The organism is Nocardioides yefusunii, from assembly GCF_004014875.1.
Taxonomy (GTDB): Bacteria; Actinomycetota; Actinomycetes; order Propionibacteriales; family Nocardioidaceae; genus Nocardioides; species Nocardioides yefusunii.
Genome location: NZ_CP034929.1, coordinates 1,488,362 through 1,718,207, shown reverse-complemented (window position 1 = coordinate 1,718,207; position 229,846 = coordinate 1,488,362). Strand labels below are relative to the sequence as shown.

Sequence of the window (229,846 nt, the reverse complement as noted above, 5' to 3'; positions counted from 1 at the left end):
CAGCTCCGCGACGCACGCAGCGGAACAGGGCCGCGACCTGGGACACCTCGCCCCGCACGGCACCACGATCGTCGCCGCCACCTTCAACGGGGGCGTCGTGATGGCCGGCGACCGCCGCGCCACGATGGGCAACGTCATCGCCCAACGAGACATCGAGAAGGTCTTCCCCGCCGACGAGTACTCCGTCGTCGGGATCGCCGGCACCGCCGGACTGGCCGTCGAGATGGTGCGTCTCTTCCAGACCGAACTGGAGCACTACGAGAAGATCGAGGGCACCACGCTCTCCATGGACGGCAAGGCCAACCGCCTGGCTGCACTGATCCGCAACAACCTCGCCATGGCCATGCAAGGCCTCGCCGTGGTCCCACTCTTCGCCGGGCACGACCTCGCCACCGGGCACGGCCGGATCTTCTCCTACGACGTCACCGGCGGCAGGTACGAGGAGACCGCCTTCCACTCAGTGGGCTCCGGGTCCGTCTTCGCCCGTGGGTCCTTGAAGAAGCTCTACCGCGAGGACCTCGACCAGGACGGATGCGTCGCCGCCGTCGTCCAGGCCCTGTACGACGCCGCTGACGACGACTCCGCCACCGGAGGTCCCGACCTCGCCCGGCGAATCTTCCCCGTGGTCCACGTCGTCACTGCCGAGGGCGGCCACCGGCTCAGTGACGCCGACGTCGCCGAGGTCGCCGATCGTGTCGTCGCGGCACGTCTTCTGCGTCCCGACGGGCCGGTCGCCCCGCTCGTGTGAGCGTCACGCCCTGCCCGCCACGCACCGCCCAGGAGATCTTGATGACCACCCCGTTCTACGTCTCGCCCGAGCAGATGATGAAGGACCGCGCCGACTTCGCCCGCAAGGGCATCGCCCGGGGACGCAGCGTCGTCGTCGTGCAGTACGCCGACGGCGTCCTCTTCGCCACCGAGAACCCCTCCCAGGCCCTGCACAAGGTTTCGGAGATCTACGACCGGATCGCGTTCGCCGCAGTGGGGCGTTACAACGAGTTCGAGAACCTCCGGATCGCTGGCGTCAGACTCGCCGACATGCGCGGCTACGCCTACGACCGCCGTGACGTCACGGGCCGGGGGCTCGCCAACGCCTACGCCCAGACCCTGGGCACCGTGTTCTCCGCCGGCGGGGAGAAGCCCTACGAGGTCGAGCTCTTCGTCGCCGAGGTCGGCGACAGCGCCGCCGACGACCAGATCTACCGACTCACCTACGACGGTCAGGTGGCCGATGAGCATCGTTACGCAGTGATGGGCGGTGCCGCAGAGGTCGTGGCCGAGCACCTGCAGGAACACTGGCGTCCAGACATGGACCTGGAGGCGGCGGTGCGGGTGGCGGTCGCGGCGCTGGGGCACTCCGACCAAGGGGACCGCACGATCGGTGTCGCGGATCTGGAGGTCGCTGTGCTCAATCGTCGCCGGCACCGCCCTCGCAAGTTCGACCGACTCCGCGGTGACCGTCTGGAGGGTCTGGTCGCCCCCGTGAGATGACGTCGCTCGCACGTGAACAGCCTGTTCGAGGCCCGCCCCGACCCCTGTCGGCGCGGGCCTCGATCGTTGTCGGACCGTCATCGAGTGGGACCACATCAGCGGCGACACGAGACCTGCGCCACACCTAGGGTGAGGTCATGGAACGCCGGATCTTCGGAATCGAGAACGAGTACGGGGTCACCTGCACGTCCCAGGGACAACGTCGCCTCAGCCCGGACGAGATTGCGCGGTACCTCTTCCGCCGCGTCGTGACCTGGGGGCGGAGCAGCAACGTGTTCCTGCGCAACGGCGCACGGCTCTACCTCGACGTGGGGAGCCATCCTGAGTACGCGACCCCGGAGTGTGACGACGTGCGCCAGCTCGTCATCCACGACAAGGCGGGGGAACGGATCCTCGAGGACCTGATGCTCGACGCCGAGAAGCGGCTCGCGGAGGAGGGCATCGAGGGCGACGTCTACCTCTTCAAGAACAACACCGACTCCGTGGGCAACTCCTACGGCTGTCACGAGAACTACCTCGTCTCCCGCCACGGCGACTTCAACGCGCTGGCCGACCAGCTGATCCCGTTCCTGGTGAGCCGCCAGATCCTGGTCGGGGCCGGGAAGGTCGTGCAGACCCCCCGGGGTGCCACCTACGCCGTCTCCCAGCGCGCCGAGCACATCTGGGAGGGCGTCTCCAGTGCCACGACGCGGAGCCGTCCCATCATCAACACCCGCGACGAACCCCACGCCGACGCCGAGCAGTACCGCCGGTTGCACGTGATCGTGGGGGACTCCAACATGAGCGAGACGACGACGCTGCTCAAGGTCGCCTCAGCCGACATCGTGCTGAGAATGATCGAGGAGGGCTGGGCGCTGCGTGACATGACCTTGGAGAACCCCGTCCGGGCGATCCGGGAGATGTCCCAGGACACCACCGGTCGTCGCAAGGTGCGGTTGGCGAACGGACGCGAAGCCTCCAGTCTCGAGGTCCAGGCTGAGTACCTGGGGCGAGCGCTCGACTTCGTGGACAGCCGCGGCATCCGTACCCCCGTCATCGACCGCGCTCTCGACCTCTGGGAACGCACCCTCAAGGCGGTTGACTCCGACGACCTCGGGATGGTCGAACGTGAGATCGACTGGGTGATCAAGCTGCGTCTGATCGAGCGGTACCGCGCCCAGCACGGGCTGTCGATGTCGCACCCCCGGGTCGCCCAGCTGGACCTCGCCTACCACGACATCCGTCGCGATCGCGGCCTCTACTACCTCCTCGAACGGCGTGGTGCGGTCACCCGGGTCTGCGCCGAGGACGAGATCACGCTGGCCAAGGACCAGCCGCCGCAACAGACACGGGCCAAGCTCCGCGGTGACTTCATCCGTGCCGCCCAGGATGCGGGCCGTGACTTCACCGTCGACTGGGTGCACCTCAAGCTCAACGACCAGGCGCAACGCACCGTGCTCTGCAAGGACCCTTTCCGGTACGAGGACGAGCGGGTGCAGCGGCTGCTCGAGACCGCTGCACCCTGAGCCCCGGACGCCCCGGCCAGAGTGTCCCTCCGGTCGTTCTCGGGAGCGGCGGCTACTGTGGGTCGCGCCCGATCCACCGCCGAAAGGTTCGTCCGTGAACGTCCGCCGTTCCCTTGCCGTTGCAGTTCTCTCCGTGGGCATGTTGTCCCTCGCCGCGTGTGGTGAGGAGTCCGGCACCCCCCAGTCGGCGATCAACGTCTCCGACGTCGCGGGGAAGGCACCCGAGGTGAAGTACGACGGCGACTTCACGCCCAGCAAGGTCGAGGTCAGCGAGCTCAAGGCCGGCAAGGGCCCCAAGGCCAAGGCCGACGACCTGGTGAGCGTGCACGTCTGGCTGCAGAACTCCTACGACGAAGCGGTCAAGATCGACACGTACCAGAAGGACGCCGAGCCCCTGGAGATGGTGCTCAGCGAGGACATCCAGGAAGGGTTCCGCAAGGCCGTGATCGGCCACAGCGCCGGAGCCGTCACCCTGGTCACCGGTCCGGCCAACGAGGTCTTCCCCGGCACCGGATATCTGGTCTTCGGTGTCGGTGACGAGGATGGTCTCGTCCTGCGTGCTGAGATCCTCGAGATCAAGAGCACCGAGGAGCGCGACGCCTACCTGAAGAAGCAGAAGGACGAGCAGGCCGCTGCGGAGAAGAAGCAGAAGGAGTCCGAGGAGGCCCAGGCCAAGGCCTTGGAGGACAGCGAGAAGCTCATTGCCGCTGCCGAGAAGAACGCGCTCCCCAAGGCCAAGGGCCGTCCGGTCCGCAAGGCCGACTGGGCGCCCAAGGTGGACTTCTCCACCGACGTCCCGACGATGGACTTCTCCGGCAAGCCCAAGCCGACCGGCAAGCTCCAGGTGACCGAGCTCATCAAGGGCAAGGGCAAGACCGTCAAGGCTGGCGACGGCGTCGCGGTCAAGTACGTCGGTCAGGTCTGGGGTGGCGACGCTCCGTTCGACTCCTCCTACTCGCGTGGCGACAACCTCACCTTCGTGGTGGGCGCCGGCCAGATGATCAAGGGGTTCGACGCAGCAGTCGTCGGGAAGACCGTCGGTACCCGCATCATCGTCCAGATCCCGCCGGCCCAGGGCTACGGCGAGAACGGCAACGAGGCGGCCGGGATCAAGGGCACCGACACGATCGTGTTCGCCGTCGACATCGTCGGCGCTTCCTGACCCGCATCACCTGGTCAACACCTGCCGGGTCAGGCCGTTCGTCACTCGGGACGACACACGGCCTGGCCTGGCCCCACCCGCACGAGGAGCACCCGTGGCAGGATCCACCCCTGAGGCGCAGAGCCGGCCCGAGCGGCTCATGAACCTGTTGATCATGCTGCTGGTCCAGGACCGCTACGTCTCCAAGGACCGGATCCGTTCGACCGTCTACGGCGAACCCGCGGGGCCGGCGTTCGACCGGATGTTCGACCGGGACAAGGAACTGTTGCGCGAACTCGGTGTGCCGATCGAGACCGGACACCAGGACGCCTGGTTCGAGGACGAGCCCGGGTACCGTGTCCGTCCCGACCACTATGCGCTGCCCGGGATCCAGTTCACCGCCGACGAGGCGAGCGTCGTGGCGCTCGCGGCGAAGGTGTGGCAGAACGCCGCCCTGGCCGACACCGCCGCCGCCGCCGTCCGCAAGCTGCGCCCGGTGATGGACGAGGGCGGCTCTGACCCCCGGGTCGCGCTGCCCGCGCTGGAAGCGGCGCCGCTGACCGCTGACGAGCCGTCGTTCGAGACCTTCTGGACCGGAACCCAGGAACGTCGTCGGGTGCGTTTCGACTACCGCAAGGCCGGTAGCCTGGAGACCGAACGCCGGCTCCTGGAGCCCTGGGGTGTGGTCCGTCACGGTGGACGGTGGTACGTGGTCGGTCTCGACGTCGACCGCGGCGAGGAGCGCCTCTTCCGCCTCTCCCGGGTGGTGGGGAAGGGGCGCCTGGTCACCGAACCCGACGCCTACGCCGTGCCTGCCGGTACCGATCTGCAGGCCGTGACGAGGCGGTTGGCTCCGAGCCGCCCGTCCGTGGAGGCCTCCGTGCTGGTGCGCGCCGGACGTGCCGGTGCGTTGCGCCGCTCGGGAGACCTCGTCGCGGACGACGTCGTCGGTCCCGACAAGACCGAGGGGTGGAGCCGCCTGCGGCTGCGTGGTGACGTCGCGAGCATCGCCGACAGCGTCCTGAGAGCCGGTTCCGACGCCTACGTCGAAGAACCCGTCGAGCTCCGGGACACGGTCGTGCGGCGTCTCGACCTGCTGCTGGAGCGTCTCGACGTCCAGTCCGGTGGTGCCGCATGAGCCGCGCCGGAACGGGTGCCCGTGACCAGGTCGCTCGCCTCCTGACCCTCGTACCTCTCCTGCACGCCCGGGGCGACCTCCCGGTGGCGGAGGCGGCCGAGGCGCTCGGCACTACTCAGAAGCAGTTGGTCAAGGATCTCAAGGTGCTGTGGATGTGCGGGCTGCCCGGGGGTTATCCCGACGACCTGATCGACGTCGACATGGACTCGGTCACCGACCCGGACGGCGACGGAACGATCCGCGTCTGGAACGCCGACTACCTGGCGCGACCGGTCCGGCTGGCCCCCACCGAGGCGAGTGCGCTGGTGGTGGCACTGCGTTCGTTGCGTGAACGGGGCGGTCAAGCTGCCGTCGAGGTCGTCGACCGCGCCTTGTCCAAGCTGGAGCGGGCCACCGCAGCCGGGCAGCCCGCGGGTGTGCCGACGGTGGAGATCACGGACGCCGACGCCCGGACCGTGGACGCCCAGGGCAGCGCGGCCGCCGTCGCGTCGGCATGGACCGAAGCGGTCGAGGACGGCCGGCAGGTCACCATGACGTACTGGAGCCAGGGTCGCGACGCCCGGACCGAACGGGTCGTCGACCCGCTGGCCGTGGCCCGGGTGGAGGGTCACACCTACCTCCAGGCCTGGTGTCACACTGCCGGCGAACTGCGGGTCTTCCGGGCGGACCGGGCCCAGGACGTCGTCGTCTCCGACGTGCTCGCCGCCGCACATCCGGACGTCGTGCTGCGGGACCTGGAGCACGAGCTGTTCAGCACCGACGCGGAGATGCCGGTCGTGACCCTCTCACTGGGACCCCGTGCCCGATGGGTGGCGTCCTACCACCCGATCGAGGCGGCACGGGAGTTCGAGGACGGTCGCCTGGAGGTGGACCTCGCCGTCGGGGATCCCGAGTGGGTGTCCGGGCTGGTGCTGCGACTCGCTCCCGACGCCGTTCCGCTCGACGTCACACACGCGGTGGCCGCGTCGCGGGAGGCTCGCCGCACCCGAGGGCTCTACAGTTGAGACCGATGCCCCGAGAGCGTGTTCTCGTCACGGGCACAGGCGTAGCATGAGCCACGTCTGCCCGGGATCTTCCCGGACCATTCCACGATCGCCTTACTCTGCACGCAAGGACTGACATGAACCTGCACCTCGACCCCGCCATCGCTGGCCTCGGCCCCATGGAACTGGTCCTCATCTTCGCGGTGATCGTCCTCCTGTTCGGTGCCGCGAAGCTTCCCGAACTCGCGCGCGGCAGCGGCCGTGCGCTCCGCATCTTCAAGGCCGAGACCAAGGGTCTGACCGACGACGACACCCCGGCCCAGCCGCGTATCGAGGCCACCCAGATTGACGACGTGGTCGATGACGCACGTCGCGACCGCGACGCCTGATCCGGCGTGGTCCGAGGTTTTTTCAGGCTGCTGAGCGTCAAGCCGCAGCAGCCGGTCGGTCCGGACGGGCGGATGCCCGTCGGTGACCACTTCCGGGAGTTGCGCGGCCGTCTGCTGCGTTCGTTCTTGGTGTTCGCCGCCATCTTCATCACGTCGTTGTTCTTCTACGACCCGTTGCTCAATCTGGTCATGGAGCCCTACAACGATGCGCGCATCGCGCTGGGTGAGTCGGTCGAGACCAGGCCGTACGTCAGCGGTGCCACCGGCCCCCTGATGCTCTACCTGAAGCTGTGCGGTGTCGCCTCGCTCGTGGCGGCCAGCCCTTACTGGCTCTACCAGATCTGGGCGTTCATCGTCCCGGGGTTGCACTCCAAGGAGAAGAAGTGGTCGCGGCTCTTCGCGGCCGTGGCAGGCCCGTTGTTCATCTTCGGTGTCCTGACCGCGTACTACGTGCTCCCCAAGGGTCTGGAGGTCCTGATCAGCTTCACCCCTGACTCGATGGAGAGCCTCGTCGAGTTCGGTGAGTACTTCTCCTTCCTGAGCCGGATGCTGCTGGTGTTCGGCATCTCCTTCGAGATCCCTCTGTTCGTGGTGATGCTGAGCCTGGCCGGCGTGGTCAGCGGCAAGCAGTTGGGCAAGATCCGTCCGTGGCTGGTCCTGGGCACGTTCATCTTCGCTGCTGTCGCCACCCCGTCGACGGACCCGATGTCCATGCTCTCCCTCGCCATTCCGATGACCTTCCTCTTCCTGGGCGCCGAGATCGTGGCTCGCTTCATCGACAAGGTGCGGGCCAAGAAGGCCATCCCGGAGTACGCCGACGACGAAGTCTCTGCGATCTGACGTGCCGGTCCCTGCGGTGGTCATCCTCGCCAACCCCTTCGCGGGGCGTGGCGTCACGGCTGATGCCCTGGGGCCGGTGCGCCGGCGCCTCCTGGACGCCGGTCACCGGGTCCGGGCCGTCGTCAACGACGACGCTGCCCTGGCCCTCCAGGAGGTCCGTACGGCCGTGAACCTGGGCGCCACCGCGGTGATCGCAGTCGGTGGGGACGGCACCGTTCACCTGGCGTTGCAGGCAGTCGCCGGTACCGGAGTGCCTCTCGGCATCGTGGCCACCGGTCACGGCAACGACACCGCCCGAGCTCTTGACCTGCCACTGCACGACGTCGAGGCGGCGATGGACGTCATCCTGTCGGGCCGGGTCACGCACCTGGACGCCGGACGTGCGGACGACCGCTGGTTCCTCACGGTCCTGGCGGCAGGATTCGACGCCGTCGTCAACGAGCGCGCCAACCGGATGCGGTGGCCGCGCGGCCCCTGGCGCTACAACCTGGCCACGTTGATCGAGGCCAGTTCCTTCAGGCCATTGCGCTACTCCCTCGAACTCGACGGCGTGCGCAGCGAACACGAAGGCATGCTCGTCGCGATCGCGAACTGCCCCACCTTCGGTGGCGGCCTGCGGATCGCGGACGGCGCTCTGACCGACGACGGTTTCCTCGACGTCGTCACCGTGGGCCAGCTCAACAAGCTGGAACTGGCCCGCACCTACCCCCGACTCTTCACCGGCTCACTGACGAGCCACCCCCAGTACCAGGTGCATCGGGCGCGTCGCGTCACGGTGCACGCACCCGACGTGGTCGCCTACGCCGACGGGGAACGGATCGGTCCGTTGCCCCTCACCGTCGAGTGCATCCCTTCTGCAGTCAAGGTCTTCGCATGACGTCCCCCTCCGAGGCGTACGCCCGGTTCCGTTCCTCCCAGCAGCACCCCGTCACGGCTGAGTTCGCCGACTCGTTCCCGTTCGGTCTCGACGACTTCCAGATCCGCGGGTGTCGCGAGATCGAGGACGGCCGTGGTGTCCTCGTCGCCGCGCCCACCGGTGCGGGCAAGACGGTCGTGGGCGAGTTCGCCGTCCACCTCGCGCTCCGTGAGGGACGCAAGGCCTTCTACACGACGCCGATCAAGGCTCTCTCCAACCAGAAGTTCTCCGACCTGGTGGAGAAGCACGGCGCGGCCAACGTCGGTCTGCTCACCGGAGACACTTCCATCAACGGTGAGGCGCCCGTGGTCGTGATGACCACGGAGGTGCTGCGCAACATGCTCTACGCCAACTCCCGCACGCTGGAGGGCCTGGGCTACGTCGTCATGGACGAGGTGCACTACCTCGCCGACCGCAACCGCGGTGCCGTGTGGGAGGAAGTGATCATCCACCTGCCCGAGTCGGTGCAGGTGGTGTCGCTGTCGGCGACCGTCTCCAACGCCGAGGAGTTCGGCGAGTGGCTCGGCACCGTGCGCGGTGACACCACCACCGTCCTGGAGGAGAAGCGGCCCGTGCCGCTGTTCCAGCACGTCATGGTGGGACGCAAGATCTACGACCTCTTCGACTCCAACGACGTCGATGCTTCCGCCGGGTTCGTGAAGGAGGGAGCTCCGGTCAACGCCGAGCTCATGCGCGTCGCCCGCGACGACTTCGCCTCGCAGCGACTCATGCGTGACCGCCGCAACCCCAAGGGTCAGCGCGGCGCCACCAAGGGCCAGCGCAACGTCGGCAACGGCCGTCGCGTCTGGGTCCCCTCGCGTGTCGACGTGGTCCGCCGCCTGGAGGAGCAGGGGCTGCTTCCGGCGATCAACTTCATCTTCAGCCGCAACGCCTGCGACGCAGCGGTGAGCCAGCTCCTGGCCGCCGACGTCCGCCTCACCACCCGTGAGGAGGGCGACGAGATCCGGGCCCAGGTGGAGAGCGCCGCGAAGGCGCTCCCGCCCGAGGACCTGCAGGCGCTCGGTTACCACGAGTTCCTCGAAGGACTCGTGCGCGGCGTCGCTGCCCACCACGCGGGTCTGCTGCCGGCGTTCAAGACCGTCGTCGAGGACCTCTTCGCCGCCGGCCTGGTCAAGATCGTCTTCGCGACCGAGACGCTGGCGCTGGGCATCAACATGCCTGCCCGCACCGTCGTGATCGAGAAGCTGTCGAAGTGGAACGGCGAGACCCACGCTGACCTGACGCCGGGTGAGTACACCCAGTTGACCGGTCGCGCCGGACGCCGTGGACTCGACGTCGAGGGCCACGCGGTGGTGCTGTGGCAGCCGGGCATCGACCCGCGACAGGTCGCCGGTCTCGCCTCGACCCGTACCTACCCCCTGCGCAGCTCGTTCCGGCCCAGCTACAACATGGCCGTCAACATGGTCCACCAGTTCGGGTACGCGCGTTCGCGCGAGCTGCTCGAGCAGTCCTTCGCCCAGTTCCAGGCCGATCGCTCCGTCGTGGGACTGGCACGTCAGCTGCACAAGGCCGACGAGGCGCTGGAGGGATACCTGGAGGCGGCGACCTGCCACCTGGGTGACTTCATGGACTACGCGGCCTTGCGTCGTTCGATCTCCGAAGTGGAGAAGGACGCCGCACGCGCGCGCCGCAACGACCGCCGCGCCGAGGCGATGGCCTCGTTGCGCCAGCTCACCACCGGCGACGTGATCGAGATCCCGGCCGGCAAGTTCGCCGGGTGGGCCGTCGTCGTCGACCCCGGCCTCGCCAACCCTGACGAGCCGCGTCCCTACGTGCTCACCCTCGGCCGTGAGGCCCGTCGCCTGGTGCCGCTGGACTTCCCGGTCCCGGTCGAGGCACGCACCCGGATCAAGGTGCCCAAGAACTTCAACGGACGCGTCCCGCAGTCCCGCAAGGACCTCGCGATGGCATTGGGTGCTCGCGTGCGCGGACTCCCGCGCGGAGCTGAGGCGCCGCGCAAGGGTGCCCGCAACGACGCCGTCGAGCAGCAGCTCACGCGTCTGCGTCAGCAGCTCAAGGCACACCCGTGCCACGGCTGCGAGGAGCGCGAGGACCACGCCCGCTGGGCCGAGCGCTGGTTCAAGCTCAAGCGCGACGGTGACGTGCTGCGTCGCCGGGTCGAGACGCGCACCAACACCGTGGCCCGCACCTTCGACCGGGTCTGCTCGGTGCTGACGGCGCTGCAGTACCTCGACGGCGACACCGTCACCGACCGCGGTCGTCACCTGATGCGGATCCACACCGAGATGGACCTCGTGGCCGCCGAAGCGCTGCGGGAGGGGATCTGGAACGACCTCGACCCCTCCGAGCTGGCCGGCGCCCTGTCGGTGCTGGTCTACGAGGCCCGCGGCCCGGGCGACCAGAGCCCGCGTCCGGCGTCGAAGCGGATCCAGAAGGTCGTCACCGAGACCCAGCGTCTGTGGCGTCAGCTGGACCTCCTGGAGCGCGACCACAAGCTCGACTTCCTGCGGCCCCCGGACGCCGGGTTCGCGTGGGCGGCGTGGCGCTGGGCCGAGGGCGACGACCTCGACGACGTGCTCACCGAGACGGGCCTGTCGGCGGGAGACTTCGTGCGCGTGATGAAGCAGCTCCTCGACCTCACCGGTCAGGTGGCGCACGCCGCCGCCGGCACCCCGATCCAGAAGACCGCCCGCGAGGCGGCCGACCGGTTGCGCCGCGGCGTGATCGCACTCTCCACGGCGGGGGAATGAGCACCACCGTCGGACACCCTGACCGACACCTCGACTGACACCTCGACTGACACCGCGCAGGCGGGGAGGCTGTGACAGGCTTTCGCCCATGACGGCTCCCCGCTTGCTGCTGCTCGACACCGCGTCGCTCTACTTCCGTGCCTACTTCGGTGTGCCGGACCGGTTCCACGCACCCGACGGCACGTCCGTCAACGCAGTGCGCGGGATGCTCGACTTCGTCAGTCGGTTGGTCGACGAGTACCGCCCCACGCACCTGGTGTGCGCCTGGGACGACAACTGGCGTCCGCAGTGGCGCGTCGACCTCGTGCCGACCTACAAGGAACACCGCGTCGTCACTGAGACCCCGGCCGGGGTCCCGGACGTCGAGGAGGTCCCCGAAGGGCTGCTGGCCCAGGTCCCGGTGATCCGGGGGCTGCTCGAGGCGTTCGGCATCGCGGTGATCGGGCACGTCGACATGGAGGCCGACGACGTGATCGGCACCCTGGCCACCGACGCTGGCATGCCGGTGGACGTCGTGACAGGTGACCGCGACCTGTTCCAGCTCGTCGACGACGAGGCGCGCGTCCGGATCCTCTACACCGCCCGCGGTGTCAGCAAGCACGAGCGCGTCGACGCCGAGTGGGTCCGCGCCAAGTACGACGTCGAGCCGTCCCAGTACGCAGACTTCGCCACGATGCGCGGCGACGCCTCCGACGGCCTCCCAGGCGTGGCCGGGGTGGGGGAGAAGACCGCTGCGGGACTCCTTGCGGAGTTCGGCACCCTGGACGGCATCCTCGAGGCGGCCCGCGACGAGACGTCGACGATCAAGAAGGGTCCGCGGGCCAAGATGCTCGCTGCCCTCGACTACCTGACGGTGGCCCCCGAGGCCGTCGCGGTGCGTCGCGACCTCGACCTCCCCCGAGGGGAAGCACTGCTGCTGCCCGCCGTGCCCGCCGACGCCGCCCGTGTCGCTGTGATGGGTGAGACGTGGGGCGTTGCCTCGGCCGTGGATCGGCTGCGTTCCACGCTGGCCAAGAACGCTTCCGGTCCCACGATCTGAACCACCCGTCCAGACCTCGATCGCTCGTCCGGGGCCGCTCGCGGGCAATCCTGCGGAGTGGGTTGACAGTGCTCTGACTTGCGACGATCGTCACCGGGTCAGCTCGTGCAGCCGTGAATCACCGGTTCGGGACCTGGCTGTCTGTTCGCGGGTGGGGCGCCAGCATCCGTGCGACCGACGGGCAGCCCGGGCAGGGGATTCGCGGGAGCCGTCCCGTGCAGGGAGTGGGTGGCCTTAGACAACTTCGGGTGGGCGCCAACCAGGTGTCACTCCGTCGGTCCGAAGCCACCTGCTCCCTCACGGCTCCTTCACGAATCCTGTTCCGCAACGCGCTTCCTCCGTGCGGCCCATGCTCACCTGTCGGGTAGGTTGGCGCGGTGACCGTGGTCAACGTGCTGCTCCGTCTTCTGGTGGCCGCCCTCTCGGGTCTGGCCCTGTCGGGAGCCTTCGAACCGCTCGCCCACACGTGGATGGCACCACTGGCCGTCGCCGGTCTTGCGCTCGGCGTCCACGGACTCCGTGCGCGCAGTGCGTGGCTGGTCGGCCTCGTCTTCGGCGTTGCCTACTTCTTCACCCTGCAGTGGTGGATGCGCGCGGTGGGACCGGACGCCTGGTTCGGTCTCTCGGCCCTCGAAGCGGCCTTCTACGCGCCGTTGGCGTCGGCGTGGGCCGCGCTGCAGTCACGCGGCCGGTGGTGGCCGTGGTGGTGCGCAGTCGTGTGGGTCGCCGTGGAGTCGGTGCGGTGCACGTGGCCGTTCAGCGGGATGCCGTGGGGGCGACTCTCCTACTCCGTGGCCGACTCGGTCTGGGCGCCCGGGCTGCCCTGGCTCGGGTTCACCGGCACCAGCCTGTTGCTGTGTCTGCTCGGCACGTGCCTGGCGGCGCTGCTGCTCTCTCCGCGGCGCCACAGCCTCACCCGTGTGGGTGTCATGTCGGCCCTCCTGTGCGCCACCCTGCTGCCCTGGGGGGTGCGGGGCGCCTACTCCAGCATCGACGACGGTGCTGGGGAGCGAGCCGTGGTCGCGGTGGTCCAGGGTGACGTTCCGGGCGCCGGTGACGACCTCGTCAGCGTGCACCGTGAGGTCACCGACAACCACGTCCGGGCGAGCGTCGCACTCGCCGACGCGGTCGAGCGCGGCGAGGTGGAGCGCCCTGCGTTCGTGGTGTGGCCGGAGAACTCCACCGCCGTGGACCCGTTCTCGAACTCCAGGACGCGGTCGGGGATCGAGGAGGCCGTACGGGAACTGGGTGTTCCCGTCCTCGTGGGCGCGATGGTCGACGACGTGCGCGACGACCGGGTCCTCAACCAGGGAGTCGTCTGGGACCCCGTGACCGGTCCGTCGGAGCGGTACACGAAGTGGCACCCGGTGCCGTTCGGTGAGTACGTCCCGTGGCGAGACCTGGTCTTCAAGCAGAACCTGGGGCGCCTGCACGAAGTGGGGCGCGACATGCTGAGCGGTGACCGGACCGAACCGTTGAGCATCGCCGGGATCGAGGTTGCCGACGCGATCTGCTTCGACGTTGCCTACGACGACGGGATCCACGCCCAGGTCCGCAACGGTGCCGAACTCCTGGTGGTGCAGACCAGCAACGCCACCTTCATCCACACCGACCAGGTCGACCAGCAGTACGCGATCACCCGCCTGCGTGCCCTCGAGACCGGACGGAGTCTCGCGGTCGCCTCGACCAACGGGATCTCAGGGATTGTCGGCCCCGACGGTTCGACGATCGCACGCGCAGCGAAGCGATCCACGGAAACAGTCGTCGAGGAGGTCGTGCTGCGGGCGGCCGTCACACCTGCGGTGCGGATGGACGCGTGGCCCGGGCGCCTGTCGGTGCTCGCGAGCATCGTGGTTCTGGGCGGTCCACTGCTGAGCCGCACCATGGCCTATATTCGCCGACGGAACAGCCGAGCCCCTAGCCCTGAGGTCATCACGTGAGTGCAGCTCTGCCCGGACGCGTCGTCATGGTCGTCCCGACGTACAACGAGTCCGCGAACATCGAGTGGATCATCGGACGCCTGCGGGAGGCCCAGCCGGGCGTCGACGTCCTGGTGATGGACGACAACTCGCCCGACGGCACGGGTGACATCGTCGACAGGATGGCCGCGGAGGACCCCCAGATCAAGGTGGTCCACCGGACCGAGAAGGCCGGCCTCGGTGCCGCCTACCGCCACGGTTTCCGGGTCGCTCTCGACGCCGGTTACGACGTCATCGGTGAGATGGACGCCGACGGTTCGCACCAGCCCGAGCAGCTGCAGCGCCTGATCGACGCGATCGCCGACGGTGCTGACCTCGTCATCGGTTCGCGCTACGTCCCGGGTGGATCGATCGTGAACTGGCCGCTGCGCCGTCAGATCCTGTCGCGTGGCGGCAACATTTACGTCCGCCTGCTGATCGGTCTCAAGGTGAAGGACGCCACCGCTGGGTTCCGCCTGTTCCGCCGCGGCACCCTCGAGGCGATCGACGTGGAGTCGGTCACCTCCACCGGATACGTCTTCCAGACCGACATGGCCTACCGCACGGTCGCGCAGGGGCTGAAGATCACTGAGGTCCCGATCGAGTTCATCGAGCGCGAGCGCGGCGACTCCAAGATGAGCAAGGACGTCGCCTCGGAGTCGCTGAAGCTGATCACGAAGTGGGGCATCGCGGAGCGACGCCGCCAGATCCGCGCCAAGTTCGGCCGCTGAGCGAGGCACTGAACGCCAGGCTGATCGGCACACCGAAGCAGAGGACGGGCACTCACCGGGAGGTGGGTGCCCGTCCTGCTTGGTGCTCTGGGCGAGAATGGGCCCATGAACGCCCCCCGCGCTGCCCGCACCCGCCGTGTTCCCGGCTGGTTGCTGTTCCTGCTGCTGGTCGTGATGCCGCTGCTCGAACTGTTCGTCCTGATCCGTGTCGGCAAGGTGATCGGTGCAGGTTCCACGATCCTGCTGCTGATCCTCGCCGCGGTGGTGGGTGCCTGGGTGGTCCGCCGTGAGGGCGCACGCGCCTGGCAGGCGTTCAACGGAGCTCTCGGCGCCGGTCGGATGCCGACCAAGGAACTCGCCGACGGCGTCATGGTGCTGGCCGGCGGTGTGCTGATGATGGCGCCCGGCGTGGTCTCCGACCTCATGGGCCTGGTGCTGGTGCTGCCGTTCACTCGTCCGCTGGTGCGCCCGCTGCTGGTCGCAGCGATCGCGCCCAGGATCAAGCAGTCGATGGCATCGAGTCCTCTGGGTGGCTTCGCGACCGGTTTCGGCGGTGACCCGTTCGCCCAGGACCCCTTCGCCGGGCAGCAGGAGCCCCGGGACGCACGACGCCCCGGACCTCAGGACGGTGGTCCTGTGATCCGGGGCGAGGTCGTCGACGACTGACGTCGTCGTGACGTCTGCGTCAGGCGCCAGCCTTGACGCGACGCTTCGCGTTGGCACGGTGCAGGTGCGCGGGGCCGATCTCTCCGCCACGCAGCAGCTCGAGGCGCTCCTTGAGGAGGTCCTCCAGCTCCTTCTCCGAGCGACGCTCCAGGAGCATGTCCCAGTGGGTGCGAGCCGGCTTCTCAGCCTTCTCCTCCGCCTGGACACCCTGGTCGGTCCTCGCCTCGACGCCGCACTTGGGGCACTCCCAGACCGAGGGGATCTCTGCCTCCTCGGACATGGTCACCTCGAACTTGTGTCCGTTGGTGCAGTCATAGGCGACCTGCTGACGGGCGGCGAACTCGATGCCGCGCTCGTCCTCGAAGCTCTGTCCTCCGAGTCGTGCTCCACGCAGTGTGCGCTCTGCCATTGAGCCACCTCACAATCTCATCAGCCCCGTAGTCCCTACGGGGGAGAGACGACCGGGAGGGGGTTCCATGACGCCGTAGGGGGACGGCGTTCTCGGTCGTCGCATCCCCAACCGTAGCGGGCCGTGAACAATTCCGCCTGTTCACCTCGCCTGATGAGTGAGAACACACACGAAACTGCATCCCCACAATGGTGGAACCGTGACCTACCAGGGGGCGGTGAGCTCAGGCAGGCGCGTCGGCGGTGGCGTTGCGGACCTGCAGGAGCAGCACCAGGCCGAGGGCCAGGACAAGCATGATCCCCAGAATGCCGAAGTACTGCGCGTCGTCGTGGGACGACCCCAGGACCGTTGCGCCCACCGTGATCGAGATGGACCACATCGCCGGAGCCAGGAAGCTCACCGCACGTCCGGTGGTGGCGTAGAGGCCGAACATCTCGCCCTCGCGGCCAGCAGGCACCAGGCGCTGCAGGTAGGTGCGTGACGCGGACTGGATCGGCCCGACGAAGATGCACAGCGTCAGACCGAAGATCCAGAAGACCGTCGAGCCACCGTCGTGCAGGACGAAGATCGCCACCGCAGCCACCAGCATCGCCGACAGCGCGCCCACGATGACGCGACGGGCACCGAGGCGGTCGTCCAGGACGCCGAAGGCGATGGTCGCGATCCCGGCCACGACGTTGGCCGCGATGCCGAAGATGATGACGCCGCCGTCGGTGAACCCGAAGGAACCGGCAGCGAGCACGGCGCCGAAGGTGAAGACGCCGGCCAGACCGTCCCGGAACACCGCCGAGGCAAGAAGGAACTTCACCAAGTTGCGGTCGGTGCGCCACAAGCCGCGCACGGTGGCGAACAGTGCCCGGTAGGACGCCGCGATGCTGACCCGCGCGCTGGCCTCCTCCTGCGCCGAAGGCCGGTCGCGCAGGGCCAGGACCACCGGCAGCGAGAAGGCGATCGTCCAGACCGCGCACAGGAGCATGCTGACCCGAACGTTCATGCCCTCGTCGCTGGTGACACCGAAGAGGCCCACCTCGGGGGAGATGAACCCGAAGAAGAGCACCAGCAACAGCACGATCCCACCGAGGTACCCCAGGCCCCACCCGAAGCCCGAGACGCGTCCGACGTTCTCCGGGGTCGAGACCCGGCTCAGCAGTGCGTTGTAGTGGACCGAGGCGAACTCGAAGAAGACGTTGCCCGATGCCAGCAGCAGCAACCCGAGCCACAGGTACTGCTCCTCGGGCTTGACGAAGAACAACAGCGCCGAGACGGCCGCCACCGCGGCGGTGTTGACGGTGAGCCACAGGCCGCGACGTCCGGCCCGGTCTGCTCGCTGTCCGGTCAGTGGCGCAAGTATCGCGATCAGGAGCCCTGCCGCGGCCAGAGTCCAGCCCAGCTTGGTGTCGACGCCCTCGCCGAAGAACGGGGTCCCGTCGTCGTTCTCGCCCTTGAGGTAGACGGTGAAGACGAACGTGGTGATGACGGCGTTGAACGCTGCCGATCCCCAGTCCCACAACGCCCACGACACGACGGGCCACTTGCCCACCGTCGGTGGGGCGGAGGGAGTCGGTGAGGTGGTGGTGCTCATGCGGGGTCCTTCCAGAGACCCAGACGGGTCAGGGTCTGTACGAGGAGGTCGGTGCGGTCGGTCATGATCCCGTCCACGCCGAGGGAGACGAGGTGGGCCATCTCGTCGGGGTCGTCGATCGTCCACACGTGCACGTGCAACCCGTTGGTGTGCGCCCGCGCCACCAGACCCGGCGTCACCACCGTGATTCGTCCCCGGCGGTGCGGCACCTGCAATGCGTCGGGACGCCCGGGCGTCAGCCAACGCGCCAGGACCGCTCCCACCCGGACGCCGGGGAGCAGGCGGTAGAGCACCACCTCGAGGGGGTGAGCGGACGTGGCCACCCGTCCTGCGGTGAGCCGCCGGAACCGTCGCAGACGGCGCCGTGAGAACGACCCCACCAAGACCCGGTCGGTGGCTCCGTGCGCCTCGATCGCCGCCACGAGGGGCTCGACGGCCCCGTCGGCCTTGAGGTCGACGTTGAAGCGTGAGTCGGGGAACGCCGCCAGGAGTTCGGCGAACGTCGGGATCGGCTCGCGGCCGCCGATCAGTGCCTGCTGGACCTCGCGGTGGGAGAGCTGGGCGATCGCACCGGTGCGGTTGGTGACGCGGTCCAGGATCGAGTCGTGGAAGGCCACGAGCACGCCGTCGGCGGTGACGTGGACGTCCGTCTCCAGATAGCGGTAGCCGAGCCCGTGGGCGTGGGTGAACGCGGCCAGCGAGTTCTCCAGTCCGGGAAGGTCGGGGTGGTGCGCGCCGCCGCGATGCGCGAACGGCACCACGGCGACGTCTGCGTCGAGGTAGGCGCGCGGCGCGCGCGGGGACTCAGTGCGGTGGCTCACGCGGAGATTCTGGCACCCCGTGCGCCGTGGTGGGCCGGGACTCGCCTCAGCCGTCGGCGACGGCGCTTTCCGGTGCTGCGCCGGTGCCGCGACGGCGGGCCCGGGTTGACCCGCGGGACTCGCCCACGTTCGCTCTGGCCACAGGGTCGGTGGTCATCAGCAGACGTCGCAGGGTGTCGTAGGTGAGGGTGCGGTAGCGCTCGGCGAGTTCTGCGTCGGCGTTGGCGTCTGCTTGGAACGCGGCCAGCGCGGTGTGGCGGGCGAAGGCACTCTGCAGGGTGCGCTGCGACATCGGCGAGCCGGCCCGGGTGCCCGGCCCGGGCCGCAGGGTGCAGAGCGCCCAGGGGGAGGCGTCGAGGAGACCGCTGTGGCTGCGGCGGGCGCTGAGCCACGCTGCCCAGACGTGCGCGGCACCGGGCACGACGACGTGGCGAGCACCGGAGTCCGGGCCTGCGTCGGGGTGGGTGAGGTGCAGGTCGTCGCCGCTGATCGTGACGTGCTCGGTCTGCAGGCGGGTCCATGCCGGCAGTGGAGCGGGCCAGCTGTGGGCGATCCGCAGCCACACCAGCGCGCGCAGGACGTCGAGGTCGGTGGTCTCGTTGGTCGCGTCGGCGCGCAGCAGCAAGGGGAAGGGCAGCGGTGCGGCGTCGGGGTCCCGGGTGGTGATGCGGGGGACGGGCAGGTGGCAGTACCGCGCGACCTTGGCGTACAGCACGCAGGTGGAGGCTGCCCACTCCATCGATTCGGCGAGTGCTGCCATGCCGGAACTGGGCCACGAGGGCCCGTCGAGTGCGTGCGGGTGGAGGCCGTGCTCGACGGCTGCGCGCTTCAGTGCAGCGAAGGCCGGTTCGTATCCCGGGGGAGGGATCAGACGGTCCCAGGCTGCCGTGACGGCAGCAGGGGAGACCTCGAGGTCGCGGTCGGAGAGCCCGGGCAGTCCTTGGTCGAACGGGGAGACCAGCGCGTGAGCGTCGTCGGGGTGAGGAACTTCGCGGATCTCGTCGTCACGACGGCTGCCAGCACTCTGCATGCCATCACCCTACGTGACCGTTAAGCGCAACACCAGAAAGTCTGAGAGGTAGTCGACGTAAACCATGTCGCTCACGCTCACCCCGCACCTACGGCGAGGGGTTCATCCCTGGTGGCCCACTGCGCCCGGTACTGAGTCGACGAGGTCGTGCGTCATCTCCTGCTCGGCCCTCAGGCGCGCGAGCTCCCGGTCGCGCGCCACGTACCCGCGTCGGGTGGCGCCATCACGTCCCTGGATCAGCAGGCGCGTCTGGTCGAGGCCGAGCAGCAGGGGACGGGCTGCCCGGAGCACGAACTTGGCGACACCGTCGGGCACGTCGAGTGCATCGGCTGCCTGCTGGCCGAGGAAGATCCGCGACATCCCGTACATGGTGCTGAGGGCGAACTTCTGTCGCCATGCGTCGGGTCCGGGCAGCATGGCCGCGAGCTGAGGAGCCAGGTACTGCTCGGTGAGGGCGCGACAGAACGCCTTGCTGTGCTCGTCGGGTCCGGGGGAGGTGAGGGAGTAGAACTCCTCGATCCGGACGTGGTCGGCCTCGTCGACGGGGTTGAGTGCCTCCTCGACCCCGATCAGGTGCCCGACGTAGCGCCACAGGTGGTAGACGTCGGCGAGCTCGTCGGGACGCAGCCTCGCCCCGAGACGCTCCATCGCCGCCAGGGAGACGTGACCGAACTCCGCCAGGGTGAACGCCATGTAGGACTGCGGCACCGGCACGCCCCATCGGGCCTCGTCCCAGTCGGGGAGTGCCCCCACGTGACGCCTGACGTGGGCATGGATCATCCGCACCCGGACGGTGTGCTGGAAACCGGGTCCGTCGACTTCCATGCCGCCGCGACGCGTGATCTGCTGCAGCCAGGCTCCGACCTCGATCGACCGTACGGCGGGCTCGTTCCCGTAGCGGCCGGTGAGCACCAGAGGCATCGCTGCCACTCGGTTGTCGGCGCCGCGCAGCAGGGAGGCAGCGCCCAGGACCAGCCCCCACTGGGCTGTGTAGCGGACCAGGACGTCCGCGGCCCGGTCGAGACGGTCGCGTTCCAGCCACTCCGGGGCGGTGCTCACCTGGGTCAGCAGGGCGCGCGCCGATGCGGGAAAGCTGGCAGGGAGGGCGTCGAGGTCACCGATGCCGTCGCGCAGAGCCGTGCGGACGGCGCGTCCGGCTGCGGAGTCGGTGTCGTTGACGACGGCGTCGGCCAAGGGGTCCTGCTGCCACATCCCCGCAGCCCAGGCGTGACCGCTCCGTCCCCGGGACGCGAGGAGACCGGTGACCTGCGGGAGGTCGGTGGGCAGCGGGATGACGTCGTCCATCCAGCCATCCAAGCGTCCCCGGCCCGAGCGGGACAAGGGGCTGGGGACGCCTGGTGTCAGGAGAAGCGGTTGACGCGCTTGCGGTGTGCGCGGCCGTTGGCGTTGTCGATGCTGCTGGAGGTGGTGCCGTTGCGGTCGCCGACCTTGCGTTCGCCGCCGGTGACGGGCTGGGCCTCGATCGTGGTCTCGCGTTCGAAGTCGTGACTCTTGTCGGTGTTGCGGTAGTAGCGGTAGAGGCTCCAGTAGACGAGGCCGGCGCCAGCGGGTCCGAGGGCGAGCAGCAGGAGGATTCCGCCGTCGTCGTCGGTGTCGTAGCTGTCGTACTCGGCGGCGCGGAGGACGTCGAGGCCGAGCTGCAGGGTGGCGGGGTCGAGGAGGGTCGCGAGGATGCTCACAGGGTCGCTCCGATGATGGCCAGGGCGATGCCTTCGAGGACGGTGCCGGTGGTGAGTGCGGCCATCAGGAGGCGTCCGTGGGAGACCGGGACCGATCCCATGGTCTCGCCGGTGCGGCCGTTGACGGCGATGTAGTGGACCATCGGGCGGCCCTTGTGCTCGTGGTAGTAGGAGTACAGCCAGACCGGGAGGTACATCGAGACCCATCGGGTGCCGTGGACGTCGATCTTCTCGTTCTCCCAGCGGACTCCGCGGTCGAACTTCTTGATGCTCTTCTCGACCTGGGAGCGGGTGATGGAGAGCAGTTGGTCCTCGAGGACGGGAACCATGGTGGAGACGTCCTGGTCGCGTCGTTCAGAGGTGTAGCCGACCAGGTAGTTGGCGTTCCACCGGACGGCGTTCTTCGTGTCGAAGGGCAGGATCGTGTTGATGACGTTGTTGGTGTTGACCCGCACGTCGGAGGTACGGCTGGTGGCGGACTCGATGGTGAGGTCGTCGACGGTGAAGGTGACGTTGCGTTCGACCTGGTAGACGTCGGCGTCGTAGTAGGTGGTCTCGGTCTCGCCGTGCTTGCGGGTGTAGCGGCGGGTCTCGATCTCGCCCTTGCCTGCGACGGTGCCGGTGGCGCGTGAGTCGACGACCATGTAGGGCAGGTAGACGCCGACGACGTTGCCGGGGGTGAACTCCTTGCGGAAGGTGCGGTCGGCGAACAGCCGTCGGGATCCGGCGAAGTCGGAGATGTGCTTGACCGCCTGGTCGCGGGTCACCTTGAACGGGAGCACGGCGTCAGGGACGGCGCCGTTGGGCATCTGTTCGTTGACGGTGAGGACGTGACGGCACCAGTGGCAGCGTGACGACATCGACTCGGAGGTGTTGACCACGACTTCGGCGCCGCAGCCACCGCACTTGAAGGAGGCCATGCCTTCGTCGGAGGTGATGTCGCTGGCTCCGGAAGCGATGGTGGTCCCGGAGAGGTCGTCGAGGGTTCCGTCGCCGCTGATGGTGGGGTCGATGCTCTCCTCGGCCCATTCGTGGCGGCAGAAGAGGCAGATCAACATCTGGGTGCTGACGCGGAGCTGGATCTCGGTGGAGCCGCACTTGGGGCAGCGGTTGACGCCGTCGTGCAGGGCGGTGTTGCGGGTGTCGATGACCGGATCGGGCTCGGCGGCGCCGGGATTGACGACGGTGTCGGTGACGGGATCGTCGGCGGCGAGCACGGGGTCGTGTCCTGGCTCGCCGGAGACGGTCGGGTCGGTGCTCATCGGTTGGGTTCTCCCGGTGGTGGTGCGGTGGCGGAGGGACGACGGGTCGCGCCCCGGGGAGTGGTTCTCCGGGGCGCGACCGGGTGGGTCACAGACCGAGTGCCTTGGCCTTCGCCGCGTCGTAGTCCTCCTGGGTGATGAGGCCGGCGTCGAGCATCTGCTTGGCCTTGGTGAGGATCGCCATCGGGTCGTCGGCGGCCGGTGCAGCAGCTGCGGGAGCCGGGGCTGCGGGGGCTGCCTGGGCGGGCGCGGAGTTGGCGCCGACTCCGGGGACAGGCTGCTGGAGGCCACCGATGCCGATGCCTCCGGCGGCCATGCCCATGCCGATCATGCCTCCGGGGCCCGCGTTCTCGCCGGCGGCCTGCATGCCGGCGGCGACGGAGGCCTGGAGGTTGGAGTTGCCGCGGGCGCCGGAGAGGGCGTCGGCCCGCTGGACGTTCTTGAGGAGCTCGCGGGTGTTCTCGTCGTACTCGATCGCGATGATGGCGGTGGAGACGATCTGGAGGCCGCGGCCGGTGGACCAGGCGTAGTTGGTCTCGACGGCGGCCGACAGGCTCTGTGCGAAGCCGACGGAGTCCTGCTGGATCTTGGTGATCCGGTTCCCCTTGGAGGGGTCGTTGGTGTACATCGAGAACGCGGGAGCCAGCGAGCCCACGACTTCGTTGAAGAGCTGCGAGGCGGCGTCGTTGTCGATGTCGGTGAAGTCGAAGACCTTGCCGGGCTCGAGGTACGCGGCGGGCACGAAGGCCTTGATGAAGAGGAGCGGGTCGACGATCTTGAGGGTGTAGGTGCCTCGGGTGACCGCGCCGACCTGGGCGTTCATGTAGGCGTCGTCCCAGTAGATCTCCGACTGGGTGCCGAAGCGGTTGTTGGGGATCTCCTTGAGCGTCACGAAGTAGGCGCGCTGCTGGGCGGAGGGACGTCCGCCGAACTTGAAGCGCTCCCAGGTGTTCTTGATCAGCGGGGAGACGATGCCGTCGCCGGCGAAGATGGAGGAGGAGTCGCCTGCCTCGGAGTTCCACTCGTAGGCGCCTGCCTCGGCGGCGAAACCGGTGATGGCTCCGTCCTGCATGAGGACGAGGCCGTAGCCCTCGGGGACGACGATCTTGGAGCCGTTGGTGATGACGCCGTCGGATCCCTTGGTGTTGGACCCCCGGCCCGCGTTCTGGCCGCGCGGTACGGCGGCGAAGAGTGCTGCGGTGGGTGCGAGGCCGTCGGGGACCGTGTAGAAGTCCTTCCACTGGTCGGCAAGTGTGCCGCCGAGTGCGCCGATCGCTGCCTGGATGAGTCCCATGTCTACTGGCCTTCCGTGTTCGCCTGGTGTCGACGGGTCTGACCTTATCCGGACGCAGTGCACCTCGGGACGGGTTCGGCCTCGGCGACGTCACCCCGAGAGGTCACGTCGGTGCAGGATCCGCCAGCCCCCGGTGGTGGCGACAAGGGTGTAGTCGCGGTCCACGATCCGTTGGGCGCTGGCGTGGGTGAGGCCGAGTCCCGCCAGTGACGTGCCGTGGACGACCAACCAGTCCGGCGCCTCGGGGGAGGTGAGTACCGCGGTGAGTTCACTCAGGAGGGGATCGCGGACGCGGGTGGGCAGCACCCACAGGTGCTCGTAGGGGCTGGTGAGTCCGGAGTCGCGCAGGACGTTGGGGTGACCGAACGCGACCACCAGGGTGTCCCCGGCCCGAGCGTGGGCGCGGAGGTGGGTGACGACGGCTGCGTCGTCGTCGGCGCGTCCGGGGGCGTGATCGACGACGACGAGCTGCACCACTGCGGCCACCAGTGCCACAGCGAGCGCTGCACGGAGCAGGCGGACCGGGCGGGTGCTGGCGACCAGCAGGACGACTCCGGGGGTCAGGCCGATCAGGTAGTGGCTCCAGTAGCCGCCTCCGGCGACGATCGCGACGATCTCCCAGGTCAGGAGTGCCAGGGCGGTGATCCGCAGAGCCCGCTGTCGGGGATCGGCGGGGCGTCGGACCAGGCAGGCCGCCACGACCAGGGGCACCGCGCTCAGCAGTGCGGTCCAGGCCAGAGCGACGCGACGTCGGTCCGCTCCGGCATCAGGCAGATTCGCCATCGAGTGGGCCGCATCCAGACGGAACACGACGACGGCGTCCCACAGGTCGGCGGGACTGGTGCCGGCCAGTGCAGCGAGGGCGAGTACTGCGAGGACCGTGAGCAGTGCTCCCGCGATGCCCGCGGCGAGAAGACGTCCCGTGGCGCGGCGCTCGGGTTGTGTGCCTCGCCAAGCGACAACACCCAGCAGGACCACGACCAGGACGAACCCGTCGACGACGTTCTGCTTCACCAGGAACGCACACGCTGCGGCACACCCCGATGCGGCGGCCCAGACCCCGGTCCGTCGGGTGGCATCGAGAGCTCGCAGGAGTGCCCAGGCGCTGGCCAGGACGAAGGGCACGGCGAGGAGTTCACCGTTGATGGCGAACGGTTCGAAGGACGCCATGGTGAGCATGACTGCGGCTGTCACGGCAGCCGGAGTTCCACCGATGCGGCTCGCCAGGAGGATGCTGGCGAGGGTGGCGAGCATTCCGATCACGCGGAGCGCGACAGTGCCCCCGCAGGCGTCGGCGAGAGCGAAGAGCGCCATCAGCAGTGGCGGCCGGTCGACGAAGTGGTCTCCGTAGGTGGAGGTGCCCGGACGCCACTGAGCTGCGGCGTGCAGGTAACCACCCTCGTCGGCGGCGAGTGGCAACCCGACGAGGGCGATGCGCACGGCTAGAGCGAGGAGTGCAGCGATGAGAACAGGCCAGGTCAGGGCACTGCTGCGCTGCGACGTGTCGTGGGTCCCGGTTCGCACTGGGTCAGTATGGACTCCGCCCGGCCCTCGCGTCGGCGGTGTTCAGTTCTTGCCTGTGTCTCTCAAGGAGCGTTGACACATCGACGGCTACGGGGAATCGTCGCACCAGGTGGCCCTGCCGGGGCCGGTGCGAACGGAGCGGTAGGCAGTGGCCCTCGGACCTTCTTCAGCGCCCGCAGACGTCGTCCTGCGGTACGGCGAAATGCTCGGCGCAGGTGACGCCGACGCGATCCTCGAGCTGTACACCGCGAATGCCGAGATCGTGCCCGAGGGGCTGCGCAGTGTGCGTGGCACTGCTGCGGTGCGGCAGTTCTACCTCGACACGTTCGCCACCATCCGGATCGAGGGGCAGTTGCAGGTCACGTCCACGGTCGTGAGCGAGGAGATGGCGGTGGTGCGCTGCGAAGAACCTGCACGGGTGCACACCGTGGCTGACGGCAGCGTGCGGGCGTCGTGGTTCCGGGAGACGTTCGTGCTCGTCCCTGCGGGTGAGGGTGAGCCGGGAGGGTGGCGGATCCGGCTCTACATGTTCTCCGAGAACCCCGCGCAGCTCACCTGAGCCAGAGGTCCGCGACGTCCGGGCCGTTCTCGCTGGAGAGAACGCGAGAACGTCAGGGAATGGAACCTCATTGTCTGTAGTTACAGACAATGAGGGGTTCGTGCAGATCAGCCGATCGCAGCGATCCCGACCATCCATCCCCAGGAGCACGCCATGACCTCGATCGCGTTGATCGGCCCGGGCCGCCACGGCACCGCCATCGCCCAACTGTTCGCCTCGCACGGCGTCGACGTCGTGCTCCACCACCACCGACGCGACAAGGCAGAAGCCGCCGCTGCAGCGGTTCGCCTCGTTGCCAACGACGCAGACGTCACCGTCGCCGACACCGCCCGTGACGCCGTCGAGGGCCAACGCTTCGTCTTCCTCACCACTCTGTGGGACGCACCCCAACGTGCGGTGATCGCCGAACTGGGGGACGGCCTCGTGGGCAAGATCCTCGTCGACGTCTCCAACCCGCTCGACGTCACCCCGCAGGGCATCATTCCCCGCACCCCGCCCCAGGGCTCCGCCGGCGGGTTCGTGGCCAGCCTGCTCCCTGCCGGGACCGGACACGTCAAGGTGTTCTCGATGCTCCCCACGGCCGCGATCCGTGCCGCCGCCGACCTCGACCCGATCGCAGCCCTTCCGTTCGCCGCTGACTCCGACGCCACCGCGTCCCCGGCCCGTGAACTCCTCGCACTCACCGGCTGGAAGCCTTGGTTGGTCGGGGACCTGTCGGTCTCGGGTGACCTCGAGATCGGCGGCCGGTTCAACCGCGCCCCGGGCCACTGGGGACGCGCCGTGCTCAGCGCCGAGGAGATGGCCGCCTTCGCAGGCCCCGAACCCACCCTCGGCTGAGCCTGACCCTCAGCTGCCCACACGCAACCGTCTTCGTTCCAACTGTCGAAAGGACACTGACATGAACACCGAGATGAACACTCGCAACTCCACCGCATCTACTGCGCCCGCCGCCACCGGGCGCACCATCAACCTGGGACGCCCCTGGCAGGGCACCGGCCCGTTCCTGTTCGCCGTGCACCACCTCGACGCCTACCCTGCGGGCACTGCCGAGATGGCACCCTCTGTCGCCTCGGACGGATCGTGGAGCATGTACCACGGCGACACCGTCCCCGGCTTCCCTGCACACCCGCACCGCGGGTTCGAGACCATCACCGTGGTCACCCAGGGGTACGTCGACCACGCCGACTCCACCGGCGCCAGCGCCCGCTACGGCGCCGGCGACGTGCAGTGGGTGACGGCCGGCAACGGTGTCTCCCACGCAGAGATGTTCCCGCTGCTCAGCACTGATGGCCCCAACACCTTCGAGCTGTACCAGGTGTGGCTCAACCTCCCCGCCAAGGACAAGAGCGCCCCGGCCGAGTTCACCATGCAGTGGAACGAAGCCATCCCCGTCGTCACCCGCGACGGCGCCAGCGTCAAGGTGATCGCCGGAACCTTCGAGGACGTCACCGCGCTGGCACCCCCGAGTCGTTCGTGGGCGGCAGATTCTTCCTCCGACCTCGCGCTCTGGCTCGTCACCCTCGCCCCCGGGGCGCAGTTGACGTTGCCCGACGTGGGCACTGATCGCACCGAACGCGCCCTCTACGTCCACGGCCACGCCGCATCGGTCGACATCAACGGCACGCTCGTCGCCGAAGGCGTCGGGTTCGAGCAGACCAGCCGCGGCGAACTCCTGCTGCAGGCCGGAGACGCGGGCGCCACCGTGCTGGTGCTCGCCGGCGTCGGTCTGGACGAGCCGGTCGCGGCACACGGACCGTTCGTGATGAACACCCAGGCCGAGATCGTCGAGGCGTTCGAGGACTACCGACGCACCGAGTTCGGTGGCTGGCCGTGGCCGAGTCGCGCGATGGTGCACCCGCGCGAGACTCCGCGTTTCGCCACCCACGGCGACGGACGCGAGGAACGTCCCTGATCCAGGTCGTCGACGACGCCGTCGCCCCGCTCGATCACAGGCCGAGCGTGGTGACGGCGTTGTCGCGCAGCGGGAGGTGTTCGCGGTCGTAGAGATCGACCATCGCATCCGAGCCGTGACGGGTCTGGCGCCGCACCTCACGGGTACTGGCGCCGTTGCGTCGAGCCTGGGTGACGAACCCGGCACGCAGCGAATGGAACCCGTACGGTGCGGGGTCGAAACCTGCGGTGACCAGCCGTTTCTTCAACGACGAGTTCAAGGCACTGGCGCTGACGGCACCAGTTCCGAGGCGCCCACCCTTGTTGACGGTGCACAGCAGTGGAGCGTCCTTGATCGCGTGACCGAGCCCGTGGGCATCGGAGTCGCGGCACACGTGCTGCCACCTCGCAGCGGGTCCAGTGGCCTCCAGCAGCCGAGTGCGCGACGCGACGCCGGGAGCGGTGACCAGGCGCAGCCACCGCACCCTGGCGCACGGAACGCAGGTGATCGGATTGGTTCCGTAGGGGACGGCGAGGAGCGCCCCGAGGCCGTCCTGGTCGGTCTTGGTGACCCCGAGATGAACGTAGAGACCGTCGGCGGGTGAGGGCTCCAGGTCGCGCACGGTCAACCCCGACACCTCACTGCGACGTAGCGCGGCAGCGAAACCGAGCCCGAACGCCAAGGTGTCGCGCGCGGCACCGATGCCGTTCGGGAACGTGTCGTGCTCCATCGCGGTGATGACTGCGGTGAGGGTGTCGAGCAGGATCGGGCGTTGGCGTCGCGGTTTCTCCGCACGGCTGCGACGTAAGCCCGCCACGACGGAGGCGACCAGCGGATCACGGGCAATGTCGCCGGCGCCCCCGGCCCGACGTGAGTGCCACCCGATCGAGGCGAGGTGGCGTTCGATGGTGGAGGCCCGGAACCGGGGTTGGCCGTCGTCCTTGACCTGGGAGGCCAGGTCGGTGACGTAGAGCCGCACCAGCGCGGGTTCCACCGGCAGTGGGGTCACTTCGTAGCGCTCGCACCAGGCGGTGAACTGTCGCCAGTCCGAGTCGTAGGCACGACGGGTGTTGGCGCTGCGTGAGTTGGCGTCATGGTCGAACGCCTCATCGGCCAGCGCCCGCAGTGCGGCCAGTGACCCGGCACTCGGAGACGGACGCAGTGCACTGCTGGGGCTGGGGGCGAGCTCGGTGTCCATCGGGGCCTTCGTCGGTGCTGCTGACGTCGAGACGTCGTGGGGGAGAGGTGCCCGCAGAGGGGATGCGGGGAGCGTCACTGTGGCAGATCTGCCCGTCGACGCCCGAACGGCAGTCTACCGAGAATGCCGCTCACAGAATCATCGTGATAACGCCAATTATCGGTGGTGATGCCTGCCCCGTGACTGATGCTCAGAGCTCGTATCAGCGCTTCTTGGCGGCTGCCTTCTTGGCCTTGGTGATCTTGGTGTTCACCTTCGTGGTGGCCTTCTTCTTTGCTGCCTTGATCTGGGCGGTGGTCGCCTTCTGGGCGGCGACCTTCTTCTTGGCGGCGGTGAGGGCCTTGGCCTCTGCGCGGGCTTCGGCGGCCCAGCGCAGGTTGCGCAGGTCGTAGGGGCCTTCGTGGGCGCCTGCGCCGACGTCGACGTCGGTGAGCAGGTACTTGGCGTCGGTCTTCGCGCGGGCGGTGGCGCAGCTCTTCGCGGCGGCGGTGGTGCGGGCGTAGCACTCGCCGGTGCCTTGTTCGGTGCTGCGCCCCACGGTGGTGGTCTCGGTGTGGGAGGCCGAGGCGGAGGCCTTCAGGGTCACGTGGGCGGCCACGGCGGCGGAGTAGTTCTTCTTCTTGTACTTCTTGGTGACCTTCACCGGGGCGCCGGCAGCGACCTCGCGGGTCGCGGTGGCGGTGCGGGTGACGGTGACCGACACCGGCGTGAGGTCGCTCGCGCTGGCGGTGCGGGTGACGGTGACCGACACCGGCGTGAGGTCGCTCGCGCTGGCGGTGCGGGTGACGGTGACCGACACCGGCGTGAGGTCGCTCGCGCTGGCGGTGCCTGTGGCCTTGACCCATCCGTAGGCAGGGTTGTTCTGGCCTTCGTTGCGGGTGTGAGCCCGGGTGCAGGCGATGCCGGTGTCACCGGCGGGACAGTTCGGAGCGACGTCGGCGCCTGAGCATCCCTCGGCGACGTTCGTGGCGACCTGGAGCGGTGCCTTGTGACGGTTGGCGTTGGCCGGGAGACCGGTGCAGGTGGCAGCAGCCGGGCGCCACATCGAGGGGACGACCGAGGTGAGAGACTTCGCCCACGGGTAGGAGACCTTGTTGCAGTTCACACCCTCCCACGGAGCGCACGTGAAGGGCGTGGCGGGAACAGCAGGGATGAGGCCGCTGGTACCTCCGGCCATGAGCCCCTGGCACATGAGCGTCCACCTGATGCCGTCGTGTTCGCGTATCGCGCGCGACCAGGGCTGAGCGGCCCTGCACTCCGCGTCGGCCGCGATGTAGCCCGGAAATCCGGCCTCCAGCACGTCCAGTTCGGTGTCGCACATCCAGTCGTTCGTCCACGGTCGAAACACCGGACGGGTGTCGCGGAAGTCGCAGGTCATGCCCCGGGTCTGGTAGTACCACAAGAACGTGCGGCCGCCGGACTGGCGCTCCTCGTAGGAACGGGCGTACCAGAACCCCTCAGCGTCAGCGTGCGCGGTGTCGACGTGGATGACCTCACCCATGACACCCCACAGATCCTTACCGACAGCGGCGGCGTAGTAGTAGGGTCCTTGACGTCGGCGTACCCGTGGATCGCGGTGGACCGGTCCGCGGCTTGGGCCGGTGCGGTGAACGAAGGAGCCACGACACTGAGCAGGGACACGACGAGCGCCACGAGCGCGGCACGGGCGCCGAAGCGGGCAGCCAGGGTGGTGGTGGTCATCGTCGTCCTCGTTCTCGTGGGCGAGCCTTCGGCTCGGGGTGTACACATCAGGTGTGCGGCACGCGAGAGAAGTCTCACCGCTCGATCAGCGGTCGCTTCTTATCGTTCAGCGCGAGCACGGGCTGAACGGTCGGTACGTCGGCAGATGCTACGGCCCGGCAAGGGGCGCGGGATTCGAATCGGGTGACCGCAGCAGGGGTCGTCTCACCATCGTTGTTCGTGCGCCGCGCGTGGGGGCGCCCCGACACTGCCGTGACTAGGCTCTACCCATCACACGACTTGAGGGAGCACATGCGCCACACACTCGTTCGTTCGCGCAGTACCCGACAGCGCGGTGCCCGTGCGGGGGCTGTCGTCGCGGTGGCGCTCGCTCTCTGCGCCTCCTTGTTGGGAGGCCCGGCCCAGGCTGCGCCGAGCGGCACGGACGGGTTCTCCGGGTATGCCTTCGACGCCCGCTGTGCGCCCACGCAGCAGGAGATGGACGTCTGGCGTACGTCGTCGCAGTTCTCGGGTGCGGGGATCTACATCGGTGGCTCGATGGTGTCGTGTCGTGAGACCGCGACCGACCCGGGACAGCCGCACCTGAACTCGACGTGGGTGAACACGCAGCAGGCCAAGGGCTGGCGGTTGTTGCCGATCTGGGTGGGTCCGGAGGCGTCGTGCCACACCATCTACGGCGACGTCATCGACTCCGATCCCGCCCGCTCCTACGCTGCAGCCGATGCGCGGGGACGCAGTGAGGCCGCAGCAGCCGTGAGCCGTGCCCGTGCGCTCGGACTGAAGGCGGGCAGCACGCTCTGGTACGACCTCGAGGGCGGCTTCGACCTCGCCGACGACGACTGCCGTCGTTCCACGTTGCGGTTCCTGAGCGGTTGGACCCTCGCGCTGCACCAGTTCGGGTACCGCTCCGGGGTGTACTCCAGCATCTCCGCAGGCATTCACGCCCTCGACAACGCCGACAACCTCTCCTCAGGCTCCTACGTGATGCCTGACCAGGTCTGGTACGCCTGGTACAACGGTCGCGCTGACACCAGCGTCGACTCCAGGTGGGTGCGCCCGGGAAGTTGGCTCAACCAGCGCGTCCACCAGTACCAGGCCCACACCAACGCGACCTACGGCGGCGTGACGCTCACGATCGACCGCAACCTCATGCAGCTCAACGGGGGAGCACACGCACCGCGCAGCCTCGCCCTGTGCAGCAAGACCAGCGTCGACCTCGCCAAGTACCCCAAGCTCAAGAAGGGCGCCCGCGGCAAGCAGGCCAAGGCACTGCAGTGCCTGGTGAAGAAGAACGGCGTCTACACGGGTCGTCTCGACGCGAAGTTTGACGCCGACGTCGTCCGGTCGGTGAAGAAGTTCCAGCGCAAGCACACGCTGCGCGTCACCGGACGCCCCGACGCCCGCACCTGGACCGCCCTCTTCGCCCAGGGCTCGAAGCCACTGCTCAAGGTCGGCTCCGCCGGGAAGCCTGCGCTGCGTCTGCAACGGTCACTGCGAGCCGCAGGTGTCACGTCGGTGAAGCCGACCGGCATCGTCACCGACCAGACCGCCCGAGCAGTGACGAAGTACCAGAAGAAGGTGGGTCTGGCCCCGACCGGCGTCGTCACCCCCGACGTCTGGGTGGCGCTGCAGAAGGGCCGCCGCTGACACTGGTCACCCGCTGAGCAGGAACCACTGACCGGGAACCACTGACCGGGAACCACAGAGTGCAGCAACGACGGACGCCGTCGACCGGAGATCTTCTCTGGTCGACCGCGTCCGTCGTTGAGGCGTCGTGCTCGAGGTGCGCGACTCAGATGTCGCGGAACGGCTCGATGTTGGCGCCGATCTCGTTGAGACGGTTCGCCAGGTCCTCGTAGCCGCGGTGGATGACGTAGGTCGAACGCAGCACCGAAGTGCCCTTCGAGGCGAGCATCGCGAGCAGGATGACCACGGCGGGACGCAGCGCCGGGGGGCACACGATCTCGGTGCCGGACAGGCGCGCGGGGCCCTGGATCATCACACGGTGCGGGTCGAGGAGCTTCACGTCGACGCCGAGCTTGGAGAGCTCGGTGAGGTAGATGGCGCGGTTCTCATACACCCAGTCGTGCAGGAACGTCTGGCCCTCGGCGACGGCACCGATGACGGCGAAGAACGGCAGGTTGTCGATGTTGAGGCCGGGGAACGGCATCGGGTGCACCTTGTCCAGGGGCGCCTTCAGCTCGGACTTCTTGCTGGTGACGTCGACCAGACGGGTGCGACCGTTGGCGGCCAGGTACTCCTCGGTGAGCTCGTAGGAGAAGCCCATCTCTTCGAGCACCGCGAGCTCGATCTCCATGAACTCGATCGGGACGCGCTTGACGGTGATCTCGCTCTTGGTGACGATCGCAGCCGCCAGCAGCGACATCGCCTCGATCGGGTCCTCGGACGGGGAGTAGTCGACGTCGACGTTGATGTCAGCCTTGCCCGTCACCGTCAGCGTCGTGGTGCCGACGCCCTCGATGGCGACGCCGAGCTTCTCCAGGTAGAAGCACAGGTCCTGGACCATGTAGTTCGACGAGGCGTTGCGGATGACGGTGGTGCCCGGGTGCAGGGCAGCGGCCATCAGGGCATTCTCGGTGACGGTGTCGCCGCGCTCGGTGAGCACGATCGGGCGTCCCGGGGTGATCTTGGAGTCCACCGAGGCGTGGTATGCGCCCTCGTTGGCGACGACCTTGAGACCGAAGGGGCGCAGCGCGGCCATGTGCGGCTCCACGGTGCGGGTGCCGAGCTGGCAGCCACCGGCGTAGGGAAGGTCGAACGCTTCCTGGGCGCGGTGCATCAGCGGCCCCAGGAACATGATCACCGAACGCGTGCGACGGGCAGCGGCCTCGTCGATCGCGGACAGGTCGATGTGGGCCGGCGGAATGATCTCGAGGTCGTTGTGCTCGTTGAGCCAGTTGGTCTCCACGCCCAGGGAGTTCAGGACCTCCAGGAGACGGTTGACCTCCTCGATCCGGGCGACCTTGCGCAGCACCGTGCGGCCACGGTTGAGCAGGGAGGCACACAGCAGTGCCACGCCGGCGTTCTTCGAGGTCTTGACCTCGATCGACCCCGACAAGGTGGTGGGGCCGGTGACACGCAGGTGCGTGGGGCCAGCGCCGACGGAGACGATCTCGGAGTCCAGGGCGTCACCGAAACGGGCCAGCATCTCCAGGGAGAGGTTCTGGTGCCCCTTCTCGATCCGGTTGATCGCACTCTGGGAGGTGCCCAGTGCTTCGGCCAGCTGCTGCTGGGTCATCCCGCGGTGCTTGCGAGCGTCGCGGATGAGGTTGCCGATCCGTCCGAGATAGTCCTGCGTCATGAGAACACGCTATCTCAGATATGAGATAAGCCAAGCCGCCGCGCACGGGGTTGTGACGGGGTGTCGCTCACAGTGGGTGTGACCTGTGTCCCCGGCCCGAGCCGGGGACAGGTGCGTTGCCTCAGAGGCCGCCGGCGAGCTCCAGTGCCGCCACGGCACCCGATCCTGCTGCGACTGCGCCAGCGATCGAGGTCGTGCCCAGCAGGGTGGAGAGGCGCAGGGTGGTGAAGTTGTTCCATGCCAGGGTCCGTACGGAGGTGAAGAACGCGGTGGTGACGTTCTGTGATCCCACGACGTTCCCGACGAAGTAGAGCTGGAACAGGCCGGAGAGGTCGACGTCGTAGTGGGCCTGGAAGGTCTCGATGATCTGCGGGGTCGCGGTGACGAGTGCGGTGCCGTAGAGGTCGTAGTCGGCGCGGTGCCCGGTGGTGGTGCCCACGGCCTTCAACGTCCGGGGGAGGTCGTCGACGAGGTGGTTGATGATGCCTTGTCCCACGATGCGGCCGGGACTGCGGGTGCAGTCGGCGGCGAGCCGGTAGTAGTCACGCCAGTAGGTGGTGAGGGTGGTGAGGGTGGTGCGTCCGCGCAGGTGCGCGTCGAGGTTGCGAAAGTACTCTGCGGCGAATGAGACCGCGAGCTGTTCGGCCCATGCCCGGTGGGTGAAGATCCCTGCGTCGAGGGAGGCGATGGTCTCGTCGACGATGACTTCGTAGACCAGTGGGAAGGTGCCTCTGGCGTCTCCGCGGGCCGCGAGGATCGAGTTGACGGTGGCCAGGCGCTGCTTCACGTCGCTGATGGTGCTGAGCCCGGTGGGGGAGGCCGCCGCCAGGAGCGCGGAGTTCTCCGCACCGCTCAGGGTGGGAGCGCAGGCGCTGGTGGTGGCTGGGCGTTGCGTCCCGGGCGCGGTGAACAGTGCGGCTGAGGCGGGCGCCGCGCAACCCCACCCCAGAACCATCGCCAGCGAGGTCACCGTGAAGCCTCTCGTGACAGTGCTGTGCATGGGACGGGCGGAACTACGGGTGTGGCGTCGCATCGGTGTACCCCCTGTGGCGTTGTCTGCTCAGGACAGCATCTGCGCTCAGCCGAGGCCGGGGAGCCCACTTGACGAAAATCAATACCCAAAAAAGTACGTGAAAGGATCGGTCCATGCGCGCAACCGTTCTTCACGCCCCTGGCGACGTCCGACTCGACGAGATCCCCGACGCAACCGTCGTGGAGCCCACTGATGCGGTGGTCAAGGTCCTGGCCGGCTGCATCTGCGGCTCCGACCTGTGGGGTTACCGCGGTGCCAACGGCGCCTTCGATCCCCGCACCATCGGTCACGAGTGCATCGGTGAGATCGTCGAAGTCGGCGCAGAGGTGCGCGACTTCCGTGTCGGTGACCACGTCGTCGTCCCGTTCTGCCACAGCGACAACACGTGTGCGCACTGCCGTGCCGGGTTCCACTCCGTCTGCACCCATTCAGGGTTCACCGTGTCGGGGCAGGCCGAGTACGCCCGCGTCACCCAGGCCGACGGTTCCCTGGTCCGCGTCGAGGGTGGCATCACCCCCGCCAACCGGGCTGCCCTGCTGACCCTGTCCGACGTGTTCCCCACCGGTTGGCACGCAGCGGTCTCCGCACGCGTGCAGCCGGGCCACACCACCGTCGTCGTCGGTGACGGTGCCGTGGGACTCTGCGGTGTCCTGGCAGCGGTGACCATGGGTGCCGAGCGCGTCATCGCGATGTCGCGTCACGCCGATCGTCAGGCGGTGGCCACCACCTTCGGTGCCACCCACCTGGTCGCCGAGCGTGGGGAGGCCGCGAAGGAAGCCGTCATGGAACTCACCGACGGTGTCGGGGCCGACTCCGTCCTCGAGTGCGTCGGCACCGGCGCCTCGATGGAGACCGCCTTCGACGTCGCCCGTCCCGGCGCGACCGTCGGGTTCGTGGGTGTCCCGCACGGCGTCGACCTCTCGATCCGTCGGATGTTCGACTCGAACGTGGGTCTGCGTGGCGGCATGGCCCCGGTGCGCGCCTACCTGCCCGACCTCCTGGGACGCGTCGAGCGTGGCGAAGTGGACCCCAGTGGAGTCTTCGACCTCGAACTCGGCCTCGACGCCGTCGCCGAGGGATACCGTGCGATGGACGAGCGACGCGCGATCAAGGTGCTGCTCACCCCTGAGCCCTGATGAACCACGAGGAGTCCGCATGAGTGGCCACCACCCGGCTGATGCCCACGCCACCATCCGGGTGGTGGGTGCCCGTGAGAACAACCTGCGCGACGTCGACGTCACCCTCCCCAAACGACGCCTGACGGTCTTCACCGGCGTCTCCGGATCGGGGAAGAGCTCGTTGGTGTTCTCCACGATCGCTGCGGAGTCCCAGCGGATGGTCAACGAGACCTACTCCAGCTTCGTCCAAGGATTCATGGCCTCCCCGGCCCGCCCCGACGTCGACGTCCTCGACGGCCTCACCGCCGCGATCGTCGTCGACCAGGAACGCATCGGCTCCGACCCGCGTTCCACCGTCGGGACCGCCACCGACGCCGCCGCGATGCTGCGGATCCTGTTCTCCCGCCTCGGCGTCCCCCACGTCGGAGGACCCCAGGCGTTCAGTTTCAACGTCGCCTCCGCCACCGGCTCCGGGGCCCTCAAGGTCGACCGGGGCGCCGACACGAAGGCCGAACACCGCACCTTCGAGGTCCTCGGCGGGATGTGTGTCCGGTGTGAGGGCCGGGGACAGGTCTCCGACATCGACCTCCACGCCCTGGTCGACTTCGACAAGTCCATCGCTGAGGGCGCGATCCTGGTCCCCGGATACTCGATGGACGGCTGGTACGGCCGGATCTACGCCGCGTGCGGATTCTTCGACGTCAACGCCCCCGTCAACACCTTCACCGAGGCCGAACTCCACGCCCTGTTCCACACCGAACCCACCAAGATCAAGGCCGACGGCATCAACGTCACTTACGACGGCCTGATCCCCAAGATGACCAAGTCGATGCTCGCCAAGGACCGCGAGTCCATGCAGCCCCACATCCGGGCCTTCGTCGACTCGGCCGTCGTGTTCACCACCTGCCCCGACTGCGACGGCACCCGCCTCAACGACCGCGCCCGCTCATCCCTCATCGATGGGGTCTCCATCGCCGACGTCGCCCGGATGCAGGTCAGTGACCTCGCAGCATGGGTACGCACCCTCACCGACCCCAGCGCCCATCCCGGTGCCCATCAGGGCGTCGGGCCCCTGGTGGAGTCCCTCGCCCACACGTTGGAGGCGATGGTCGACATCGGGTTGGGCTACATCACCCTGGAACGTCCCGCAGCGACCCTGTCCGGGGGAGAAGCCCAACGCGTCAAGATGGTGCGCCACCTCGGCTCTGCGCTCACTGACGTCACCTACGTCTTCGACGAACCGTCCATCGGCCTGCACCCCCACGACGTGCAACGCATGAACGCCCTCCTCCTCGCCCTGCGCGACAAGGGCAACACCGTCCTCGTGGTCGAACACAAACCCGAAGTCATCGCGATCGCAGACCACGTCGTCGACCTCGGGCCGGGAGCAGGCGCGGCAGGCGGCCAGATCTGCTTCACCGGCACGGTGGACGAACTCCGCGACTCCGACACCGTCACCGGACGCCACCTCGACGACCGCCCCGCGCTGAAGGAGACCGTCCGTACCCCCACCGGATGGCTGGAGGTACGCGGAGCGACCCGCCACAACCTCACGGGCGTCGACGTGGACGTGCCCACCGGAGTCCTGTGCGTGATCACCGGCGTCGCCGGGTCAGGCAAGTCCACGTTGGTCAACGGATGGATCTCCACCCGCGACGACGTCGTCACCGTCGACCAGTCCCCGATCAAGGGATCACGCCGTTCCAACCCCGCCACCTACACCGGACTCCTCGAACCCGTCCGGAAGGCATTCGCGAAGGCCAACGGCGTCAAGCCCGCGCTGTTCAGCGCCAACTCCGACGGAGCCTGTCCGCACTGCAAGGGCGTCGGCGTCATCTACACCGACCTCAGCGTCATGCAGAGCGTCGCCTCACCCTGCGACGTCTGCGGTGGACGCCGCTTCGCCGCCGACGTCCTGGCTCACACCCTGGGCGGAGCCTCCATCGCCGACGTCTTCGACATGGCCGTCGACGACGCACTGCCGTTCTTCAGCGCCGGAGAGGCGAAGGTCCCCGCCGCAGCGAAGATCCTCACCCGCCTCGCCGACGTCGGCCTGGGCTACCTCCGCCTGGGCCAACCCCTCACCACCCTGTCAGGTGGCGAACGCCAACGCCTCAAGCTCGCCACCCGCATGGGCGAACCCGGAGACGTCTACGTCCTCGACGAACCCACCACCGGACTCCACCTCGCCGACATCGCCACCCTGACAGCAATGCTCGACCGACTCGTCGACGCCGGGAAGTCCGTCATCGTCGTCGAACACCACCAGACGGTGATGGCCCACGCTGACTGGATCATCGACCTCGGGCCGGGGGCAGGACACGACGGGGGACAGGTGGTGTTCACCGGCACCCCGGGCGACCTGGTCGCGCAGGCCGAGACGTTGACGGGCCAGCACCTGGCCCGCCACGTCCGGCAGGACTGATCAGGCAGAGGCGTCGGTGAGCAGCTGCACCTCAGCTGCGGTGAGCTCCAGGTCGACCGACGCCATCAGGGCACCCAACTGCTCGACGGTGCGCGCCGACGCGATCGGGGCAGCAACAGTGTCCTGGGCACGCAGCCACGCCAACGCGACCGAGGCCACCTCGACGTCATGGGCCGCAGCAACGGCGTCGAGAGCATCCAGGACGGCGAGACCCCGCTCGTCGAGGTAGGCCGACGCACTGCCGGCACGCACGGAGTCCACGCCACCATCGGCGCGGTACTTGCCGGTCAGGAAACCCGAGGCCAGGGAGTAGTACGGCAGGACCGCAAGGTCGTGACGCTGCGCGGCTGCCTGCAGACCGTTGGTCTCGAAGCCACGCTCCACCAGCGAGTACTGCGGCTGCAACGCCACAGCACGGTGGAAGCCCTCGGCCTCGGTGACAGCGAACCACTCGTCGATCCGGGCGGGGGAGAAGTTGGAGATCGCGATGTTGCGGACCTTGCCTGCGTCCACGAGGGCGGAGAGACCCGACACGATTTCGACCATGGGGACGGTCTCGTCGTCGAAGTGGGCGTAGTAGAGGTCGATCACGTCAGTGCGCAGACGCTGCAGGGACGCGTCAGCTGCCTTCGCCACGTTCGCCGGGGACAGACCCGGGAACTCAGGGTGCTTGCAGACCTTGGTGGCGATCACGACGTCGTCACGACGACCGCGTGCCTCCAGCCACGAACCGATGACGAGTTCGGAGTCGCCGCCGGTGTTGCCGGGCACCCAGGCCGAGTACACGTCGGCGGTGTCAATGAAGTTGCCGCCGGCCTCGACGAACGCGTCCAGGACAGCGTGGGAAGTGGGTTCGTCAGCGGTCCAGCCGAAGACGTTGCCGCCGAGGTTGAGGGGAACGATCTCGAGATCACCAATACGGGTCATGCAGACATTTTCACACCCGACCAGTACACGCTGTCCGGCCAGGGGGCCAGGGGCCTCGCCGCGACGAGAGTGTCACAGAGCGTGGAGGTACTTCCGTGTCGTGGCGTCCTGCACCCGCCGTGCCACCGGGGCTCCCAGCCACGTGAACCAACGTCCGGCCTTGGAGAACGCCGTGACGGTGAACTGCACCCCACCGTCGACGGGTTCGAGGAGGAACAACTCTTCGCCGTGCTCGGGGTGCCCCGGGAGGGTGGTGTAGACGAAGCCGACCCGGTCGGGGTCGTTCCAGACGTGGGTGACCCGGCACGGGACGGTGATCGAGGTCCAGCGCGGCACCCAGGCGAAGGGACGCCACCGCATCAGGATCACCTCCCCGACCGCGACCCGTGGCGAGGTCACGAACACGTCCAGGCCCGCGCCCTCGTGGACACCCCACGTCAGGAGCCGGTCGCCGACGTGGCCCAGATCGGCGCCGGGAAGGAACCGGGTCTCGTGGACAGTCCGGAACCCCCGAGGATGTTCAGCCAACACCGCGTCCGGGTGGTCGTGACTGGGGGAGACAGTACGCAGTTCCTCTGCGACGGCAGCGTCGATCAACGTGACCATGCGTCATGATGGCACGCCGCGTGGCCCCGATCCGAGGGTTGAATCATCGGGCCGGGGACACGCGGCATCATGGGGAGTGCCTGAGCGGCTGCCTGAGCCGCGGGGCAGGGAACCTGAGTCAGGTGGGCTTCACGGTGAGAGTGGTGTCCCAGGCGCTGGTGCCGCTGCGCGGGGCGCAGCGGGCGCCCGAGGTCGTGTACGTGGCACGGTAACTGGGACTGAACGTGTAGCTCTTGGCCTTGACTCGTTCACCGGAGCCGAAGTTGCTGGCCGGGATGGTGGCCTTGAACAGTCCGGAGGCCGGGATCGCGACTCCGGGGCCCGTGGTTCCGGGGGAACTGCTGTGCGGCACGACGGTGCTGGTGACGATCGAGGCAGCCGGGACGAAGCGGTACGTGGTGCCACTGACGCGCTCAACGGTCCATCCCCGGGGGGTGCTGGTCCACGTGACGACGTAGGGCAGGGTCACGTGGAACGAGTACGAGGCGACGCTGACCGTCAGACCTGACCCGGCGCTCTGGAAACCCAGTGCCGGGTCATTCGTCGCGTCGGTGGTGTCACCCACGGCCCGACCGATCCGGATCGCCAACGTGGCCGAGGACCAACCGGAGCGCCATTCATTGCTCCCGTTGAGTCCGGTGAAGCTGACCTTGGCGTACAGCGCGCTCTCCCAGCTGGCGGGCGTGCACGTCACGATCGGCTGGGTCGACGCAGCGTAGGCGGGCGCCGCAGCGGCGACGGTGACAGCAGGTGCTGCCCACAGGGACGAACGGACGACGCCCCGGCGCGACACGCCGGGACTCGTCGCAGCCCCACGGGATGCCCTGCTCGCCGCCCTGTTCGATGCTGAGTTCGATGCTGAGTTCGATGCCGTGGCGTCATGGGTGTGGTCGTGGTGCATGTGGGTTCCCCTCCAAAGTTGCATGGTGTTGCAGGAGGGGGACGCCAACAGAGCCCATATGTGACGCCAAAATGACCAGATGGAACTATTGCGTCAGGTCGGCGACCTCCGCTAGACGGGCGGAGTGACGCGCGTCACGCATAGATGTGGCCTTGTGACGGCGTGGTCACCGGGGCGCGGAGATGGTCGCGACGTCGATGACGTAGCGGTAGCGCACCTGGCCGGCCACGACCTTGTCGTAGGCCTCGGTGACCTCGTCCGCGGTGATCGTCTCGACCTGGGCACCGATGCCGTGCTCAGCACAGAAGGCGAGCATCTCCTTGGTCTCGGGGATGCCGCCGATGTTGGAACCGGTCAGGACCTTGCCGCCACCGATCAAGGCACCTGGACGAACCTGGTACTTCTCACTCGGCAGGCCGACGTTGGCCACCACACCACGCGGCTTCACCAGACGCAGGTACTTCTCGATGTCGATGTCAGCACTCACGGTGTTGAGGACCAGGTCGAACTCGCTGACCAGCCCCTTGAAGTTCGACGGGTTCTCCGACGCCACGTGACGGACCGCGCCCAGGGCGAGGGAGTCGGCCTTCTTCGCGTCACTGCGGGAGATGACGGTGACCTCAGCACCCATCGCCACCGCCAGCACCACACCCATGTGCCCCAGGCCGCCCAGACCGACGACGGCCACCTTCGATCCCTCACCCACACCCCACCGCCGCAACGGGGAATAGGTCGTGATGCCGGCGCACAACAGGGGAGCTGCCACGTCCAGATCAATGCCCTCAGGGATCGGGCAGGCGAAACGCTGCGACACGACCAACTGCTGGGAGTACCCACCCAAGGTCGGTTCACCGTCGTAACCGGTGCCGTTGTACGTCATCACCGCACCACGGGTGCAGTTCTGCTCATACCCGGCCACGCAGTACTCGCACTCGCCGCAGGAGTCGACCATGCAGCCCACGCCGACCCGGTCACCGACCTTGATCTCGGTGACGTCGGCACCGACCGCGGAGACCACACCGGCGACCTCGTGACCGGGAACCATCGGGAAGATCGCCGAACCCCACTCCTCACGCACCTGGTGAATGTCGGAGTGACAGATGCCGGCGAACTTCACGTCGATCATCACGTCGTCAGGACACAGGTCACGACGCCCCACAAGACGCTGGACGAACGGGGCGCCGGCGGATTCCGCGACGAGAGCAGGAGTCTGGGTAGTCATGCCGTCCAGCCTAGGCGTCGACCCGCCACCACACTCACAACCGGCGACGACCCCAGTGCGACACTCGTTCCCATGAGCACCACCTGGGACCCCGCACTCGTCGACCTCGTCCACCTGTGGCGCGTGGACCCCGTCGGACACACCCAACCCCTGCTGGAGACAGCCGCCACGCTCGTCACCGCCGGCACCACCTCCCCGGCACTGGAACGCCTCGCCGCCGAAGGACCTGACGCGTCACGCGGGGGAGTCCACCGCATGGTCACCGAACTGCAGCACGAGATGGGACTGGGCGACATCACCGGCGAGGACGCCCAACAACTCGCCCTGGCAGCCATGACCCGACGCCACATCACCGGGCACGTCACCCACCGCGAACTCACCTACTGGGTCACCCGCGTCATCGGACTGCGCGGCGGCGAAAGCGGACGCATCTTCCTCCAACTCGAGCAGCAGTACTGCGACCGACTCGGCGAAGCCGACGTCACCGACATCGACACCCGCGTCCACGACGAAGCCACCGCCCTGGCCGAAGGCCGACGCTCCCCGTCCGCACCTCCGCTGAAGAAGGGCCTCCTGGGGCTCCTGCGCCGACGCTGAAGCAGTCGAAGCTCGGCCGCGATCGGGCCGGGGACGCTCCCGCCCGATCGAGCAGGTCAGTCAGAGTGCAGGTCAGGGAGTGGCGGCCGACCAATGGGCCACGAGAGCCCCCACCGTGAACGCGAGGACGAAGGTGCCGCGCTGGTCGACGTCGTCGGTCCCGAAGTAGATCCCGTTGCTCAGCGGGATGGACGCTCCACTCGCCGTCACGTTCCCGTGGCGGAACGTCACGACGTTGCGCCCTGTCGTACCTCGAGGGACCACGGTCCACGACGCAGGCGCCGTGAGGTCCGAGTACAGCTTGTCGCCCCCGGACACCGGCACGAAGGTGACCGCCAGAGTGACTCCCGTCGGTGCGACGACGGCATCAGAGCCCACGACCAAGGACGCGCCCTTGAACTGGACCCCGAAGAACTCACCATCGGTCACGACGGAGCTGGCACCTGGGACGAACGTCACTCCGGCAGATCCGGAAACAGCGAAGGCCGGGGCCGCACTGGTGAGTGCCACGACGGGTGGCGTCCACGTGGCCGCTTGCAGGACGGTGCGGCGAGTTGCCTGAGGCATCAGAGTCTCCTGTGCGTGAAGGGGAGCGACGGCGGACCGATCACGGGCGCGCCGGGAAGACGCCCTCGATCGCGATGAGCGCATTCAGCGTCAGGAAAGGCTGCATGTTGGTGTGGGGTTGGCTTTCCCCGACCACCTCGACGTAGTCCGAGACCATCACGCTGTCTGCCTGGGACGGATCAACGAACGCCCTGCTACCCCCGGCCAACGCATGGGCGGCACTGTCAGGAGCAGCCCGCGAGGCCTTGGCATCGGACAACGGAACCGTATGGGCGTGCGCCGGCAGTTCAGCCACGGTGAGCGTTACTTCTTCGGATCCCGCAGGCTCACCCAACGACGTGCGCCTAGGGTTCCTGGGCCCGTTCCCCACCCCCATGGGTGTGCGTCCGCGCAGGTCAGGCAGCCTGAACGTGGTCCGACCGTCACCGCCGTACGTCGTTCCGAGAAGTGAGAACAGGGCCGAGTGCTGGTGGATGGGCAACACCTGACCATCGCAACGGGCCCAGCCCACGGGCACCCGTGAGTGCGCGACCCACTCAATGGAGCCGAGCAAGGGTTCAGCGGACATGATGCTCCTCAGGATCGCGAAGGGTAGGTGCCCGTCAGGGCGATGCAGTACTGGAGGCCCAGCGATGGCTGCTCGTTGCTGTGCGGCTGCGTCTGCCCCTCCACCGACAAGCGTTCTTCACTCGTCGGCTCCGAGTTGTACAGCTGCACGTCACCGCCAGCCGGCCGGTTCTCCACCGGAGATCCGCTGGTCGCAGACCCTCCTGCACGCACAGCGTGGGTGTGCCCGGGCATGTCGGCGGGCAGCAACGTCACCGAACCCTCGCCGCCCATCTCGCCGAGACTGTAGTTGGTCAGTCCGGGACCCTGGCCCACGCCGAGGGCCACGACGCCCCTCAGGTCGGGCAGACCGAACGTGGTCCTGCCGTCGCCGCCGTAGGCCGCACCAACAATGGAAAACAACGCGGTGTTCTGTGCGATCGCCAGGAGTTGGCCATCGCAGGGCGCCCACCCCCTGGGGACGAAGTTGGTCGCGAAGAGGGCGATCTCGCCCAAGAGGGGTTCGTAGTCGGCCACGGGACTCCTTCAGGACGAGCTCGGGAAAACGCCGCTGACGGCGATGATGTAGTGGAGACCGAGGTAGGGCTGACGGTTCTCGTGGACCCGCCACCCGCCGGCACTCGAGGAACGGCCTACGTCGACCTTCGATGCGCTCTGGCTGTACGCCTTCTTCCCGTCAGGCAGCGCGGCACGCACGTTGCCGACCGAGGACCGCGAAGTGGCGGTCTTCGCAGAGACCGCGCTCTGGTGCGTGTGCCCGGGAATGTGCTGCTCCAGCAGCGCCACACCCTCCTGGCCGCCCCGCTCACCCAACGCGCGACCGGACAGACCGAGTCCGTTGCCCTGGTGGATCGGTACTCGCCCCCGCATGTCAGGGAGCGCGAAGGTGGTAATCCCATTGCCGCCGTACGTGGTGCCGAGCAGGGCGAACAGCGCCTGATGGGTAGAGGTTGGCAGTGTCTGGCCCGCGCAGAACATCCAGCCCTGCGGCTCGAAGTTCCCTGCAAAGAGACGGATCTCGCCCACGTGGGGATTACTCATGAGGTTCCTCAGCTGTCGTCCCCAGGGCAACGCGTGTACCCAGGAGCAACAGGCTTCCAGAGCAGGTCCAACTCTGGACGAAATTCCGAATTTCGCCCCAGTGGACTGGTCCAGCGCTCCTTCGCCTCGGGCCGTGGTTCCGCCCGAGCGACAGAACAGAGCGACGGATCAGGACGCGGGGGAGCCCGGGGGCTCAGGCGAGAAGAACGGATCACTCACCCGACGTCCGACGAAGCGGTCCAAGGTCCGCAGGTGCACCTGGTAGAAACCCGCGAGCACTTCAGGTGCCCCGTTGAGCCAGTCTTCGGTTGATCCACCGATGATGTCGTCGTTCAATGCCCATGCCCCCATAGCGTCGCGGTCGTCATGAACCCTACACAAAATCGTTCATTGTGTTCCATAAATAATGGCCGTCGTCCAGCACCCTGCTCGAAACCCTGCGTCCGAGAGCAGCGCCGAACTAGGCTTGCGCGCATGCATGGGGGCATGCGTTTCTCAATGCGCACGAACACGGGGGAGTGGCAGCAGGAAGCCACCTCCCTCGCCGACGACCCCGTCGGATTCGCAGTCGGACGCGGGGCTCGCCTCTTGAGTGGAGACGTGGTCATCGGGAGTCTCTACCTCGACGCACAGCGGCCGGATGCCGGCTCTTCCAGACGATGGCCCTGGCGATCCCGCCGCGCAGCGCACGTGATCCTCTGGATTGAGATCGCCGGCCACCAGCAGAGCATCTGGCTGAGCCGTGCCGAAGCAGCTGCGCTGATGGCCCCATGGGGCCAGACGCTGTGCACCGTTGGCGCACTCGCATTCACGTGCCACTGGATGGACGCCAGCGAGAGCGACGATCTGCGTCGCACCCTGGGAATCACCGCAGACATTGACGTGCCGAGCCACCTCTCGACCACATGATCAGGGGCCGATAACGCCCCAGATGCGTCGGTTTGGTGGCGGAACTATCCTTTTGCCTCGGGCCGGAGACGCGAGAATCCGCCTCAGGGCACGCCTGCCACCTTGAGCATTTGTCATAACTGCGAGCAACGCAGATGTGCGCAAATGCGCCTCAAGGGGCCACGGGGCGGGGTCATCAGGGCGGCCCCGGGAGCCGAGATGCCGCCGGCGCCACATCATCCACTTCGCTCAGAATTGCTCTCACAGAACTCGCTGGGCCACTTCAGCGGAATGCCAGCGCGCCCCGATGCTCGCCAGGCGGGCACGTGGACAATGTCGCCACCAGGAACAACATCGTCAACAACCCCTTCTGGCGACCCCTGAATAAACATCCGATAATCTACATTATGTCAGTCTCTAGTCTGCGTATCGCATCAGATGAATCAATCCGGAGACCTCATCCCACTTCCCCGCGCCGGATGGCAAATCCGACCCTTGCCTACAGGAATGCCGTTTGAGACAGGTTATCTTGCTGATGGCTGGTGATGTGCTCGTAGTCGATTCAGTCCCCCCGAGGCTGACCCACCTGCCTGACCGAAAGAGTTCCAACGGTCGTGGCTGCTCTTGAGTTCCCGGACTTCCTGCTCGAGCGCTTTCAACCTCTCGGCATCACTCGTGGTGAGGCCAGCGACGTGGCCCTCGTCGATGTCGGCCTGGCGGAGCCAGGGCCGCACCGACTCAGTGCCGTACCCGAGCTGGGATGCGACGCGCTGGACCGTGCCGTGCTCCGTGCCGAGCTCGGCGCGCAGGGGTCCCCATCCGCACCGCCGCAGCCTTCTCTTCAGGGCTATATCGACGCGTGGTCGGCTTCCCCGGGGTGGTGTCCTTCGGCATGAGTACATCCTCGTTTCCAAACGAAGGAGACTCCAACCAACCCAGTGCGGTTCAGGTAACGCCGGCCAGAGAACCGCGTCTCGTCGTCGCCATGGCTTGCAGCAGCGGCTGGATCGATGCGGCAGCTGGTGCCGAGTTGGGGTGCAATGCCGCAAGAGGAACTGTTCGGTCCACGAGCCCCGCTGTGCGGTGGGCTCGTGGACCGAACAGCACCTGGTCCTCACCCGGACACGAGCTCTGCTCACCAAGCGGGCATGTTGGTGGGCGATCGGCCAGATCCGACACGAAAACGCCTCGGTGGCCGCCCCACCGCGGGTACGAAGAGCCCGTAAAACCCACCATTTCGTAAATCGGGAAGACCTCGTGCCCTTTCAAGGCGACACGAGGCCTTCCCGCTTATTCATCCCCCGCGGCCACGATGCGTATCAGACAGGGTCTGATTTACATCATCGATGAAATCAAGTTCTGCACCTCCTCGGCCTGGTTCACACCGAAGAATCATTCAAGGGGGTGCGCCGATGCAACCAGAATTCGCCGCTTTCGGCCGTTCGTGTCAGTGACCCGCAAGTAGCCAGCCATACCGAGTTCCATCGAACCAATTTTCGAAATCTCGAGAGACCAACTCTGCGCAGAATTCCGGCAACGAAGCAGTCCGCCTGAAGTGATCTCAAGACGGGGCCAAAAAGTCACCCATAACAGCACTGCCGCGCACTCAGCGAGCAGAAAGCCCACTACAAGAGACCCATCCTCACCTTCGGGATAGTGTCGTAGTACATCGAAGGCCATCAGGGCCGAAAAGAGCGCACCCACGCAATAGCTTGTAGAAAGAGGGATTGAAGTGCGCCACACCATTTTAGCCTCTCGCGTTCCCACTGTCCCACATCACCACCAAGTCTTCTTCTTCTTCTTCGGCGGCGGTTTGTGACAACTAGATGCCGCGCACCCAGCAGTCCAAGTCGTCACATTTGTCTTATAGGGGCTCATCACAATCCAGGGTGTAGGAGTCGGGGTCTGAACCCGCCGGTCTCGAGCAGGCTCCTGGCGATGTAGTTGGTCAGGTTGCGGAACCCGAGCGCTGATCCGCGCAGGTGCTCAAGCCTGCCGTTGATCGCCTCCGTGGGTCCGTTGCTGGTGCCGGGCCGCTCGAAGTAGGCCAGCACGTCCACGGCACGCTTGGTCAGTGTCTTGCCCAGAGTGCTGAGCTCGACCAGCGACTTCGGGACCCCGGCGCCGACCGATGCGATCAACTTCTCCATCAACACCTTTCCCGTGGCGCGGTCGGGCTGACGGTAGCCGGTGATCATGCGCTGGTAGATCCCCCAGGTCGCTTCGACCTCGACGTGGGCATCGGTCGCGAACAACTCGGTCAGCCGATTGCGCTGCTTGTCGGTCAACAACGCGGCACCGGTGTGCAGCGTCCTGCGTGCCCGGTAGAGCGGGTCATTCTTCCGGCCGCGGTGGCCGTGCAGGTCCTGCTGCACCCGACGCCGGCACCGGTCCAGCGCGTCGCCGGCCAACCGGACCACGTGGAAGGGGTCCATCACCGCCACAGCGTCGGGCAGTTCCTCGGTGGTGGCGGTCTTGAAGCCGGTGAACCCGTCCATCGCGACCACCTCCACTCGGTCGCGCCAGGCTTGGGGACGGTCCGCGAGCCAGGTCTTGAACACGGCCTTGGAACGGCCCTCGACCATGTCGAGCAGGCGTGCGGGACCTGTCTTGTCGCGGATTCCGGTGAGGTCGATGACCACGGTCACGTACCGGTCGCCGTGCCTGGTGTGGCGCCACACGTGCTCGTCCACGCCGAGGACCTTCACGCCGTCGAAGCGCAGTGGATCGTCGATGAGAACTCTCTTGCCTTCGGCCAGGACCGCGTCGTTGGCGGTGTTCCACGCGACCCCGAGCCCTTCGGCGACCCGGGCCACGGTCAGATGCTGCACCACGATCGCTTCGAGTGCCCACCGCAACCCGCGGCGCGACAACTTGGCTCGTGGTTCGGCAGCCTTGGTGGTGTCTTGGCGCCACACGTGCCCACAGTCGGTGCACCGGTAGCGACGGATGCTCACGATCAGGGTGGTGGGTCGCCAGCCGAGTGGTTCGTGGGCCAGACGACGGGTCACGGTGTCACGAACGGTGCCTTCGCAGCCGCAGCGTCGGCACCACTGATCGGGTTCGAGAACCCTGCAGGCCAGGACCGAACGATCTGCTTCGAGGCGTTGCCCGGTCCTAACGAGGCCGAGCTCGTCGAGGCGGGCGAACTTGGTCAGGTCAGGGCAAGCGAAGGTAGCGTCAGGCACGTCGAGGTCTTCCAGATGGCGAGCGTGAGAACTTCCATCATCGGGAGACCTCGACGTCTATCCCGACACCGGCCCCGGCTACGTCACTACACCCTCAACTGTGATGAGCCAGAAAACCTCAGCAGCAGCTAATCTCCAGGCCCTGCGATCAGATTGCCATCCCAATCATAGCGCCCCCTCCACCATAGATCAGAGTGGTACTTTTTTGGAGCCAATCTAAGCGCCTCAAAGTAATCATCCGGCTCCCCCCCGAGATCGCGCTCCAGATCATCAAAAATCTGATCCCTAAGATCCGCGGGTAGTTTCTCTCCGCACCAAGGGCAGTACGTGATCCCCTGCGCGACCCGAATAGAGTCCCCCGGGGGAAAAGTCAGGAGAATCGAATACTCTCGAAATTGAGGATCGTACTGCAGTGGTACCCGCTCATCCCTTACTTGAGAAGTCATCAGTTCGCAAGCATGAGGGAGGGTCGACTCCGTCGACGTCGAATTCATTATTCCGGGAACCTTCTGTGAGAAATTCCAGCCTTGTACATTCGCCCTGTCACGGGATTCATTGATCCAATGTGCTTCTTTTTGTGATTGAACACCTCGATGTCATTGTGAGTGAAATCCCAGTAATAATATTGCCTCTTTGAGCCATTCTTGCCATTTATCTTGATTCGACCTCGGTAATTCTTGAAGCTCTTCCAGTACTTTGAATCAGCCGGACCTATACAATTGGTGTTGTGAACGAGCACGGGCTCGTCGCCAATATAGTAGGTCTCGAGATCGGCAACAGTGAGGTTATAGGCCGTCAGCTCCTTCTCAATGACCGTCAACTCCATGACGGTCACGAGTTCGCCGTCGATTCCAACAACCCGGTCCCCGACCCGCAGATCGATTGCATCAACCCAGGCCCGGCCTAGCAGCGGGAGCTTACGCTGCGCCACCCACACTGGATGTTCATCCGTCGCATCAAAGACAGTCCCGTTCGCCAAAACAACGCGAACCATGACATGTGGACCAGCGTGCCTAATCAGGCCAACAACTTGTCGAGGCCCTGCCTCCCCGGTCTCAGGATCCGAAGCCCAAACCTCGTCTCCGTACTCAACATCGGCAATGAATTTGAGCGTGCCATCGCCCATGAGAACCGGCGTGTCCTGATCAGACGAGTTTCGACACGTCCGCGGCTTCGGCTTCGCCAACTTCTTGATGGCCCACTTGCCCAACGCCACGCCGACAGGGATGCAGGGGACACAGCCTTCTCCTGATACATCGTGCTGGTTAATCGGGTCCTGCGGGTAGGCATAGGCCGTGGTGTTTCCGCCGAAGATGGGGTCGACGCTGGTGAACGAACCGCTGTAGGGGTTGTAGACGCGGGCTCCCATGAGTGTGAGGCCGCTGGCGTGGACTTCGCGTTCCTTGGCTCCGAGCCAGCCGTAGCCGAGGCCGCCTTCCCAGGTGGTACCGGACAGCTGGGTCGGGCTCACTCCGGCCCACTGGTAGAGCGGCTGCAGTTGGTTGCCGTACTCGTCGGTCGGTGCCCACGGGGAGATGCCTGTCGGGGTTCCGGTGGCGGGGACGATGACCTGGGTCAGGATGTCGCCGTGGGGGTTCACGATCGGAACCTCGAGGGTGCCAGCGCCGGTCCCGGCGACGTTCTTGCTTGCTGCGAGGTCGCCGTTGAGGCCGGGCAGGGACCATTCGACGTCGCTGGCCTTCTTCGTCCAGGACGCGTTGTCGCTGGAGTCGGTGTAGTAGCGCGTCAGTTCCCCGTCGCTGGTGACGCGACCTGCGGCGTCACGGGTGTAGACCGTGCCATCGAGGGTGCGCACAGCGTCGTCGACGTAGTACTCGATCGCGATGTTGGTGCCGGCGAGTTCAGCCTTGGGGGTGTCGTTGCCGGGCATGGTGGTGACGCGCCCGACTCCGTCGTAGACGTAGCCCGAGGGGGTCGTGAAGCGGTCGGCGTTGTCGTAGGTCCACGTCAGGGTGTTGTTCGCTGGCGTGGTGGTGCAGGATTCGGTGGTCTTGCTGGTGCGGTTGCCGTTCTTGTCGAACGCGTATTCGCGCGTCAGGCAGGCCGGGGTTCCGCCTTGTACCGAGGTGGTGTCGGTGACCTTGGTCAGACGAGATGCGCGGTCGTAGTTGTACTCGATGGTGGCCGAGTCCAGGGTCGGGGCGCTATCCAGCACGTCGCCGGCCATGTCGTACTCGGTGTGCTGGACGACTCCACCCGGGCTGGCCTGGGTGACGAGTCGGCTGATCAGAAAGTGATGCACATGGACACCCACTACGGAACCCACATCGACGCTGCCCACCCCGCTGAGACCGCTGTGGCCGTCGAGCTCTACTTCCCTGACGACGCGACCGCCCACCTGATCCGCGACTTGGTGACCTGACTTCTCACAAGTCCCGCCCCCGCGTCCGGCTCTCCCCCACCGCGGTTGCTTTCCTCTCCATCACGACGCGTGAACGTGCTGGAGAGGGCATCATGACCCAAGCACCCGAGCCGCTGCTGGACGGCCTGAAGCAACTGCAGGCCAGTGCAATCGAGTTCCTCGAAACCGTCGCTCCGCTGTTCTCCCCCTCGGAGGTGCCAGCCGGTGCCACCACCTCGGGCGCAGATGAGTGACCTGGACGCCGTCGAGGGGGCGATCCGCGGCGTCGACGAGATGCTCAGAGAACTCAGGCGTGCCGCTGCCTCGGCCGAAGACATCGTCGCCGCGACCGAAAGCGCGCTGACGGTCCTCGCATCAGCACGCACCGACAGCGAAGCTGCGTCACGCAACCGCAAGGATTCCCGCGCCTTCGAGGACGCCTACGACGGCCTGCGCGGACTCCAGAGACGCGCTGCCCTCATGAGCGAGGACGCCACCGAGATCGTCACACGAACGCAGCGGGCCAGCGACGCCATCGACTTCGCGCACAGCCAGGTCGCCGCACTGTCGAACCCAAACGCGGCAGAGCGCCTGAACAACCGCCTGACCTCAGCCAAGGACATCCTGGATGTGGCACGCTCGGATGCCTCCCAAATCCGTCCAGCCACCTGACGTCGTACTGCTCACCGGACAGAACGACGACGCCGTCCTCGTACAGGAATGCCGTCCGCTCGCAGGACTCCGATTCCAGCGGAACCTCGCCAGCGGGCTGTTTCACCCGCACCGGTTGTTCCTCCTCATAGCCATCGGCCGAAGGATGAGCGTTGTCGAGGTACTCATCTGCCTGAATGTCTGCGCCCATCGCCGCGATCAGCGCGATCTGTTCACGATGGCTGCTCCACCTGCAGGGTGGATCTCAGGCCTGACTCCCCTGGCCCTGGGTCCACGCTTCAACGAGACGCCGCTCTGCGGCACTGCCGTCTCCCAGGATCTCCTGTACCCAGGACCTCGCCTCGTCGAGATCACCCGCGCCGTGCTCACCGAGCGTTTCGATGTCGACGAAGTCCTTGCTGCGCCCGAACAGTGTCTTGAAGATCAACAGGTCAGTGGCGGTGATGACCTTCACCGTGACGCCGTCGGCAAACCGGTACGGCACCGCGCGCTTGGCGACCTGGGCGTGGAACGTCGGGTGCTGCGGCAAGAACAAGTCCAGCGGAGTGTTCGGATCTGCCCAGTGGAAACGGACCTGGCCTGTCGCGCGCAGTTGGTCGGCTGCCTCGGGCAACGGCTCGAGGTCCGAGGGCAGTGCCGCAAGGAGCGGCTCCGGGTGGTCGGCATCAGCGATCACGTTGAGGTCGATGTCCGCGGTGAACCGAGGTTCCGCGTGAACCGCCAGCGCAAGTGCTCCGCCCACGGCATGGTCGAAGCCGGCCACCGTCAAGGCAGTGGAGACCTCATGGAGCCGGCGCAACAGCACGGGCATGCTCATGCGGCGCTCCCTGCGCGTTCTCGCGCCGCAGCCCACACGTCGCTCAGGTCAGGCAGAGGCTTGAACGTCTTCGCGGGGAACGTCTCCCCCAGTTCGAGCACTGCGATCAGACGCTCACGTCGTTCAGGATTCTCACTGACGCGATGGGCCATGGTCGTGATCTGCGCGTCGACCTGGCAGCCCGCCGCGGCAGCGAGCTTGTTGAGCTGACGAGTCGTCGGGGCCTTGGTCCCAGACAGGTAGGCATCGATCGCCGTGCGACTGACGCCGGAACGACGAGACAGTTCGGCCTTGGACAGCCCGCCGACGGCGAGCAGTTCGGCCATCAGGGCGGACGGGTTCATGAACATGAGCCTATGTAGCCCTTTGGCTACATGCAAGGCCCTGCCCTCCCCCCCGTCACGCAATGACCTCGAGCCAGGGCGGACCACCACTGCGCAGGAAGACCGTGCGTGACGGCAGATCGGACCGAACCGGGATCGTCGACTCGTACATGGCGTGCAGCACCCAGCGGCTCGATTCCCACCCGACGACGTCCGCGCCGCAGTGGTCGTCGTGGTCACGACGCCAGTCGCCCGGGCCGGGGAAGGTCGTACTGTCACCCAGCCACTGCATGCGGGCATGAGAACACGCACGACGAACGTCGGCGGCGCGCACTGGAGCCCTCTGCGGAGCGCGCCCTGATCCGCCCTGATCGCCTCAGGACGACTAACGTCGTTCCCATGTCCCGCCTCACTGCCCTCTCCGTCGAGATCTCCGACCTCAAGTGCACGCGCTTCGAGTCCCCCACCCCGCACCTGTTGTTCCTCGTGGGGAACACCAAGGTGCGCGCCTTCGAAGCCCCGCACCGCGGTATCCGTCTGGAGAACCTCGACACCGACGGTGACTGGCAGCCCGCCGGCACCACCTACGGCGAGAACGACCCCTACACCGTCGTCGCCGCCGCCACCGCCATCCGCGCACTGACTGAGCCCGGCGAGCCCGCCTACACCGAGGAGATCGACTTCCTCGCCGCCCTCGCGGCTGAGTTGAAGGAGATCCGTACCTCCACCGAGACCGTCGGCGACGAGGTCTTCCTCACCGCCCTCAGCGACGCCCCCGAGGCCGACGTCATGGTTCTCCTGGACTACGACGACGACGAGAACCTGCTCGCCAGCGTCGTCCCCGGATTCATCGTCGACGACGAGCCCGTCTCCCCCGCCGACCTCGGGCTCCGTGGCCCCGTCACCCTGCCTGCCTCCGACGTCGCAGCAGTCGCCGCCCAGATCCGCCAGGAGCTCGACGACCTGGGCGACCTCATGATCGAGGTCTTCGACGCCATGGACGCCGCCGAAGAGGCCTGAGCCTCCCCGCTCGCCCCGAAACACCCGTCCGGATCCCGCAAGAGCGCGGGATCCGGACGTTGCGCTTTCTCGGGGCTGCACCGCGCCATCACTCCCCCGGACGTCTGCAGGTGCCACGCAGTCCGGCCCCGGTGTCCAGTCACTTCGTTGTGGCGGCGCCGAAGGCGCTCGAAGGCGATGGACATCGACACGCGGTGTTGCGCTTAACGGACTGCATCGTGATGCCAGTTCGCCAGCCCGCCTCGGGCCCCGGGGCCCGGTCAGCCCGTAGTGCTTCCTGGCGAGCGCCACCTCGCCCTCCCCTCATGGCAACGCCCCTTTCCAGTAGGCACCATTGAGGAAAGGGGCGTTGCCATGCGAAGCCTGCCCGCAGAGCAGCCCACTCCCCGCGGTGAAGTGGCTACGCTCGTCTCAGCGACTCTTCTTGCCCGGTGTGGGGAACTTGAGGGGCAGCTTCACGGGCTTGGTGGGCTTCGCTTTGCCGGGCTTGGGATAAACGGCGTCGACCTCCACCTCGACAAGCCAGCCGTTGACGGGGAGGTTCTCGATCTCGAGGGCGAAGCGTGAGGGCCGCGCCGGGTTCACCACCATCGGTTCCATCGTGGTGGAGCCCATGGAGACACTCATCGTCTCGCCGGTCTTGAGGTTGGTGTTGGCGAAGAACTGTCGGTAGGCGCGGTTCCAGCCGTTGAAGTCCATCTTCTCCTCCCCCGCTGGGTTCTGCAGGAACACGCGCATGGAGACGACGTCGCTGTAGCTGAGGCCGGCCTTGGCGAGGTTCTCGCCTATCCGCATGAGCACATTGATGCCCTGGGCTTCGGTGATGGTGACGCCCGCCGGGAGAACACCGCCGGGGAACACGTCCGTCGGAATGTAGCGGGCCTCGGCTGCCGACCCAACGGTCGAGGGGGTCGCATTGAGAGCAGAGGGCCCCAGGCCCGAGGACTTGTACCAGTCGACGTCCTTGCCGATGGCCACTCCGTCTGCGATCTGAGCGGTGTCTCCGGTGATGAATGAGTAGGAGGTCGCTGGCTCGGGGCGGAAGAGCTGCTGGTGAGCCAGAGCGGTGGTGGGAACGGCGAGCGCGGTGGTCAGGGCTGCGGTGGTGAGGATCTTGGTTCGGGTCTTCACGGCTGTCCTTCCGAAAGGGAGTCCCACGGCAGTGGGAGGCGACGCCTGGGGGCGTCCGTCCCCGGAACGTAGGGGTGGCGGGTGTCGGGCGTGAGGCGCACACGTTGCGCGCATGAGGCCAAGTGCTCACTGTGTTTCGGGCGTGCAACCCAGGGTGGCTCCAACCCGGTACGTGACCGCGCTCAGGCGTGGTCGTGGGGCTGCTGGACGCGCGAGGGGTTGTCACTCGGGTGTCGCGCAGGCGTAACAGGAGGTTCCTAGCGTCCGGTGCATCCCGGTGCGGTGCTCGTCTGGAGGGCGAGAGTTCGCGTGTCATCGGGACGGACGAGAGGGCTACACCGTGAACGAACAGCAGATCCTCGACGGCGTCTCGCGGCGCAGTGTCCTGCAGGCGGTCGGCGCGAGCACGAGCGCAGGCGTGATGTTCGCCGCGATGGGAGCGATCGGGATGGCCCCGACCGCGGCGGGGCAACCGGGCGCCCAGGCGTGGGTGCCGCCGGGGCGCAGCGACTTCAACCTGACGGGCAGGGCCAAGAAGAAGGTCGTCGTGGTGGGCGGCGGTCCTGCAGGCCTGGCGACGGCGTACGAGCTCCAGAAGGCCGGGTACAAGGTGACGGTGCTGGAGGCACGGCACCGAGTGGGTGGGCGCACGCTGACCATCCGGGATGGCGACTCCGAGACGGATCTGGACGGGGTGAAGCAGACTGCGCGGTTCGACAAGGGCATCTACATGAATGCGGGTGCGGGCCGTATCGCGCAGTGGATGGTCACGATGGACTACATGCGTGAACTGGGTGTTCCGTACGAGGTGTTCACGAACGCCAATGCGGATGCATACCTCTACAACGAGAAGACGGGGTCGACGCCCGGGAACCCGACGCGGTACCGCACGGCGAAGGCTGACGTGTTCGGGTACACCTCGGAGTTGTTGCACCTGGCGACCGACCAGGGGGCGCTGGACGCGCAGTTGACTGCGGAGGACAAGGAGAACCTTCGGGCGTTCCTGCGCTCGTGGGGATCGCTCTCGGGCGGCAAGTACAGCGGGGGCAGCAATCGGGGTTACTCGACGTACCCGTCGGCGTGGAACGAGCACGGGACGGCGTTGCCGGGCCCTGGTTCGATGTCGTCGGTGCTCGCGTCGAAGTTCGGGTCGTACTTCTCGTTCGAGGTCAACTGGGAACAGGCGATGTTGATGTTCCAGCCCGTGGGCGGGATGGACACCATCTATCAGTACTTCGCGAAGCAGGTCGGGTGGGAGAACGTGCTCCTGAACTCACCGGTGTCGGGGGTGAAGAACACTCCGAAGGGCGTGACTGTCACCTACAGCCCGACGAACGGGCGTCCCAAGCAGATCGATGCGGACTTCGCAGTGGTGTGTGCCCCGGCGGGTCTGATGCGCAGGTGGGACACCAATTGGGGCAGCGAGATCGATGCCGCGCTGGGCGAGTTCGCGGTCGGCTCCCCTGCGGGCAAGATCGGTCTGCAGTACCGCTCACGGTGGTGGGAGACCGATCACCGCATCTACGGCGGTATCACCGAGACGGACATGGACCTGGCTCATGTGTGGCACCCCTCCTACGGGTATGGCGCGAAGAAGGGGCTGATGGTCGGCTACTACAACACCGGAGCCAACGCTCGGACCTATGCAGATCTTTCCCCGAAGCAGCGTCAGGCCAGGGCGGTGGCGCTGGGCGAGAAGATCTTCGGGCCGAAGTACCGCACGGAGTTGGAGAGTTCGTTCTCGATCGCGTGGCACAAGGTTCCCTACATCGAAGGAGCCTGGGCCTACCCCAACACGTCGTCGGCGCGGTTCAAGAAGCTGCAGCAGGGCGTGGGTAACACCTACTTCGCCGGTGACTGGATGTCGGAGATCTCGGCGTGGCAGCACGGTGCGTTCTGGGCTGCGCGGTACTCGGTGCAGGCGCTGCACCAGCGGGTGATGTCGACCTGAGGCGGTGGGGCGTCGTCGGGATTCCGGCGGCGCCCCGCTGCTGTGTGAAAGGCTCGGTGAGGCCAGCAGGTTCAGGCGGCGAACGCACTCCAGCGGCCCCGACGCCGCTCCAGGGTGAGCGGATACGCGTAGCACTCCGACACACTGGCCGAGGTGAGGACCTCCTCGACCGGCCCGGCCGCCATCACGCGTCCGGCCTTCACCAGGACGGCATGGCTGGTGGTGGCGGGCAGTTCCTCGAGGTGGTGCGTCACCGTGACGGTGGTCAACTCCGGACGGGTCTCCTGCATCTCGCCGATGGTGCGGACCATCTGTTCGCGGGTCGCGAGGTCGAGTCCGGTGCTGGGTTCGTCGAGCAGCACCAGCGGCGGGTCAGTGACGAGCGCCCGAGCGATGAGCGCCTTGCCGCGCTCGCCCTGGCTCATCGTCAGCCAGCGAGCGGCCGCCGGATCGTCGAGGCCGAACTCCTTGCAGAGCATCTCCGCGCGATGACGGATCTCGTCGGAGTACGCCCCCGGCCCGAGGAGTTCGACGGTGGCGGTTTCTCCGGTGAGTGCGACGTCGAGGGCGCTGAGGTTGCTGCTCAGGGGGTGGCGTGGGGTGACGTGTCCGATGCGTCGTCGCAGGTCGCGGAGGTCGACGCGGCCGAGTTGGTCGCCGAGGACGTGGACGGTTCCTGTGGTGGGGAAGGTGGTGGCGGCGAGGAGGTTCATGATGGTGGTCTTGCCTGCGCCGTTGGGGCCGATCATGGCCCAGTGTTGGCCGACGCCGACGTCGAAGGTGACGTCCTCGAGGATCATCTGGCTTGCTCGGCGGACGGACACCTGGTTGATCTGGAGCGCGTACACCCCAGCAGGTTACGCCGGGGTGTACGCGTGGTGGGTGGTGCGTCAGGCCTCCCTGATGCGGAGGACGAGCTTGCCGCGGGTGTGCTTGGTGTCGAGTTGGGTGTGGGCGCGGACGATGTCGTCGAGGGGGAAGGTTTCTTGGACTTCGGCGTGGAGTTCGCCGGTGGCGGCGAGTGCGGCGAGGTGGGTGAGGCGTGCGGCGGAGCGTTGGACGCGGACGAGGGGGACGCTGCGCTGGGCGGTGGCGGGTACGAGGGTGATGGTCCGGTTCAGGGGGACGAGTTCGAGGGTGGATTCGATGTTGTCCCAGACTCCGCTCATGTCGACGGCGGCGTCGATGCCTGGGTGGTCGCCTTCACGGAGGGCGGTGCGGAGGCGGTCGGCGAGTCCGGGGCCGTAGGCGACGGGGGTGGCGCCGAGTCGGCGGAGGTAGTCGTGGTTGGCGGGTGAGGCGGTGCCGATGACGTGGATGCCTGCGCGGTGGGCGAGTTGGACGAGGAGTGAGCCGACTCCTCCGGTGGCGCCGTGGGCGAGGAGGGTCTGCCCTGGCGTGAGTGCGAGGGTGTCGAGGACGGTGAGGGCGGTCTGTCCGACGCCGGAGAGGCCGCCTGCGACGTTCCAGTCGAGCGGTGCGGGCTTGGGGGCGATCTGGGTGGCGGGCAGGACGTGGGTCTCGGCGTAGGAGCCGAGGGCACCGAAGCCGATGATCTCCTCACCGACGGTGAACCCGGTGACGCCGGGGCCGATCTCGGTGATGCGTCCGACGAGTTCGGTTCCCAGGCGTAGGGGTGCCTGTCCGCCCATCTCTCCGCGGCGCATCATGGCGTCGACGGGGTTGAGTCCTGCGGTCACGACGTCGACCTTGACCTGGCCGGGTCCGACGGTGGGTTCGGGGAGGTCGAGGACCTCGAGGACGTCGGGTCCTCCGAATCGGGTGGCGACCACTGCGCGCATGTCCTGCTCCTCGTGTCGGGTGTGGGTGTTCCACCTCACCATCATCTGTACCTACAGATGTCTACATGGCGCAGAGCACATTCATTCCCGGTCACAATGGGCCCATGCACCCGGCCGACGACGTCTCCCTTGATCCCCTCCCCGTGTGGCGTGCCCTCGTGGTCGCGCACGACACCACCATGCGCGCCTTCGCTGCGGCGTTCAAGGAGCACAGGTTGACGGTGTCCCAGTACGACGTGTTGCTGCGTCTGCTGCAGAACCGGCCCGACCCGATCCCGATGGGCGACCTGGCCGCCGCTCTGCTCTACAGCAGCGGTGCCGCCACCAAGGTCGTCGATCGCCTGGAGGCACTGGGGCACGTCCGACGCAGCCGAGCCATCCATGACAAGCGCGTCGTGCTGGTGGAGCTGACCCAGGCCGGGCTTGAGGTGGCAGCCACCGCAGCGCGCAGGCACGCCGCCGACGTACGTCGCATCGTCGGCGAACTCGCCTCTCCCGAGGAGGCTGCACACGTGACGGCCTTCCTGGAGCGCCTGACCTTGCGGGCAGCGGCGGACAGCACGTCCTGACGTCCGGCCTCAGCCCCGCACGGCAAAGGAGGCCCGGAACCCGGAGCCGTCCTTGCTCCCGCCTTCCTCCACCGTGAACGGCAACCGGCGTCCCGAGGCCAGGGAGACGTCGACGACGCACGTGTGGTCCTGCCACGCGACGCCGCCACCGCGCTGCTCGCGGTGGCGGCACGCCACCAGCACCTCGCCCCGGGGGTCCGCAGAGCGTCTCCACGCGACCTCCGAGCCTTGGATCGTGGGTGAGGTGAGACCGAAGTCCCGTTCCACCACCTGCACCAGGCGTTCCATGTGACGAGCGTGATCTCCGTGCCCCGCGATCCCCCTCCACAGGAGGACGCAGGCAGCGGCGACCAAGAGCGCCACCGCACCCCAGCGGAGCGTGCTCCCGGCCCGAGTGGCGAGGCGTGTGGTCACGAGCGGGCGAGGGCGATCTCGCGCACGACGTCGTCGAGGTGTCCCGTCCCTGCGGCGATCTCGTCGATGAGGCTTCCGGTGCGGGTGGTGACCGCGCGTTGGGTCTCTGCTCCGACTGTGACCTCGTCCTGGGTCTGGCTGGCGTCACCGAGTGCGTCGAGGAGGGTGCGTGCGTTCTCGGCGACGGCTTGTCCGTCGCGGCGCACGCCGTCCACGGCGCGGGCGATGGCGTCGGTGGCAGCTCCGACCTCTCCGGCGAGTTGGCGCACCTCGTCGGCGACAACGGCGAATCCTCGTCCGTGGTGTCCGGCGTGGGCGGCTTCGATGGAGGCGTTGAGGGCCAGCAGGTTGGTCTGGGTGGAGATGCGGTCCACGCGCGTGGCGAGGGTGTCGATCTGCGAGACGGAGGCGTTGAGGCGTTCCATCAGGGTGGCGTTGCTGCGGGTGAGGGTCACGGCGTGCTCGAGGGATCGGCGGGCCCGGCGGGCGGCGGCGCCCATGGCGGAGGCGGAGCGATCGAGGGCGTGGACCTCGTCCCGGGCGCCGGCGACCTGGCGGAGGATCTCTCCGGTGGTGCGGTCGACGTCGTCGAGGTGCAGGTCGACGGCGGCGCGGGCCGCGAGGGCGGTCTGCGCGCGTTCGGCGTCGCGGGCGCGGGCTTCCTCCACCTCGGCGCGGGCTGTGGCTGCGACGGCGTGGGCGGCGATGGCTTCCTGCGTCTGGCGTTCTGCGTGGGTGCGCAGCGCGACGGCGTCAGCGGTGAAGCGCCACGACAGCGCCAGGGCGACGCACTGGGCGAGGAACAGGAGTGCGTGCAGGACGGCGAAGGCGAGGGGGTTGCCGAGGGCGCGGGGGTCGGAGAAGACCAGTGTCGGCATCCACAGGCCCATGGAGACGTGGTGAACGGCGACGAACGCGATGCAGACCAGGAACGGGGTCCATGCCTGGTAGAGCGCGACGAGGGCGGCGATCACGAAGAAGTGCATGTGGAGGTCGGTGAGTCCGCCGAAGATGTGCACGACGGTGGAGGATCCCAGCACGAGTGCTCCTGCGACGGCGCCTGAGACGAGTGCGGGGCGTCGGGTGTCGGCAGAGGCGAGCCATGCGGCCGCCATCGCCACGATCAGTCCCCAGGTGAAGGCGGCGGGGTGCTGTTGCTGCGCGGTTCCCCAGGTGGTGGTGGGCCACCACGCCGCGAGGGCGGAGAGGACGACGACGTGGATGCCGAGCACGCCGCGAATGACGCGGTGGCGGCGGGCGAACTCGGCTCCGGTGTGCTGGACACCGCGGGGCATCCAGGCACTGAGCGCTTCGGTGGTGCGCACAGCTCTTCCCTTCACTCTTAGGGATACAAAATGTCCCGTTAAATGAAGTGTGCCGCTTGCAGTCCGGTTTTGAACCGGTTTTGAACCACTCCTTGCTGTGAACGACCTCAGACGGCCGTCGCCACTCCTAGCTTCACCGCGAAGGCCAGGAAGACCATGCCTGCCATGCCCGTCGCCACCGCAGTCAGTCGTCGACGTCGGACCAGCGCACTCGCCACACGGGCCCCCGAGATGATCAGGACACTGAGGTACAGCGCGCTCGCGGCCTGCACCATCACCCCCAGCACGAGGAACGACAACCACGGGTGGGCGTAGTCAGGGTCGACGAACTGCACGAAGAACGAGATGAAGAAGAGGATCGCCTTCGGGTTGAGCAGGCTGATCCCCAACGCCTTGCTGAACGCCGCGCCTCCCCGGACCCCGACCCCAGCGGGCTCCTGAACCTCGTCCGAGGCGTCCCCGGCCCGACGACGGCTGCGCCATGCGGTGATCGCAGCGCGGATGAGTCCGATGCCGAGCCAGGTGAGGTAGGCAGCGCCGGCGTACTTCACGATCCCGAAGAGGACCGTGCTGGAGCGCAGGAGTGAGGCCGCTCCCCCGGCAGCCAGTGTCATCAACACCGTGTCCCCGGCCCACACGCCAGCGGCGGCGGCGAAACCGGGGCGGACACCGGCACGGGTGGCGGTGGCGAGGACGTAGAGCGAGTTGGGCCCGGGCAGCAGGATGACCACCGCGAGTCCGACGAGGTAGGTGGGGAGATCGATGACGCCGAACACGTCGTCGATGCTCGCACGGGGTCCGTACGATCAACACATGCTGACTTCCACTCTCCTGTGCCGTCGCGTCCTCCCTGTCGTGGCTCTGTCCACGTTGGCCCTCTCTGCCGTCGGGTGCGGCATCGAGAAGACCGACGACGGCACCGAGACCGCTGCCCCTGAGACCTCATCCTCGGCCTCACCGTCGACGGAGGGTTCGATCGGCTCATCCACCCCGGCCACCGAGTGCTCCTACCAGGGCGGCGGCAGTGCCGCGAAGAAGGTCGACCTTCCCCCCACGACGCCGAGCGTCACTGGTGAGGTCGCGGTCGAGGTCGCCACGTCGGTGGGTGCCATGAACCTGACCCTGGATGCTGCCTCTGCTCCGTGCACGGTGAACTCGTTCGTCTCCCTGGCAGAGCAGGGCTACTTCGACGACACGACCTGCCACCGTCTGGTCACCGAGGGCATCTTCGTCCTGCAGTGCGGCGACCCGAGCGCGTCGGGCATGGGTGGCCCGGGCTACAGCTACGCCGACGAACTGGACGGTTCTGAGACGTATGAGGCGGGGACGTTGGCGATGGCGAACGCTGGCGAGGACACCAACGGTTCGCAGTTCTTCATCGTCTACGCCGACACCCCGCTGCCGCCCGCCTACACCGTGTTCGGCTCCGTCGATGCCGACACCGTGAAGCTGGTGGAGAAGGTGGCCGCGAAGGGCAACGCCGCCGACGGCGTCGCACCGAAGCAGGCCGTCGACCTGAAGAAGGTCACCGTCGGCTGAGTTCTCCGGCACTGGAACGTGTCTGAACGCAGCAGCCCCCGTCCGGTGCTCCGGACGGGGGCTGTCGTCATCACGCTGGCATCGCAGCGACACCACAGCGTGGGGGGTCTCAGGCCTTGCGCTCCAGGACACCCTCAGGGGTGGCGAACTCGACGGGCTCACCGATCTGGACGGTGCGCGAGACCGAGCAGAGGCGGTCGCGGGACTGCTCCATGGAACGGACCAGGACGCCACGAGCGGCGTCGCCCTCGGGGCCCTCGGGGAACTCGACGTCGAAGGTGAGCTTGAAGTTCTTCATGTGGTTGCCGAGCTCGTCGCGGACCTTGTCGCCCTCAGCGGTGACGTTGAACTTCACGGCGTTGGCGCGCTTGCCGGTGATCAGGTCGACGTCGATGGAGCTGCAACCGGCGATCGCGGTCAGCAGGAGCTCGACGGGCGAGAAGTCCGGGTCGTCTCCGCCGGTGCCGAAGAAGATCTCGCCGCCTCGGCCGTTCTCGGCCTTGAAACGGTTGGCACCGATCTTGGTGAGCTCGACGGTGCGGTGGTTCTCCGGCTTCGGGGTGTTCTCCTCAGTCATGGACAAAGCATACGGAGCCATCTGGGGCCTCCCGTGCCAGCGGCCCCGGCTTGGACACTCCCCGGCACGGAGAACCTAGGCTCGTCACATGGCTTCTGCTTCCCCCCACGGTTCGCTCCCTCAGCGCGGTCCGCACCGTGTGGTCGAGTCCCCCGCGCTCGCGGCGCTGCTGGAGGCCAGCACGACCACTGCCGCCACCCCTGCCAGCCCGCGCATGGTGCTGCTGGACGTCCGCAGCCTTCGGGGCACCTACGAGGCCGGACACCTGCCCGGCGCACACCACCTGGACCCCACGGTGAGCACCTGGACCTCCCCTGACCCCGACCCAACGACGATCCAGGCGACCTTGCGGGCCCTGGGCGCCGACGACGACACGCTCGTGGTCACCTACGGCGGACACAAGGGCATCGAGGCCGGACGGCTGGCGTGGCTGCTGCAGTGGGCCGGACACCGATCCACGGCACTCCTGGACGGCGGCTACGAAGCGTGGTGGCGTCTGGGCCTGCCCACCAGCACCGAGGAGGTGCCCCCGGCCCGACCCGGCGACGTCACGCTGTCCCCACGGGAAGTGCTGACGTGCTCGACGCAGGAGTTGGCCTCCTTCGCGGCTCACCGACAGGCCGTCGACGTGCGGACCCGGTCCCGGTTCGGCGCCAAGGGTCCGTCCGGGGTGAGTGACCAGCGTGTGCCCGGGGCGGTGAACGTTCCGTCCACGGCGTTCGGAGACCAAGCCGGTCGAGTGCTGGATCCGGCGTCGATGCGGCTGCGGTTGCGTCGCTCGGGCGTGGACCCCGAACAGCCCTTCGCGGTGTACTGCGACGACGCGAGCGCGAGTGCGTGGGTGGCCTACGTCGCGCGGAACAACTCCCTGGACGCACGCCTGTACCTGCCGGGCTGGGCCGGCTGGCAGCGCGCTGCCGTCACGACACCTGTGTGAGCGTCCGACGACGGCGATTCACGCCCCACGCAGGGGCATGATCCGTCTACGCTGATCCCCGTTGCCGCCGAGCACGGGAAGGGACGCCATGTCCGACTGGGGACCTCTGTACTGGTTGATCGCCGCACTCCTGGTCGGCGTCGTCCTGACCTCGGTGGTGATGCCGTTCCTGCGCCCTCGGCCCCCGAAGCCGAAGCGTCCCGGCAAGCAGGGCACGGTCCGTTCCGGTGCCGGCTCCCAGCGTCGTCGCAACCCCGACGGGGTCCCAGCCTCGGTGCCGCTGGTGCTCACCAAGCACGTCAAGCAGCGCATGACCCAACGCGACATTCCCGAGGCATGGTTGCGCGGGACGGTCGCCAACCCGGTACGGGTCACCCCCGACACCAAGGAACGCAGCAGATGCTTCGAGCAGGTCTTCGACGACACCCACGGCAACATCACCGTGCGACACACCGTCAAGGTGTGGGTCTCCGACGCCGACGGCTGGCCCCCGCGCAAGGAAGCGGTGGTGAAGTCCACCGCGGCCCAGCGTTCAGCAGCGATCCGGATCCGCGGCGACCAGGTCGGTGAGTTCATCGGCAAGGGCGGCTCCGGGATCCGACGTCTGGAGTCGTCGACGGGTTCGAAGATCCACGTCGACGACGACGGACGCATCCTGATCACCGCCGACACCGTGGAGACCGTGCTGCGCACCCGGGCGATGGTCGTCGCCGCACTGCGTTGACGCTGGGTTGAGGCTGGGCTGAGGCTGGGCTGAGGCTGCACTCACCCCGTCCGGGGGCAACCCGCACGTCCCCGGCCCGATCTGCACCTCGACGCAGGCCTCACCCGTACCGCAGCGTTCTAGAGTGGATCGGGTGAGCAACCCGTACCGCAGCCTCCAGCACACCGAGGCGATCGCCCGCGCTGGCCTCCTCGACGTCACCCACTACGACGTCTCCCTCGACCTGGCTTCCAGCGAGGAGACGTTCGCCAGTCGCACGACGATCACGTTCACCTCCGGAGAGGGCGAGACGTTCCTCGACCTCAAGCCGGTCGCGACGCACGCGATCACCCTCGACGGCACCTCGTTGCCGGTGGATCTGCTGGATCGCGGCCGGGTGCCGCTGCGGCTCTCCGCAGGGCGTCACGAGTTGGTGGTGGAGGCCACCATGCGGTTCCGCAACGACGGTGAAGGGCTGCACGCCCACGTCGACCCCGCCGACGGGCGTCGTTACGTCTACGGGATGTCGTTCATGGACGCCGCCCCCAGCGTCTTCGCCTGCTTCGACCAGCCCGACCTCAAGGCTCCCTACACGTTCCACGTCACCGCACCGCAGGAGTGGACCGTCATCGGCAACGCTCCCGGTGAGCAGGTCGAGCCCGGCGTCTGGGAGTTCCAGGCCTCGCAGCCGCTGTCGACGTACTTCGTCACCCTGGTCGCCGGCCCCTACCACCTGATCACCGACTCCCACGACGGGATCAAGCTGGGCCTGAGCGCACGTCAGTCGTTGGCCCGTGAGTTGGATCGTGACGCCGAGGAACTGCTGACGGTGACGAAGCAGTGCTTCGACGAGTTCCACCGCCTCTTCGGGATCCGCTACCCCTTCGGCGACAAGTACCACCAGGCGTTCGTGCCGGAGTTCAACGCCGGCGCGATGGAGAACCCCGGTTGCGTGACGTTCCGTGACCCGCTGCTGTTCACCGGCACCGTCCCGCGTGGTCTGCGGGTGCAGCGCGCCACCACCGTGGCCCACGAGATGGCCCATCAGTGGTTCGGCAACATCGTCACCCCGCGCTGGTGGGACGACCTCTGGCTCAACGAGTCGTTCGCGGAGTACATGGGCAGCCGTGTCACCGCAGCCGTCACCCAGTTCGACGACGCCTGGACCCACAACGCGTGGGCCCGACGCCAGTGGGGTCTCGTGGCCGACCAGCGTCCCAGCACCCACCCCGTCGCCGGCAACGGTGCCGTCGACGCGACCGCTGCGCTGCAGGACTTCGACGGCATCTCCTACGCCAAGGGATCAGCGATCCTGAAGCAGCTCAACGCCACCATCGGCGACGACGTCTTCCTCGCCGGCGCGATCGACCACTTCACCACCCACCGGTTCGGCAACGCCACCATGAACGACCTCATCGGCTCCTGGGAACGTGCCGGGGCCGGAGACCTGACGGACTTCACCGCCGCCTGGTTGCGCACCGCGGGTCCCGACACGATCTCCCTGGACCGTGCCACCGGAGAACTGGTGCGCACCGCACCCGACACCGTCGCAGCGGGTGAGTCCTCCCCGCGTCGTCACGCACTTCAGGTCGCAGTCATCACGGGTGACGACACCGACGGCACCGACGTCCAGATCACCGACGTCACCCTCGACGCCGACCGCACCCCGTTCGTCGTCCCCACCGGCGCTGCTGTCGTCCCCGACCCCTACGAGGCCACCTGGGCCGCTGCCGTGGTCGACGACACCACCGTCACCGCGCTCCTGCCCGTCCTGGCCGGAGTGAACGACGGCCGTCTGCGTTCGGGCACCTGGAACGCAATCCGTTCCGCGTTCCACCAGTCCCGGCTGTCCCCGGCCCCCGTGGTCGAACTGGTCGCCTCGGTCCTACCGACCGAGACCGACGACGACGCCGTCACCACCCTGCTCCCGTTCGCCGCCAGTGCTGCAGCGCTCACCGACGCCCCCGGCCCGCTGTTGGCGTCCCTGCACACCGCAGCCCTGAACCGAGCCACCACCGCCGATCCCGGCTCCACGTTGCAGCTCTCCGCGTTCCTCGGTGCGGTCTCCACCACCGACGACGTCTCCCTGCTCGGCACCTGGCTCGCCGGTGACGTCCCCGCAGGCGTCGTCCTCGACTCCGACGTCGCGTGGGCCGTCCGGGTCCGTCTGGCCGTCCTGGGAGCCACCGACGTCGCCGAACTGGACGAGGCGTTGGCCGCAGACCCCTCGGCCAAGGCGCGCGTGGAGTACACCCGTGCCCGTGCCTCCCTGCCCGAGGCGGAAGCGAAGGCATGGGCCTGGCAGCGCTTCACCGGCGAGGTCGACGTCCCCAACTACGAACTCGAAGCCGCCGGCCTGGGCATGTGGCGCTCGGGCCAGGAGGAGCTGACCGCCGAGTACGCCGACGCGTTCCTCGACCTGCTCCCCAGCGCCGCCTCGGTGCACGCGGGCTGGGTGCTCGGCACCGCACTGCGGTCCTTCTACCCGCACACCGCGTTGACGGCCGAGTTCCTGAGCGCCGCTGAGGCTGCACTCGACGTCGAGGGCCTGGACCTGACCGTGCGCCGCAACCTCGTCGACGCCACCGACACCCTGCGACGCCGCCTCACCACCCGCGCACGCTTCGCCTGATCCACGTCAGGGAGAATTCTCCGGGCGACGCCCTCCCCCATGCTCCTCCCCCGAGCGTGGCGTCGCCCGGAGGAGAACCCCCATGCCTGTCCCCGGCCCGAAGCGCCGTTTCGCCCTGAGCGCGGTCCTCGCGCTCGTCCTGCCCCTGCTCGGACTCAGCGGTGCGTCAGCAACTGACGTCCCCGCGATTCCCGAGACCGAACTGAGCGGGTTCGCGGAGATCCGCGACCCGTACGTGTACGTCTCGACGCTCGAGCCCAACGAGCTGATCAACGCCGGTCGGGTGATCCACGTCGACACCGAACACGCTGACGACACCGGTTTCTGGTACGCCCGAGAGACCCTGCGACCCCAGCACGACTACAAGCCGCGTGATTTCCAGTGGTTCTACCAAACGTGGGGCACGACCTGCGCCACCCCCAACAACTTTCCCCTGTTCAGCCCGTGGATGAACACGTGGCAGTGCATGAACGCCCCTGAGCACGTGGCTACGTTCGAGGGCGCGGACAGTGCACGGTTGGCGTGTGCCAGCCGTGTTGCGGCTGAGCCGTGGCTGCTGCTGGAGTTGCGTACGATCGACGGCCGGTTGCAGGCCAACTGCTCGGGGCGCAACAGTCTGTCTGCGCATACGTCCATGAACCACGGGCTTGTTCCGGCTACCGCTGCCGAAGTCATGGAGTGCGCTCCGTGGGAGGCCGTGGGCTGCCGTGACAAGCAGTACGCGTGGTCGAAGGTGAAGAAGGACGTCGTGGCCGAGTTGTGGCGTCCGGCGCCCGACACGTGCACCGGCCTGCCGGCGGATGCGAACCGTCACAAGAGCACGGTCGCGAACCTCGAGGCGCCTGCTGATCCGGCGTGCACCGGTGAGGAGCTCGCGTCGAACTGTCCCGTCGGGTCGGTCCATGCGGCGTGCACCGTCAACGGGGCCCGTGAGCAGGGTTCGGAGAACCCGGCCTACGGCTGGGTGATCGCGGAGAAGCTGATCTACGCGACCGACGAGGTCACGAAGACGGCTACCGCGTCGAGCACCCAGACCCGCACGCGTAGCGGCAAGAGCGTCAAGGTCACGCTCCACGGCAAGTGGCGTGGCCACAAGGTCAAGCGCACGCAGAAGGGTGCGTCGAAGATCGTCGAGACCGCGAAGGTCACCGTGACCAGGAGCGTCACGCAGGACACCAAAATGAGCGCCTGGGTGGTCGGGGTCGGCCAGAGCGCTGCTCAGGCTGCCGCGCACGCGAAGAAGATCGGTGTGCCGACCGCGCTGCACCTTGTGACCGCGAGCTTCGCGAACCTGCACCAGCAGGCCTACGACCAGTCGAGGGCCATCGCGGCGCGCGATGCCCAGAACGAGGCCATCGGGGCTGCTGAGACTGCGACCTACCGTTCGGCCAACGCTGCTGAGATCGCAGCTGCGACCGTTGACACCCGCGCGAAGGCCGTGCCGCTGTTCAAGGGCGACATTGCCTCTCTGGAGAAGACCTACCAGAAGGCGAAGAAGCTCAAGGCGAAGTACGTCGCCGCGAAGAAGAAGTACGCCAAGGCGAAGACCGTGAAGAAGAAGCGCACGACGAAGAAGAAGCGGGACGTCGCGAAGAGGGACTACCAGACGGCGTCCAAGGAACATGCCTCGTTCTTGAGGTCGATGAAGGCGTGACCTCCACCCAGAACTGAGCGGAAAGTGTGCACTCAATGGCCCCAGCGGGCCTCCTGAGCCCCAAATCTGCACACTTTCCGCTCAGGTCATTAGTCCAGGTCATCAGCCCTGCCGTCGCTCCTGCGTCATGAAGGAGATGTAGCCGATCACCGACAGGGTCGACAGGAACACCAGCTCGTCCGACGGGTCGATCCACAGCACGTTGCCGATCGGCGGCACGTGTGCGGGCACGAACGGGGCGTAGTCGGTCGCCACAAGGACCAACGGAACACCGGGTGGTCCCACCTCCGCCCACGGAACGGGTGCTTCTTCTCCGCGAAGTCCGCGGTGAGGGTGTGCTCGGTCTCGTCCTCGGGGTTGAACCCGTTCAGGTTGGTCGCGTCGACGTTGATCATCAACTGGATGTGCTGCGCCGCATCCACCGCGAATTGATACCGAGCGATCAGGGCGTCACGCTGCCCGACAGCGGTGTCGGGGTGATCCAGGTCGCCGGGGATCAGGTACTCGATGAGTTCGTTGCACGCATCAGCCAGCACGATGGCCTCGCTGCCTTCCAGGAGACAGCCCCCGTCACGATCGCTCCCACCCGTCACTCACCGGTCTCCGCACCGGACACATGACGCCGGGCCCGCGGCCTGGCCTGGCGGATCGGCTCGCCGGCCAGCACGTCGTCCAACCCACGGGTGAGGTCCACCCACAGCCAGGCGTCGTTCAGCGACCACGACACCTGCCACGGGGTCGCCGCGGGGTCGCATCCCAGCCCCTCCACCCGCGTGCGGTCTCCCTCGGGGTGGTCGATCTGGTCGGTGTAGCGGTAGTGCAGGTGCCCGTGCACCACCAGCCGCGGGCGCAACGCCTCCACCACCCGCTGGATGCGGTCCTGGTTGGGCCAGCAGTCAGGGGTGTCCTTGCGGTGGATCCACGGGTCCGTGGCCCGCGGCTTGTCGTGGGTCAGCAGGACGTCGAGACGCTCGATGCGGTCGACGAGAACCTGCGCCTCGGCGTCCGTGGTCTCCTCGTCGGGGAACCACAGGCTCTCGGGCTTCCGGTGGCGCTTCTCCCAGTTCAACCGCTCCCACTTGTCGGTGGAGACGGCGCCGCCCAGGGCCCCGAACAGCAGCCCGTGCCACGTCCACACGTGCCCCCGCGGCGCATACGCGATCGCGTCACGCACGTGCACGAAACCGTCCTCGGTGAGGTGGGTGTGGTGAACGCGCAGGTGTCCCACGTTGTCGTGGTTGCCGTCGACGAAGATCCACCGCACACCGGCCTCGCGACTGCGCGCGTCGACGGTGTCGAGGAACTCCACACCGGACGGGTGGTGGGCCCAGTAACCGAAGTCGCCCACCTGGACGATGCAGGTGGCGCCGCGCCCCACCGCGACGTCGACGAGACGTCCGGCATGCTCGGCATCACCGTGGACATCGCCCACGAACAGGATGCGATCGGGCTGGCCCACAGCCGAAGAAGCAGACAAGGACGGAGAAGGGGACGGACAAAAGGGCAGAGAAGGGTCAACGGTCATGAGAACTCCCCGGAGAGATGGATGTGTCACCCTCTCTGTGTCCGGACAGCCCCTTTCTGCTCCCCGCCCCCACCACGGCTCATCCCACGCTCAGTTCGTGGGCACTCAGCCGCCGGTGTGGGGCAGCACGTCATCCACGGCAGCCGCAGACCCCTCCGACACCTCACCGCTCAGACGCCGACCAAGGGTCCCGCTTCCGGTCATCACTGGGGGTCGGGCCGGGAGCAACGTGCCGGCGGGTCGCTCTTCCTCGCCCCCGGTGTAAGGAAGTGCGACCACACTGCTTCTGAAGTCGCTCACCGTCATCGGATCCAGGTCCAACGTCACCGAGCTCCTCCCGAGAGGTCCCTCACCCAGTTCGCGCTCGAGTGCGGCCACAGCGTCGGCGAAGGTGAGGCGGTGGCCCTGCGGGATCCCCAGCGAGCCGGTGATCCTCCCGGACACGGAGTCCGCCTGGAGATCGAGCTTGACGTCATCACCGAACACCGCATGGCCGCCCTGGTACACGTGCTCGCGTGCCTGCTCAGCCGCGGTCGCGGAGAGCGCAGCTCCCCCGTGGACGTGGGTGTCACCACCGAACGCAGCAATGCGGGCAGCGAGATCGGGCGGAACGTCTCCCGTGAACCAGACGTCGACCCTGCGCCCACGTTCCTCTCCTCGAACTTCGCTGAACTGGGGGTGGTCCGAGGCCAGATCGATCACTTCGCTGTAGCGGTCCTCCCACAGCGCCCAGTCCACGACATCGTCGAGGTCTCGGCCTTCGTCGACGGCGATCTCCGTCAAGTCCGAGAGCCACATGGCGTCGACGCCCGGGTAAGCGGTGGGGACACCCTCCAGAGCCTCGTACGCCTCCAACTCGGCTTCCATCTCTGCCTCATGGGCGTCCTCGTCGTAGCCAGCGCCACCGGACAGGGTCCGCAGCCAGATCTCGCTCACACCGGACTGCCGGCCCGGCGCATCGTCGGTGGCCGTCACATCACCACTGACGGTGCTGATCCGCACCCGGTAGTACCCGTCGAAGAGGTCATCGGCATCGATCACCACGACCGAACGTTCACCCGACGCGACCACGGACCCGAGCCTGACCAGGTCAGGGGTGTCCTCGTCGGTCTGTTCGAGGTGGAACCGTGCACGCACCGGTTCACCGGTCGCGGACTCCACCTGCGCCGACAGCGTCACCTCCGTCCCGAAGACCGCCAGGATCTCACCCACCTCATCGCGCCAGACGGACTCCAACGGATGGGCCCTCGGGTCGTGAGGACGCGGGGTCGCGGCATCCACCACGAACGCAGTCTCCTGACTCCACTCCGACGAGGTGTGCCCGTCGTACCCACGTGCGCGGACGGTGTAGCTGCCGTCAGTGAGCGCAAGATCAGCCTCGTCGGCCAACGACCACCGAGCCCGACCGGAGCGGTGCACCTCCTCAGTGCGGCGCGAGGCCACCGTCGCACCCTCACGACGGATCTCGAACTCCGCACTGACCAGACCCTTCTCGGGGTCTGCCACCGTGACCGCGAACCCGGGGCGCGACTGCGTCACCACACCACCGGTGAGGTCCTTCGACGAGATCTGCGGGGCCAACGGCACGTCAGGGGCGACGTTGAACGCCTGACGCGCACCAGCACCAGCACCAGCACCAGCGCCGCGGACGCGCTGTTCACGCACCCACTGCCCGTCGGGCTGGGCGAAGATCCGCTCCGACGCGGTGCGCAGGGAGAACACTTCGACCTCGATGCCCAGTTGCCGTGCCTGACGAGCCGCATCGGCGGCCTTGCGCTCACCCGGACGTTCGTCGAGGTCTCCTTGGGGCACGATCCCATCGTTCACGGACCAACTCGCGTCGTCCGCGCTCTGATGAAGCGCGTGCCAGGGCACTTCCTGAGCAGGCAGGACCCCGGACGAAGCCGCAGTCACAGCCACACCCGGGGCTGCGACCGCCCACGCTGCCAGCCCCAGCAGCCCTGCGCTCACCGCAGCATTCGTTCTGGCCCTGCTCCACGTCGTCATTCGTCTCCACCCCACGCACCGTTGTCCTGAGCCATGACAGTAGGCAGGCGCAGTCCCCGCCGGGACTGGTTCGCACCAAAGCGCAAGGACGGCCCCGCGGTGACACACCGCGGGGCCGTCCCGTCACGCACGAACCATGGAGCCGTCCGGGACAGCCCCCGGACTCCTCCGGGCTCAGTCGACGAACGCCTCCGGCGAGGGGCAGGAGCACACCAGGTTGCGGTCACCGAACGCGTTGTCGATACGACCCACGGCCGGCCAGTACTTGTCAGCGGTGATCCCGGCGGGGAACACGGCCTCGGTGCGGCTGTAGGTGTGGTTCCACTCGCCCACGAGCGCACGGGTGGTGTGCGGGGCGTGACGCAGCGGGGACTCCTCCGGGGTCCACTCGCCGGCGGCGACGCGGTCGATCTCGCCCTTGATCGCGATCATCGCGTCGCAGAAACGGTCGAGCTCGGCGAGGTCTTCACTCTCGGTGGGCTCCACCATCAGGGTGCCGGCCACCGGGAACGACATCGTCGGGGCGTGGAAGCCGTAGTCGATGAGGCGCTTGGCGACGTCGTCGACGGTCACGCCGGTGTCCTTGGTGATGCCACGGACGTCGAGGATGCACTCGTGGGCCACCAGGCCGTTCTCGCCGCGGTACAGCACCGGGAAGTGCTCGTCGAGGCGGGCTGCGACGTAGTTGGCCGAGAGCACCGCGTGGGAGGTGGCGGTGGTCAGACCCTCAGCACCCATCATGCGCACGTAGGCCCACGAGATCGGCAGGATGCCGGCCGAACCGTAGGGGGCAGCGGAGATCGGGCCGATGCCAGCACGCTTGGCGGCCTCAGGGTGCTGAGCGTGGGTGGGAAGGTACGGGGCCAGGTGTGCACGCACCGCGACCGGACCGACGCCGGGGCCACCGCCACCGTGCGGGATGCAGAACGTCTTGTGCAGGTTGAGGTGGGAGACGTCGCCGCCGAACTCACCGGGACGAGCGTGACCGACCAACGCGTTGAGGTTCGCGCCGTCGACGTACACCTGGCCGCCGTGCTCGTGGACCAGGTCGCACAGTTCGGTGATGGTCTCCTCGTACACACCGTGGGTGGAGGGGTAGGTGACCATGATCGCGGCAAGCTGCTCGGAGTGCTCGACGCACTTGGCCTTGAGGTCCTGCAGGTCGATCGAGCCGTCCTCGTTGGAGGCCACCACGACGACGCGCATGCCGGCCATGACGGCCGAGGCGGCGTTCGTGCCGTGGGCCGAGGACGGAATCAGGCAGACCTCACGCACCGGGGCACCCTCCACCTGGTTGGCCAGGTGGTAGCCGCGGATCGCGAGCAGACCGGCGAGCTCACCCTGCGAACCGGCGTTGGGCTGGATCGAGACGCGGTCGTAGCCGGTGACCTGGCACAGCCAGCCCTCGAGGTCGTCGATCAGCTTCCGGTAGCCCGGGGCGTCCTCAGCCGGAGCGAAGGGGTGCAGGTCAGCGAACCCGGGCAGCGAGATCGGCTCCATCTCCGAGGTCGCGTTGAGCTTCATCGTGCACGAACCGAGCGGGATCATGCCGCGGTCCAGCGCGTAGTCGCGACCCGAGAGCTTGCTCAGGTAGCGCAGCATCTGCGTCTCGGAGGAGTGGGTGTTGAAGACCTCGTGGGTGAGGTACTCGCTCTCACGCACCAGCGCGGCCGGCAGAGCTGCGTCACCGGCGGCAGCGACCACAGCGTCCAGGGCAGCCACGTCGACGTCACTGGCGCCGAAGGCCTCCAGGACCCGGACGACGGTGGAGGACGTGGTGGTCTCCGAGGTGGAGACACCGACGTGGTCGGCGTCGACCAGACGGAGCTGGATGCCGGCGGCGCGGGCCGCGGCGACGACCGCCTCCGCGCGACCGGGAACGGCCACGAGCAGGGTGTCGAAGAAGTCGGCGTGGACGACGTCAGCACCAGCGACGTCTGCCAGACCTGCCGCGATCACGGCGGCGTAGCGGTGGGCACGCGCAGCAATGTCGCGCAGGCCGTCAGGGCCGTGGTGCACGGCATACATCGAGGCCACGACGGCCAGCAGCACCTGGGCGGTGCAGATGTTGGAGGTCGCCTTGTCACGACGGATGTGCTGCTCACGCGTCTGCAGCGAGAGGCGGTAGGCCGGTCGACCCTCGGAGTCGACGGAGACGCCGACCAGACGGCCGGGCATGTGCCGCTCGAGACCCTTCTTGACCGCCATGTAGCCGGCGTGCGGGCCGCCGTAGAAGAGCGGGACACCGAAACGCTGGGTCGAGCCCACCGCGACGTCAGCACCGAGGACGCCCGGGGCCTCCAGCAGGGTCAGGGCGAGCAGGTCGCCGGCGACGACGGCCAGGGCGTTGCGCTCGTGGGCCTGGGCGATGACGGCACGCGGGTCGATGATCCGACCCGAGGCGCCGGGGTACTGCACCAGGACACCGCACAGCTCACCCTCGGGCAGGCCGGAGGTGAGATCGGCGACGACGACCTCGATGCCCATCGCCTCGGCGCGGGTGGTGACGACCTCGATGGTCTGCGGTAGCGCGTCGGCGTCGACGACGAACGGGCCCGACGCCTTGCGGTTGGCGCGACGCACCAGCGTCATCGCCTCCGCAGCCGCGGTGCCCTCGTCGAGCAGGGAGGCGTTGGCGGTGGGGAGACCGGTGAGATCGCCGACCATGGTCTGGAAGTTGATCAGGGCTTCGAGGCGGCCCTGGGAGATCTCCGGCTGGTACGGCGTGTAGGCGGTGTACCAGGCGGGATCCTCGAGGACGTTGCGGCGGATCACCGGCGGGGTGATGGTGCCGTGGTAGCCCAGACCGATCATCGGCTCGGCGGGGTTGTTGGAGGCAGCCAGGGCACGCAGCTCAGCAGTGGCCTCGACCTCGGAGACCGGGGCCGGGAGGTCCATCCCGACGGTGGTGCGGATGCCACCGGGGACGGCAGCCCTCATCAGCGACTCGACCGAGTCCTGGCCGAGCAGACCGAGCATCGCGGCGACGTCAGCGGGACGCAGACCCAGGTGACGGGCGGAGAAGGGACGGGCGACGCCGAGGTCGCTCAGCGATCGCTGGAGAGAGTTCTGGGGGGAAGGCACGGCACAACGCTCCGAGGGTAGAAGTACACGGTCCCTCCCCCTCTGTCGCATCTCCCCCGCGGGTGGGGTCGACCTTCAGAGTCGCCTGCTTCGGACGGTCCTTTGTGCCTGAGAGGTTCCGGGGAGGAATTGCCCCTTCGGCGCCGACCAGGAGTCGGAACTCTCCCGTCGAAATAAACAGCGCCCCGGAATCTATCATCCGGGGCACCGTTCGGTCACAGTCCGATATCAGCTGATACGTCGCTGAGCTCGGCGAGCGGCAAGTTCGTCGCCTGCGGCCGGGGCCTCGGATGCGGACATCCGCTCTCCGGGCAGCGCCGAGAGCGTGCCCTCGACCTCGCGCCAGACACCACCGATGGCGATGCCGAACACTCCCTGACCACCCTGAAGGAGGTCGATGACCTCGTCGTTGCTGGTGCACTCGTAGACCGAGGCACCGTCGCTCATCAGAGTGACGCGGGTGAGGTCGCTGGTGCCGCGCTCACGCAGGTGATGCACGGCAGTGCGGATCTGCTGCAGGGAGATGCCGGCGTCGAGGAGACGCTTGACCACCTTGAGCAGAAGGATGTCGCGGAAGGAGTACAGGCGCTGCGAACCAGAACCGGTCGCCCCACGCACGGTGGGCTCGACCAGGCCAGTACGTGCCCAGTAGTCCAGCTGCCGATAGGTGATACCAGCGGCACTGCAGGCAGTGGGCCCGCGGTAGCCGGTGTCACTGGGCAGCGCGGACGCGTCGTCACTGAGGAGCAGACCCTGCTCCTGAGCGACGCCGGCAGCGACCTGCACTGCCGAGTCCTGCTCGTTCTTGTTCACGCCCACTTCGGGACCCTCCGTCGTCTACTCCGCTGCGCGTAACCCTATCGGGGGAAGGAAGTGGACCCGCCCGAGCAGGTCCGTCGGTTGAGTTACAACGGAGACAGTTCAAGGTAAGTCCCGCAACACGCCAAGACAACGGCATCACTCGGCGTGTCGCCAAACCCTGAACCTGTTGTTGAGGTTTAACCCAGATGCAGGCTCAGCAGTGGCTTGCAGAAGTCGGAGGACTTACGTCCGGAACGCTCGGATCCGGCGAGATCAGTCCTCGACGGGACGCTCGAAGTCTTCGGGCGTGATCTGGTCCAGGAACTCGCGGAACCGCTCGACCTCGTCGTCCTCCTCCTCGGGGACGGCAATGCCGGCCTCCTCCAGGACGGCGTCGGCCACGAGCACCTTGGTGCCGGTGCGCAACGCCAGCGCGATCGAGTCCGAGGGACGCGCAGAGACCTCGACACCGGAAGCGAAGACGAGGAGGGCATGGAAGACGCCGTCCTTGACGTCGACGATGCGGACCTCGTCGAGACGCTGGCCGGTGGCCTCCAGGACGTCACGCATGAGGTCGTGGGTGAGTGGGCGCGGCGGTATGACGCCCTGCTGGGCGAACGCGATGGCGGTGGCCTCCACGGCCCCGATCCAGATCGGGACGAAACGCTCCCCGTCCACCTCGCGCAGCAGCACGATGGGTTGGTTCGAAGGCATCTCTACCCGGACTCCGACAACGTCGACCTCTCGCACCCCATGAACCCTACTCCCCACCCCCACGAACGTCAGGGGCGGGAAGGGTTCAGGAACGCTGGAGACGAGCCTTGACGAGCGTGGCGTGGAGCTTCACCGACAGTGCGGCGATCTCGTTGGCCGCTTCCTGGGCGCGAGCGGCAGCCGCTGCGTCGCGTCCACGCTTGAGCGGTTCGGTGACCTGCTCGACCAGACCGGCCTCTCGATCGGCCGCGGCCTTGAAGGCGCGCAGGTGACGCGGTTCGATGCCGAAGGCAGCCATCTCCTTGGCGGTGCGCGCCACCAGCAGGGCGTCGCTGTCGTACTGCCCAGTCCCGCGCAGGGGCTGCACCAAGGCATGCCCCTCGAGCTCGACCAAGAACTCCTCGTCGATCTCGGCGATCTTGACCAGCTCACGACGCGAGAGACGCACGTCGGAACGACGCGCGAACGACTCCGCCGACGGCAGACCGTCGGAGGCCAGGGCCACCTTGGGCACCGTGGGCACCACCGACTCGATCGGCGGCGGCTCGTGGCCGGCGTCGATCGCGGCCAGGTGCTCGCCGATGACCTTCAGCGGCAGGTAGTGGTCACGCTGCATGCGCAGCACGTAGCGCAGCCGGTCGACGTCGACGCCGGAGAACTTCCGGTACCCCGCCGGGGTGCGCTCGGGCTTGATCAGACCCTTGTCCTCGAGGAACCGGATCTTGGGGATCGTGACTCCCGGGAAGTCAGGACGCAGCAGATCCAGGACCTGGCCGATGTTCATCAGCGCACGCGGCTGACCTTCACCGGCGGCTGCGACCCTGGCCATCTCGACGCCTCCGCTCATCCGGCGTGGCCGGCGAAGAACACGAGACGGAACTTGCCGATTTGGACCTCGTCGCCGGTGTTGAGGGCGACGTCGTCGATCCGGTCACGGTTGACGTAGGTGCCGTTGAGGCTGCCGACGTCCTTGACCAGGTAGGCGCCCTCGACACGGTGGAACTCCGCGTGACGACGCGACACGGTGACGTCGTCGAGGAAGATCGAGGAGTCGGGGTGACGGCCCGCGCTCACGGTGTCGGCGTCCAGGAGGAAGCGCTGGCCCGCGCCGGGACCGCGCTGCACCACGAGCAGGGCCGAGCCGGCCGGGAGCGCGTCCACGGCAGCGGCGTCGACCGGACTGAGGTCGCGGTCAGACGTGGTGAGGGAGTCGATCACCGGGGCGATGGTCGCAGTGGACTCCACGCTGGTGGTCGCAGGCGATTCGGCGGCCGCGATCCGCGTCCCACACTGGGAGCAGAAACGGGCGTCGTCGGGGTTGTTCTTGCCGCAGGCCGTGCAGAACGGCATCTGTCCTCCGATTCGATCTTCCTGGCCGGGCCGGCCAAGCGATGAGTCCCCACCTGTGGTGAAGACTCAAGGTTGCCCCGAAACTAGCATCCGGGGCAACCGTGAGTGGGTGGTTCAGCCGAGCAGGGCCTGGTAGGCCGCAGCGTCGAGGAGAGCGTCGGCCTGGGCCGCGTCGCTCGGGACGACCTCGATCAGCCAACCGCCCGCGTAGGGGTCGTTGTTGACGAGCTCAGGAGTGGCATCGAGGGCCTCGTTGCGGGCCACGACCTCGCCGCTCACGGGGGCGTAGATGTCAGAGACCGACTTGGTCGACTCGAGCTCGCCGCAGCTCTCGCCGGCGGTGACGGTGTCACCGAGCTCGGGGAGCTGGACGTAGACGATGTCGCCGAGGGCGTCCTGGGCGAAGTCGGTGATGCCGATGCGCACCGATCCCTCGTGCTCGCCGGGGGTGCGCACCCACTCGTGCTCAGCGGTGTACTTGAGGTCCTCGGGGTACATCACGGACTCCTGTCGCGTCGAAAAGTTCAGTGGTCATGGGTCGTGCAGGCACGGCCCATGACGAGGGCAACGCTACTGCCCCGCCGACGGCTCGGCGTACACCGGCCTGTCCTCGTCCACCGTGCTGGTGATGTCGACCCTGCTCAACTCCTCCACGTCGACGGAGACGCCTGCGATCTTCTCGAGTTCGCGGATGGGTCCGGAGGGGAAGTCGAGGCCTGCGTGCAGCGTCGCCGACTCACCGATCGCCTCCAGGACGTACGGCGAGCCCAGGGCGGTGCCGTCGAGGGAGACGTTGCCCGCACCGTCGACGTCGAAGTGGCTCGAGGCGACCAGACGCACGGAGTCGTTGAACTCCATCGCCTCCGCACCCGCGGTGCGCAACTCCTGGACCATGTCCAACAGGAGCGACAAGGACACTCCCTGCTCGCCGATGATGGTGACGCGCAGGCCCGGACCGGTGACCGGGACGTGTCCGGCGAGGATGTTGAGGGCGTCGACGCGCTGCCTGGCCTGCTCCACGGCCGCCTCGCGGGCGCTGGTGTCGACCAGGAGGTCACGGCGCGCCTTGTCGAGACGGTCGATCTCACGTCGGGTGCGGTCCTCATTGCCCGTCAGACCGTTGAAGATCTGGATGAGGTCCTCCTGGCGGCGACCCTCGTAGGTCGAGTCCTCCTCGGTGCTGCGGACCTGGATCACCACGGCATAGCCCACCAGCGCGAGCAGCACGCCGACGATCACCTGGCTGCGCGAGGCGGCGAAGAAGGTCCGGCGAAACTTCGCGCCGGCACCCTCGCGCGGCGCCTCGTCGGCGGGGTCGTCGCTGACGGCCGGCATCAACGAGGTCACCTCCGAGCCGTCCGCCTGCGCCTCGTCCGGGATGGTGTCGTCCGGGATGGTGTCGTCCGGGATGGTGTCGTCCGGGGTGGTGTCGTCCGGGGTGGTGTCCTCGCGCTGGTCACTCATCGACTGATCACGCGTGGAAGAGGTGACGACGGATGGCGGCGGCGTTGGAGAAGATGCGGATGCCCAGGACGACGACGACGCCGGTGGCCAGTTCGGTCACGCCGAGCTTGTCGCCGACGAACACGATCATCGCGGCCAGGATGACGTTGCTGACGAAGGACACGACGAAGACCTTGTCGTCGAAGATCCCGTCGAGGTGGGCCCGCAGGCCGCCGAAGACGGCGTCGAGCGCAGCCACGACCGCGATCGGGACGTAGGGCTCCAACGCCAGCGGGATGTCGGGCTGGAACAACAGTCCCAGCACCACGCCCAGGGCGAGTCCGATCGCGGCGATCACTCGTCGTCCTCCTGCTTGCTCAACTTGTCGTCGTCCAGTTTCTCGACGTGCCTCAGACTGCGGACCCGCGTCGCAGGAAGTTCGAGCACCTCGACGTCCTCCACGCTGACGCCGAATCCGAGCTCGTTGGCCACATTGTAGAAGGTGGCGCCACCCGTGCTGGCGAGCAACGCACCCTCGAGCGTGTCGGGATCACCGATGGCCTCCACCCGGTACGGCGGGCTCAGGGGGCGCACGTTGACGTGGATCGCCTGACCGGAGTTCTGGATGGGGCTCAGCACGCTGAGGCGCTGCCCGTTGATGGCCACCGCTTCGGCCCCCGCGGACCAGAGGCCCTGGACCAGGAAGATCAGGTCGTCGTCGCGCACCTTCGACCTGCGGGTCTCCCCCGGCCCGTCGTCGACGACGATCCGGATGCCCGGACCGGTGACGGCAAGAAACCCACTGAGGGTGCCGAGGCTACGGACCTGGTCGGCCGCTGCGGCCTCCTCGGCCTGCAGTGCCCGGGAGCTCTCCTCCAACGTGGCGTTGGCAGCCGTCATGTCACCGGCCGTGGCACGGAGTTCGCGGACGTTCTCCTTGGCGATCTGGATGCGCTCGACCAGGGCAGCCCTGCCCAGCGCGGTGACGTCGGCATTGCGTGAGGTCTGGGCGCCGGCGACGGTGGCGACCAGGGCACTGATCGCGACCACGACGACGGTGGCGGCAGTGCCGATGCGTCGTTGGTTGTCGTCGGCTCCGCGTCGCCCGGGGGCACGTCCGGCGGCCCGGCGTCGGGCGGCCACGAGGCTGTAGTCCTCGTCCATCGACTGCTTGGTGACGAGGTCGAGCAGGGGCATCACGACGGTGGAGGTGCCGGCGTAGGTGGGTCCTGTGCCTCGGGGGGCGGCGACGCTGACGCCGCGCGTGTGCGCCCCGGCGTCGGTTTCGTCGGACTCCCCTGCGGCGCGCTGGTACTCCTCCAGGGGAAGCGCGGGCACCCGCATCGTGCGCGTGGCGGGGGCGTCGTCGTACTCGGGGTCGTACTCGTTGCCGAACTCGTCGTACTCGCGCATCACTGCGCCCTCCGACGCCCAGCGGCCGCACGGCTCTCGGGCACCTGCGGAGCCGAGATCGATGCGAGACGCCTGGAGCTGGTGGCGCGAGCCCGGGAACGGCGGCGTTCACGTGCGACCGGGGGCGCCTGCTGGAGCAGAGCACGCACCTGCCAGCCGTAGAGGAGGCCGGTCCACCAGTGCAGTCCCAGGCCCCACAGCGCGAACGCCCATCCCAGTACCGCGCCCAGCACCGCGAGGCTCTCCCCGGCCGGTGCAGTGGCGCCGCCCAGGAGCAGGAGCGGGAAGGCGAGGAAGAGGTGGGCCGAGGCGACCTTTCCGAGCAGGTGGGAGGGCAGCACGCTGCGTCCGCGCGAACGCAGCAGGGGAACCAGTGCAAGCATGAGCAGGTCCCGCAGCGGGAGCAACAGGGCCAACCACCACGGCACGACGTCGTGGGCGGCCAACGTGAAGGCGACGGCGACCAGGTGGACGCGGTCGGCGACGACGTCGAGCACGGCACCCAGTCGGGTGTCGTGTCCGAGGCGGCGCGCGAGACGGCCGTCGAGCCAGTCGGTGAGTCCGGCGAGCAGGAGGACGAGTGCGCCTGCCACCTCGGCGTCGCGCGCCAGTACCAGGTACACGAAGAGCGGTGTGAGCAGCAGTCGGAGCCCGCTGAGGAGGTTGGGCACCGTGACCACGTCACCGCGCGAGGACGTCTTCTCCCCCACTGCGCCCTCCTCCGTCTCCGTCCGGGCCACGAACCGGACCAGCCAAGCCTACCCAGCCGGACCCCGTCGACCGCACCGCATCGCCGGGGTTCCCACCGTTGAGGAGGCCCGGGACGGCACGGCGCACCGACTCAGGTCTGGAAGACGCCGATCGCGGCCGCGACCTCGGCTGTGCTGACTTCGGGGAGCACGTCCTCGGGCCGGGAGACCGAGACCCATCCCCGGCCCGGCTCGTGGCGACGCACGACGCGGGCCGGCGCTCCCACGACGACGCTGTGGTCGGGGACGTGGCCGCGGACCACGGATCCGGCGCCGACGACGACGTTGCGTCCGATGTGGGTGCCGGGCAGGACCACCACTCCGTGGCCGAGCCAGCTTCCTGAGCCGATGGAGACCGGGTCGTGTCGCCCGAACTGGAGTCCGACCGGGGTGTCGGGGTCCTGGTAGCCGTGGTTGGCGTCAGAGACGAAGACGTCCATCCCGAACCACACGTCGTCGCCGATCGTGATGGAGGAGTGCGCGGTGATGGTGTTGCGGGCACCGATCACGCAACGTTCACCGATCACCAGGCCGCGCGGCGGCGCGGCGGCGTCGTCGGGGCCGTAGCCGACGCCGAGAACGACGCGGCGTCCGATCATGGTGCCGGCACCGATGTGCATGTGCTGCTGCCCGAAGAGCGACATCGGCGGGAACGCGATGCAGCTGCCGCTGCCCAGGGTGCCGAAACTGTCGCCGAGGGCGGTGCCGGGCGCGATCGCTCCGGCCCGTTCGGCCCAGGAGTGGGCGCGGTGCAGGGCGGCGGCGACGAGACGCTGACGGCGGTTCACGCGGCGGACCCTACCGGGGCTCGGGGGCCCGTGCGGGGCGTTCACGGGGGCGCGTCGAGGGTGGGTGCCTCCAGAGTGGGTGCCTCCAGAGTGGGTGCCTCCAGAGTGGGTGCCTCCAGAGTGGGTGCCTCCAGAGTGGGCATGGTGCGTCCCCCGCGGGCGACAACCTCTGCCTCGGACCGGATCACGATGTCGAGCAGTCGGGCGTTGGTGCCGAGCCGGACTCGGGCCGGGAGCGTGCGCGAGGAGAGCCACAGACTGGCGGCCAGGGCGTCGTGGACGCGTTGGTGTCCCCGGCCCCAGCCGAGCCCGAAGGCGTCACGGACCCGGGGCGGGAGGAGCCCGATGACGGTGAAGTTGGTGGCTCGTACGCCTGGGCGCATGCGTGCCGGGACGGGCATGGCGGTGACGATGGCGCGCCCGACGGCGCGGGCCTCGGGGGTGACGTGGAAGCGGTCGGAGGTGAGGTGTTCGGCCATCCAGTCGTCGAAGTCGGCTGCGGTGCGTGGGGCGACGTCGCGGGGCATGCCGAAGAGGGTGCCGAAGGTGATCCAGTCCTGCCAGAGGGCGTCGCGTTCGTCGGTGTCGAGCGGTCTGACGAACGCTTCGAAGGAGCGGCGGGACGAGTCGGCGAGGACGCCCATCGTCCAGAGCATGAGTTCGGGGTCGAAGGCGTCGTAGGGGGTGCCGGCGGGGTGAAGTCCGGCCTGCTCGGGGAGAGTCCCTCGGACCCGGGTGTGCATGTGGTGCACCCGGGCGAGCACGCGTTCGGCGTCGGCGCGGGTGCCGAGGATGACGGTCTCGAAGGCCTTGGCGGTGACAGCGAGGCGGGTGAAGGGGCGTTCCTTGGCGAGGGTGGAGGAGCTGGTGCCGATGTAGGGCACGGGGTTGGTGGCCCCCAGGACGAGGGCGCGTTGACCGTAGGTCTGTCCGACGACGTGGTGTGCCTGGACATGTCGGATCAGCGCGTCGGGGGCGAAGAGTCCGCCGTCATGTCCCATGCCCGTGCGGCTCATGTGTGTCTCCCGTGGATGCGAACGGACTCGCAGCCTAGGGAGGCCTCGTGGCGAGGGGAAGGAGTGTGCGCGGTGGGTATCTGTCAAAGCGGGTGACCCATGCCACATGTCAGCATATATTTCTGGCTCCCCTACCAGGAGGCAGCATTGAGCACGGCAGTCATCACCGGAAGCACCAAGGGAATCGGCCACGCCATGGCCCGCGAGTTCCGCCGCCACGGATACAACGTCGTCGTCTCGGGCCGCAGCGCGGAGTCCGTCGACGCAGCGGTGGCCGAACTGGTCGCCGCCCCGGGCAACGGCCACGTCACCGGCCTCGCCACCGACGTCTCCGACGTCGACGCCGTCCAGGCTCTGTGGGACCACGCCGTCGCCCAGCACGGCAGCGTCGACGTGTGGATCAACAACGCTGGCGTCGCCCACACCACCGAGAAGGTCGTGGACACCAAGCCCGCGGACGTGCACGCCATGGTGCGCACCAACATGCTCGGCACCATCTTCGGCTCCCAGGTCGCCCTGCGCGGCATGACCGCCCAGGGCTCGGGCAAGCTCTTCAACGTCCTCGGAGGCGGCAGTGACGGACGCCTGCGGCCGGGCATGGGCGTCTACTCCGCCACCAAGCGCGGTCTCGACATGCTGACGCGTGCACTGGTCAAGGAGTCCAAGGAGACGCCGGTCCTGGTGGGTCAGATCCGCCCCGGCATCCTGATCTCCGACGGCTGGCTGCGCGAGGCCCAGCGTGCCCCCGAGCAGGTCTCCTCCCAGCGCAAGGCGCTGAACTACCTCTCCGACCACGTCGACGACGTGGCGCCGTACCTGGTGAGTGAGGTCATGACCACCACGAAGACGGGTTCGGAGATCTCCTGGCTCACCAACCGACGGATCGCGACGCGCTTCATGACGCCGGGCTACGCGAAGAAGAACGACGTCATGGCTCGCTACGGCCTCTGAGCCTCAGACCTCTCACGCACCAGTCAGAAGTGCTCCGAAACCTCGGTTTCGGCAGCACTTCTGACTGGTGCGTGGCGTTTCAGGGGACTCAGGGGCAGCCGAGCCGGGTCCGGGAGAAGAACGCCTGTTCGGTGCGGGACTCCAGCAGTTCCACCAGAACACCGTCATGGGTGGTGCCGTAGCAGACCGCAGCGATCCCGCCGCTGGACTCGGTCACCTCGTGGTGCCACCGCACCCGGCCCCCGACCTGGCCGGCAGCGCGAGCCGCGTGGGCGTCGTCGACGTCCAGGCAGATGTGGTTGACGCCGAGGTCGACGTTCGATCCGCCCGTGGCGTCCGGGGCGAGTGCCCCACCCACCACGTCGAGCACGACCGGTCCGGCGACGTCGCCGTAGGGGAACTCTGCCGCGGCCTCCACCTGCACCTGCACCGCGACGAGACCCGTGGGCCCCTCGCCGGCCAGGACCAGGTGGACGTCGGTTCCGTCGGGGCATCTGACGTGGTGCGCCTGCTCCCCCATGCTCGCGCCGTGCGCCAGGGCCCGGGACCGGGCGAGTGCGAGGTCCTCGACCGCCCAGGCCAGGGAGACCACGCCGGGACGACGCGGGTCACGCCGTTGCGGTGTCGGCGAGGAGAACGCGAAGAGCTCCATGAAGGCCGCGTCGGTGCGCAGCAGCACCACGTCGGCGGCGGTACCGCTGGTCGCGAGGGAGTCGTCAGCAGGCGTGGTGCCGACCGGCCAAGAAAAGGCGCCGTGCTCGAGAGCGCCGAGCCCGTCGATCCAGAAGGTACGGGCGGCGTCGAGGTCGGCGACCGAGATGCCGACATGGTTGACGCGGGGCAGGTGAGTCACGGTTCCTCCGGTGGGTGGGTACACCACAGGGCCGAGGCCACCGCGGTGGCGTCGGCCCTGCGGGTCACGACGACTGGCTCAGCGAGGGAGCGGAATGTCGATGCGCTGGCAGTTCTGGCACGCCTTGCGGAGCGGCATCTGCTTGGGGTTGCGCGGGATGCGCCAGCCGTGTCCGCGCAGACGGCACAGCAGCGGGAGCTGCACCTTCTTGGCGGTGGGGATGCCGGCGAAGGAAACGACGGGCTTACCGGTCGGGATGGTGCTGGCCGAGGCCTGCTTCTTCTTCACCACGACGCCGACGCCGACGAGGCCGGCCACGGCCAGGGCGAGACCGAAACGCTTGTTCATCACTGCTCCTCACACATCAGGGAACACAAAATATATCCTGTTAAGAGCGGCGTGTGGGAAGAACCCGCCGTCAGGACCTCTGCCGTTCGGCGTCGATCCGCTCGTACGTCGGCCCCAGGTCCACCAGATGGGCGCGCTGCGCCTCCTCGGCGCCACCCACGTCACCAGCCCGTACCCGATCGAGGATCGCGCGATGGTCATGGTCGACCGAGCGCCAGAAGTCCACGGGCGCCTCCCGGCGGACGAATCTTTCATAGACCACTCCGTAGATCGGCGCGGCGACCGCCTCCAGCACCGGGTTCGCAGCCCCCCGCAACAGCCCCAGATGGAAGTCGCGATTGTCAGTGAACATCGACTCCAGGTCGGTCGCGACCGGGTCGAACAGGTGCGACTCCAGCGAGACGAGGTCCGCGTCACGACGCCGTGCCGCAGCCAGCCCCGCGGCAGGCACCTCGAGCATCAGGCGCACCTCCAGCAGCGACTGCACCGAGACGGAGTCGGAGTCACTCAGCAGGGAGAGGCTCGACTGGACAAGCCCCGCGATCTCCTCCGGGCCGGGGGCGGCCACGAACGAACCTCCCGCGACGCCGCGGCGCGTGACCAGGAGGCGCTCGGTGGCCAAGGCCCGCAATGCCTCACGGACAGTGCTGCGCGAGACCGAGTGCAGCTCGCAGAGCTCAGACTCAGTGGGCAGTCGGTCGCCGGACTTCAGGTCCCCGGAAAGGATCTGGGACCGCAGGGCGTCAGCGACCGCCCGGTACGCAGGACCGGTCTCAGGTGCAGAGGGCATGGAGGGAACCTTAGTGGGATTCGGGCCGCGCACCCGAGTGCTCGGAAAGGTCAGCAGCGGCCAGGAGTGCCTCCACCACGCGGTCGGGAGCCACGAGCGGTGCGTCGTGGCCGCAGTCGAGCACGTCATAGGCCAAGCCAGCCTCGTCCATCCTCCGGCGCGAAACCGTCGAAGGGAATCCCTGCGGAGTTCCCGAGCAGAACCAGGTGCGTACGTCCACCTCCTCGGGCACGTCGGGAACGACGTCGAGCGAAGGTCCCATCGGCGTGGGCGTCAGTCGCGCCGAGGCCCACGCGGCGGTCTCCTCGTCCAGGTCCGCGGCCGCCACCAGGGGGCGCGCGGGCACCCAGAAGTCACGCGGGGGCAGATGCCCGCCCATACCTGTGAGGTCGACGGCGCGTTCCCCGCGAGCCAGGACTGCTGCATCCAGGTGCACGAGGACCGCGATCCGCTCCGGGACACGCGCCGCGAGCGCTGCGGTCACGATGCCGCCCTGGCTGTGGCCCACCAGCACGAGCTCATGCAGGTCCTCGGCCACGACGAGACGCTCCAGGGCATCGACCCAGACATCGAGGGAAAGGATTGCCTCCCCTTCGATGTACCGCTCACCGCACCCGGGCAACGACGGCGCATGCACGTCGTGGCCCGCCGCAACCAGGCCGGGTCGCACCCGCGCCCAGGACCAGCCACCACGGAAGGCACCGTGCACCAGCAGGAACGGACGCTTCACGCCGGGTCACCGGTGTGCGGCGCCGGGCGCTCGTCGAACACGACCTCGACGATCTCGCGGGGGTAGGACTCGTACGGCACGAGGTGTTCGTACATCTTCACCGTGTGCTCGACGTAACCCTGCTGACGCGTGCACTCCTCGTAATCCTCCAGCGTGTCGAACCACCGCAGGTGCGTGAAGTGCGTCGGGTCCTCGGTGCCGCGGACCAACTGCCGGCCTCGGAACCCGGGGTGGTCACGGAAGAACTGACCGAACTCTTCATTGAGCTGTACATAGGCGTGGACATGGGCCTCTTCGGGCTTCGTCCAGGCTTGCGAGATGACGACGATCACACCAACCCCCTTCGCGATAGATCATATATCTATACAATCTGTCCCATGGCCGAGAAAGTGAGTCAGACCAAGACCATCCACGAGTTCCTCGCGGAGAACCCCGACGTCGACAACACCGAGTTGTGGGCACAGTTCTGGGAGATCCTCAGCGACGCCAAGGAACGCATCGTGGCCGAGCTCCCGGTCCAGGCACACCCCTCCAGCGAGGGTCTGGAGTACTGGGCCACCGAGGACAAGTCCTACGAAGGCTCGATGAACACCTTCGTCGGTGACCCCGACGCCGGCGCGGAGTGGCTCGTCCACTCCTGGATCGGCAACCGCACCAACTCGATCCTCGACATGAACCTGCAGGTCTGGCTGGGACCGCACATCGACGTGCCCCACCTGATCCTCGTGTTCGGCACCATCCCCAACATCTTCTTCTACTCCGAGCTGGTCCCCCGTCGCGACCTCATGACCGAGGTGGACTACCTGGAGAAGTACTACGAGCCGCTGAACGAGGACTACCTCGCACTGCGTGGCGACGACCGCTTCACGTGGTCGGTCTCCCATGGCTCCTACATGCGCGCCTTCCTCTCCCCCGTCGCCCACTCCTACGTGGCCGACCGGACCGAGGACGTCGTCGCCACCCTGCGTCAGGTCGTGAACACGCGCGTCGACAAGTGGTTGGAGGCCGTCCGCACCGCGGTCGCCACCGACCCGTCCGAGCGTGCCGCCCTGCGAGAGCGTGACCACAAGGTCCGCACCTACGGATACACCCTCGACCCGATGAACGAACTCTCGAAGAAGTTCCTCGGTGCCGCAAGGGTCGAAGAGCTGGTCGCAGTCCGCGCCGGCTTCAAGCAGATGGAGGAACTTGCATGAAGGTCCTGGTCATCGGAGCCGGTTTCGTCGGCTCCGCCGCGGCCGAGCGCCTGATCGGTCTCGGTCACGAGGTCACGGTCACCACCACCACCGAGGCGAAGGTCGCCCCCCTGGCCGAGCGCTTCGGCAACGCGATCGTGCTCAAGGGCTCCGACCGTGACGGCGTGCACGCTGCCGTCGCGGCCGCCGACGCCGTCATCGTCACCGCCGGCCCCTCGGCACAGGGGTCCATGACCCCCGAGGGTCGCGCGAAGACCTACCGCGAGATCCTCGTCGGCACCGCCGAGAACGTGGTCTCCGCCCCCGGCGACGCCCACATCGTGTGCCTCTCGTCGCTGTCGGTCTACGGCAACGCCGCCAACCACCTCGACCTCGTCACCGAGGACGCCCCGGTCACCGACTCGGACGACCCGAGCCCGGCCAACTTCATCCTGATGGAGAAGACCTACCTCGCCGCGGGCGAGCGTGTGGCCGTCCTCCGCTGTGGTGACATCTTCGGTGAGGGTGACCCGCCGATCGAGGACAAGGTCAAGATGGCGCACCAGTACCTGGGCGGCTCCGTGCCGTTCTCGGGCGACGCGCTGCTGTACCGCCTCCAGGTCGAGGACGCCGCGAACGCTGCCGTCCACGCCATCGTCAACAAGCTGCAGGGTGTCTTCAACCTCACCCACGACGAGGTCCCCCCGACCAACTCGACGCTGTTCGACACCATCTCGCTCCGCAACGACCTCCCCGCGCTCGAGTACCGCGGCGAGATCGCCGGACCGACGTCGCCGATCTCGGTCAAGAAGCTGATCGACTCCGGCTTCACCCCGTCGAAGTCGTACGACCCCGCACTCGACGAGCTCAAGAACGCCTGACGCTCACCTGAGTACGACGAAGGCCCCCGTCCTGATGGACGGGGGCCTTCGTCGTGACCGGAGCAAGACCGGTTCGCGAACCGATCAGGCGGGACGACGACGGCTGACGAACCACGCAGCCACGCCACCGAGAGCCAGGACGACAGCGCCACCACCCAGGATCAGCGGCATCGCGGAGCCCTCGTCGTCGACGGTGATGACGTCGGCGGAGGCCTCCTCGGTGGACGTCACCGCACCGGGCTCAGCGCCGGCAGTCAACTCACCGAGCCCGGTCGCCTTCCACGGGTCGCAGCCGGCTTCGATGGTGAGACCCATCATCTCGTCGAACTCGAAGGTGAACTTCGACAGTTCCACGTCGCCGTCGATCGCCGGGATCGTCCCGACGAGATCAGGAACCGGCACCGGCGACGAGGCCTCGGCGTCCACCGAGCGGGTCCCGGTGAGCGTGAACGGCTCCTTGCCCACCGAACCCTCGAGGACGACACGCATGCGACCTCCGTCGATGGCCACCGGGGCGATGCCCGGAATGCTGGGCATCTGGGCCAGGAGTTCGTAGGAGTCCCCCACTCGAGATGCCTTGACGGCCATCGGACCCTCGTAGCGGAAACCCTCCACGAAGGGCTGGAGCAGGCAGTCCAGGCTGACCTCACCCGACACCCCACGGCTGTCGGCGGCAACGGCACCTGACACCAGCCCCTGGGTGGCGAGGGAGGCGGCGGCAAGACCCAGGGTCGTTGCGACAGCAGCACGCTTGACGGACATCTGTTCTCCTCGTCGATTCATCGGCGCAGCCCACGGCCACGTCACAGGAATGGTTGTTCTCACACAGGAGGGACCCGCGGCCAGCGGCCGCAGGTCCCTCACTCATGACTCCTGACGAGGAGTCACGTTGTTGCTCAGTTGGCGGAACGACGCTGGCGCGGCATCCAGACCAGGAGGCCGGCGCCCGCGACACCGAAGGCCAGGGCCCACAGACCGATGACCGGCATGGCGTCAGCTCCACCGGTGCGCGGCAGGGTGGCCGTCGTGTCGGTGGTGCCCGTACCGCCACCAGCACCAGCACCAGCACCGGCATCGCCGTTGCCGTTCTTGTCTTCGCCGTCCTCGTCATCGAGTTCACCGATGCCAACGACCATGTCGCCGAGAACGGCGCCCTTGGTGACCTCGCAGTCAGCCGTGATGACGAGGTTCATCATCTCGCCGAACTCGAAGCCGAAGGTCTTCAGTTCGACCTCGGCCTCCTCGTCGGCCAGATCCACCGAACCCTTGAGAGTCGGGACCGCAACCGGGGCGTTGGCTTCAGCGTTCACCGTGCTGGAGCCAGTGAGCTCGAACGCCTTGCCGCCGGCAGTGCCGGTGGCGGTGACCGTCATCGAGCCGCCGTCGATCGGAACCGGGGCGATGCCGGGGATCTTCGGGAAGGTTCCGGCGAGCTGGACCGTGGTGTCGTCCGCCGTCGCACGCGCTCCGGAGATCGCGATCTCACCCTCGTAGACGAAGTCCGACTCGAAGGGCTTCAGCAGGCAGCTGAACGAGGCGTTCCCGCTGGCGGGAACGCCCTCCTTGCCCTCCTCCTTGGGCGGCTCGGTCGGCCCGTCGGTCGGAGTCGGCGTGGGGGTCGGAGTCGGCGTGGGGGTCGGAGTCGGCGTGGGGGTCGGAGTCGGCGTGGGGGTCGGCGCCGGCTCCGGGGCTGCGCCCACGACCGGGCTGAACACCGGAATCGATCCCGACTTGTAGGTGCAGGTGTCACCCACCACGTCAACCATGAAGGCGAAGCTCGACAGGTCCAGCTGGATGTCGGAGGCCGTGGTGGAGACCGTGCCCTGGATGTTGGCCGGCAGGACCACCGGCTCCTTGGTGCCGTTCTTGCTGGGGTTCACGTCGGTGTTGCCGTTGCTGGCGAGCGTGATCGGCTTGCCGTCGGCGGTACCGGTGAACGTGACCGAGGCGGCGGCGTCCTTCATCGAGATGAAGGACGGCACCACGCCGGGCATGTCGCTGGTGCTCATGACGATCGTGACGTCCGTGGCGTCCGGCGTGGCACGCAGGGCCTCCACCTTGATGGTCGCCTCGTAGTCGAATTCGGCGTCCTTGAAGTCGGGCATGGTGCAGTGGAACGTCACCTTGCCCTCGACCTTGGCGTCAGCCGCCTGCGCGGGGGAACCGAGGGAGACCGAACCAGCGGCCAGGACCGCCACCGCGGAAGCAGCCAGGCTGCGCTTGAGGGTCATCAGGCGACACCCTCGTTGCGACGCGGGGTCATGCGGAGAGCCGCAACGCCACCGGCGAGCAGGAGCAGGCCGCCGCCGAGGGCGAGACCGAGGGTCTCACCGGCACCGGTCTTGGGGAGCTCCCCAGCAGCAGTGGTGCTCGTGGTGGTGTCGCCCGGAGTCGGGGCCGGGGCCGGAGCAGGGGCCGGAGCAGGGGTCTCGGCCGGGGCCGGGTCAGCAGCGGCAGCGCCGAAGGAGATGTCGTAGTAGACCGTGTTGGCCTTCAGGGTCTCGGCGTCGACAGCGTTGGGGAGCGGCTGCGCGCCGATGATGCACTTCTGCGTGGAGCAGTTGATGCCCTTGAACTCCTCCTTCATGACGAGGGAGAGTTCCTTGATGTTGCCGTTGGCGTCAGCGGTCACGAAGGTGGCACCGGTGGCGGTGTTGCAGTCGACCGGACCGGTCATGCCTTCCTTGCACTGGCCCACGGCGATGCTGGCCAGGCCCGGCTTGAAGCCGGTGCCCGACACGGTGATCTGGTCGCCGTCGGCGAGACCGGTGGTCTTGCTGACCTCGAGGGTGGCGGCCGCGAAGGCGGGGCTTGCGAAACCGACGAGCGCGAGGCCCGCAACTCCGGCGAACGCCCTGGTGAGCTTCTTCGGTGTCTTTCTCACTGGTACTCCTCGTGGTGACGATCACGTGTGCTCGTGATCGGTGTTCGATCGACGCCGACTGTCAGTGGTGCCGGCGCCGGGATGGTGCTGGTGCTGCTGGGTACTGCTTCGGGGCTGCGCCCGACCGTCAGGACGGCGGGGCAGTACTGCGGGGTGCTGACAGGACCGGCGAGAGTTCCGCTGGTCCTGAAGTTGTGGTGGAGCTCCACCCGCGGACACCGAAGCGTCCGCGGGCGGAGATGTCACTCCAATGTGTATGAAGTTTGCTTCATGGGGAAGCCTCAGACGGTCGGAACCGGGAGATTGTTCTCCGACTTCTTCAGACTGACCGAAGAGTCCTCGTCGTCCTCGACCACATGCAGACCCGAGCGGTTGATCGCCGCGGAGTCCCCACCGAGGTAGGAGCGGACCACGGCCGGGTCGTTGCGGACCTCGTCCGGCGTGCCGGAGGCGATCACGCGACCCAGGTTCATCGCGATCATCCGGTCGCAGATGTTCGACAGCAGCGGGAGGTCGTGCTCGATGACGACCATCGTGGTGCCGAACTCGCGTCGGATGCTGAGCAGCAGCTCACCCAGGGCGTCGGACTCGCTCTGCGCGATACCGGCGGAGGGCTCGTCGAGCAGAAGGACCCGCGGCGACAGCATCAGCAGGCCGGCGATCTCGACCACGCGGCGGGTGCCGGTGGAGAGCTCGTCGATGGTGCGGTCTGCGTAGGCGTCCAGACCCATCCGGGCCATCAGCAGTTCGGCCGCCTCAGCCTTGGCGTTCTCCGCGGACGTGACGCCCAACATGGACCACCACAGGCGGCTGGGGGCGACGCGCTCCTGAGCGATCATGAGGGTCTCGCGGACCGTCAGGGTCGGGAAGAGCGCCGCGTCCTGGAAGGAGCGGACCAGACCAGCGATGGCACGGTTCTCCGGCGACGCCTTGGTGACGTCCAGGCCGTCGAAGACGATCTTGCCCGAGTCGGGGACCGTGAAGCCGGCCACCATCTCGAACAGCGTCGTCTTGCCGGCACCGTTCGGGCCGATGATGCCGATGATCTCGCCGTGCTTGACGGTGAAGTCGACACCGTCGGCGGCGACCACGCCACCGAAGCGCTTGGTGATCTGGTTGATCGTGAGGATCGGGGCACCGGTGCCGGGGACGACGTGGTCGGCATCGAGGTCAGTGATGCCGTCCATCAGACCCTTGAGGTCCAGGGCCTGCTGCAGCGGCGAGACCGCAGGGGTCGCGGGGCCCAGGCGGACGTGCACAGGATCGATGCCACGACGACGGGCGAGCATGTCGTAGAAGCGGTTGCGCCAGTTCATGAGAACGCCACCGAGACCGTCCGGCAGGGCGATGACGATCGCCAGCCACACCATCGACAGGATCGCACCACCGAAGATGCCCAGCGGGTAGAGCGCGGGGATTCCGATGATCACGAGAGCACCGATGATCGGACCGCTGGTGACGGTGAGACCACCGACCACCGCGATCGCGACGACGTCGATCGAGGCGCCCGACGGGAACGAGTTGACCGTGAGCTGGGTCTGGCTGTGGCCGATGACCACACCACCCAGACCGGCCAGCGCACCCGTGAGGCCGTAGAGCTGGAACTTGCGCAGGCGAGCGGGAACGGTGAGGGCACGCGAGGCGTCCTCGTTGTCGCGCAGCGCCTGGAGCGAACGACCGAAGCCAGACTTGCGCACGTTGTCGGTGACGATGAAGCCGATGGTCAGCAGCAGCAGCGAGAAGAGGTAGTAGTCCTTCGCGTACTCGACCGGGTAGTCCCAGACCGTGGGCTTGGCCGGCTCGATGCCGTTGCCCAGGAAGAAGTCCAGGCGGAAGATCCAGCTGACCGAGGCCAGCGCGAACGCCAAGGTGGCCAGAGCGAGCGCCAGTCCCTTGAGCTTCATCGCGGGGATACCGACCAGCATCGAGATGACGGCGGCCGACAGGATGCCGCAGAAGACACCGAAGACCCAGCTGCCTGAGTTGCTGACGGCCTGGGCGGACATGGCGGCCGCGATGCCGGCGTAGGCGAACTGACCCAGCGAGAGCTGACCGGACACACCGGTGAGCAGTGCGACGCTCATGCCGACCAGCGCGTAACCGATCAGGTTGGTGAGAGCCGAAGCGGTCTCGTTGGTGACCCAGTAGGCCAGGCCGATGGAGATGAAGGCGACGAGCACGAGGCCGATCCGCGGAGCCCAACGGATGAACGCGATGTTCTCCTTGTAGGCCGCCGGGACGGGCTCTGCCACCACGCGACGCCAGCTGACGCGCTCCTTGCCGGCACGGCCCAGGGCAGGCTGGGACAGCAACGCGACGATGATGATGAGGCCGATGGCCACGTTCACCAGGCTCGCGGTGTCGGGGTTGGAGCGCAGGAACTGCTCCACCAGACCCACACCGAGCGAGGCGACGACGGCGATCGGGATCGACGCCATGCGAGCGATGACGGCACCGGCGAGACCCTTGAGCAGGAGCTCGGGTCCCATGCCCTCGATCGAGATGTTCGACGACGTCGGGGTCACCAGGATCGCGGAGAATGCCGCGATGGCACCGGCGATGCACCAGGCGAGCGCTGCCATGCGGCGCGCCGGGATGCCCTCGAGCTGTGCGGCGTCCGGGTCGTCGGCGGCAGCACGGATGCCCATGCCGACCTTGTTGTGGTACAGGAACCACCACAGTGCCACGAAGAGGGCCGTGCCCAGGATCAGCATCGTGATGTGCGGCGGGCCGACCTCGAGAGTGCCGATGTAGAACGTCGGCAGGAACGGGGCGATGGGGTACTTCAGACCCGTGGCACTGCTCAGGAGCAGCGCGATGCCCGCGATCAGCTGGGACAGACCCAGGGTCGCGATCATGCCGATCAGGGCCGGGCGGCCGTTGAGGCGCCGCACGACGACGACCTCGATACCGGCGGCCAGAGCCCCCGCGGCCGCGATCGCGACCACGAAGGCGATCCAGAACGGGAACTTCAGGTCGAGGACCAGGAAGGCGAGCACGGAGGCACCGAAGGTACCGATGGATCCGTGCGCGAAGTTCACGAAGCGGCTGGACTTGTAGACCAGCACCAGACCGACAGCCAGCAGGCCGTAGGTCATGCCGTTGAAGAGACCCATGACGACTCGTTCGACTCCGAAGTCGAACCCGTCGAGGATCATCGGGGAGACACCGCCCACAGCGGTCGCGAGGAGGCTCATGCGTGGGCCTCCGCGTGTCCGCCCAGCATCAGCGCGGCGACGCGCTCGGGGTCAGCGGCCAGGACGGCAGCGTCCTCTTCAGCGATCATCGTGCCCTTTTCCATCACGTAGGCCCGGTGCACCAGGGAGAGCGCCACGTTGACGGACTGCTCCACCAGGAGGATCGAGGCTCCACGTTCGTTGAGACGACGCACCAGGTCCATGAGGCCACCGACGACGACCGGGGCGAGACCGAGCGAGAACTCGTCGACGACGAGGAGCTTGGGGTCACCCACGATGGTCTTGGCCAGGGCCAGCATCTGTCGCTCTCCACCCGAGAGGGTGGAGGCTGCCTGGTTGCGACGTGCGTTGAGACGCGGGAAGACGGCGAGGGCTGCCTCAGTCGCTTCCTTGGTCCACTTGCGGTCAGAGTTGGTGTAGCCGTGCATGAGCAGGTTCTCCACCACGCTCATGGACGGGAACGAGGACTGTCCGACGACCTGGCACAGCCCGGCCTCCACGCGCTTGCGAGTGGGGGCGGAGGTGAGGTCCTGGCCGAGGATCGAGACGGTCCCGGCGTCGGGGGTCAACAGACCGCCGATCACCTTCAGCAGGGTGCTCTTGCCGACGCCGTTGGGGCCCAGGAGGGCCACCATCTCGCCGCGCTCCACCCGGAGGCTGGAGTCGAAGAGCACCTGCAGGGGGCCGTACGAGGCGTGGATGCCGTCGACGACCAACGCAGGACTACTGGTCATCGAAGGAACGCTCCTCACCCTCGTAGAGGAACTCGCCCATCTTGCCCTCGGCGTTCTGGGAGTCGGCAGCGAAACGCATCACCTTGAAGCCACCCGAACCGCCGTATCCCTTCCAGTTGCCGTCCTTGTCGACCAGACCGTTGCCGAACCCGGCAGCCGTGCGGTACTCCGAGGCGTTGGCCTTGAGCGCGTCGGACCAGGTCCAGGCGTTGAAGTCGTCACCCTCGGCGACGTTGTCGGCACCGAGCTTGAGCATCATGATCGCGTCGCAGTACGGCAGCGCCACGCGAGCACCCTCACGGGTCTTCCAGGTGATACCGGCCTCCTTGTAGATGCCGATGCACTTCTCCTCCTCGGCGGAGGGGAACGGGTGGCTGTCGGGCTGGGTCACCTCCTGCGCAGGGGTGGTGCCGACGCCGACCATGGTGTTGCGCATGGACGGAGACGAGAGCTCGTCACCGTTGTTGGTGAAGTAGGTCGGGTTGTCGTAGCTCGTCATCGCGTAACGGGCCTCGTACTTGATCGCACCGGCAGCGGTGGAGAACATCGACGCCATGCGGGCACCACCGAGGAACACGACGTTCTTCAGGCCGCGGTCACGGAACGAACCGGCAGCCTCACCGAGCGTGGTGTTGAGCGTGCCCATGTCGGTGGTGTCGATCCAGGAGACCTTGAAGTCGACGCCCTTCTCCTCGAGCATCGGCACGACGGTGTTCTCGTAGACGCGCTTGTTGACGGGGCTGTCAGCCGCGACGACACCGAGGCCACCGGCGCCGGCCGCGAAGAAGCCCTCCTCGTCCAGGACCTGGAGCTGGGCGCGGGTGTGCGCTCCGAGCTCCGGGTAGGACGGGGACCAGAGGAAGGGAGCGAGCTCCTCGTAGTACTCCTGGTCGGAGGCGAGCAGCGTGGCGTCCATGACGACGGTCTTGCGCTTGGCGTAGCACGGACGCGCATTCGTCTGGAACTGACCGGTGATGACGGCGGCGAAGGCCTTCTCGTCCTGGGTGATCTGGTTGCAGAGCTGCTCTTCGGCCGCGACGCTGTCGTTGATGCCGTCGTAGAGCTTGTAGACGGCGTCGAGCTTGCGCCCGCCCATGCCGCCGTTGGCGTTGACCCAGGTCTCGAGCGCCTCGACCTGCTCGGCGAGGTCACCGGGCGGCTCGGTCTTGAAGCCCGTGATGGCCTCGACAGCCGTGAGGTCAGTACCGACGAAGACCACCTTGACGGAGTCCTCGGTCACGCCGGGGCCGTCTCCGGCCTGGGGCTGGGCAGGGCCGGCCCCGCCTCCGGGGTTCTGACCCGGCATCAGCGCGCCACACGCTGCCAGCGAGAGCACGAGGCCTGCCGACACGATGCCCGAACGGACCAGGGCTGACTTGTCGGACCACATGCTCGAGCTCCGAGCCTGCCTCTTCCTGCCTGCTGCCACAGCTACTCCTCAGACGGGGGGAATACGAATGATTAAAGAATATAGGATCTATACGTGCGGCGCATCACATCAGGACACATTGCCCTTGTTTCGCGCCCACCACCGATCTGCTGCATCCAGGTCGACGACGGAGTCGTTGTCCTCAAGGACTTCGGGCGCCGCGTGGACGACCTTGCCCTCCTTCCACCACTTGTCGAGTGCATCGAGATCGACCACCGAGGCACCGGCCTCTGCCGTCTCCGGACCCGCGGGGATCGGGGCAGCCTTGGTGCGACGACGCGACACACCCCAGACCAGCAGGCCGACGCCCGCCACATTGGCCGCGAACAAACCCCACGGATAGGTGTCCCAACGGACACTGAAGGAGGTCGCGGTCTCGTCGCCGACCTGACCGACCACCTGGTAGGTGCCGAAGGAGGCCATCGGGAGGGCCAGGTTGATGCCGACTGCGACGCGGGCGCCCGGCTCGATGGTGCCGAGGCTGGTGGCGACCGTGCTCGGAGTGGCGTCGGCCGTTCGGCCGATGCCCAGGAGCACGTCCGGGTCGTCGGCGGCGGCGCCACCGACGTTCTCGACCTCGAACACCACCCGACGCTCGGAGGAACCGCCGAAGAGTTCACCCATCGAGACGGATCCCTCGAGCGTGGGCTCGGTGAGCTTCAGCTCGGCGACGGCGATGGCGTCAGGGACCTCCGGAGCAGGGACCTCGACAATGGGCGCGGTCTCCGGGAGCGGAATGTTGAGCGGCGGAGCGGTCGGGGCGATCGGGGCGATCGGGGCGGGGACCACCGGCGCGGGAACACTCGGCGCGGGCACGCTCGGGGGCACCGCCACCGGCGGAGTGATGGGAGTGGGCACCTCGGCCGGAGGCGTGACCGGAGGCTTGGACCCGCTGGGTCCCGGGACCGCGTTGGCCAGCTCGACGCGCGCAGTGAGCTCGCCGAAGGAGGCCTCACGCGTCTGGCGCGCCCGGAGGGCGGTGGCGTCGAGGTCAGTGAGCACGTAGTCGGTGGTGAAAGCGCCGTCGACGTCGGTCCAGACCTCGACGGCCTTGTCGGAGGCGGCAGCCTCGCCGGCACGACCGCGCACTCGCACCTGCGTGAGCGGGTCGAACCCGACACCGGCCACGACCACGTCGAGACGCTCGTCGCCGACGGTCTCGGTCGCGGTCAGCACCGGCGCCCCCAGGATGCGCAGCGAGAGCGGCACACCCGCGGGGGCACTCGGCACCTCGGGGGTGCCGATCTTGACCAGGGTGACCTCGCCCTGACCCACGACGGCGCCCTGGGGAACCGCGACCTCGAAGCGCTCGACGACGCCCTCCTCGTCGGAGGTGACGACCATGTTGTCGAGGACGTAGGGACCACCGGCGGGCCCGAAGCCCACGTTGAAGGAGGAGGACGTCTCCATGCCGCTGGCACTGAGCACGAGCACGTCTCCGGCGCGGGCGGCCGCAGTGCCGACCTGGCCCCGGACGTCGTCAAGGAGGAGCAGCGAGGTGTTCTGCACCGCGAACTCCGACATGACCCCGACGAAGGGCTCGGGGCTCGCGGCGGGGTTGAGCGCGGGCACGACCTCGGTGCCGCCGGGGGCCGGCGCCGCCGAGGCGGTGGGCTCAGTGCCCTGCTGGGCGTTGCACGCCCAGTGCAGCGTGGTGACGGACCCGGGAACGGTCTCCTCGGTCACGACGAAGTGCACCGACTGCAGGACGACGCGGTACTCACCCTCGTCGACGAGGTCGATCACGTCTTCGGCAGTGAAGACCAGACCGTCGGCCTGCTCTCCCGCCTCGACGGCGAACTCGGTGCTCGCGATGCGCATGCGCTCGGAGAGTTCCTCCGGCGTCAGCTCAGCAGCCACGTCCTCGCCGGGGGCGATCAGACGCAGCACGGCGTGCGCAGTGCCTTCGCGACGCGTGGTCGCGTCCAGGACGGGGCCGTCGGCGAGCTCGAGGGAGATCGAGCGCTCGGATCCTCGAGCAGTACCGCCCGAGGTCTCCAGGCGCAGCTCCGCGCCATCGGCGTCCGGGCTCCAGGCCACGGGCGCGGTGGCCACGTCGCCTCCGATGCCGTCGGACTGCACGGGTGCGGTGAGCTGACCCAGCAGGTCATCCTCGGCGATGCCCGTGGTTTCAGGGGTGTAGACCCAGCACGCTCCCATCGCCCGCACGGCCTCAGCCGCGAAACTCGGGCTGGCGTGCAGTCCCGTCGCAACAGGCATGACGACGAGAGTCATTGCTGCGAAGAGCCTCGACCTGGATCCCACTTGTACCTCCGTGCTCGATGCGATCTGGATCACTCTAGGCGATGATATATTCATTACGTGTCAACAACGTTTCGCAACCTCATCACGAACACCGTGCGCCTCGCTGCGGAACTGGCGCTGACCGCTGGTTTTGTACTCCTGCTGTTCGCCTTCTACCTGCTGGTCTGGACCGGTCACCGGAACGCGGCGGTCCAGGCTGACCTGCTCGCGGAGATCCGCACCACCGACAGCAACGGCAAGATCCAGCTGCCCGCGAAGCCGTCCAACGGCGACGGGGTCGCGATCATGCACATCCCCCGTTTCGGCGACGACTGGGAACAGGTCATCGTCGAGGGCACCGAGAACGAGGACCTCATGAAGGGCCCCGGACACTTCAAGGGCACCGCCATGCCTGGCAAGAAGGGCAACTTCGCGATCGCTGGCCACCGCGCCACGCACGGCGAGCCCTTCGCGAAGGTCGAGGAGATCGAGGTCGGCGACGAGATCCTGGTGGAGACCAACGACGAGTGGCTCGTCTACACCGTCGCCTGGACCCAGATCGTGCCGCCCACTGCGATGTCCCTGCTCGAGCCCGTCCCCGGATACCCGGGCAAGAAGGCCAAGCAGCGTCAGATGACGATCATCACCTGTCACCCACGCTGGGGCTCCACCGAGCGCTACGTCGTCGGCACCCAGTTGACCAAGCGCGTCGCCGCCGAAGCAGGCCGCCCCGAACTCAAGCAGCCCGCCTGAGGCTCCGGCCTCACCGATCGCTCCCCCACAACCGAAGGACGTCACGCACGTGTACGCAGCTCTCTGGCGAGTTCTCCCGGGTCCGGTCTGGGCCAAGGTGCTCCAGTGCCTGGCACTGCTGACCATGGTGGTCGTGGTGCTCCTGTACTGGGTCTTCCCCTGGGCCGAGCCGCTCCTGCCGTTCGACCAGATCATCATCGGCAACGAGTGACCTGACCAGCTCCGCACAGGCCCCGCCCCGTCACCCTGACGGGCGGGGCCTGATGCATTCCGGCGCAGGTCGCGGGCACCACGCGTCCGGGCATGCAGAAGGGTCCCGGACCTGCTGGTCCGGGACCCTTCCTGATCACCTCACAGGAGGCAGGAGATCAGTGGTCGCGCAGGAGGCTGCCGTAACCGTGCAGCTTGTCCTCGATGCCGTTCTCACGCAGCGCCATCCACCAGGTGGCGGCGTTGATCGCGATGACCGGCTTGCCGAGCCAACGCTCGGCCTCGTCGGCGAGTTCGGTCATGCACAGGTTGGTGCCGCACTGGACGATGGCGTCGATGTCGTCGCCGTCGACTTCCTGCAGTGCCTCACGCAGCTGCTGCTCGGTGACCTGGGCGATCTCGACCGCGCTGTTGACGCAGAGACCCTTGATCGCGCCGACCTCGAAGCCGAGTTCGGTGAAGAACTTGCGGACGTTGGCGTCACCCAGGGGGGTGTACGGGGTCACGACCGCGATCTTCTTGGCACCGTAGAGCTTCAGCGCGCGCTCGCACGCCTCGGCTCCGGTGGCCACGCCGAGACCGCCGGTGAGGTCCTGGATCTGCTTGACGAACTGACGGTTGCCCTCGACGCCGTCCCAGAAGGTCTCGGCGCTCATGCCCATGACCATGTAGTCGGGCTGCATGGTCATGAGGCTGCGCACGCAGTCGTCCATGTTCGCGCGGATCTGCACGAGGAGGTTCTCCATGCCCTCGTCGGTCGCGATGCGACCGTCGGGGATGAAGATGCGGCCGTAGTGCGAGGTGACACCCGGGACGCGCATCATGTCGAACTCAGGCTGCACGATGGTGTTCGTGCTCGGGGCGATGACGCCGAACTTCTTGCGCCATCCCAGACGGTCGATTCCACTCATGCGGGAACTCCTGCCTTCTCTTCTGCCACCGGGTTCTCGGTGGGCTGGTTCTTGAAGTGCTCGCGCAGCCAGAGGCATCCCAGGAGGAAGAGCAACTGGATGGACGAGTTGGTGAGCTGCTCGGCCCACTGGAGCGCAGCGGTCTGGTTGGGCTGCGCACCCAGCGGCGGGAGGATGTTGGTGCCCAGCACGTAGACCACGAACACCCAACCCACCGAACGCTTGCCGGCCCGGAAAGCCACGGTCGCTGCCGTGACGCCGAAGAACGTCGCACCGATGGCTGCTGACGCCAGGAGCGGCAACATGTTGCCCACCACGACTGCGACGACCGAACACGCCACGGGGATCAGCGCGAAGGGCCACCCCACGACGACGTTCCCCTTGGAGGCACTGAGGATTGCCCACGCCATGGCCGCGAAGCCGAAGGAGATGAACGGGAACAGCACCTGCTCCAGGATCGGGTACTCCCAGCAGCCGCTGGCCACCAGGAGTTTCCATGACGCCTTGGAGAGACCGCCGACCGCGATCAGGACCGCACCGACGGCCGCCGGCAGGAACGTCTGCGGAACCCGCGCACGCACTGCCTGGACGAGGACGACGAGGGCAGCGGCAGCCAGGATGCAGGGGACGAAGTCCTCCACGGCCAGGGCCACGCCGTACTCGGCGCAGACGTCCACGGTCCCGGCGGCCATCAGCTGGCCTCGGTGAAGAGGTCGCGCTTGGTGAAGCCGGCGGTCAGGAAGCGCTTCATCACCTTGCCGTTGGTGAGCCACTCGACGCGAGCGCCGTTCTTCGTGGCGGCCAGGACGTTCTCAGCGAGGAACGGGGTGACCGTCTCGACCTTGTCGCCCAGGATGTTGAAGATCTTCTTGGCCTTCTCGAAGCCCTCGGGGTCGCCGTCGTAGTCACCGACGAGCAGGTCGGTCACGACGATGCCGGGAGAGAGGAAACCAAACTTCACGGCGCCCTCCTTGTTCTCCTTGGCCAGCGCCTTCGTCAGGTAGCGAACTCCGTACTTGGAGGTGCCGTAGACGCCGATGCCGTCCTGGATCCGTCCGTCGGAGCCGAAGCCCTCCATGTTCCAGACGAATCCGCCGGTCGGCTGCGCGGCCATGCCCTTGGCGGCCACGGCGCAGGCGTTGTGCGTGCCCACGACGTTGACCTTCAGGACGTCCTCGATCACCGACTGCTCGATGTCGACGATGGGCTTCTTGGGGGCGGAGATGCCAGCGTTGTTGACCCACACGTCGACGCGACCGAAGGTCGCCACGGCGTGGTCCCACAGTGCCTGCACCTGGGCGCGGTCGGTGATGTCGGTGGCCAGACCGGTCGCCCGGTCCCCTGCCGCGAGGGCAGCGAGACCGGCGTCGACCGAACCTTGGGAGCGGCCGCAGACGACGACCTTGGCTCCGCGGGCGAGGAACTCACGCGCGAGTCCGAGACCGATGCCACGGACGCCGCCGGTGACGACGACAACCTTGTCGGCGCCGCTCTGGGCGATCGCGGTGCTCATCGGGCTTCCCACTGCAGCGAGCCGTGCACCCAGTGAGTGGTGGTCTCGCCCGACATCAGCTGCCAGACGATCGCGAGCTCACGGGTGGTGGGGTCGATCAGGACCTCACGGCCACGGATCTTCTCCACACCGGTGCCGTCGGCACCCATGATGTGCTGGGTGGTGAACAGCGCACGGCCGTAGGAGGTCGCGTTGCCGAAGACCTCGGGGCCCTCGAACATCGTCCGGGCACCGTCGCGGTAGCGGTCGAAGGTGTACTTCCGCTCCAGGTCGCCGGTCCAGGTGATGGTGTGACGCGCCGAGCGGAGCGAGGTGGGCTCGTGCTCGATGGTGACGTGGACCGCGCCGGTGGGCGAGGTCTGGTCGGCGTTGTCGAGGAAGAGGGTGCCGGTCCAGGCGCCCTTCTCCTTGGTGGGCAGCACCTGGGGCCGCGAGCCACGTTCGGTCTCCAGGGCACGCCACTCGTCGACGAACTTCTGCGTCTCGGGGTTGGTCTCGCGGTCAGTGGTCCGCTTGTAGATGCCGTTGAAGACGGCGCAGACGGCCCAGCCGTCGTGCAGGACCGAGGAGTACACCTGGGTCTCGCCGTCGGCGAGCACCTGGTTCCAGGTGCGCAGGTCGGCCTGCCAACCGGGCGAGTAGTAGTTCGCCTCGACGAAGAAGCCGTACGGCTGCCCGGTCCCGTAGAAGTCGGGTCCGGTGTAGACGCGGTTGGTGTCGGAGTCCACGACGCCGAAGTCGAACTGGGCGCCCAGTTCGAAACGGTTGCGCAGCGGACCCGCGCCCGAGAGCTTCGAGTCCATCCAGTAACGCGCACCCTCGGCGGTGACCTCGGAGGCGCGGGCGATGTACTCGAAACCGACGTGGTTGCCCTGGGCGTCGAACAGCGCGGGGATGCCGTGCCACTCCCCCTCGATCCGCTTCTGCCACTCCGACGTCTCGACCTCAGCGGTCTCGACGGCGGGGACCTCCGCGGAGGCGTTCACGTCCTGGCTCATGCCGGGAGGTCGTTGGAGACGAGGTGCAGACGGAGACGCTCGGCGGTCTCCTCGCCCAGCAGACGGGTCATCTGGGCCCAGACCTTGTCGACCTCGGGCGAGAACAGCAGGGCGCGGTTCTTGGCGTCACGCACCGCGAGGTCGGTGTCGGCGACGTCGGCGACGACCTCGGCGGGGATCTCGTTGTTGACCAGGGTCAGCCAGTGGTCGAGGTAGGCGTTGACGGGCTCGTTGAGCGCTGCGAAGGCCTCCTCGGTGGCGCGGTTCGCGACCATCCAGGAGGACATGACGGTGAGCTGGCGCGGCTCGAGGGCAGCCTTGGAGAGGCCCTCGGACGAGGTCAGCTTCTCGAACGCCTCGGAGATCGGGGTGTGCGACCAGTCGGTGGTGACCATGTGGGTACCGGCGTCGACGCGCTGGATCAGGTCGAGGTGGAAGGCGAGGTGGCCGCCGGCCTGGACCGAGTCCAGGGTGTAGTGCGGGACCGGGGAGTTCTCCGGCATGAAGGCGAAGACCATGTGGGAGTCCAGGCCGATCTGCGGGACGACGACGCCGATGTAGACGATCTTGGCGACCTTGTCACCGGTGAAGACGCGGACCGAACCGACCGGGTCGGGACCCATGACGGAGGTCAGGACCTCGACCGGGCCGCCGTCGGCGCCGAGGATCTCGGTGGATCCGGTGTTCGCGACGATCTTGTCGAGGGTGGAGATGCAGAGATCAGCGGGAAGCGTCATGGGACTACCTCTTCGTGTCAGTGGTGGCGGGGATGGTTCGGGCGCACGCCCGAGTGCCGCTCGCGCACGTGTGGGCGCAGAGCGACGAAGGCCGGCCACCGGTGTCGGTGTCCGGCCTGGGTCCTGGACCGGGAACGCTGCACGAGCGTCCCCAGTCCGGGTGCGCCGCGTGCCGTGACCTTCTCGGGGGTCACGGCACGCGGCGGACGATCACTTCTTGTTGGCGGCCGCCGCGGTCTCGGCGTCGATGGCCTCGCGCTCGGCGGTGGTCATCATCTGGGGGGCGCGGCCCTCGAGGATCTGACGGCTGCGCACCTCCTTGAAGTTCCAGGCCGAAGCCAGCTCGGGCACGAGCTTGCGAGCCGGGGAGGGAATGACGCGGGCCTCGACGCGGGCCGGGCCCTCACCGACGATGGTGTTGCCCTCGACGGACCAACCCATGTCGATGAGCTCCTGACGACGACGGCGGAACAGCACCGCGTTGTAGTCCGACTTCACGTGCAGCTCGGAGGCGAGGTCGAAGGGCAGCAGCTCGGGACGGATGCCGTCAACGATGACCTGGTCCTCGTAGAGCACCTTGAAGACGCGACGCTTGGCGTCGGCGTCGGCCCAGGCACCCTTGAAGAACGCACGCAGAGCGACGAACTTGACCAGGGTGGTCTCCTCGTCGATCGGGATGTTGACGTCGTAGATCTTCATGGCACCCATGGGGGTGTCGACCTCGAGCAGGATCATGTTCGGCAGCCACCAGGTGTTGGACACCTTGACCGGCGGACGCTCCTTGAGGGACTGCTTCTTGTTGGGGTTGATGAGACCCCACATGCCCTTGGATGCCGGCGGGTGCAGGGTGACGGAGATCTTGCAGCTCCAGTCGGTCTCCTCCACGTCGTAGTCGGCGACCTCGGGCTTCTCCGGGTTGCCGAAGACACCACCGTGGACGAACGGGGTGTGGGCGACGTCGACGCCGTTCTCCAGGATGCGCTCGTAGTTCGACTTCCAGAGGAAGGAACCACGCACGGCGCGGTAGTTCACGGTGTCGTCGATCAGCGACCAGTCCGGCATCGGCGGACGCTCTTCCTCGGGCAGGTCGCCCATGAAGATCCACACGAAGCCGTACTTCTCCACCGTCGGGTAGGAGTCGACGCGGGCCTTGCGGGGGATCGGCTTGTCGGGGTGCGCCGGAATCTTGCTGACGGCACCGTCGGGCTCGTACTCCCAGCCGTGGTACGGGCAGGTGACGCAGTCACCCTTGACCTCACCGTCGGAGAGCGCAGCTCCACGGTGGACACAGAGGTCGGACATGGCGACGACGGAGTTGTCGCTGCCCTTGCGGTAGATGACCAGCTGCTGACCGAGCAGCTTGACCTTCATCGGCTTGCCCGCGACGACGTCCTGGCTGAACTCGACGGCGTACCAGAAGTTCTTGAACACGGTTTCCTCCTAGCGTCGCCGGAGAACGGCGATCAGTGGGGACGGGGTTTCACAATGCTGCGACAGGGACTCGGCGGCTGCCGGGTCCTTGCCAAGATGGGTGGCGAGAAACTCTGTGACGAGGGCCACAAAGATCTCACGGAGAGGTTCCTGGTCTGCGACCAGGGGTGCCTCGAGGAAGCCTCGAGCCGAGGTGGGGTCCTCCGGCTGCACCGGCAACAGGTGCCCGGCGCCGGCGAACTGCACCAACCAGGACTCCGCCGCGTGCGGCAGGCCCTCGGCCCAGGTGCGCGCCACGGGGTCGTGGGACGCGTCGGTGACCTCGGTGCCGTACCGGATGGAACTGGCCTTCACCACGCCGTCCTCGGTGCCGCTGAGCAGCATCACCGGGACAGTGGCGGGGCTGGCGAGCAGCGTGCCGGGCTCGAAGCCGAGCATCTGCGACGCCATGAGGTGCGAGCCGTAGGTGATCACGGCACCCACTTCGGGGAACCACACCGGCGAGGCCGACTGCAGCGCCACCGTGCCACCGGCCGAGTGTCCGAGCAGGGCGACCTTCGACATGTCGAAGATCCCTGCCAGCGGCCCCTCGGCGTTGAGCGCGGTGAGCCGGTCGAGGACCGGACGCAGTGCCGGCGTGGTCGGCGCGGTCCCGTAGGCCTGCGGGGTGGCGACAGAGATGTCGACACCGGGCGTCAGGCCCGTCTGACCGGGGAACAACTCCCCCACCCAGTCGTAGGTGACCACGACGTTGCCGGCGCGGACGAGTTCAGCGGCCAGCCAGGTGTAGCCGGCCGAGCCCACGTTCACTCCGGGAACGACGACCACCACGGGATACGGGGCGGACGTCAGGTCCGGGGCGAGCGCGCCACTCATGCGCTCTGCGTCAGTGCGTGCCTGGTGCGCCGGGTGACGGACGGTCAAGTGGACCGTGTCGAGTGGCGCGGGCACGTCGTCCACACGCACCGCATCGCGGTACGCGCGGACGACGACCTCGTTGCTCATGGTGTGCGTGAGCCTCAGGCGTCCAGCGGACGCGGGAGGGCGCGGTCGCCACCCCACAGGGCACGGACGAGCTGCTCGGTGCGCTCCTCGCCGAAGTAACGCACGGCGACGACGTTGGCCGGGTCGAGCTCGGCGATGTTCTTGCGGGTGTTGAGGTCGTTCTGAGCGAGCTCAGCCTGCTTCTCGGCGGGAACCTCGGTGGCCTCGGCGACCCACTGGAGCCAGCGGTCCATGTGGTCGTTGGCGGTCTTGCGAGCCAGGTCGAAGAACTCCTGCGACGGCTCGGCCATGAATGACCACGCGGTGGGCGAGTAGGTGGCGCGAACGAACGAGTCACGCGAGACGAACTCGTCGACACCGGGGGTGTTCTTGTGGATCTGCTGCCACTCGTCGTTGAACGGGGCGTAGTACTTGTTGTAGTACTCCAGGTCCGTGGGGATGAGCTTGCGCGGCACGGAGTCCATGAACATCCAGGCCTGCGGGAAAGCGCCCAGCGCCATGCCGAAGTGCGGGACGTCGATGTGCGGGCCGAGCCAGATGGTCAGGTGCACGTTGACGAAGCCGAGCTTCTGGTTCTGCATGTGCGAGTGGATCATCCAGTCGACGTTCTTGCCGGTGTAGGCACGAATCTGACCGGAAGGACCGCCTTCGACCTCGGACGCGAACGCCTCGAGCTCGTCAGTGGACGGGTCGCGCTGGAGGTCACCCAGGGCAGCCATCGCCTTGTTCTTGAGACCCTCGATGATGTCGAGCCACTCCGCGAAGGTGGCGGAGACGTCGGTGACGGGGGCTTCGTCCAGGAAGTCCTGGACGAACTTCATCTTCTCACTCATGTGGCGTCCTCGTTGGTGTGAGGGGGATCATTGATCCGGACTATATATGATAGCGATTGGTTGTCGCGGGAAACCGCCGACTTTTCTGAGAATCTTTCTCAAACAGGCCGTTTTCAGACTCAGAACCGCCGCCCGGTGGACGTCGAACGAGCGTCTCGGACACGCAGAGAGGCCCTCCTCCCGACCCGGGAAGAGAGCCTCTCGTGCCTGGAACGGATCCAGGTGTCAGGTGCCCGGGTACGCGGCAGCACCGGATCCGGCGCCACCCTCCCGGAACGCGCCCGGAGCGTGCGTGACGCACGCCTGGGTGTACTCGCGCAGACCCTCGTCGCCGTACTCACGACCCCAACCGGATCGCTTCACGCCGCCGAAGGGGGCACGCAGCGACATGCCGGTGCGGTTGTGGGTGTTGACGAAGACGAAACCGGCCTCGAGGCGGCTGGCCACCTCGAACGCACGGTCCTCGTCGGCCGACCAGACCGAACCGCCCAGACCGAGGTCGCCGGCGTTGGCACGAGCCACCACCTCGTCGACCTCGTCGAAGGCGAGCACGGGCAGGAGCGGACCGAACTGCTCGGCTGCGACGACCACGTGGGAGTCGTCCAGGCCCAGAGCCAGGGCGGGACGCACGTAGTGGCCACGCTCCAGGTCCGTGCCCTCGACGACGGTGCCGATCTCGCGGACCTCTCCCCCGGCGTCGACCACGGAGGCACGCAGGCCTTCGAGACGGGCGCGGGAAGCGGCGTTGACGACCGGCCCCACGGTCACGCCGTCCGCGAGCGGGTCACCGAGGTGCAGGGCACGCTCAGCGGCGGCCTCCATCTTGGCGACGACCTCGTCGAAACGCGAACGGTGGACGTAGAGACGCTTCACCGCCATGCAGACCTGACCCGAGGTGGCGAAGGCCGCCATCACGAGACGGTCGGCAGCCTCGTCGGTGAGGTCGACGTCGTCGAGCAGGATCGCTGCGTCGTTGCCGCCGAGCTCGAGGACGCTGGGCGTCAGCGTGCGACCCGCCAGAGAGGCGATCGCACGCCCCGCCCCGTCACCACCGGTGAAGGCGATCCGGTTGACACCGGTGTTGCCGACCAGTGCGGTCGCGGTCTCGACGTCACCCTGTACGACCTGGACGAGTCCGGCCGGCAGGTGCTCGGCGACGATCTCACAGAAGCGCTGCACCGCGAACGGTGCGAACGGCGACGGCTTGATCACGATCGCGTTGCCGGCCACCACGGCCGGGGCGACCTTGAGGATCGTCAGGATGATCGGCGCGTTCCACGGGGTGATCGCACCGATGACGCCGAATGGGCGGTGGTCGATGACCAGACGCCCACGCTCGTCGTCGCTGACCTCAGGAGCCAGGATCTCGGCGGCACGGTCGGCGTAGTGACGCATCACTGCGACGCCGAACGTGGCCTCACCGATGGAGTCACCGCGGACCTTGCCGGTCTCGCGGGCCATCAGCTCACCGATGGTTTCCAGGTGCGGGACCACGGCGTCGGCGGCGCGGCGCAGGGCCTCGGCGCGCTCGGCGACCGGGACCTGCGCCCAGGCACGCTGGGCCACGCCGGCGCTGCGCACGGCGTCGTCGACCTGCTCAGGGGTGGTGAAGGTGACGGTGCCGACGGTCTCGTCGACCCGTGCGGGGTTCTCCCGGGTGAAGCTCTCCGGCGCGGAGGCCGCGCCGGAGGGCTTCACCGTGGTGGTGGGGATGCTCACGGAAGCCTTTCGAATCAGTGACGGTGGAGGGCGAAGGCGCCCTCCAGGCCGACGACCTGGGCGCCGGTGAAGATCCGAATGGTCTCCACCGTGCCCTCCTCGCCCATGCCCGACAGTCCCCATGCCGGGCGCGGCGTCATCAGGTGCAGGCTCATGATGGTCGAGCCGTTGACCTTGACCTCTCCGGCGCGGATGCGACGGGCGACGGACAGGGCACGCTCGGTGTCCTGTCCGAAGACGTACGCCTCCAGGCCGAAGGGAGTGCCGTTGGCGATCGCCACGGCCTCGTCGTCGGAAGTGTAGGTGTGGACGGTCGCGACGGGTCCGAAGACCTCCTCGCGGCTCGCCTCGTCCGAGACACCGGTCAGGAGGACGGGAGCAAGGAACTGCTTCTCGTCCGGAACCGGCATCGAGGTGTGGACCGTGCCGCCGGCGGCGACGCGCTCCGCGATGGCCTCGTCGAGACGAGCACGGTGGATCGAGTGCACGATCGGGCCGAAGTCGGTCGACGGGTCGAGCGGGTCGCCGGCCTTGATGCCGGAGAGCTCGGCCAGGACGGCCTCGAGGATCTCGTCGGCACGGTCGGCCGGGAGGACGAGGCGCCCCAGGGCGCGGCACCACTGACCGTTCATGGTGGTCATGAGGTCGGCAGCGGCGCGCGCGGCGTCAGCGGTGGTGGTGTCGGGCAGGATCACCAGCGGGTTGTTGCCACCCAGCTCGAGCTGGAGCGAGGTGTAGTTCGCTGCACACTGGGCCGCGATGGCCGAGCCGCCCACGAGACCACCGGTGAAGGAGACCGCACGGATGCGGGAGTCCGAGACCGCGACGCCACCCTGGTGGGCACCACCCTGGATCAGCTGGAAGGTGCCGGCAGGGGCGCCCTCGGCCACGAGGACCTCGTGGATGATCCGACCGACCTCGGTGGTGCCGTAGGGGGCGTACTCGCTCGGCTTGAGGATGGTCGGAGCACCGGCGGCCAGCGAGCTGGCAGTCTTGTGCGCGGCCATCGGGGCCGGGGCGTTCCACGGCACGAGGTTGAGGGCGGGGCCCAGCGGGAAGTGGTGCACCTCGACGGTGTGACCGGCGTCCGAGGTCTCGGTGCTCAGGAGCGCACCGTCACGAATCGTCTGCGCGGCCAGGTGGAACGCGGCCGAGGTGATGAAACCGACCACGGAGGTCTGCTTGACCGGGGCACCGGTGGCGAAGGCCTCCAGCGCAGCCAGACGCGGGGCCTCCGAGGCCAGGGCGACGGCGATCTTGTCGAGGATCTCGGCGCGACGCTCGATGCTGACGCCGGACCAGGTGCCCTCGACGTGCACGCGCTGGGCTGCAGCGAGCGCGGCCTCAAGGGCCTCGTCGGACGACGCCTTGGCGTGGCCGAGCTTCTCACCGGTGAAGTTGTCCTCCAGCACGAGCGGCAGCTCGAGGGTGGGGATGCGCACCTCGCCGTCGATGATCTCGATCGACTCCGGGAGAACGAGGTTCTCGCGGGTGATCACGGGAGCAGCAACGTCGGACACGAGACTCAGCCCTTCTTCATGGTGTCGGTGGTGCCGAGGCCGGCGATGCCCTGGCCGTCGACGATCATCTGGGCGAGGTCAAGCTTGCCGCGCTCGGCGGGGAACGCCTGGACGAGGCCCATGGTGGTGTCGCGCACGGCGCGGCCGATCTCGTTGCCCATGAGGGCACCGGAGGTGCCGCACATCTTCAGGGCGATGGTGGCGACCTCGTGGGCGTGCTCGGTGATGGCGCCCTTGGCGAGCTTCCAGGACTGCACGACCTCGTTCTTGGGGAGGATCGGCGGCTCGGAGGCCTCGAGCAGGACCTGGCGGTTCAGCCAGAGGTGCGCCTCGGCGAGGTGGCGCTCACCGTTGCCGATCATCACCTGGTGCATCGGGGAGGAAGCGATCGGCTTGCCGGTGTCGGCGAACTTGGCGCCCATGACGCGGCCCATCGCGAAGTCCCACACACCCTGGGCGATACCGGCGTAGATCGCGGCGATGGCGATCTGGTTGCCGACCCACGAGCCGCGCGACATGGTGGTCGCACGCGAGAAGCCACCGGGCACGGCGAGCGCGAGGTCGTCGGGGACGAAGGCGTTCTCCATGATCAGGCCGTGGTTGTCGGAGGCACGCATGCCGAGGCCGATCCACGGGTCACGCGGGCGGGCACCGACGGTGTCCTTGTGCACGAGGAAGAGGGTGAGGGCGTCGAGGCCCTCGATGTCGTCGCGGCGGGCGGTGACCAGGTAGTAGTCGGCCGAGCCGGAGAGGCAACCGAACGACTTCATGCCGTTGAGCAGCCAGCCACCCTCGGTGCGGGTCGCGGTGGTCTGGATGAGGACGTTGGCGTTGGACGCCTTGACTGCCTCGGAGGCGAAGTTGCCGACGGCCTTCTTCTCGGTGCCCATGAGGTTGAGCACCTTCTCGGCGAAGGCGCGGACCTGCGGCGCCTCCTCCTCGTTGTACAGGCCGGCCTCGAGGGCGGCCAGCGGCAGCATGCCGCGCGAGGACGAGGAGCAGTGGAAGAAGAACGCCAGGGCAGTGGAACCGCAGACGGTGCCCAGCGCGTAGGTGGTGGCGGCGAGGTCACGCAGACCTCCGCCGAGGCCACCGAACTCCTCGGGCACGACGAGGCCGAGCAGGCCGGCCTCGGCGAGGGCGTCGAGGGTGCTCTGCGGGAGGGCACCCTTCTCGTCGGCTTCCTGGGCGGACGCCTTGATGATCGGCAGGACCGACTCGACGCGCTCCATGCGGGCGCGCTCGGCGGGGGTCAGGTCGGGGAAGAGACGCTCGGCGGTCAGCTTCTGGGTCATCCTGCAGCTCCTACGGTCGGAATGTCGGGGGTGGTCTCGATGGTGCTCAGGCGCTCGGCCAGGGCCGTGATGGCCTTTCCGTCGACGGTGGAGTCCACGTCGAGGGTGCCGAGCAGGCGGATCAGGTCCTCGACGGCTGCGGAGTCGTGCAGTCCTTCGAGGGCGGTGTCGAAGTCGCGGGCGCCGCTCTTGAGAGCGGTCAGGCCCTTGACCAGGCCCAGACGGTCGCTGCCGTCGAGGCGGATCCGGAAGGCGGTGGGACGTGCCATCGGCACAATCTCCTGCAGGAGGTTGCGGACCTCGATGGCAGTGGCCGCACCGGCGGTGTCGGGCAGGCAGATCTCCTTGACGCCAGCAGCCTTGAGCTGCTCGACGGCGGTGACCACCTCGACGTGGCGTGCCTCGGAGAAGGGGTTGACGAACTCCACGGCGCTCTGGGCAGCGATGCCGTCCAGCTGGGCCACCAGCGCGGCGACGGCCGTGCGGTCGGCGGGATCGACGACGAACTCGACCAGTCCGGCTCCGGCCGCGAGGGCCAGGTCTGCCTGGGCGCGGTCGGCCACGGCGACGGTGGTGCAAGCGCGGTCGGCGGGCCACGGGACGTTGCCCAGGATGCCGTCGACGTCAATGCCGCCGGTCAGGTCGGCGACGCGAAGGCGAACACCGGCCGCGGTCGCCTCGGCGACAGCGGTGGGCACCTCGGCCGCGAGGCCGCTGCGCTGCAGCAGGCCGACGAGCGCGGAGTCGGAGACGGTCGCGACGTCGGGGAGGACGTCGGCGAACTGACCCCAGCCACGCGAGTGGTAGAGCAGCGGGGCGGCGCGGCGGGCATTGTGCGCAGCGACGACCTCACCGACGAAGATCGTGTGGTCGCCGCCCTCGTACTCGTGCACGACGCGGCAGTCGACCCAGCCGAGGGCGGAGTCGAGCAGGGAGACGCCGGTCTCGGCGATCGTCCACTCCTCCCCCTCGAAACGGTCTTCGGAGGGCACCATGCCGGCGAAGCGGCGGGCCACCTCCATCTGGTCCTTGGCCAGGAAGTTCACGCCGAACACGCCGGACTCGGAGATGAGCTTGTGCGTGTACAGGGTCTTCACCAGGCAGATGGACACCAGGGGCGGTTCAGCGCTCACACTCGAGAACGAACTCGCGGTCATGCCCTTGCGCTCGCCGTCGGCGTCAAGAGTGGTCACGATGGTCACGCCGCTGGGCCACTGGGCCATCACGTTCCGGAATGTTGCCGGATCAACCATGGGGCACCTCCTATCTGGATAGAAGAATATACGATATCCGTTCTCTCGGCACCCACTCCCCGGAACTTCTTCGGGGCGATACAAGGGGCTGCATACATATATGATCCTCAGGACTGCCCGTACTCGACCCCGGAGATGACACCGCCGATGAGCCCACGCACCGATTCACGAGTGCGATCGATCAGCCACCGTTCGCTGGTCGACCGTGTCACCGAGGAACTGCACCGCTCGATCCTGAACGGTGACATCGCTCCCGGGTCGACGGTGAGCATCGTCGAACTCTGCAAGGAGTTCGACGTCAGCCACATCCCCGTGCGCGAGGCGCTGCGTCGCCTCGAGAGCGAAGGGGTCGTCTCGCTGCGCCCCGGTCGCTCGGCCGTCGTCGCATCGCTGTCGAAGGACGACCTGGTCAACATCTACGCGATGCGCCGCCTGGTCGAGGGCGCCCTCGTCCTGAAGGCCGTCCCGTTCATCGACGCCCAGTCGATCGCCGACGCCGAGGCCGCGATGGACGAGTACCGCACCGTCGAGCGCGAGGCCTCCCGCCTGGCCGAAGTGCACCACGCGTTCCACTTCGCGTTCCTCGAGAACGCCCTGGGCTCGGCCGACCGCCGCGTCCTGGAACTGCTGTGGACCTCCTCGGACCGCTACCTGCACCTGTTGCTGCGCGACATCGACCGCGGCCCCGAGCGCACGAAGTCCCGCATCCACGAGCACCAGACCATCCTCGACCTGGCCAAGGCCGGCAAGGTCGACGAGCTGCGTGACGCCTGGATCGCCCACCTCGACTCCTCCGAGACGGCCCTGGTCGCCGCACTCGAGGCCCGCGAGGCGGTCAAGGAGGCCTGACCTCCTCCCCCGCGCCTCACCACCAGACGTACGACGAAGGCCCGCTCCCCGTAGGGAGCGGGCCTTCGTCGACTCAGGCGCGCCGGGCGTCGGTCGCGATCAGGCGATCGGACGCACGATGGAGTCAGCCAGGTACCAGGGACGACCGTCGACGACGTCGGTGCCCTTGGAGACGAAGCGGTTGGTGGCGCACGCAGGACGCAGGGTCGCGCGCACCAGCGGGGCGTCCACGATGATCGGCTCGGGGCGCGAGATCACACCGTCGAACGGGCGCTCCCAGTCCGATCCCCACAGGGTGAAGTTCGGGGAGAGCGGGACCACGATGCCGCCAGGGACGCCTGCGTCACCGTCGACGACCGCGCGGCCGCCGGCGACGAGGTTGACGCGGTTCTCCGCGGCACGCTCCAACAGCAGCGGGTCGAGATCGACGCCGGCCTCGACGGTGAACGGAGCAGCGACGACGTCGGCGTCCTTGAGCGCGACGAGGCGGTAGGCCTCGGGGTAGAGGTTGTCGTCGCCGACGAGCACGCCGAGGCGACCGAACGGAGCCTCGACGATGATGACCTCGTTGCCCAGCTCGGTGACCCAACCTGCGTGTCGCTCCGAGCGGTGCAGCTGGACCTGACGGCCCACGACACCGTCGGCGCCGATCACGAGACCGACGTGCTGACCACCGTCGACCACCGAGGTGACCACGAGGGTCTCGGTGCCGGCGAGCTTGGCGGCGATGGCCTCGGGAGCCAGACGCTCGTCGACTGCGCCGGTCGCGAGCCCACCCTCGTGAGCGGCGAGTTCGGGCAGGACGACCAGGCCGGGCGCACCGACGAGGGCCTCGTCGAGCAGGTCCGCGATGGACTCACCGGCACGCGGGGTGACGGCGACGGCCTCGACCGTGGCAGCGCCGGCGCCGTGCTGGCGCCCCTTGGGCTCCTCGGCGATCGGGCCGTAGAGGTCGGGGCGACGCGAGGCGAACACGTCGGTGCCGTCCTTGCGCTTCTTGTCGAGCGCGAGGTCGACGTCGATGTCGGCCCAGACGACAGCCTCACCCTTGGTCGGGGCGATCGCGACGACGGTGCCGTCGGGGGCTACGATCTGCGCCTCACCGACACCGTGCAGACGCTCCACCGGGACTCCGAGCTTCTCGGAGACAGCGTGGATGGAGTGCTCGGGAACCAGCGGTCCGACCTTGTTGGCAGCGACGATCCAGACCTTGTTCTCCACCGCGCGCACGGGCACGTGCAGGGTGGCCTCATCCAGGGCGAACGAGTTGATGGAGTTGAGCAGGACGGTGCCGCCGTCAAGAGCCAGCATGCGCGGGGTCTCGTTGATGACGCCGTCCATGCAGGAGTACAGGCCGAAGGTGGCGACGTCGGTCTCGACCAACGGGGCACGGTCGACGGCGCCCTCGAAGTGGTCACGCTCGGAGCCCATGAGGACCTGCTTGTCGGAGACCGAGAGGATCTCGCCCTCGGGCGCGAACAGCACGTTGGAGCCCGACAGGCGTCCCCCTTCGCGCTTCAGGGTCACGTTCACCATCAGGTAGATGGCGTGCTCCTTGGCCTTGGCGCCGACGGCGGCGAGCCAGGGGCCGTCCAGGGTGAGGGCCTTGGAGGCCGAGTGCTCACGACCCGAGTACCACGAGACGTGGTTGCTGAACTCAGGGAGCACGACGACCTTGGCGCCGGTGGCAGCAGCCTCGTCCGTCATCCGCAGGACGGTGGCGAGGTTCTCCTCGACGTCCTCGGTGACTGCGAGCTGAACAGCGGCAACGCGAAGCGACACAACGACTCCTATATATCCGATACGATCTGTATCAATCTTGCCACAGCGCAGACCCCCAGATCACCAGACGTCGGAAAGAGGCTCCATGACCAAGGACGTGTCCCCACCCCCAGTGACGAGCTCCGCCACCTCCAGCACGGAACCCTCCGCCCTGCTGGAGATGAAGGTCTACGCCAAGAAGGACCCCGTCGTCGTCAACACCTCCAAGGCCGCGCCCTTCGGCTGGTGGCCCGCGATCGTCATCGCCCTGGTCGCCTTCATCGACCGGGTCGAGATCAACCTGATCGCAGGAGCCCTGCCCGCGATCATCGACCACTTCGAGATCTCCAAGACCGCAGCAGGCGCGATCCCCACGGCTGCCTCCATCGCCGGCGCGATCCTGGTGCTCCCCGCCGGACGCATCGCCGACCGCGCACCGCGCGTGGTGACCATCGCGCTCGTCGTGCTGGCCTGGGCACTGCTCTCCATCGCCAGCGGCCTGGCGATGTCGTTCCTCATGTTCTTCATGGTCCGAGTGCTGATCGGTGGCGCGGGCCAGCTCTACAACCCGCCGGCCTCGTCCCTGATCGCGGACTACTACCCGGCCAAGAGCCGCGCCAGCGCCTACGGCTTCGAGCGTGCCGGCTACTACATGGGTCTGCCCGCCGGCGTGATCCTCGGTGGCATCGTCGCCGAGGCCTTCGACTGGCGCACCGTCTTCTTCCTGGCCGCCGTCCCTGGCCTGCTGATCGCCGCTCTCGTGCTGACGCTGCGTGAGCCGCTGCGCGGCACCGGCGACCGCATCGACCGCCACCTGGCCGGCAACGTCGAGGGCTCCAAGGCTGAGCACGTCACCGACACCCGCGGCATCATCGAGCAGACCAAGGAACTCCTGCAGATCCCGACCCTGCGCGGCGTCACCATCGCCCTGGCCTGCCTCTCCTTCGGCGTCGCGGGCCTCTTCTACTGGATGCCCACCTTCCTCACCGAGGTCGAGGGCGTCGCGGACGACACGGGCGCGACCCTCTCGGGTGCCGTGGGCGGCACCGGCATCGTGATCGGCATCCTCATCGGATCGATCCTCGGCAACAAGTACCACGGCGTCCGTCCGGGTTGGCGGATCGTGGTCTCCGTCTGGGGACTGCTCGTCGGTGCCCTCGGCCTCACCGGCACGGTGCTCCTGCCCGGCATCGAGATCCGCTCGGCGATGATCGCGCTGGCCTGCGTCGGCTTCGCAGCCGCCATGCCCAACATGACCTCCGCGAACGCCGACGTGCTCCCGGCCAACGGTCGCGGCATGGGCTTCGCGATGCTGACCTTCCTGGTGACCCTCGGAGGCTCGTTCGGCCCCCTCCTGATCGGCATCGCGGCCGACATCGTCACCCTGCAGTACGCCATGTTCATGCTGCTGCCGCCGCTGTTCCTGTGCATCTGGGTCGCACTCAAGATCCGCAGCACCTACGACGAGGACGCCGCCAAGGCTCTCGCCTCCGGTGGCGGCGCCGCGTTGGACGCCCCCGTCGGTCACTGACCAGCAGGCTCCACCCAGCACGGACGACAGAAGGGCCCCGCCGATGCGGCGGGGCCCTTCTGCATGGATCAGGAACGCGGGAGGATGCGGAGCAGCACCGGGCCCTCGACCTCGGGCGGGATGCCGCCACGCGGCACGAAGGCGTAGCGCTGGGCGTCGAGCCAGATGATCTCGGCGTCGTCCTCGAGCCCGTCCTCGGGCAGGCCGGAGCGCAGCTCGAGATGACCGACGAGTCCGTCGACGGCCTCACGCACGACGCGCGCCTCCTCACCGGCAGCACCGATCTCGACGACGCTGACGGAGCCGGAAGTCTGGGCGTCGCCGTCCTCCCAGCCGCCACCGGGGCCGGTGTAGAAGACGACCGCACGGGTGACGTCCTCGGCGCTGGTCGCGGAGCGCAGGGCACGCGGCGTGGTCACCATCACCTGTCCGGGCACGACGCGCTCGGAGCTCATCGCGAATGCACCCGAGACCGGGACGAGTTCTTCACCGGCGGGCTGAGTGCCGGCACCGGGGCGGCTCCAACCGGCGGGGTACTCGACCAGGACGGTGCGGGTGCCGCGCTGCAGGTCGACGTGCAGCGGATACATGCGGACACTGGTCTCGGCGCCCGCGACGGTGGCCTCCAGCCATTCGTGCTGGGTGCTGGCGAGGTCGACGATGCTCATGGTTCTGCTCCTGCGATGCGTGGGATCCACGTCGGCGTGGACTCACCCATTTTCTCCGACGTACTGCCCCACCACAGCATCGGGTGGGCGGCGCAGGCGACTGCCAGACGCAACTGTGGGATTGATGCCACCGACACGGCGTGTCGGGGCATCAATCCCACAGTTGCGGAACGCGGGGCCGCTCGCGATGGAACGGCCCCGGCATTGCCTCAGTCCAGGACGCGCACCAGGGCGGGCCCGGCAACCGGCGGAACGGTCTGACCCGCCGCGACCTTCGCGTACGACGCGGACTCGAACCAGACGACCTCGACGTCGGTGTCGAACACCTTGCCGGAGACGAACGCGTCGAACTCGACGCGTCCGTGCAAACCCTCGACGGGCTCGCGGACGAAACCGTCGCCCACCTCGGTCAGGGTCACGGTGCCGGCGACGAGCTCGTCGCCCTCGACCCAGCCACCACCTGCGCCGGTGAACCAGACCACAGCACGGGTGCCGACGGCGGTGAAGGTGTTCGAGCGCAGGGCGCGCGGGGTCACGTGCAAGAAGCGACCAGGCGCTGCTTCGTTGCCCGAGAGCGTCAGCGCTCCGCGCACGACCACGAGTTCCTCGCCCGCAGGCTGGGTGCCGGTGGCCTCACGACGCCAACCGTCGGGGAAGGCCACCAGGACCGAGCGGATGCCCCGGGCCTCGTCGACGTTGAGCATCGACATCCGCACCTTGCCGGGGGCACCGGCGATGGCGGCCTCGACGAAGGTGAGGTCCTCGGAGAGCAGGTCGACGACGCTCATCACGCCTCCTTGGCGGCCGCGAACGCGGCGAATCGTGCCAGCACCTCGGCCTCGTCGACGACGTCGGCGTACTTGGCGTTGAGGTCGAAGAGGTTCTGGTCGTTGGTGGCGGGCTCGCGGTCACCGCAGGCCTCACGCACGACCTGCGGACGGAACCCGTTCTGCAGGGCGTCGAGGGCGGTCGCGCGGACACAGCCCGACGTCGAGAACCCGAAGATGTACGGGGTGTCGACGCCCATGGCACGCAGCGTGGAGGCCAGTGAGGTGCCGAAGAAGCCGGACGCGTACTGCTTGTCCACGACGACCTCACCGGCCTGCGGGACGGGACCCTCGGCGGGGTAGTCACCGAGCGGGTTGCCGATCTCGAAGACCTTGAGGCTCGGCACCTTCTTGGCGAAGAAGCCGGCGTCGGCCAGACCCGGCTGCAGCACCACGCGGGTGAACAGCACCGGCACACCGGCGGCGCGGGCCGCTTCGACGACGCGCTGCGAGGAGGCACGGGCAGCCTCGAAACGACCGTTGGCGTCCGAGAGCGGCGAGGCCGGGTCGAGGTAGGCGCGGCAGACGTCGATGACGATCACTGCAGGACTGCCGCCGGCTCCCAGGTGTCCCTGGAAACCGGCGGCAGCGCTGTCAGCGACCTTGCTCTGCGCGTCGGCAGTGGGCGAGGTCGTCTCAGTCATGGATCAGATGATTCCGCGCTCGGCGAGGCCCGCGCGCTCCTCGGCCGAGAGGCCGAGCAGTTCGCCGTAGACCTGGTCGTTGAACTGACCCAGGTCGGCGCCGGTCCAACGGATCGACCCGGGAGTGGCCGACAGCTTGGGCACGACGTTCTGCATCTTGAGGGTGCCGAAGCTCTGGTCCGGGACCTCGACGATGGAGTCGCGGGCCTTGAACTGCTCGTCCTCGAGCATGTCGGCGGCCTTGTAGATGCGACCGGCGGGAACACCACCGGCGTCCATCATGTCGAGGAGGTCCTCGGCGTCGATGGTGGCGGTCCACTCCGAGATCAGCTCGTCGAGGTGGACCTGGTCCTTGCCGCGACCGACGTGGGTCGAGTAGGCGTGACCGGACTCGGACCACTCGGGCTTGCCCATCATCGCGAAGAGACGCGAGGAGACGGAGTCCTGGTTGGCTGCGATCAGGACGAGCTGGCCGTCCTTGGTCGGGTACACGTTGGAGGGGGCGACGTTGGGCAGGATCGCGCCGGTGCGCTCACGCTGGTATCCGGCCTGGTCCCACTCGGTGACGAGGGACTCCATCATCGCGAGCACGGACTCGTAGATGGAGGCGTCCACCACCTGGCCCTCGCCGGTGCGGCGACGGTGCTCGAGCGCGGAGAGGGCACCGACGGTGGCGTGCATGGCGGCGAGGGAGTCACCGATGGAGATGCCGGCGCGCGAGGGCTGGCGGTCGGGGTCACCCAGGACGTAACGCAGGCCACCCATGGCCTCGCCGATCGAGCCGTAACCGGCGCGGGAGGCGTAGGGACCGGTCTGGCCGTAGCCGGTGACGCGGACCAGGATGATGCCGGGGTTGATCTCGCGGAGGCGCTCGTAGGAGAGGTTCCACTTCTCGAAGGTTCCGGCGCGGAAGTTCTCGACGATGATGTCGGACTCGGCGACCAGCTTCAGGAAGATCTCCTGGCCCTCCTCCTCGCGGAGGTTGAGGGTCACGGTGCGCTTGTTGCGACCGACCACGGGCCACCACAGGGACTTGCCGTCAGTGCGTCCCCACTGACGCATCGGGTCACCCATGCCGGGCGCCTCGACCTTGATCACGTCGGCACCCTGGTCGGCCATGAGGGTGGCAGCGAAGGGGCCGGCCAGCAGCTGACCGGTCTCCAGGACACGAATGCCGGCCAGCGGGCCAGCCGAAGGGGAGGAAGTCGTCATACCCGGAATCATATATCCGATATCATGACGCTGCACGCGTTGACTCCCAAGTGGACAGGACCCCCGCCATGACCTCTGACGTCACTGGAACCAGCACGACCCCCGTCGTGGAGATCGTAGAGGTCGCCCCGCGCGACGGTCTCCAGAACGAGAAGAAGGTCCTCCCCACCGAGATCAAGGCCGAGCTGGTCCGCCGCTCCCTCGACGCCGGCCTGCGTCGCATCGAGGTCACCGCCTTCGCCCGCCCGGACCGCGTCCCCCAGATGGCCGACGCCGAGGCGCTGCTCGCCGAGGTCACCTCCGACGAGCGCCTGACCTCGATCGGTCTCGTCCTCAACCGCAAGGGCCTGGACCGCGCCGTCGCCGCCGGCTGCGACGAGATCACCGCCGTCGTCGTCGCCTCCGACGGCCTCGCCCTCAAGAACCAGGGCGTCGACACCCGCGCCCAGATCGAGGCGTGGCACCAGATCGCCGCCGACGCCAAGCAGGCCGGCGTGAAGGCCAGCGTCATCATCGCAGCGTCCTTCGGCTGCCCCTTCGACGGCGAGGTCTCCACCGAGCGCGTCCTCGAGGTCGCCAAGGGCTGCCTCGACGGTGGCCCGGACGAGCTCGCGATCGCCGACACCATCGGCGTCGGCGTCCCGGCCCAGGTCCGCGCGATCGTCTCCGGCATCCGCGCCATCGACGGCGAGATCCCGCTGCGCGCCCACTTCCACAACACCCGCAACACCGGCTACGCCAACGCCCTGGCTGCGGTCGAGTCCGGCGTGACCGTGCTCGACGCCTCCACCGGCGGCATCGGCGGCTGCCCGTTCGCACCCGGCGCCACCGGCAACATCGGCACCGAGGACCTGCTCTACCTGCTCGACAAGTCCGGCGTCGCGACCTCCACCGCGATCGACGCCGCCCAGGTCGCCGCCACCGGCACCTGGATCGCGAAGGAACTGGGCCTGGCCCAGGCTCCGGCCATGCTCGGCCGCGCCGGCTGGTTCCCCGCCCTCTGAGCCGCGCGCTCCGAGACCACACCCGAGACCCAGGAGACATTTCGATGACCCTCACCCCCGGAGGTGCCCCGCTCAACATCGCGGCCGGCATCCGTGAGTTCGCCGAGGCGACGCCCACCCGCACCGCAGTGATCGACGGCGAGCGCACCCTGACGTTCGCCGAGGTCGGCGAGCGTTCCAGCCGCCTGGCCAACCACCTGCTCGACTCCGGCCTGGTCGTCGGCGAGCGCGTCGCGGTGCTGCTCGGCAACCGCCTGGAGTACCCCGAGATCGCAGCCGGCATCGCCAAGGCCGGTCTTGTGATGGTGCCGCTCAACCCGCGCCTGACCCCGGCCGAGGCCCGCTACATCGTCGAGCACTCCGCCTCGAAGTACGTGGTCCTGGACGACGCCCTCTCCCCCATCGTCGCCGACACCGTCGCCGACCTGGGCCTGGGTGCGCTCTCGATCGACGCCACCACGATCGGCTCCGCCTACGAGGACGCCCTGGCAGCAGCCAGCGACGTCGACCCGTTCGTCGCCGTCGGTGAGCAGGACCCGTTCTGCATCACCTACACCTCGGGCACGACCGGCAAGCCCAAGGGCGTGCTGATCTCGCACCGCTCGCGCGTGCTGACCTTCTACATGTCGGCCCTCGAATACGGCCTCGGCGCGGGTCGCACCTCCGCTGCTGTCGCCCCGATGTACCACGGCGCCGGCTTCGCCTTCGGTTACGCACCGGTCTTCACCGGTGGCACCGTGACGATGCTGCGCAAGTGGAACCCGGCCGGCTTCCTTGACCTGATCGCCAAGGACAAGGTGCAGTCGGCCTTCCTGGTGCCGACGATGGCCCAGGGCATCCGCTCCCTCGGCGCCGAGGCGCTCACCTCCCGCGACCTCTCCAGCCTCGACACCCTCTACTTCAACGCCGCGGCCCTGCCGACGGCACTGAAGGACTGGGTCATGGACTCGTTCCCCACCGTCGGCGTCCACGAGCTGTACGGATCCACCGAGTCCGGCGTGATCACCAACCTGCGCCCGGTGCACATGCGCGCCAAGCCCGGTTCGGTCGGACACGCCTGGTACATGACCGAGATCCGGATCGTCGACGAGGAGGGCAACGAGGTTCCGCCGAACACGCCCGGCGAACTGTTCAGCCGCTCCCCGTTCCTGATGAACGGCTACCTCGACAACCCCGAGGCCACCGCCGAGTGCACCACCGCCGACGGTTTCGTGACGTGCGGTGACATCGCCGTGCGTGACGAGCAGGGCTTCATCTCGATCGTGGACCGCAAGAAGGACCTGATCATCTCCGGCGGCACCAACGTCTACCCGCGCGAGATCGAGGAGGTGCTCGCCAAGCACCCCGAGGTCGTGGAGTCCGCCGTCGTCGGCGAGCCGGACGAGCAGTGGGGCGAGACCGTCGTCGCGCACGTGGTTCTCACCCCGGGCGCCAGCCTGGACGTGGAGAAGATCGAGGAGCACTGCCGCACCGAGCTGGCGGGGTACAAGATCCCGCGCCGCTGGTACGCCACCCCCGAGCTGCCCCGCAATGCCGGCGGCAAGATCGTCAAGCGCGACCTCAAGCCCCCGACGGCCTGAGTCCGGTCACTTCGCTCGAGGCCCCGTCCGGAACCGCGGACGGGGCCTCGAGCGATTTTTCTCTTACTTGGCGAGACACAATGCATCGAAAGCACTTGACTGGACAACTTGTACCGATAAGATGTGATCACTGACTTACCGGCGTCCTCGGACGCCCTGAGAACTTCGGAGGGCCCGTGCGACCCCATGTTGAGTTGATCCAGGAGAACGACTACGTCTGGCACGCCGCTGAGCTGCCCGGCGGCGAGGGCCGCGCTTCCGAGCGTCGCCTCTCGGTGGACGAGGAGGACGGTTCGTCCTCGCTCCGCGTCGACTTCCACACCGACTGGGGCCGCGGCCCCGGTATCCACCACGCCAACACCGAGTACTACGTGCTCGAGGGCGAGATCAACTACGGCGGCCAGAAGATCGGCAAGGGCGGCTACGTCTACGCACCCAAGGGTGTGCCGGCCGACTACATCAAGATCGCCGAAGGCACCAAGATCCTGAAGTACAGCGAGTACGGCGACGCCGGCTTCGACCCGCTGGACAAGGTCGAGGGCGCTCCGCGCTGGGCCGACGCCCGCGAGGACGTCATCGTCATCGACTCCGAGGCCATGAAGTGGGACGCCGTTCCCAACCCGGGCCCCATGCCGGGTCTCTTCATCAAGTACCTCCACGTCGACCCGGTCACCGGCTTCTACACCCGCCTGGTCCACGCCCAGGAGGGCTGGAGCGACCACCGCCTCGCGCACCACCCGTGCTACGAGGAGGCGTACACCACCCAGGGCCACATGGAGTACAACTTCGGCACCCTGGACCTGGGCACCTACTTCTTCCGCCCGGCCCGCGTGAAGCACGGCCACTTCACCACCATGGAGGGTGGCGCCACCTGGCTGCTGCGCTCGGACGGTGAGCTCAAGAACTGGTACACCCAGAACGAGTGGGTCCGTTGGGGCGGCGACGCCGTCAACTACGGCCCCGAGGGTGTCCAGGAGCAGCCGCACCCGGCCATCCGTCACTCGCACTCCACGCACGACATGGCTGAGCCGTGGCGTACGGAGGAGGACATGCGTCAGATGAACGCCTCGTGGCAGTTCCAGATCGACCAGGGCCAGCAGAACACCCCGGTCAAGCACCAGGGCACCGGCAACGACCCGTCGATCATCGCCATGATGAAGGCGATGGACGCGGCCAACCTCCAGGGCGGCCACAGCGACGACCACGGTCACTCGCACGACCACGACCACTCGCACGACCACGAGCACGGTCACGAGCACTCGCACGACGACGAGGCTGCCACCGAGCAGCGCGAGGTCATCAACCTCAACTGGGGCTGGGCCGGTCGCGACACCGAGCACAAGCACGACCGCACGGCCGACGACGCCCACAACTGGGGTCGCAAGGTCGAGTGGAAGGACGGCGACCCCGTCCCCGCGCCCATCATCTCCTCCCTGCCCGTCCGCAGCCGCTCGCGCGGCCGCTGGGACGGCGACGGAATGTGATCAGGAGTCTCTGAGTGATCCTCCCCCTGCTCTCCGAAGCAGCGTTCGCGGCGACCGAGGTTTCCTCGGTCGCCGCTGGCGACTCTGCTGTCGTCCACGGTTTCTCCATGTTCACCGTGGCGATCATCCTTCACATCGTCCTCTTCGTGTACTGGCTCGGTGGAGACCTCGGCGTCTTCTACTCGTCCCGGTTCCTCATGAAGAAGGAGTACCAGCCCGAGACCCGCATGATCGCTGCCAAGATCATGATGGGTTGCGACATGGCCCCCCGTTTCTCGCTGATCCTCTTCGGAGCCAGCGGTGTGACGCTCATGTACTTCGGGCCGCTCGGTGACAAGTCGTTCCTCACCTGGTGGATGGTCGTCCTGGCCTGGGTCGCGACCCTGGTCTGGGTCTTCCTCTCCCTGCAGGAGGCCCGCACCAGCGGGAAGGCCTCGCACCACTTCTTCCACACCGGTGACCTCGTGATCCGCTACATCGCCTCGGCGCTGCTGGTGGTCATGGGTCTCTACACGATCATCGCCAGTGAGCCGTTCGGCGTGGACACCAACCCGAAGTGGCTGGGCCTCAAGGTCGCCTTCTACGGCGCCTCGATCTTCTGCGGCATCATGATCCGCCGCGCGCTGGTGCCGTTCGGCCCGTCGTTCGGTCGCCTGATGACCGAGGGCTCCTCGCCCGAGGTCGAGGACGGCATCACCGGCTCGATCAAGCGTTCCGAGCCGTGGGTCTACGCGATCTGGTTCTTCGTCCTGGCTGCCGCCGTTCTCGGCGTCATCAAGCCCGGCTACGTCGGCTGATCGCGGCTGTACTGATCATCACCGCACCGCACTCACCTGGGTTGCCCACCGCAGGTTGAAACCACACAGGGCCCCGGATCCTTGAGGATCCGGGGCCCTGTGTCATTGCGCCGGCATGTCAGCGCGGGTGCCCAGCCTGGCGGTGCCGTCAGGCACAGGTGGACAGCACGCGGGTGATCGCGGCCTTCTCCGACTTCGTCACCCAGAGCTCGTACTTGGCCTTCACCTGAACCTGGTGGGACACGTAGGCGCAGCGGTACTTCTTGTTGTCCGGCAGCCACGTGGCGGCGTCGGAGTCCCCCTTCGCACGGTTGGACGAGGGGTCGGCCGCGAACAGGTTGAGCGGGTCGTTGGCGAACGCTGCGCGGCGCTCGGAGGGCCACTTCGCCGCACCCTTCTGCCAGGCGTCGGAGAGCGGTACGACGTGCTCGATGTCGAGGTGCCCCGCGTAGTCGCCCCGGGGCGTGAAGGCCACGTCGACGGCGCCGGTGTAGCGCTCGTAGGCCAGGACACCCGAAGTGACGGTGCAACCGCCCTTGCGCTTGACCTTGACGAGGTCACGAGCCAGGACGTCGTTGCGGGTGTCGCAGCCGTTGCCGGTCCAGCCGAACTGGCCAGCCTTGTCCGACCACTCAGGGCCGAACTTGTCCCGGTGGTAGCCCTGCGTGGAAGCACGGCCCTTGACCTTCAGGGTCTCCAACTGGCGACGAGCCTTGGCGAACGTCTTCGCGTCGCCGAGCACGGCCTTGGCCGAGGTGGGCACCTTCACCGACGCGTTGGTGCCCTTGGCTCCGCCGCCATTGCTCTTGGGGACCGCCTTCTCCCCCGCCGCGACGATCTTCTCACCCTTCTCGCCGCCCACAGCCACGACGACCTCTTCGACGCGATCACGGGCATAGGCCTCCGCCGCCTCGCGGGAGAGGTCGTCGGGGATGAGTTCGGCAGCACGGCTGCCGTACTTCGCCTCCACCCGTGCCTTCACCGCGGCAATCGCGTCGCGACGCGCGTCGGTCTCCGCGCGACGCGCTTCACCCACAGCGTCGAGGCCGGGGATCAGGAGCTCGTCAGGGAGCTGGACACCGGTGGCACGCGAGACGGCGTCGGTCAGGCCGATCGAGTTGGCCGAGGCGTACAGCGCCACGATCACCGGCAGGATGACGGCCAGTTTCACCGCCTGACGACGGCGACGGTCGAGCGCGCGGACACGGTTGCGGATGCGGCGGTACCGGGTGCGCAGGGTGGGACGACGCTTGTTCCGGAAGCTGCTCATCGGGCCTTCGCCTCCACGCGGAGACGGCAGGCGACGGTGACGAGCCCCAGGACCGCGGAGGCGACCGCGCCGACGGCGAACAGCAGGCGCCACTCGCCGGTCTCGACGAGCCCCTGGGCGAGCCAGGCGCCGAGGGCGGAGCCGAGGAACAGGCAACCCGCGAAGCAGGAGACGACGAGACCACGGCCGGGCACGTCGATCTCACTGACCCATGTCTGGAGCGCGTTGTGCAGGAACGCCCACGTGACCGCGAGGAGCACCGCAGCGATGGCGACGGTGAGCGTCGAGATGGTCATGGTCAGCACCACGCCAGCCAGGAACAACGCGACGGCGCCGATGGTGGCCGTGGTGCTCAGCGGAACGTGGCTGCCCAGGCGGGACACGATGCCGGCGACCAGCACCACGGCCACACCGAAAAGAGCCGCGACGAGGCCGGAGAGTGCAGCGCCACGTCCGGTGTCCTGCAGGGCCGTGGGAAGCAACTGCAGACCGCCCAGGACGAGCGCCCCCTCCACCAGCACCAGCGCGAGCACCAGCAGCACGGCGGGCTTGCGCAGGCCCGGCAGGGACTGGCGCAGCGAGACGACGTTGCGCGTCGCCGGCGGGGTGACGTTGCGCAGTGCCCAGGCTGCTCCCAGGGCGAGCACGGCCGGTACGACGAAGGCAGCACGCCACCCCACGTACTGACCGATGAGACCGCTCACGGCGGTCGCCGAACCGGTACCGACCGCGATGGAACGCATCAGCCCCGACAGCTCGGAGCGTCGTCGTTCTGCGGGTGCCTTGTCGGCGACGTAGGCCATGACGGTGGGCACGACGGCACCGAAGAGACCGCCGGCGAGGATGCGCAGGACCAGCAGCATCTCGACGCCGACGGAGGCGGCCGAACCGATGGCGGCCAGGGCTCCGGCGATCAACGCGAAGCGGATCACCCTCACCCGGCCGAAGCGGTCCGAGAGCGCGCCCCAGAGCGGCTGCCCGACGCCGTAGGCGATCTGGTGGCCCACCGCGAGGACGAGGAGTTCGGCCACCGGGCGGTCGAAGGCGGTCGCCAGGATCACCAGCAGCGGGATGACGACGAATCGGTCGTAGGTGGAGATCGCGGCGGCCACGTGCAGAGCTCGACGGTGCGGGAGCGGAGCGTCAGATGCAGGGGGTGGTGCGGGGACCGTGGGGGGAAGGGTCACGGGCGCTCAGGCTACGTGGAGGCGTGAACGCACCGGAGCGCCACCCCCGCAGGGATGGCGCTCCGGGGTGTGGGAACGGGGCGGGCTGTCGGCCGGCGCGTCAGCCCAAGTGCCGCCGCCGGTTCGTCCGGGCCCCGTTCCGGGTCAGGCCGAGGCCTGGCCCAGGCGGGTGCCGAGCAGTCGACCGAAGGTCAGCGCCGGGGTGGTGAGCATGCCGCCGCAGAAGGTGTTTCCACAGGTGGCACCGGCGCCGATGACCTCACCGATCGCGTAGAGACCGGGGATGGTGTTGCCCTCCTCGTCGCGGACACCGAACTCGGCGTCGATGTCGAGGCCGGTGAAGGTGACCAGCGTGATCGCGTGGTTGCGGACCGCGTAGAACGGGCCCTGGGCGATCGGGGCGGGCAGGTACTCACGACCGAACTCGGGGTCCTGTCCGGCCTCGACGGCCTTGTTGAAGGCCTCGACGGTGGACAGCAGACCGGCCTCGTCGATGCCGGCCTTGGCGGCGAGCTCGGACAGCGTGGCGGCCGAGTGGACACCGGGACGGGTGTCTGCCACCGCACGCACCGCGTCGGGTTCCTTGCCGACGATCATCTGGTTGAGGTCACCGGTGGAGACCTCCAGGGCAGCGTCGTCGAAGATCGTCCAGAACGTCTGGTCGTCGATCTTGGCGAGCGCGCGCTCCTTCTCGTCGATCGACTCCTCGTCCTCACGGACCCAGCGCTTGCCGTGCTTGTCGACGTAGATCTCGCGCGGGGGACGCTCGGAGGTGAGGCGCTGGCGGTCGTTCCAGTTGGCGCGACCGGGCGACTGAGGGTCGGGCAGGCCACCGAAGGTGGGCAGGTAGGTGCCCTCGCCCTGGAGGCCGGCGCCGATGGACTGGCCGAGCAGGATGCCGTCGCCGGTGGAGGTCTTGGCGGCTGCGGAGACCAGGGGGGCACCGTCGAACTCCATGAAGAGCTCGGGCTCGGAGCCGTAGCCGCCGGTGGCGAGGACGACGACTCCGTGGATCTCGACCTCGTCGCCACCGTGGTAGACCGAGACGCCGGTGACGGCGCCGTCGGCGTCGGTCAGCAGCTCGGTGACCGGCGAGGCGGTCCACACCGTGAGGTCGTGGGAGGCCTGGGTGGCTTCCAGCTCCTTGGTGAGCACCTCGAGGATCGAGATGCCCTCGTCCTTGCCGTAGTAGGTGCGGGCGACGTCGTAGGGCTCGTGGCCGTAGACGATGCGCGGGCTCTCGGGCGCGAACGGGAAGTCGCGGTCGGTGAGCCACTCGATGGTGTCGGGGGCGTGCTCGGCGACGATCTCGACGAGGTCCTCGCGGGCCGTGCCCTTGGTGATGCGCTTGATGTCAGCCAGGTGCTGGGCGGGGCTGTCGGCGATGCCGCGCTCGGCCTGGCGGCGCGTGCCGCCGGCGGCCATGTGCCCACCGGTGATGTGCAGTGTGCCGCCGATGCGGTTGTCCTTCTCCACCAGCAGTACGCGGGCACCACTCTGGGCGGCGTGGATCGCGCACGGCAGACCGGCGGTTCCGGCACCCACGACGACGACGTCGAAGTTCGTTTCAGTACTGATGGCGGGACCTCTTCCGTGAACTCAGGACCATACGGTCTACATCATATATACCTGCCGGTGAGGGTGGGATCCGGATCAGTCGTTCCAACCGAAACGACGCGACAGCTCGCGGCTGGCGACGAGCAGTTCGGCGACGCACTCCTCGCGATGCTCCAGGAACCGCTCCGCGGGACCACACAGGCCCACGGCGGCGATCGGGAACCCCTCGTGACTCAGCACCGGTGCAGCGATGGAGGCGGCACCCACGCGACGAGTGCCGTTGGATTCGGACCAGCCGCGTTCTCGGACCTCGTCGATGATCTCGGCAAGACGCGCGGGATCGGTGACGGTGTTGGCGGTCAACGACGCCAGCCGCGGGGAGGCCAGGTAGGCGGCGCGTGCCTCGGCGGGCAGGAAGGCCAGGAAAGCCATGCCGGCCGACCCGGCGTGCAGCGGGAAGGGCTCCCCCATCCGCACCGACAGGATCACCTCGCGATCCGGCAACACCTGGTCAACACAGATGCGCTCGTGACCGCCCAGCATCACCGACAACGTCGCGGTCTCACCGGTGCGGTCGGCCAGGTCCTCGATCGCCGGACGCCCCATGCGGCGCACGTCGACGCGATCCAGATAGGAGAGGCCGAGTCGGAGCGCCGAGACTCCCAGCGAGTAACGACGTGTACGAGGCTCGAGGGTCACCATGCCGGAGTTGCGCAGGGTGGCGAGCAGGCGGTGCACGGCCGTCTTCGAGACGCCGAGCTCCTCGGCGAGCTCGGTGATCCCAAAATCGGGGCCCACCGCGGACGCCATGTGCAACAACAGGTCGGCGGCGCGCTCGACCGTCGCGATCGTCGTCGTCCCTGCCTTGGCAGCGTCAGCCGCCTCGAGTTCCAGTGCCACCGGTACCTCCTCGGTTCCCGTGAGTCCCCGCGCTGCAGGGGTTCCTACGGTGCGGTCGAACAGAGCTGTCGCACGGACAGCAGCGGGCCGAGGCGACGTCGGACGTCCCCCCGGCCCGCGTGAGCGTCAGGCCCAGCGCTTGACGACGCAGAGGCCGCCGGCGTCCGGGGCGACCTCGCCGGGTGCGAGGTGGACGAACTTGCGCTCGTGCAGCCACAACAGGTCGACGTCGACGTCGAAGGTCTTGCCGGCGACGTCCTCGTGGACCTCGATCGAACCGACCATGCCCTCAGCGGGCGGACGGACGACGCCGGGGACGAGGTCGACGACCTCCATGTCGAGCGGCGGGTCGTGGGGGCCGTCCTGCCAGCCGCCGGACTCGCCGGAGAACCAGACCAGGACGCGGGTGTCGGGGTCGTTGTAGGTGGCCGAACGAGTGCCGTGCGGCACGCCGACGAGGAGCTGACCGACGGCTGCGCGCAGACCGTTGATGTACATGGCGCCCGTGAGGGAGACCATCTCCTCCTGGGCCGGCTGGTTGCCGACGAGGTCGCGACGCCAGTCGTCGGGGAAGTCGACCAGGACGGCGCGGTAGCCGCGCTCCTCGTCCTTCCACAGCGATGCCATGCGGGTCACCTGGTCGGACCCTGCGGGCAGCAGGTCGAACCAGCCGTGCTCGTCGTTGTCGATGTCGATGACGTCCATGGTGACTCCTGGGGTGCGGCGCCGTCCCGCTGCTGCGCGACGGGGTGATGTGACGGCGTGATGTGACGGGATGAAGTGACGGAGAGTTCGGGGCGCCACAGCTGATCATCTGCGCGCCTACCGGAACGGCATTACAGTAAGCGGAACGTGATTCCGATACAGGGTGTTTCATGGACAAGATATCGGATTCACGGCCCTCCGGAACGCAACTCACCCCACCCGTGAGGACACGCCCCTCCCCCACACAGCCACCGGCGACGTCACCGGACGTCCGCCCAGCACGAAGGAGCACTTGATGGCGCTCACCACCGGCGGAGCCCCCCTCTGCATCGCGAACGGAGTCCGCGAGTTCGCCCGCGCGACCCCCCGAGCCACCGCGGTCATCGACAACGACCGTCGCCAGACGTACGCCGAGCTCCACGAGCGCTCCAACCGGTTGGCCAACCACCTCCTCGACGCCGGTCACGCCCACGGCGACAAGGTCGCGGTACTCCTGGGCAACCGCTTGGAGTTCCCCGAGGTCGCCACTGCCCTGGCCAAGGCCGGTCTCGTGATGGTGCCGCTCAACCCACGCCTGACCCCGGCCGAGGCGGAGTACATCCTCGAGCACTCCGGTTCACGCACCGTGATCTTGAACGGCAAGCTCTCCGGCATCGTCGCCGACGCGGCGGCGGCCCAGGGGCTCGCCGCACTCTCCCTCGACTCCACCCCGATCGGCTCCGCCTACGAGGACGCCCTTGCGAGCGGTGGCACCACCGACCCGCTCGTCCAGGTCGACGAGAACGAGCCGTTCTGCATCACCTACACCTCGGGCACCACCGGCAAGCCCAAGGGCGTGCTGATCTCGCACCGTTCCCGCGTGCTCACCATCTACATGTCGGCGATGGAGTACGGCCTGGGCAACGGCCGCATGTCCGCGGCAGTGGCGCCGATGTACCACGGCGCAGGGTTCGCGTTCGGCTTCGCGCCCGTCTACACCGGCGGCACCGTGACGATGCTCAACAAGTGGAACCCGCAGGGGTTCCTCGACCTGGTGGAGCGCGACCGCGTCCAGTCCGCGTTCCTGATCCCGACCATGACCCAGGGCCTCAAGTCCCTGGGCGACGACGTGATCGCGGCCAAGGACCTCTCCAGCCTCGACACCCTCTACTTCAACGCCGCGGCACTGCCCTGGCCGCTCAAGCAGTGGGTGATGGCGACGTTCCCGCAGTGCGGCGTGCACGAGCTGTACGGCTCCACCGAGTCCGGCATCATCACCAACCTGCGTCCGGTCGACATGCACCGCAAGCCCGGATCCGTGGGGCACCCGTGGTTCATGACCGAGATCAAGGTCCTCGACGACGCCGGCAACGAGGTCGAGCCCGGTCAGCCCGGCGAGCTCTTCAGTCGCTCCCCGTTCCTGATGAACGGCTACCTCGACAACCCCGAGGCGACCGCGGAGTGCACCACCGCGGACGGCTTCGTGACCTGCGGCGACATCGTCGTCCAGGACGAGGAGGGCTACATCTCCATCGTCGACCGCAAGAAGGACCTGATCATCTCCGGCGGCACCAACGTCTACCCGCGTGAGATCGAGGAGGCACTGGCCTCCTTCGACGCGATCGTGGAGTCGGCCGTCGTCGGTGAACCCGACGAGCAGTGGGGCGAGACCGTCGTCGCGCACGTCGTGCTCAAGCCCGGCGTCGAACTCGACACCGAGGCGCTGGAGGCCCACTGCCGCGAGACGCTGGCCGGCTACAAGATCCCCCGTCGCTGGTACGCGATCGACGAGATGCCTCGCAACGCCGGCGGCAAGGTCGTCAAGCGCGAGTTGAAGCCTCCGACCGCCTGACCCTCCCCCACCCACCTCCCCTCAAGACGTCATCACATTCGGTCGCCAGAGCGACCGAATGTGATGACGTCCGGCGTTGGGGAGGAGCTCAGTTCACCTGACGCAGGGCCCAGGCGGCACCGCGCCCGGCAGCGGGTTCGAGCTCGACGAACGAGATTCGTCCGCCGGCGATGTCCTCACTGCCCTCACGCAGCATGTCCTCCGGGGTCGCGCAGACCAGGACCGGGACGTCGACGGCCGCCAGACGCTCCTGGGACATGAAGCGGAACGCCGCACCGTAGGAGTACTTGTACGACGAGCCGCTCTTGACGAACTCCATCACCAGACGGTGCAGGTGCTCGGGGTCCGACGGCGCAGTGGGTCGGGCGTTGACCGCGTCGGTGCGGTACCAGGGCCAGTAGAGCTGGACGTCGCGGATCGTGTGCCAGGCCCGCACCAGGTGTTCGCCGTGAATGGTCGGACTCATGTCGATGAAGTAGTTGGCCAGGATGTCGCGGCGCGACTCCTCGTCGAGCACCGGGAGCCCGTCGGCGACGACCTGTGCCACCAGGTCGGGTCGTCGGCACGCGAGTTCGAGGGCGATGCAGGCTCCGGTGTGACTGCCGTACGCCTTCACCCCACGCAGGCCCAGAGCCTCCATCACCTCGGCGGTGACGTCAGCGAAATCACCGATCTCGGGCACGACACCGTGCTCGAGGTCCACGTGCGGCGGCGAGGAGAACCCGTTGCCCAAGGTGTCGGGCGAGACGACGAGGTGGTCGGCGGCGAGGTCGCGGATCAGGTCGTCGAAGGAGTCCGCCGATCCGGGCGAGCCGTGCACGAGCAGGACGACCGGTGCGTCGGGGTCTCCGTCGAACCGGACGTGCGTGGTGCCGCTCGCGGTGCGCACGTAGCGGCGGGTGGTCCCGCCGAGGTGGACGGTTGCGGGGACCTGCGGTGCGTCGGGCAGGTCGACGGCGTCGTCGAAGGCGGCGACGACGGCGGCCATGTGGTCGGCGTTGGCGACACTGGTGACGGTGAGCGAGGGGGCGTCGACGCCGAGGCGCGGGAGGTGTCCGTGCAGCGGGTCGGCCTCCTTGGCCACCAGCACGGCCGGGACCTTGAGGCGTTCCAGAGCTGCGCGGGCGTCGTAACGGAACGCGGCCCGGTAGGCGAGGCCCCAGTCAGGCGAGCGCAGGAGGTCGAACGTCATCTGGTGCAGGTCCTCGAGCGCGGGCAGCGACTCGTCCAGACGGGCTTCGGGGCGCTGGTCGTACCAGGGGAAGAACGTCCACATGTTGCGCATGCGGTGCCAGGCCTCGAGAAGGTGACCGCCGTACCAGTCCGGCACCACGGGTGGGGTGTAGCGGTCGAGCTGGTCGAGCATCTCCGCGGAGGTGTAGATGCCCAGGCCGTCCATGACGAGTTGCGCCACCCGACCGGGAGCACGCACCGCGACGGCGAGGGCGATCTTGGAGCCGGTGTGGGTGCCACCGATGGTGAAACGGTCGAGACCGACGGCGTCGGCGAACTCCAGGACGCGCACGGCGTAGTCGTCGATGGTCGGCTCGTCGCCGTCGACAGCGGTCAGTGGATCGGACTGGCCGTACCCGGCAGTGTCGAGGGCGTAGACGGTGAACCGTGCAGCCAGTGGCTCGATCCAGTGCTTCATGGTCTCGGCCGACATCGGCGAGGAGTGGGTGAGGACGACGGGCTTGCCGTGTCCGGCGCGCAGGTAGTGGACCTGGGCACCACTGCTGGCCGATCCGGCCGGCAGGGTGGCGTAGTGCCGTTCGATCTCGACACCAGCAAGGGGGGAGGTGGCTGCGGAGCTCATGGGGGGACGCCTCTCGTGAAACCGTGTTCCGATCACCGTAATCAATGCCGGTGCAAAGTGTTTCAACAATGCGTGAGAAACGGTTGCGCGTGCCCACTGCCGCACCGACACTTGGTACAGCGTTCCGGTCCGCGCATGCGGGCCGTCCCCTGGACGCCTCCCCCAGTGCTTGGAGTTGTGCCGTGACTCGACCTGCGATCAGCGAGGTGAAGGTGGCCACCGTGGGCGTCACCGACCTGGAGGCGTCCGTCGCCTTCTACTCGGGGTGCTTCGACTACGTCGAGCACGGCCGTGGCCCGATCTCGCCCGAGGAGACAGCACAGTTGTGGGGCGGGGCCACCGATCTGGTCGGCGAGGCCGTCGTCCTGGGACCGGCCGGAGGCACCACCGGCCTGGTGCGTCTGGTCCACTACCCCGAGAGCAAGCCCCTCTACTGGGGCGACTACTCGCGTCTGCAGGATCTGGGCCACTACGCCCTCAACATCCGGGTGCCCGAGATCAACGCCGCGATGGCTGCGGTCGCCGCCCACGGCGGGAAGACTCGCTCGGGCCCGACGCACTGGACGGTCACCCCCGACCTGTCCGCGTGGGACTCTCTCTCGTGGGACCCCGACGGCATCCTCGTCGACGTGTTCCAGCTGGAGCCGGGCCCCGCGAACCCGTTGGCCGACTACGACGGTCGCCCGACCGGCCTGCAGACCGTGTGCCTGCACTCGGCGAACGCGAACGCTTCGGCCCGCTTCTACGCCGCGCTCGGCCTGCGTCCCCTCTACGACAAGCTGCTGGAGCGGATGGAGGACTTCTTCCATCTGCCCGACGGCGTGGGCCTGCACAACATCAACATGATGCACCCCGACAGGAACGACTCCGGTCGCGTGGAGATCGCCCAGTACGTCGGCTTCGAGGGCGACGACCAGCGTCACCTCGCGGTCGCAGGCACCGCAGGAATCCTGTCTCTCGCCTTCGAGACCACCGACCTCGACGCCACCACCGTGCTGCTGAAGGCGATCGGCACGGAGACTGCCGGCGACGAGATCGAGGTCGACCAGGTCGGCTTCGGACGGGTACGCGTGCGTGCATGGTTCGGCCCGGACGGCGAACGCGTCGAGTTCTTCCAGCGCCTGTGAACGCCGTCGCCGACTCCCGCCCACTGACGGGTGCCTGCGCGATGGTCACGGGAGCCGGGACCGGCATCGGACGCGCGATCACTCTGGCTCTCGCCGCGCGTGGACTGCACGTCGTCGCACTCGGGCGTCGCGCGGCGCCGCTGGCCGACCTCGCCGATGCAGCGTCCGGCCTGCCCGGCCGGGTGCGCCCCGCGACGGCGGACGTCTCACTGCCCGGCGTGCTCGACGACGTCGCGGCCCGCCATCTCGCCCCCGACGCCCGTCTCGAGGTGATCGTCGCCTCCGCGGGGGCGTTCACGCGTGGACCGGTGGCTTCCTTGACGACGGACGCCTGGGACGCACAGATCGCGTCGAACCTCACCGCGGCGTTCCACACCCTGGCGCTCGCCTCGCGGCGCATGACCGCCCAGGAACTGGTGGACGGACGCCGCGGCCACGTCTTCACCCCCTCAACTCCGGCGCGGGCGTGACCCCGTTCCCCGGCGGCGCTGCCCACGCGGCCGCGAAGCACGGTCTGCGCGGACTCGTCGAGAGCGTGCGCGGCGAGCTCGCCGGAACCCGGGTGAAGCTGACCGACGTCGTGGTCAACGCCTGCGTCGACAGCGAGATGAGCGCCGGACGTGACGTGGCGAAACTGCCTGCCGACGTCGTCGCGCAGACGATCACGGCCTGCATGGATCTGCCGGCCGATGCGAACTGGGACCGGATCGATCTGGGCCAGCTCACATAGCCCCGTCGCTGACACGAAGTGCCCCTTTGGGAGAGCGGTGACTCCGCCAACCCCTAAGGGGTCATTTAATGTACGCACGTGCAGTGAGAACCATCCACCCTGCCGCGACAACATGCATAGATTCCCTCTCATGTATCACCTGACCAACCTCTTGAACGAGGTACGCGACAAGGGCTACGGGGTCTTCAAAGGTGGGCTGTCGGTGCTTGAACGGGACATTGACGGCAGCGTCCGTGTCATACCCAACCGCCGCACCTCTTCGCCTCGCATCGAGCGGCTCAGGCCGACTCCGGCAGACAAGGCTCAGCAGCGTTCGATGAGTCGAGTGCACGGGTTGGGCGAGCAACCGCTACACACGGACGGCGCGCATCTCGAAACCCCGCCCGACGTGGTGTTGCTGTCCTGTCCCACGAGGTCGGAGATCCCTACGCGCTTCGCGCGGTTCGTGCCCCCTACCCTCGGCTCACAGCCGATGGGCGACCTTGTCCACGGACTCTTCATCGTCGACTCAGGCTCCGATTCGTTTCTTGCTCCCATCCTCGACTTCAACCGGGAGGGTCACGCTGTCCGCTACGACCCCGTATGCATGACCCCTGGTGACCCGCGCGCCTGCCGCGCTATGGCAGCCGTCAAGGAGTGCCTGCCTGAGGTACACGAGTTCGAGTGGAACGAGCCGGGGTTAGTCCTAGCGCTCGACAACCGGCGCTATCTCCACGCGCGGGCCGATGCTTCCAACGAACCCGAGCGCACCCTCGAACGGCTCGCTCTCAGAGTTGAGAGGGCCCCGTCTTGACCGCTCCATACGACCACGACGCACTGTTCCTCAAGGCAAAGCTCTTCCTCAACCGAGCCTTGGAAGAGGACGAGCAGAGCTTCGACGAGAAGGCGCTATGGGCGGCGCTGGCGCTGGAACTACTTGCCAAGGCTGCCCTAGCGAGAGTGTCACCGTTGCTCATCGCAGAACCCAACGAAGAAGGCCGGAACCTACTCATCGCAGCCGGACTCATTGAAGGCACTGGACAGTTCACGTCGGTCCGAGCCAAGACTCTCTACAAGCGCTGCGCCCAAGCCTTCAAGCCGTTCAGCAGCAGCGAGGCCGACAAAATCACCAACGCACGGAACGCCTACTTGCACGGCCCCGAACTCCGCTTCACCTCCCTGCCACCCGAGCAGTGGTGGGCGAGGTACTGGACGCAAGCAAGCATCCTGGTGAACGCAACGGGCCGGTCGCTGGACGAGCTTGTGGGCGACCGCGAACGCGAAGTTGACCGCCTCCTCGCTCTCAACACCACATACATGTCCAACCGAGTAGAGATGCTTGTGGAGAGCGCGCGTCTGCGTCTCGCCCAGCACAAGGCGGGAAACCTCCCAGCGAAGGTGGCCAAGGAGTTCACGCCCAACGCATACCCACTGGCGGTGGGGTGGTCTCACAACGTGCTCCACACCTGCCCCGCGTGCGGAGCCGAGGGCCTCCTAGAAGGCGAAGAGGTCATCGAGACCGACACCCACGTGGAGCGCAACTCGGAGGAAGACTACACGTCTTGGGTGACCTTGACCGTCTACTCTTACGCCTTCACTTGCAGCAACTGCGGGTTGTGCTTCGAGACCCCCGAACTGGTTCAAGCGGCTGACCTTCCCGAGACCTTCGAAGTGGACTCCGAAGAGTGGTCGCAGTGGCAGGAACCTGAGTATGGGAACGACTGATGGGCGCACTATCCAGCGGCGATGCTCCGACTCCGGGAACGGTTTCATGCACCCGGTCCGAAAGTTCACATTTCGCTGGACCGTGTTGGGCATAACCGAGGGCAAGTAGCGTCCTACAAGCCCTATCAGAGCTGATGCAACAGAAGTGGGGCCGAGCGTATGCTCGGCCCCACAACATCCATCAGGAGTTCCCCGTCAACGCGTGACGGCCCTGAGAAGAATCAGACGTTGAAGCGGAACTCGTGACCTGATGTCTTCTGCGATCAGATGTGTTCGAGCAGGTCTCCCGGCTGACACTCCAGGGCTTCACAGATGGCGTCGAGGGTGGAGAGTTTCACCGCCTTGGCGTGCCCGTTCTTGAGGATCGACAGGTTCGGCACCGTGATCCCCACGCGCTCGGAGAGTTGGGTCAGCGTCATCCGGCGTTCCACGAGCATCCGGTCGAGGCGGACGATGATCGCCATCAGATGGTCATCCTCCGCTCGGACTCGACCTCGTGGCCGTGCCGGAAGACCTGGGCGAGCAGCAGCACCAGCGCACCGACGGCGAACAGCGTCAGGTCGATCGACTGCGGCCCGGGGGCGCTCAGGTCGGCTGCCGGGCCGAACTGGCTCGATCCGTAGTCGAGCTTGCTCGGAGTTCCGAGCGCCCACTCGAGGAAACCGAGCACTCCCCCGGCGATGAGCAGCCACCCCATGCCACGCACGCGAGCGACCGCGCGCGGGCTGAAGACGTCACCGGACGCCGCAGCACTCAGCACCCGGTGCAGCAGGAAGAGGAAGGCGCTCGCCAGCGCCAGGCCGGCCACCTGCACCCCGAGCGTGAACGCCACCCACGGACTCCAGCCGCCTCCGCTGGCGAGTTCCATCTCCCCACCCCAGTGGACCGCGACCGGTCGGACGTCGGCCCGATTGACGTACGTCCCGTCATCGGCCGTCACGCCTTGATCGCCACTGCGGACGTAGAAGTGGAGGCACTCGTCGTCCTGCCAGCTCCCCGCGTCGCCAGCCTCGCAAACCGGCTGCGTCGGCCCGGCGACTTCCCAGGAGATACGCTGTGTTGCGCTTAACGGTCCCCGTGAGCCTTCGAAGGGCAACGTGACCTTTCCGCCCAACACCAGTGCGCCGCTCGTGGCGCTCGACAACGCCATCAGCACGCACACCGCCGACGCGAGCAGCGCCAGGCGACTTCCCCACCGGAAGCTGCGCCCGGACGGCACCACCTCCTCCCGCCCACGGGCAGCCTTCACGCTGAGCCACACCACGTACTCCCCCACTCCACCCCACCGGCAGACACATCGCCTGACGGCAAAGACTTACCGCAACTCATGATCTCGGGACGTGCATCACGACGGAGTCCCCCAGAAATGGTGGAACCCCTCACGCCGTCGAGCGTGAGGGGTTCCTCGGTGTCAGCAGGTGGACCGGACCGGAGCACACCGCTCCGGGCCACGACTGCTCGGTCGCAGGACCGGGATCAGACGGGCGTGATGCCCAGGACGGTCGCGCCGTCGGCCGGAGTCACCAGGTGGCACGCCACCTGCTGCCCGGCGGTCTTGGTCTCCAGCGTCGGGTAGGTCTCGAAGCACTCCGCGGTCGCGACCGGGCAGCGCGGCGAGTAGAAGCAGCCCGAGGGACGCTTGATCGCGTTGGGCACCTCCCCCAGCGGAGCCGAGTGCTCCTTGCGCTGACGCGGGTCCGGCTTGGGGGCCGCACCGAAGAGCGCCTTCGTGTAGGGGTGCTGCGGGTTCGACTCCAACTGGTGCTTGGTACCGATCTCGACGATGCGGCCCAGGTACATCACCGCGATCTGGTCGGCGATGTAGGAGACCACCGCGAGGTCGTGGCTGATGAACATCAGCGACAGCCCCAGGTCCTCCTTGAGGTCCTTGAGCAGGTTCATCACCTGGGCACGCACCGAGACGTCCAGGGACGCGGTCGGCTCGTCGGCCACGAGGAACTCCGGACCGGTCGCCAACGCGCGGGCGATGCCGACACGCTGCAGCTGACCACCCGAGACCTCGTGCGGGTAGCGGTGCAGGAAGGTGGGGTTGAGGCCCACCAGGTCCAGCAGTTCGGCCGCCTTGGCGTCGCGCTGGGCCTTGTCACCGACCCCGTGCACCCGCAGCGGCTCACCGATGATGTCGACCAGGCGGTTGCGCTTGTTGACCGAGGAGTAGGGGTTCTGGAAGACCATCTGCATGTGCTTGCGCTCCTGGCGCAGCTCCTCCGCGGAGAGCGACACGATGTCGCGGCCACGGAACTCGACGGTGCCCGACGTGGGCTCCTCGAGACGCAGGATCGAACGGCCGGTGGTCGACTTGCCCGAACCGGACTCACCGATGACGGCGAGGGTCTGCTTGGGCAGGATGTCGAAGCTGACGCCGTCGAGGGCATGCACGGTCTGCTGGGTCCCGCGCATCTTGGACAGGAAGCCGCCACCCACCGGGAAGTGGGTCTTGAGGTCGCGGACCCGGATCAGGGGCTCGACGTTGGTGTCGGTCATGCCTGGCTCCCTTCGAGCTGTGCCGCGCCGGGGGCGACGCGGTGGCAGGAGGCGGCGGCACCGGCGGTGCCGATCTGGAACAGCTCGGGCATGGTGGTGTCGCAGATCGCGCCGAGCTTGTTGTCGCAGCGGTCCGCGAACCAGCAACCCTTGATGTCGGAGGTCAGCGGCGGCACCGCGCCCCGCATCGAGTACAGACGCTCGCCGTCGTGCGGGAATCCGGGGATCGCCTGCAACAACTGCTTCGTGTACGGGTGCTGCGGCTTCTCGAAGAGGTCGTAGACGTCCGCGACCTCCACGACCTGGCCGGCGTACATGACGACGACCTTGTCGCACATCTCCGCCACGACCGAGAGGTCGTGGGTGACCAGCACCATCGCGAGGTTGCGCTCGGTACGCAGGGTGCGAAGCAGTTCGAGCACCTGGGCCTCGATGGTGACGTCGAGGCTGGTGGTGGGCTCGTCGGCGAGCAACACCTTGAGGTCGTTGCTGGCACAGGCGACCGCGATCATGATGCGCTGCAGCTGACCCTGGGAGAACTGGAACGGGTAGGCCTTGAGCTTGCCTCGACCGTCGATGCCGACGCTCTTGAGCAGACGCAGGATCTCGGCGTCGTACTCCTTGGGCTGCAGGTCGGGACGGTGCAGGGAGAGCACACGACGGAACTGGCTGCCGATCGTCCAGGACGGGTTGAACGAGTTGATCGGGTCCTGGAAGATCATCGCCATCTCGCCGCCGCGGACCTTGCGGAGCTCCTCCTCGTCGAGCTGACGCAGGTCGCGTCCGGCCAGGAGGATCTCGTCGGCCTCGACCTTCGCCGGAGGACGGAGCATGCCGAGGATCGACTTCAGCGCGGTGGACTTGCCCGAGCCGGACTCGCCGACCAGACCGACGATCTCACCGGGCTTGACGCTCAGCGCGAACCGCTTGACGGCCGGGACCGGCTCGCCACGGAACTGGTAGGTGGTCTGCAGGTTGGTGACGCGCAGGACCTCGTCGGCTCCGGCGGCACCGGAGGTGGTGGGGGTGGGAGTGGTCACTTCTCGTCGCCCTTCTTCGTGGCGGACTTCTTCTTGGTCGACTTGGCGCGCGGATCCAGCTCGTCACGCAGCTGGTCGCCCAGCAGGTTGAAGACGAGGACGAACAACGCGATCGCGATCGACGGGAACAGCACGAGCCACCAGGCGCCGAGCGTCACGTACTGACGGGCGTCGGCCAGCAGGGTTCCCCAGGACGCGCCGGGCGGCTGGACACCGAGGCCGAGGAAGGACACCGAGGCCTCGACGCCGACGGCCATCGCCAGACCGAACGCACCTTGGACGACGAGGGGCGCGGAGATGTTGGGCAGCAGGTTGCGGAAGAGGATGTCGGAGTTGCGACCGCCGAAGGACTTCACGGCCGTCACGTACTCCTCGCGCATCTCGGCGAGCACCGAGGCGCGTGCAATACGGGCGAAGACCGGGATCAGGACGATGCCGATGGCCATCGCGACGAGCACCGACGGGCCGATCCGGAGCGGGCCGACCGAGATGTCGCGCTGGCCGAGGATGCCGGTGATGACCGGGACGAGGACGAGCAGCGGGAACGCCAGGATGACGTCCATGAGTCGCATGATCACGGAGTCGCGCCACTTGCCCGACTTCATGCCGGCGAGCATGCCGAGCAGGGAGCCGATGACGAGGGCGAAGACGACGGCGATGAAGCCGACCAGGATCGAGATCCGCGAACCGTGGAGGAAGCGCGAGAAGACGTCGCGACCCACGGAGTCGGTGCCCATCCAGTGCTCCGCACTGGGTGCGGCCAGGGACTCGTCACCGAGCTCGGTGTAGTCGTAGGGCGCCAACATCGGGCCGAACACGGCGAGCAGCAGGAACAGGGCCACACCGATCATGCAGACCAGCGACAGCTTGCGCGAGGCCAGGCGACGGAGCAGTCCGACCTCGTCCACGGGGGTGGGGATCGCCGGGGCGGTGGCGACGTGGGTGGAGCTGGAGCTGGAGGTGGCGGTGGGGCTGGGGGTGGGGCTGGGGGTGGGGGTGGTGGAGCTCATCGTCGACTCATTCCTTTCCACTGGCGTAGCCGACCCGGATGCGGGGGTTGATGACTCCGTAGAGGAGGTCGACGACGATGTTCACGAACACGAAGACGACGGCCACGAACATCATCACGCCGATGGTGATCGGGTAGTCGCGGATGGCGAACGACTCCACGAGCAGGCGCCCCAGACCGGGAATGCCGAAGACGCTCTCGACGACGACGGAGCCGCCCAGGAGGAAGCCGGTCTGCACGCCGAGCACGGTGACGACCGGCAGCAGTGCATTGCGCAGGGTGTCCTTCCAGATGATGACGCGCTCGGAGACGCCCATGGCACGCGCGGCCGAGACGTACTCCTGGTTGAGCACCTCGAGCATCGAGGAACGGGTCAGACGGGCCACCAGGCCGATCTGCGGGGCGGCCAGTGCGATCGCCGGGAGCAGCGTCGACTTCAGGCTCTCGCTGACCGACTCGTCCAGCGGCACGAAGCCCTGGTACGGCAGGACCCCGGGGAACCACCAGCCGAAGGCCAGGACCAGGAACAGGCCGATGACGAAGTTGGGCACCGAGATGCCGGCCAGGGAGACCACGCGGATCACCTGGTCGACGAAGCCGTTGGCCCGCAGCGCGGAGACGACGCCGAGCGGGATGCCGATGACGACGATCAGGGCCAGGGCCATGAGCGCGAGTTGCATCGTGACGCCGAGGCGGTCGCTGATGGCCTCGGTCACCGGAGCCTTGTCGGAGTAGCTGGTGCCGAGGTCTCCACGGAGCATGTCGGTCAGCCAGGTCCAGTACTGGACCAGGATCGAGTCGTCCAGGTGCATGTCGGCGCGAGCCTTGGCCAAGGCCTCCGGCGGCGCCTCGAGGCCCACGGACAGCAGCGCGGGGTCGCCGGGGGCGAGGCGCAGCAGCGTGAAGGCCACGATCGAGACCAGGAGCAGCACGGGGATCGCGCTGAGCAACCGGGACACGGTCATCTTCAGCATGAAGTGGTTCCTTCCTCTTCACGAGGGTGGTCGACCGGGGCCTCGACCTCGAGGACGAGATGGGGCACGGTGTGCGGCGTGGTCAGCCACGCCGCCCGGTCGGATTCGAGGGAAGGCAGCTGGAGGACCACGGGGACAGCCTCCAGGCCAGCGGCGGCATGGATCGCCGCGATGTCGTGGGTCAGGACCACGGCACCGAGGAGTCCTCGGTGCGGCGGGACCGATCGACCGGTCAGTGAGTCGTCGGCCCCGCCGGGGAGGCCGTAGTCGATCAGCCCGAAGTAGGGCTCACGGGTGTTCGGACCGACGTTGCGTGAACGCAGCGTCAGGTGCTCCACGCCCAGCATCGCGGCGAAACTGGGGTCGTCGAGTGCATATTCGTACACGACGTTCCACCCGAGGACGTCGCGGTAGAACGCGACGCTGTCGGAGGCGTCGGAGAGCGGCGCGGAGATGCTCTGCACCTCGCTGACGAGAGCGTCGGTCACCTGGGCGAAGTCGGCGAAGAACTCCGCCGGTCCACCCAGGAACGCGGTGACCACGTTGTCGGGTCCCCACAGGTGCGCCTCGCGGAAGGTGCCCTCGGCCAACTCGTAGCTGGCCTCGGACTCGATCACCTCATACCCGCGGGCGCGAGCGTGTGCCACGGCCGCGCCGAAGTCGGGGGCGTAGAAGTCGATCACCTTGAGTGCGTCGAGGTGGACGCGGGTGGACCAGTCGCGCACGGTCGGCGCGTCAGCGACGCCGAAGTCGACCAGGACGACACCAGTACGGGTGCCCGGGGTCGTCAGGACCGTGAGCTCGATCCGCTCCAGGGTGTGGCGCGGGGAGATCGCGTCGAGGGTCTCTCGGCGCTCGACGGTGTGGCGCCCGGCCACCTGCATCCCGAACACGTCGGAGAACAGGCGCACGTGCGCCTCAGTGTCGGAGACGGACACCAACGGCCCGAAGACCTGGTTGGAGGGTGGGGTCACGGATCACTCGTTCCTGAGCGCGGTCGCACTCACGCCACGAGCGCCGAGGCCCTGGGGGTGACCTCGATCACTCAGCAGCCACAAGTTTCCGGTAAAGGAACGATGTTCCACAAGCAGAAACTCAAGGTTCGTCAAAAATGTCTGACGAATCTTGCCGAGTGAGACGGCTCACAAAGAGCAACGCCCTCCGGACCGACGTTCCGGAGGGCGGTTCATGGGACGACACCGCTCAGGCGGAACGGCCGTCCCATCCGAACTGACGCGACATGGTGCGCGTGGTGTCCAGCAGTTCTTCACGACAGCGGTCCAGGGAGGACGCGATCCGGTCGGCCGGACCGCACACACTGACCACCGCGATCGGCCGGCCGTCGTGCCCCAGCACCGGGGCGGCCACCGACGCGGCGCCCGACTTCCGCTCCCCCGCCGAGGTGGCCCAGCCCTGCTGGCGGACCTCGTCGACACTGACACGCAGGGCGTCCCGGTCGGTGACGGTGAGGTCGGTGAGCGCCTGGAGCGCGACGTGGCTGAGGTAGTCCTCGCGATGCACCGGATCGAGGAACGACAGGAACGCGCGTCCCGAGGCACCGGCGTGCAACGGGTACGGCTCCCCCATGGTCACCGACATGATGACCTCGCGCTCGGGCGTCACCTGGTCGACGTAGATGCGCTCGGAGTGTCCGAGCAGGACCGACAGCGTCGCGGTCTCGTTGGTGCGCTGCGAGAGCCTCTCCAACGCAGGACGCCCCAGACGACGCACGTCGATCCGGTCCAGGTAGGCGAGACCGAGGCGAAGGGCGCCGACACCGAGGGAGTAACGACGGGTGCGCTCGTCGACGTCCACCAGACCACGCCCGCGCAACGAGGCGAGGACGCGGTGCACGGCGGCCTTGGACATCGAGAGGTCCTCGGCGAGCTCGGTGATGCCGAAGTCGGGCCCCTTGGTGGTGGCGATGTGCAGCAACACGTCCATCGCGCGTTCGACGGTCGCAATGGTCGCACCGCCGCTCGTCTCGGGCTTGCCTGCCATGCGCGGGCTCATCGGATCACCGTCTTCCCGGCCGCGTGGGCCGTACGTCGAGGGAAGTCCCTCACGAGTCGCTGTTCCGCACAGCGTAACGAGCATTCACCCATGTCGCCCGGAGCAGCGCAAACAGGCTCGCCCCGGGCGACACGGTTCACGAGATCGTGATCAGGCGGACGCGGCGGCCGTCGCACCGGCTCCGAGGCGGGTGCCGAGCAGACGACCGAAGGTCAGCGCGGGAGTGGTCAGCATGCCCGAGCAGAACGAGTTGCCGCAGGTGGCACCGGCACCGATCACCTCGCCGACCGCGTACAGCCCCGCGATCGGAGCGCCGGCCTCGTCCCGGACGGCGAAGTCGGCGTCGATGTCGAGGCCCTGGAACGTCACCAGGGTGATCGCGTGGTTGCGGACCGCGTAGAACGGGCCCTGCGCGATCGGCGCCGGCAGGAACTCGCGCCCGAAGTCGGCGTCGGCGCCGGCCGCCACGAAGCCGTTGTACTTCTCCACGGTCGCGACCAGTCCGGCGACGTCGATGCCGGACTTGGCAGCCAGCTGCTCGAGCGTGTCCGCGGAGTGCACGCCGGGTCGGGTGTCGGCCACCGCGCGGACGTCGTCGGGCTCCTTGCCGACGATCATCTGGTTGAGGTCTCCCGTCGACAGGGCCAGGGCGGCGTCGTCGAAGATCGTCCAGAACGTCTGGTCGGGGATGGTGACCAGGGCGCGCTCCTTCTCGTCGATCGACTCCTCGTCCTCACGCACCCACCGCGAGCCGTTGACGTCGACGTAGATCTCGCGCGGGGGACGCTCGGAGGTGAGGCGCTGGCGGTCGTTCCAGTTCGCGCGACCGGGCGACTGCGGGTCCGGCAGGCCACCGAAGGTGGGCAGGTAGGTGCCCTCACCCTGGAGACCGGCACCGATGGACTGGCCCAGCAGGATGCCGTCGCCGGTGGAGGTCTTCGCCGCGGCCGAGACCAGCGGAGCGCCCTCGAACTCCTGGAACAGCTCCGGGTCAGCGCCGTAGCCACCGGTGGCCAGGACCACCGAAGCTGCGTCGATCTCGACCTCGTCGGAACCACGCAGGACGCTGATGCCCACCACGCGACCCTCGGCGTCGGTGCGGAGCTCGGTGACGGGGGCAGAGGTCCACACCGTCAGGTCGTGCTCGGCGACGGTGCGGTCCAGCTCGGGCTGGAGCACCTCGAGGAGCGAGATGCCCTCGTCCTTGCCGTAGTAGGTGCGGGCGGTCGTGTAGGGCTCGTGGCCGTAGACGATGCGCGGGGTCTCGGAGGCGAACGCGAAGTCGCGGTCGGTGAGCCACTCGATGGTGTCGGCGGCGTTGTGGGCCAGGACGGTGATGAGGTCCTCGCGAGCGGTGCCGCCGGAGATCCGACGGATGTCGTCGAGGTGGGCCTCGGCGGTGTCGGTGATGCCGTGCTCGGCCTGACGACGGGTGCCGGCGGCAGCCATGTGGCCGCCGGTGATGTGCAGTGTGCCGCCGATCTTGGCGTCCTTCTCGACCAGGAGGACGCGGGCGCCGTTCTGGGCAGCGTGGATGGCGCAGGGCAGTCCGGCGGTGCCGGCGCCCACGACGACGACGTCGTAGGTGGTCTCGGTGGTCATGGGTGACTCACTCTCAGCAGAAGAGGTGGGGGGACGAGCCCGGGGCTCAGGCGGTCTCGACGAAGGTGACGGGGAGGCCGTTGGGGGTGTTGACGAACGCGACGCGGGCGCCGGCGAACAGCTCGGCCGGTCCGGCGTGGACGTCGGAGAGGACCTCGCCACCCGCGGCACGGACGGCGGCGGCGACCGCGGCGACGTCGGGGACGGTGAAGAGCCAGCCGGTGTGGCCGAGGTGACGGCCGGTGCGCTGCACGGTCCGGTGGTCGACGCCGAGGTCACGGTTCTCGAGGCGGGTGATCTCGAGGCGAGCGGTGGTGGCGCCGGCCATGAAGGCCAGGCGCATCACCGAACCGTCGGGCAGCTGCGCCATCGCGTCGAGGCCGGGGTGCGAGAACGTCACGTCGTACCACTGCGACATCCCCAGACCTTCGGGTCCCCAGAACGCTGCTTCGGCCTCGAAGTCCTCGACGTGGCAGACCACCGAGGTGAGTTCGGTGTAGTGCCGCTCGGGGTCGGCGTCCCACGCCGCGGTGCCGCGGGCCTCGGCGGGCTGGACGAAGACGATGTCGACGCCGTCAGGAGCAAGCAGGAAGCTCTGGGTGACGGTGACGAGCTTGTCCCCCAGCGGCACGGCCCAGGAGGCCGGCGGGGTGCGGAAGGTCTGGCCCGCAGCGGACAGGACGTCGTAGGAGACGTCGAGGTCGCGGGTGTACATGTTGATGGCGAGCAGACCGGTGTCGGCCTGCATCGGGTGCTGGCCGACCTCGCGACCAGCGACCTCGAGCAGGAAGATCCGACCGGTCGCCGCACCGGCGGCACGCAGTTCGGTGAAGGGGGTCTCCCCCACGCCCTCGCCCCACAGACGTGCGGCCTCCTCGGAGGAGACGACGCCGGAGCGGTGCACCTCCCAACCGAGTTGGCCGACGTACAGGTCGAGGTGGGGCTGGAGCTCGGCGACGCCGAGGAAGGCGGCGTTGACGCCACCGGTGAGCAGGCTGGACACGGTTCAGGCTCCCGTCGGATTTGAGGGCGCAGACGTCAGGTCGACGTCCGCGAGGTGCGGCTGGCCGGACGCGAGGCTGCGGCCCAGGAGCCGTCCGAGCGTCATGGCAGGGGTGACGCTCATCCCGCCCACGTAGTTGTCGCCGGCGAAGGCGTTGTTGCCGATCACCTCACCGACGGCACGCAGGCCTTCGATGACGCTGCCGTCGGCACGCAGGACCCGCAGGTCGGCGTCGGTGACGAGCCCGTCACGCGACAGGATCGAGGAGGCGACGGTGGTGATCGCGTACCAACGGGGACCCTCGAGCGTGCCGGGGAACGTGGTGCGTCCGAATTGGTCGGCCGCCCCGGTGTCGGCCCACGCGGCGACGTCGGCGTTGAAACCGGCGATCTCCTGCGCCAGGGCGTCGGCGGGGACGCCGAGGGCGTCGGCCAACTCAGCGGGGCTGTCGGCAGCGGTGATCCACGGGCTGGTCTCACAGGCCTGCGCGAACCGCTGAGGGGTCCAGTCGTCGCTGGGGTTGCGGATCAGGCTGACCGGGGCGGTCTCCAGCACGCGGGAGTCGAAGACGACGTGCATCAGGTTGCCGGGCTGCTGGATCAGCTGACGTTCGCGGATCTCGGGCGAACGGGTGTCCTCGGCGACGAAACGGCGGCCCTCGGAGTTGACCCAGATCTCGTGTGGGGTGCGGTAGGCGGGGGCCATCTCGACGAACGCGACGCGGTAGTCGACGGCGTGGTCGGGGCGCGCGGGGTCGGGGATCTGGCCCATGACGGGCAGGAAGATCCCGTCGCGGGTGACGTCGGCACCGAGCTCACGGGCGGCGAGGAGTCCCTCACCCTGGGCGTGGTCGAGGCAGCCCACGATCACGTCGGCGCAGTGCTCGGGCATGAACTCGTTGCGCAGCGCGACGTTGGCGTCGTAGCCGCCGGTGGCCAGGACGACCGTGTCACCGCGCAGCACCTGAAGGCCGTCGGAGTTCTCGACCTCGATCCCGACGACGCGACCCTCCTGGGCCACCAGCTGGGTCATGCGGGTGCCCAGGTGCAGCACGATGCGGCCGGCGTCGACCTGCTCCTGCACGAGCGGCAGCAGCACCTTGAGCACCGACCGGCCGTGTTCGACGCCCCAGTAGGTGCGCGGCACCTCGTAGACCTCGTGGCCGTGGATCAGACCCGGGCAGTCGGGGTGGAACTCGAAGCCGAGGTCGTCGAGCCAGTCGACGGTCTCGCCCTGGTGGGTGACGGAGAGTCCGGCGAGGTCCTCCCGGATGCGGTCGTGGGAGATCCGCCGGACCTCACCGAGGTGACGCTCGGTGGAGTCCTCGATGCCGTGCGCGGCCTGACGGCGCGTGCCTGCGCCGGAGAACTCGCCGTTGGCGATGTGCAGCATCCCGCCCATCTCGTCCTGCTTCTCGACGAGGTGCACGAGTGCGCCGCCGGCCGAGGCCTCCAGCGCGGTGGCCAGGCCACCTCCGCCGGTGCCGACCACGACGACCACCCGGGAGGCCCCAGCGACGCCCGAGGCCTCCGCGAGACTCATGCCGCGTCCTCGAGGGTGATCAGGACACCGACCGGGCCGCGCAGAGTGGTGGCATCGACCTCCTCGGCGCCGGCGGCGACGAGAGCGGCGCGGGTCGCGGCCGCGTCGTCGCAGACCCAGACCAGACGCTGGATGCCGACGCCCTCGCCCGAACGGTCGACGGTGTCGACGCCTGCGAACGACATGATCTCGAAGCGGGCCGGGAGGTGGTCGGTGCCGCCCATGAAGGCCAGGCGCAGGGAGGCGTCGGCGGGCATGCGGGTGAGGGTGTCGAACGGGTCGCCGCTCATGACGCCGTCGAAAACGGTGAGCAGGCCGCCGGCGGTGAAGAACTCGACCGCGGCGTCGTGGTCGTCGACGACGAGGACGGCTGTGTGCAGCTCGGAGTGGAGTCGCTCGGGGTCGTTCTCGTAGGCGTCGGAACGGCGGTGGGCCCCAGGGACTGCCTGCGGCACGGTCCACCAGACACCGTCGACGCCCTCGGCCACGAGCTCGGAGAGCGACGCGGTGCCGTAGGGGTAGGTGACGGGCGGGTTGGAGCGGCCCCCCGCGAGGGTCACGGTGGTGACGGTGGCGGGCAGGTCGTGGCTGTAGATGCCCAGGAGGCGGGCGCCGAGGTCCCAGACCCGGGGAGCGGGACGCTCGTGCGCGGCGACGGTCGCCTCAGCGGTGGCGGCGACGAGGCGGAGACGTCCGGCCGGGGCGCCGGCGGCACCGAGGAGGACCTCGGTCTCGGAGGTCTCGAGGACGTCGAACCCGAAGGCGTCGACGTGGAAGCGGGTCGCGGAGGCGAGGTCGGTGACGTTCACGACCGCCTCGCGGATGTAGAGCAGGGACACGTGATCTCCTGGAGAACCGGGGGGAAGTTCCTCTATGCGGAACGTTGTTTCATCGTATGGGTGTGTGATTTTGGCGTCAATGAAATCGAAAGAAACCGGTTCACTTTGTTTCGATTAACGTAACGTCGTTCCGGTCATGGCGAACTCCCCCAGCGCCGCGGAACCCGCTGCGGCCCCCCACGCGTCCCCCGTCCCGTCTGCGCCGCGGGCCCGTCCCGCAGCTCCACCGAGCGCCCCCGCCCCGCTCTTCGTGGCGATCGTCTGCGCCCTCGCGGCCGGCACCGCGATGTACGACCAGACCTCGTTGGTGGTGGTCGCCCCGACGATCGCCGAGGCCCTGGGGGCCGACCTCAGTGGCCTGCAGTGGACCACCGCACTGTTCCCCCTCGTCGCGGCCAGCGCGATGCCGGTGAGCGGTCTGCTGGGACGACGCCTCGGCGCCCGCACGGTGCTCCGGGCCGGCCTCGTCCTGCTGGTCCTGGGTGCGCTGATCGCCGCGTCGGCCCAGTCGCTGGCGGTGCTGCTGGTCGCCCGTGGCGTCCAAGGCGTCGGTGGAGCGTTGATTCTGCCCAGCGCCCCGACCCTGCTGGGCGGCAACGTCCCCGACCCCGTTCGTCGGGCCCACACCGTCGGACTCTGGATGACGATGGCCACCTCGGCCGTCGTGTGGGGCCCGCTGTTCGGCGGCCTGCTCTCCGAGAACCTCGGCTGGCGCGCCTCATTCCTGGTCTACGTCCCGGTGGCTGCACTGGCGTTCGTCCTGGTGGGTCGGTTGCACGACACCCAACGCGACCACACCGGACGTCTCGACCTGGGTGGACTGGTGCTGGCCAGTGCGACGCTGGCCCTGCTGTCCTGGTCGCTGATCACGGTGGGTCGCGGGCTGGGGTCCCTGTCGGCGGTCGCCGTCGGCCTGGCCGTCTCGCTCGTCCTGGGCGCCGCGTTCGTGGCCGTGGAGCGACGCGTCGAGAGCCCGTTGCTGGACCTGTCGATCTTCGCGATCCGTCCCGTACGCCTGATCCTGCTGGCCTGCTTCGCCTACAACGCCGTCATCAACGGCACCGCACTGTTGATCTCCGTGCACTTCCAGCAGACCCGAGACATGGACGCCGTACAAGGTGGGCTGATGATGCTCGTGGCCAACATCGGGATGCCGCTCTCGGGCTTCGTCGTGGGCCTGATGAAGCGCCACCTCAGCAACGTGGCGATGTTGCTGCTCGCCCTGGCGTTCCTGACGTTCGCCTATCTCGGCCTGGGACTCTTCGGCGACGCACCGATCTGGGCTCTCGTCCCGTCGCTGCTCGCCATCGGCATCGGATGCGGCCTGACGTACTTCGTCGACACCACGATCATGCTCGACCACGTCCAGGGGCCTGCCTCCGCACCGGCCATGGCCGCCCTGGCCCTGATGCGTCAGATCGGCACCGTCCTGGGCATCGCGGCGTTCGCCTCGATCGGCCAGCTCGGAGTCGACGTCGGGGTGCACGAGCGCCCCGAGCCGATCGGCCTCACCGCCGCCGGGGTCGTGCTGCTGGTGGTCACGGTGATGACGGCCCGCAAGACCCTGCGGTGACGATGAAACCTCACCGCCTGACGACTAAGGAACTGCCGCGACGGCGAGCTGAACGAGACCACGAAATCCCAGTGGTCTAGATCCTTCCGTCGCCACGTTGCCATGCGTACTGTCGTGTCTCAATGAGCAATCTCAGCAGAACAATTCCCACCAAAGAGGCCTTCCTCGAGAACTCACGATGGCCACCCAAGAACCGTTCCAGTGCCGCACCAGCACTCGAAGGTTCTGTGATACACATCGGCGCGACAGCGAAAAGAATTCCGTTACTACCGCTCTCTGACCAGACCGAAGCCAGCGCACAGGCCATTTACTCACCAGCCAAGCACATATTCGACCACTGCCCCATCTGTCTCACCCCCGATCCATCAACTAAGGAACATGTTCCTCCGCGAAGTTTGGCCGGATCATTCATGACGAAGACCTGCAACCCGTGCAATAGCACCTATGGCAGTGCCACCGAAGCACAGTTGTCGCGGTGGCACCAAGGAGTGCAGACCATCTCGTACACCGGTCATGACTTTCGGGGTTTCAGACGATCAGCGGTGTACGCGCGCACTAGCGCCTCTGGCGACACGTACTTCATACCCGTGAGCCGCGACGTCCCCAAGGAGCGGATAACTCCCAGTCGGATCACATCTATAAAACGGCTCATCCCAGATGACGGTGTAGCGGACATCTCCGGGGCTGTCGGCGCGTCAGTGACCGGGTAGGGGTCGAGGTCTCCACAAGATGGAAGTTCTCACGCTCACCATCTGGAAGACCTCGACGTGCCTGACGCTACCTTCGCGCGCCCTGACCTGACCAAGTTCTGCCGCCTCGACGAGCTCGGTCTCGTCGCCACCGGCCAACGACTCGAGACCGACCGTGCGGTCCTCGCGTGCCGGGTCGTCGAACCGGACCAGTGGTGTCGACGCTGCGGCTGCGAAGGCACACCACGCGACACCGTCACCCGCCAACTGGCTCACGAACCACTCGGCTGGCGACCCACCACCCTGATCGTGAGCATCCGTCGCTACCGGTGCACCGGCTGTGGGCACGTGTGGCGCCACGACACCACGAAGGCTGCCGAACCACGAGCCAAGTTGTCGCGACGCGGCCTGCGGTGGGCACTCGAGGCGATCGTGGTGCAGCACCTGACCGTGGCCCGGGTCGCCGAAGGGCTCGGGGTCGCATGGAGCACCGCGAACGACGCCGTTCTAGCCGAAGGCAGACGGGTCCTGATCGACGATCCACACCGGTTCGATGGCGTCCGGGTTCTCGGCGTCGACGAGCACGTGTGGCGTCACACCAGACGCGGCGACAAATACGTGACCGTGATCATCGACCTGACCCCGATCCGCGACAAGACCGGTCCGGCACGCCTGCTCGACATGGTCGAGGGCCGCTCCAAGCAAGCGTTCAAGACCTGGCTCGCGAACCGTCCCCAAGCCTGGCGCGATCGCGTGGAAGTGGTCGCGATGGACGGGTTCACCGGCTTCAAGACCGCCACCACTGAGGAGTTGCCCGACGCCGTGGCCGTGTTGGATCCGTTCCACGTGGTCCGCCTGGCTGGCGACGCCCTGGACCGGTGCCGGCGTCGGGTCCAGCAAGACCTGCACGGCCACCGCGGTCGCAAACAAGACCCGCTCTACCGCGCACGCCGGACTCTGCACACTGGTGGCAGCCTCCTCACCGACAAGCAGAGGGGCCGACTGGTGGAGTTGTTCGCGACCGATGATCACGTCGAGGTTGAGGCGACCTGGGGGATCTATCAGCGCATGATCGCCGCTTACCGCGAACCCGAGCGCACCCTGGGGCGAGAGCTGATGGTCAAGTTGATCGCCTCGGTCACCGCCGGCGTCCCGAAGGCGTTGGTCGAGCTCATCACGCTGGGCAAGACCCTCACCAAGCGGCGGTCGACGTGCTCGCCTACTTCGATCGGCCCGGCACATCCAACGGACCGACGGAGGCGATCAATGGACGGCTCGAGCACCTGCGCGGATCCGCGCTCGGGTTCCGCAACCTGACCAACTACATCGCCAGATCCCTGCTCGAGACCGGCGGGTTCAGACCCCGGTTCCTACACCCTGGATTGGGATGAGCCATCAAAAGCCGTAACAATTTGACGGCCATGGGACTTGAGCTCAATAAGTAGGAAGAAATGAGATCGCGCTATGAGATTCAAATCTTCGAGCAGTTGGGCCTTATCCCTTGCGTCAGTGCTCGTGTTGGCGGGTGGGGTTGGTGTCTGGAACGCGTCGCGCGGACACCTGCAGGTGTCAGAAGTGGCTGGGACGGCCGCAGTTATCGCTACGTCAACTGACACTCGGTCGCCCAGAACCAACTCATGGGGCACCGGTGTGGTCACCTTGGTGCATGACCGCTGCTGGGGCCTGGCCGAGTCGAACGCGGATCCTGAGTTCGTACTCGTGGTCTGGCCGCAGGGGAGCACCCTCGTCCAGGGGGACAGTGGCCCAGAGTTGCGGACACCCGAGGGAGCTGCCCTGCGTCCGGGGCAGGCGATTCGGTTCGTGGAAGCCCCCGGGAGTCGTACCCTCGATGATCCGTTGCCCGAGGAGTGTGAGGATCTGATGCTCTTCGGGCTAGAGGCCATCGAGAGCTAGCTCGGCCGGGTTCGTGACGGACATACGGGTCGCGGACATGGGGTTGCCTCCAGCAGCGGGGCCAGGTCCACCGAGGCCAGCGCCATCGGTGCGCCCACTCCCCGCGTGCGAAAGCGCGAGGCCCCATCCGTCTGCAGTCCCGCGAAGCGGATCATCCACCCACGACTGCGAGAACCTAACGGACCCCAAAGCCTGCACCACTACACACAAGCAGTGCTCGTAAGACGCCTGAGGCCCGGGTCCCGACGAGCAGTGCTCGCGGGGCCCGGGCCTCAGGCATGAACCTCTCCGACGTGCGTCGGGTCAGGTCACTTGACGTTGCGCAGGGTGTTGAACCACATCAGGTTCGACGGCTCGTAGCCCTCGAGGTCCTTGCTCCAGCCCTGGGCGGCCTGGGACACGGTGATCTGGATGTTGCCCTGGGTCTCGACGTCACGCTGCTGGACGGCCTTCCACGCCGCGGCCTGCGAGGCCTCGTCGGGCGCGGTGAGGGCGGCGTCGAGGAGCTTGTCCATCTCCGCGTCCTTGAACTTGGCGAAGTTGTTGGCCGCGGTGGAGTTGAGTCCGCCGTTGACGTAGTCGGGCGCGAAACCGGTGGAGGACGACGCCGGGGAGTCGAACATGATCAGGTCGTACTCGCCGGTGACGAGGGCCTCGTAGAAGCCCGCGATCTCCATCGCCTCGACGGTCGACTCGATGCCGATGGCCTTGAGGTTGGCCTGCAGGATCGTGGCCGCGGAGGTGGTCTGCGACTTCGACTTGTCGGCGATGATGCTGAGCTTGCGGTCAAGCTTCACGCCCGACTTCTTCAGGTACTCCTTCGCCTTGGCGAGGTCCGGCTTGCCGCCGAACGCCTGCCCCAGCGCCTCGTCGTGGAAGAGCGTGCCGTAGGTCAGGTAGGTGGCGTTGGCGCGACCGGCACCGTCGTAGACCTGCTGGACGATCTTGTCGCGGTCCACGGCGTTGGCCAGGGCGAGACGGAAGTCGGTGTTCGAGGTCGGACGGTCGGCGTTCATCGACGGGTAGGCGAACAGACGCGAGACGTTGGCCTCGATGACCTCGGCGTTGGCGCCACGCTTGGTCACCAGGTCGACCTGCTCGGCCGGCAGGTCCGGGACGATGTGGGTCTTGCCGTTGGTGAGGTTGGCGATGCGGGAGGCGTCCTCGGGGACCACGTTGAACGTGATGGTCTCGAAGGCGTAGTCGTCGCCGTGGTAGTCCTCGAAGCGCTCCATCTCGATCTTGGAGCCGCGGCTGAGCTTGACCAGCTTGTAGGGGCCGGAGCCGTTCTCGGTGGTCGCGTAGGTGTCGTTGACCTTGTACTCGTCCTCGTCGGAGATGATCGGCAGCATCGCCAGCTTCGACTCGAAGTAGGCGTACGGCTCCGACAGGGTGAACTCGACGGTGAGGTCGTCGACGGCCTTGACGTCGGTGACGTAGGTCAGGGCGGAGAGCCACACCGAGGCGTTCTCCTTCTCCTGGGCCTCGGCGACGGTGTGGACGACGTCGTCGGCGGTCAGCGGGGTGCCGTCGTGGAAGGTGATTCCCTCCTTGAGCTTCACCGTCCAGGTGAGGCGATCCTCGGAGACGGTCGGGGCCTCGGCGGCGAGGTCGGGCGTGGTGGTGCCGTCCTCGTTCCACTGCAGGAGGCTGGAGTAGGCGAGGCGGTAGAAGCGGCCAGCCGCGGCAGCGTTGCGGTAGAAGGGGTCGAGGGAGTCCGGCTCAGACGCGACGTCGATGACGAGGTCGGTGATCTTCTCGCCCGACGCGGTGTCGTTGCCGCCACCGCAGGCGGTGACGAGGCTGAGGCCCATCACGGCGACGGCGGCGAGACCGACGCTCCGACGCGCAGTGCCACGGGGGCGCTGGATGAACTTCATGTGTGCTCCTAGGGATGCCGAACCAGTGGGGGAATACGACGGGGCACCCGAAATTCCGCATAGCGGAACGCCTTGCCGCATTACGAAACGTAAGTGGCGCAGGACACACCGTCAACCACTTCGCCACAAAAATCGGAACGGCGTCACAGAAAAGGTGGGAGATGTGACGAGATGACGTGCGTCACGCTCCCCCACCGTGTCGTCCGAGGATCCGGACGACGTTTCTGCCCGCCCGCGCAGCGCGAGTCGGACAGATCGTGGCGGCAAGGCGTGGCGGCAGGCGCCCCCACGCCCACCGCCACACCCCTTGCACGGACACCCGCCGAACACGTCACTGACCACCGCACCGACCCCCATCGGCACAGGCAGTCATGACGCCAGCGGGCATCCCGGGCAGCCCCGGGACCAGGACCTCAGCGGCCCCGGTCTCGGTACCTCAGCGGTACCACCACGGCTGCACCTGCGGTGCCAGACGCGTCAACACCACCCGCTGACGCCGGAACCGGGACAGGGAGGCACGGCCCATACGGGAGGGGCCCATGCCGGAGATCCGGAAGGCCTGCTTCTCGCCCTCGGGAACCATGCCGGTGAGACAGACGTCGTTGACGCTGATTCCTCCGGCCTGGAGACGCGTGGCCGCTGCTTGAGCCTCGTCGTGCGGGCCGAAGACAGCACCAGAGAGTCCGTAGACGGTGTCGTTGGCCAGACGGACGGCCTCCTCGGTGTCCTCGACCACCATCACCGCGAGCACCGGCCCGAAGGTCTCCTCGGTCATGAGGTCCATCGTGTGGTCCACGTCGGTCACGACGGTGGGACGCAGGAACGGACGCGTCCCACGGCCGTCGACGTCGTGGTGCTCCACCTGGCCGCCGGCGACGACACGAGCGCCCGCTTCGACCGCAGCGGCGAGCTGGCGGGCCACGACGTCGGCCTGACGGGGGTCGATGAACGGGCCGAGCTGACCGTCCTCGTCGACCCCCACGAGTCCGATCTGGGCGGCTCGCTCGGCGAGGCGAGCGAGGAACTCCTCCTCCTGGCCGCGGACGACGTAGACGCGCTCCAGCGACATGCAGGACTGACCGGTGTTGGCCGTGCCTCCCCACAGGACTCCCTCGACGGCGACGTCGAGGTCGGCGCCGGGCAGGACCAGAGCGGCATCCTTGCCTCCGAGCTCGAGGAAGGCGGGCACGAACGCCTCGGCTGCTGCAGCGGCGACCTTGCGGCCGGTGGCCACCGATCCGGTGAAGCAGACGACGTCGACACTGCGGACGATCTCAGCACCGGTCTCAGGACCGCCCTCGACGAAATGCAGCACGGCAGCGAGTTCGGGGACGGCGGCGACGGTCTCGCGCAGCGGAACCACGAACTCAGGGCACTGCTCGGTGGGCTTCACCAGCACCGTGCAGCCCATCAGCAACGCGGGGACGGCGTCGATGAGGGCGAGCTGGAGCGGGAAGTTCCACGGCGAGATGACACCGACCAGCCCCATCGGGACCGACGCGGCAGTCAGGGTCACGCCGGGGTCGGAGCTGGGACGCTCGGTCTCACCGGCGATCAGTTCGCGAGCCCAGGTCGCCGAACGCGCCACGGACGTGCGGATCCAGTCGACCTCCATCTCCGAGAGCGCGACCCGGCCGGTGTCGCGGGCCAGGGCGGCGACCAGGTCGTCGCGTCGTTCGCCGACGACCTCGGCCCACTGAGCCAGAACCTCGATGCGGTGTTCGACGCCGGACTCGTCCCACGCCTGCGCTGCGCTGCGCAGGTCTGCGGCGATGCTGCTTATCTCACTCATGTGCTGCTCCTGTCGGCCCACGGAGGGGCTGGAGGGAAGAAAAGAAGGGAAAGGAGGGAGGGAGGGAGGGAGGGAGGGAGGGACGGCTCAGATGACGCCGCGCGCCACCAGGGCGTCGACGACGCTCTGCTGGGTGGCACGGAACTGGCTGCGGTCGGGGACACCGTCGACGGTGTTGGCCGGATGCAGGACGTGGCCGGCATAGGTGGGGGCGTAGAGCTCGAACCGCTGACGCGCCAGGACGTTCTCCATCGCGACCCGGCGCCGGAAGGCGCGGCTGGCACCGAGGTCGATCATCGCGTTGGCGGCCATCGACGGGCCGGACGCTGCTTCGGCGTGCACGAACCCTCGGTGGTCGACGATCTTCGACGATCCGTCACCCGACATCGGTGGGAGACCCTGACCGAAGAGTCCGGCGGTGTTGGCCGAGACGATCCAGGCGCTGTTCTCCTGGGCACGGGCGATCTTGGCGATGTTCTTCGGGGTCGGCAGCGCCGAGGCCACCTCGGAGGAGTTGTGGACGAAGACCTCCGCGCCACGCACCGCGAAGCAGCGGGCGATCTCGGGGTAGAGGATCTCTTCGGACGCGATCGGGGCGAGGCGTCCGATCGCGGTGTCGGCCACCGGGAAGAGAGCTTCGGGCCCGTAGATCTCCAGGTAGCGGTCGAGCACGTCGTGCGGGGTGACCGCCCACATGGAGTTGAGGCGGCGGTAGCGCAGGACGACCTCGCCGGCGTCGTCGAAGATCACGCAGGCCTGGAAGTAGATGCCGGGGAAGTGCTCGTCCCTCTCGTAGTTGTTGACCGAGAGGTGCACGCCGAGGTCGCGAGCCATCTCGCCGAAGCGGCGGTACTCGATGCCGTCGACATCGAGCGCGGCCCGGTCCGACCACTCCCCCAGGGTCTCACCGTTGGGCGGGCCGCTGAGTGCGTACTCGGGCAGGACCAGCAGACGGGTGTCGGCGCCGGCGGTCCGGACCGAGGCCAGAGCCTCGTCGTGGAAGCGGTCGATCGAGGCGTGCATCGCCGAGCGGGCCTGGGCAACCGTCTCCATTCGGTTGACGGCGTGGCAAGCGGTCTGCAGCGCGAGGGCGCGGTAGCGGGGAGCCCCTTCCACCGCGTGGTCGGCCACAGGGGGGACAGCTCGCCCTGCGGTGGAAGGGGCGGTCGTGGGGGCGCTGGAGGCCGGGGGGACAGCGGCCGGGGGAACGGCAGGCACGGAGGGCCTCTCTGCGGGGGGACGAGTGACGTCCGCGGCACACCAGGGCGGGCACCGACGGACGGAGGGACCGGTCCCGACACCCGGATCCATGACACCCACGGGGAGTGCGAGACATCACAGTGTCGGTGACCGCGGTCACAGGACGTATCATTCGCGCACCCCCCACCGTTCGGAAGGCTTGGCCCAATTGTCAGGTTTTAACGGCCTCCCCCCAGCTGGCTCCCCCGCAGCTGCTCGCAGGCCACTTCCCCCACGCCCGCAGACCGTGAGCAGCATGCACGGCGCGGTGGTGGAGTCCATCGGCTCGGGCATCGCCCTGGGTCGCGTCACCGGCACCCTCGACCTCGACGAGATCGCGGCACACTTCGGCGTCTCCCGCTCCCTCATCCGCGAGGCACTGCGCACGCTCGCAGCGAAGGGCATGGTGGCGGCGCGTCAGCGTTCCGGCACCCGTGTGACCCCGGTGCAGGAGTGGGCCGCGCTCGACGAGCAGGTGATCCGGTGGCGCGCAGCAGGGCCGGACCGCTTCAAGCAACTGCACGACTCCCTCGAGATCCGCGAACGACTCGAACCCCTGGCTGCCCGTCGCATGGCGCTGAAGCAGGACGAGGAGTGGATCGCGGTCCTGCGGCGCGCCACACAGCAGATCGACCAGGCCGTCACCATGCGCGACCAACGCCTGATGGCGAGCGCCGACACCACCTACCACCGAGCCCTGTACCTCGGATCAGGGAGCGAGCTCCTGGCCGAGACCTCCGAGACCGTCCACGCTTGCCTGTGGATCCCCGACTTCCAGGAGGTCCAGCGGTTCAATCCGCAGACCCCGCAGCGCCACCGTCGGCTCACCCAGGCGATCGTCGACGGCCGCGCCGAGGCGGCAGAGGAGGCGTGCGTCGAAGTGATCATGCTGACCCGTTTGGTCTTCGCCTCCGCGCACGAGGAGATCGTGCGAGCACGTTCACGCTCGGCAGATCGACGACCTGCACCCCGCACCTGAGGCGACGGCTCCCTGGTTCGGAACCCCGACGAACAACCCCGACGCATGAGGCACTGACCACATCAACCCGTGGTGGCCACTGGCACAAAAGTGCCAGTTCAGGCCCAGCATTTCAGCAGTTCGCGCTCAAGCACGCCTGATGTCATGCCCATCTGGGCAGCATGCTGCCGATCAATCCCCCCAATGGGGTACCGTGTTCCATATCCGCGAAACCATGTTCCGCCCACTGGAACAGCCGCTGAACGAAGGAGCACGCGTGACCCTGGGTCCCTTGTCCGGTGTTCGTGTCATCGACGCCTCGACCATCCTCGCCGGCCCCCTGGCCTGCCAGATCCTCGGCGACTACGGCGCAGAGGTCGTCAAGATCGAGCACCCCACCAAGCCCGACGGCATGCGCGGACACGGCCCGGCCGTGGACGGCACCCCGATCTGGTGGAAGGAGGTGGCCCGCAACAAGCGCACCGTGGGCCTGAGCCTCTCCGTCCCCGAGGGTGCTGAGCTCTTCCTCAAGCTGGCCGCCGAGGCCGACGTCGTGGTCGAGAACTTCCGCCCCGGCACCCTGGAGAAGTGGGGCGTCGGTCCCGAGCAGCTCCACGCCGTGAACCCCGGTCTCGTGATCCTCCGCATCACCGGCTTCGGCCAGACCGGCCCCTACGCCAAGCGCGCCGGCTTCGGCACCCTGGCCGAGTCGATGTCGGGCTTCGCCCACCTCACCGGCATGCCCGACGGCCCGCCCACCCTGCCGGCCTTCGGCCTCGCGGACTCGATCTGTGGCATCGCCGCGTCGTCCGCCGTCTCCATGGCCCTGCTGGCGCGTGAGAAGAACGGCGGCAAGGGTCAGGTCATCGACATGGACCTGCTCTCCCCGATCATGACCGCTGTCGGCCCGGGCCCCACCGTGTACCAGCAGACCGGCGTCGTCGGCATGCGTCACGGCAACCGCTCCACCAACAACGCCCCGCGCAACACCTACGAGACCGCCGACGGTTTCTGGGTCGCGATCTCCACCTCCGCCCAGGCGATCGCCGAGCGCGTCATGGTCCTCGTGGGTCACCCCGAGGTCATCGACGAGCCCTGGTTCGCCGCCGGCAACACCCGCGCCCAGCACGTCGACGAGCTCGACGAGATGGTCGGCGGCTGGATCAAGCAGCGCACCCGCGACGAGGTCGTCGAGGCCTTCACCGAGGCCGGCGCCGCGATCGCCCCGATCTACTCCGCCAAGGAGCTCGTCGAGGACGTCCACGTCCGCGAGACCGAGATGCTCACCGAGGTCGACGACGCCGACTTCGGCCCGCTGCTCCAGCACAACGTGATGTGGCGCATGTCCGACACTCCGGGCTCGATCCGCTTCACCGGTCGCAAGCACGGCGAGAACACCGACGAGGTGCTCTCCGAGCTCGGCGTCGACGCCGACGCGCTGGCCGACCTGCGCGAACGCAACGTCATCCGCTGACCCCTGTGACGCCGGGGCCCCACTGACGGCCCCGGCGTCCCGCGGAGACGTCCCTCTCCCCACGCACCCCGCCCCTGCCCTACCCGAATAGAGGACAGATGACCGAGAACCCCACCGCCCTCCTCCTGGACGCCGTCGCCCAGGGCCTGGAGATCTTCGACCTGGGCCGCACGCTGACCGTCGGCATGCCCCAGTCGCCCAACCACCCCGCGTACTGGCACGCCATGCCGCGCCGTCACGGTGACATGACCCGTGGTGACGGTGGCTCGGCCGCCAACGACATGATCTCGATGGGCACCCACGTCGGCACCCACGTCGACGCCCTGGCCCACGTCTCCCAGGACGGCAAGCTGTACGGCGACGTCGACGCCTACGAGGCCCAGGTCGGCGGCAAGTTCATCGAGCACGGCGCCCACACCATCGCCCCGATGGTCCGTCGCGGCATCCTGCTCGACGTCCCCGGCACCCTCGGCGTCAACCGCCTCGAGCCCGGCCAGGAGATCACCGTCGACGACCTGAAGGCGACCATCGCCAAGCAGGGTGTCGAGATCCGCAAGGGCGACGTCGTCCTGGTCCGCTCCGGCTGGGGCCAGCACTTCGACAACGGCGACGGCGACACCTTCCGTGGCCTCTCCACCGGTGTCCCCGGCGTCTCCGACACCGGCGCGACCTTCCTCGCCGACTTCGGCATCCACGCCACCGGCGCGGACACCATCGCCTACGAGCAGCTCAAGCCCGGCGCCGGCCACGGTCTCCTCCCCGCGCACCGCGTCCTGCTCGTCGAGCGCGGCATCTACATCATCGAGGCCATGGACCTCGAGGGTCTGGCTGCTGCCGGCAAGTACGAGTTCATGTTCGTCATGAGCCCGCTCAAGTTCTTCGGCGCCACCGGTTCCCCGGTCCGCCCGCTCGCCGTGGTCGGTGCCTGAGCATGACGACCCCGTACACCCCCGCCGCTGACGCGCAGCCGCAGGGCAACCCGACCTTCGAGCCCGACGGCGGCCCGACCCTGGCCCAGCAGCTGGGTGCCTTCGCGGCACACTGCGCCGAGCACGGTGTCCCCGCCGACGTCGCCGCCTCGGTCGGCCAGCGCACCCTGGACGTCCTGGGCCTCTGCGTCGCCGCGCACCGTCTCCCCACCTCGGCTGCTGCCGTGGGACACGTCCTGGACCAGGGCGGCAACGCCCAGGCCACCGTCATCGGTGTCGAGACCCGCGTGAACGCCGCCCAGGCCGCGTTCGCCAACGGTGTCCTGGCGCACTCCCTCGACTACGACGACACGCACCTGCCGTCGATCCTGCACCCCTCGGCCTCCGTCGTCCCGGCAGCGCTCGCCGCCGCCGAGCACGCCGGTGCCTCCGGTGAGGTCGTCACCCGTGCGATCGCCGTCGGCCTCGAGGTCGCGGTCCGTCTGGGCATGGCCGGCTACGACGAGGAGCTCAACAACTCCGTCTTCTTCGAGCACGGTCAGCACGCCACCTCGATCACCGGCGCGATGGGTTCCACCGTCGCCGCCGCGATCTGCTACGGCCTGGACGCCGAGGGCATCACCAACGCCCTGGGCCTCACGGCCTCCATGGCGTCCGGCGTGATCGAGGCCAACCGCACCGGTGGCACCGTCAAGCGTCTGCACTGCGGTTTCGCAGCCCAGGCCGGCGTGACCGCCGCGCAGCTCGTCAAGCGTGGCTTCACCGGTCCCCCGACCGTCCTCGAGGGTCGCTTCGGCTTCTTCCAGGGCTGGCTGCACGGCCAGTTCTTCCCCGAGGCCATCACCTCCGGCCTCGGCACCGAGTGGTCCGTCCCGGGCATCTTCTTCAAGCCCTACCCGGCCAACCACTTCACCCACACCACCGTCGACGCGGGTCGCGCCTTCGCTGCCGCGGGCATCACGCCCGAGATGGTGGCCGAGGTCACCGTCGGTGTCGCCGGTTCCACCGCCCGCACCATCGGCGAGCCGATCGAGGTCAAGCGCACCCCGGTCACCGGCTACCAGGCCCAGTTCTCGGGTCCGTACGCCTTCGCCGCCGGTCTCATCGGCGGTGGCGGTCTCGCCACCGGCCTCGACGACTACACCGACGAGCTGGCCCAGGACCCCCTGCGCCGCGAGCTCATGTCGAAGGTCACCGTCGTCGACAACGCCGAGTGCAACGAGATCTACCCGTTCCAGTTCCCGGCCGTGGTCACGCTGAAGACCACTGACGGCCGCGAACTCGTCGAGAAGGTGCTCACCAACCGTGGCGGCCCCGCCCGCCCGCTCAGTGACGCCGAACTCGCGAAGAAGTTCTCCGACAACGTCGCCGGTCGCCTGGCCTCCGACGTCGCCGCGAAGGTGAGCACCGAGGTGCTCGCTCTCCAGGGCGTGGCCGACCTCTCGGCCGTCCTCGCTCCCCTGACCACCTTCATCCCGACCGATTCTGAGGAGTCCAAGTGACCGAGCTCGACCTCATCATCACCAACGTCCAGGTCGTCCTCCCCGGCCAGGCCGACGCGCAGACCGTCGACCTGGGCGTCAAGGACGGCAAGTTCGCCCGCATCGAGGCCAACCTGGACCAGTCGCTGGCCGCCAAGGTCGTGGACGGCAAGGGCCGCACCGCGTTCCCCGGCGTCGTCGACGCCCACCAGCACTGGGGCATCTACAACCCGCTCTCCGAGGACGTCCGCACCGAGTCCCGCGCCTCCGCGCAGGGTGGTGTGACCACCTCGCTGTCCTACATGCGTTCGGGTCAGTACTACCTGAACAAGTCGGGCGACTACTCGGAGTTCTTCCCCGAGGTGCTGGAGCTGACCGACGGCAACGCCGCGATCGACTACACCTACCACCTGGCCCCGATGTCGAAGTCGCAGATCGACGAGATCCCCGCGCTGGTCAAGGACCACGGCGTGACCTCGTTCAAGGTCTACATGTTCTACGGCTCGTACGGTCTCCACGGCCGCTCGGAGGACCAGTCCTCCTTCCTCATGACCCCCGAGGGTGAGCGTTACGACTACGCCCACTTCGAGTTCGTCATGCGCGGTGTCCAGAAGGCCCGCGAGGAGAACCCCGAGATCGCCGACCAGATCTCCCTCTCCCTGCACTGCGAGACGGCCGAGATCATGGCCGCCTACACCAAGATCGTCGAGGAGGAGGGCCAGCTCACCGGCCTCCCGGCCTACTCGGCCTCGCGTCCCCCGCACTCCGAGGGCCTCGCCGTCACGATCGCGTCCTACCTGGCGCACGAGACCAACCTGCCGACCATCAACCTGCTGCACCTGACGTCCCGCAAGGCCGTCGAGGCTGCGCTGACCATGGCCGCCGCGTTCCCGCACATCGACTTCCGTCGTGAGGTCACCGTGGGTCACCTCCTCGCCGACTGCGACACCGCCCACGGTGTCGGCGGCAAGGTCAACCCGCCGCTGCGTCCCCGCGAGGACGTCGAGGCGCTGTGGGGCTACCTGCTCGACGGCAAGATCGACTGGGTCGTCTCCGACCACGCGTGCTGCAAGGAAGAGCTGAAGTTCGGCAACCCGAAGGAGGACGTCTTCGTCGCGAAGTCGGGCTTCGGTGGCGCTGAGTACCTGCTCGCCGGCATGGTCTCCGAGGGTCGCAAGCGCGGTCTCTCCCTGGGCCGCATCGCCGAGCTGACCGCCCAGAACCCGGCCGAGCGTTACGGCCTGGGTCGCACCAAGGGTCAGATCGCCGTCGGTTTCGACGCCGACATCGCCCTGGTCGACATGGCCAACGAGTGGACCGTCCGCGCCGAGGAGTCCGTCTCCTCGCAGGAGTACACCCCGTTCGAGGGCGCCGAGCTGACCGCCAAGGTCACCGACACCTTCCTGCGCGGCACCCAGATCGTCACCGACGGTGTGGTTGCTGACCAGAACGGCGGCAAGTACCTCGCTCGCCCCACCGCCTGATCAGTTCTCCGAAGGGTCGTTGACCTGATCGGTGCCTGAGGCACAGAAGGCCCCCTCCCCGTACCGGGAGGGGGCCTTCGTCGTCATCCGGGCCTGGCGGCCGCCTCGGGTGGAGGATCACTGGCGTCAGGTGACAGCGATCCTCCACCCGAACGTCGGACAGGCGTCAGATCTGCGTCGTGGCGGGGTCCCAGACCACCGGAGTGGCTCCGACGACGCGACGCTCCTTGATCACGGTCAGCTTCACCAGTTCACCGTCGGTGAAGTGTTGCCAGACCCGGCTGCGGAGGTCGCCCTCGGGGCGGGTCATCTCGATGATCCGTTCGCCCGGGTTGTCGTGCCACCCGAACGCGAAGACGATCGCCTCCTCGTCGACACGCGAGGTGCTTCCCCACATGTTCGTGTTGTGGAAGCGGACGTCGTCGCCGGTGACGGTGGCCCGGTAGAAGTGTTCGTAGGGCTCCTGGCCCTCACGGAGGTAGACGACGCGCTCGTACCACTCGTCGCCGTCCATCCGTCCCTCCTGACGCGAGGCGAAGTGGTCGAGCACCTCCCCCGACGGAGTGAGGATCGTGTAGCTGCCCTCCCAGACGCCGGCAACCTTGGTGGTCAGGATCTCGTTGATGCTGGTCATGGGTCCTCCTGGGACTCGTACGGACGCGAATGTCGGCGTGGATGTGGCTGTCCCGTCCCACGTGGCAGCGCGGGACGGGACAGGATCAGGGGTGCCGTGGCGCGTCATCGGCGCCGGCCGGCTCAGATGAGCGCGAGGGCCTCGTCGAGCAGGTCGGCGTACACGACGGTGGAGAGGTCCACGGTCTTCTCGATCAGACCGGCCTGGGCGAGAGCGTCCTGCATGGTGTCCCACTGGGTGACGTCGGTCTTCATGATGTTGTTGCGTCCTGCGGCGAGGAACAGCGGACGGGCGACGTCGAGCTGGGCCTGGGCCATGTCGACGGTGATCTCGCGGTTGTACGTGCGGAAGTACTCGATCGTCTGCTTGTCGTTCTTCGGGTCGACGACGAACTCCAGGCCCCGGTAGTAGGCGGCGAGCACCTTCACGACGACGTCGCGGTTCTTGTCGAGCTCGTCCCGGGTGGTGACGAAGGAGTCGCCGGGCACCTTGATGACGGAGTCGAAGGACCAGGCGTGGATCTTGTGACCGGCCTCCTCCAGCGCCGTGCGCTCGGTCGCGGAACCGATCCACGCCACCACGTCGCCCTTGAGCGCGAACTGGTGGGCGGCAGTGCCCAGGCCGGTGACCTTGCGGTTGATGTCCTTGGGCTTCACACCCTGACGCACAGCCATCAGGTCGACCATCTGGTCGGTGGTGCCGCCGGCGGAGATGATGCCGACCGACTTGCCCTCGAGGTCCTTCATGGACTTCACCGGCTTCTCCGCCAGGGACTGCATCTCGAAGGCGGAGGCCTGCACGGAAGTGCCGAAGACGACGAACGGGGCGTCCTCGTTGGCGATCGTGATCATGGAGCTGAGCGGCTGGATGCGGCTGTACTCGCTCGACTTGGCCAGCAGCCCCTGGAGGGCCTGGGCGGTGCCGGTGGAGGAGACGAGCTTGCCGTTGATTCCGTACTCGGCCAGATATCCGGCCTCCTTGGCGATGATCTCGGGCGAGTTGCCCACCAGCCATCCCAGGGCCGACTGGTAGGTGCGGGTGACGCCGCCCTTGACGGTCTCCGCGTCATCGCTGCCGCAGGCGGTGAGCACGGACGAGGCGGGGAGGGCCAGGCCGAGACCCGCCGCGACGGAGAGGACTCCACGGCGCGAGATGCCGGTGGCGGGTGCGAGGTTCGTGGTCATGAGTGTGCTCCTGGGGGTGGGACGTCTGGACGGGCGGGCAGGCAGGTGGGCAGGACGGATCACTTGCTGGGACGCGAGGTCAGACGGACCGACTCGTGCCACGGAATGAGGACCTTCTTCAGCGACGTGGTCGCCACGTAGAGGACGAGGCCGTAGACGGCCATCAGCACGATCGCGCCGAAGAGCAGGTCGATCTGGAGGTTGCTCTGGAGGTTGAGCGCGTAGCGGCCCAGGCCCTTGTCGCCGCCGAGGTACTCGCCGACGATCGCGCCGATCGTGGCCAGCACGACGGCCTGCTCCAGCCCGGCGAGAATGTAGGCCATCGTGTGCGGCAGTTCGACCCGGGCGAACCGGAACCAGCGGCCCGCCCCGATGGAGGTCGCCATGTCCCCGTGTCCCTGCGGCAAGGACTGGATGCCGAAGGCGGTGTTGACCATCAGCGGGAAGAAGCAGACCAGCGCGGCGAGGGCGATCTTGGAGGATTCCCCGAAGCCGAACCAGAGCACGAACAGCGGTGCGAGAGCGACCTTGGGCGTCACCTGGATCAGCACCAGGAAAGGACGCAGGACGAGGTCGAGGATCCGGGACTTGCCGATCGCGAAGCCCGACGCGATGCCGATCGCTGCACCGATCAGGAGCCCGAAGACAGTCTCCACGAACGTCGTCCAGACGTGCTCGGTCCACACGTAGGGGTCGGTGATCTGGGTCTTCAGGGCCGCGAACACGTCGCCCGGGCCCGGCAGCACGAAGTGCGAGACGCCGCTGAGACGGACGTAGGCCTCCCAGCCACCGATGATCACGAGGGCCAGGAGCGGGGTGGTGACGAAGACCAACCACCGGTCGACGAAGGTGCTGGTGCGCTTCATGCGGACTTCTCCTCGGTCGCGTTCGGGGCCGGATCGTTCAGGGCCGGAGCGTCGTGGCCGTCGAGGGCGTCGCGCAGCAGGCCGGTGTAGCGGGCGAACTCGGGCGTCGCCATCACGTCGGCTCCTCGGGAGCGGGCCAGGTCGATCGTCACGTCGGCGACGACGCGACCGGGCTGGGCCTGCATGACGACGACGCGGTCGGCCAGGAAGACGGCCTCGGAGATCGAGTGGGTCACGAAGACGACCGTCTTCCGGGCCTCCAGCCAGATCCGCTGCAGCTCGAGGTTGAGGTTGTCGCGGGTCTGGGCGTCGAGGGCACCGAAGGGTTCGTCCATCAGCAGGACGCCGGGGTCGTAGGCCAGCGCCCGAGCGATCGCGACCCGCTGACGCATGCCGCCCGACATCTCGTGCGGCAGTTTGTCGGCGGCGTGGGAGAGCCCGACGAGTTCGAGCATCTCGCCGGCCTTGGCGGTGCGGGTGGCCTTGGCGACCTTGCGTGACTGCAGCGGCAGGGCAACGTTCTCCAGTGCCGTGCGCCACGGCAGCAGGTTGTGCTCCTGGAACACGAAGCCGACGTCGGCCAGCGCCTTGCGCCGTTCGGACGCGCCGCCGGTGACGCTGCGGCCGTCGACGGTGATGGTGCCTCCGCTGGCGGTCTCCAGACCACCGATGGTGCGCAGCAGGGTGGTCTTTCCGCAGCCGGAGGAACCCAGCAGGGCCACGAACTGGCCCGCGCCGATCTCCAGGTCGATGCTGCCGAGCACCGGCGGAGTGCCGGAGGGGCCGAAGCGCTTGGTGACTGAGCGCACCGCGATCGATGTCATGGGCGACCTCTCGGGGGGACGGGGTTGTCCGGGCGCGGCGCCGCCCCTCCGGGACGCGTCGCGAGGATGCGTCGGGAAGTGGGGTGGGACGACGTGCCGGGCACGGGACGGGGAGCAGCACCGCCCGTCGAACCCCTTGCGGGGGCACTGTGTCGTGGGTCACTTCGGGGCGGTACGTTCCGTAGTGTTGTCCGCGCCACACCAGACGAAAAGGCTTCATCGAATTGTCAGACTTAATCCCCCCCACCGCCTCTGACAATGACCTCCTCCCCCGCATCCAACGGCCGCTCCCCCCGGCCAGGCACGAGGTCCAGGGCATGCACGGACGCCTCGTCGAGGCGATCGGCAGCGGCATCGCACTCGGCCTGGTCACCGGTCTTCTCGATCTCGACGAGATCGCAGAACGCTACGCCGTGTCACGCTCCTCGATCCGTGAAGCACTGCGGACCCTCGCTGCCAAGGGCATGGTCGTGGCACGCCCCAAGAGCGGCACCCGCGTCACGGCCCCCGAGGAGTGGGCGATGCTCGACGAGCAGGTGATCCGATGGCGCGCCGCCGGGTCGGAACGGTTCACCCAGTTGCACCACTCGCTCGAACTGCGCGAGCGCCTCGAACCCCTGGCGGCACGACGCATCGCAGTCGCGGGATCACCCGAACACGTGGCAGCTCTGCAACGCGCGACGCGGGCGATCGCTGCTGCGGTGGATGCCAATGACTCCACCGCGATGATGCACGCCGACACCGACTTCCACCGGGCCCTCTACCTGGGCAGCGACAACCCGCTGCTGTGGCAACTGGCCGGCACCGTCCACGCCTGCCTGCGGGTGCCGGACTTCCTGCGCTTCGAACGCTTCTCCCCGGACACGTTGCCGCGACACGAGGAGCTCTTGCACGCGGTGGAGTCCCGCGACGCCGAACGCGCCGAGGACGCGTGCGAGCGACTCGTCGCACTGAGCCGCCGACTCTTCACGCAGGCGCACCACCAGTCGGTGGAGACGGCTCGCCTCAGTCGACCCACCCAGTACGACGGGAGAGTTCCCGAGTGACCTCGAGCAACGCGTCGCGACAGGCGTCGACGTTGGCGACGAAGCGTTCGCGCGGACCACAGACGGAGATGACCGCAATGGCGTTGCCCTCATGGTTGCGCACGGGTGCAGCCACCGAGGCGGCACCCTCCTTGCGTTCTGCGACCGAGATGGCCCAGCCGCGGTCACGGATCTGGTCAAGGTCGGCGCGGATCGCGTCGACGTCGACGATGGTGTCCGGGGTGATGAGTTCGAGCTGCGCGTGGTCGAGGTAGGTGTCGATCGTGGCTCGCGGCTGGAAGGCGAGCATCGCTCGCGAGGAGGCGCCTGCGTGGAGCGGGTACGGCTCCCCCTGGGTGACCGACATGATGACCTCGCGGTCAGGCAGCACCTGGTCGACGTAGATGCGCGAACGCATACCGAGCGGCACCGACAACGTGGCGGTCTCGCGGGTGCGCTGGCACAGGTCGACGAGTTCGAGGCGAGCCATGGCACGCACGTCGATCCCGTCCAGGTAGGCGAGCCCCAGCCTCATCGCGGCGACTCCGAGGGAGTAACGGTGGGTACGGGGGTCCAGTTCGACCAGCCCACGGCCACGCAGTGACGCGAGCACGCGGTGCACCGCCGCCTTGGGCATGGAGAGTGCGGAGGAGATCTCGGTGACGCCGAGGTCGCGACCTCCGGCTGTGGCGAAGTGCATCAGGACGTCTGCCGCGCGTTCGACAGTTGCGATCGTGGCGCTCCCCGACGGAGCCCCCTCTGCCTTGGCCAACTCCGTGTCTCCCCTCACTCCCAACGGCTATGTTTCATTCTGCGGAACTATGTTCCATCTTCCCATGAAACCGTCTCGGACACACGAACAAGGAGTCCTCTCTTGTCGGACGCATCACAGGTCCTGTCCACTGCCGACAACGCCGGCGAGGTGACTGCCGTCGTGCTCGCCGCGATCCCGGTCGGAGTGCCCACTGCGGAGGACTTCCGGGTGACCACCCTGCCTGCCGCCGAGCTGGGCGAGGGCCAGGTGCGCGTCGAGACCCTCGACCTCTCCCTCGACCCCTACGTGCGCTCCACGCTGGGCGGTCGCCACCTCGGCGACCGGATGACCGACGTCGGCGACGTGATCCCGGGCAAGTCCGTGGCCCGCGTCGTCGAGAGCCGGTCCGCAGACCGCGCCGTGGGCGACCTCGTCCTGGCAGACACCGGCTGGACCAGCTCAGCCGTGCTGGCTGCCGCCACCACCACCCCGGTCCGTGTGCCGGCCGGCGTCGCACCCTCCGCAGCACTGGGCGCCCTGGGCATGCCCGGCCTCACCGCCTACGCCGCACACGTGCGTCACATCGCCCCGCAGCCCGGCGAGACCGTCCTCGTCGCCTCCGCCACCGGCGGAGTCGGTGCCGTTGCCGGTGCCCTGGTCAAGGCCGCCGGCGCCCGCGCCGTCGCGATCGTCGGCAGCGCCGAGAAGGCCCGCGTCGCCGTCGAGGAGCTCGGCTACGACGCTGCCGTGCTGCGCGGTGACGACCTCGCTGACCAGCTGCAGGCCACCTGCCCCGACAAGGTGAACGCCTACCTGCACATGGGCGACCAGGCCACGATGGACGTCGTCATGGAGCACCTCGCCATCGGCGCCCGGGTCTCCCTGATCGGCGTCCTCGACCAGTCCAACGGCGCCGCCCCCACCCGCGTCCGCGCCGGAGCGATCATGGCCGCGCGCGCCACCCTGCACGGCATGGTCGTCTACGACCACTTCGACCTGGTCGGCGAGCAGGTCGACGTGGTCGGCCGACTCCTCACCGAGGGAGTCATGCCGCTCTTCGAGGACCGCTACGTCGGCCTCGACCAGGCGCCGCTCGCCTTCTCGAAGATGATGGGCGGCCTGAACGTCGGCAAGGTCGTCGTCCAGGTCCGGTCCGCCTGACGCGCTGCTTGCCCGACCGCCGTCCCCTCTCCACGGAGCACCCATGCGTCCCACCGCCGCCCTGTCCGCCTCGCTGAGCCTCGTGCTCGGACTGACGACCGGGGCGGCGTTGGCGCTCCCGGCCACAGCCGCTGCCCCGGTCCCCGCACCGGTCGTCGACGTCGCGTTGCCGCAGTCCTCGAACCCGCTACTCCCCACCGTCCTGGGGGCCACCACGGACGGGATCTGGGTCGTGGATCCGGGCACCGAGTGGTCGCGCCAGATCCATGCCCACGGCACCGCCGGCCGAGTCACGTCACCCGACGACGGACGGTTCGCAGAACTGGGCCAGCTCGTGGGATCTCACTGGATCAGCTCCACCGGAACCGGCTTCCGATGGTCGCGGGTGGAGGACCGCAGCGCGGGCGAGCAGAACTGGTTCCAGTCGGTGACTCCCCCGCAGCACGACGCGATGGCGGCCGTACCGGGACACGTCGTGGCGCGCGGACCATGGGTCGACGGCTCCCGCGAGACGCTCGTCCTCTCCTACTCGACGCCCGACTCCTCCACGAGTCGCCCGCTGCCGAGCACCCGCAGCGGCTACGTCGACACCGTCAAGGTCGTGGACGAACGCCACGCCGTGGTCCGTCACGAGGACGGCGTGGACCTCGTCGACCTGGTCGCGATGACGGCCCGTGCCCTGCCGGACGGCTCGGAGTCCGACGGCACGGAGGTCTGTGCTTCGCCGCGATACGGCAGCACACCCGGCTTCTCCGTCAACACCACCCCCGAAGGCACCCGCCTCGCCTGGACGGTGCGCGACGAGTCCGGCACCTACGTGTGCTCGTCCGACATCGACGACGCGCCTGCCGCAGACCGCCTCGAGGTCGACGTCCTGCGCTCGAACGACGAGCGCGTCCGCGACGTCGTACGCAGCTTCTCGACGGCGATCCCGGTCGCCGGCGGCGTGGTGATCGCTCCCGAGGCCCCCCGGACGAACGGCAGTGACAGCAGCGTCGTCTTCGTCGGCAACGACGGTGGTGTGCGCACGCTCGCCGACTGGGCGACGACGGTGGTGCCGCTCGACGACGGCACCCGAGTCGCGACCGTCGGCCTGCGCGACGGCGTACCGACGTTGGCCCGTCTCACGCCGCTCAGCGGAGCGGTGGAATGGCTGCCGTCAACCTGGCCTCGCTCCGCACAGGTCCAGCACCTGGCAATATCGGGCGACCGGCTCTCCGTCACGGACGACCGCCTCGCCTCGACATCCGCGTCGGCCTACACGGTCACCCCGGAGGGCGCCTCCGCGCCCGAGATCCTCGCTGCGGACGCCCAGGGGATCGTCCTCACCGGGCGTGACGCCTCGGGTGATCCCGTGCAGGTCTGGAGCCCGAAGCAGGGCGCATCACAGATCCGAACCTCGGACGGTGTGCGCGACCTGGGCAGCGGCGGTTCTCCTCGCTGGAGCCACACCGACGGCCGGTGGGCGCTCACCAGCGGTCGTGTCTTCGACGTCGCCGCCGGAGCCAGCACCACCGAGCCCATGATCTTCACGGGCCTCCAGCAGGGCGTTGCCTGGCGCATCGAGCGTGGCACCAGCGACCTCGCCCCGGCCCGCCTGGTGCTGAGCGACGTCGCCTCGGGCCGTTCTGTGAGCCACCCCGCTCCGCAGTGCGGGGCGCTCTTCGAGGCTCAGGTCGCCGGGTCGATCGCTCTGGCCCAGTGCTCGACCTCGCAAGGGTGGGTGTCGGTCGTGAAGGACCTGCGTTCGCACGGCGACTGGACCGTCCTCGACGTTCCCGAGACCGACCTGTACCTGGGGAACGGATTCATTCTCGGCGTCCCCCACGACTCCCCCGCCGAACAGCTCAGCCCGTGGTGGATCCCGACGAACGACCTGAACGCCGAACGACGAACGATCTCGGTCCCCTCCAGCATCTGGGGCCACCCGGTGGCCGTCACGACCGACGCGACCGCCTCTCCGTCGTTCGCGTTCGTCGTCAGTCAGGGAGTGGAGGCCACCGTCCGGGTCGGTTTCCCCCAGGTGAGCACGACTCCCGCGATCACCGTGTCCACCGGAACCACCCGCCCCGCGCGTCCGGCCGGCATGGAGGTGCAGGTCGGCGAGAACGCCGCCCGCGTCCTCTGGGACGCTCCCTCGCAGGAACCTCCGGTCGCCAGCTACCGGGTCGAGGCCGTCATCGGCAGCGCCGTGGTCGCGTCCGTCGACCTGCGTCCCCAGGACGTGGAGCGGACTCGCGAGGGTCGCCTGAACGTCGAGCTGTCGTTCCCGTACGTGGCTCCCTGGTCCACGGCGACGTTCCGGATCACCGCGACCAACGAGGCCGGGTCCACCGCAGCGGTCGTCGAGGACGCCCGCCGCAACTTCGCCCCGGCCGCACCGACTGATCTGTCAACGCGTCTCACCCCGGACGGCCGCACGATCGTTGCGTGGTCCTGGGACCGCGGAACAGCCCCCAACTCGCGGGTGGGCCTGCAGGACCTCGTCGGCTTTGACGTCGCCGTCGACGGCCTGACCCGCAACCCGACCCGGATCGGGGCGGGAGTGCGCGAGTTCACTCTCCCCGCCTCCTTCCACGGCAAGCTGACCCTGACCGTCCTGGCGCGCGGCACCTTCGAGGTCTCGACCTCCGCCCCGCTGGTGGTCACCGTGCCGCGCGTTCCGCAGGTCGGCCACGCCGACCACCCGACGCTCAGTCTCGCGAAGGTGGTCACCGGTTCCGGGGTCTCCGCCCGCGTGAACGCCCGCACCGCCACCACCGCCCGCGTGGACGTCCAGGTCCGCACCACCACCGCCACCGGCGCCTCCGGACGGTGGACCTCGCCTGCGTCCTTGCAGAAGCTCGCCCTGACGCGAGGCGCCCGCACCGTGCCCCTGACAAAGATCGCCACCGGCGCCCAGGTGTGCCTGCGCACCCGTGCGCGGGACGACTTCGGCAACGTCTCTGACTGGTCGGACCAGACCTGCACGGTCCGCGCGTTCGACGACCGTGCCTTCACGCCGCGCTCGCGCCAGCGCACCGTGAAGGCCAAGGCGACGCGTCTCGCCGGCAAGAAGTACGCAGCCGGCACCGCCACCCGTCTGGGAGCCACCGGCGCTGCCGGACGACACACCGTCCTGGACGGCCCCCGCACCAACGGCCACGCCGGCTGGCTGGTCGCCACCACCTGCCCCACCTGCGGCAAGGTGCGCGTCGAGATCCGCAGCGGTGCCGCGACCACGACGTCGAAGGTGATCGACCTGCGGTCGAAGAAGACCAAGCACCAGGTGCTCAAGTCGGTACGTGGCCTCGGACCGCTGAAGAAGGGCACCGTCCGGATCATTCGGGTCAGCGGCAAGCCGGTGATCGACGGGATCGCCCTGCACCGCTGACACGCCAGCCGGTTCCCCGCTACCGCCCGCTGAACTCGTCACCCTCGGCCCACCGCCCATCGCGCTGTGATGGACGACATAGGTCGAGGGTGGCGAGTTTCGCAGTACCTGACGAGTCGAGATCGCGTCCTCCCTAGACTTGGCCGCATGGCTATGGGCGTGTGTCGAAGTGACGAACTGCGCTCCTCGCGCCCAGTCTGGGACGCCGTCCTGAACGGCCCCGCCCGCCCGGCGGCCAAGAGCTCACTCGCAGCGGACGACGCGGTCTTCCCCTCCCTTCCGTGCAGCTCGTTGGCCTGGACCGGAATCCGCTCCGCCGCCACCGCCTTCGACACCGCGCTCGAACTGCTGGGTGACCCCGGCGAACCGTTCGACACCGAGGTCCTCGACCACCTGCGCGACGCGCTGGTCCACGCCTCCCACGCAATCACCGTGCTGGCCCCGGCGCGCGCACGCCGGGTCGACCACGCCCTCCGGATGGCATGGACCGCCTACTCGGGCGCCGACGGACACAGCGCCTCGCTGGCGACCTACGCCCCGTTCCCGGTACCCCTGGTGGTCCGCGAGGCGGAGTCACTCCTGCGCAGCCGCACCTTCGCGGCGACCCCGCGCTGGACCGACACCTCCTCGGTCCGGGTTGCGGCGAACCTGATGATGCAGCGCGTCGCAGACCCCGAGCTCTTCGAGGCGACGGCGCGCTTCCTCTGGGAGAGCACCCCCGAGGAGCTCCACCTCGCCGTGCGCGACGACGCCGTCACCTGCGCCGAGAGCGTCTTCGCCACCATCACCCACGCCATTTCTCTGTGGCAACGACGCAGCCGACCGGCGCCGAGCGTTGCAGAGGCCATCGAAGCCAGCACGGCCCCACAGCGTTCCCTGTTCACCCGCACACAGACACCGGTGGACGCCTTCAACACCCAGGCACAGGGCCGGCGACGTCTCGCCCTGCGGTGATGACACCCCCATTCGGGTGCATTTCCGCGTGCCCGCGCATGACATCCTCGCCACACTGACGTGTGACGGCCAGGCGTCGCCGGGGTTACCCCTGCGTACGAACCAAGGTGCCGCTCGCGCGCACCCACGGCCTAGACTCGTGGGAACCGCGGCCGGAACGGGGACCTCCGGTCGCACACCGCGGACTGCTCGTCCGAGGCCAGTCGGAAACCACTCTCGGAGGACCCCCAGTGACCGTCAACGACCTCACCGCACGACGTGAAGCACGGGAGGCCACGCGCATCGCCAGCGCCCACGCACGTTCCTGGCAGCTCGTCTCGGCCATGCACCCCGACGTCTTCGACGCCGCCCACCTGGGGCACGCCGACCAGATCATCCTCGACGTCGAGGACGCGGTCGACGACTCCCAGAAGGCCCAGGCACTGGAGAACGTCGTCGACTGGCTGCGTGGCGGCGGCACGGCCTGGGTGCGGATCAACGACGTCACCACTCCGTTCTGGGCCCAGGACCTCGAGGTCCTGGCCGGTGTTCCGGGCCTGAGCGGCGTGATGCTGGCCAAGACCGAGTCGGCCGGCCAGGTGACCGAGACCTACGAGCGCCTGGGCCGCGTCGTCCCCGTGATGGCCCTGGTCGAGTCCGCGCTCGGCATCGAGGAGGCCAACTCGATCGCCCGCGCCGAGGGATGCTTCCGTCTCGCGTTCGGCAGCGGCGACTACCGCAAGGACACCGGTGCGGCCAACGAGCCGATCGCGATGGCCTACCCCCGCACCAAGCTGGTCCTGGCCTCCCGCATCGGCGGTCTGACCGGACCGGTCGACGGCCCCACCGTCGGCCCCGTCAGCAAGGCGACCCGCGAGCAGTCCTCCGACGCCGTGACGCTGGGCATGACCGGCAAGCTCTGCCTCAACAACGAGCAGCCCGAAGCCGTCAACCGCTACTTCACCCCGACTCCGGCCGACATCGAGTGGGCCCAGGCATTCCTGGCCGAGTTCGAGGCCGCCGGTCGCGTGATCCGTGACGGTTCGGACAAGCCGCGCCTGGCGCGTGCCCAGAAGATCGCAGAACGCGCCTCGGTGTACGGCGTCGCCACCTTCTGAACCGTGTGACGACCCGCTGACGTGGCCAGTGGCCCGGCGCCCTTCCTGAGCGGAGTGTGCGCCGGGCCACACCTGTCGGAACTCCTCCCCTGCCTCGGGTACGCCGTGCCAAAGTTTCCGGGAGTGTGGATCGTCGTCTCCCCCGGACGTCGACCCGCGGGAGCCCCAGGAGCATCGTGAAGCACGCATCCCCCCAGCCCGGATCCATGCAGTCCGGCTCTGAGCCCGTCATGGGCCCGACGGACCTGTTCTTCTCCACCACCGACCGTCGTGGCGTGATCCGCCAGGGCAACTCGGTCTTCGCGCGGGTCTCGGGGTACCCGCTCGAGCACCTGCTCGACGCGCCTCACAACATCGTGCGCCACCCCGAGATGCCCGCCGGCGCCTTCCGCCTCATGTGGGACTACCTCGAGGCCGACCGCACCGTCGCCACCTACGTCTGCAACCTCACCGCCGACGGTGGCCAGTACTGGGTGTGTGCCGTCGTCTCCCCGCTGGACGACGGCTTCCTCTCGGTGCGGGTCGCGCCCATGACCACCGGCCTGACCCTGGTCCGCGAGGTCTACGACGAAGCCCTCGCGATCGAACGGGACGCCACGACCGGCGGCAAGAACCGACGCCAGGTCGCAGAGATCGGACGTGCTGCGATCGTCGCCGCACTCCAGCGTCGCGGTTTCGCCGATTACGACGCCTTCATGCAGGCCGCGCTGGTGGGTGAGCGCACCACCCGCCAGAGCCTGACGTTGACCGCACACCAGCGCCCCGATGCGACCGGCGAGGTCGCCCGGATCCTCGACGGCACCCGTGAGGTCGCCTTGGTGCTGGAGGACCTGGTGCGTTCCCTGACGACCTACCAGAAACTCTCGGCCGAACTCGCGAAGGCCACCGAGGGCACGCTCGCGCTGACCCAGCAGATGGCAGCCTCCGTCACCGCTGCGCAGCAGGCCTCCGCCTCGGTGGCTGACCGGGCCCCCGTGCTCGCCAACGTCGCCGCGGTGATGTCTGCGCCGATGACCGCAGCCGTCGACGATCTGCGCGACCTGTCGCAGACCTTCCAGCGTCTGCACCACAGCATCAACGACATGCGTTTCCAGATCGCGCTGGCCGCCACCTACACCGACATGGCGTCGGGCTTCGCCGCCGAGGCGTGGGACGGGCGCGCCCCGCTGGAGTCCCTCAGCGCGGTGCCGCTGCTGGTCGATGTCGCCGACGCCTGTGTCACCGACATGGCCCACCAGGTCCGTCAGGTGAACTCCGACCTGCACGCCGTCTCCGCACTGGTCCGCGCCTCCATCGACCAGTTGGAGGAGTTCCGTCGGATGATCGGTCGCTGGCGGCAGTTGACGTTGCGGCACGCCGCGACGGCACTCGCCGACCAGGTCGAACCCGTCGATGCGGCCGTGGCCCGCACCTGGCTGAGCACCGAACGCCTGGTCCAACTGAGCCAGCGATCCACGGACGCGATCCTGCCCTTCGACGACGCGGCCCTGCACCGTCATCTGGCTTCGATGCGCGTCAACGTCGCCGGCTGATTCACCTGACGCCGCCGAGCCGACCCCGGCTCGGCGGCGTGTTCGGCGTCATGGCAACCTGCGGGGGCTGTAGCACTCACTTCCCCAAGGTTCGGTATGTCTTCCCCTTCCCCCCTGCTCCGTCGCGGCGCGCTCGGTCTGACCGCGGCTCTCCTCGCACTCTCCCTCTTCACCACACCCGCGCATGCCGCGAAGTCGCCCAAGGCGAAGGTCGACCGGATCGAGGTGCTGCAGCGCAGCGCAGCCGTGAAGGTGCCGGTCCTGGCCAACGACCTGCGTCTGGGGAAGCTCCGCAAGGTGAAGCTCAAGGCCAGCGGCACCGCCCGGATCAAGCTCAAGGTGGTCAAGGTCAAGGGCGTTCCACACCTCAAGGTGCGTCCGGCGAAGTCCACCAAGCCCGGCAAGTACAAGGTCGTCTACACGGCCCGCACTGCCGCCGGCATGGTGACGAAGTCCAAGCTGGTCATCACCGTCGTCACTCCCGCCCCGGCCGGAGTGCGGACCGACGACGGCGTCCTCGACACCGTCGCTGAGTTCACCGAAGCGCTCACTGTGGCTCCCGAGTACGACGGGGAGATCACCTACGACCGCAAGAACTACAAGCACTGGAACGCCGGTCTGCTGCCCAAGGACGGCTGCGACACTCGCCGTGAGGTGCTGCTGGCCGAGGCGACGATCCTCCCCGCCGTCGGCACCAAGTGCGCACTCACCGGCGGCCAGTGGATCTCGGCCTACGACGGTGCCGTGATCACCGATGCGGGCAAGGTCGATCTGGACCACATGGTTCCGCTCAGCGAGGCACATGACTCCGGCGCCTGGGCATGGGACGCCGCCCGCCGTGAGGCGTACGCCAACGACCAGGGTGACCCGCGTTCCCTGGTGGGCGTCTCGGCGACGTCCAACCGTTCCAAGAGCGACCGGGACCCCGCCGAGTGGATGCCGCCCCTGGCCACGGCCACCTGCCGCTACCTCTCGGACTGGGTCGCCACGAAGTACCGCTGGTCGTTGGCGCTCGACCAGGCCGAGAAGGCCTCGATCACCTCACACACCGCCTGCGCGGCCACCGAGGTCGCGCCGGTCACGGTCGTACCGAGGCCCGAGGCAGGCGTCACCGCGCTGCGCTGACCCCGACCTGGGCGCTGGCCCCGGCCTGGGCGAGGGTCCGGGTCAGGAGACGACGCAACGCGACGTCTGCCTCCGCCGGGTGCTCGGGGTGCCACTGGACCCCGGTGACCGGGAGATCCACGCCGACGACCGCCTCGACCACCCCGTCGGGAGCGGTCGCGGCGACACGCAGCCCTGCACCAAGCCGGTCGACGGCTTGGTGGTGGGTGCACCGCACAGCACGCCCGGCCTCCACGGCCGTGGCCAGGTCGGCATCGTGCACGGTGACCTCGGTGCGGGCGAACGGGTCGACGCCCCCGGCCCGGTGCAGGTGCGTGGTGGGCAGGTGCTGCACCAGCGTCCCGCCAGCAGCGACGTTGAGGAGCTGGTGTCCGCGGCAGATCCCCAGCAGGGGGGTGGCGTCGGCGAAGCAACGACGGACGACGTCGAGCTGCACTGCGTCGGAGACCTCCTCGTGGTGTCCCTGCTCCGGGTAGCTCGCCGCCCCACCGTAGAAGCGCGGGTGCACGTCCTCGCCACCCATCACGACGACGGCATCCGCCCTCGCGTACGCCGCGTCCACGACGTCCGAGCCCACCTCGGAGGTGGCCAGCAGCTCAGCGGTGGCACCGAGCCCGTCGAGCACGGCCAGGGTGGCGTCGTTGAGGGCGTCGAGCTCAACCTGGAAACCGGGGTCGTGCGGCCGCGCCGTGCGCAGGTGGAGGACGAGGACATGGGGGTGCGTCATGGTCTGCCTTCGGTGGTCGTGGGGGCAACACGCGGGATTCAACCGTGCGGAGATTTCACGGATGTGTCACAGGTGCGGGGACTCGGGCACCGTCTGGTTCACCAGGTGCGTCCTGACTGCTGCGGGGGGCGTCCGGTGACGGCGCTCTGGTCACGAGCCTCCTGCTGGACCTGCTGACCTCGTGCGTTGCGGCCTGCGATCTCCTCGGCGCGTTCCTCGGCCGTGCTCTCGCTCGGCTGCGACGCAGGAGTGGCCCCCTGCCCCAACTTCTGGGTCAGGCGTTCGCTGGCCGCGTCACGGCGTTCCTGCTCGGACCCGGACCCGCTGCCCGTGCCGTCAGCAGACTCCTCACCCTTCTCACGTTCCTCGCCGTCATCGCCCTCTCCGGGTTCACCCTCGCCCGGCTCCCCCTCTCCCTCTCCTTCGGCGGGCTCACCGTCACCGGGCTCACCGTCACCGGACTCCTCCTGCTTCTCACCGGAATCGTCGGCAGGCTGGTCGCTCTGCTCCTGACCGGGCTGAGCCGGCGCCTCGTCCTCGGGCGCCTCCTCGGCTGCCTCGTCACCTGCGTCCTCTGATTCCGACTCGGCCGAGCACCCCTCAGCACGCGCCAGCACTCCTTGGGCTTCGCGGTAGTGCACTGCCGCGCCCTGCTGGTCCGCGGCTACCAGCGCGTCTCCCCACGCCTCCAGCGCCACGGCCTGGTTGACCAGCACCCGACAGCGGGCCTCGTCGGGCACCACGGCGGCGGCGCGGGCGAACTCCTCGACCGCACGGCGCCACTGGCCACGGTCGTGGGCGACGATCCCGAGGTTGTAGGGCGCCACCCAGCGTTCGGTGACGTCGAAACGGTCACTGAGGCCGTACCACCGCTGGGCTGCGTCGAGGTCGCCGGCACGCCAGGCACGTTCCCCCAGTGCGTTGGACGCCGTCGTCACGGTGCCGATCCCGATCACCACCCCCAGTACGACGGTGCCGACGCCGGCTGCGATCCGGGCACGTCGGCGTCGTCCCCGGGCGGTGGGATCGGTGCGGTCCAGGTCCGTGCGCGGCACCCGTCGCGTCTTCGGTCGCGTCATCGTGGGGTGGGCTCCTTCATGCTTCACGGCGCACCTCACGCAGGTCCCGCACCGCGAGCACCATCAGGTGCACCAGGAACGGGAACGCGCCCAGCGCGATCCACCAGTGGTATTCGGCCCCGGCTTCGAGTTCGCTGCGCGTGCGGTGCTCCGCCGAGGCGAACTCCGGGAGTTCTCCGCCGTCGGTGCGGTGCAGGTACGGCGCACCGAGGTCGGCGGCGATGGTGTTCAGGTTCTTCTCGTCGATCTTCGACAGCTGGACCTCCCCGTCCACGGAGACCTGTTCGGTCTCCCCCGGCGCCACCGGCATCGGCGCGCCCTGCTCGGTGCCGTACCCCAGCACCAGCGCCCCGTCCACGAGGTCGGCAAGTTCAGCGAACGACGACGGAGCAGCGCTCTGGGTCTGTTCACCGTCCCCGGCGTAGACCAGGTAGCGCTCATGATCGGGGTCGGCCGCCTGCATCGCGGTCAGCAACTGGCTCGTGAGGTCGACGGCGACGGAGACGTCGGACCCGGTGGCCTTCACCGAGGGACGCCATCCGACCGAGCGCAGGAACGAGCCGACCGCTGTCGCGTCGGTGGTGGTGGGCACCGCGACCCGGGCGTCGTCGTCGAAGACCACCACCGTCACTTCGGCTCCTCGTGTGGCCGTCACCAGGGCAGCGAGGTCGTCGCCGGCGGCCTCGATCCGGGACCGTCCCCCAGCGGCGTCGAGCGCCGCCATCGACGCGGTCCGGTCGAGCAGCACCACCAGGTCGGTGGTGCTCGGCACCGGCACCTCGACCTGCTCGGTGGCGGTGGGTCGCAACCCGATCCCGACGACGGCGAGGGCCACCAACAGCCGGGACAATGCCGCACCGCGTTCGACTCCGGCGAGGGAACGAGCCAGTGCGACCGTGCACCACAGGGCCGTCGGGGCTGCGAAGGCCAGGACCACCCATTCCGGGTTGAGGATCATCGGCGCACTCCTGCTCGGTGGGACGGGGACCTACGGGTGAGCGAGGCACCGAGCAGCCCGACGACGACGAGGAGTGCTCCGGGAGCCACCCGGTCGTAGCTGCGTTGACGGGCCTCGGTGAGGATGACGCTCTTCTGCTGACTGGTCACGGCCTCGGCGATCACCACGCTGGTGGTGTCGCTGGTGGGGTCCAGGACCAGCACGTCGCCGCCGGTGCGGGCAGTCTCGGTGCGCAGTTCGTCGGTCGCGACGGGAGTGTTCCCGGTGGGGACGACGCCGTACACCATCACGCCGTTCTCCATCGCCACGTCAGTGGCCTGGGCGAGCGTGTAGACGGCGTCACCGGAGACGAGGTTGTCGGTCGCGAGCACGACGGTACGTGAACGCTTCTCGTCGCGGCGGTCGAAGTGGGTGGCGCAGCTCGCGAGGCCGTCGCCGATCAATGACGAACCGGACCTCTCGGCCCGCGTGCCCGCCAGGTCGCCGTCGGCCAGTTCGACGCGTGCCCGCTCGAGGGCGGCCCGGACGTAGTCGTAGTCGTCGGTGAGCGGGAACGACGTCACGGCGTTGCCGTCGAACATCACCAGAGCTAGGCGTTCGCCGTCCAACGTGTGCGTGAGTCGGGTCCACGTGGTCAGGACGTCATCGACCACCGGCTGCATCGAACCGGAGACGTCCATGCAGAGCACGACGTCGCGGTTGCGCATCTCCTCGGCGTCGTCGTCGATCCCGACCCACCGGGCGCTCAGCAGTGCCACCCCGAGCACAGCGAGCACGAGGCAGGCGACCTCTGCAGTGCGGTGGCGCGTCTCGGCGCGGACCAGCGTCGCGAATCCCGGCAGTGCACGGACGCGGTCGAGGGAGGCGGCGGGCACGTCGGCGCTCGCGCCCGAGGAACGGCGCACGAACCACGCCACTGCCACGGCGAGTGTCGCCACGACGAGCACTCCGGCACCGACGGCCGGCTGGAGCAGGCTCACACCCATCGCTGCACCACCTCACGCGCACGACGGTGGACGTCATCGACGTCGAGAGGGCTCCGACCGTCGAAGAGACCGGGCCTCACGTGCTCGAGAAAGGTCACCACGGCGTCGAGCCGAGGGTCCTTGACAGCGGCACACCGCAGGGCGGGCAGCGTCGTGTAGTCGGCGTCGCCGTCGGAGACCACTCCCACGAACCGGCGTACCTGCGCACTCATCTCCTGCACCGCACGACGAGGATCGGGTTCCTGGTCGCGGATCGCGTCCAGGGCCTGCGTCGTCAGGGCACGCAGGCTCTCCAGCCCTCCCGCGGGTGCGGAGTCACGCGCGCCACGCAGCACGAGCCGGGTGCGCCACCCCAGGGCGAGGAGCGCAAGCACGGCGAGCGCAACCGTGATCCACCACCACGCCGAGTACCCGGCGGGCGGGTTGAGGGCAGTTCCCGAAGCTCGCAGCACGTCAACGACGTCCACGGCGACTCCTCTCCATCAGGTCGATCACGGCAGGGACTGCGCCGTCAGCAGTGGTGACGTGCACGTGCGGCACCGCCAGGCGCAGCAGCAACGCGGTCCGGGCCTCGGCGCGCGCCGCATCAGCCGCCGCGACCTCGGTGGCCAGCGCGGCACTACGGGCAGCGAAGCGCGGGAACACCCCTCCGGTCCCGACGTCACCGACGGTGTGCCCGGCACGTCCCGGAAGGGTCGGGTCGACGTCCCCCAGGGTGACGACGAGGAGGTCGTGCTGGGCCAGGAGGCGTCGAAGGCGGGACTCGAAGGCGTCGTCGGGGGTGACGTCGCCGAGGACCAGCACCATCAGCGTCCGGCGTCTCGTCACCACAGCAGCGTGGTCGAGGAGGTCGCCGGTGCGTTGTGGTGCGGCGTCCGGTCCGCTGGATGCCTGGACGAGCTGCAGCATCCGTTCGAGGTCGAGTTCACGGGTGCTGGGTCGTGTCACCGTCGGTCCCTCGGCAGTGACGCAGACCAGTCCCACGTAGTCGCCGTGTCGGGTCGCGACCCACCCCAGCAGTCCGGCGACGGTGATCGCGAGCTCGGACTTCGGGTCACCGCCGTGAGGTCCCCAGGCCGCGAGGCCGGCGAACTCGCGTCCGGTGTCGACCACCAGCAGCACCGTGTGCTTGCGGTCGGCGACGTACCGCTTGACCAGCAGGTCACCGTGGCGGGCCGAGGCCTTCCAGTCGACGTCGGCGACGTCGTCACCGGGGACGTAGGCACGCAGGTCGGCGAAGTCGAGGCTGCGTCCGGCTGCCACCGAGGCGTACTGGCCGTCGAGCAGACCGGTGACGCGGCGACGGGCGTGGAGTTGGGCGCGGGTCTTGACCCGGGTCAGCAGGGACACGGATCAGGGGGTGGGGACGGCGGCGAAGACGGCGTCGACCACGGCGTCCGGGCTCACCCGCGCAGCGGAGGCCTCGAACGTGAGCAACAGCCGGTGGCGCAGCACCGCGTGGCGCAGTCCTACGACGTCCTCGGGCAGGACGTGGTCGCGTCCGGCCAGGACCGCGGCGGCACGGGCGGTCTGCAGGAACGCGATGGAGGCGCGGGGGCTGGCACCGTGCTCGACGTAGCGGGCCGTCTCCGAGGCCAGGAACGCACCCGGGTTGCGGGTGACGTTGACCAGCTCGACGATGTAGCGCCGCACCGATTCCGCGACGTGCACGCGGGAGGTGACGTCCTGGAGGAACACGACGTCGTCGAGGCTGGCGACCGGACCACCGGAGGGGGCGCTCAGGGTGCCGTCGGCGATCCGGCCGAGCATCTCGGTCTCCTCCAGCGGCGTCGGGTAGTCGAGCACCTCCTTGAGGAGGAACCGGTCCATCTGCGCCTGCGGGAGGACGTAGGTGCCCTCCTCGTCGATCGGGTTCTGGGTGGCGAGCACCAGGAACGGGTGCGGCAGCAGATGGGTGTGTCCGCCGATCGTGGTCTGGCGTTCCTGCATCGCCTCGAGCATCGCCGACTGGGTCTTGGCCGAGGAACGGTTGATCTCGTCGAGCAGCACGAAGTGGGCGTGCACCGGGCCGAGACGGGTCTCGAACGAGGTGGTCGCGGGGTCGAAGACCTGGGTGCCGAGGATGTCGGAGGGCAGCAGGTCGGGGGTGCACTGGATGCGGGAGAACGACGCGTCCACGGCCCGAGCGAGCGTCGAGGCCGAGAGGGTCTTGGCGAGACCCGGGACGGACTCCATCAGCAGGTGCCCGCGCGCCATCACGGTGATGAGCAGGCTGCGCAGGAGCCCGCGCTGGCCCACCACGGTGGCCGTGAACGCCTCCTCGACGCTCCGGGTCACGGCCACCGCACGCTCGAGTTCGGCGGGGGTGATCGGTTCCATGTGTTTCTCCTCAGTTCCAGAGTCGGTCGAGTCGGTCACGGTCCTCGCGACGGGCGAGGGCGTGGGGTGCGAGATCGGCGGGGGCGGGCGTGGTGACACCACGCAGGGTGGGCAGTGCCCGGAGTGCGACGATCACGGGCCGGCCCACAGCCAGCACCACGAGTGCGGTGGTGACGCCGCGGGTGGCGTCGAGCGCCAGGGATGTCTCCCGGGTGTAGGCCCACAGACGGCGTGCTGCTTCCAGTGGCGGCAGGCCGGGATGGAAGTGGGTGGGGCTGACGCCGGGTTCGCTGCCCCAACCCATGAGGTTGAGGAGCACGCCCGACCCGACGCCGGCAACGACGGCGAGTGGCACCGCACAGAGCCACGCAGTGGTGGGGCGCAGCCAGGACAGCGCTGAGCCGCTGAGCCCGACGAGACCCCACACGAGTGCCTGCATCGGCAGGGTCTCGGCGGGCACTCCGACCAGGACGGTCGAGACCAGCGCCGCTGTGGCACCGGTCAGGAAACCGGCCGGTCCGCCCAACGCGATCCCGGCCAGCAGGGGCAGGGCGTGCACGAACTCGACGCCGCCCTCCCCCGGGCTCAGCACCGCTCGCACCACACAGGTGCCGAGCACCAGCACTGCGACCGCGCCCAGGGTGGTGGTACGGCATCCGGCGTCACGCCAGAGGGCGACGGCGAGGGTCACCAGCCCGACGACGAGGGCAGCCGCCAGCCACGGCGCCCGGGCGACGAGCTCGGCGAGTCCGGGGTTGCTGACGGAGTCCCAGATCGGCCACCCCAACCAGGCCAGGCCGGTCCCGACGATCACGGCCGTGACCGCACGGGAACGCCACCCCGACGGCGAACCCACGCGGTGCCAGGGTCGGTGCCAGCGACGGCCGGAGGGAACGATCGGCTCAGACACGGAGGTCTCCCGTCAGAGTCGGGGTCGGGGTCGGCAGAGCGGGTGCCCGCAGGTCGGCGACCCGGTTCACCCGCAGCCCGTGGCGGCGTAGCACGGGCGGGACCGGCAGCGAGGGGGCGAGCAGGGCCGGTGTGCCGACCTGTTCCTCGGCGTCGCCGTCGAGCAGGACGAGGCGGTGACAGGCGCGGACCAGGAACTCGGGGTCGTGGCTGATCACCACGTGCGGCGCTCCCGTTCCTGGGCCGGCGGAGAGGTGGGTCGCGAGCGCTCGGCGACTCGTCGCGTCAAGGCTGCGTTCGGGGTGGAGCAACAGACGAGGTCCGGGCACGACGGCACCCATCGCCCAGGCCAGCGCTGCTCGTTCGCCGCTGCTGTGCTGGTCGGTGCAGCGCAACGGGTCGATGACGAGGTCCTGCAGCCGCAGCGGCTGGAGCGCAGCCACGTCGAACGTCCGGCGGCCGAGCTGGTGCCGACGCTCCCAGACTCGGATCAGGGCGCGGACCTGGGTCCGGTCAGGCAGGGTCAATGGATGCGGCAGCACCCGCCGTCCGGCGGCGATCGCGACCACGCGTCGGGCGACGTCGAGCGCACGGGCGTCATCGCGATCGAGAGCAACCACGCCGATGGTCTCGTGGTGGTGGATCTCGAGCTCGCGCGCCAGACAGGACTCCTCCGGGCGGGCTCGGACCAGCACGTCCCCCACGTTTCGTCCCGTTGAACGCGGTGCGGCAGAGCTCGCGGCAGGAACGTCCGCGAGCGCTCCGGCACGCCCCCACACGGGACGCGGGAGAGCGAGCAGGCGAGCGGCCGCGTACTGGGGCGGCAGTGGCAGGGTGCGCGGGGTCCACGTGGCAGCAGGGTTGCTCATGGCCTGCCCGCGGACGAGTTCGACGACGGTGTCGGCGGCGGCGAGAGCATCCTCGAGCAGATGCTCGGCCAGCACCACGGTGGTACCGGCCTGGGCGCGGCGTCGGAGGGCAGCCAGCGCCGGGGCACGGTGCTCGGGACGCAGGCGCCCGAGCACCTGGTCGCCGAGCAGCAGGGCGACGTCCGGACGGGCCAGCGTCGCGGCCAGCGCCAGGGCGGCCCGGAGTGCGGACGGCAGTGTGGCCGTACGCGTGGTGTCGGTGACGCTGACGCCCAGGGCGTGCAGCAGTTCCATGTCAGGGGCCGCACGTCCCGGGCCGACCCACAGATCGCGCACCGAGACGTCGGGCAGGTCGGGCGGGATCCGGACGATGTCGCCGTGTCCGCTCCCGGCCGTCGCGGGTGTCCGCACCGATCCCGACACCATCGCGCCGGCCGGGAGGTCACCGGCGAGCGCATCGAGGAGCAGACTGGTGCCGCTCCCCGAGCGCCCCACGAGCAGGGTCACGCCACCGAGATCGACGTCGATGCCAGCCCCTGAGGTGGCCTCACCCAGGACATGTCCCCGGCCCGGGAGCCAGACCCGGAGTCCTCGGACGTGAATGCCGTCGTGCGTCATCGGGCGTCTCCCTTCTGCGTAGCGGGGCGGGCGACCAGCGCGACGGCGGGGAGTACCAGCAGCGCCGTCGCCGTCACGACGACGTCGCCGGCCACTCCCTGGGCGCCGAGCATGTGGGCACTGAGCACGTGGGTACCGAGCATGTGGGCACTGAGTACATGGGCACCGAGCAGAGCGACAGCACCGCTTCCCGCTGCCACCGCGTCTCCGGCCGGCGTCTCGAACCGACTCCCGCGCAGGTGAGCGACCACCGCGGCGACGAGCACCGCGGACCCCAGCGCGATCGCCCCTAGTTCGGGCCCCGAGGCGAGGCTGCGACGCATGGCGAGCAGCAATGCAGCGCTCGCCGCCGTCAGGGAGAAGACCGGAGCGATCAGGCCGGGTGTGGTCCCGACGACGCCGACGAGGTCCCGGCTGCGGTGCACAGCCCGGTCCCAGAGGTCGCCGAGGACCGAGGTGCCGAGCCGCCAGTGCGGTGCGAGACCGTGGTGGCGCACCGCGGTGCGGTCCAGTTCCTGAGCACAGCGAGCGTCGCCCAGACAGGCCAGAGGGGCGAGCACTCCGACGGCAGGGCCGGCGACGAGGGCGGTGGCCCTGACCCAGCCGGTGCCGTCGACGGCACGGTGCAGCAGGCCCAGGACGGTGAGCACCGCGACCCCACGTACCCCCTGCAGCAGCGCGAGTTCCAGCTGGCCGGTGGTCACGGCGCCGCCGAAGGAGCCACCGGAGGTGGGCTGCCAGGCCGGGAGGATCCAGAGCACGTCACCGCCGGTCCCTTCCCGGTGCTGGACGACACCGAGGAGAGTCCAGACCGCGGTGAGCGCGACGCACGCGCTGATCAGCCAGGCGCCGATGCCTCGACGCGCCCGTCCCAGGCAGGGCCAGGTCAGGGCGCCGGCGAGGATGACGACGGCCGGGATCGTCCATCCGGTGCTGACGAGCACGGTCAGGACAGCGGTCACGGCCCACGCACCCCACAGCAACGCACTGGTGGGAAGCGTCTTCATGCCGACCTCCGACGCAGCATCCACGCGGTCGCGGCGACGCCGCTCAGCACCAGTGCCGCCAACGCCCCGCTGACCGCGGCAGAGGGGTGCGCGCTGCGGATCTGAGTGGTTGCCTCGGCAGTCACGGCGCCTTCGGGGAGTTCGAGGTTGGCTGCTCGCGGACGTCGCACCGCGGTCGTCCCCGGCCCGCCTGCCTGCCCGGTCGCGGAGGCGATGCCGTGGGCGGTGGCTCCGGGGAGTGCGCTCGACACCGGCCCGACGGCCGGACCGGCGAGGGGTGCGGCGGAGGTGGGTGCGTCGTCAGGGACCGCCACGAAGGTGTGCACGGGAGTACCGGTGGTGAGGTTGACCAGCCGCAGGTGCTGGCGGCCAGCCAACCCACGCGGCAACCGGTACCCGACGTCGCAACGCAAAGCCGCGACGCACTCGCGGGTGGACGTCGTCCCGATCGGATGCCACCCGGTGGCGTCCTCGATCTCGACGTCGAAGGCGGTTCCTTCGGCCACTGCCTCGACCTGCAGAGCGAGGTCAGTCCCCACCGGCTTGTGCGTGCCCCAGCCGTCACCGAGCACCACGGGGGTGCGTGAGGTCAGGGTGGTCCACGTGCCCAGGACGGTGGTGAGGTCGTTGAGGTCTGCGCCGTCCACCGCCACCAGGACGGGTCCGCCGCTGGTTCCGGCGGGCAGCCGCGGCAGCGCGACGTCGGTCTCGCCGTAGCCGCGCTTGTCGGTACGGGCGGTGAAGGGCCTCCCCCACGCCACGAAGTCGTGCTTCCCGGCGGAGTTCTTCGCTGCGGACGTCGTGGCAGGCACCGCGACGAGGCGGTACACGCGCAGACGCAGCGTCGTGCCGGGCTGACCGGTGACGGCGACGGAGTGGGTCTCACCCTCGCCCCAGACCGACGGCACCTGGACCGAACAGCTGATCGTCGCGTGGGAACACAGTCGCGTCACAGGGTCCGGAGCAGCATGCGCACCCGAACCCACGGCCAGCACCGGAGCCAGGGCCACGACCGCGATCACGGAGCCCCGCGCCACCGGACCTGGCATGGGCAGGCTCATCACAACGTCTCCTCCGTGGTTCCGAAGCGCGCGCCGAACGCCGCGCTGACGACGCCGGGCCGTCGGGACAGGACCCACCAGGTGACGGGCGCCAGGACGAGCAGCAGGACTGCGACGCCGACCAGTCCGGAGATCCGGGAGTCGACCGGTTGGGCGACGGCCTGCAGGTCTGCGCTCGCTTCCTCTCCCCAGACCGGGCCTGTGCCCGACGCGCTGGCACCGGTACCGGCAGCCGTGCTGCTGGGCGCCGTCGCGGTGGGCGCCGTCGTGGTGGGCGCCGTCGTGGTGGGCGCCGTCGTGCCGGATGCCGGGGAAGGCGCACTGTTCGCCGCGCTGGAGGGCACGGCGGACGGCGCAGTGACAGGCGCGGAGGGCGAGGTCGGTGTCGGGGCCCTGGGTGCCGGGGCACTGGGTGCCGGGGCACTGGGTGCCGGGGCACTGGGTGCCGGGGCACTGGGTGCCGAATCACCGGACGCTTCAGGGCGGGTCGGCGTCGCCTGACCGCTGGGCTGAGAACTGGGCTGAGAACTGGGCTGGGGAGCCGACGGTCCCGCCGACGGCGTGGGCGCTGCAGGGCCCTTGTCCTGGTCGAAGTTCTGTCCGCGGTCCTGCGCCTGCGGTGTCGCCGAGGGCACCACTGTCCACGTCGCGAAAGCAGGCTTGCTGATCAGCTTGCCGCCGGCGTAGTTGAGCTGGGTGTTGGCGCGGAAGGTGTAGCTGCGGCCCGGTGTGAGGGTCGCGGGGACGGTGTAGCTCAGGTGCCCGATCTCGTTGGCTGGCGCGTCGACGAACTGCGGCGCAGTGAGTCCCTGGCCCGGCACCGGTTGCCACGCACCGGACTCGTCCTGGTACTCCACCCAGTACCCGACCGAGGCGACCTGCCCCACGACGTGCAGGTCCAGGACGGTGTCTGCGGGTTTCTGGTCGGCGTAGCCGTCACCGAGGAGACGGAGCATGTTGCCGCCGTACCCGACAAAGACGCCCATACGCTGGCTGACGTCGTTGCCCGTCTCGGAGGCGAGGCCCACGTAGCCCCAACCCGTGGACGTCGTCCGGTCCGCGACGACCCACAGGCGCGCACCGCTGCCGCCGACGGTGTGAGCCACCGGTTCGCCCACCGGGACCAGCTCGGTGAGTTCCCCGTCCCGGTTGAACTCGACCCGGAAGAACTGCAGGTCCACCGTGGCGCCCCGGTTCCCCTGGGCCGCTGCGCCGAGCGTCTGTCCGGCGTTGACGCTGTCCCCGCTGCCGCCGAGGCTGGTACCGCTGACGGTGATCCGGCACTCCCCTGCGTAGCTGTCACAGAGTGCGCTGCGCTGTGACGAACTGCCCTGTGACGAACTGCCCTGGGGCGAACTGTCCTGTGACGAACTGCCCTGGGGCGCATCTGCCGCTCCAGCGACGGCGGATCCAAGCGTCAGGACTGCGAGCGTCATCGCTGCGAGGAGGCTGCCGGTCGCCGCGCGGTGGGCAGCACGCGTGGCTGCCACGCGAGCAGAACGGTGGGCCGCCGAGACGTGGTACGAGCGGGGCACGGGGAGCCTTTCCGCGCACGACGACACGGCAAGGCAGGCCCAACTCAGGCCCTCCGAGCTCGCGCTTGTGCGACGACGAGTGACGGACGTGACCACGAGTTCCCGACTTGCCGGACGAGCCGACTCACGGTTGCGCAACAGCGCCGGATTCACACCGGCTTCCTCGTTATGGCCACGCTGGGTACAACGTCTCGGATGTTTGCACACCGTCGCGGTTCGCCGTCAACCCGGGGTGTGCGGCCCTCTCACGACCCAGCCTGTGACGCACTGCGGCGCACCCCCGGAAGCAGGCGTCATGCCTCGCAGGGGTTAGCGTCCCTCCCGGTACGTCGCAGGGGAAGCCGGTGCAAGTCCGGCGCTGACCCGCAACCGTGACAGGACTCGTCCTGAAGTCGGAATGCCTGCGCGTGGCCGTGACCCCCAACACTGTCGAGGACTGCAGTGGGTCGCCGGTTGCGACCGGCTTCTCCTGCGTCGGGACCGGAGAACCATGAAGACCCGAAGCACCGCGCTGCTCTGCGCCAGCGCACTGTTCAGCACCACTCTCACCGTCGCCGCTGCGATGACCACCCCGGCCCAGGCCGCGAGTTGGCATCCCGGTTGGTGCGCCCAGGACGAGGGCCTCAGCGTCGTCGTCGACTACGGCGGCATCGACGACCCGTCCGTCCCCAGCGAAGGCTGGGATGCCCGTTGCTTGGTGGGCGGTGTCGTGGAGGCAGGCGCCAGCACCACCTACATCGCCGCGATGGAGGCCGTCGGGTTCGACGTCACCGCCTCAGGCACCTACGTCGAGGGCATCGACGACGTCTTCGAGTACGACCACGGGATGTCGTGGTGGATGTTCTCCGGCGCGAAGGTCCCTGGCGCCTGGGACCAGAACATGTACGGAATCGTCAGCACCGGCACCAACCTCAACGTCGCCATCGGTGCCCGCTACCAGGTCGACTTCGGTGACTCGACGCCGCGACCGGCGCCGCAGTTCTCCGAGGCCGAAACCCCTGTGGTCGAGGGCCCCGGCACCGACGCCCCGGAGGCCGAGGCTCCCACCGTCGAGGCGCCGGCACCCCTCGTCATGGGCAGCGCGTCGACGATCCGAGGTACGGCGAAGGTGGGCAAGAAGCTCACCGCGAAGACAGGTACGTGGACCGCCGGCACGCAGGTGTCGCACCAGTGGCTGCGCGACGGGACACCGATCTCCGGCGCCACCCGCACCACCCGCACCCTCACGGCCGCTGACAAGGGCCACCGGATCAGTGTCCGCACCACCGGCACCAAGCCCGGCCACACCGCCTCGAGCACGGTGTCGTCGTCGGTGAAGGTGACTGCCGGCACCCTGCGCAGCGTCCGCCCGAAGGTGTCCGGCAAGGCCGTCCAGGGTCGCAAGCTCACCGCCAAGGTCGGCGCGTGGGGCCCCGGCAAGGTGACACTCACCTACCGCTGGCTGCGCAACGGAAAGGCGATCCCGAGGGCGACCGGTCGCACCTACACCCTCAAGGCCAAGGACCGCGGCACGAGGGTCTCGGTCAAGGTCACAGGCTCGCGGAAGGGCTACGCCCCGACGTCGAGGACGTCGGCGAAGACCACGAAGGTGCGTCGCTGACGTCCCTGACCAGGACTCCCCACGAGACCGTGCACCAGCGTCGTCCTCCCCTCACCCGCGAGTGGGGGGAGGACGACGCCGCGCCGGAGTCGCTGCGACGATGTACCGGGCCAACCACTAGATGTTGATGCCCACAGCCTGTCGCTTCCCGTATACAGTGGCTGACGCAGCTGGTTCGGCGTCCCATCCAGGGTCGTCGTCGCAAGAGGGAACCCGGTGAGATTCCGGGACTGCCCCGCAGCGGTGAGTGGGAACGACCTCCGTCTCCTGGATCGACAGGGAGCACTGGGACGCCAGCCGGGCGTCTTGGGAAGCGACGGACAGTAGGACACCGGAGCACGTCTCCTCAGCCCACGAGTCCGAAGACCTGCCAGCGCTCACCCGTCATCGGGTGGGTTCCGCGACCTCGAGGGAAGGTCCGGGGACCATGAGCGCTGCAGGCTCACGGCCGTCTCGTGCCGTCGTCGTCAGTTCCCCTCGTCCTCGTCACCGGCCCTCGCGTTCTCGGAAGCACCTCTTCCAGACACGACGAGCGGGCCGGGTGGGCCCGCTGACGAAGGACGACCCCCATGATCGACACCAGCGGTCTACCGATCCGGACTCCGAAGACGGCCTACGTCTTCGACTATCCGGCCGCCGAGGACCTGGCGAAGAAGCAGCGCAGCATCTTCTGGACGGCCGAGGAGATCCCGGTCGAGAACGACAAGCAGGACTTCCTCGTCGCCATGACGCCGGCCGAGCAGTCGGCGGTGAAGACGACGCTGAAGCTGTTCACCATCTACGAGCTGATCCTGGGTGGTGAGGTGTGGGGAGACCGGATCTTCCACGCCTTCCCCCGGCCCGAGATCCAGATGATGGCGAATGCGTTCTCGTTCGCCGAACTCAACATGCACGCGCCGTTCTACGCCAAGCTCAACAAGGTGTTGATGATCGACACCGAGGAGTTCTACGACTCCTACAAGAACGACCCCGTCCTGGCCGAGCGGATCCAGTTCGTCTGGGAAGCGATCGCCGACGACGACCTGCTGTACGCACTCAGTGTCTTCACGCTGATGGAGAACTGCGTCCTGTACTCCAACTTCGCGTTCCTCAAGCACTTCCAGTCCGGCGGCAAGAACCTGCTGCAGAACGTCGTGAGCGGCATCAACTTCTCCGCCCGCGACGAGAACCTGCACGCCACCGGTGGCGCGTGGCTCTTCACCACGACGCTGGAGGAGTACGCGGGCACAGTGCCGAACGAGGAGTTCCGCGCCGAGCGCGATGCCCTGTTCGCGCGGGTGCGTGAGGTCGCCGAACACCTGTACGCCCACGAGGCACGGATCGTGGAGATGCTCTTCGCGCACGGCCCGATCCCGGGCATCACCCAGGATGACCTGTTGACGTTCGTGAAGTCCCGCGTCGACATGACGCTGGCGAACATGGGCATGGACCCGCTCTTCGAGGTCACCGAGAACCCGATCGCGGACTGGTTCTACGCCGGCATCAACGGCACCCAGTTCCACGACTTCTTCCAGGTCACCGGCAACGAGTACAACCGCACGATCGGCGAGACGGAGTTCACGTTCTGATGACGAACCTCACCTGGGAGGCCCTGTCCTCCGAACGCAAGGCCGGTCAGGACGCCGGGCACGTGCCGGCGTTCATGACCACCGCCGGGTACGCGATGTTCACGGCGAAGTACACCCTCGCCGACCAGAGCGTGCGTCAGCGTTACGAGACGATCGCGGCGACGGCGGGGGCGCTGGCCGACGAGATGTATCCCCGCCCCGACGGCACCCCGTGGAACGAGGTGTTCTTCACCGCGATCTGGAACGGCTGGCTCTCGCCGTCCACCCCGGTCCTGGCGAATCTGGGCACCGACCGTGGCCTGCCGGTCTCGTGCGAGGGCTCCTACGTCGAGGACTCGGTGTGGGGTTTCTACGAGACCCTCAAGGAAGCCGCGATCATGAGCCAGAACGGGTTCGGGACCTCGGCCTACCTCGGTGACATCCGGCCGCGTGGTGCGACGTTCTCCGACAACGGCAGGGCGAACGGCGTCGTCCCGGTGTTCTGCAACTTCGCCGAGATGACCAACCAGATCTCCCAGGGTGCGACGCGTCGTGGGTCGTGGGCCGGCTACCTCCCCGTCGATCACCCGGACTTCTACGAGTTGGCCGACCTGATCTTCCGCGAACCGGCCAACAAGAACGTCGGGTGGATCTTCTCCCAGGCCTTCATCGACCGAATGACGTCGGGCGACCGGGACGCGCTGGAGCGGTACCAGCGTGTCCTGAAGATCCGGGTGGTGCTGGGCAAGGGCTACATCTGGAAGGTCGACACCGTCAACGCCGCCCAGACGGAGTCGTACAAGGCCCACGGGTTGGAGAACAAGGCCTCCAACCTGTGTTCGGAGATCACGCTGTTCAGCGACGCCGACCACTCCTACACGTGTGTGCTGTCGTCGTTGAACCTCTCCACCCACGACGAGTGGAAGCACCTGGACGGTGACCTCGCGATGGGGTGGGTCGCGACCGTCTTCCTCGACGCCGTCGCGGAGGCGTTCCTGCGCAAGGCCCGCACGATCCGTGGCCTGGAGCGTGCGGTGCGCTACACCGAGAAGGCCCGCAGCCTCGGTCTGGGCGTCATGGGGTACCACGACCTCCTGCAGAAGAAGCGGCTCCCGTTCGAGTCCGAGGAGGCGGCCGAACTCAACGTCGCCCTGTTCCGTGCGATCAGCGAGCAGGCCGACGCCGCGTCGCGGTGGATGGGTGAGGTCGCCGGGATCCCCGCGTGGTGCGTGGGGCGCCGCAACTCGCACCTGATGGCGGTGGCTCCGACGATGAGCACCGCGGTGATCGTGGGTGGCACGAGCCAAGGCATCGAGCCGTACGTCGCGAACGTCTGGAACCAGACCACGTCGGCCGGTGAGATGCCGCGTGCGAACGCCAACCTGGTCGAGGTGATGAAGGAGCGTGGCGTCCACGACTCCGCCCACATCGACGAGATCATCGACGCCGGCGGTTCGGTGCAGCACGTCGACTGGCTCGACGAGCACGAGAAGGCGGTCTTCCGCACCGGCTACGAGATCGACCAGACGGTGCTCATCGAGCGGGCCTCACAGCGTCAGCCGTTCATCGACCAGGCCCAGTCGTTGAACCTCTTCTTCGACGCCGACGCGACCCCGCAGGAGATCAGCAAGGTCCACAAGTTGGCCCTGCTCGACCCCAACATCAAGAGCCTCTACTACCTGCGCTCGCGTGCCGGCGTTCAGGCCAGCAAGCAGAAGTGACCTTCCCTCTTCCTCTTCTCCCAGGAGTTCTGATGAACGACAGCACCTCCCCCGCCACATCCCCCACCGGCGCCGACGCGATCGACGACCTGGTCTGGGACGACTGGACGCCCGCCCAGGTCTGCGCGATCGAGAACGGGCCTGACTGCGAGGCCTGCGAAGGCTGATCCACGGACCCTCGCTCCGACCGAGCACATGGGTGGACGCAGGCCGGCCCGGACCCCTGTGCGGGTCCGGGCCGGCCTGCTGCGTGAGTACCAGTCAACGCAGCCGTTCGCTCGTATCCCCCGACCGAGCGAACGGAGTCATGAGGAGGTCAGTCCTCAGTGGTCCGCTTTCAGCAGGTCCACTTCCAGTCGGCGATGCCGGCGGTGAGCGGCCAGCCGTGACCGTGGGGTTCGGTGCGGGGCTCACCGAGGTCGAGGCAGTCGTCGACGACGTAGGTGTGCTCCAGGTTCACCAGCCAGGCCCAAGCGGCGTCCTTCGTGCCGGAGAACGGCAGCTGTGCCGCCTTCCAGTGCGAGGTCGCCTCAGTCTGGTCGGTGGCCAGCAGTGCTGCGTCGAGCTCTGCGTCGACGTCGGCGTTGCGGTAGTAGCCGGGGTTGTTGGACTCCACCCCTGCGAGGTCGGACTTGTAGAGCGTGTACATCTCGTAGGGGTCGTGAGATCCCCAGCCGAAGAGGACGGCGTCGCTGTGCTGGCGGGCGTAGATCTGTTCCCAGCCCAGGCCCTCGGTCTTCACCGTGATGCCGGCGCGCTTGACCTGGTCGACGACGCTGAGGGCGATGCCCTGACGCAGGGAGTCACCGGCCGGGTAGACGAGGGTGAACTCGGCCTTGCGTCCGTCCTTCTCGACGACGCCGTCACCGTCGGTGTCCTTCCACCCGCCGTCGGCGAGTTCCTTCTTCGCGGCTGCGACGTCGTTGTCGGTGAAGCGGGTCTTCTCCTCGAACCACGGGGAGTTGTCGACGGGGCCGAAGGCAGCGGTGCCGTAGCCGTCGACGATGCCGTCGACGAGCGCCTGACGATCGACCGAGAGGTTCACCGCACGACGCACGGCGACGTCGGCGGTGATGTCGTTGCCGATCGGTTCGCCGGCGGGCGACTTCTTGCCTGCGGCGGGGACGGTGGGGAACGAGATGCCGCGGTTGTCGATCGAGGTGACCGGAACGACGTGGGTGCCGTCGATCTTCTGACCCACCAGCGAGGCAGGGAGACCGGCGACGTTCACCTCGCCCGAACGGACAGCCGCCAGGGAGGCGTCCTCCTCGGTGAAGACGAAGGTGACGCGCTCGAAGTCGGGCTTGTCGCCGTAGTAGTTCTCGTTGCGCTGCACGACGAGCTGCTGCCCCTGCTGCCAGTCGACGAACGTGAACGGGCCCGAGCCGATGGGGTTCTTGGCGTAGTCGCTGCCGTGGGCGTGCTCGGGGACGATGCCGAGCGAGGCCAGACGGTTCACGAAGGTCGACTGCGGCTTCTTGAGGGTGAACTCGACGGTGGTGTCGTCGACGGCCTTCGCGGAGGCGAGGTTGGTGACGTCGGTCAGACCGCCCGACTTCGACGCAGCGGTGAACGTGTAGGCGACGTCGGCGGCGGTGAGCGCCTCTCCGTCGCTGAACGTCACGTCGTCGCGGAGGGCGACGGTCCAGGTGAGCCCGTCCTTGCTGACCTCGTAGGAGGTGGCGAGGTCGTTGCCGAACGAGAGGTCGGCGTTGCGGGTGAGCAGCGTGGACTGGAACAGCGGCGAGCCGTAGCGCCCCCAGCCCAGCGTCGGGTCGTAGCCGGCCTCGTCCTCACCACCGATGGCGAGGCGCAGTTCGGTGCCGTCGTTCTTCGCCGACGACGAGGAGTCCCCCGACGACGAGCAGCCGGTCAGCGCGGTGAGCGTGACCAGGGCAGTGGCAGTGAGACCGGTACCGAGGCGGTGACGACGCATGACTCTCCTTGTTGCAAACGATTCGCAACAAGACAGTAGCGCACCGACGCCGCTCCGACCACCTATCCGGTACAACTTGAATCAGATAGGGGTGTCGTCGCGGGTCTCGAGAAGCCTGTCGAGGAACTCCGCCTGGGCCGGGTTGAGCCTGGCGCGCGCCTCCTCGAGCGAGAACCACTCTGCACGGTCGACCTCCGGGAACTCCTGCTGCACACCGGAGTGCGGCGGCCACTCCATGGAGAAGGTGTTGCTCCGGAACCCACTCAGGTCTACGTCGCCAGCCAGAGCGAACGCCGTCACGACCTTGCCCCCGGCCTGACGCACCTCCCCCAACGCCGCCAGTTCGCCGACCGGAGGGGCGACTCCGATCTCCTCGACGAACTCACGCACCGCCACCGAGCGCAGATCGCCGTCGTCGGGTTCCCACTCCCCTTTGGGAATCGACCAGGCACCCGCATCCTTGCGTGCCCAGAACGGCCCGCCGGGATGGACCAGCAGGACTTCGAGGCGACCGGCTGCCGAGGAGACTCGGTGCATCAACAGGCCGGCGCTCATTCGGGGCGACTTCTTCACAGGCGTCATGGTCACTCCACCGTATGCCCGGATCACCCCCACGCGCCCCCGGGAAAGCCCCGGAGAACGCAGAAACCCCCGGCCATGAGACCGGGGGTTTCCATTCAGCGGTGGGCGATACTGGGTTCGAACCAGTGACCTCTTCGGTGTGAACGAAGCGCGCTACCACTGCGCCAATCGCCCGCTGTTTGCTCGGCGTTGCTGCCTTGCGAGATGAAACATTAGCGTAAGGATGACCGACGCACACATTGGGGGGCTCCCTTTCGCTGACCCAGTCCCATCCAGCGCGGACGAATCCGCAGGTCACGGGCCAGAAAAGCCTCAAGGCATGCCGGGGAGATCCGGAACGAACGACGCGCGCGCCTGGAGGTCGTCCCACAGTTCGACCGCGACACCGGGCCAACCCCACACCTGCAGGGCGCCGACGACGAGAGCCACCACCCCGACCAGCACGCCGGTCGCGAGCAGGATCCGTCGACGTCGCACGGCCGGATCCATGGTCCGCGCCACCTCCGCAGCCGCTGCAGCCTTGGCGCGAGCGAAGTCGAGCCACCGGTCCGCCCATCGCCATTCGGTCGACAGGATGGCGAGCCCCAGGACCAGAGCGACGATCCCCGGTCCGGGCGTCACCATCATCACCACGCCGGCGAGCATCACTACGACTCCCGCCAGAGTGACGACCACCTTGGTCAGGGCCCCGGTGACGGGGTTGCTGTGCAGACGAGTGTGCAGGCGCGCCAGGAATCGCGGCCCGAAGTACTCCTCCGCGCTCTCGCCGGTGGGACTTTCCGGGGCCGCCTCATCACGGCGGGACACGTCGTCCTTCTCCACTACGCCACCCTAACCAGAGGACCAAGTTCAGTGGAGCGAGAAATACATCCCCAAAATTGTCGTTGTTCCTCGCGTCATGGGGGGCCTCCGCCATCGTCTCCTCTACAACAGACCAGCGTTGGAGGAACACCATGTCGAGCAGCTACGACCACCACGTCACCGGGCGCGTCCGCAGTGACATCACCATCACCTGCATCGACATCTCCGGACGCTCGCACGACATCGACACCGTCTTCTCCTACGACGAGGCCGATCCGTACGCCGTGACAGTCACCTTCCTCACCCACGAGGGCAACCTGCCCTGGACGTTCGCGCGCGACCTGCTGGCCCGCGGGCTCAACGCTCCCGTCGGCGACGGCGACGTCCACGTCTGCCCCTCGGTCGACGAGCGTGGTCACGCCGTCGTCATCATCGAGCTCAGCTCGCCCGACGGCCACTTGGTCACCGAGTCCAGCTCCGACGCGGTGAACGCGTTCGTGCAGCGCACCTTCGACGCCGTCCCCGCCGGCGAGGAGTCCCAGCACCTCGACATCGAGTCGATGATCTCCCAGCTCCTGGCCTGAGACGCCACCTTCCCTCGCGCCTCCCTCTCTTCAGTCGGGCGCGAGGTCCAGCCACTCGGTCGGGTCGTGACGGACGTCGCTCCAGGCCTGCTGGACAGCGAGAGTCACCTCTCCCGGGACGGCGTACTGCCGCCCGGACCAGTCACTGACGGGCTGGATCTCGCGCGTCGACGACGTCAGGAACACCTCGTCCGCGCCGTGCGCCACCGAGATCTCCTCGGACACCTCACGCACTCCACATCGCTCCACCACGATCTGTCGGGCAATCCCCGGCAGACAACCCGTCGAGAGCGGCGGCGTACGCAGTTCTCCGTCGACGACGTAGAAGACGTTGGCACCGGTCCCTTCGCAGAGAGCTCCGTCGGTGGTCGCGAGGATGGCCTCCGACGCACCCGCCCTGCGAGCCTCCCCGGCGGCGAGCATGTTCTCCGCATAGGCACTGCTCTTGTGGTTGCCCAGCGCGGCAGCCGCCGTACGGCGCACCGTCGGTGTCACCACACGTGCCGACCCCTCGGGCTTCCCCAGTTCCGAGACGCGCACCGTCAGATGGGCAGCACCGCCATTGGCCCTGCCCCAGAGGAGACGCAGACGTGCGCGCTCCCACGACGGGCCATCGCGCCACACCTCTTGCGCGGCACGAGTCAGAAGATCGACGTCCACCGCAGGCAATCCCAGGGCGTGCGCCGAGCCGACGAGCCGACGCACGTGACGTGCCCAGGCGAACACTCGCCCCTGATGAACCAGGGCAGTGGTGAAGACGCTGTCCCCCAGCCCCTTCTCATGACGGGTTCCAGGCGTCGGCGCGGAGAGTTCGGCACTCAACCCGTCGCGCCCCACATCGCCTCCACCGGACATCAGGACGCCGTCCACCCACGCTCGCATGGGCCCACTCTAGGGATGTCGCCAGCAACCAAGGGCGGCCCACCGACACCCCGGTTTTGGCAGCACCGACCCGGTGTACTACTGTTCTTCTTGTTGCACGGCACGGAAACGCGCCGGGAAACATGCGGACGTAGCTCAGTTGGTAGAGCACCACCTTGCCAAGGTGGATGTCGCGAGTTCGAGTCTCGTCGTCCGCTCGGTTTCCACCTGTTAAGGTGTGAATCATTGCTCCACAGAGGACGATTGGCGCAGCGGTAGCGCGCTTCCTTGACACGGAAGAGGTCACTGGTTCAAACCCAGTATCGTCCACCACCACAGAAGGCCAGATCCCACAGGATCTGGCCTTCTGGCATTTCAGGACGACAGAGCCCTCGGAGCCAGAGGCATCGTCACCAGGGCTCCCGCCGGGACGCGCGCCCACACGGCCCCCTCCTCGACGCCCAGTGCACCAGCGACACGCCGCGGCAGACCGCACCCCTTTCATGGCCCTGACCTGCGAGGACGCAGTCCCCAGCAACCACTCCGCGGACCCCGGTTTCGCCTGCCGCGCCCAGCTGTACTACTGTTCTTCTCGTTGCACAGCACGGAAACGGGCTGGAACAACATGCGGACGTAGCTCAGTTGGTAGAGCACCACCTTGCCAAGGTGGATGTCGCGAGTTCGAGTCTCGTCGTCCGCTCTGAGAGGTCATCCTCAGGTTTCTTCATTTCAGATTCCTGTCAGACGGTCTCCATGGTGGGTTGGCCGAGAGGCGAGGCAACGGACTGCAAATCCGTGTACACGGGTTCAAATCCCGTACCCACCTCGAAACAACTCAAGACCCGGACGATTGGCGCAGCGGTAGCGCGCTTCCTTGACACGGAAGAGGTCACTGGTTCAAACCCAGTATCGTCCACCACTTCACAAGAACCCTCTGGCTCACGCCAGGGGGTTCTTTGCTTTTGCCCTCGGGAACGCCCGAGCATCGCCACACCCCACCGACTCGCGCCTCCACCTCCACGCCGAGCTCGCGCCGGGACCGCCGACAAAACAGACCCTGAGCAGGGCATTCGCCACACAAGCCATCCCGATTGGCGCAATACAAACGGCTTGTACTAATCTTTTTCTCGTTGCACGGCACGGAAACGAGCCGGGAAACATGCGGACGTAGCTCAGTTGGTAGAGCACCACCTTGCCAAGGTGGATGTCGCGAGTTCGAGTCTCGTCGTCCGCTCCACGAATTCCCCCAGAAACATCTCAGGGAATGAACACAGACTCGGACGATTGGCGCAGCGGTAGCGCGCTTCCTTGACACGGAAGAGGTCACTGGTTCAAACCCAGTATCGTCCACCAGCACAGAAGGCCCGATCCTCACGGATCGGGCCTTCTGGCATTTCCCCAGTCCAGGGACCCGTGTCGCGCGAGCCGTCAACTCCTACCCCGGCAGCTGCACCTGGACCGCACATCGCACCGCTCCGGGCACCTGCCAAGGCGAGCTGACGCGAAAAGACGCTTCCGCGGCCCCCGCCGGGCCGACCGCCCCCTCCATTGGCAAACAGGGCCAACCTTGTACTAATGTCTTTCTTGTTGCGCGGCACGGAAACGGGCCGGGAAACATGCGGACGTAGCTCAGTTGGTAGAGCACCACCTTGCCAAGGTGGATGTCGCGAGTTCGAGTCTCGTCGTCCGCTCCACGAATTCCCCCAGAAACATCTCAGGGAATGAACACAGACTCGGACGATTGGCGCAGCGGTAGCGCGCTTCCTTGACACGGAAGAGGTCACTGGTTCAAACCCAGTATCGTCCACCAGCACAGAAGGCCCGATCCTCACGGATCGGGCCTTCTGCCATTTCGGCTCGCACCACTCAGCCAGCCAACTGAGCGGCCTCACTCGAGCCGGGTCACCTCGACCTCGACGAACATCGCCGACGTGCCGGCGCCGGTGAAGACCCCGTGCAAGGGCCGGACGTCGAAGTAGTCGCGCCCCACGGCGGCCACCACCCACCGGTCACCAGGCTCGAGGTCGTTGGTGGGGTCGTATCCACGCCAGCCGCCGTCCCACCACTCCACCCAGGCGTGGGACTCCCCTGCGACGGTCTCTCCCACCACCGCTTCCTTGCGCGGGTGCAGGTATCCGGAGACGTACCGGGCAGGCACACCCACCGAACGCAGCGCGCCCAGTGCCACGTGCGCCATGTCCTGGCACACGCCTGCGCGCTGCTCCCAGGCCTGGCGAGCCCCCGTCGTCGCGTCCGTGGAACCGGGAACGTACTCCATCTCGCGGTGCACCAGACGGCAGATCTCCCGGGCCGCGTCACCCGGTGTCGGTGAGAGCATCGCGAGCTCACGTGCAGCCAGCACCAGGTCCGGGGCGGGAGCCACGAGCTCGGGGATCGCGAGGTACTCCGTCCACCGGTCCTGGCTCTGGGCGCGTCCCATCTCGTCCCACGACAACACCGGTCCCGGGGCCGCCCGACGATCGGTGTGGACGGTGCTGATCGAACGCACCGTCATCGACCGGTGCGGATCGAGGACCTCGAAGGCAGTGACCTCGTTGCCGAACCAGTCCCGGTAGACCTGACTCCACGGTGCCGGGTCGACCTCGACCCGGTGGTGAGCCACGATCTGCCCCGGCCTGGTCTGCGGCGTCAGCCGAGCCTGGTTGTAGGACGCCAGCACCTTCCCGCCGTACTCGAACCCCGTCGTGTGCACCACTCGCAGCCTCATGAGACCCGTCCCCCCATCCAGTACGTACCTTCCGAACCTGCGAAGTAGCGCCGACCGATCGCCTCGGTCGCCTCGGCGCAGGTGCGCTGCAACCGCTCCATCTCTGCCGGGAGGTCTGCGGTGACCTCCGACAACGCCCGGTACTCCAGGTCCGCGCGCGTGCGTCCCACCAGTCGGTGGGCGTCGTTCTGGAACCCGGCCCGCTGCCCGCCCTCGAGGTTGTCCAGGCACTGCTCGGCCCTCGACATCGAGAAGACCACCGATCGCGGGAAGAGGCGGTCCAGGAGCAGGAACTCCGCCGCGCCACGGTCCGTCTCCAACCCCTTGTAGGTGCGCAGGAACGCCTCGTGGCCACCGCAGGCCCTCAGGATCGAGGTCCACGGAGACCCGGCTGTGGAGCGGAACGACGCCGTCGCCACCAGGCGCGAGGTCATGTCGGCCCGCTCGATGAAGCGCCCCAGAACCAGGAACTGCCAGCCCTCGTCGCGCGTCATCGTCGCATCGGCGGCACCGTTGACCAGCGCGACCCGATCCCGGACCCAGGTGAAGACCGAGGCGAGTGGCATCCGGGCCAGCTGGCCCGAGGCGACGACGCGGTGGGTGCTGTTCAGCGCCTCCCACATCGGCTCCGAGAGCGTCTCCCGGGCCCGTCGAGCGCTCTCGCGGGCCGCAGCGAGGTTCGCCGCCACCGAGGTGGGGCGGTTGATGTCGTGCACCAGGTGGGCCAGAACCGTAGCGGTGTCGACCGGTTCGTCGTCCTCTACGCCCACCCCCATGATCGAGAGCAGGTTTCGGCAGGTCTCCTCTTCCTGGGCCGGTGCCGCCTCCCACAACAGTTGCGTCTGGACGTCGAGGATGCGCGCGGTGTCCTCCGCGCGCTCGACGTACCGACCGATCCAGAACATCGACTCCGCGATCCGACTCAGCACTGCGGCTCCTCCTCCACGTCGTCACGCATCTGTTGCTGTTGCTGCTGTTGTCCGTGCTGCTCGGCCGAGGCCGGGTCAGGGGCGTGCATCGCCGGCCCCTCGCTCGGCGCCTGGGCCATCCGCACCGGGTGCACCGGTGCCACCTCCTCCACCGCTTCGGGCGTCGCGTTCCCGGCGATCACCCAGGTGTCCTTCGAGCCACCTCCGCGTGAGGAGTTCACGACCAGTTCGCCCTCCCCCAACGCCACCCGCGTCAGACCCCCGGGCAGCACCCAGACGTCGTTGCCGTCGTTGACCGCGAAGGGACGCAGGTCGACGTGGCGCGGCACCAGGTCACCGTCGAGCCAGGTCGGGACGGTGGAGAGCTGGACCACCGGCTGCGCGATCCAGCCACGGGGGTCGTCCACCAGACGACGCCGCAGAGCGTCGAGCTCGGCACGCGAGGCCGCCGGTCCGATCACGATGCCCTTGCCGCCGGAGCCGTCGACCGGCTTCACGACCAGCTCGTCGAGCCGGTCGAGCACCTCCGCCAGTGCCTCGGGCTCCCCCAGACGCCAGGTGTCGACGTTGGGCAGCAGCGGCTTCTCACCGAGGTAGTACTCGATCAGGTCGGGCATGTAGGTGTAGACGAGCTTGTCGTCGGCGACCCCGTTGCCGACCGCGTTGGCGAGCGTCACCTGACCGGCACGGGCGGCGTCGATCATCCCGGGACAGCCCAGCATCGAGTCGCCGCGGAAGTGCACCGGGTCGAGGAACTCGTCGTCGACCCGGCGGTAGATCACGTGGACCGGCTCCAGGCCGTGCGTGGTCCGCATCATCACGCGGCCACGGCGGCACTCCAGATCGCGGCCCTCCACCAGTTCCACCCCCATGGTGCGGGCCAGCAGGGCGTGCTCGAAGTAGGCGCCGTTGTAGACACCGGGCGTCAGCACCACCACGGTCGGGTCGGTGACGCCGGCCGGCGCCGCGGCACGCAGCGCCGCGAGGAGACGTTGCGGGTACTCGGCCACCGAACGGATCCGGTGCCGCTGCAGCGACTCGGGCAGTGCCGCTGCGATGGCCCGGCGGTTGGTCATGACGTAGGAGACGCCTGAGGGGACCCGGACGTTGTCCTCCAGCACCCGGAAGTTGCCCGCCTCGTCACGCACCAGGTCGATCCCGGAGACGTGCACCCGGACCCCGTTGGGCGGACGGATCCCGACAGCCTCACGATGGAAGTGCGATGAGGTGGTGACGACGCTACGCGGCACGACGCCGTCGCTGAACACCTGACCGGAGTCGTAGACGTCGGCCAAGAACGCCTCCAACGCTGCGACGCGCTGGCGTACCCCGGCCTCGACGTTCGTCCACGTCTCCTGCTCGATCACGCGCGGGAAGACGTCCAGTGGGAACGCGCGTTCCTCGCCGCCGATGTCGAAGGTGACGCCCTGGTCGAGGTAGGAGGTGCGCAACGCCTCCATCCGCGCCTCGAGTTCGTCGACACCGAGGGCACCGATCGACTCGGCCAACTCCAGGTAGGAGGCCCTGAGGCCGTCGGTCCCCACCATCTCGTCATGAGCCACCCCGCATGGGCGGTACGCGTTGATCACCTGCTGCATGACGCGAAACTAGGGACGCGGTGTGTCACCCGTGTTGCCGAGGCGTAACGGGTTCAGGCCGGTGACGGCGTCGCTCCTCACACCGACGACACGCCGCACGGTGCCACCCTCCTAGAATGAGCCGGTGAGCACCGAGAACCCCCGCACCGAGTCGCCCCGCACCGTCACCCCCGTCGCTCCCCCGTCCGCCGAGATCCGCCAGCAGGCCACCGAGCGTCTGGCCGGTCTGGCCACCCCGCCCGGCGCGCTGGGTCGTCTGGGAGACATCGCAGTCTGGTTCGCGGCAGCCAACGGCAACGCCGTCCCCGAGCAGCTCACCAACGTCCGTCTGGCGATCTTCGCCGGTGACCACGGCGTGGCCCAGCACGGCGTCTCTGCGTTCCCGGCCTCGATCACCCCCGCCATGGTGCAGATGTTCCTGGCCGGCAAGGCAGGTGTCAGCGCTCTGGCCCGTGCCCACGACGTGCACGTGCGCGTGCTCGACCTCTGCGTCGACGACGACCTCGCCGGTGCTCCGGCCGAGGTGCAGAAGTTCAAGGTGCGTCGCTCCACCGGCGCGATCCACCTCACCGACGCCCTCACCGAGGACGAGTTCGAGGCTGCCTACACCGCCGGGCGCACGGTCGCGGCCGAGGAGATCGCCGCCGGAGCCCAGTTGCTCCTCTCCGGCGACATGGGCATCGGCAACACGACGCCTGCCGCCGCGATGATCGCCTCCGCCCTCGGTCTGCCCGCTGCTGAGGTCACCGGCCGCGGCACCGGCATCGACGACACCGCGCTGGCCCACAAGATCGGGGTCATCCAGACTGCCCTGGACCGCGCCGGCGACCGCAAGGACGACCCGTTCGAGACCCTCAAGGCTCTCTCCAGCGCCGACCTGGCCGCGACCACCGGTTACATGGTCGCCGCTGCCGAGGCCGGCGTGCCGGTGCTGCTCGACGGTCTGATGTCGGTGGCGTGTGCACTCACCGCCGATCGGATCGCGCCCGGCGCAAGCGCCTGGTTCCTGGCCGGCCACCGGTCCACCGAGCCCGGCCAGGCGATGGCCCTGGAGAAGCTCGGCCTCACCCCGCTCGTCGACCTCGGCATGCGCCTGGGTGAGGGCAGCGGCGCCGTCGCCGCAGTCCCGGTGCTGCGCAGCGCCGTCGCCCTCCTGCGTGAGGTCGCACTGCTCAGCGAGGTCATGGGCGCGTGAGTTCCCACCGCGGTGGAACGGCGTCCGGTCCGGTCACCCTGCGTGACTCCTGGCGGCTCGCCGCGGGCACGCTGACCGCTCTTCCCACCGCGATGCCCTCGCGCGTCGACGCCGTCGTCGCGCGGGGGTGCGTGCTGCTCGCCCCGGCGGCGGTCCTGCCGCTGGGCATCGGCGTGGTCCTGGTGGGTCTTCTCGCCGTCGTGGTGGACGTCCCGGCACTGGTGGCCGCGTTCGGCGCGGTGGCGGTGCTCGCGCTCGGCTCCCGCGTCATGCACGTCGACGGGCTCTCCGACACCGTCGACGGACTCACCGCCTCCTACGACCGCGAACGCAGCCTCGCGGTGATGAAGACCGGCACCTCCGGCCCGGCGGGCGTCATGGCCACCGTCGTGGTCGCCGGGATGCAGGCCGCTGCCCTCGCAACGCTGCTGACTTCCTGGCAGGGTTCCCTGCTCGCCGGCGTCGCTGTCCTGGCCTCGCGCGGCGCTCTGGCCCTGACGTGTCGCCGCGGCGTCCTTCCGGCCCGTCGTGACGGGCTGGGGCACCCGATGGCCGGGGTCGTTCTGACGGGCGCCGCAGCCGCCCTCTGGGTGGCGCTGGCCGCTCTCCTGACCGGTGCCGGCGCAGCAGCCGGCCTCCCGCTCTGGCAGCCGGTTCTGGCCGCGCTCGCCGCAGTCGCGACAGTGCTGGTGCTGGTGCGCCACACGACCCGCCGCCTCGGAGGCGTCACCGGCGACGTCTACGGTGCCGGGGTCGAACTCGCGCTCACCGCACTGCTCGTGGTCCTCAGCGCTGGCTGAGTGCCACCCTGCGAGTCAGAGTTCCAGGACGCGACCGGCCACCACCAGGTGCACGGCCTCGGACGACGCCGCGACCCGCTGGTTGACGGTGCCGAGCAGGTCCCGGAAGATCCGACCGGAGCGGTGCTCGGGGACGAGCCCCATGCCGACCTCGTTGGTCACCCAGACGATCCGACCCGGGTGCGACGCAGCAGCTGCGAGCACGACGTCGAGACGCGCCTGAACCAGAGCGTGGAGGTCGTCGGAGGAGCGCTCCCAGGCACTCTCCTCGTCGATCACGCTGGTGACCCACGTGCCCAGGCAGTCCACCATCACCGCACCCGCGCCACCGAGGGCGGATGCCACGTCGGTGCCTTCGACCGTCCTCCACGACGCCGGGCGTCGGGAACGGTGCAGTGCGACGCGCGCCGCCCAGTCCGGGTCACCTTCCACGTCCGGGGACGGGCCAGGTGCCACGTAGACGACCTCGGCCGCCCCGGCCATCAGGGTTTCGGCATGGGTCGACTTGCCGCTGCGCACTCCCCCGGTGACCAGCACCGTCCGAGGCTGCGCGCCGGCACTGGGGAGCCTCACTCCTCGTCCCGCGCGAACGACTCGTCGGCGTGGGTTCCGGGGCGAGGCGCCCAGGGCAGTTCCTGTGCCGGGCGCACCACGATCAGCTTGTCGCCGCGGGCCAGCTGGGTGACGACCGGGTCGTAGTAGCGGTGCACCTTCTCGTCGCGGATCACCGCGATCACCTGGTCGGCGACCCGCTGGGGCTGCATCCCTACCTCGGTGACCAACAGTTCCCGTTCGGCGACCTCGAGGCCCTCCGAGGCGGTCAGCAGGTCCTCCATGACGGTGCCGAGCTTGGGCGAGAGCGACGAGAGGCCGAGCAGGCGGCCCACCGTCTCGGCGGAGGTGATGACGGAGTCCGCGCCGGAGTGCCGCATCAGGTCGGCGTTGTCCTGCTCACGGACCGCAGCGACGATCTCGGCGTCGGGGTTGGCCTGGCGCACCGTGAGGGTGGTGAGCACGTTGGTGGCGTCCTGGTTGGTGGTGATGATGACGCGCGAGGCCTCTGCGACGTCAGCCATCTGCAGGACGTGACGGCGGGTGGCGTCACCGGTGATGACGGCGAAACCGTCGGCGTGCGCCTCCTCCAGGGCCGCAGGGCTCGGGTCGACGACCACGATCCGTTCAGGCGCGTAGCCACTGGTGAGCAAGGTCAGCGCTGCGGAACGACCCTTCGTGCCGTACCCGACGATGACCACGTGGTCGTGCATCTGCTTCCTCCACCGGGAGATCCGGAACATCTCACGTCCCTGGCTCGCCAGCACCTCGAGCGTCGTGCCGATCAGCAGGACGAGGAAGGCGATGCGAGCGGGCGTGATGACGAATGCGTTGACGAGCCGAGCAGTGTCCGAGACCGGCGTGATGTCGCCGTAGCCCGTGGTGCTCAGGGTGACGGTCGTGTAGTAGATGGCATCGAGCAGGTCGACCTTGCCGCTGGGATCATTGCCGTCCTGGTAGCCCGCGCGGTCCAGGTACACCAGCAGGACCGTGCCCACCAGGACCGACGTCGCTGCCAGGAGCCGACGTCCCAGGGCACGCCACGGGGACGTCTCGGGTTCCGGCAGCCGGACCAGGGTCCCCGAGGGCGGGGACGACTCGAACCGCTTGCTCACGTCGGTGAGTCTGTCACGCCGCGGCGTCCTTGCGACGTACAGCCGCACCGCGACGCGCCAGCACCGTCTCCGTCTGGGGGAACACCCGGTCGAAGGAAGCGTTGACGGCGGCTCCGATCAGCATCGCGATCGAGAGCAGGTAGAGCCACAGCAGCACCGCGATCGGCGCGGCCAACGGACCGAAGACCGAACTCGACTCCGACGCCGTGGCGGTGAGGAACCCGCGCAACAGGTAGGAACCCGCGATCCAACTCGCCAGCGAGAAGATCGCTCCCGGGAGGTTGAAGCTCCAGTTCGTCTTCACCGGCACGGCCACGTGGTAGAGCGTCGCGAGGAACACCACGCAGAGCAGCACCACGACCGGCCAGTAGAACCGACCCAGGACGCTCACCTGCTCAGGCAACCAGGCGTTGATCAACGACGGCCCCGCGACCACCAACGGCAGAGCGAGCGAGCCCAGCACCATCGCCAGGATGTAGAGCGAGAAGGACAACGCCCGGGTCCGCACGATCCCGCGCTGGCCACCGAGGCCGTGCATGATCGTGATCGTGTCGACGAAGACGTTCAGGGCCCGGGAGCCGGACCAGAGCGCCAGGAAGAAACCCAACGACATGACGTCGAAGCGGCCCCCACGCAGCACCTCCTCGATGGTCGGCTCGATGACACGGGACACCGCGTCCTCGGTGAGGACCTTCGAGGAGAGCGAGACGATGGCGTTCTCCAGGTCGGCGATCTGCGCCGGCGGATACCGCTCGGAGATGTAGCCGATCGCGCCGGTGAGGGCGAAGATCAGCGGCGGCACCGAGAGGACGGCGAAGAAGGCCGCCTCTGCGGCGAGGCCCGTGACCCGGTGTCGCAAGCAGGCGCCCACGGTCTCGACGACGACGCGCCAGAGCCGGAAGAGCAACACCGAGGCCCAGTCCCGCAGCCGCGCAGCCCGCGTGGCTGTTTCTCCGGTACTCGACGCGGGATCCTGCGTCCTCGGTTCGGTACTGGACATGGCGCTCACCCTAATCGGGCCGAGTCGAGTGCTGGCGCAGGCCCACCGAAATGCAACGGAGGCCCCGTGCCGAAGCACGGGACCTCCGCAAGGCCTCAGTCGCGGCTCACTCGCGTGACCGCGGCAGGGCTCAGGAGAGCTCGAGACCCGGGTAGAGCGGGTTGGCGTCGAGCAGCTCGGCGCTGGCCGCACGGACACGGTCGGCCACGCCCTCGGCGAGGACGTAGGACGCCTTCGACGGGTCGCCGGCCTTGGTGGTGCCCGGCGTGGTGTTGCTGAGAACGTCGACGATGAGCTCGGCGACCTTGTCGAACTCCTCGTGGCCGAAGCCGCGAGTCGTCAGGGCCGGAGTACCCAGGCGGATGCCCGAGGTGTACCAGGCGCCGTTGGCGTCCTGCGGGACCGAGTTGCGGTTGGTGACGACACCGGCGTCGAGCAGGGCCGACTCCGCCTGACGGCCGGTGAGACCGAAGGAGGAGACGTCGACGAGCACGATGTGGTTGTCGGTGCCACCGGTGACGAGCTTGGCGCCACGCGAGAGGAAGCCCTCGGCCAGCGACTTGGCGTTGTCGGCCACCTGCTGGGCGTAGGCCTGGAACTCCTCGGTACGGGCCTCGGCGAACGCGACGGCCTTGGCAGCCATGACGTGGCTGAGCGGGCCACCGAGGACCATCGGGCAACCGCGGTCGACGCTGGGGGCGTACTCCTTGGTCGCGAGGATGAAGCCACCGCGCGGACCACGCAAGGACTTGTGCGAGGTGGAGGTGACGATGTCGGCGTAGGGAACCGGGTTCTCCTCGCCGGTGAACACCTTGCCGGCCACGAGGCCTGCGAAGTGAGCCATGTCGACCATGAGGGTCGCGCCGACGGCGTCCGCGATCTCGCGCATCTTGCGGAAGTTGATGCGGCGCGGGTAAGCGGAGTAACCGGCGACCAGGATGAGCGGCTTGAACTCCTTGGCCTGCTCCATCAGGGCGTCGTAGTCGATCAGACCGGTCTCGGGGTCGGTCGAGTACTGGTTCTGGTGGAACATCTTGCCGGAGATGTTCGGGCGGAACCCGTGGGTGAGGTGGCCACCGGCGTCGAGCGACATGCCCAGGAGGCGCTGGTTGCCGAGCTCGTTGCGGAGCTCCTCCCACTCCTCCTCGGACAGGTCGTTCATGTTCTTGACGCTCATCTTCTCCAGCCACGGGCCCTCGACGCGGTGCGCGAGGATCGCCCAGTAGGCGGTGAGGTTGGCGTCGATGCCGGAGTGCGGCTGGACGTAGGCGTACTCGGCACCGAACAGCTCGCGGGCGTGCTCAGCGGCGATCGACTCCACGGAGTCGACGTTCTGGCAACCGGCGTAGAAGCGGTGGCCGACGGTGCCCTCGGCGTACTTGTCACTGAACCAGGTACCCATGGTCATGAGCACGGCCGGGGAGGCGTAGTTCTCCGAAGCGATGAGCTTCAGCGATCCACGCTGGTCGGCGAGCTCCTGGCGCGTGGCCTGGGCAATACGGGGCTCGACGGAGGCAATCACCTCGAGAGCTGCGTCATATGCGGCGCTGGTGGTCTTCGCAAGTGCGTCGGTCATGGGCAACAGCCTAGATCGGTTCGTGACCGAGCAAGAACACGGGCCCGCAGCCCCGTGTGACCTGCAACTCACCGAAGGTGCGCCCCAGCCTCAGAACCAGCACCGGCGTCCCATAGACTGAGACGCGAGTCCACATAGCGAACATAACGGTTGTGACAAGACTGTCCGCACCATGAGACTCGCCAGCATGATCAGCCCGGCCACCCATCAGTACCTCGTGGAGCGACTCCACGTGGACCTGATGCGTACCGGCAGCGCGATCTGTTGGCTGCACTGACCCTGACATCCAGATCCGTCGGTCCTCACCCGAGAGAGGACCGCAGCGCTGCAAGGAACACTGATGACTGCCACTCCCACCGCCCCGTCCCGTCCCCGTCGCAAGCGCGGCGAGGGCCAGTGGGCCCTGGGTTACTCCGAGCCCCTCAACAAGAACGAGCAGAGCAAGAAGGACGACAACCCACTCAACGTGGAAGGTCGCATCCTCGGCATCTACTCCAAGAAGGGCTTCGACTCGATCGACCCCGCCGACCTGCGCGGCCGCTTCCGCTGGATGGGTCTCTACACCCAGCGCGCGCCCGGCTTCGACGGCGGCAAGACCGCGACCGTGGAGGAGGAGGAGCTCGACGCTCGCTTCTTCATGATGCGTGTCCGCACCGACGGCGCGATCCTCGACGCCCACGCGCTGCGCACCCTCGGTGGCATCTCGGTCGAGTTCGGCCAGAACACCGCCGACATCACCGACCGCAACAACATCCAGTACCACTGGATCCGCATCGAGGACGTCCCCGAGATCTGGGACCGCCTCGGCAGCGCCGGCCTGACCACCCTCGAGGCCTGCGGCGACTCCCCGCGTCCCTTCCTCGGCTCGCCGGTCGCCGGCATCGCCAAGGACGAGATCATCGACGGCACCCCCGCGATGGACGAGATCAAGCGCCGCATCCTGGGCAACCCCGAGTTCTCCAACCTCCCGCGCAAGTTCAAGACGTCCGTCTCGGGTCACCCGAGCCACGACGCCGCGCCCGAGGTCAACGACATCTCCTTCGTCGGCAACGTCCACCCCGAGCACGGGCCCGGCTTCGACGTCTGGGTCGGCGGTGGTCTCTCGACCAACCCGATGCTGGCCGTCAAGCTCGGCGTCTGGGTCCCGCTCGACGAGGTCGCAGACGTGTGGGAGGCGGTCTGCGGCATCTTCCGTGACTACGGATACCGCCGACTTCGCTCCAAGGCCCGCCTCAAGTTCCTCGTCGCCGACTGGGGCAAGGACAAGTTCATGGAGGTCCTCGAGGGCGAGTACCTCAAGCGTGAGCTGATCCGCCTCGACTCCCCCGGCGTCCCCACCCGTCAGGGTGACCACATCGGTGTGCACGAGCAGAAGGACGGCAAGTTCTACATCGGTGCCGCCCCCGTCGTGGGCCGCATCAACGGCGAGATCCTCAACGGCCTCGGCGACATCGTCGAGAAGCACGGCGCCGCCGGCGTCCGCCTGACCGCCTGGCAGAAGCTCGTCGTGATCGGTGTCGACGCCGACAAGACCGAGGCCGTCGTCGCCGACCTCAAGGAGATCGGCCTCGACGCGCGTCCCTCCAACTGGCGCCGCAACACGATGGCCTGCACCGGCATCGAGTTCTGCAAGCTCGCGATCGTCGAGACCAAGGCTCGCGCCGCCGCGCTCATCGACGAGCTCGAGCGACGCATCCCCGAGCTCGACGTGCCGATCTCGGTCAACATGAACGGTTGCCCCAACGCCTGCGCCCGCACCCAGATCGCCGACATCGGCCTCAAGGGTCAGCTGGTCATGGACGAGGACGGCAACCAGGTCGAGGGCTTCCAGGTGCACCTCGGTGGCGCCCTGGGCCTGCAGGCCAACTTCGGCCGCAAGCTGCGCGCCCACAAGGTGACCAGCCTCGGTCTCGACGACTACGTCACCACCGTGGTCCGCAACTACCTGACCGACCGCACCGAGGGCGAGAGCTTCGCCACCTGGGCCGCCCGCACCGACGACGCCAACCTGCGCGGCGACCTCGCGCTCGAGGCGGTCTGACATGTCGGGACGCGCCCAGCCGAACCACTGCCCCTACTGCGGTGACGACAACCTCTGGCCCCACCTCCCGGCGGAGGACGCCGAGGCGCCGGGCGCGTCCTGGGAGTGCCGCTCCTGCCTGCGCAAGTTCGACGTCAAGTACCACGGCATGATCGCCAGACCTGGGGGAAACAGGTGAGCACCGAGACGACCAACGCCGCTCGGGCGTTCAAGGGCACCCACACCGAGGGGCGTTCCCCCGAAGAACTGCGCGAACTGGTCTCGCACATGGGCGCCGAGCTCGAGCTCGCTCCCGCCGAGACCATCATCGAGTGGGCCGCCGCCACCTTCGGCGAGCGGTTCGCCATCACCTCGTCCATGGGCGACGCCCTGCTGGCCCACCTGGCCGCGAAGGTCGTCCCTGGCGTGGACATCGTCTTCCTCGACACCGGTTACCACTTCGTCGAGACCATCGGAACCCGTGACGCCGTCGCCGCAACCATGGACGTCAACGTCGTCACGATCCTGCCTCCGCTCACCGTGGAGCAGCAGGACGCCGCGTACGGCAAGGATCTCTACAAGACCGATCCTGACCTGTGCTGCAAGTTGCGCAAGGTCGACCCGTTGGCCACCTCGCTGGACGGGTACGACGCTTGGGCATCCGGACTCCGACGCGCAGAGACCCGCAACCGGGTCGTCGCGCCGGTGATCGGCTGGGACGCCAAGAAGGGCAAGGTGAAGGTCTCCCCCATCGCTCGCTGGAGTGACGAGCAGGTGGAGTCCTACATGGCCGAGAACGGCGTCCTGGTCAACCCACTCGTCTACGACAACTACCCGTCGATCGGCTGCTGGCCGTGCACACGGCGCGTTGCCCCTGGTGACGACCCGCGCAGCGGTCGCTGGGCCGGCACCAACAAGACCGAGTGCGGACTGCACTCCTGAGGCAATCCCCCACTCCCCCCGTGCAGCAACGGGCGGTGGAAACACTGCCCGTCACCCACACCTGAAGAGCATCACAGGATCGACAACGTCGTCGATGCACACCACCGGAGAGATTGGGAGGCACCCGTCATGGCTGCTCCTGCATTGGTTGCACTCGCCCACGGTTCCCGCGACCCCAGGTCCGCGGCGACCGTCAAGGCACTGGTCGACGAGGTCCGACGCATGCGTCCGGACCTCCGAATCGAGCAGGCATTCCTCGACCTGTCCAAGCCGTCGTTCACCTCGACGGTGGACCGACTGGTGAAGGCGGGCTTCGACGAGATCGTCGTCGTCCCGCTGCTGCTGACCGAGGCGTACCACGCCAAGGTCGACGTTCCCGAGGCCGTCGCGGAGGCCATGAGCCGCCACGCCGGTCTCCAGATTCGCGCCACCGGAGTGCTCGGACTCGAGACCACCTTCCTCGACGTCCTCGACATCCGGATGCGCGAGGCGCTCAAGGACGCACGTGTCCGCGAGCTCGACGCCCTCGTCCTGGCTGCCGCAGGGTCCTCGGACCCCCTGGCCAACCAGTCCGTGGCCCGTCTGGCCCGCCTCTGGGGCGCCCGCCACAAGTTGCCGGTGAAGGCTGCCTTCGCCTCCGCGGCACCGCCGACCACCGGTGAGGCCGTGCGCGCGTTCCGTAACCAGGGACGTCGCCACATCGCGGTCGCGTCGCTGTTCCTGGCGCCCGGCTTCCTGCCGGACCGCGCTGCCGAACTCGCCCACGAGGCAGGCGCCGTGGCGGTCTCCGCACCGCTGGGCGCCCACCCCGAGGTGGCCCGCACCGTCCTGGCCCGCTACGCCGTGGGTGCCGTCGAGCTCGTTCCGGTGTGACCGCGAACTGAGACCGCCGGCACCGGCCGCCTGCGTGGGGGAATCACCCCACCAGGCGGCCGGTCAGCATTTCGAGGGCAGCGGCCGGGTCAGCGGCCACGCCACCGTGGACCGGTCCCGGCTGCAGCACCGTCGACTTGGGTGCCTTGAGGAAACCGAAGCGCTGGCTGATCGGGCGTCCCGCAGCGGCACCGCCGCGCGAGTCGCCGGCGCAGACCCCCTCGACGAAGTCGAGCGAGGAGCAGACCCGGTCGACGTCGAGCGTGGGTGCGAACGCCTGCACGCGCGCGCGGTCGACGTTCCAACGCACCTGCAGGAAGTCGGCCTCCTGGCAGTAGACGACGACGCCGACGTTGAGGAACTCCTCACGCTCGGGGCGCGGGACGCAGCGCAGCACCACGTACTGGTAGGTGAAGCTCTGCTGTGCGGTGGTGTCCACCGGGGCCGTGGTGTTCATGCCGCACCGCCCGGCAGCCACACCCGCTGGGCCAGACGCGCGTCGAGGAAGTCGACGTAGGCGGCACGGAGTTCGTCGGGGGTGACGTCGGGCGTCGAGGTCAGCCACACGTCAGGGATCTCGGCGACGATCTCGGTGAAGACCTGGCGCGAGAGCACCGCACGGGCGCGCTCGTCGGCGGCCGGGACGCGGTCGACATGACGCTCCAGGACGTGGTCGGTGACGTCCCACTTCTGGACGGCGAACCGGGCCGGGTCAGTGATGCTGCGCGACCAGGCGTGGTGGAAGTAGAGCGAGGCGCCGTGGTCGATCACCCAGACCTCGTCACGCCACACCAGCAGGTTGGGGTTGCGCCACGAACGGTCCACGTTGGCACAGAAGGCGTCGAGCCACAGGATGGTGCCGCACTCGTCGGGGTCGGCGTCGACGTCACCGTCGAATCCGAACGAACCAGGGAGGTAGTCGACGCCGAGGTTGAGGCCGATGCTGGCCTGCAGCAGGTCCTGAACCTCCTCGTCGGCCTCGTAGCGCGCGATCTCCGCACCGAGCTGGAGCGCGACCAGACGCGGGGTACGCAGTCCCAGACGCATCGCCAGACCACTGGCGATCATCTCCGCCACCAGCACCCGGACACCCTGTCCGGCGCCGACGAACTTGATGACGTACGTGCCGGAGTCGTCTGCTTCGACGATCCCGGGCAGACTTCCGCCCTCACGCAACGGGGTGACGTAGCGCGTCACCTTCACTTCAGGAATCACTGATGTCCACATCGTCCAGTCGGGCCAGTTGGGCCGCGACGTCGAAATCTGCCTCGGGCCAGTCCAGGTCGAGTCCGGCAAGGGCCTCGGCGAGGATCTGCGCCACGGCAAGGTTACGGAACCACTTGCGATCCGCGGGAACCACGTACCAGGGGGCGTGCTCGGCGTCTGTCCGTTCCAACGCGATCTCGTGAGCGGTGCGGTACTCGTCCCAGAGCGCGCGGTCGTCGAGGTCGGAGGGGTCGTACTTCCAGTGCTTCGCGGGATTGAGGAGTCGTTCGCGCAGCCGCTCGGCCTGCTCCTCGGGGCTGATGTGCAACAGGATCTTCACCACCGTGACGTCGTCCTCGGCGAGGTCGTGCTCGAACTCGGCGATCGCGCCGTAACGGCGTTCGATCTCCTCGGGTGGGGCGAAGGAGCGAACCCTCTGGATCAGCACGTCCTCGTAGTGGCTGCGGTCGAAGACCCCGATGTGTCCCGGCGTGGGCAGGGCAGGACGGATCCGCCAGAGGAAGTCGCGGGCTCGCTCTTCGGCGGTCGGTGCCCCGAACGAGGTGATCTGCAGACCGCGGGGATCGACCAGACCGAACGCCTTGCGGATGGTCCCGCCCTTGCCGGAGGTGTCCATGCCTTGCAGCACCACCAGCACCCGCTGTCGTGACCCGGCCAGCCGTGCCGCCCAGAGCCGCTCCTGCAGGTCGGCGAGCACGGGGGCGAGGTTGGCGAGCGCCTGCTCCCCCGCCTTGCGGCCATCCACACCGGGAGTGGCGTCGGTGGCGAACGAGGTGAGGTCCACCGGCCCCGACTCGAGACGGAGGGCAACAAGATCGACGGGGCCCAGCCCCACGTCCGGAGAGGAGTTCATCGCCCCATCATGACGGCGCACGAGCACGCCGTCAGCCCCAGTCAGGTTCCTCTTCGGTCTCGGCCGCGTGGGCGTCGAGAGCTTCACGCACGACGCTGAACGCGAGGCCGGAGTTGTACCCCTTGCGGGCCAGCATCCCGACGAGCCGTCGGGTCGCGACCTGTCGGTCGAGCCCACCCACGGAGCGCATCTTCTTGGCGACGAGTCGTTCGGCGGCGTCGCGTTCGTCCTCGGGATCGATCTCGGCGACGGCCTCCTTGACCACCTCGTCGTCGATCCCCTTGCGGCGCAGTTCCTGGGCCAGGGCACGTCCGGCGAGTCCCTTGCCGGGCTGGCGGCTGGCGATCCACATCCGGGCGTACGCCTCGTCGTCGATCAGACCGACCTCTTCGAAGCGGTCCAGGAGCCGTGTGACGAGCTCTTCGGGGACGAACTTCTTGGCCAGCTTGTCGTTGAGTTCCTTGCGGCTGCGGGCCTGCCCGGTGAGCTGGTCGAGGATGATCTTGCGCGCGTACTCCTCGAGCTCGAGCGGCGTCATCGCCGCCACTGCCTCTTCCGGGGAGAGCTTGGGCTTGCGCTCCTTGCGGGGTTTGAGGTTGCCGTCCTCCTCGTAGCGCGAGGGGCGCTTGGCTGCCTTCTTCGCGGCACCACCGGCGCGGCTTGCGGCCTTGCGGCTGCCGAATCCCTCGCTGCGACCGCCCCGTCCGGGAGCCCACTCGGAGCGGCGCTCGGCACCCCGACCCCACGTCTGACGCGGGGTCTCGGCGGGGTCGACGTCGGGAACGAACGGGGTGTCGGGCAGTGGGCCGGCCCACTCCGGCGGTTCGGTGGGAATCAGGTCGTCACGGGAGACACCTGCCCCGTCGAGCCATGCGGAGACGCCGAAGCCGACGTCGCCGAGCCAGGGGTCTGGCTCGGCGCCGCCGGCACGCTTCGGGTCACCCATGCGTCACGCGGGAGTGGTCAACAGGAGAGATCAGGCCTCGACTCAGAAGTCGTCGACGCCGATCGGCTCCTCGGAGAAATCCTCAGCCGGAGCGTCGACCTGCGGACCGACACCGAGCTTCTCGAGGATCTTCTTCTCGATCTCGTTGGCGAGGTCGGGGTTGTCCTTGAGGAACTTGCGCGAGTTCTCCTTGCCCTGACCGAGCTGGTCGCCTTCGTAGGTGTACCAGGCGCCGGCCTTGCGGACGATGCCCGCGTCGACGCCGACGTCGATCAGGCCACCCTCGCGGGAGATGCCCTTGCCGTACATGATGTCGAACTCAGCCTGCTTGAACGGCGGGGCGACCTTGTTCTTGACGACCTTGACGCGGGTGCGGTTGCCCACGGCGTCGGTGCCGTCCTTGAGGGTCTCGATACGACGCACGTCGAGGCGGACCGAGGAGTAGAACTTCAGCGCACGACCACCGGTGGTGGTCTCCGGCGAACCGAACATGACGCCGATCTTCTCGCGCAGCTGGTTGATGAAGATGGCGGTGGTGTTGGAGTTGTTGAGGGCACCGGTCATCTTGCGGAGCGCCTGGCTCATGAGGCGCGCCTGCAGGCCGACGTGGCTGTCACCCATCTCGCCCTCGATCTCGGCACGGGGCACGAGCGCTGCGACGGAGTCGACGACGATGAGGTCGAGGGCACCGGAGCGGATCAGCATGTCCGCGATCTCGAGCGCCTGCTCACCGGAGTCGGGCTGGGAGACGAGGAGAGCGTCGGTGTCGACGCCGAGGTTCTTGGCGTACTCCGGGTCGAGAGCGTGCTCGGCGTCGATGAAGGCGACGATGCCGCCGGCGCGCTGGGCGTTGGCCACGGCGTGCAGGGCGACGGTGGTCTTACCGGACGATTCAGGACCGTAGATCTCGACGACGCGACCACGCGGCAGACCGCCGAGGCCGAGGGCGATGTCGAGGGAGATGGCGCCGGTGGGGATGACCTCGAGCGGAGCGCGGGTCTCGTCACCCAGTCGCATCACGGAGCCCTTGCCGAAGGACTTCTCGATGTTGGCCAGCGCTGCGTCGAGCGCCTTGGTTCGGTCGCCGCCGTAGTTCACCGGTGCGGACTTCTTGGCTGCCATGTGCAGCTCCGATCTCGTCGTAGGTCGTCGTCAGGTACATCTGCGACGCTAGAGCGGACCACCGACAACTTCCTGATCAGAAGTGCCACGACTGTGGAGAACGTCCCGCCCGCGTCGTACCTGTGGACAGCACCCTACCCGAACACCTGTTCGACGGAGCGAATTCGGATCGAACGAATTCCTGTGCTCAGCGGAGCCTGTCCGGCAGCCCCAGAGCGGTGTGCACCGCAGCCCAGACCTGCTTGGGCGGGATGCCCGCGTCGAGCGCTTCCTTCGCCGTGCGCGAGCCGAGTTCGGCCATGACGAACATCTCGGCCCAGGCGCCTGCGGAGGCCTGCCCCAGGGCCTCGTCCATCCGGACCCAGAACTCCGTGTGCCTCATCTGCCCTCCGTGATCGGTCCCGCGCGGACCCGACGTCCGGCCGGAACAGCCAACCACGGGGGTGAGGCCGAACAGCAACACGAGTCCCGCCCACGGTGTCGGTACCGGGTGCAAGGATGGCGACGTGTCGGCACTGGACGATTTTCACGCCCCCACTCGCGAGTGGTTCCGCGCCTCCTTCCCCGCGCCCACCCCTGCTCAGGAAGGCGCCTGGAGCGCAGTGGCCCGGGGCCGGCACGCCCTCGTCGTGGCTCCCACCGGGTCAGGCAAGACACTGAGTGCGTTCCTCTCCTCCCTCGACGCCCTGCTCTCCACCCCTGTGGCCGAACGCCCCGAGAAGGCGCACCGCTGTCGGGTCCTCTACGTCTCCCCGCTCAAGGCGCTCGCCGTCGACGTCGAACGCAACCTCCGGGCGCCGCTGGTGGGCATCACCCGCACTGCCGAACGTCTCGGCATCGAGGTGCCCGACGTCACCGTCGGGATCCGCTCGGGCGACACCCCTCCCAACGAACGACGCAAGCAGGCCACCGCACCGCCGGACATCCTCATCACGACGCCGGAGTCGCTGTTCCTGATGCTGACCAGCCAGGCCCGTGAAGCCTTGCGCGGCGTCGAGACGGTCATCCTGGACGAGGTGCACGCCGTGGCCGGCAGCAAGCGCGGCGCACACCTGGCGGTCTCTCTGGAACGCCTCGACCACCTGCTCCCCCGGCCCGCCCAGCGGATCGGTCTCAGCGCCACGGTGCGTCCGGTCGAGACGGTGGCGACCTTCCTCGGCGGCGACCAGCCGGTCGATGTCGTCCAGCCGAGCTCCACCAAGGAGTGGGACCTCACCGTCGTCGTCCCGGTGGAGGACATGACGTCCCCGGCCCCGCGCGAACTCCCCGAGGACGGCGGAGACCCGTTCGGCGAGGACTGGGACCCGGACGCCTCGAAACGGGCCTCCTCGATCTGGCCGCACGTGGAGGAACAGGTCGTCGACCTGGTCGAGCAGCACCGTTCGACGATCGTCTTCGCCAACTCCCGTCGGCTGGCCGAGCGGCTGACGTCGCGGCTCAACGAGATCGCGTCCCGACGGGCCGAGGGGGCAGCGGCCACCCGAGAAGCACAAGGGCCGCCGGCGGAGGTGATGGCGCAGGCCGGCACCTCCGAGCCCGCCGAGGTGGTGATCGCCAAGGCGCACCACGGCTCGGTGTCGAAGGAGCAGCGGGCCCTGATCGAGGACGACCTCAAGCAGGGACGCCTCCCGTGCGTGGTGGCGACCAGCAGCCTGGAGCTGGGCATCGACATGGGTGCGGTCGACCTCGTCATCCAGATCGAGTCGCCTCCGAGTGTGGCTTCGGCGTTGCAGCGCGTGGGCCGCGCCGGCCACCAGGTCGGTGAGACCAGTCGGGGTGTGCTGATGCCGAAACACCGCGGCGATCTCGCACAGACGGCGGTGGCGGTGGACCGGATGCGTACCGGTGGAATCGAGTCGTTGAAGGTGCCCCTGAATCCGCTCGACGTGCTGGCCCAGCAGGTGGTGGCGGCGTGCGCCGTCGACGACTGGGACGCGAACGAGCTGTACGCGTTGATGCGACGGGCGGCGCCCTACCGGACGTTGCCGGCCTCGGCGTGGGAGGCGACCCTGGACCTGCTCGCGGGTCGGTACCCGAGCGAGGAGTTCGCGGAGTTGCGGCCTCGGATCGTGTGGGACCGGGTGACGAACATGATCACGGCCCGCCCCGGTGCCCAACGTCTGGCCGTCACCAGTGGCGGCACCATCCCTGACCGGGGTCTCTTCGGTGTTCACCTGGTCGGCGAGGGTGCGGGCCGACGGGTCGGCGAGCTCGACGAGGAGATGGTCTACGAGTCCCGGGTCGGTGACGTCTTCGCGCTGGGCGCGACGAGTTGGCGGATCCAGGACATCACCCCGGACCGGGTGATGGTGACCCCGGCGCCGGGCGTCCCGGGCAAGCTCCCGTTCTGGAAGGGCGACTCCCCCGGACGTCCGGCCGAGCTCGGCGCCGCGGTGGGTGAGCTGCACCGGACGTTGGCTGCGATGCCCCCGGCGAAGGCGGAGGAGTCCGCGCGAGCGTTGGGACTCGACGAGTACGCAGCCTCCAACCTGGTGCGCTACCTCACCGAGCAGGCCGAGGCGACCAACCTCGTGCCGAACGACCGTCAGGTGGTGGTCGAGCGGTTCCGGGACGAGCTCGGGGACTGGCGGATCATCGTGCACTCCCCCTACGGCACTCCGGTGCACGCTCCGTGGGCGTTGGCGATCAACGCGCGTCTGCGGGAGCGCTACGGGGTGGAGGCGCAGGCGATGGCGTCGGACGACGGGATCGTGGTCCGGCTCCCCGACACCGACGACGAGCCACCGAACGCGGAGCTGGTGGTCTTCGAGCCCGACGAGATCGAGCAGATCGTCACCACCGAGGTGGGTGGGTCGGCACTGTTCGCGAGCCGCTTCCGTGAGTGTGCCGCGCGGGCGTTGTTGCTGCCGCGTCGCAACCCGGGGCGTCGTTCTCCGTTGTGGCAGCAGCGTCAGCGCAGTGCCCAACTGTTGGAGGTCGCGTCCAAGTACCCGTCCTTCCCGATCGTGCTCGAGGCGGTACGGGAGTGTCTCCAGGACGTCTACGACCTTCCGGCGCTGGTGACGCTGCTGCAGCAGGTGCAACGTCGTGAGATCCAGGTGGTGGAGGTCGCGACGACGTCGCCGTCCCCGTTCGCCGGCAACCTGCTCTTCGGTTACGTGGCGCAGTTCCTCTACGAGGGTGACTCCCCGTTGGCAGAACGGCGCGCTGCTGCGTTGTCGTTGGACCAGTCGCTGTTGGCGCAACTGTTGGGCCGGGCCGAACTGCGCGACCTGCTCGATCCCGACGTGCTCCTCCAGGTCGAGGCCGAACTGCAGTGGCTGGCGCCGGACCGTCGGGCGAAGGACGCCGAAGGGGTCGCCGACATGCTGCGTCTGTTGGGGCCGTTGTCGGGCGATGAGATCGCTGCCCGCAGCACCGATCCGGGCGCGACCGCCGGGTGGATCGAGGCCTTGACGACCTCACGCCGGGTCTTCCCTGTGCGGATGGCCGGGCGCGAGGTGTTCACGACCGTGGAGGACGTCACCCGTCTGCGTGACGGGCTCGGGGTTCCGGTGCCGATGGGGGTCCCCACGACGTTCACCCAGGAGGTCACCGAAGATCCGGTCGGCGACCTGGTGGCCCGGCACGCCCGTACCCACGGTCCTTTCGTGCCCGCCGACGTCGCGACCCGGTTCGGGTTGGGCGAGTCAGTGGTGCGTCAGGCGGTCGAACGTCTCACTGCGCGGGGCCGGTTGGTGGAGGGCGAGTTCCGGCCCGGGGCGCACGGACAGGAGTGGTGCGACGCTGAGGTGCTGCGCAGGTTGCGGCGTCGCTCGCTGGCCAAGCTCCGCAAGGAGGTGGAGCCGGTACCGCCGGCCGCGCTGGGACGATTCCTCCCAGCGTGGCAGAAGGTGACGGCAGCGAGCCCGGGGCGCAAGGGCGGTGTGCACGGCATCGACGGCGTGATGGCGGTCGTGGACCAACTCGCGGGCTGCCCGGTCCCGGCGAGCGCGTTGGAACCGCTGGTGCTGGCCGCGCGGGTCCGTGACTACCACAACTCCTACCTCGACGAACTGACGGCGGCGGGAGAGGTGGTGTGGGCCGGCCACGGCGCCTTGCCGGGCAACGACGGTTGGGTCAGCCTGCACGCCGGGGACCGCGCGCACCTGACCCTGCCGGTGCCCGAGGAGCGCGACCACGACGAGATCGCCGCCGCACTGCTGGAGGCGATGGCTGACGGCGGCGCATGGTTCTTCACCCAACTCGCCTCCCGCGTCACGCAGTCCCTGGGCAAGGCGATCGGCGACGCACCTCTGTCGGCTGCCCTGTGGCAACTGGTGTGGGACGGCTTCGTCACCAACGACACCCTGGGACCGTTGCGCTCCCTGATCCGTCAGGGCTCGACGACGCACCGCACCCGTCGTACCCCACCACGCACCGGCCGGATGCCGGCACGCACCGGGCCTCCCGGCACTGCGGGCCGCTGGTCGCTGCTCCCTGAGCTGGACACCGATCCCACCCGACGGGCCCACGCCCGAGCCGAAGTCCTGCTTGAACGCCACGGCGTCGTCACCCGGGGCGCCGTCACCGGGGAACGCGTCCCCGGTGGGTTCGCCGGCGTCTACCGGGTGCTGGCTGCGCTGGAGGAGACCGGACGGTGTCGCCGTGGCTACTTCGTCGAGGGCCTCGGCGCAGCCCAGTTCGGCCCCGTGGGGGCCGTGGACCGGCTGCGCACGTTCTCCGAGTTCTCCCCCACCGCCCACGAACCTCTGGTGGTGACGCTGGCCGCCACCGACCCGGCCAATCCCTACGGTGCGGCCCTTCCCTGGCCTCCGGGCGAGGGCCACCGTCCGGGACGCAAGGCCGGCGCGGTCGTGGTGATCGTCGACGGCGAACTCGCGGCCTACGTCGAGCGGGGCGGGAAGTCGTTGCTCACCTTCGACGCGTCCGCCAGCGTCAACCGGGCGGTGGCGGTGTCGCTGGCCGAGACCGTGACGCGCGGCGCGTGGGACTCCCTCAGCGTCGAACGGATCGACGGTCAGCCGGTGCTGGGCTCGGGCGAGACTCCGCTGCGTACGGCGTTGGCCGAGGCCGGGTTCGTGGTGACCACCAAGGGGCTGAAGATCCGTGCCCGAGGGTGACACCGTGTTCCGGGCCGCGCGGCGCATCGACGCCGCGCTGGCCGGCCGGGTTCTCTCGCGCACCGACTTCCGGGTCCCTGCGATCGCGACCACCGACCTGACCGGCTGGACCCTGCGCGGGACCCGCACCCACGGCAAGCACCTGCTCACCGACCTCGTCCCGCCTGGGTCCGACGACACCGGTCCGGCATGGCTCGACCCGGTGCCCTCCGACGCCCTCACCCTCCACACCCACCTCAAGATGGAGGGGACGTGGCTGACCCAGCGCACCGGCAGCGGCTGGAAGCGCCCGGAGTTCACCGCGCGGGTGGTGTTGGAGAGCGAGGACCGTCAGGCGGTGGGGTTCTCGCTCGGGATCGTGGCCCTGCTCGACCAGCACGGTGTCGCCGAACTCCGAGCGCCCCTGGGGCCTGACCTGCTCCACCCCGACTTCGACGCCGACGAAGCGATGCGACGGTTGCGATCGGAGGGGTCGCTGCCCTTTGTGCAGGTGGCCCAGAACCAACGGCTCATGGCTGGGCTCGGCAACATGTACACCTGCGAGCTGGCGTTCCTCACCGGCGTGAACCCGTACACGCCGCTCAACGCCGTGGCGAACCTTGCGCGGGTGGTCACCCGCGCGCGACTGCTGCTGGAACAGAACGTGACGCGCGCAGTCCAGTCCACGACCGGCGTGCTGTCCGCGGGACGCAACACCTGGGTCTACCGCCAGAAGGCGTGCCGACGCTGCGGCACCCGTGTGCGGGTGGCGAAGATTGGCTACGTCGGGCAGGAACGCACGACGTACTGGTGCCCGCGGTGCCAGCCCGCGGCCTGATCCTCAGGCAGCCGAGGCGACGACCGCGCGGGCGGGGCGCTCCAGGGCGACCGGACGCTCGATGGTGACCAGACCGGCGAGCGCCTCCTCGCGAGCGACCGCAGCGCTGGCCTCACGCAGGACCACCGAGAGCGGCAGGTCTAGGGCCTGGCACAGCGAGGCAAGGAGCTCCGAGGAGGCTTCCTTCTGTCCGCGCTCGATCTCGGAGATGTAGCCCAGGCTGACACGGGCCTCAGCGGAGACCTCGCGCAGGGTCAGGCCTCGCTGCATGCGCGCAGAACGCAGCACCTCGCCGAGCGTGCGACGGAACAGCACCATGCGTCCTCCTGCGGGTCGTCAATGTTCTCGTGGGGTCAACGCTACCCGACGGCTGGTTCTTCCCCACGCAGGACGCTGCCCAGGAACTCGAGCGCCTGCTCCACCACGGCGTGCTGAATGGCGTGACGGTCGCCGTGCAGGTTCAGCAGGAAACTGCGTGAGC

Annotated in this window: 211 protein-coding genes, 10 tRNA genes, 3 pseudogenes and 3 riboswitches (2 of these 227 cut by a window edge); of the genes and pseudogenes, 86 read left to right on the top strand and 138 right to left on the bottom strand. The window is 68.4% G+C overall.

Features of this window, described 5'->3' with window-relative positions; all coding sequences use genetic code 11:
- The 14 genes from prcB to EOV43_RS07745 all read left to right on the top strand — a co-directional run.
- On the top strand, positions 1-748 hold the 3' portion of the coding sequence (gene prcB / locus EOV43_RS07810; protein ID WP_128222205.1) for a proteasome subunit beta. Its footprint begins 71 nt before the window's first position; only the last 748 of its 819 coding nucleotides appear in the window; its start codon lies off the left edge, out of view; the stop codon is at positions 746-748.
- A 41-nt stretch (positions 749-789) separates the two neighbouring features.
- Positions 790-1,491, top strand: a complete 702-nt coding sequence (prcA, locus tag EOV43_RS07805) for a proteasome subunit alpha (protein WP_128220771.1) — start codon at positions 790-792, stop codon at positions 1,489-1,491.
- A gap of 137 nt (positions 1,492-1,628) precedes the next feature.
- Entirely contained in the window at positions 1,629-2,996 is a 1,368-nt protein-coding gene (gene pafA, locus EOV43_RS07800) for a Pup--protein ligase (RefSeq protein WP_128220769.1), read from the top strand.
- A 94-nt stretch (positions 2,997-3,090) separates the two neighbouring features.
- Positions 3,091-4,158 (top strand): FKBP-type peptidyl-prolyl cis-trans isomerase, encoded by a 1,068-nt coding sequence (locus EOV43_RS15580; RefSeq protein ID WP_206611290.1) that lies wholly within the window; start codon positions 3,091-3,093, stop codon positions 4,156-4,158.
- Positions 4,159-4,252: 94 nt separating this feature from the next.
- Positions 4,253-5,275: a helix-turn-helix transcriptional regulator gene (locus EOV43_RS07790; protein WP_239022021.1), complete on the top strand. Its 1,023-nt coding sequence runs from the start codon at positions 4,253-4,255 to the stop codon at positions 5,273-5,275.
- Positions 5,272-6,279, top strand: a complete 1,008-nt coding sequence (locus EOV43_RS07785) for a helix-turn-helix transcriptional regulator (protein ID WP_128220767.1) — start codon at positions 5,272-5,274, stop codon at positions 6,277-6,279. Before EOV43_RS07790 ends, EOV43_RS07785 begins: the two co-directional genes overlap by 4 nt.
- A gap of 116 nt (positions 6,280-6,395) precedes the next feature.
- Positions 6,396-6,647 (top strand): Sec-independent protein translocase subunit TatA, encoded by a 252-nt coding sequence (locus EOV43_RS07780; protein ID WP_128220765.1) that lies wholly within the window; start codon positions 6,396-6,398, stop codon positions 6,645-6,647.
- Positions 6,648-6,719: 72 nt separating this feature from the next.
- On the top strand, positions 6,720-7,487 hold the full coding sequence (gene tatC / locus EOV43_RS07775) for a twin-arginine translocase subunit TatC (RefSeq protein ID WP_128220763.1): 768 nt from the start codon (positions 6,720-6,722) through the stop codon (positions 7,485-7,487).
- A gap of 1 nt (position 7,488) precedes the next feature.
- Entirely contained in the window at positions 7,489-8,364 is an 876-nt protein-coding gene (locus EOV43_RS07770) for a diacylglycerol/lipid kinase family protein (RefSeq protein ID WP_239022020.1), read from the top strand.
- Positions 8,361-11,135: a DEAD/DEAH box helicase gene (locus EOV43_RS07765; protein WP_128220761.1), complete on the top strand. Its 2,775-nt coding sequence runs from the start codon at positions 8,361-8,363 to the stop codon at positions 11,133-11,135. The genes EOV43_RS07770 and EOV43_RS07765 overlap by 4 nt, the downstream gene beginning before the upstream one ends.
- A gap of 88 nt (positions 11,136-11,223) precedes the next feature.
- A complete protein-coding gene (locus EOV43_RS07760) occupies positions 11,224-12,174 on the top strand; it encodes a 5'-3' exonuclease (protein ID WP_206611289.1) in 951 nt (316 codons plus the stop codon).
- Between the two features lie 377 nt (positions 12,175-12,551).
- Entirely contained in the window at positions 12,552-14,114 is a 1,563-nt protein-coding gene (gene lnt, locus EOV43_RS07755) for an apolipoprotein N-acyltransferase (protein ID WP_128220759.1), read from the top strand.
- Complete coding sequence (locus EOV43_RS07750; protein WP_239022019.1) at positions 14,111-14,863, top strand: polyprenol monophosphomannose synthase; 753 nt, start codon at positions 14,111-14,113, stop codon at positions 14,861-14,863. The genes lnt and EOV43_RS07750 overlap by 4 nt, the downstream gene beginning before the upstream one ends.
- Before the next feature lie 105 nt (positions 14,864-14,968).
- Entirely contained in the window at positions 14,969-15,529 is a 561-nt protein-coding gene (locus EOV43_RS07745; RefSeq protein ID WP_128220757.1) for an FxsA family protein, read from the top strand.
- 19 nt (positions 15,530-15,548) lie between these two features.
- Here EOV43_RS07745 and EOV43_RS07740 read toward each other — a convergent pair whose 3' ends face one another.
- From EOV43_RS07740 to EOV43_RS07700, 9 genes are all read right to left on the bottom strand, one after another.
- A complete protein-coding gene (locus tag EOV43_RS07740) occupies positions 15,549-15,938 on the bottom strand; it encodes an RNA polymerase-binding protein RbpA (RefSeq protein ID WP_128220755.1) in 390 nt (129 codons plus the stop codon).
- A 223-nt stretch (positions 15,939-16,161) separates the two neighbouring features.
- Positions 16,162-17,520, bottom strand: a complete 1,359-nt coding sequence (locus EOV43_RS07735) for an MFS transporter (protein WP_128220753.1) — start codon at positions 17,518-17,520, stop codon at positions 16,162-16,164.
- Positions 17,517-18,341 carry a glycerophosphodiester phosphodiesterase family protein gene (locus EOV43_RS07730; protein ID WP_239022018.1) on the bottom strand — a complete coding sequence of 275 codons (825 nt, stop codon included), beginning with the start codon at positions 18,339-18,341 and terminating at the stop codon, positions 17,517-17,519. The genes EOV43_RS07735 and EOV43_RS07730 overlap by 4 nt, the downstream gene beginning before the upstream one ends.
- 46 nt (positions 18,342-18,387) lie before the next feature.
- On the bottom strand, positions 18,388-19,371 hold the full coding sequence (locus tag EOV43_RS07725) for a hypothetical protein (RefSeq protein ID WP_128220751.1): 984 nt from the start codon (positions 19,369-19,371) through the stop codon (positions 18,388-18,390).
- A gap of 102 nt (positions 19,372-19,473) precedes the next feature.
- Entirely contained in the window at positions 19,474-20,676 is a 1,203-nt protein-coding gene (locus EOV43_RS07720) for an oxygenase MpaB family protein (protein ID WP_128220749.1), read from the bottom strand.
- 56 nt (positions 20,677-20,732) lie between these two features.
- Positions 20,733-21,071 carry a hypothetical protein gene (locus EOV43_RS07715; protein WP_206611288.1) on the bottom strand — a complete coding sequence of 113 codons (339 nt, stop codon included), beginning with the start codon at positions 21,069-21,071 and terminating at the stop codon, positions 20,733-20,735.
- A complete protein-coding gene (locus EOV43_RS07710; protein ID WP_206611287.1) occupies positions 21,068-22,333 on the bottom strand; it encodes a hypothetical protein in 1,266 nt (421 codons plus the stop codon). The genes EOV43_RS07715 and EOV43_RS07710 overlap by 4 nt, the downstream gene beginning before the upstream one ends.
- 88 nt (positions 22,334-22,421) lie before the next feature.
- Complete coding sequence (locus EOV43_RS07705; protein ID WP_128220747.1) at positions 22,422-23,627, bottom strand: SHOCT domain-containing protein; 1,206 nt, start codon at positions 23,625-23,627, stop codon at positions 22,422-22,424.
- 90 nt (positions 23,628-23,717) lie between these two features.
- Positions 23,718-25,151, bottom strand: coding sequence for a hypothetical protein (locus EOV43_RS07700; protein WP_128220745.1), 1,434 nt, complete (start codon positions 25,149-25,151; stop codon positions 23,718-23,720).
- A 148-nt stretch (positions 25,152-25,299) separates the two neighbouring features.
- Between EOV43_RS07700 and EOV43_RS07695 the strand changes: the two genes are divergently transcribed.
- The 3 genes from EOV43_RS07695 to EOV43_RS07685 all read left to right on the top strand — a co-directional run bounded on the left by EOV43_RS07695 (position 25,300) and on the right by EOV43_RS07685 (position 27,622).
- Entirely contained in the window at positions 25,300-25,710 is a 411-nt protein-coding gene (locus EOV43_RS07695) for a YybH family protein (protein WP_277745805.1), read from the top strand.
- A 153-nt stretch (positions 25,711-25,863) separates the two neighbouring features.
- A complete protein-coding gene (locus tag EOV43_RS07690) occupies positions 25,864-26,547 on the top strand; it encodes an NADPH-dependent F420 reductase (RefSeq protein ID WP_128220741.1) in 684 nt (227 codons plus the stop codon).
- A gap of 61 nt (positions 26,548-26,608) precedes the next feature.
- The gene (locus tag EOV43_RS07685) at positions 26,609-27,622 is read left to right on the top strand and encodes a pirin family protein (protein ID WP_128220739.1); all 1,014 of its coding nucleotides are present in this window, start codon (positions 26,609-26,611) and stop codon (positions 27,620-27,622) included.
- A gap of 34 nt (positions 27,623-27,656) precedes the next feature.
- Here EOV43_RS07685 and EOV43_RS07680 read toward each other — a convergent pair whose 3' ends face one another.
- Positions 27,657-28,799, bottom strand: coding sequence for a site-specific integrase (locus tag EOV43_RS07680; RefSeq protein WP_128220737.1), 1,143 nt, complete (start codon positions 28,797-28,799; stop codon positions 27,657-27,659).
- A 202-nt stretch (positions 28,800-29,001) separates the two neighbouring features.
- Positions 29,002-30,300, bottom strand: a complete 1,299-nt coding sequence (locus EOV43_RS07675) for a hypothetical protein (RefSeq protein WP_128220735.1) — start codon at positions 30,298-30,300, stop codon at positions 29,002-29,004.
- Positions 30,301-30,791: 491 nt separating this feature from the next.
- On the opposite strand from EOV43_RS07675, the gene EOV43_RS07670 reads away from it, so the two are divergent.
- On the top strand, positions 30,792-32,147 hold the full coding sequence (locus tag EOV43_RS07670) for a glycoside hydrolase domain-containing protein (protein ID WP_128220733.1): 1,356 nt from the start codon (positions 30,792-30,794) through the stop codon (positions 32,145-32,147).
- Between the two features lie 145 nt (positions 32,148-32,292).
- Here the strand turns inward: EOV43_RS07670 and EOV43_RS07665 are convergent, their stop codons facing one another.
- Positions 32,293-33,822 (bottom strand): helix-turn-helix domain-containing protein, encoded by a 1,530-nt coding sequence (locus tag EOV43_RS07665; protein ID WP_128220731.1) that lies wholly within the window; start codon positions 33,820-33,822, stop codon positions 32,293-32,295.
- 121 nt (positions 33,823-33,943) lie between these two features.
- On the bottom strand, positions 33,944-34,792 hold the full coding sequence (locus EOV43_RS07660; RefSeq protein ID WP_128220729.1) for a DUF5995 family protein: 849 nt from the start codon (positions 34,790-34,792) through the stop codon (positions 33,944-33,946).
- 176 nt (positions 34,793-34,968) lie between these two features.
- Here EOV43_RS07660 and EOV43_RS07655 point away from each other — a divergent pair, with 176 nt between their 5' ends.
- A complete protein-coding gene (locus EOV43_RS07655) occupies positions 34,969-35,991 on the top strand; it encodes a zinc-binding dehydrogenase (protein WP_128220727.1) in 1,023 nt (340 codons plus the stop codon).
- Between the two features lie 19 nt (positions 35,992-36,010).
- Positions 36,011-38,398 carry an ATP-binding cassette domain-containing protein gene (locus EOV43_RS07650; RefSeq protein ID WP_128220725.1) on the top strand — a complete coding sequence of 796 codons (2,388 nt, stop codon included), beginning with the start codon at positions 36,011-36,013 and terminating at the stop codon, positions 38,396-38,398.
- Here the strand turns inward: EOV43_RS07650 and EOV43_RS07645 are convergent, their stop codons facing one another.
- The 4 genes from EOV43_RS07645 to EOV43_RS07630 all read right to left on the bottom strand — a co-directional run bounded on the left by EOV43_RS07645 (position 38,399) and on the right by EOV43_RS07630 (position 42,054).
- Positions 38,399-39,325: an aldo/keto reductase gene (locus tag EOV43_RS07645; protein ID WP_128220723.1), complete on the bottom strand. Its 927-nt coding sequence runs from the start codon at positions 39,323-39,325 to the stop codon at positions 38,399-38,401.
- Positions 39,326-39,397: 72 nt separating this feature from the next.
- Positions 39,398-39,931, bottom strand: a complete 534-nt coding sequence (locus EOV43_RS07640; RefSeq protein WP_128220721.1) for a DUF1990 domain-containing protein — start codon at positions 39,929-39,931, stop codon at positions 39,398-39,400.
- Between the two features lie 118 nt (positions 39,932-40,049).
- On the bottom strand, positions 40,050-40,724 hold the full coding sequence (locus EOV43_RS07635; RefSeq protein ID WP_128220719.1) for a hypothetical protein: 675 nt from the start codon (positions 40,722-40,724) through the stop codon (positions 40,050-40,052).
- A gap of 274 nt (positions 40,725-40,998) precedes the next feature.
- On the bottom strand, positions 40,999-42,054 hold the full coding sequence (locus EOV43_RS07630) for an NAD(P)-dependent alcohol dehydrogenase (RefSeq protein ID WP_128220717.1): 1,056 nt from the start codon (positions 42,052-42,054) through the stop codon (positions 40,999-41,001).
- 72 nt (positions 42,055-42,126) lie between these two features.
- Here EOV43_RS07630 and EOV43_RS07625 point away from each other — a divergent pair, with 72 nt between their 5' ends.
- Complete coding sequence (locus EOV43_RS07625) at positions 42,127-42,651, top strand: hypothetical protein (protein WP_128220715.1); 525 nt, start codon at positions 42,127-42,129, stop codon at positions 42,649-42,651.
- A 72-nt stretch (positions 42,652-42,723) separates the two neighbouring features.
- On the opposite strand, the gene EOV43_RS07620 is transcribed toward EOV43_RS07625, so the two are convergent.
- From EOV43_RS07620 to EOV43_RS07605, 5 genes and pseudogenes are all read right to left on the bottom strand, one after another.
- Complete coding sequence (locus EOV43_RS07620; protein WP_128220713.1) at positions 42,724-43,218, bottom strand: hypothetical protein; 495 nt, start codon at positions 43,216-43,218, stop codon at positions 42,724-42,726.
- Between the two features lie 40 nt (positions 43,219-43,258).
- On the bottom strand, positions 43,259-43,513 hold the full coding sequence (locus EOV43_RS15695; protein ID WP_239022017.1) for a phage tail protein: 255 nt from the start codon (positions 43,511-43,513) through the stop codon (positions 43,259-43,261).
- A 93-nt stretch (positions 43,514-43,606) separates the two neighbouring features.
- Positions 43,607-43,786, bottom strand: a pseudogene (locus tag EOV43_RS15980) (phage tail protein); the annotation flags it as partial.
- Between the two features lie 8 nt (positions 43,787-43,794).
- Positions 43,795-44,301, bottom strand: coding sequence for a phage tail protein (locus EOV43_RS07610; protein WP_128220709.1), 507 nt, complete (start codon positions 44,299-44,301; stop codon positions 43,795-43,797).
- A 9-nt stretch (positions 44,302-44,310) separates the two neighbouring features.
- Positions 44,311-44,826, bottom strand: a complete 516-nt coding sequence (locus tag EOV43_RS07605; RefSeq protein WP_128220707.1) for a phage tail protein — start codon at positions 44,824-44,826, stop codon at positions 44,311-44,313.
- Between the two features lie 486 nt (positions 44,827-45,312).
- Between EOV43_RS07605 and EOV43_RS07600 the strand changes: the two genes are divergently transcribed.
- A complete protein-coding gene (locus tag EOV43_RS07600) occupies positions 45,313-45,735 on the top strand; it encodes a hypothetical protein (RefSeq protein WP_128220705.1) in 423 nt (140 codons plus the stop codon).
- Between the two features lie 590 nt (positions 45,736-46,325).
- Here EOV43_RS07600 and EOV43_RS07595 read toward each other — a convergent pair.
- The 4 genes and pseudogenes from EOV43_RS07595 to EOV43_RS07585 form a co-directional block, all read right to left on the bottom strand.
- A pseudogene (locus EOV43_RS07595) lies at positions 46,326-46,608 on the bottom strand (transposase); the annotation flags it as partial.
- Positions 46,609-47,591: 983 nt separating this feature from the next.
- Positions 47,592-48,902, bottom strand: a complete 1,311-nt coding sequence (locus tag EOV43_RS07590; protein ID WP_128220703.1) for an ISL3 family transposase — start codon at positions 48,900-48,902, stop codon at positions 47,592-47,594.
- Between the two features lie 128 nt (positions 48,903-49,030).
- Positions 49,031-49,396 (bottom strand): DUF6980 family protein, encoded by a 366-nt coding sequence (locus EOV43_RS15975; protein ID WP_378528464.1) that lies wholly within the window; start codon positions 49,394-49,396, stop codon positions 49,031-49,033.
- Entirely contained in the window at positions 49,396-51,090 is a 1,695-nt protein-coding gene (locus EOV43_RS07585) for a polymorphic toxin-type HINT domain-containing protein (RefSeq protein ID WP_128220701.1), read from the bottom strand. Before EOV43_RS07585 ends, EOV43_RS15975 begins: the two co-directional genes overlap by 1 nt.
- 287 nt (positions 51,091-51,377) lie before the next feature.
- On the opposite strand from EOV43_RS07585, the gene EOV43_RS15415 reads away from it, so the two are divergent.
- Positions 51,378-51,518, top strand: a complete 141-nt coding sequence (locus EOV43_RS15415) for a hypothetical protein (protein WP_164878758.1) — start codon at positions 51,378-51,380, stop codon at positions 51,516-51,518.
- Entirely contained in the window at positions 51,511-51,936 is a 426-nt protein-coding gene (locus tag EOV43_RS07580) for a hypothetical protein (RefSeq protein ID WP_128220699.1), read from the top strand. Before EOV43_RS15415 ends, EOV43_RS07580 begins: the two co-directional genes overlap by 8 nt.
- A gap of 244 nt (positions 51,937-52,180) precedes the next feature.
- Here the strand turns inward: EOV43_RS07580 and EOV43_RS07575 are convergent, their stop codons facing one another.
- From EOV43_RS07575 to EOV43_RS15410, 3 genes are read right to left on the bottom strand one after another with little or no spacing between them, the layout of a single operon-like run.
- The gene (locus EOV43_RS07575; RefSeq protein WP_128220697.1) at positions 52,181-52,753 is read right to left on the bottom strand and encodes a hypothetical protein; all 573 of its coding nucleotides are present in this window, start codon (positions 52,751-52,753) and stop codon (positions 52,181-52,183) included.
- Complete coding sequence (locus EOV43_RS07570) at positions 52,750-53,097, bottom strand: helix-turn-helix domain-containing protein (protein ID WP_338323510.1); 348 nt, start codon at positions 53,095-53,097, stop codon at positions 52,750-52,752. The genes EOV43_RS07575 and EOV43_RS07570 overlap by 4 nt, the downstream gene beginning before the upstream one ends.
- Before the next feature lie 55 nt (positions 53,098-53,152).
- Positions 53,153-53,368: a hypothetical protein gene (locus EOV43_RS15410; RefSeq protein ID WP_164878760.1), complete on the bottom strand. Its 216-nt coding sequence runs from the start codon at positions 53,366-53,368 to the stop codon at positions 53,153-53,155.
- Positions 53,369-53,475: 107 nt separating this feature from the next.
- Between EOV43_RS15410 and EOV43_RS07565 the strand changes: the two genes are divergently transcribed.
- Positions 53,476-54,096: a hypothetical protein gene (locus EOV43_RS07565; protein ID WP_128220693.1), complete on the top strand. Its 621-nt coding sequence runs from the start codon at positions 53,476-53,478 to the stop codon at positions 54,094-54,096.
- A gap of 411 nt (positions 54,097-54,507) precedes the next feature.
- On the opposite strand, the gene EOV43_RS07560 is transcribed toward EOV43_RS07565, so the two are convergent.
- Positions 54,508-55,227 (bottom strand): Rid family hydrolase, encoded by a 720-nt coding sequence (locus EOV43_RS07560; RefSeq protein ID WP_239022016.1) that lies wholly within the window; start codon positions 55,225-55,227, stop codon positions 54,508-54,510.
- A gap of 340 nt (positions 55,228-55,567) precedes the next feature.
- Here EOV43_RS07560 and EOV43_RS07555 point away from each other — a divergent pair, with 340 nt between their 5' ends.
- Positions 55,568-57,178: a flavin monoamine oxidase family protein gene (locus EOV43_RS07555; protein WP_239022015.1), complete on the top strand. Its 1,611-nt coding sequence runs from the start codon at positions 55,568-55,570 to the stop codon at positions 57,176-57,178.
- 71 nt (positions 57,179-57,249) lie between these two features.
- Here the strand turns inward: EOV43_RS07555 and EOV43_RS07550 are convergent, their stop codons facing one another.
- Positions 57,250-58,026 (bottom strand): ABC transporter ATP-binding protein, encoded by a 777-nt coding sequence (locus EOV43_RS07550; protein ID WP_239022263.1) that lies wholly within the window; start codon positions 58,024-58,026, stop codon positions 57,250-57,252.
- 42 nt (positions 58,027-58,068) lie between these two features.
- Positions 58,069-58,980, bottom strand: coding sequence for an NADP-dependent oxidoreductase (locus EOV43_RS07545; RefSeq protein ID WP_128220689.1), 912 nt, complete (start codon positions 58,978-58,980; stop codon positions 58,069-58,071).
- 104 nt (positions 58,981-59,084) lie between these two features.
- Between EOV43_RS07545 and EOV43_RS07540 the strand changes: the two genes are divergently transcribed.
- Positions 59,085-59,549 carry a MarR family winged helix-turn-helix transcriptional regulator gene (locus tag EOV43_RS07540; protein ID WP_164878761.1) on the top strand — a complete coding sequence of 155 codons (465 nt, stop codon included), beginning with the start codon at positions 59,085-59,087 and terminating at the stop codon, positions 59,547-59,549.
- A gap of 9 nt (positions 59,550-59,558) precedes the next feature.
- Here EOV43_RS07540 and EOV43_RS07535 read toward each other — a convergent pair whose 3' ends face one another.
- The 3 genes from EOV43_RS07535 to leuE all read right to left on the bottom strand — a co-directional run bounded on the left by EOV43_RS07535 (position 59,559) and on the right by leuE (position 62,064).
- Complete coding sequence (locus EOV43_RS07535; protein ID WP_128220685.1) at positions 59,559-59,837, bottom strand: hypothetical protein; 279 nt, start codon at positions 59,835-59,837, stop codon at positions 59,559-59,561.
- A gap of 122 nt (positions 59,838-59,959) precedes the next feature.
- On the bottom strand, positions 59,960-61,288 hold the full coding sequence (locus EOV43_RS07530; protein WP_128220683.1) for a methyl-accepting chemotaxis protein: 1,329 nt from the start codon (positions 61,286-61,288) through the stop codon (positions 59,960-59,962).
- A 107-nt stretch (positions 61,289-61,395) separates the two neighbouring features.
- On the bottom strand, positions 61,396-62,064 hold the full coding sequence (gene leuE, locus EOV43_RS07525; protein WP_128220681.1) for a leucine efflux protein LeuE: 669 nt from the start codon (positions 62,062-62,064) through the stop codon (positions 61,396-61,398).
- 37 nt (positions 62,065-62,101) lie between these two features.
- Between leuE and EOV43_RS07520 the strand changes: the two genes are divergently transcribed.
- Entirely contained in the window at positions 62,102-62,827 is a 726-nt protein-coding gene (locus EOV43_RS07520; protein ID WP_128220679.1) for a peptidylprolyl isomerase, read from the top strand.
- Positions 62,828-62,936: 109 nt separating this feature from the next.
- Here EOV43_RS07520 and EOV43_RS07515 read toward each other — a convergent pair whose 3' ends face one another.
- Positions 62,937-63,404 carry an OsmC family protein gene (locus EOV43_RS07515; RefSeq protein ID WP_128220677.1) on the bottom strand — a complete coding sequence of 156 codons (468 nt, stop codon included), beginning with the start codon at positions 63,402-63,404 and terminating at the stop codon, positions 62,937-62,939.
- Positions 63,405-63,492: 88 nt separating this feature from the next.
- Between EOV43_RS07515 and EOV43_RS07510 the strand changes: the two genes are divergently transcribed.
- The 4 genes from EOV43_RS07510 (at position 63,493) to EOV43_RS07495 (ending at position 69,330) form a co-directional block, all read left to right on the top strand.
- Positions 63,493-64,341: a sulfurtransferase gene (locus EOV43_RS07510; protein WP_128220675.1), complete on the top strand. Its 849-nt coding sequence runs from the start codon at positions 63,493-63,495 to the stop codon at positions 64,339-64,341.
- A gap of 88 nt (positions 64,342-64,429) precedes the next feature.
- Positions 64,430-65,065, top strand: a complete 636-nt coding sequence (locus tag EOV43_RS07505) for a KH domain-containing protein (RefSeq protein ID WP_128220673.1) — start codon at positions 64,430-64,432, stop codon at positions 65,063-65,065.
- A gap of 133 nt (positions 65,066-65,198) precedes the next feature.
- Positions 65,199-67,676 (top strand): aminopeptidase N, encoded by a 2,478-nt coding sequence (pepN, locus tag EOV43_RS07500; protein ID WP_128220671.1) that lies wholly within the window; start codon positions 65,199-65,201, stop codon positions 67,674-67,676.
- 82 nt (positions 67,677-67,758) lie between these two features.
- Positions 67,759-69,330, top strand: a complete 1,572-nt coding sequence (locus tag EOV43_RS07495; RefSeq protein ID WP_128220669.1) for a hypothetical protein — start codon at positions 67,759-67,761, stop codon at positions 69,328-69,330.
- 102 nt (positions 69,331-69,432) lie between these two features.
- Here the strand turns inward: EOV43_RS07495 and EOV43_RS15850 are convergent, their stop codons facing one another.
- Complete coding sequence (locus tag EOV43_RS15850; RefSeq protein ID WP_277745806.1) at positions 69,433-69,561, bottom strand: hypothetical protein; 129 nt, start codon at positions 69,559-69,561, stop codon at positions 69,433-69,435.
- Between the two features lie 104 nt (positions 69,562-69,665).
- On the opposite strand from EOV43_RS15850, the gene EOV43_RS07490 reads away from it, so the two are divergent.
- Positions 69,666-69,950, top strand: a complete 285-nt coding sequence (locus EOV43_RS07490; RefSeq protein WP_128220657.1) for a hypothetical protein — start codon at positions 69,666-69,668, stop codon at positions 69,948-69,950.
- Here the strand turns inward: EOV43_RS07490 and EOV43_RS07485 are convergent.
- From EOV43_RS07485 to EOV43_RS07420, 14 genes are all read right to left on the bottom strand, one after another.
- The gene (locus EOV43_RS07485) at positions 69,920-70,762 is read right to left on the bottom strand and encodes a metallophosphoesterase family protein (protein ID WP_164878762.1); all 843 of its coding nucleotides are present in this window, start codon (positions 70,760-70,762) and stop codon (positions 69,920-69,922) included. The two genes, EOV43_RS07490 and EOV43_RS07485, sit on opposite strands and share 31 nt — an antisense overlap.
- Positions 70,763-70,960: 198 nt before the next feature.
- On the bottom strand, positions 70,961-72,667 hold the full coding sequence (locus EOV43_RS07480) for a hypothetical protein (protein ID WP_128220653.1): 1,707 nt from the start codon (positions 72,665-72,667) through the stop codon (positions 70,961-70,963).
- Between the two features lie 369 nt (positions 72,668-73,036).
- Positions 73,037-75,946 (bottom strand): aminomethyl-transferring glycine dehydrogenase, encoded by a 2,910-nt coding sequence (gene gcvP / locus EOV43_RS07475; RefSeq protein WP_277745807.1) that lies wholly within the window; start codon positions 75,944-75,946, stop codon positions 73,037-73,039.
- A gap of 85 nt (positions 75,947-76,031) precedes the next feature.
- Positions 76,032-76,124: riboswitch (glycine riboswitch) on the bottom strand.
- A gap of 50 nt (positions 76,125-76,174) precedes the next feature.
- A complete protein-coding gene (locus EOV43_RS07470) occupies positions 76,175-76,759 on the bottom strand; it encodes a MerR family transcriptional regulator (protein ID WP_128220649.1) in 585 nt (194 codons plus the stop codon).
- Positions 76,760-77,020: 261 nt separating this feature from the next.
- A complete protein-coding gene (locus EOV43_RS07465) occupies positions 77,021-77,461 on the bottom strand; it encodes a bifunctional nuclease family protein (RefSeq protein ID WP_465263376.1) in 441 nt (146 codons plus the stop codon).
- Positions 77,462-77,546: 85 nt separating this feature from the next.
- Complete coding sequence (gene ftsR, locus EOV43_RS07460; protein ID WP_206611424.1) at positions 77,547-78,290, bottom strand: transcriptional regulator FtsR; 744 nt, start codon at positions 78,288-78,290, stop codon at positions 77,547-77,549.
- Positions 78,291-78,304: 14 nt separating this feature from the next.
- Complete coding sequence (locus EOV43_RS07455; protein WP_128220645.1) at positions 78,305-78,811, bottom strand: FHA domain-containing protein; 507 nt, start codon at positions 78,809-78,811, stop codon at positions 78,305-78,307.
- Between the two features lie 114 nt (positions 78,812-78,925).
- Positions 78,926-79,309 (bottom strand): glycine cleavage system protein GcvH, encoded by a 384-nt coding sequence (gene gcvH / locus EOV43_RS07450; protein WP_128220643.1) that lies wholly within the window; start codon positions 79,307-79,309, stop codon positions 78,926-78,928.
- Positions 79,310-79,381: 72 nt separating this feature from the next.
- A complete protein-coding gene (locus tag EOV43_RS07445) occupies positions 79,382-80,275 on the bottom strand; it encodes a DUF881 domain-containing protein (protein ID WP_239022262.1) in 894 nt (297 codons plus the stop codon).
- Between the two features lie 7 nt (positions 80,276-80,282).
- A complete protein-coding gene (locus EOV43_RS07440; protein WP_128220641.1) occupies positions 80,283-80,612 on the bottom strand; it encodes a small basic family protein in 330 nt (109 codons plus the stop codon).
- Complete coding sequence (locus EOV43_RS07435) at positions 80,609-81,667, bottom strand: DUF881 domain-containing protein (protein ID WP_128220639.1); 1,059 nt, start codon at positions 81,665-81,667, stop codon at positions 80,609-80,611. Before EOV43_RS07435 ends, EOV43_RS07440 begins: the two co-directional genes overlap by 4 nt.
- Positions 81,667-82,377: a CDP-alcohol phosphatidyltransferase family protein gene (locus EOV43_RS07430; RefSeq protein ID WP_128220637.1), complete on the bottom strand. Its 711-nt coding sequence runs from the start codon at positions 82,375-82,377 to the stop codon at positions 81,667-81,669. The genes EOV43_RS07435 and EOV43_RS07430 overlap by 1 nt, the downstream gene beginning before the upstream one ends.
- A 131-nt stretch (positions 82,378-82,508) precedes the next feature.
- The gene (locus tag EOV43_RS07425) at positions 82,509-83,204 is read right to left on the bottom strand and encodes an acyltransferase (RefSeq protein WP_239022261.1); all 696 of its coding nucleotides are present in this window, start codon (positions 83,202-83,204) and stop codon (positions 82,509-82,511) included.
- Positions 83,205-83,245: 41 nt separating this feature from the next.
- Positions 83,246-84,220, bottom strand: a complete 975-nt coding sequence (locus tag EOV43_RS07420; RefSeq protein WP_164878763.1) for an oxygenase MpaB family protein — start codon at positions 84,218-84,220, stop codon at positions 83,246-83,248.
- A gap of 147 nt (positions 84,221-84,367) precedes the next feature.
- On the opposite strand from EOV43_RS07420, the gene EOV43_RS07415 reads away from it, so the two are divergent.
- Complete coding sequence (locus EOV43_RS07415) at positions 84,368-85,171, top strand: SDR family oxidoreductase (RefSeq protein WP_164878764.1); 804 nt, start codon at positions 84,368-84,370, stop codon at positions 85,169-85,171.
- 88 nt (positions 85,172-85,259) lie between these two features.
- On the opposite strand, the gene EOV43_RS07410 is transcribed toward EOV43_RS07415, so the two are convergent.
- From EOV43_RS07410 to EOV43_RS07390, 5 genes are all read right to left on the bottom strand, one after another.
- Positions 85,260-86,024, bottom strand: a complete 765-nt coding sequence (locus EOV43_RS07410) for a VOC family protein (protein WP_164878765.1) — start codon at positions 86,022-86,024, stop codon at positions 85,260-85,262.
- Positions 86,025-86,102: 78 nt separating this feature from the next.
- On the bottom strand, positions 86,103-86,372 hold the full coding sequence (locus EOV43_RS07405; protein ID WP_128220629.1) for a hypothetical protein: 270 nt from the start codon (positions 86,370-86,372) through the stop codon (positions 86,103-86,105).
- Between the two features lie 70 nt (positions 86,373-86,442).
- Positions 86,443-87,162, bottom strand: coding sequence for a FadR/GntR family transcriptional regulator (locus tag EOV43_RS07400; RefSeq protein WP_164878766.1), 720 nt, complete (start codon positions 87,160-87,162; stop codon positions 86,443-86,445).
- Between the two features lie 10 nt (positions 87,163-87,172).
- On the bottom strand, positions 87,173-87,892 hold the full coding sequence (locus EOV43_RS07395) for an alpha/beta fold hydrolase (RefSeq protein WP_128220625.1): 720 nt from the start codon (positions 87,890-87,892) through the stop codon (positions 87,173-87,175).
- Entirely contained in the window at positions 87,889-88,224 is a 336-nt protein-coding gene (locus tag EOV43_RS07390) for an antibiotic biosynthesis monooxygenase family protein (RefSeq protein WP_128220623.1), read from the bottom strand. The genes EOV43_RS07395 and EOV43_RS07390 overlap by 4 nt, the downstream gene beginning before the upstream one ends.
- A 45-nt stretch (positions 88,225-88,269) precedes the next feature.
- Between EOV43_RS07390 and EOV43_RS07385 the strand changes: the two genes are divergently transcribed.
- Complete coding sequence (locus tag EOV43_RS07385) at positions 88,270-89,088, top strand: hypothetical protein (protein ID WP_164878767.1); 819 nt, start codon at positions 88,270-88,272, stop codon at positions 89,086-89,088.
- Positions 89,085-89,948, top strand: a complete 864-nt coding sequence (locus tag EOV43_RS07380) for an NAD-dependent epimerase/dehydratase family protein (RefSeq protein WP_128220619.1) — start codon at positions 89,085-89,087, stop codon at positions 89,946-89,948. Before EOV43_RS07385 ends, EOV43_RS07380 begins: the two co-directional genes overlap by 4 nt.
- A gap of 84 nt (positions 89,949-90,032) precedes the next feature.
- Here EOV43_RS07380 and EOV43_RS07375 read toward each other — a convergent pair whose 3' ends face one another.
- From EOV43_RS07375 to EOV43_RS07345, 7 genes are all read right to left on the bottom strand, one after another.
- Entirely contained in the window at positions 90,033-90,710 is a 678-nt protein-coding gene (locus tag EOV43_RS07375) for a hypothetical protein (protein ID WP_128220617.1), read from the bottom strand.
- Positions 90,711-90,844: 134 nt separating this feature from the next.
- On the bottom strand, positions 90,845-92,179 hold the full coding sequence (locus EOV43_RS15575) for a hypothetical protein (protein WP_206611423.1): 1,335 nt from the start codon (positions 92,177-92,179) through the stop codon (positions 90,845-90,847).
- On the bottom strand, positions 92,179-92,832 hold the full coding sequence (locus EOV43_RS07365) for a neocarzinostatin apoprotein domain-containing protein (protein WP_128220615.1): 654 nt from the start codon (positions 92,830-92,832) through the stop codon (positions 92,179-92,181). The genes EOV43_RS15575 and EOV43_RS07365 overlap by 1 nt, the downstream gene beginning before the upstream one ends.
- Positions 92,833-93,113: 281 nt before the next feature.
- Complete coding sequence (locus EOV43_RS07360) at positions 93,114-96,029, bottom strand: branched-chain amino acid ABC transporter permease/ATP-binding protein (RefSeq protein ID WP_128220613.1); 2,916 nt, start codon at positions 96,027-96,029, stop codon at positions 93,114-93,116.
- Positions 96,026-96,763, bottom strand: coding sequence for an ABC transporter ATP-binding protein (locus EOV43_RS07355; RefSeq protein ID WP_128220611.1), 738 nt, complete (start codon positions 96,761-96,763; stop codon positions 96,026-96,028). The genes EOV43_RS07360 and EOV43_RS07355 overlap by 4 nt, the downstream gene beginning before the upstream one ends.
- Positions 96,753-98,153, bottom strand: a complete 1,401-nt coding sequence (locus tag EOV43_RS07350) for a hypothetical protein (RefSeq protein WP_128220609.1) — start codon at positions 98,151-98,153, stop codon at positions 96,753-96,755. The genes EOV43_RS07355 and EOV43_RS07350 overlap by 11 nt, the downstream gene beginning before the upstream one ends.
- Positions 98,154-98,261: 108 nt before the next feature.
- Positions 98,262-100,412 carry a hypothetical protein gene (locus EOV43_RS07345; protein WP_128220607.1) on the bottom strand — a complete coding sequence of 717 codons (2,151 nt, stop codon included), beginning with the start codon at positions 100,410-100,412 and terminating at the stop codon, positions 98,262-98,264.
- Positions 100,413-100,514: 102 nt separating this feature from the next.
- Between EOV43_RS07345 and EOV43_RS07340 the strand changes: the two genes are divergently transcribed.
- Positions 100,515-101,189, top strand: a complete 675-nt coding sequence (locus EOV43_RS07340; protein ID WP_164878768.1) for a class E sortase — start codon at positions 100,515-100,517, stop codon at positions 101,187-101,189.
- A 49-nt stretch (positions 101,190-101,238) separates the two neighbouring features.
- Positions 101,239-101,400 (top strand): hypothetical protein, encoded by a 162-nt coding sequence (locus EOV43_RS15405; protein ID WP_164878769.1) that lies wholly within the window; start codon positions 101,239-101,241, stop codon positions 101,398-101,400.
- Between the two features lie 157 nt (positions 101,401-101,557).
- Here EOV43_RS15405 and EOV43_RS07335 read toward each other — a convergent pair whose 3' ends face one another.
- The 12 genes from EOV43_RS07335 to EOV43_RS07280 form a co-directional block, all read right to left on the bottom strand.
- Positions 101,558-102,310 carry a maleate cis-trans isomerase family protein gene (locus EOV43_RS07335; RefSeq protein ID WP_128220603.1) on the bottom strand — a complete coding sequence of 251 codons (753 nt, stop codon included), beginning with the start codon at positions 102,308-102,310 and terminating at the stop codon, positions 101,558-101,560.
- Positions 102,307-103,002, bottom strand: coding sequence for a hypothetical protein (locus EOV43_RS07330; RefSeq protein ID WP_128220601.1), 696 nt, complete (start codon positions 103,000-103,002; stop codon positions 102,307-102,309). The genes EOV43_RS07335 and EOV43_RS07330 overlap by 4 nt, the downstream gene beginning before the upstream one ends.
- Positions 103,002-103,823, bottom strand: coding sequence for an SDR family oxidoreductase (locus EOV43_RS07325; RefSeq protein ID WP_128220599.1), 822 nt, complete (start codon positions 103,821-103,823; stop codon positions 103,002-103,004). Before EOV43_RS07325 ends, EOV43_RS07330 begins: the two co-directional genes overlap by 1 nt.
- Positions 103,820-104,821 carry a hypothetical protein gene (locus EOV43_RS07320; protein ID WP_128220597.1) on the bottom strand — a complete coding sequence of 334 codons (1,002 nt, stop codon included), beginning with the start codon at positions 104,819-104,821 and terminating at the stop codon, positions 103,820-103,822. Before EOV43_RS07320 ends, EOV43_RS07325 begins: the two co-directional genes overlap by 4 nt.
- Positions 104,818-105,558, bottom strand: a complete 741-nt coding sequence (locus tag EOV43_RS07315) for a hypothetical protein (protein ID WP_128220595.1) — start codon at positions 105,556-105,558, stop codon at positions 104,818-104,820. The genes EOV43_RS07320 and EOV43_RS07315 overlap by 4 nt, the downstream gene beginning before the upstream one ends.
- 210 nt (positions 105,559-105,768) lie before the next feature.
- Positions 105,769-106,989: an aromatic ring-hydroxylating dioxygenase subunit alpha gene (locus tag EOV43_RS07310; RefSeq protein ID WP_128220593.1), complete on the bottom strand. Its 1,221-nt coding sequence runs from the start codon at positions 106,987-106,989 to the stop codon at positions 105,769-105,771.
- Between the two features lie 9 nt (positions 106,990-106,998).
- Positions 106,999-107,994 carry an alpha/beta hydrolase family protein gene (locus EOV43_RS07305; protein WP_128220591.1) on the bottom strand — a complete coding sequence of 332 codons (996 nt, stop codon included), beginning with the start codon at positions 107,992-107,994 and terminating at the stop codon, positions 106,999-107,001.
- A 14-nt stretch (positions 107,995-108,008) separates the two neighbouring features.
- Complete coding sequence (locus EOV43_RS07300; RefSeq protein WP_128220589.1) at positions 108,009-108,827, bottom strand: oxidoreductase; 819 nt, start codon at positions 108,825-108,827, stop codon at positions 108,009-108,011.
- 225 nt (positions 108,828-109,052) lie between these two features.
- Positions 109,053-110,546, bottom strand: coding sequence for an aldehyde dehydrogenase family protein (locus tag EOV43_RS07295; RefSeq protein ID WP_206611422.1), 1,494 nt, complete (start codon positions 110,544-110,546; stop codon positions 109,053-109,055).
- 14 nt (positions 110,547-110,560) lie between these two features.
- Positions 110,561-112,066: an aldehyde dehydrogenase family protein gene (locus EOV43_RS07290; RefSeq protein WP_206611421.1), complete on the bottom strand. Its 1,506-nt coding sequence runs from the start codon at positions 112,064-112,066 to the stop codon at positions 110,561-110,563.
- 5 nt (positions 112,067-112,071) lie between these two features.
- A complete protein-coding gene (locus tag EOV43_RS07285) occupies positions 112,072-113,361 on the bottom strand; it encodes an acyl-CoA dehydrogenase family protein (protein WP_128220585.1) in 1,290 nt (429 codons plus the stop codon).
- Entirely contained in the window at positions 113,358-114,614 is a 1,257-nt protein-coding gene (locus EOV43_RS07280; RefSeq protein ID WP_128220583.1) for a flavin reductase, read from the bottom strand. Before EOV43_RS07280 ends, EOV43_RS07285 begins: the two co-directional genes overlap by 4 nt.
- 171 nt (positions 114,615-114,785) lie before the next feature.
- On the opposite strand from EOV43_RS07280, the gene EOV43_RS07275 reads away from it, so the two are divergent.
- Positions 114,786-115,463 carry a GntR family transcriptional regulator gene (locus EOV43_RS07275; RefSeq protein WP_164878770.1) on the top strand — a complete coding sequence of 226 codons (678 nt, stop codon included), beginning with the start codon at positions 114,786-114,788 and terminating at the stop codon, positions 115,461-115,463.
- A 99-nt stretch (positions 115,464-115,562) separates the two neighbouring features.
- On the opposite strand, the gene EOV43_RS07270 is transcribed toward EOV43_RS07275, so the two are convergent.
- Positions 115,563-117,245: a nitrilase-related carbon-nitrogen hydrolase gene (locus EOV43_RS07270; protein ID WP_206611420.1), complete on the bottom strand. Its 1,683-nt coding sequence runs from the start codon at positions 117,243-117,245 to the stop codon at positions 115,563-115,565.
- A 112-nt stretch (positions 117,246-117,357) separates the two neighbouring features.
- Here EOV43_RS07270 and EOV43_RS07265 point away from each other — a divergent pair, with 112 nt between their 5' ends.
- A complete protein-coding gene (locus EOV43_RS07265) occupies positions 117,358-118,755 on the top strand; it encodes an MFS transporter (protein ID WP_206611419.1) in 1,398 nt (465 codons plus the stop codon).
- A 68-nt stretch (positions 118,756-118,823) separates the two neighbouring features.
- On the opposite strand, the gene EOV43_RS07260 is transcribed toward EOV43_RS07265, so the two are convergent.
- From EOV43_RS07260 to EOV43_RS07245, 4 genes are all read right to left on the bottom strand, one after another.
- A complete protein-coding gene (locus EOV43_RS07260; RefSeq protein WP_128220575.1) occupies positions 118,824-119,423 on the bottom strand; it encodes a hypothetical protein in 600 nt (199 codons plus the stop codon).
- 209 nt (positions 119,424-119,632) lie between these two features.
- Positions 119,633-120,211 (bottom strand): hypothetical protein, encoded by a 579-nt coding sequence (locus EOV43_RS07255; protein ID WP_128220573.1) that lies wholly within the window; start codon positions 120,209-120,211, stop codon positions 119,633-119,635.
- Complete coding sequence (locus EOV43_RS07250; RefSeq protein ID WP_128220571.1) at positions 120,211-120,894, bottom strand: isochorismatase family protein; 684 nt, start codon at positions 120,892-120,894, stop codon at positions 120,211-120,213. The genes EOV43_RS07255 and EOV43_RS07250 overlap by 1 nt, the downstream gene beginning before the upstream one ends.
- Positions 120,895-120,897: 3 nt before the next feature.
- Positions 120,898-122,106, bottom strand: coding sequence for a CaiB/BaiF CoA transferase family protein (locus tag EOV43_RS07245; protein WP_128220569.1), 1,209 nt, complete (start codon positions 122,104-122,106; stop codon positions 120,898-120,900).
- Between the two features lie 68 nt (positions 122,107-122,174).
- On the opposite strand from EOV43_RS07245, the gene EOV43_RS07240 reads away from it, so the two are divergent.
- The 4 genes from EOV43_RS07240 (at position 122,175) to EOV43_RS07225 (ending at position 126,971) form a co-directional block, all read left to right on the top strand.
- A complete protein-coding gene (locus EOV43_RS07240) occupies positions 122,175-123,110 on the top strand; it encodes a hydroxymethylglutaryl-CoA lyase (protein WP_128220567.1) in 936 nt (311 codons plus the stop codon).
- A gap of 44 nt (positions 123,111-123,154) precedes the next feature.
- Positions 123,155-124,690: a class I adenylate-forming enzyme family protein gene (locus EOV43_RS07235; RefSeq protein WP_128220565.1), complete on the top strand. Its 1,536-nt coding sequence runs from the start codon at positions 123,155-123,157 to the stop codon at positions 124,688-124,690.
- Positions 124,691-124,866: 176 nt separating this feature from the next.
- The gene (locus tag EOV43_RS07230) at positions 124,867-126,174 is read left to right on the top strand and encodes a DUF4437 domain-containing protein (protein ID WP_128220563.1); all 1,308 of its coding nucleotides are present in this window, start codon (positions 124,867-124,869) and stop codon (positions 126,172-126,174) included.
- A gap of 14 nt (positions 126,175-126,188) precedes the next feature.
- Positions 126,189-126,971: a hypothetical protein gene (locus tag EOV43_RS07225; RefSeq protein ID WP_128220561.1), complete on the top strand. Its 783-nt coding sequence runs from the start codon at positions 126,189-126,191 to the stop codon at positions 126,969-126,971.
- Between the two features lie 148 nt (positions 126,972-127,119).
- Here EOV43_RS07225 and EOV43_RS15570 read toward each other — a convergent pair whose 3' ends face one another.
- The 5 genes from EOV43_RS15570 to EOV43_RS07200 all read right to left on the bottom strand — a co-directional run bounded on the left by EOV43_RS15570 (position 127,120) and on the right by EOV43_RS07200 (position 132,590).
- Positions 127,120-128,241, bottom strand: a complete 1,122-nt coding sequence (locus EOV43_RS15570) for an HNH endonuclease family protein (RefSeq protein ID WP_206611418.1) — start codon at positions 128,239-128,241, stop codon at positions 127,120-127,122.
- Positions 128,238-129,428, bottom strand: a complete 1,191-nt coding sequence (locus EOV43_RS07215) for an MFS transporter (protein ID WP_128220559.1) — start codon at positions 129,426-129,428, stop codon at positions 128,238-128,240. Before EOV43_RS07215 ends, EOV43_RS15570 begins: the two co-directional genes overlap by 4 nt.
- A gap of 144 nt (positions 129,429-129,572) precedes the next feature.
- Positions 129,573-131,006, bottom strand: a complete 1,434-nt coding sequence (locus EOV43_RS07210) for an FAD-dependent oxidoreductase (RefSeq protein WP_128220557.1) — start codon at positions 131,004-131,006, stop codon at positions 129,573-129,575.
- 75 nt (positions 131,007-131,081) lie between these two features.
- Positions 131,082-131,885, bottom strand: coding sequence for an IclR family transcriptional regulator (locus tag EOV43_RS07205; RefSeq protein WP_239022259.1), 804 nt, complete (start codon positions 131,883-131,885; stop codon positions 131,082-131,084).
- Between the two features lie 126 nt (positions 131,886-132,011).
- Positions 132,012-132,590, bottom strand: coding sequence for a hypothetical protein (locus tag EOV43_RS07200; protein ID WP_128220555.1), 579 nt, complete (start codon positions 132,588-132,590; stop codon positions 132,012-132,014).
- Positions 132,591-132,885: 295 nt separating this feature from the next.
- Between EOV43_RS07200 and EOV43_RS07195 the strand changes: the two genes are divergently transcribed.
- Positions 132,886-134,421 carry a class I adenylate-forming enzyme family protein gene (locus EOV43_RS07195; protein WP_128220553.1) on the top strand — a complete coding sequence of 512 codons (1,536 nt, stop codon included), beginning with the start codon at positions 132,886-132,888 and terminating at the stop codon, positions 134,419-134,421.
- 88 nt (positions 134,422-134,509) lie between these two features.
- Here the strand turns inward: EOV43_RS07195 and EOV43_RS07190 are convergent, their stop codons facing one another.
- Complete coding sequence (locus EOV43_RS07190; RefSeq protein WP_128220551.1) at positions 134,510-136,237, bottom strand: alpha/beta hydrolase; 1,728 nt, start codon at positions 136,235-136,237, stop codon at positions 134,510-134,512.
- A gap of 182 nt (positions 136,238-136,419) precedes the next feature.
- Between EOV43_RS07190 and EOV43_RS07185 the strand changes: the two genes are divergently transcribed.
- The 5 genes from EOV43_RS07185 (at position 136,420) to EOV43_RS07165 (ending at position 139,798) form a co-directional block, all read left to right on the top strand.
- A complete protein-coding gene (locus EOV43_RS07185) occupies positions 136,420-137,364 on the top strand; it encodes a VOC family protein (protein WP_128220549.1) in 945 nt (314 codons plus the stop codon).
- A complete protein-coding gene (locus EOV43_RS07180; protein WP_164878771.1) occupies positions 137,361-137,834 on the top strand; it encodes an SDR family oxidoreductase in 474 nt (157 codons plus the stop codon). Before EOV43_RS07185 ends, EOV43_RS07180 begins: the two co-directional genes overlap by 4 nt.
- Positions 137,831-138,094 carry an SDR family oxidoreductase gene (locus EOV43_RS07175; RefSeq protein WP_128220545.1) on the top strand — a complete coding sequence of 88 codons (264 nt, stop codon included), beginning with the start codon at positions 137,831-137,833 and terminating at the stop codon, positions 138,092-138,094. Before EOV43_RS07180 ends, EOV43_RS07175 begins: the two co-directional genes overlap by 4 nt.
- A gap of 130 nt (positions 138,095-138,224) precedes the next feature.
- Entirely contained in the window at positions 138,225-138,887 is a 663-nt protein-coding gene (locus EOV43_RS07170; protein WP_128220543.1) for a Fe(II)-2OG oxygenase family protein, read from the top strand.
- Positions 138,884-139,798 (top strand): hypothetical protein, encoded by a 915-nt coding sequence (locus EOV43_RS07165; protein WP_128220541.1) that lies wholly within the window; start codon positions 138,884-138,886, stop codon positions 139,796-139,798. Before EOV43_RS07170 ends, EOV43_RS07165 begins: the two co-directional genes overlap by 4 nt.
- Before the next feature lie 263 nt (positions 139,799-140,061).
- Here EOV43_RS07165 and EOV43_RS07160 read toward each other — a convergent pair whose 3' ends face one another.
- The 12 genes from EOV43_RS07160 to EOV43_RS07105 all read right to left on the bottom strand — a co-directional run bounded on the left by EOV43_RS07160 (position 140,062) and on the right by EOV43_RS07105 (position 152,325).
- Positions 140,062-140,262 carry a helix-turn-helix domain-containing protein gene (locus EOV43_RS07160; protein WP_128220539.1) on the bottom strand — a complete coding sequence of 67 codons (201 nt, stop codon included), beginning with the start codon at positions 140,260-140,262 and terminating at the stop codon, positions 140,062-140,064.
- Entirely contained in the window at positions 140,262-140,738 is a 477-nt protein-coding gene (locus EOV43_RS15400) for a DUF2975 domain-containing protein (protein WP_164878772.1), read from the bottom strand. Before EOV43_RS15400 ends, EOV43_RS07160 begins: the two co-directional genes overlap by 1 nt.
- Positions 140,739-141,274: 536 nt before the next feature.
- The gene (locus EOV43_RS07150) at positions 141,275-142,303 is read right to left on the bottom strand and encodes an ABC transporter ATP-binding protein (RefSeq protein ID WP_128220535.1); all 1,029 of its coding nucleotides are present in this window, start codon (positions 142,301-142,303) and stop codon (positions 141,275-141,277) included.
- On the bottom strand, positions 142,300-143,343 hold the full coding sequence (locus EOV43_RS07145) for an ABC transporter ATP-binding protein (RefSeq protein ID WP_128220533.1): 1,044 nt from the start codon (positions 143,341-143,343) through the stop codon (positions 142,300-142,302). Before EOV43_RS07145 ends, EOV43_RS07150 begins: the two co-directional genes overlap by 4 nt.
- On the bottom strand, positions 143,340-144,353 hold the full coding sequence (locus EOV43_RS07140) for an ABC transporter permease (protein WP_128220531.1): 1,014 nt from the start codon (positions 144,351-144,353) through the stop codon (positions 143,340-143,342). Before EOV43_RS07140 ends, EOV43_RS07145 begins: the two co-directional genes overlap by 4 nt.
- Before the next feature lie 7 nt (positions 144,354-144,360).
- Entirely contained in the window at positions 144,361-145,326 is a 966-nt protein-coding gene (locus tag EOV43_RS07135; RefSeq protein WP_128220529.1) for an ABC transporter permease, read from the bottom strand.
- Entirely contained in the window at positions 145,320-146,300 is a 981-nt protein-coding gene (locus EOV43_RS07130) for a VOC family protein (protein ID WP_128220527.1), read from the bottom strand. Before EOV43_RS07130 ends, EOV43_RS07135 begins: the two co-directional genes overlap by 7 nt.
- A 229-nt stretch (positions 146,301-146,529) precedes the next feature.
- Complete coding sequence (locus EOV43_RS07125; protein WP_239022258.1) at positions 146,530-147,327, bottom strand: IclR family transcriptional regulator; 798 nt, start codon at positions 147,325-147,327, stop codon at positions 146,530-146,532.
- Positions 147,328-147,489: 162 nt separating this feature from the next.
- On the bottom strand, positions 147,490-148,941 hold the full coding sequence (locus EOV43_RS07120; RefSeq protein WP_128220523.1) for an FAD-dependent oxidoreductase: 1,452 nt from the start codon (positions 148,939-148,941) through the stop codon (positions 147,490-147,492).
- Between the two features lie 46 nt (positions 148,942-148,987).
- Positions 148,988-149,944 carry a hypothetical protein gene (locus tag EOV43_RS07115; RefSeq protein WP_128220521.1) on the bottom strand — a complete coding sequence of 319 codons (957 nt, stop codon included), beginning with the start codon at positions 149,942-149,944 and terminating at the stop codon, positions 148,988-148,990.
- Between the two features lie 3 nt (positions 149,945-149,947).
- Entirely contained in the window at positions 149,948-151,486 is a 1,539-nt protein-coding gene (locus EOV43_RS07110) for an FAD-dependent oxidoreductase (RefSeq protein WP_128220519.1), read from the bottom strand.
- The gene (locus EOV43_RS07105; RefSeq protein WP_128220517.1) at positions 151,483-152,325 is read right to left on the bottom strand and encodes a VOC family protein; all 843 of its coding nucleotides are present in this window, start codon (positions 152,323-152,325) and stop codon (positions 151,483-151,485) included. The genes EOV43_RS07110 and EOV43_RS07105 overlap by 4 nt, the downstream gene beginning before the upstream one ends.
- 136 nt (positions 152,326-152,461) lie before the next feature.
- On the opposite strand from EOV43_RS07105, the gene EOV43_RS07100 reads away from it, so the two are divergent.
- Both EOV43_RS07100 and EOV43_RS07090 read left to right on the top strand, forming a co-directional pair.
- Positions 152,462-153,898, top strand: a complete 1,437-nt coding sequence (locus EOV43_RS07100; RefSeq protein ID WP_128220515.1) for an MFS transporter — start codon at positions 152,462-152,464, stop codon at positions 153,896-153,898.
- Between the two features lie 767 nt (positions 153,899-154,665).
- Positions 154,666-155,978: pseudogene (locus tag EOV43_RS07090) on the top strand (ISL3 family transposase).
- Between the two features lie 831 nt (positions 155,979-156,809).
- Here the strand turns inward: EOV43_RS07090 and EOV43_RS07085 are convergent.
- The 3 genes from EOV43_RS07085 to EOV43_RS07075 all read right to left on the bottom strand — a co-directional run bounded on the left by EOV43_RS07085 (position 156,810) and on the right by EOV43_RS07075 (position 161,391).
- Positions 156,810-158,381, bottom strand: a complete 1,572-nt coding sequence (locus EOV43_RS07085) for an ABC transporter substrate-binding protein (protein WP_164878773.1) — start codon at positions 158,379-158,381, stop codon at positions 156,810-156,812.
- Between the two features lie 436 nt (positions 158,382-158,817).
- Positions 158,818-160,173: an aldehyde dehydrogenase family protein gene (locus EOV43_RS07080; protein WP_128220509.1), complete on the bottom strand. Its 1,356-nt coding sequence runs from the start codon at positions 160,171-160,173 to the stop codon at positions 158,818-158,820.
- Positions 160,174-160,260: 87 nt separating this feature from the next.
- Positions 160,261-161,391, bottom strand: a complete 1,131-nt coding sequence (locus EOV43_RS07075) for a nitrilase-related carbon-nitrogen hydrolase (protein ID WP_206611417.1) — start codon at positions 161,389-161,391, stop codon at positions 160,261-160,263.
- Between the two features lie 277 nt (positions 161,392-161,668).
- Here EOV43_RS07075 and EOV43_RS07070 point away from each other — a divergent pair, with 277 nt between their 5' ends.
- From EOV43_RS07070 to EOV43_RS07050, 5 genes are all read left to right on the top strand, one after another.
- A complete protein-coding gene (locus tag EOV43_RS07070) occupies positions 161,669-162,391 on the top strand; it encodes a FadR/GntR family transcriptional regulator (protein WP_239022292.1) in 723 nt (240 codons plus the stop codon).
- A gap of 256 nt (positions 162,392-162,647) precedes the next feature.
- Positions 162,648-163,844, top strand: coding sequence for a CaiB/BaiF CoA transferase family protein (locus EOV43_RS07065; protein ID WP_128220505.1), 1,197 nt, complete (start codon positions 162,648-162,650; stop codon positions 163,842-163,844).
- A gap of 98 nt (positions 163,845-163,942) precedes the next feature.
- A complete protein-coding gene (locus EOV43_RS07060) occupies positions 163,943-164,773 on the top strand; it encodes a cyclase family protein (RefSeq protein ID WP_128220503.1) in 831 nt (276 codons plus the stop codon).
- Positions 164,774-164,775: 2 nt separating this feature from the next.
- Complete coding sequence (locus tag EOV43_RS07055; RefSeq protein ID WP_128220501.1) at positions 164,776-166,275, top strand: MmgE/PrpD family protein; 1,500 nt, start codon at positions 164,776-164,778, stop codon at positions 166,273-166,275.
- The gene (locus tag EOV43_RS07050) at positions 166,272-167,738 is read left to right on the top strand and encodes a dihydroorotase (RefSeq protein WP_128220499.1); all 1,467 of its coding nucleotides are present in this window, start codon (positions 166,272-166,274) and stop codon (positions 167,736-167,738) included. Before EOV43_RS07055 ends, EOV43_RS07050 begins: the two co-directional genes overlap by 4 nt.
- Positions 167,739-167,904: 166 nt before the next feature.
- Here the strand turns inward: EOV43_RS07050 and EOV43_RS07045 are convergent, their stop codons facing one another.
- From EOV43_RS07045 to EOV43_RS07030, 4 genes are all read right to left on the bottom strand, one after another.
- Positions 167,905-168,372, bottom strand: a complete 468-nt coding sequence (locus tag EOV43_RS07045; RefSeq protein WP_128220497.1) for a DUF3598 family protein — start codon at positions 168,370-168,372, stop codon at positions 167,905-167,907.
- Between the two features lie 122 nt (positions 168,373-168,494).
- On the bottom strand, positions 168,495-169,556 hold the full coding sequence (locus EOV43_RS07040; protein ID WP_128220495.1) for an ABC transporter substrate-binding protein: 1,062 nt from the start codon (positions 169,554-169,556) through the stop codon (positions 168,495-168,497).
- 59 nt (positions 169,557-169,615) lie between these two features.
- The gene (locus tag EOV43_RS07035; RefSeq protein ID WP_128220493.1) at positions 169,616-170,422 is read right to left on the bottom strand and encodes an ABC transporter permease; all 807 of its coding nucleotides are present in this window, start codon (positions 170,420-170,422) and stop codon (positions 169,616-169,618) included.
- Complete coding sequence (locus tag EOV43_RS07030; protein WP_128220491.1) at positions 170,419-171,246, bottom strand: ABC transporter ATP-binding protein; 828 nt, start codon at positions 171,244-171,246, stop codon at positions 170,419-170,421. The genes EOV43_RS07035 and EOV43_RS07030 overlap by 4 nt, the downstream gene beginning before the upstream one ends.
- Before the next feature lie 317 nt (positions 171,247-171,563).
- On the opposite strand from EOV43_RS07030, the gene EOV43_RS07025 reads away from it, so the two are divergent.
- On the top strand, positions 171,564-172,292 hold the full coding sequence (locus tag EOV43_RS07025) for a FadR/GntR family transcriptional regulator (protein ID WP_128220489.1): 729 nt from the start codon (positions 171,564-171,566) through the stop codon (positions 172,290-172,292).
- Here EOV43_RS07025 and EOV43_RS07020 read toward each other — a convergent pair.
- Complete coding sequence (locus EOV43_RS07020) at positions 172,252-173,061, bottom strand: IclR family transcriptional regulator (RefSeq protein ID WP_277745808.1); 810 nt, start codon at positions 173,059-173,061, stop codon at positions 172,252-172,254. The genes EOV43_RS07025 and EOV43_RS07020 overlap by 41 nt on opposite strands.
- Before the next feature lie 84 nt (positions 173,062-173,145).
- Here EOV43_RS07020 and EOV43_RS07015 point away from each other — a divergent pair, with 84 nt between their 5' ends.
- The 6 genes from EOV43_RS07015 to EOV43_RS15565 all read left to right on the top strand — a co-directional run bounded on the left by EOV43_RS07015 (position 173,146) and on the right by EOV43_RS15565 (position 182,267).
- On the top strand, positions 173,146-174,186 hold the full coding sequence (locus tag EOV43_RS07015) for an MDR family NADP-dependent oxidoreductase (protein WP_164878776.1): 1,041 nt from the start codon (positions 173,146-173,148) through the stop codon (positions 174,184-174,186).
- 43 nt (positions 174,187-174,229) lie between these two features.
- A complete protein-coding gene (locus EOV43_RS07010) occupies positions 174,230-177,559 on the top strand; it encodes a hypothetical protein (RefSeq protein ID WP_128220483.1) in 3,330 nt (1,109 codons plus the stop codon).
- Between the two features lie 147 nt (positions 177,560-177,706).
- A complete protein-coding gene (locus EOV43_RS07005) occupies positions 177,707-178,513 on the top strand; it encodes a hypothetical protein (RefSeq protein ID WP_128220481.1) in 807 nt (268 codons plus the stop codon).
- 230 nt (positions 178,514-178,743) lie between these two features.
- A complete protein-coding gene (locus EOV43_RS07000) occupies positions 178,744-179,610 on the top strand; it encodes an HpcH/HpaI aldolase/citrate lyase family protein (RefSeq protein WP_239022257.1) in 867 nt (288 codons plus the stop codon).
- 176 nt (positions 179,611-179,786) lie between these two features.
- Positions 179,787-181,142 carry a PAS domain-containing protein gene (locus tag EOV43_RS06995; RefSeq protein ID WP_128220479.1) on the top strand — a complete coding sequence of 452 codons (1,356 nt, stop codon included), beginning with the start codon at positions 179,787-179,789 and terminating at the stop codon, positions 181,140-181,142.
- Positions 181,143-181,238: 96 nt separating this feature from the next.
- Positions 181,239-182,267: an HNH endonuclease family protein gene (locus EOV43_RS15565; RefSeq protein WP_206611416.1), complete on the top strand. Its 1,029-nt coding sequence runs from the start codon at positions 181,239-181,241 to the stop codon at positions 182,265-182,267.
- On the opposite strand, the gene EOV43_RS06985 is transcribed toward EOV43_RS15565, so the two are convergent.
- From EOV43_RS06985 to EOV43_RS15395, 12 genes are all read right to left on the bottom strand, one after another.
- Positions 182,251-182,994 carry a gamma-glutamyl-gamma-aminobutyrate hydrolase family protein gene (locus EOV43_RS06985; protein WP_128220477.1) on the bottom strand — a complete coding sequence of 248 codons (744 nt, stop codon included), beginning with the start codon at positions 182,992-182,994 and terminating at the stop codon, positions 182,251-182,253. The two genes, EOV43_RS15565 and EOV43_RS06985, sit on opposite strands and share 17 nt — an antisense overlap.
- Positions 182,995-183,092: 98 nt before the next feature.
- On the bottom strand, positions 183,093-184,073 hold the full coding sequence (locus EOV43_RS06980; protein WP_128220475.1) for a hypothetical protein: 981 nt from the start codon (positions 184,071-184,073) through the stop codon (positions 183,093-183,095).
- A 16-nt stretch (positions 184,074-184,089) separates the two neighbouring features.
- Positions 184,090-185,031 (bottom strand): vWA domain-containing protein, encoded by a 942-nt coding sequence (locus EOV43_RS06975; RefSeq protein WP_128220473.1) that lies wholly within the window; start codon positions 185,029-185,031, stop codon positions 184,090-184,092.
- Positions 185,028-186,011, bottom strand: coding sequence for a vWA domain-containing protein (locus tag EOV43_RS06970; protein WP_164878777.1), 984 nt, complete (start codon positions 186,009-186,011; stop codon positions 185,028-185,030). The genes EOV43_RS06975 and EOV43_RS06970 overlap by 4 nt, the downstream gene beginning before the upstream one ends.
- Positions 186,008-186,484, bottom strand: a complete 477-nt coding sequence (locus tag EOV43_RS06965; protein ID WP_128220469.1) for a hypothetical protein — start codon at positions 186,482-186,484, stop codon at positions 186,008-186,010. The genes EOV43_RS06970 and EOV43_RS06965 overlap by 4 nt, the downstream gene beginning before the upstream one ends.
- Positions 186,471-187,367: a DUF58 domain-containing protein gene (locus tag EOV43_RS06960; RefSeq protein WP_128220467.1), complete on the bottom strand. Its 897-nt coding sequence runs from the start codon at positions 187,365-187,367 to the stop codon at positions 186,471-186,473. The genes EOV43_RS06965 and EOV43_RS06960 overlap by 14 nt, the downstream gene beginning before the upstream one ends.
- 3 nt (positions 187,368-187,370) lie before the next feature.
- On the bottom strand, positions 187,371-188,357 hold the full coding sequence (locus tag EOV43_RS06955; protein WP_128220465.1) for an AAA family ATPase: 987 nt from the start codon (positions 188,355-188,357) through the stop codon (positions 187,371-187,373).
- A 10-nt stretch (positions 188,358-188,367) separates the two neighbouring features.
- Complete coding sequence (locus EOV43_RS06950; RefSeq protein WP_128220463.1) at positions 188,368-189,267, bottom strand: hypothetical protein; 900 nt, start codon at positions 189,265-189,267, stop codon at positions 188,368-188,370.
- The gene (locus EOV43_RS06945) at positions 189,260-190,753 is read right to left on the bottom strand and encodes a hypothetical protein (RefSeq protein WP_128220461.1); all 1,494 of its coding nucleotides are present in this window, start codon (positions 190,751-190,753) and stop codon (positions 189,260-189,262) included. Before EOV43_RS06945 ends, EOV43_RS06950 begins: the two co-directional genes overlap by 8 nt.
- Positions 190,750-191,760 carry a hypothetical protein gene (locus EOV43_RS06940; protein WP_128220459.1) on the bottom strand — a complete coding sequence of 337 codons (1,011 nt, stop codon included), beginning with the start codon at positions 191,758-191,760 and terminating at the stop codon, positions 190,750-190,752. The genes EOV43_RS06945 and EOV43_RS06940 overlap by 4 nt, the downstream gene beginning before the upstream one ends.
- A complete protein-coding gene (locus EOV43_RS06935; RefSeq protein WP_128220457.1) occupies positions 191,757-192,821 on the bottom strand; it encodes a hypothetical protein in 1,065 nt (354 codons plus the stop codon). The genes EOV43_RS06940 and EOV43_RS06935 overlap by 4 nt, the downstream gene beginning before the upstream one ends.
- On the bottom strand, positions 192,821-194,356 hold the full coding sequence (locus EOV43_RS15395; RefSeq protein ID WP_164878778.1) for a hypothetical protein: 1,536 nt from the start codon (positions 194,354-194,356) through the stop codon (positions 192,821-192,823). The genes EOV43_RS06935 and EOV43_RS15395 overlap by 1 nt, the downstream gene beginning before the upstream one ends.
- Positions 194,357-194,651: 295 nt before the next feature.
- Positions 194,652-194,779, top strand: a riboswitch (cobalamin riboswitch).
- Between the two features lie 67 nt (positions 194,780-194,846).
- Here EOV43_RS15395 and EOV43_RS06920 point away from each other — a divergent pair.
- From EOV43_RS06920 to EOV43_RS15845, 4 genes are all read left to right on the top strand, one after another.
- On the top strand, positions 194,847-195,956 hold the full coding sequence (locus tag EOV43_RS06920; RefSeq protein ID WP_128220451.1) for a hypothetical protein: 1,110 nt from the start codon (positions 194,847-194,849) through the stop codon (positions 195,954-195,956).
- Positions 195,957-196,110: 154 nt separating this feature from the next.
- Positions 196,111-196,345, top strand: a riboswitch (cobalamin riboswitch).
- A gap of 180 nt (positions 196,346-196,525) precedes the next feature.
- Positions 196,526-197,524 carry a ribonucleotide-diphosphate reductase subunit beta gene (locus EOV43_RS06915; protein WP_128220449.1) on the top strand — a complete coding sequence of 333 codons (999 nt, stop codon included), beginning with the start codon at positions 196,526-196,528 and terminating at the stop codon, positions 197,522-197,524.
- Positions 197,524-199,224, top strand: coding sequence for a ribonucleotide reductase N-terminal alpha domain-containing protein (locus EOV43_RS06910; protein WP_128220447.1), 1,701 nt, complete (start codon positions 197,524-197,526; stop codon positions 199,222-199,224). Before EOV43_RS06915 ends, EOV43_RS06910 begins: the two co-directional genes overlap by 1 nt.
- 32 nt (positions 199,225-199,256) lie before the next feature.
- Complete coding sequence (locus tag EOV43_RS15845) at positions 199,257-199,391, top strand: hypothetical protein (RefSeq protein ID WP_277745809.1); 135 nt, start codon at positions 199,257-199,259, stop codon at positions 199,389-199,391.
- 170 nt (positions 199,392-199,561) lie between these two features.
- Here the strand turns inward: EOV43_RS15845 and EOV43_RS06905 are convergent, their stop codons facing one another.
- From EOV43_RS06905 to EOV43_RS06890, 4 genes are all read right to left on the bottom strand, one after another.
- Positions 199,562-201,160 carry an ABC transporter substrate-binding protein gene (locus EOV43_RS06905; protein WP_128220445.1) on the bottom strand — a complete coding sequence of 533 codons (1,599 nt, stop codon included), beginning with the start codon at positions 201,158-201,160 and terminating at the stop codon, positions 199,562-199,564.
- Between the two features lie 81 nt (positions 201,161-201,241).
- Positions 201,242-201,742: an NUDIX hydrolase gene (locus EOV43_RS06900; RefSeq protein ID WP_128220443.1), complete on the bottom strand. Its 501-nt coding sequence runs from the start codon at positions 201,740-201,742 to the stop codon at positions 201,242-201,244.
- A gap of 102 nt (positions 201,743-201,844) precedes the next feature.
- A tRNA-Val gene (locus EOV43_RS06895) sits at positions 201,845-201,916 on the bottom strand.
- Positions 201,917-202,054: 138 nt separating this feature from the next.
- Positions 202,055-202,549, bottom strand: a complete 495-nt coding sequence (locus tag EOV43_RS06890) for a PGPGW domain-containing protein (protein WP_206611415.1) — start codon at positions 202,547-202,549, stop codon at positions 202,055-202,057.
- Positions 202,550-202,695: 146 nt separating this feature from the next.
- Between EOV43_RS06890 and EOV43_RS06885 the strand changes: the two genes are divergently transcribed.
- A complete protein-coding gene (locus EOV43_RS06885; protein WP_128220441.1) occupies positions 202,696-203,127 on the top strand; it encodes an SsgA family sporulation/cell division regulator in 432 nt (143 codons plus the stop codon).
- Positions 203,128-203,157: 30 nt separating this feature from the next.
- Here the strand turns inward: EOV43_RS06885 and EOV43_RS06880 are convergent, their stop codons facing one another.
- Positions 203,158-204,009, bottom strand: a complete 852-nt coding sequence (locus EOV43_RS06880; protein WP_128220439.1) for an aminotransferase class IV — start codon at positions 204,007-204,009, stop codon at positions 203,158-203,160.
- Between the two features lie 124 nt (positions 204,010-204,133).
- Between EOV43_RS06880 and EOV43_RS06875 the strand changes: the two genes are divergently transcribed.
- From EOV43_RS06875 to EOV43_RS06835, 9 genes are all read left to right on the top strand, one after another.
- Positions 204,134-204,206 (top strand) — tRNA-Gly (locus EOV43_RS06875).
- Positions 204,207-204,246: 40 nt separating this feature from the next.
- Positions 204,247-204,321, top strand: a tRNA-Val gene (locus EOV43_RS06870).
- 294 nt (positions 204,322-204,615) lie between these two features.
- Positions 204,616-204,688 (top strand) — tRNA-Gly (locus tag EOV43_RS06865).
- Positions 204,689-204,743: 55 nt separating this feature from the next.
- Positions 204,744-204,814 (top strand) — tRNA-Cys (locus tag EOV43_RS06860).
- 18 nt (positions 204,815-204,832) lie between these two features.
- A tRNA-Val gene (locus EOV43_RS06855) sits at positions 204,833-204,907 on the top strand.
- A 242-nt stretch (positions 204,908-205,149) separates the two neighbouring features.
- A tRNA-Gly gene (locus EOV43_RS06850) sits at positions 205,150-205,225 on the top strand.
- Positions 205,226-205,266: 41 nt separating this feature from the next.
- A tRNA-Val gene (locus EOV43_RS06845) sits at positions 205,267-205,341 on the top strand.
- A gap of 265 nt (positions 205,342-205,606) precedes the next feature.
- Positions 205,607-205,682: transfer RNA gene (locus tag EOV43_RS06840), tRNA-Gly, on the top strand.
- A gap of 41 nt (positions 205,683-205,723) precedes the next feature.
- Positions 205,724-205,798, top strand: a tRNA-Val gene (locus EOV43_RS06835).
- 78 nt (positions 205,799-205,876) lie between these two features.
- Here the strand turns inward: EOV43_RS06835 and EOV43_RS06830 are convergent.
- Genes EOV43_RS06830 through EOV43_RS06820 form a run of 3 tightly spaced genes read right to left on the bottom strand, consistent with a single transcriptional unit; the run spans position 205,877 to position 209,243 of the window.
- Positions 205,877-206,716 carry a transglutaminase family protein gene (locus EOV43_RS06830; protein WP_128220437.1) on the bottom strand — a complete coding sequence of 280 codons (840 nt, stop codon included), beginning with the start codon at positions 206,714-206,716 and terminating at the stop codon, positions 205,877-205,879.
- Positions 206,713-207,645 (bottom strand): alpha-E domain-containing protein, encoded by a 933-nt coding sequence (locus EOV43_RS06825; RefSeq protein WP_128220435.1) that lies wholly within the window; start codon positions 207,643-207,645, stop codon positions 206,713-206,715. The genes EOV43_RS06830 and EOV43_RS06825 overlap by 4 nt, the downstream gene beginning before the upstream one ends.
- Entirely contained in the window at positions 207,639-209,243 is a 1,605-nt protein-coding gene (locus EOV43_RS06820) for a circularly permuted type 2 ATP-grasp protein (protein ID WP_128220433.1), read from the bottom strand. The genes EOV43_RS06825 and EOV43_RS06820 overlap by 7 nt, the downstream gene beginning before the upstream one ends.
- Positions 209,244-209,367: 124 nt before the next feature.
- On the opposite strand from EOV43_RS06820, the gene cobT reads away from it, so the two are divergent.
- Together cobT and EOV43_RS06810 are read left to right on the top strand one after the other, a co-directional pair.
- Positions 209,368-210,438 carry a nicotinate-nucleotide--dimethylbenzimidazole phosphoribosyltransferase gene (gene cobT / locus EOV43_RS06815; RefSeq protein ID WP_128220431.1) on the top strand — a complete coding sequence of 357 codons (1,071 nt, stop codon included), beginning with the start codon at positions 209,368-209,370 and terminating at the stop codon, positions 210,436-210,438.
- The gene (locus tag EOV43_RS06810; RefSeq protein ID WP_239022256.1) at positions 210,435-211,238 is read left to right on the top strand and encodes an adenosylcobinamide-GDP ribazoletransferase; all 804 of its coding nucleotides are present in this window, start codon (positions 210,435-210,437) and stop codon (positions 211,236-211,238) included. Before cobT ends, EOV43_RS06810 begins: the two co-directional genes overlap by 4 nt.
- A 15-nt stretch (positions 211,239-211,253) precedes the next feature.
- Here EOV43_RS06810 and EOV43_RS06805 read toward each other — a convergent pair whose 3' ends face one another.
- The 4 genes from EOV43_RS06805 to EOV43_RS06790 form a co-directional block, all read right to left on the bottom strand.
- Positions 211,254-211,775 carry a bifunctional adenosylcobinamide kinase/adenosylcobinamide-phosphate guanylyltransferase gene (locus EOV43_RS06805; RefSeq protein ID WP_128220429.1) on the bottom strand — a complete coding sequence of 174 codons (522 nt, stop codon included), beginning with the start codon at positions 211,773-211,775 and terminating at the stop codon, positions 211,254-211,256.
- 32 nt (positions 211,776-211,807) lie between these two features.
- Positions 211,808-212,905, bottom strand: a complete 1,098-nt coding sequence (locus EOV43_RS06800) for a potassium channel family protein (RefSeq protein WP_128220427.1) — start codon at positions 212,903-212,905, stop codon at positions 211,808-211,810.
- A gap of 13 nt (positions 212,906-212,918) precedes the next feature.
- Entirely contained in the window at positions 212,919-213,905 is a 987-nt protein-coding gene (locus EOV43_RS06795; protein WP_128220425.1) for a YihY/virulence factor BrkB family protein, read from the bottom strand.
- 130 nt (positions 213,906-214,035) lie between these two features.
- A complete protein-coding gene (locus EOV43_RS06790) occupies positions 214,036-215,481 on the bottom strand; it encodes a glycine hydroxymethyltransferase (protein WP_128220423.1) in 1,446 nt (481 codons plus the stop codon).
- A 340-nt stretch (positions 215,482-215,821) separates the two neighbouring features.
- Between EOV43_RS06790 and EOV43_RS06785 the strand changes: the two genes are divergently transcribed.
- From EOV43_RS06785 to EOV43_RS06775, 4 genes are all read left to right on the top strand, one after another.
- The gene (locus EOV43_RS06785) at positions 215,822-217,522 is read left to right on the top strand and encodes a nitrite/sulfite reductase (protein ID WP_128220421.1); all 1,701 of its coding nucleotides are present in this window, start codon (positions 215,822-215,824) and stop codon (positions 217,520-217,522) included.
- 1 nt (position 217,523) lies between these two features.
- On the top strand, positions 217,524-217,700 hold the full coding sequence (locus EOV43_RS15390; protein WP_164878780.1) for a hypothetical protein: 177 nt from the start codon (positions 217,524-217,526) through the stop codon (positions 217,698-217,700).
- The gene (locus EOV43_RS06780) at positions 217,697-218,443 is read left to right on the top strand and encodes a phosphoadenylyl-sulfate reductase (RefSeq protein WP_128220419.1); all 747 of its coding nucleotides are present in this window, start codon (positions 217,697-217,699) and stop codon (positions 218,441-218,443) included. The genes EOV43_RS15390 and EOV43_RS06780 overlap by 4 nt, the downstream gene beginning before the upstream one ends.
- Before the next feature lie 129 nt (positions 218,444-218,572).
- Positions 218,573-219,316, top strand: coding sequence for a sirohydrochlorin chelatase (locus EOV43_RS06775; protein WP_128220417.1), 744 nt, complete (start codon positions 218,573-218,575; stop codon positions 219,314-219,316).
- A gap of 43 nt (positions 219,317-219,359) precedes the next feature.
- Here the strand turns inward: EOV43_RS06775 and EOV43_RS06770 are convergent, their stop codons facing one another.
- The 6 genes from EOV43_RS06770 to EOV43_RS06745 all read right to left on the bottom strand — a co-directional run bounded on the left by EOV43_RS06770 (position 219,360) and on the right by EOV43_RS06745 (position 223,846).
- Positions 219,360-219,773, bottom strand: a complete 414-nt coding sequence (locus tag EOV43_RS06770; protein ID WP_128220415.1) for a DUF3037 domain-containing protein — start codon at positions 219,771-219,773, stop codon at positions 219,360-219,362.
- On the bottom strand, positions 219,770-220,513 hold the full coding sequence (locus EOV43_RS06765; protein WP_239022255.1) for a HipA family kinase: 744 nt from the start codon (positions 220,511-220,513) through the stop codon (positions 219,770-219,772). Before EOV43_RS06765 ends, EOV43_RS06770 begins: the two co-directional genes overlap by 4 nt.
- A gap of 7 nt (positions 220,514-220,520) precedes the next feature.
- The gene (locus EOV43_RS06760) at positions 220,521-221,396 is read right to left on the bottom strand and encodes a PPK2 family polyphosphate kinase (protein ID WP_128220411.1); all 876 of its coding nucleotides are present in this window, start codon (positions 221,394-221,396) and stop codon (positions 220,521-220,523) included.
- A gap of 31 nt (positions 221,397-221,427) precedes the next feature.
- Positions 221,428-222,342, bottom strand: coding sequence for a regulatory protein RecX (locus tag EOV43_RS15690; RefSeq protein WP_239022254.1), 915 nt, complete (start codon positions 222,340-222,342; stop codon positions 221,428-221,430).
- Positions 222,343-222,384: 42 nt separating this feature from the next.
- Complete coding sequence (gene recA, locus EOV43_RS06750; protein WP_417626022.1) at positions 222,385-223,440, bottom strand: recombinase RecA; 1,056 nt, start codon at positions 223,438-223,440, stop codon at positions 222,385-222,387.
- Positions 223,441-223,651: 211 nt separating this feature from the next.
- Entirely contained in the window at positions 223,652-223,846 is a 195-nt protein-coding gene (locus EOV43_RS06745) for a DUF3046 domain-containing protein (RefSeq protein ID WP_128220407.1), read from the bottom strand.
- A 124-nt stretch (positions 223,847-223,970) separates the two neighbouring features.
- Here EOV43_RS06745 and EOV43_RS06740 point away from each other — a divergent pair, with 124 nt between their 5' ends.
- Together EOV43_RS06740 and EOV43_RS06735 are read left to right on the top strand one after the other, a co-directional pair.
- Positions 223,971-228,548 carry an ATP-dependent helicase gene (locus EOV43_RS06740; protein ID WP_128220405.1) on the top strand — a complete coding sequence of 1,526 codons (4,578 nt, stop codon included), beginning with the start codon at positions 223,971-223,973 and terminating at the stop codon, positions 228,546-228,548.
- Positions 228,535-229,365 carry a DNA-formamidopyrimidine glycosylase family protein gene (locus tag EOV43_RS06735; RefSeq protein WP_128220403.1) on the top strand — a complete coding sequence of 277 codons (831 nt, stop codon included), beginning with the start codon at positions 228,535-228,537 and terminating at the stop codon, positions 229,363-229,365. The genes EOV43_RS06740 and EOV43_RS06735 overlap by 14 nt, the downstream gene beginning before the upstream one ends.
- A gap of 3 nt (positions 229,366-229,368) precedes the next feature.
- Here EOV43_RS06735 and EOV43_RS06730 read toward each other — a convergent pair whose 3' ends face one another.
- Positions 229,369-229,683, bottom strand: coding sequence for a helix-turn-helix domain-containing protein (locus EOV43_RS06730; RefSeq protein ID WP_128220401.1), 315 nt, complete (start codon positions 229,681-229,683; stop codon positions 229,369-229,371).
- 41 nt (positions 229,684-229,724) lie between these two features.
- Positions 229,725-229,846, bottom strand: the end of a protein-coding gene (locus tag EOV43_RS06725) for a CinA family protein (RefSeq protein ID WP_128220399.1). The gene runs 367 nt beyond the window's last position; the window shows 122 of its 489 coding nt (coding positions 368-489); its start codon lies off the right edge, out of view; the stop codon is at positions 229,725-229,727.

What these genes read in the sequence shown, in the direction of transcription:
- prcA (WP_128220771.1), top strand. Translation starts at nt 790, where the DNA reads ATGACCACCCCGTTCTACGTCTCGCCCGAGCAGATGATGAAGGACCGC.
- pafA (WP_128220769.1), top strand. Translation starts at nt 1,629, where the DNA reads ATGGAACGCCGGATCTTCGGAATCGAGAACGAGTACGGGGTCACCTGC.
- EOV43_RS07785 (WP_128220767.1), top strand. Translation starts at nt 5,272, where the DNA reads ATGAGCCGCGCCGGAACGGGTGCCCGTGACCAGGTCGCTCGCCTCCTG.
- EOV43_RS07780 (WP_128220765.1), top strand. Translation starts at nt 6,396, where the DNA reads ATGAACCTGCACCTCGACCCCGCCATCGCTGGCCTCGGCCCCATGGAA.
- tatC (WP_128220763.1), top strand. Translation starts at nt 6,720, where the DNA reads ATGCCCGTCGGTGACCACTTCCGGGAGTTGCGCGGCCGTCTGCTGCGT.
- EOV43_RS07765 (WP_128220761.1), top strand. Translation starts at nt 8,361, where the DNA reads ATGACGTCCCCCTCCGAGGCGTACGCCCGGTTCCGTTCCTCCCAGCAG.
- EOV43_RS07760 (WP_206611289.1), top strand. Translation starts at nt 11,224, where the DNA reads ATGACGGCTCCCCGCTTGCTGCTGCTCGACACCGCGTCGCTCTACTTC.
- EOV43_RS07745 (WP_128220757.1), top strand. Translation starts at nt 14,969, where the DNA reads ATGAACGCCCCCCGCGCTGCCCGCACCCGCCGTGTTCCCGGCTGGTTG.
- EOV43_RS07740 (WP_128220755.1), bottom strand. Translation starts at nt 15,938, where the DNA reads ATGGCAGAGCGCACACTGCGTGGAGCACGACTCGGAGGACAGAGCTTC.
- EOV43_RS07735 (WP_128220753.1), bottom strand. Translation starts at nt 17,520, where the DNA reads ATGAGCACCACCACCTCACCGACTCCCTCCGCCCCACCGACGGTGGGC.
- EOV43_RS07725 (WP_128220751.1), bottom strand. Translation starts at nt 19,371, where the DNA reads ATGCAGAGTGCTGGCAGCCGTCGTGACGACGAGATCCGCGAAGTTCCT.
- EOV43_RS07720 (WP_128220749.1), bottom strand. Translation starts at nt 20,676, where the DNA reads ATGGACGACGTCATCCCGCTGCCCACCGACCTCCCGCAGGTCACCGGT.
- EOV43_RS07710 (WP_206611287.1), bottom strand. Translation starts at nt 22,333, where the DNA reads ATGAGCACCGACCCGACCGTCTCCGGCGAGCCAGGACACGACCCCGTG.
- EOV43_RS07705 (WP_128220747.1), bottom strand. Translation starts at nt 23,627, where the DNA reads ATGGGACTCATCCAGGCAGCGATCGGCGCACTCGGCGGCACACTTGCC.
- EOV43_RS07690 (WP_128220741.1), top strand. Translation starts at nt 25,864, where the DNA reads ATGACCTCGATCGCGTTGATCGGCCCGGGCCGCCACGGCACCGCCATC.
- EOV43_RS07685 (WP_128220739.1), top strand. Translation starts at nt 26,609, where the DNA reads ATGAACACCGAGATGAACACTCGCAACTCCACCGCATCTACTGCGCCC.
- EOV43_RS07680 (WP_128220737.1), bottom strand. Translation starts at nt 28,799, where the DNA reads ATGGACACCGAGCTCGCCCCCAGCCCCAGCAGTGCACTGCGTCCGTCT.
- EOV43_RS07675 (WP_128220735.1), bottom strand. Translation starts at nt 30,300, where the DNA reads ATGGGTGAGGTCATCCACGTCGACACCGCGCACGCTGACGCTGAGGGG.
- EOV43_RS07670 (WP_128220733.1), top strand. Translation starts at nt 30,792, where the DNA reads ATGCGCCACACACTCGTTCGTTCGCGCAGTACCCGACAGCGCGGTGCC.
- EOV43_RS07665 (WP_128220731.1), bottom strand. Translation starts at nt 33,822, where the DNA reads ATGACGCAGGACTATCTCGGACGGATCGGCAACCTCATCCGCGACGCT.
- EOV43_RS07655 (WP_128220727.1), top strand. Translation starts at nt 34,969, where the DNA reads ATGCGCGCAACCGTTCTTCACGCCCCTGGCGACGTCCGACTCGACGAG.
- EOV43_RS07650 (WP_128220725.1), top strand. Translation starts at nt 36,011, where the DNA reads ATGAGTGGCCACCACCCGGCTGATGCCCACGCCACCATCCGGGTGGTG.
- EOV43_RS07645 (WP_128220723.1), bottom strand. Translation starts at nt 39,325, where the DNA reads ATGACCCGTATTGGTGATCTCGAGATCGTTCCCCTCAACCTCGGCGGC.
- EOV43_RS07640 (WP_128220721.1), bottom strand. Translation starts at nt 39,931, where the DNA reads ATGGTCACGTTGATCGACGCTGCCGTCGCAGAGGAACTGCGTACTGTC.
- EOV43_RS07630 (WP_128220717.1), bottom strand. Translation starts at nt 42,054, where the DNA reads ATGACTACCCAGACTCCTGCTCTCGTCGCGGAATCCGCCGGCGCCCCG.
- EOV43_RS07625 (WP_128220715.1), top strand. Translation starts at nt 42,127, where the DNA reads ATGAGCACCACCTGGGACCCCGCACTCGTCGACCTCGTCCACCTGTGG.
- EOV43_RS07620 (WP_128220713.1), bottom strand. Translation starts at nt 43,218, where the DNA reads ATGCCTCAGGCAACTCGCCGCACCGTCCTGCAAGCGGCCACGTGGACG.
- EOV43_RS07605 (WP_128220707.1), bottom strand. Translation starts at nt 44,826, where the DNA reads ATGAGTAATCCCCACGTGGGCGAGATCCGTCTCTTTGCAGGGAACTTC.
- EOV43_RS07600 (WP_128220705.1), top strand. Translation starts at nt 45,313, where the DNA reads ATGCGTTTCTCAATGCGCACGAACACGGGGGAGTGGCAGCAGGAAGCC.
- EOV43_RS15975 (WP_378528464.1), bottom strand. Translation starts at nt 49,396, where the DNA reads ATGAATTCGACGTCGACGGAGTCGACCCTCCCTCATGCTTGCGAACTG.
- EOV43_RS07585 (WP_128220701.1), bottom strand. Translation starts at nt 51,090, where the DNA reads ATGGCCGGCGACGTGCTGGATAGCGCCCCGACCCTGGACTCGGCCACC.
- EOV43_RS15415 (WP_164878758.1), top strand. Translation starts at nt 51,378, where the DNA reads ATGACCCAAGCACCCGAGCCGCTGCTGGACGGCCTGAAGCAACTGCAG.
- EOV43_RS07580 (WP_128220699.1), top strand. Translation starts at nt 51,511, where the DNA reads ATGAGTGACCTGGACGCCGTCGAGGGGGCGATCCGCGGCGTCGACGAG.
- EOV43_RS07575 (WP_128220697.1), bottom strand. Translation starts at nt 52,753, where the DNA reads ATGAGCATGCCCGTGCTGTTGCGCCGGCTCCATGAGGTCTCCACTGCC.
- EOV43_RS07570 (WP_338323510.1), bottom strand. Translation starts at nt 53,097, where the DNA reads ATGAACCCGTCCGCCCTGATGGCCGAACTGCTCGCCGTCGGCGGGCTG.
- EOV43_RS15410 (WP_164878760.1), bottom strand. Translation starts at nt 53,368, where the DNA reads ATGCAGTGGCTGGGTGACAGTACGACCTTCCCCGGCCCGGGCGACTGG.
- EOV43_RS07565 (WP_128220693.1), top strand. Translation starts at nt 53,476, where the DNA reads ATGTCCCGCCTCACTGCCCTCTCCGTCGAGATCTCCGACCTCAAGTGC.
- EOV43_RS07545 (WP_128220689.1), bottom strand. Translation starts at nt 58,980, where the DNA reads ATGCGCGCAGTGGTCGCCACCCGATTCGGAGGACCCGACGTCCTCGAG.
- EOV43_RS07540 (WP_164878761.1), top strand. Translation starts at nt 59,085, where the DNA reads ATGCACCCGGCCGACGACGTCTCCCTTGATCCCCTCCCCGTGTGGCGT.
- EOV43_RS07535 (WP_128220685.1), bottom strand. Translation starts at nt 59,837, where the DNA reads ATGGAACGCCTGGTGCAGGTGGTGGAACGGGACTTCGGTCTCACCTCA.
- EOV43_RS07520 (WP_128220679.1), top strand. Translation starts at nt 62,102, where the DNA reads ATGCTGACTTCCACTCTCCTGTGCCGTCGCGTCCTCCCTGTCGTGGCT.
- EOV43_RS07515 (WP_128220677.1), bottom strand. Translation starts at nt 63,404, where the DNA reads ATGACTGAGGAGAACACCCCGAAGCCGGAGAACCACCGCACCGTCGAG.
- EOV43_RS07510 (WP_128220675.1), top strand. Translation starts at nt 63,493, where the DNA reads ATGGCTTCTGCTTCCCCCCACGGTTCGCTCCCTCAGCGCGGTCCGCAC.
- EOV43_RS07505 (WP_128220673.1), top strand. Translation starts at nt 64,430, where the DNA reads ATGTCCGACTGGGGACCTCTGTACTGGTTGATCGCCGCACTCCTGGTC.
- EOV43_RS07495 (WP_128220669.1), top strand. Translation starts at nt 67,759, where the DNA reads ATGCCTGTCCCCGGCCCGAAGCGCCGTTTCGCCCTGAGCGCGGTCCTC.
- EOV43_RS07465 (WP_465263376.1), bottom strand. Translation starts at nt 77,461, where the DNA reads ATGCCTTCGAACCAACCCATCGTGCTGCTGCGCGAGGTGGACGGGGAG.
- ftsR (WP_206611424.1), bottom strand. Translation starts at nt 78,290, where the DNA reads ATGGCCAGGGTCGCAGCCGCCGGTGAAGGTCAGCCGCGTGCGCTGATG.
- EOV43_RS07455 (WP_128220645.1), bottom strand. Translation starts at nt 78,811, where the DNA reads ATGCCGTTCTGCACGGCCTGCGGCAAGAACAACCCCGACGACGCCCGT.
- gcvH (WP_128220643.1), bottom strand. Translation starts at nt 79,309, where the DNA reads ATGTACCCCGAGGACCTCAAGTACACCGCTGAGCACGAGTGGGTGCGC.
- EOV43_RS07445 (WP_239022262.1), bottom strand. Translation starts at nt 80,275, where the DNA reads ATGAGTGACCAGCGCGAGGACACCACCCCGGACGACACCACCCCGGAC.
- EOV43_RS07435 (WP_128220639.1), bottom strand. Translation starts at nt 81,667, where the DNA reads ATGCGCGAGTACGACGAGTTCGGCAACGAGTACGACCCCGAGTACGAC.
- EOV43_RS07420 (WP_164878763.1), bottom strand. Translation starts at nt 84,220, where the DNA reads ATGAGCCGCACGGGCATGGGACATGACGGCGGACTCTTCGCCCCCGAC.
- EOV43_RS07405 (WP_128220629.1), bottom strand. Translation starts at nt 86,372, where the DNA reads ATGAACAAGCGTTTCGGTCTCGCCCTGGCCGTGGCCGGCCTCGTCGGC.
- EOV43_RS07400 (WP_164878766.1), bottom strand. Translation starts at nt 87,162, where the DNA reads ATGCCCTCTGCACCTGAGACCGGTCCTGCGTACCGGGCGGTCGCTGAC.
- EOV43_RS07385 (WP_164878767.1), top strand. Translation starts at nt 88,270, where the DNA reads ATGGCCGAGAAAGTGAGTCAGACCAAGACCATCCACGAGTTCCTCGCG.
- EOV43_RS07380 (WP_128220619.1), top strand. Translation starts at nt 89,085, where the DNA reads ATGAAGGTCCTGGTCATCGGAGCCGGTTTCGTCGGCTCCGCCGCGGCC.
- EOV43_RS07375 (WP_128220617.1), bottom strand. Translation starts at nt 90,710, where the DNA reads ATGTCCGTCAAGCGTGCTGCTGTCGCAACGACCCTGGGTCTTGCCGCC.
- EOV43_RS15575 (WP_206611423.1), bottom strand. Translation starts at nt 92,179, where the DNA reads ATGACCCTCAAGCGCAGCCTGGCTGCTTCCGCGGTGGCGGTCCTGGCC.
- EOV43_RS07360 (WP_128220613.1), bottom strand. Translation starts at nt 96,029, where the DNA reads ATGAGCCTCCTCGCGACCGCTGTGGGCGGTGTCTCCCCGATGATCCTC.
- EOV43_RS07355 (WP_128220611.1), bottom strand. Translation starts at nt 96,763, where the DNA reads ATGACCAGTAGTCCTGCGTTGGTCGTCGACGGCATCCACGCCTCGTAC.
- EOV43_RS07350 (WP_128220609.1), bottom strand. Translation starts at nt 98,153, where the DNA reads ATGTGGTCCGACAAGTCAGCCCTGGTCCGTTCGGGCATCGTGTCGGCA.
- EOV43_RS07345 (WP_128220607.1), bottom strand. Translation starts at nt 100,412, where the DNA reads ATGCCTGTTGCGACGGGACTGCACGCCAGCCCGAGTTTCGCGGCTGAG.
- EOV43_RS07335 (WP_128220603.1), bottom strand. Translation starts at nt 102,310, where the DNA reads ATGAGTGGAATCGACCGTCTGGGATGGCGCAAGAAGTTCGGCGTCATC.
- EOV43_RS07330 (WP_128220601.1), bottom strand. Translation starts at nt 103,002, where the DNA reads ATGGCCGCCGGGACCGTGGACGTCTGCGCCGAGTACGGCGTGGCCCTG.
- EOV43_RS07325 (WP_128220599.1), bottom strand. Translation starts at nt 103,823, where the DNA reads ATGAGCACCGCGATCGCCCAGAGCGGCGCCGACAAGGTTGTCGTCGTC.
- EOV43_RS07320 (WP_128220597.1), bottom strand. Translation starts at nt 104,821, where the DNA reads ATGAGCCAGGACGTGAACGCCTCCGCGGAGGTCCCCGCCGTCGAGACC.
- EOV43_RS07315 (WP_128220595.1), bottom strand. Translation starts at nt 105,558, where the DNA reads ATGACGCTTCCCGCTGATCTCTGCATCTCCACCCTCGACAAGATCGTC.
- EOV43_RS07305 (WP_128220591.1), bottom strand. Translation starts at nt 107,994, where the DNA reads ATGAGCAACGAGGTCGTCGTCCGCGCGTACCGCGATGCGGTGCGTGTG.
- EOV43_RS07300 (WP_128220589.1), bottom strand. Translation starts at nt 108,827, where the DNA reads ATGAGTGAGAAGATGAAGTTCGTCCAGGACTTCCTGGACGAAGCCCCC.
- EOV43_RS07285 (WP_128220585.1), bottom strand. Translation starts at nt 113,361, where the DNA reads ATGACCCAGAAGCTGACCGCCGAGCGTCTCTTCCCCGACCTGACCCCC.
- EOV43_RS07280 (WP_128220583.1), bottom strand. Translation starts at nt 114,614, where the DNA reads ATGGTTGATCCGGCAACATTCCGGAACGTGATGGCCCAGTGGCCCAGC.
- EOV43_RS07260 (WP_128220575.1), bottom strand. Translation starts at nt 119,423, where the DNA reads ATGAGCATCGTCGACCTCGCCAGCACCCAGCACGAATGGCTGGAGGCC.
- EOV43_RS07255 (WP_128220573.1), bottom strand. Translation starts at nt 120,211, where the DNA reads ATGAGCGTCGTCGACCTGCTCTCCGAGGACCTCACCTTCGTCGAGGCC.
- EOV43_RS07250 (WP_128220571.1), bottom strand. Translation starts at nt 120,894, where the DNA reads ATGACTGAGACGACCTCGCCCACTGCCGACGCGCAGAGCAAGGTCGCT.
- EOV43_RS07245 (WP_128220569.1), bottom strand. Translation starts at nt 122,106, where the DNA reads ATGACGACTTCCTCCCCTTCGGCTGGCCCGCTGGCCGGCATTCGTGTC.
- EOV43_RS07240 (WP_128220567.1), top strand. Translation starts at nt 122,175, where the DNA reads ATGACCTCTGACGTCACTGGAACCAGCACGACCCCCGTCGTGGAGATC.
- EOV43_RS07235 (WP_128220565.1), top strand. Translation starts at nt 123,155, where the DNA reads ATGACCCTCACCCCCGGAGGTGCCCCGCTCAACATCGCGGCCGGCATC.
- EOV43_RS15570 (WP_206611418.1), bottom strand. Translation starts at nt 128,241, where the DNA reads ATGAGCAGCTTCCGGAACAAGCGTCGTCCCACCCTGCGCACCCGGTAC.
- EOV43_RS07200 (WP_128220555.1), bottom strand. Translation starts at nt 132,590, where the DNA reads ATGGACGTCATCGACATCGACAACGACGAGCACGGCTGGTTCGACCTG.
- EOV43_RS07195 (WP_128220553.1), top strand. Translation starts at nt 132,886, where the DNA reads ATGGCGCTCACCACCGGCGGAGCCCCCCTCTGCATCGCGAACGGAGTC.
- EOV43_RS07190 (WP_128220551.1), bottom strand. Translation starts at nt 136,237, where the DNA reads ATGAGCTCCGCAGCCACCTCCCCCCTTGCTGGTGTCGAGATCGAACGG.
- EOV43_RS07170 (WP_128220543.1), top strand. Translation starts at nt 138,225, where the DNA reads ATGTATCACCTGACCAACCTCTTGAACGAGGTACGCGACAAGGGCTAC.
- EOV43_RS07160 (WP_128220539.1), bottom strand. Translation starts at nt 140,262, where the DNA reads ATGGCGATCATCGTCCGCCTCGACCGGATGCTCGTGGAACGCCGGATG.
- EOV43_RS07150 (WP_128220535.1), bottom strand. Translation starts at nt 142,303, where the DNA reads ATGACCGACACCAACGTCGAGCCCCTGATCCGGGTCCGCGACCTCAAG.
- EOV43_RS07140 (WP_128220531.1), bottom strand. Translation starts at nt 144,353, where the DNA reads ATGAGCTCCACCACCCCCACCCCCAGCCCCACCCCCAGCCCCACCGCC.
- EOV43_RS07135 (WP_128220529.1), bottom strand. Translation starts at nt 145,326, where the DNA reads ATGCTGAAGATGACCGTGTCCCGGTTGCTCAGCGCGATCCCCGTGCTG.
- EOV43_RS07125 (WP_239022258.1), bottom strand. Translation starts at nt 147,327, where the DNA reads ATGGCAGGCAAGCCCGAGACGAGCGGCGGTGCGACCATTGCGACCGTC.
- EOV43_RS07120 (WP_128220523.1), bottom strand. Translation starts at nt 148,941, where the DNA reads ATGACCACCGAGACCACCTACGACGTCGTCGTCGTGGGCGCCGGCACC.
- EOV43_RS07110 (WP_128220519.1), bottom strand. Translation starts at nt 151,486, where the DNA reads ATGAGTCTCGCGGAGGCCTCGGGCGTCGCTGGGGCCTCCCGGGTGGTC.
- EOV43_RS07100 (WP_128220515.1), top strand. Translation starts at nt 152,462, where the DNA reads ATGGCGAACTCCCCCAGCGCCGCGGAACCCGCTGCGGCCCCCCACGCG.
- EOV43_RS07085 (WP_164878773.1), bottom strand. Translation starts at nt 158,381, where the DNA reads ATGAAGTTCATCCAGCGCCCCCGTGGCACTGCGCGTCGGAGCGTCGGT.
- EOV43_RS07080 (WP_128220509.1), bottom strand. Translation starts at nt 160,173, where the DNA reads ATGAGTGAGATAAGCAGCATCGCCGCAGACCTGCGCAGCGCAGCGCAG.
- EOV43_RS07070 (WP_239022292.1), top strand. Translation starts at nt 161,669, where the DNA reads ATGCACGGCGCGGTGGTGGAGTCCATCGGCTCGGGCATCGCCCTGGGT.
- EOV43_RS07060 (WP_128220503.1), top strand. Translation starts at nt 163,943, where the DNA reads ATGACCGAGAACCCCACCGCCCTCCTCCTGGACGCCGTCGCCCAGGGC.
- EOV43_RS07055 (WP_128220501.1), top strand. Translation starts at nt 164,776, where the DNA reads ATGACGACCCCGTACACCCCCGCCGCTGACGCGCAGCCGCAGGGCAAC.
- EOV43_RS07045 (WP_128220497.1), bottom strand. Translation starts at nt 168,372, where the DNA reads ATGACCAGCATCAACGAGATCCTGACCACCAAGGTTGCCGGCGTCTGG.
- EOV43_RS07040 (WP_128220495.1), bottom strand. Translation starts at nt 169,556, where the DNA reads ATGACCACGAACCTCGCACCCGCCACCGGCATCTCGCGCCGTGGAGTC.
- EOV43_RS07035 (WP_128220493.1), bottom strand. Translation starts at nt 170,422, where the DNA reads ATGAAGCGCACCAGCACCTTCGTCGACCGGTGGTTGGTCTTCGTCACC.
- EOV43_RS07030 (WP_128220491.1), bottom strand. Translation starts at nt 171,246, where the DNA reads ATGACATCGATCGCGGTGCGCTCAGTCACCAAGCGCTTCGGCCCCTCC.
- EOV43_RS07025 (WP_128220489.1), top strand. Translation starts at nt 171,564, where the DNA reads ATGCACGGACGCCTCGTCGAGGCGATCGGCAGCGGCATCGCACTCGGC.
- EOV43_RS07010 (WP_128220483.1), top strand. Translation starts at nt 174,230, where the DNA reads ATGCGTCCCACCGCCGCCCTGTCCGCCTCGCTGAGCCTCGTGCTCGGA.
- EOV43_RS07005 (WP_128220481.1), top strand. Translation starts at nt 177,707, where the DNA reads ATGGCTATGGGCGTGTGTCGAAGTGACGAACTGCGCTCCTCGCGCCCA.
- EOV43_RS15565 (WP_206611416.1), top strand. Translation starts at nt 181,239, where the DNA reads ATGTCTTCCCCTTCCCCCCTGCTCCGTCGCGGCGCGCTCGGTCTGACC.
- EOV43_RS06985 (WP_128220477.1), bottom strand. Translation starts at nt 182,994, where the DNA reads ATGACGCACCCCCATGTCCTCGTCCTCCACCTGCGCACGGCGCGGCCG.
- EOV43_RS06980 (WP_128220475.1), bottom strand. Translation starts at nt 184,073, where the DNA reads ATGACGCGACCGAAGACGCGACGGGTGCCGCGCACGGACCTGGACCGC.
- EOV43_RS06975 (WP_128220473.1), bottom strand. Translation starts at nt 185,031, where the DNA reads ATGATCCTCAACCCGGAATGGGTGGTCCTGGCCTTCGCAGCCCCGACG.
- EOV43_RS06955 (WP_128220465.1), bottom strand. Translation starts at nt 188,357, where the DNA reads ATGGAACCGATCACCCCCGCCGAACTCGAGCGTGCGGTGGCCGTGACC.
- EOV43_RS06945 (WP_128220461.1), bottom strand. Translation starts at nt 190,753, where the DNA reads ATGACGCACGACGGCATTCACGTCCGAGGACTCCGGGTCTGGCTCCCG.
- EOV43_RS06940 (WP_128220459.1), bottom strand. Translation starts at nt 191,760, where the DNA reads ATGAAGACGCTTCCCACCAGTGCGTTGCTGTGGGGTGCGTGGGCCGTG.
- EOV43_RS06935 (WP_128220457.1), bottom strand. Translation starts at nt 192,821, where the DNA reads ATGAGCCTGCCCATGCCAGGTCCGGTGGCGCGGGGCTCCGTGATCGCG.
- EOV43_RS06920 (WP_128220451.1), top strand. Translation starts at nt 194,847, where the DNA reads ATGAAGACCCGAAGCACCGCGCTGCTCTGCGCCAGCGCACTGTTCAGC.
- EOV43_RS06915 (WP_128220449.1), top strand. Translation starts at nt 196,526, where the DNA reads ATGATCGACACCAGCGGTCTACCGATCCGGACTCCGAAGACGGCCTAC.
- EOV43_RS06910 (WP_128220447.1), top strand. Translation starts at nt 197,524, where the DNA reads ATGACGAACCTCACCTGGGAGGCCCTGTCCTCCGAACGCAAGGCCGGT.
- EOV43_RS15845 (WP_277745809.1), top strand. Translation starts at nt 199,257, where the DNA reads ATGAACGACAGCACCTCCCCCGCCACATCCCCCACCGGCGCCGACGCG.
- EOV43_RS06905 (WP_128220445.1), bottom strand. Translation starts at nt 201,160, where the DNA reads ATGCGTCGTCACCGCCTCGGTACCGGTCTCACTGCCACTGCCCTGGTC.
- EOV43_RS06900 (WP_128220443.1), bottom strand. Translation starts at nt 201,742, where the DNA reads ATGACGCCTGTGAAGAAGTCGCCCCGAATGAGCGCCGGCCTGTTGATG.
- EOV43_RS06885 (WP_128220441.1), top strand. Translation starts at nt 202,696, where the DNA reads ATGTCGAGCAGCTACGACCACCACGTCACCGGGCGCGTCCGCAGTGAC.
- EOV43_RS06880 (WP_128220439.1), bottom strand. Translation starts at nt 204,009, where the DNA reads ATGCGAGCGTGGGTGGACGGCGTCCTGATGTCCGGTGGAGGCGATGTG.
- EOV43_RS06830 (WP_128220437.1), bottom strand. Translation starts at nt 206,716, where the DNA reads ATGAGGCTGCGAGTGGTGCACACGACGGGGTTCGAGTACGGCGGGAAG.
- EOV43_RS06820 (WP_128220433.1), bottom strand. Translation starts at nt 209,243, where the DNA reads ATGCAGCAGGTGATCAACGCGTACCGCCCATGCGGGGTGGCTCATGAC.
- EOV43_RS06795 (WP_128220425.1), bottom strand. Translation starts at nt 213,905, where the DNA reads ATGTCCAGTACCGAACCGAGGACGCAGGATCCCGCGTCGAGTACCGGA.
- EOV43_RS06790 (WP_128220423.1), bottom strand. Translation starts at nt 215,481, where the DNA reads ATGACCGACGCACTTGCGAAGACCACCAGCGCCGCATATGACGCAGCT.
- EOV43_RS06785 (WP_128220421.1), top strand. Translation starts at nt 215,822, where the DNA reads ATGACTGCCACTCCCACCGCCCCGTCCCGTCCCCGTCGCAAGCGCGGC.
- EOV43_RS15390 (WP_164878780.1), top strand. Translation starts at nt 217,524, where the DNA reads ATGTCGGGACGCGCCCAGCCGAACCACTGCCCCTACTGCGGTGACGAC.
- EOV43_RS06775 (WP_128220417.1), top strand. Translation starts at nt 218,573, where the DNA reads ATGGCTGCTCCTGCATTGGTTGCACTCGCCCACGGTTCCCGCGACCCC.
- EOV43_RS06770 (WP_128220415.1), bottom strand. Translation starts at nt 219,773, where the DNA reads ATGAACACCACGGCCCCGGTGGACACCACCGCACAGCAGAGCTTCACC.
- EOV43_RS06760 (WP_128220411.1), bottom strand. Translation starts at nt 221,396, where the DNA reads ATGAACTCCTCTCCGGACGTGGGGCTGGGCCCCGTCGATCTTGTTGCC.
- EOV43_RS15690 (WP_239022254.1), bottom strand. Translation starts at nt 222,342, where the DNA reads ATGGGTGACCCGAAGCGTGCCGGCGGCGCCGAGCCAGACCCCTGGCTC.
- EOV43_RS06745 (WP_128220407.1), bottom strand. Translation starts at nt 223,846, where the DNA reads ATGAGGCACACGGAGTTCTGGGTCCGGATGGACGAGGCCCTGGGGCAG.
- EOV43_RS06730 (WP_128220401.1), bottom strand. Translation starts at nt 229,683, where the DNA reads ATGGTGCTGTTCCGTCGCACGCTCGGCGAGGTGCTGCGTTCTGCGCGC.